The sequence below is a fragment of the Pseudoflavitalea sp. G-6-1-2 genome (assembly GCF_012927185.1).
Lineage (GTDB): Bacteria > Bacteroidota > Bacteroidia > Chitinophagales > Chitinophagaceae > Pseudobacter.
Window position 1 is genome coordinate 1 of the sequence record NZ_JABBGB010000003.1, and the last position, 230,686, is coordinate 230,686.

Sequence of the window (230,686 nt, forward strand, 5' to 3'; positions counted from 1 at the left end):
AACTACACCACAGAGGCAGACAAACACTGGTTTACAGTACACCACGGCAACTGCTCCCCAACCTTTATCGAATGCAATATTGCTACTATGCAGAGAGGCAGATAATCACAGAGCGTACAGATAGAATACTACATGCATCTACAGTAGATGCTAACCCGAAGATCTTGCAACACATAGGCACTCCGGCAACAAAATAACTACTCAACCTTTATCCTTATATTTAGATTTTGGATTGGCATAACCAGCACTCAATATTCAAGGCTGCTTACATGAATAAAATGAAAGTATTTATTGGACTTGTCTTGGCATGCATCGGCATTGCTATGATCGTCTCCTGCTTCTTTCAATTCCCGGCCCTCGACGATTTGGTTCCTGCCTATCTCAAAAAAGAATTCGGTCAGTTCGGTTCCATCCACTGGTACCTCACTCAGTCGAACGGCAGATACACAACCATTCCTATTTTCCTCCTGATCACACCAGGCCCGGAATCAATTGTCTGGTATCCCTGGCTGCTGCTGCTCTTCATCGTTTTCGCGATTGTATGTACTTACTGGTTCCTGAAAGTAGCAAGCCGGAATCTGCTCACAGATCAACCCGGCACCAGCACACTAATGTTGCTCTCTGGCATGCTCAACTTCACTTTCCTTGCTATCATTCCCGAAGTAGCTACCTATTTCTACTGGCTCGCCACAAGCATCACTTATCTGTTTCCTTTCAGTCTTTTTTTACTTTATCTCACAGCCTGGATCAATTACTTCAGTAATAATTCTAATAAATGGAAGCAAGCCATTATCATCAGCCTTCTTACTCTCTTACTCGGAGGCTGCAATGAAGTGATGATGTATTTTGCCTTTGCCATTCCCTTTCTCATTGCCGCAATGCTGGTTGCTTCCAAACACAGGATCCCTCAGCAGTTCATCCTCATTTTTGCAGTCACTTTTCTGATGGCTGCAATAGTGCTTTCTATGCCGGGAAACCTGGAACGTACCAATCATTACGGGGCCACACAATCTCTGATCATATCCCTCACCGGATCGGTATTCCGCACATTCAAACTGATACTTGTTTTGCTTACCAATCCACTGTTCTATATCAGCTGCGCAGGAGTAATCATTGCCTGTACACAACTGAACCCTCGTATCGTTGAGTTCTTCAAAACCAAAAGAACCAACTGGATTGTTGAACTGCTCACACTCGTCGCATTACTGTTATGTTTCGATCTGTTGATCCGGCAGCTGGCCAATAATGTAATTCCTCCCCGTGCAATCAATATCCTCATTTGCATTACCCTCATTGGTTGCTGGTGGATCATAATCATGAACAGTTTCAGGTTCGCAGGTCTGCTGAATTATATCCGTACAAACTATCATAAAGCCAACACTGTATATTGCTCCCTCTTTCTGATAGCATTGCTCGGCTCATCGTTTTTCAAAGATGTGATCAGCAATCTGATGCTGTTGCCTGTTCATGCAACTGTATTGAATCAACGGGTTGAAGCTATGGAAACGGCAAAACACAATGGCCTGAAAACCGCTGTGATACTGCCTTACAGCGAAGCAGTAAATGAACAGCTCCAGCTTCGCTATAAAGGAAAGAGCAGATTTGTACAGGAAGAATTTAAACTACCCCCATCTTTTGCTTATTTTAAAGATGAACCCTTTTCTGAAGAACATGCATTTGCTTACGCAGAATACTACGGTATCGATACCCTTGTTGCAGGAAATGCCAGGTATCTGCGAAGAGGATTGGACGAATCAAAAAGAGTACATCGTTAATCAATGAAATTCAGTATCGTTTTACCTGTTTATAATCGTATCTCAATGCTCAGTGACGGACTCACTGCATTGCACGATGTATTGAATAATCAGCCGTGTACCTACGAAATTCTGATTGTCGATGATGGATCGGTAATGAAAGATGAGATCAGAGCCATTGCAGCGCAACACAACTGTGGTTACCTTCGAAATGATCCCAATGCCGGCAAAGGAAATGCTGTTAGAAAAGGAGTGCTGGCCGCCAGTGGCGATTGCATTATTTTCATGGATGGCGACTTTCCGTTTGAACTGCAGGTGATTGAAAATATGATGCTGGCATTGCAGCAACATCCGATTGTTATTGGAGACAGAACTTTACCCGGATCAAAATATGCAAAAGAAACTGTAGTGCTCAGAAAAGCCGGCAGCCGCATTCTATCTTCCATCATCAATCGCTTTTACGTAAAAGGAATTACCGACAGCCAGTGTGGCATCAAAGGATTCCATGCGAAAATTGCCAAAGCCATGTTTGAAAGAATTACTCTCAATGGCTTTTCCTTCGATGTTGAATTGCTGTACATCGCGCAAAGAAATCAGATCCCTGTTCACAGAATTCCAGTGCATGTATTTGAACAGGAGGGGAGCTCGGTAAATGTATTCAAAGACGGACTGGTAATGCTTTTCAGCCTGTTCCAAATAAAATTGAACAACGCCCGCAGGAAATATACAATCGATGAATAGAAAATGGACCAACCGCATCCGCTTCATCATGGATGAATGCATGCCTTCCTTCATCAGGAACAGCAAGTGGTTCATGTATCCTTTCTATTACTATGCCTACCGCGGCCATAATATCGCTGCAGCGATGGATTTCAAAAAGAACTACTTCAAATGGACGCCCGCAGAATTGCAGCAATTCTATGAGAACATTCAATCTGTTTCAACCAACCGGCCAACGGATATTTCTCCGAACGGTCTGAAGTTCATCATCGATCAGTGCACACCTGATATTGCTTCCGTGCTGGATATTGGTTGTGGTAAAGGTTATCTGCTGAAGTTGCTGCACAAACATTATCCGAACCTTCAATTGCATGGTGCAGATTTTGTGGAGCATGCCGGCGTTGCAGAATTTCCCTTCACCAAAGCCGATGCAAAGAATCTTCCAATCCCCGATAGATCATTCGACCTTGTTGTTTGTACACATACCATCGAACATATCTATGAAGCTGATCAGCTGGTACATGAGCTTAAAAGAATTGCAAAAAAGAAATTGATAGTGATCACGCCCAAACAGCGCTATTTCTACTACACGCTCGATGAACATATCAATTTCTTTCCGGAAAAAGAACTGCTCACTTCACTCATCAACATGAGCAATTACACCTGTACCAATATCGATGGAGACTGGGTGTACACCGGCTATCTTCAATGATGCATTTCTGCCCCTTCATCAGTTGAATTAATGGTTTCCCGGTATTTTTTCTGCTGCCTGCATTAAAAATACTGCATACTGCACCATTGGTTTTTTACGTTACAGTGTTTGCTGTATCTTGGCGGCGCACAATCAAAACTTAACCCCAAAATCAAAGTCCCTCTGATGAAAATCATCTTTACCCTCATGGCTGTTATTGGCCTCTCCGTATCGTCTTTTGCCCAAACGGTTGCTGTTTCTTCCGACTCATTCGCATCCGACACTACTGTTGGCAAGCCTGCCAAAAAATCGTCCAAATGGTTCGATTACTCCAGAAACATCGTGAAAGTAAATCTCACTTCTCTGGCATTGAACAACTACGCCGTATCTTACGAGCGATTGGTTGGCCGCAAGATCTCTGTTATCGGCAGTTTCCGCTACATGCCCAAAACTAAGATCACCAGTACAATGCTTGGCAAAACCATTCTCGATATCGCAGACGAAGATGGAAAAGATATCGAAGCCCTCGCTACAAGCAACACCGCCATCACTGCCGGAGTTCGTTTCTACACCGGTAGCCGCGCTGGCGCAAAAGGCATCTACGCCGAGCTCTACGGGCGCTATGGCAATTTCAAACTCGACTACGACTATAGCTTCAGATCTAATGGGAAAGACTATCGCATGCTCATCCACGGCAATGCCAACGGATTCGGTGGTGGCCTGCTGATCGGTGGTCAGTTCACTGTTGCGAAAAACCTCTTTATTGATATCTACATCGTAGGTGCTCACTACGGAAAAACTACCGGCAATATCGATGGCATCAGCGATCTCAGATCTATGACACCCGCCGAAAGAAAAGATATGCAGGATGATATCAACGACATCGCAGGCGATATCGTGAGCAAAGATTTCATCAAAGCAGAAGTGAACGAAAACGGCGTGAAAGGCAAGCTCAACGGGCCTTTCATTGGTGCAAGAGCGCTTGGCATCACCATCGGCTGGGGATTCTAAACCAGCGTTACCCGAAAATAATTGCAGGGCTGTTCTCACCAGAACAGCCCTTTTCTTTTACTCGCAGGAAGCTTACATTTGTTACCATGCGTTGCCTCACTGTCATATGCCTGTTGCTGGTGGTAGCAGCTGTTCGCCCCGCTCCCAAGAAAGCCTGGCGGCTGCAGGGATTTGCACAGGGCACTACCTGGCATATCACTTACTATTCAACTGACAGCATTCTGTCTTTTCAATCGATCGACAGCACACTGCAACAACTCGACAGTTCACTTTCCATCTACAAACCATACTCACGCATCAGCCGCTTCAATGATGCCTCCGACTGCATTGAATCCGACATTCATCTCAGCAATGTGGTGGAAGCTGCTTTGCAGACTTATGCAGCCACCAATGGTATTTTCGACATCACCATTTATCCTGTTGTGCAGGCCTGGGGATTTGGTACAAAAAAGGTTACTGAATTGCCAGATTCCTTTATGATTCAGCAACTCAGAGCTTGCGTCAATTCCCGATATTTATCCTTCAGAGGCAGCAGACTCTGCAAGCAGCAACCCTGCGTGAAAATCGATGTCAACGGCATAGCACAGGGATACAGTGTTGATGTACTCGCAGACCTGCTCGAACAGCGCGGCATAACGGATTACATCATCGAGCTTGGAGGCGAGATCAGACTCAGGGGAAGAAAATATCCTGGTGGTGAAAAAATGCAAATCGGTATCGAAGCTCCCGGCGATAATGAATTTCAGCCAGCTATGCTGCAGCAAGTGATTGCTCCCGGTGATGGAGCCATCACCACCTCCGGAAGCTATCGCAAGTTCTATGAATCGGATGGGAAAAAGATTACGCATATCATCGATGCAAGAACCGGTTATCCGGTGCAGAATCAATTGATCAGCGTTACCGTTCTTGCAAAAAAAGCCATCACTGCAGATGCATACGACAATGCGCTGATGGCAATGGGACTGAAGCAGGCATTCGCATTTTTGCAGCATCATCCCGAACTCGAAGCATATTTCATTTACAGAAAACAGGATGGCAGCATCGCCGATACTGGTACCGCCGGTTTCGAAAAATGGAAGATCGTTGAATGAGTCCGGCAACGGAGCCGGTTATTTTTAATAGTTCTGAAACATCTACTATGAGCAGAAGAACATTTCTCCGTCAGGCCGGTATACTTTCAGGTGGCCTGCTTCTTCATCATCAACTCATGGCCGCCTACAGCAGCCGGTTGCGACAAACCATCAATATCGGTTTCATCGGATGCGGAGACAGGGGAAGGGGATTGCTTCACGTAATGAAAGATCTTCCCGAACAGTTCAAAGTAACTGCCATCTGCGACATACTCGACTTCCGCCTTGCACAAATGCAGAAAGAAGTAAGCGATGATGTGAAGACTTACAAAGATCATCGTCAACTGCTCGAAGATACCAATGTAGATGCCGTGATCATTGCTACTCCGCTCAACATGCACTATCCCATCGCCGCCCATGCTCTGGCCGCAGGCAAGCATGTGTTTCTCGAAAAAACCATGACCTACAATATCTCCGAAGCGCAGCAGCTGGTGGCGCTCTCCAAAAAACATGCAAAGCAGGTATTGCAGGTAGGTCATCAATACAGGTACGTGCCGCTTTATTTCAGAGTGAAGGAAATGATAGAAAAAGGATACCTCGGAAAAGTTACGCATATAGATTGCCGTTGGGACAGAAACTGGAACTGGCGACGCCCCGTACCTGATGGATACACAGACAAACAGGTTAACTGGAGAATGTACAAAGCTTATTCCGGCGGACTCGTAGCCGAGCTGCTTTCGCACCAGATCGATTTCGTAAACTGGGCATTCAACACGCATCCCGATGAAGTGATGGGTACCGGTGGTATCGATTTCTACAAAGACGGAAGAGAGACCTACGACAATGTGCAGGTTGTGCTTCGCTACAATCAGGGCAATATGATCGGAAACTTCGGTGCAACCTGCGCCAATGCACGCGAAGGATATATCTTCAAACTAAAAGGAACCAAAGGTACTGTAAGCCTGTTGGTGAACGAAGGCGTATTCTATCCGGAACCCGCCACCAGAAAGGAATTGCAAACGGTGGACGGTGTGAGCGGAGCCACTAAGATCGAGTGGAATACCGACGGTGGAATTCCCATTCTCAAAGAAAAAGGGAAAGATGGAACCTGGTACGCACTTAAAGATTTTCATAAATGCATAACAGAGAAACAAATACCAGCGTCGAACGTAATCACAGGAGCTACCACAGCCGTATGTGTGCATCTTGCTAACGATGCGGCATATGCGCATTCTGTAAGACAATGGAAACCTGCATTCAACTTTTCAACCTAATACTGTTGTTGACATGAAAAAGATACTTCAATTAGCCCTTGCTGTACTAAGCATTTCAGCAGCCAATGCCCAATCGTCTGAAAAAGGATGGACCAGTCTCTTCGATGGCAAATCGCTCGATGGCTGGAAAAAACTGGGCAAGGCCGAATACCGGATCGAGAATGGAGCTATCACAGGCATTACCGTTCCCAATTCTCCCAATACTTTTCTGATGACGGAGAAAGTATACGGAGACTTTATTCTCGAAATGGATATGTTCATGGAAGACACTACCAGCAACAGCGGTATTCAATTCCGCAGTCATATCAATCCGGAAGGGAACAATGGCGCGGGCCGTGTATTTGGCTATCAGCTCGATGTAGATCCTTCTTCCCGCAAATGGACCGGAGGCATTTACGACGAAGGTAGAAGAGAATGGCTTTACGCACTCTCACTCAACAAACAGGCGCAACCAGCTTTCAGAAACGGCGAATGGAACAAGTTCCGCATCGAAGCCATCGGGCATGAAATCAAAACATGGGTGAACGGTATTCCCTGTGCCTATATGATCGATACAGTGGATGCATCCGGCTTTATCGCGTTGCAGGTGCATGCCATCAAAAATGAATCCCAGGCAGGAAAGAAGATCTTTTGGAAGAATATCCGTATCAAAACCTCCGGGCTGAAATCCACGCCATTTCCCAAAGACATCTACGTGTACAATGCCATTCCCAATACCCTTACGGAGTATGAAAAGAAGAGCGGCTGGAAATTATTGTTCGATGGAAAAACTACCAACGGCTGGAAAGGCGCGTACAAGCCCGGTTTCCCCGAAAAGGGATGGGAAGTGAAAGATGGTGAATTGCGCGTACTCGGTTCCGACGGCAAAGAATCTACCAACGGCGGAGATATCGTAACACTCGATCAATACAGCGCCTTCGATATCTCCTGGGATTTTAAGCTCACTACCGGAGCCAACAGTGGTTTGAAATATTTCGTTACTCTTTCAGAAAACAACAAAGGTTCAGCTATCGGCCTCGAATACCAGATGCTCGACGATAAAGTTCATCCCGACGCCAAACTGGGAAGAGATGGCAACCGCACACTTGCATCGTTGTACGATCTCATCACGGCAGTAAAACCGGAAAGATTTGTAAAGCAGCCCGGCAACTGGAATACAGCCCGTCTCATCGTTTATCCCAACAATCATGTGGAGCATTATCTCAATGGATTGAAAGTGCTGGAATACGATCGCGGTTCAGAAGCATTTCGTCAACTGGTAGCCCTCAGCAAGTACAAAGTATGGCCAAACTTTGGTGAAGCGCCAAAGGGGCATATTCTGCTGCAGGATCATGGTGATGCTGTAAGCTTCAGAAGCATCAAGATCAGGAAATTGTAATATTTAGTATGTTCATTAACGTTAGGTGCCGGTTTTATACCGGCACTTTTTTATTGGAGGAGTCCGGAAACTGTTGACACACCATCGATTATCCGGCAGCAAATAACGATAACGGCAAGGAAATGGTTGAATGTCAGCAACTCCTTTTTCTGTTTTGGCGCTCTTCCGGCAATTGATTATTTTGTTACTCAAACGAAAGCACATGAAAGTAGACAAAGCCAGCCGCACTGCTCAATACATGGCTTTCTTCAGAGCACTTGAATCTACAAGGCCGGCAGACAAAAGATTGTTCAATGATCCTTATGCCAGATTCTTTCTAGATAATGGACTAAGGAGATGGATCAATCTTTCCACCATCCCATTTGCCAGAAAGATCATTCACCGGATCGCGCACAAACGCATACCCGGCGGGCTTAGTTCCGGCGTTGCCAGAACCAGGTATATCGACGATCTGCTGAAAAGCACCATCGACAAAGGAGTAAAGCAGGTGATAATGCTGGGCGCTGGTTTCGATACAAGAGCCATGCGGCTCGATTTTCTGCACAATACCAATATCATCGAAATAGATCACCCCAACACTGCCAAACAGAAGCTGGGTGCTATTCAGAGCGAAATGGGAAACCTCCCGCAGAACACACGTTTCTATCAGATGGACTTCAACGAACAAAGTCTGGAAGATCTCGCCCATACACGCAATATCGACATGAGTCTCCCCACAACTTTTATCTGGGAAGGAGTAAGCAATTACCTCACCGATAAAGCAGTGGCAGGCACTTTCGCATTCTTTGAAAAATTTGCATCCGGTTCCTATATCATCTTCACATATGTTCATCAGCAGATGCTCGACGAACCCCATTCTTTTTTCGGCGGAGAAAAACTGCTGAACGATCTGGCGAATATCGAAGAACGCTGGACTTTCGGCTGGTATCCCGAAGATCTTCCCCAGTATCTTGAAAAGTATCATTGCACATTGATCGAAGACAAAGGTGCGGTGGAGTACCGCGATATCTATATGCCGGAACGACCGGAGCGTGGATATGAATTCTACCGTGTTGCCATGGCAGAACGGGACTAAAAAAGAAAAGCCCCGCCTAAACAGGCGCGGCCAATTAAACCCTAAAAACAACTACTTAAAAAGCAGATTTGGTTTCACTGCGGCTGTCGGTGATCACAGGGATCCTTGAGCCGTAGGATAATATTTTTCTGGTGATCCGGTTCCACCATCCGGGCATATGAAATTCCTTCAGTGGATTGGCCATTATCAGATCTGCATTGATGCGTTTTGAAAATTCGAGTGTACTCTTCGCAAGATTCTTCCCTTCGAGAATAAAACATTGTACAGGAATGGTGCTGAGGCTCTGGATCACTTCGAGTGCAGTATCCATGAGTCCATTTGCTGTATTGTGTTTATTGCTTTCGTCTTTCAATGAAACGAGGTACACGGTAGATTTGAAAGAACGTGCGAGCATGGTGGCCAGCTTGATGCGATGCAGTGGCAAATTATCCGTAAGCGGCAGCACGATCTTCTTGAAATGACTTACCAGTCCGCTTGAGCGAATAGCCAGTACAGGCACATTTGTTTTTCTTGCGAGCCTGCTGATGGAAACTGTAGACAGAATGCGGTGCAGCAGATTGAATCTTGCCAAACCAACCACTACCATATCCATCTGGAACTTTTCGATATAGTCTGCGAGTTGCTGACTGGGATTTCCGCGCAGTAGACTGATCTCTATATTGCCGCCTCCGCAGAGATGGTTCCTGTAAACATTGCGCAGGTTCTCCAGTTTTTTTCTGGCGTTGGTGAGGTCTGCCGAATCGTACGAAGGCATCATCATGCTCATGTCGAGTGGCATCAGCGGCATCAGTCCTCCGTTTGAAACATGCACCAGGTGCACATTGCAATGAAATGTATTGGCCAGTTCGATGGCTTTGCTGATGGCCCATTTGTTCTTGCTGGTGAAATCAACAGGAACCAGGATATTGTAAAGAGTCTTCGGCATAAGCGTTCTTTTTAAGGTTTAAAAAACAGTTAGTCAAATTAATCCGCCAGTTCCAGCAGGCTCTGAAAACTTTCTTCCATGATATTTGTGCCGGCGATGGTTTTCAGCAATTCGTCTTTGGTGCGGAACGAAACGCCTTTTCCGCCGTGGCCGATCATGCATCTGTCGTCGCGGCTATCGCCAACAACGATGCAGTTTTTCAGTTGCACATTATATTTATCACAGGCATGCTGCAGGGCATTCGTTTTGCAATAAGCATGCCCGCATGGGCTTTCCGGTGATCCGAAGAAATAGGAGGGAAGATTCACTTCTCCTGTAACTTTCCCATCGAAGAATTCGAGTTGATTGGCATAGGTGAAATCTGCGCCGATCTGTTGTTTCACATAATTGGTGATAAGCGTATAGCTGTTGCTGATGATGCCGATGATATAACCCCTAGCCTTCAGTTCTGCAATCACTTCTTTGATATCGCTGATCATTTCAATGCCGGCTGCAACATTCAGCAGATCGTCGATGGTGCGGCCTTTCAGCAGCAGACCGATCCGCTTGGTAAGAATGATAGGATCGCGTTCCTGTGCGCGGAGATCTTCGAGTTTAGCGGTGAATCCGAATTGCCTGGCACATTCGTCGATGGTGCGTCCTTTGAGAATCGTATCGTCCATATCGAAGATGGCCATCTTGTGAAAGCCGCACAATTTTTCTTTGAGCGTTTTATTCATTTCACTGTTGATGGCTTCGAGCGAATGAATATCTTCTTCACTGATCTCTTCAGGATGCTGGCGTTGTGCTTTGGTGATGATGGCGCGGCTCACTTCTTTACTCATCTTGCCCAGCGCCTGCCAGGGTTTGCTTTTATTTTCGATATAACCGATATTGATTTCGCGGATGCGCGCTTTCATCAGGTACATATCTATGAGTATGCCGATATCAACACCATAATCGTTGAAGAAATCTATTTTGCTGAAGAACGATTTTTTTCCTGCTATCATTCCGCTCAATGGCTGAGAGAAGTGGGAGAGACCGGGATAGAAAATATTGAGCAATGGTTTTGCTACGAGTTCGGTAACACGGCCGGCATTGCGGGCAAAACTTCCTTTTACAAAATCAGCTTCATTGAGCACCAGAGGTTCGGTAAGATGTGTGATAGTTTCTTCGGGGTAGGGATCGATATCTCCATCGAGAAAAACAATCAGGTCCTGTGTAGCCTGTTCAATGCCGTCTTTCATGGAAATACCTTTTCCTCTCACCTGACTGGTGATCACTTTTGCGCCGGCAGCTGCTGCGATTTGTGGCGTTTTGTCCTCAGATTTATCATCCACCACAATTACTTCAGATACGAGTGGATGGCTGAGACAAAATCTCACTACATTCTCGATAGTATTCTCTTCATTTAATACCGGGATAATTACAGTTAGCACAAGTACCTCCTTTTATTTTACTACGGTTTGAATTGATCTTTCTGCACTTGATTGGTAGTTCCTGCCGAAGGGTTTTGTGAGGGATGGCTGTTGCAGGGAAGTTATGACAAAAGCCGTGCCTTAACCCGGTGAATACGGTAAATTTTACATCAATTGTGGATATGTTCTCCTGAGTGCTGAGAGCCTGAAACAGGCTCCGTGGTAATATGCAGCCCCAACCTTTGTGTGGCGTTAAAACAGCATTAAAAACCTATTAAACCGGGGTAATAAAAAAGATAACAGAGCGGTGAGAAATACCGGGATATTTTATTGCTGTCCCTAAGATACAGTTTAGGTGGATGCGGAAACGGGACTGAAGAAAAAATGGCAGAGAAATGAAACTGCAGGCAGTTGTGCTGCAAAGGGGTAACGATTCAAAATATTGAATGCTGTATCACTATGGGAATTGATGCATCGCTGCAAGGCATTAGAGGCAAAATCAGCGCTTTTAATGCCAGTTGATGCACATTCGTTATTTGTAAATCGAATAAGCGGAAAAATCGGCAAATGAGGGATGAATGCATTTTTCGGTTATTCAACAACGTTACTACTGATTGATCTAAAAAAAATCTCCTGCCAATTGGCAGGAGATTTATGTTGTAAAAAGCGATTAGTTGAGTTGATTAGAAATCCCTGTTGTAACCGCCGCCGCCGCCTCTGTTGAAGCCGCCTTTTTTGTAGCCGCCGCCGCCGCCAGAGCCGCCGCCGAAGCTTCTTTTCTTGAAGCCGCCGCCGCCGCCACCACCATTCTGTGGTTTAGGTTGAGCTTCGTTAACGATGATCTTTCTGCCGAGTACTTCTGATTCGTACAGGCTGGTGAGTGCATTCTGAGCTTCTGAATCTTCAGGCATTTCAACGAAACCGAAGCCTTTGCTGCGACCACTGGCTTTGTCCTTTACGATTTTTGCAGAAGTAACAGAACCATACTGTTCGAATAAGGTTCTCAGATCGTCGTCGGTCATTTGCCAGGAAAGGTTCCCTACGTAAATGTTCATTGTAACAATAATTTTAGATGTTCTGAAAAAAGATAATGATGCAAGTTGCTGCAATGAACTGAGGAAACCGGAATAACAGGTAAAGCACTTCAGAACATGAGAACTACTTCATTAACCATACATGAAGATAAGAAATAATTTGATTTACCAAAAAAAAATACGAGCAAATTCAGAAGGGATAAGCATTTGAAGAAATTGCGATATGTTTCGGGTAACCAGCATTTTAGGACGATGGCAATGTGGTTTCCCGACAAACGGGCGCTGCTGCTGCATCGGTTTGGAGCGGGAGAATGAGAATGTTGAAGTGATGGGCAGATAATATGGTTTCCGGCGCAGAAAAACCTGCAAAAAATCTGACGCAGCAATGACAATTGCAGAGCCGCAAGAGCGGCTTACTGGTAGCAGGAGGGCGGATAAATGGCATTGAAGTGTATCGGGTACAGGTAATCGAAATCAATAAAAAAGGGCGCTGATTCAGCGCCCTTTCAATATCTGCAGACTGTAAGATTACTCAGCTACAACTTCAAATTCAACTTCGGTACTTTGACCGTTGCCGAAATCGATAGTGGCTTTGTAAGTGCCCAGTTCTTTCACTTCGTCAACGATAGAGATCTTCTTGCGATCGATCTCATATCCTTTCTGCTCGCGGATAGCGCGGCTGATCTGAAGAGAAGTTACGCTACCGAAGATTTTGCCGCTGGTACCGGATTTAGCTCCGATTTTCAGCACACCATCTTTCAGTTTAGCAATTACTTCCTTGATAGCTGCCAGCATGATCTCTTCTTTCTTGCGAACGATCTTCATCCTTTCTTCCAGTTGTTTCAGATTGGATGAACTTGCTTCAACCGCAAATTTTTGCGGAATCAGAAAGTTGCGGGCGTATCCGTTGCGTACTTTAACTACCTCGTTTTTGGCACCTAAGTTATCTACGTCTTGTATGAGTATAATGTCCATGGTGTCTATTTTAAAAGGTCAGTTACATACGGCAACAAAGCCATCTGGCGGGCTTTTTTCACAGCCTGAGCCACTTTACGCTGGTACTTCAGAGAGTTACCGGTAATGCGACGGGGCAGCATCTTGCCTTGTTCATTCAGGAATTTCTTCAGGAACTCTGCGTCCTTATAATCGATATACTTGATACCATACTTCTTGAAACGGCAGAATTTCTTCTTTGGTTTCTCGGTTTTGATGGCCGTCAGGTATTTTATCTCATTTGCTTTTGCCATGATGATTAACCCTCGATTGCTTTTTCAGTTCCTGTTGGTACACCACTTCTCTTTTTACCATTGTACTCGACGGCGTATTTATCGAGTGCAGTGAACATGTGACGGAGAATGTTCTCGTCACGGAGCATCTGAATTTTAAACTGCTCATTGAAGGTGGATGGCGCCTGATATTCCAGAACCCAGTACAAGCCTGTGGTTTTCTTCTGGATCGGATACGCCAGTGATTTCAGACCCCAGGGATTTTCGTGCACAACAGCACCGCCATTCTCTTTAATGAAGTCGGTGTATTTTTTCTGAGCCGCTTTGAAATCGTCATCAGAAAGCACAGGGGTAAAAATCACCATCAATTCGTAATTGTTCATGATCCCTGTTTAGTTTTTAAATATTGTGAAAATTGTTCTTTCCCTTTACCCGCCTGATTTCTCAATCGGCTAAGGGGCTGCAAAGATACATACATTCTGCTTTCCCACAAAAGCCCCAACGGGAAAAGTTTTGAGGAATAAGCGCCAATCGTACCCCCTTGTAAATCAGACAAGTAAATCACTTCAAAACCCGGCCTGGTAAAACTAACAATGCCAAACCACAACAACATACCCCCAAATCCGGCGCAAAGTTAATCCATCCATCGGATCATCTTCCTACACGCCTCCCGGTAACTATCGCGCCAAATTTCATGGACCATCGCCATCAACCTTAACCTCAACTTCTTCCCATATCCTTTATCTAAACACAACCATCATCTCACCCAACTCTTTTCAGTTCTCCATCATTCAGGCATCCGTCAATATTTCCAGAAACCTTCCCAGTCTCATTCCCAAACTGCCAGAACTTCCCATCGATCGAACCATCAACATTCTCATGAATCCCTTGTCGCAAACCCAACGCGAGACCACCCTCTCCTTACTCACCCTCCAAAAAATCCGTCAGTTTCAGCGGGCAGGGGCTCATGTGGGGATGCGCGTTCAGGACCTTGGAATGTGTTGCACAGCAGCTCAACCCCGTACTGCCGCTCAATCCTCCATTCAAATGCCCACCGGAGTCAACCCCTCCCCGGCACATTCCTCGGACTGGACACGCATCACCCACTGAGCCCCGCAAAAACAAATCAACCCATACATCCTCCCCATCTGCAAACTGACAATTTTACCTCCCGCCCCGCAATGGCACTTCTTTTGGTACCTTGAAAAAAAATTTTCTCCTACTATGCAAAAAGGATCGATCAGGGTACAAACCGAGAACATTTTTCCCATTATCAAAAAGTTCCTCTACAGCGATCACGACATTTTCCTCCGCGAATTGATCAGCAACGCCGTAGACGCCACTCAGAAACTCAAAACCCTCAGCTCAATCGGCGAAGCCAAAGGCGAACTCGGCGAGCTGAAGATCGAAGTGAAACTGGATACCGAGAACAAAACCATCACCATCTCCGACCGCGGCCTCGGCATGACTGCCGACGAAGTAGAGAAATACATCAATCAGGTGGCTTTCTCCGGCGCAGAAGAGTTCGTGAACAAATACAAAGGACAAAACGAAAACAATATCATCGGTAAGTTCGGATTAGGATTCTATTCCGCTTTCATGGTGAGCGACAGAGTAGAGATCTTCACAAAAAGCTTCCGCGAAGGCAGCAAAGCGGTTCGTTGGGAGTGCGATGGAAGTCCAGAGTACACGCTCGAAGAAACAGAGAAAGAACAACGTGGTACCGATATCGTATTGCATGTAAATGAAGAGAGCAAAGAGTTTCTCGATGATATCCGCATCGAGTCTGTACTGAAAAGATTCTGCCGTTTCCTTCCTGTTCCTATTTTCTTCGAAGGAAAAGAGAAAGAAGAAAATCCAACTCCGATCAACAACACACAGCCTGCATGGGTGAAGAAGCCATCGGAGCTGACTACAGAAGATTATCAGAATTTCTACAAGGAACTCTATCCTTATAATGAGTTGCCTTTATTCTGGATCCATCTGAATGTGGATTATCCTTTCAACCTCACCGGTATTCTGTATTTCCCCAAGATCAAACAGAACTACGAAATTCAGAAAGATAAGATTCAGCTCTACGCCAATCAGGTGTTCGTTACCGACGAAGTGAAGGATATCGTGCCTGAGTTTCTGATGCTGCTGCAGGGTGTGATCGACTCTCCGGACATTCCGCTCAACGTGAGCAGAAGTTACCTGCAGGGCGATCCGAATGTGAAGAAGATCAACAACCACATCACCAAGAAAGTGGCGGATAAGCTCGAAGAGATCTTCAAAAACGAACGCGCATCATTCGAAGAGAAATGGGACAGCCTTGCGCTGTTTGTGAAATACGGAATGATGACGGATGATAAATTCCTCGATAAAGCCAACAAGTTCCATCTCTTCCAAACAGCGGATGGCAGCAAGTTCTACACGCTCGAAGAATATCGTCTCGCAGCAGAAACATTGCAGAAGAACAAAGAAGGAAAGCTGGTGATTCTTTACACCACTGATACTGTGCAGCAGGATGCATACATCAAAGCCGCGGAAGCGAAAGGGTATATCGTTGTGAAGCTCGATACACTGATCGATGCAAGTTTCATCAATCAGATGGAAGGCAAATGGAACGATATCCATTTCAATCGTGTTGATGCAGACATCACCGATAACCTGATCGACAAACAGGAGAATACCAGCATGGTGCTCACTGAGTCGGAGCAGAGCACACTGAAGAATCTCTTCGAAATAAAACCAGCCAATCTGCAGGTGACTGTAGAATTCAAAGGACTGAGCGCCGATGCACCACCGGTGCTGGCTACACGCCCGGAGTTCATGCGCCGCATGAAAGATATGGCTGCCATGAGCGGACCAATGGGAAGCTTCTACGCAAATATGCCGGACGAAGTAACGCTCACTGTTAATGGCAATCACCCCATCTATCAGCAGGTGCTGGCAACAGCCGATGCAGGCAAACAGGAAAAGATGACGCGCAATCTGGCGGATCTTGCACTGCTCAGCCAGGGATTGCTGAAAGGCACGGAACTCACCAGCTTCATCAACCGAAGTGTTGATCTGCTGAAGAGCGAAGCATAATTAAATAATGAAATTATAATGGCAGATGCTGCCTGATGTCGAGCACCTTCAATTGGAGGTGCTTTTCATTATTCCAATCGTTCTCTTCGAGAGTGAAAACGATGTCGATCGGTTCTCCGTTCTGCATCAGGTGGAATTTGGAGGCGATGTTGAAACCGATGCCATTGAAAAGAATATTCCCCTGCTTCACAGAAAAACGGATATGCGCATCTTTCACTATGCGTGAGTAACCCGAATCCGTAACGCCGCTCACCATAAAGAGTGGTTGCATATTTTCTGGTCCGAAAGGTTCCATTCTTCTGATGATATTGAAGAAAGGCTGTTTGAGATCGCTGAGGGTAACCACGGCATCGATATTGATTTCGGGGATCAGCATTTCGGGAGTGATGGAGGCGGATACCACTTCTTCGAAGCGCGTTCTGAAAGCATCTACGTTCGATGGATCGAGCGTCATGCCGGCAGCGTAAAAGTGGCCGCCATAACCGAGCAGCAGATCGCGGCACTGATGGATGGCTTCGTATACATTGAAGCCGGCTACACTTCTTGCTGAGCCTGCAATGTATTCGCCGCTCTGCGTGAGCACAATGGTAGGGCGGTAGTAGTGATCGATGAGACGCGAAGCCACAATGCCCACCACACCTTTATGCCAGTGCGGTTGAAATACCACGGTGGATTTGCTGGCAGCCATAGTGGTATCGTTACTGATGATGGCCAGCGCTTCTTCGGTAATATTTTTATCAGCTTCCTTGCGGTCTGTGTTGTCGGAATGCAGCATTTCTGCGTATTGGCGGGCTTCATCCACGGTGCGGCTGATGAAGAGCTGTACGGCTTTGCTGCCATCGTCCATTCGCCCTGCGGCATTTACGCGGGGGGCGATCATGAATACGAGGTTATTGATGAGCAGGTCTTTGGGCACGCCGCTCAATTCTTTGAGTGCACGGATGCCGAAGTTGGGCTCCTCATTGGCTTTTTTAAGGCCGTGGTACACCAGAATTCTGTTTTCTCCAACCATGGGAACGATATCGGCTGCGATGGCGGTAGCCAGCAGATCGAGGTAATCCATGGGGGCGGAGCTGCTGAGCTCCAGTTTTTCAGCGAGGGCAGTGATCAGTTTGAAACCCACGCCGCAGCCACATAATTCTTTAAACGGATATGGACAGTCGGTTTGTTTCGGATTGAGGATTGCTACGGCAGGAGGGAGGATGGCGTCCGGCGTGTGGTGGTCACAGATCACAAAGTCGATACCCAGGCCTTTGGCATAGGCGATAAGGTCAACAGATTTGATACCGCAATCGAGCGAAATGATAAGGGTGGTGCCCTGCGCATGTGCATGATCGATACCTGCTTTGGATACGCCGTATCCTTCGCGGTAGCGGTGCGGTATATAATATTCTACATTGGATGGTTCGTATACTTTTTTGAGAAAACTGAACATGCAGGCCACGGCAGTGGTGCCGTCTACATCGTAATCTCCGAAAACGAGAATGCGTTCGCGGTTGTTGAAAGCGGTTAGCACACGATCAACGGCCTTGTCCATATCTTTCATCAGCCATGGGCTGTGAAGCTGCGACAGGCTTGGATTGAAGAAGTCTTTGGCTTTTTCGTACGTGTCTATCCTGCGCTGAACGAGTATCTGCAGAATCGCCGGATGAATATTGAGATTCTGCTGAAGGGCGGTGATTTTTGCGTCTTCGGCAGAGAGTATGTTCCAGCGTTTTTGCATGTTGGTAGATGTAGCGGTGAAAATAGGGAAATGTGATCAGAATTTTCTGTCGGTAGTGAAACGCACCAGTTCTTCGAGTCCTTTGCGAACTTCGATATTGTCGAAGTCATTGAGGATGGCAAGTGCATCATCACGGTACTGGTTCATTTTCTGTTCGGCGTAGCGGATGCCGCCGGCTTCTTTCACGGTATTGATCACTTCCTGCACTTTCAAAGGATTTCGGTTTTCGTTCTTAATAATATAGATAAGCTTTCTTCTGGTGGCTTTATCTGCATTATTTAGTGTGTAGATGAGCGGAAGAGTGAGTTTTTTTTCTTTGATATCATTACCGGTGGGTTTGCCTACGGCTTCGTTGCCATAATCGAAGAGATCGTCCTTGATCTGGAAAGCGATGCCGGTTTTTTCGCCAAAAAGCCTCAGTTTCTCCGCCGTAGTTTCATTTTGGGAAGAAGAATAAGCTCCTGCGGAGCAGGCTGAAGCCAAAAGAGAGGCTGTTTTATTGGTAATAATCTCAAAATAGGTGTCTTCCTGGAGGTTGAGGGTGCGGGATTTCTCCATTTGGAGCAATTCTCCCTCGCTCATCAGCTTTACAGCCCTCGACATGATCTGGAGAATGCGATAATCATCGTTTTCTAAAGAAAGCAACATACCTTTGGCAAGGAGATAGTCTCCAACGAGAACGGACACCTTGCTTTTCCAAAGCGCATACGTAGAAAAAAATCCCCTGCGTTCCGGAGATTCATCCACCACATCATCATGTACGAGACTTGCTGTATGCAGCAATTCCACGAGTGATGCTGTCCTGTAAGTAGATTCATTTACAGGCCCGCACAATTTGGCAGACATGAGCACAAACATTGGTCTGAGCTGTTTGCCCTTGCGGTTTACGATAAACCGCATGATACGATCCAGCAGCGGGACCTGGCTTTTGACCGCCTCCCTGAACTTTTTATCAAACGCTGCCAGTTCATCGTGTAGTATTGCCTGTGATAGTTTCATGATTGGAAAAACGAACGGCAAACATACTATTTTACTGTGTATTCAAAACAGTAAAACAGGCCGGTTTTACTATGGTCTTAAAGGATGAAAGACAGCAAGATAATGCACGCAACGTTTGTTAAAAAAATTTGGTATTTAGTTTGCAATTAATATTTTTGCACCTAATTCGGATATTGGTTTTCTTAATCCTTCACATAAATTTTAGTTATGGCAAGCAAAAAGTACACAGGTTTATTTGGGTTACTGTGCCTGCTCTCGTCTGGCGCGTTTGCCCAAATAGGCGGAAGTTACGACGTACAGGATTCCTCTGTAATACCTTCTAAAAGACTCCCTCAGCATTCTGAGTTCATGGCAAATAATTATGCCTTCCCTGCTAAACCCAGAAATAAATGGGAAATAGGCATCAAGGGAGGTTACGCTTCAATCGCTGGTGACGTTCGTTCCAGGCCTGGTTTTGGCGGTGCTCTCCATGTTCGCAAAGCATTAGGTTATGTATTCTCTCTGAGAGCAGAATTCGGTTACTATCAGGCGAAAGGTCAGAACTGGCAACCTGGTAGTGTAAATGCTTCTACTGTAAAAAGCGTTTATCAGGGATACGCAATTGGAGCACCAATGTTCTACAACTACAAGTCTACAATGTATGACGGTAGCTTACAAGGTGTTTTCACATTGAACAATATTCGTTTTCATAAAGCTAAAACCGGCTTTAACCTCTACGGTTTCGTAGGTGTTGGTGGTCTGGTTTATGATGTGAAAGTGAATGCCAGAAATGGTAGCGGAGCAACATATGCAGCTGATTTTGCAAAAATCGTTAATGACAGAAATGCTCCCAATGGTCCTGGTTTTAAATACAAAGACAGAAAAGATATCAGAAAGCTTGTGAAAGACAAGATGGATGATTCTTATGAGACTAATGCTGAAAGAGAAAATGGCCCAGAACTGTTCGACAAGCCATTCAAACCAACCTTCGTGTTCGGTGGTGGTGTTCAGTTCCGCCTCAACAAAACACTTAGTCTGAGCATTGAAGACAGAGTAACTGTTGCAAAAACCGATCTTCTTGATGGTGTGCAATGGCAGGAAAATCAGGCTGCTCACCCAGCTCTTACTCCTGACAAAGACCTGTTCAACTTCGCTTCAATCGGTCTGAACTTCAACATCGGTGGAAAATCAGTTGAACCACTCTGGTGGCTGAACCCACTCGATTACGCTTACAACGAACTCAACGCTCCACGTCACATGAAGCTCCCCAAACCAGTTTTGGACGATGCTGATGGTGATGGTGTAACCGACCAGTTCGATAACGAGCCCAACACTCCTGCAGGTGCTCCTGTAGATACTCACGGTGTAAGCCGCGATACAGACGGTGATGGTGTTCCTGACTACAAAGACAAAGAACTGATCACTCCAACACAATGCCAGCCAGTTGATGCTGACGGTGTAGGTAAATGCCCGGATCCTGAGTGCTGCAAAAACCGCGTTATCGCTCCTGAAAAAGGTTGCACAATCGGTGATCTCCCAAGCGTTAACTTCAAAGGAAAAACTGTAGTTCTGAGCAAAGATGCGAAAGCCCTCCTGGCTACCGTAGCTCAGAAAATGCGCGACCACTCTGATTGTAAAGTTGCTGTTGTTGGCTATTGCGCTACCAACAAAACTGAACAACAGCTCAGCTGGGACCGTGTAAATGCAGTAATCAATCACCTCGTTGAAAAAGAAGGTATCAGCGCTGACCGCTTTATCTTCAAATATGGCGAAATGGGTGGTGACTGCAACACAGTTGATCTGCGTGATGGAACTGGTGAAGAAGGACCTACAACGGTTCCTGCTCCGCACCCGAATCTCCGCCGCAAAGGATAATCAATTTTTGCTTTGACTATACTAGAATCCCTTTGATTGGCCGCCGGTAACCCCGGCGGTTGATCAAGGGGTTTTATAATTTTATTAACGCGCTGTTTTTGAGGATAATAACTATTCCTTTAATATTTGCAGGTAAAACCTTAACTTTGCCCACTTTTATGAGATTATCTTTCATCCTCTTATTCCTGGCTCTGACCGCCGCATCCTGCTCTAAATTTGCCAAAGTGCAAAAGAGCAACGACTATGAGTATAAGTTAAGGATGGCTGAAAAATATTATGTAGCCAAGAAGTACCATTTCGCTTCTCAGCTATATTCTGAATTGTTTCCCCTGCTGAAGGGGCAACCCCAGTTTGAAGATCTTTTCTATAAATACGCATACTGCTCTTATTACCTCAAAGACTGGATGAATGCAGAATCTCTCTTCAAACAGTTTGTGGAAGTATTCCCCAACAGCCCGCGTGCTGAAGAAATGGAATACATGAGATCGTATACGTATTTCAGGCAAAGCCCCAAAGCTGAGCTCGACCAAACCAATACGCAGAAGACCATCGGTCTGATGCAGACATTCATCAATACCCACCCCGAATCACCCCGCGTGAAAGAGGCCACGGAGATCATTGATAAATGCCGCAGGAAAATGGAAGAAAAAGCTCAAAAAAGTGCGGGACTTTATTATAACATGGGACATTTCAGGGCAGCAGCAATCGCTTACACTTCCCTGATGAATGATTTCCCTGATTCGGAACAAAGTGAGGATTATAAATTCCAGATCATCAAATCATATTACCAGTTTGCAACAAACAGTATCGAGGACAAGAAACCTGCACGTTATGAGCAGGTAGTGACCGAGTGTAATGATTTTGTTGATCGCTTCCCAGACAGTAAGCTGCGCAAGGAAGTAGAGAATTACCTGAATTTATCTAAAAACAATCTTAAAGCTACATCCAATGAGCAAGCTAAGACGCCAAATTAGTGCCAACACCACTAACGTAGCAGAAACCAAAGATCTGAATGTGATCAAGGGCAAGACTGGTAATGTTTACGAGTCTATCTCCATCATTGCTAAGCGTGCGAATCAGATCAATATCTCTTTGAAAGAAGAGCTGCACAATAAGCTGGAAGAGTTTGCAAGCCATACAGACAGCCTCGAAGAGATCCACGAGAACAAAGAGCAGATCGAGATCTCAAGAGCTTATGAGCGTATGCCAAACCCTGCACTGCTGGCTACTCAGGAGTTTTTTGAAGACAAGATCTACTACCGTAAGAACGAAGATGATCTGTTCAGCTAAATACTGCTGCCAGAAATAAATATTTGTGAAGCGACAGAATCGTTCTGTCGCTTTTTTTGTCTGAATAAGCCCTTCATTCCCTTGTATTCATGGCAGGTTTGCTGTCAGAAACTTTGTAATTTTAGCTTATGTTCCAGGGAAAGAAAATACTGCTCGCCATCACCGGTAGCATTGCCGCCTACAAATCGATTCTCATTGTAAGATTGCTGGTAAAAGCCGGCGCTGAAGTGCGCGTGGTACTTACACCCTCCGCAAAGGATTTTGTAACGCCACTTACACTGAGCACCCTTTCCAAAAATCCCGTAGTATCAGAACTGTTCAACGAGCAGGCATGGAGCAATCACGTAATGCTGGGCCGATGGGCAGATGTAATGCTGGTAGCCCCACTCAGCTGCAATACGCTGGCCAAAATGGCCGCCGGTCAATGCGATAACATGGTGCTGGCTACCTATCTTTCCGCAACCTGTCCGGTTGTTGTAGCGCCCGCTATGGACGAAGATATGTGGCATCATCCCACCACCCGCGAAAACCTCGCCAAGCTCGAATCATTCGGCAATAAAGTAATTCCAGTAGATAAAGGCGAACTCGCCAGCGGCCTTAACGGCGACGGCCGGATGGCCGAACCCGAAGCCATTCTGCAATACCTGCAGGATCATCTCTTTCAAACCCGCGACCTCGAAGGCAAAATTGCACTCGTAACTGCGGGGCCAACCTACGAACCACTCGATCCTGTTCGATTCATCGGCAATCATTCTTCCGGCAAAATGGGCATCGCCATCGCCGAAGAACTGGCCAGAAGAGGCGCACAGGTGGAGCTGGTACTGGGCCCATCTTCTTACCATACTCAGGCGAAAGGAATCCATATTCAGCGGGTGCAAACTGCTGAAGAAATGTACCAGGCCTGCACAGGCATCTGGCCTACAGCGTCATTAGCCGTGATGTCTGCAGCAGTGGCCGATTACAGTCCAACTACAAAAGCCAAAGAAAAAATAAAGAAAACCGAAGAAAGCTTTACTCTCGAACTCACCCGAACAAAAGACATACTCGGCAGTCTCGGTAAAGAAAAACAAAACGGACAACTGCTGGTAGGCTTCGCACTCGAAACCACCAACGAGAAAGATTATGCGCAGCAGAAGCTGAAAAAGAAGAATGCAGATATCATCGTTCTCAATTCACTCAACGACGAAGGTGCAGGATTCGGCTACGATACAAATAAAATCACCATATTTGAAAAAGATGGCAACGAAATTCCTTTCAACAGGAAGCCTAAACAGGAGGTTGCCAGAGATATTGTTGACAGAATTGTAAATATGCTTTATGCGTAAACCGATAATCCTGATTCTGCTGATCGCCGCCCTGCCTGCCATGATGCAGGCACAGGAGCTGAATGCCCGTGTGAGCATCAACGCCAGCCGCGTAAGTTCCCAGACAGATAAGAAAATCTTTCAAACCCTTCAGGCAGCTATCAATAACCTGCTCAACAACCGGAAATGGACAGGCGAAACTTTTCAGACCAATGAAAAGATCAACTGCAATTTTCTGCTGAATATCGCCGAAGCACAGCCCGGCAATATTTACAAAGCAACGCTTACCGTTCAGGCGGCGAGGCCGGTTTTCAACACCACTTACGAAACACCTCTCATCAATTTTCTCGACGACAATGTAACGTTCAAGTATGTTGAATTTCAGCCATTCGAATTCAATGAGAACCGCATTTCGGGCGGCTCCGATCCGCTGGCAGCCAATCTTTCGGCAGTATTCGGTTATTACGTGTATATGATACTGGGGCTCGATTTCAATTCGTTCGCACCGCGTGGCGGAGCGCCTTATTTTCAGAAAGCGCAGAATGTGGTGAACAATGCTCCGGAGAACCGCGATATCCAGGGATGGAAAGCATTCGACGGATTGCGCAACAGATACTGGCTGGTAGAGAATCTGGTGAACAACCGTTACAATGCCATTCACGATGCGGTGTACAGTTACTATCGTCTCGGAATGGATCATTTATACGAAAACGAAAATGAAGGCCGCACAGCCATTCTCAATACGCTGGGCATGCTCAACAGTCTCAACAACGATATCTCCAATACCATGATCATCCCATTCTTTCTGCAGGGGAAGTCGGCTGAGCTGGTACGCGTATTCAAAAAAGCCAACCCCGACGAAAAGCAGAAAGCCAGAGACATTCTCATCAAAATAGATATTGCCAACGCCAATACATATAAACAGGAATTGAAATGATACGTGTACAGAAACGGAAGAGCAATGCAATGGCAATGCTGATAGTTGGTGCTTGCCTGATGATATTGGCAGCATGCAGCAACAAGAACAAAGTTCCATCCGGCGTAATGGATCACGAAGAAATGGAAGCCGTTATGTGGGATATGATCCAGGCAGACCGCTACGCTGCCATTAGCTTTTCCGGAGACTCCCTCAAGCGGAACAATATCAAAGACGAAACGCTGAAAGTGTACGATCAGGTTTTTCAGATACACAAGATCTCGAAAGAAGAATTTCTGAAAAGTTATAAATTCTATCTTTCCAGACCCGATATGCTCAAAGTGGTATTCGATTCCATTGCCACCAAGGCCGACCGCAGAAGAAATGAGGAAATCCACAAACCCGATACCGCCAAACCTGCGCCCATGCCACCTCCTGCAAACCCAGACAGTACTGGTAAACTCAATCCGGCGAGAATCAAATCATTGAAAGATCTGAGAGAAATGAAGTCGGAAGACACCAGTTTTATCCCCCTCAAGAAAAAAGGTCCCAGACGTTTCAGGCGACCCGAATAGCATTGTTGTTCGGCGACAGCTTTATACTTATTTTTACCTGTTAAAATTGCTTGTTAGGTTATGAACAAAGTATTTGCAAATGCCGATGAGGCAGTAAAAGATATTCAGGACGGAGCCACCATCATGCTTGGTGGCTTTGGTCTTAGTGGCATACCTGAGAACAGTATCGCAGCGCTGGTGCGCAGTGGTGTGAAGAATCTTACCTGTATCTCCAACAATGCCGGTGTGGATGATTTCGGTCTTGGACTGATGCTGAAAACCCGCCAGATCAAAAAAATGATGAGCTCCTACGTAGGTGAGAATGCAGAATTCGAACGTCAGCTGCTGCAGGGCGAACTGGAGGTAGACCTCATTCCGCAGGGCACGCTCGCTACCCGCATTCAGATGGCAGGAATGGGCATCCCCGCATTTTTCACGCCCGCAGGATACGGAACAGAAGTAGCTGCCGGAAAAGAAGTGCGCGAATTCAATGGCAAGATGTATCTGATGGAACATGCACTGCATGCATCATTCTCCATTGTGAAAGCATGGAAAGGCGATACACTGGGCAATCTGGTATTCCGCAAAACCACCCGCAATTTCTCCACCTCCATGGCAAAAGCAGGCGATATCACTATCGCAGAAGTGGAGCACCTGGTACAGCCGGGAGAAATTGATCCCGATGATGTGCATGTGGCCGGCATTTACGTACACCGCATCTTCCAGGGCAAAGACTATGTGAAAAGGATCGAGAGACGTACCGTGAAACTCTGATCTGTTCTATTTTTTCAACATTCAAATGCTTGTATGGCTTTAGATAAATTCGGAATCGCAAAACGCATTGCGCAGGAACTGCGCGATGGAATGTATGTAAATCTCGGTATCGGAATTCCCACACTGGTGAGCAACTATATTCCTGCAGGAATGAGTATCATGCTGCAATCTGAGAACGGATTGCTGGGCATGGGGCCTTATCCCACCGACGAAGAAGTGGATGCAGATCTCATCAATGCCGGAAAAGAAACCGTTACCACTTTGCCCGGCAGCGCATTCTTCGACAGTGCCGAAAGCTTCGGCATGATCCGCGCCGGTAAAGTAGATCTTACCGTACTCGGCGCCATGGAAGTGTCGGAGAACGGAGATATTGCCAACTGGAAGATCCCCGGTAAAATGGTGAAAGGGATGGGCGGCGCTATGGACCTCGTGGCCAGTGCCAAGAACATTATTGTAGCCATGATGCATACTAACCCCAAAGGAGAATCGAAAGTATTGCCCGATTGTACACTGCCACTCACCGGAGTGAATTGTGTAAAAAGAATAGTGAGTGATCTGGCTGTGCTCGATGTATTACCCGGAGGCGGATTCAAACTAGTTGAGCGCGCACCCGGCGTATCGGTGGAAGAGATCGTTTCTAAAACTGCAGGAAAACTGCTGGTGGAAGGCGATATTCCTGAGATGAAGGTTTAATTGTAAAAGCCTCTCAGGCTGAAAATATTCGCAAGTGCCGGATGAATTTGTGACTGCCCGGTCGCTCGCGTCTCGCGAGTGACTTATATTTCTTCGCCTCTGGCGAAATATTGTACCTCAAAATAAATCTAAAACTTTTCGAACCTCGCAGCTTCTTTGGTTGCGGGGTTCTTTATTTTGGCAGAAGCGGCGATGATGAAGAAAATGCTTCTGATCACCACCACCAGACATTGCATGATGGCCATCTCAAACTGCGGCTGCGCACCTGCGGATGGGATCATAGCCAGCAACAGCTGCATGCAGCTGAAAGCAATCACCCCTAAAATGATCCAGAAGAGTGGTAATTGAAAAATGAATACCTGCCCCGATCTCAGCAACTGAATCATTCCCAGAACAGCTACGGCCAACAATATCAGGTGCTGCAATGCCAGTACGATACCAGCAGACGCTGCAGCGCCACGGATAGCATATACCGTTATGATCACCGAAAGAAATGCAATGGAGAGGATATAAAACAGATCCCGCGCCCATTTTTGTTTGGAGGCAGGTTTGAGCATGTACAATAACAGGATGAATTCTGCGAGGCTGAATACGGCCTGTGTAAAAGGATAACTGCCCTGATTTACGGGCATTACACCGGAAAAAAGCTGATGCATGAAGGTCAGCAGGGAGAAAACCATCAGAAAGTTCAGCAGATCTGTTTGCCAGATTTTTCTGAACAGAATAATCAGCGCGGGAGAGAGCGCTGCGAGCATAGCGATTATATTGAGTACATCCAGTATAAGTCCGGTTTTAACCATATGGGTGTATTAGGGTACTCCGGTTTTCAGCGTAATGGTCTAATCGATCAGGTTGTTTTTTACGGCAAAGAAAACCAGTCCGGCAGTGTTCTTGGAACCGAAGCGTTCCATCAGTCTGTCTTTTATTGCTTCCACGGTACGTGGACTTACTTCTAATTTTTGTGCAATTTCATGGGCAGTGAATTCCATGCAGATGTATTTGATAACATCGCGTTCGCGATCGCTGAGTGTGATCTCGCTGTTGAGAGTGGGCACTACTTTTTGTCTGGCATGGGATTTCTTCAGCAGAATTCTGTTCACGAAATTATTGAGGTAATAGCCTTTGCTCATTACCTCCATTATGGCTTTCTTGATCTCGGCAGGATCAGCGCTTTTAAGCAGATAACCATTGGCGCCTATTTCCATCATATGGCTCACGAATCTTTCGTCTTCGTACATGGTGAGTGCGATCACGTGTATCTGGGGATATTGACGGGCAATGATCTTGGTAGTTTCGATCCCATCTTTCAGGGGCATCCTGAGGTCCATAAGAATCACGTCGGGTTGCTCGGTCAGCCCCGGAATATTGTCGAGCAATTCCTGTCCGTTCTCCGCCTCCAGTACAAATTTTATATTGGTGTAGGGACGGAGTGAGAGTATTACTCCTTTCCGAAAGATCTTGTGGTCGTCTGCGATAGCAACTTTGATGGGTCCCATTGTGTTTTTGATATTGGCATCTAAATTTACAGAATGTATGAACATGATTCACAATTGTGTCATTCTGCTACAACTTCTTCTTCAACTCTTGGTATTTCAATGGTCACTTTATAGTAAGTCTGCGACATATCTTTTTCAAAATAGATTCTTCCGTGCAATAGCTTGAGGCGGCTCTGAATATTTTTCAGGCCCAGGCCTACATTGCTTTTGTTGAGTTTTTCAAAATCGCTCTGCGTAATGCCTTTACCATCGTGATGCAGACGGATGTACAGTTTGGTACCTCCGAGGTTCTGGGTAAGATGGATGAAGCTGGCATTGCTATGTTTGAGGATATTATTCACCAATTCCTGCACAACGCGGAAAATAATTAATTCCTGATCGGGGTGGAGGCGTTCGCGATAATCGTGAAAGCGGCAGCTGGCGTTCATGCTTCCCGATCCGCTGATCTTCTGGAACAGGTCGTTCACAGCAGATTCGAGACCGAAATTCTTGAGGGTGGGAGGCATGAGGCTGTGGGAGATATTCCGGATCAGCTGAATGGTATCGTCGATGATCTGTTTGGCGTTGTAAATGCTTTGGAGCTGAGATGTTTTATCGAGATTCACCAGGTTTTCGTTGAGATAGAGACGGGCAGTGGCAAGCAGAGGGCCTGCATCGTCGTGCAGGTCGGCTGCGATACGCTGGCGTTCTTCTTCCTGAAGGCGGATAGAGGCATTGAGCAACATCTTTTGTTGTTCCTGCTCCATGCGCTGAAGGGTCAGCTGGTAGCGGATAACTTTCCGCTGGTGAAATATGATGAAAACGATCAGCCCGATAGTTAATGCCAGCATACCCACAGTACCAAAGAACAGTACCAGTGATACGGGACTATCTGTGCTGCTTATCTGAAGGAAGAGCATGGCCTTGTGAAAGGTAATTGGGTTTATAATGGGTTTAATGGTGGCGGATCAAAGAGTTGATCCGGGAATTGTTTTTCCTGGGATTGGAGCGTATTGGCCTTTTTGGGCATGATTACAGCGATTCCGAAAAGGACATTCTTAATTACAGTAAATATATAATTTATAACTGACCATTTGCGCCAATCTTCATCATTCAGGCTAACGGAATAGGTAAAAAAGAAGAATGTTCCTGTTGAGTAGATGAGGATGCTTACAATAACCCAGAATGTGTAGGAAGAATAAATGAATACAGACTCTGGTTGATTGATTTCTTTGAAGAAATAGAAAAGGCAGAAAACGATGATCAGTATTATTTCTACAGTGATGCTGAGCGAATCGATACTGCTGTTCTGTGTTCTGAAGAATTCAAAGAAAGAAAAGGCCATGAAAAAAGGGAAAGTGATCAGCACAATGTTTTTGAGCCTTCCTTTACGGAGATTGAGAAAGATGAAAATGGAGAAGGCCAGAAACTCAATTACTGTAAAGGCGCTGAGCAGTATATAAATGAGGTCGTCCTGCTTGCCTGTGTGATACAGAAACTTGAGTGCGATATCATTCAGAAAAGCGTAAGCAGAGTAAAATAAAATTACCCTTATGTCTGTTTTTTTGTTCCTTTTCAGGAAAAAGAAAAACAGACATAAGGGTATTAAGTGAGAATAAATACTAATATTTTTGAATAGAGCCTCTATATTAAATAGCGTTTAATATCGCCAAATATATAAAAGGCATCATGAAGTTCAAATATTTTCTATTAGTCGATAGTCCAATTCCAATCATCAACACCTGCACCGCCATCAGTAGTAGGCACGGGGCGTGAAGTTGGTCTGCGTTCGATACGATCAGCAACGATTCCTTTTTCGAAGCTCAGCTGGCCTTCTTTGGTAACGGTAGAATATTCGATGATGGTTTTGCCATCAGCGTCCAAACCAACATAAACCAGTGTTTTTTCGCCCATTTCGTTGTAGGCATTGTAAAACTGAATACCAACACAACCGGGTTGAGCCAGAATTGTTTCGATGATGTTACGGCCGATTACATAGCAATAAGAATCCTGGGGATTAGCCACCTGGTAGTCTTTAACCATTTGAGCTCCGAGCTCATAGCCGATCTCTTCACCAATTGCTTCAATTGTACGTTTAGTGATGAGTTCGTTTTGCATCATAGTAGTAAGTTTAAGAGGTTTAGAATAGTAGTTCCGAGCCGTAAAAGAACCTCCAAAAAAAAAGGTGGGCAACAGGGGGAAAGGGTCCACAAAATGGATTAAATTGCCTGCGATTCAGGCGTGTAGTGAGTTTACGAGGATTTGAGAGGTAGTACTACGATGTAAAAATGAGTAGAAACTCTGTGGCAGCACAGTATTTTTACTATGGTAAATTTCTCAAAATGAGTGTGGAAAACTTACGATACCTATCGGAGTTGTACACAATTCGTGCCTGATTGTGGAAAAGTCTTCTTAAAATTCAATGGATCTTAAAAACGGGGCTGCAATACCGGCGCTCTGAATTTGCATTTACATGAAAATCAGCTTATTTTTCAGATTACCGGATTTGCCGGACGACCATAGGAGACTGAAAGGATGATTTGGAAAATATAAAAGAGGATATGCGGCTTCGCAAAGAATAGAGGAAAGGATAAAAAAGGAAAAGAAGAAGTTGACTGATATTGGATTTGCCGGATTTTCAACGGATAATTGGAAATACTTTCTGGACGGTAAACTCAGGACATTGGATAATCGAAGAGGATGCTTATCTTTTACCAATCAACTTCAGAACAAATATATTTCAGTGACAGTCAGACCACAAGAGCATTAATGCTCAATTTTGGCTGTTCGGTAAATACTTTTAAGTTCGTAATTGTTCCAGTATCGGTGTCTGTAATTTCCCGATACGGATTTTGATAAGACTAACTTCCATTGTTACAAAGAGCACACCGGCATTGGGCCGGACCTCTGAAGGTTAAGGGCTGATGCAGCAACCAGTGCAGTTGGCTGTGGCAATGGCGAGGCTGATTGAGAGTTTGAGTCACGGTGTGGTCAACGTGTTTTTCACGGGATTTTATACCCGTCAACAATGATGGTCCACCGGCTTCGTTTATACGTTACTAACCCAACCAATAAAGTCAAACCTGCCCCGTTATGAGCGCTGAACTGGTAATCAAGGTATCCATAGCCGACGATCACAAGATTTTCCGCGATGGCATTAAAATGGCTCTCAAAGGCAAAGAATACCTGAAAATCCTCTGGGAAGCCGAGGATGGAAAAGATCTGATGCACAAGATGAAGCTGAAAAAACCAGATGTTCTTCTCATGGACATCCGGATGCCCGAAGTAGACGGTGTAAATGCCATCGGAATTCTCCGCAAAGAATATAGCGAAGTGAAGATTGTGGTGCTCACCATGTATGATGATCAGGAAATGATCACCAAAATGATGGAAATGGGCGCCAACGCCTATCTCACCAAAACTTCAGATCCGGAAGAGATCTACCAGGCCATCCTCGCCTGCATGAACGAAGACTTCTATTTCAACGACCTCGTAAACAAGGCCGTTCTTTCAAAACTTCAAACCAGAAAACAGGTAAGACAATTCTACCCCAATCCCATCAAGTTCTCGGAAAAAGAAATCCGCATTCTCCGCCTGCTGGCTGAAGACAAAACCACCGAGGAAATTTCCAAAGAAGTGTTTCTCAGTCCACGCACAGTTGAAACCATCCGCCAGAATATGAAATCGAAAGTCGGCGCAAAAACCATTGCCGGGCTGATCATGTATGGCATGCGAAATAAACTCATCGATTGATCTTTCGATCTGTCGCTAACTGATCTTTCGACCGGCCGGCATTCCTTGCTGCAGGTTGTACCCCTGCACAATCAGCTGCCGCCGTTTACTGCTCCCTTCCGAAACAATTGCAGCGATAGAATGCGATGCTGCTTTAAAAAGGCCGGAACCCCTGAGGACAGTTAATGTCACCTCCCGGCATTTGCACTCCTGTTAAGAAAATACTTCAGGCACTAAAGGTTAGTAACTGTAACGACGGGTATACCATTCCCTTCTGATGCCAGGTGCAGCTTCCGATTCAAAAATGTAAAAGCCGTTTAACCGATTGCAGGATTCCGGCCCACTCATAGGAGCGCTGAGCCTGTTTGAAATACAAACGCGTGTGTTCCCGCGTGCGCTACTTACAGAGGCTTTACCATATCCCATTGCTTCAGGTTCAGACTGAAGGGTGACAGGCCCAACGGGTTTAAGCTATCAATATATAGCGGTTATAAAACAACGCTAGTGTATTATTCAGAGCAATTTGTCTGATGCATCATTGTCGGCTGGTTTACTGCATGCAATAAAATTCCCTTCAGGAAAATTCTTCCTGTTGACAGCTTATCGAACATGGTTAAAAACTGATCAGATATACACCAGACCGCTCTTTATGGCATACATCGCAAGCCCTACACGGTTCTGCACTCCCAATCTCAGAAAGAGGTTATCTCTGATAGTATCGAGAGAACGCATCGGGATATTCATAATTGCTGCGATAGATTTGTAGGTGTCTTCCGAAGTAGTGAGTTTCAGAAATCTGGTCTCCTGTTCAGTTAATCCCCGCTTGCCGAGCAGATCATCCCGCAATGAGCTGCACCAGGTTGCAATGATGCGGCCTGCAGGATTATTGGCATAATAATATCCTTCTTCCATGATCGTTTTAATGGCTGTTCTCAATTCCGTCTCACTGGCATCTTTTTTGATAAATCCGCGCGCGCCTGCATGCAGCATCCTGATAAGAAATGTTTCTGTATCGTGCATGCTTATCACCAGCATTCTGATACCAGGATATTTAACCTGAATGAATTTTGCAGTTTCGCATCCATCCATTTCCGGCATGTTAATATCGAGTATCAGCAAATCGGGAATGAATCCTTTTTGCAACTGATCGATCACTTCCTTTCCATTGCCTGCTTCGAGTATTACCTGAAACTCAACTGATTTTTCGAGGAGAGAGCGGAATGCCTGACGAACGAGTGTATGATCTTCTGCCAACCCTACTTTGAGAATGGTTGCTTCATTCATGTGTATTGCTGTTTATCGGGATGGAAATGCGGAAACTGGTTCCGGAGGGCTTGCCTGGGAGGATCAGCAGTTGACCTCCCATCAGCTTTGTTCTTTTGCCAATGTTGATGATGCCGGACCCCTGTCTGAGACCTTCTGCATTCACAGACATGCCGATGCCATTGTCGTCGATGCTCAGATAAATGCCGGGATCGGTATAGGATAATCTGATCAGTACTTTGGTTGCCCTTGAATGTTTGAGTATGTTCTGCAGACATTCCTGAACAATGCGCAGTAATAACAGTTCCTTGGCGCTATCGATCGACCGCTCTTCTCCATCGATCTGCAATTCAACATGAGGCAGATCGAGCTGATTGATCTTTGCGGCTTCTGATTGCAGCGCATTCACCAATCCGCGGTCTTCCAGTATATCGCTGTTCATGCCCCTTGCGATATCACGCAGCTGATCCATGGCTGTGCTGAGCAGGCTGACGGAGCCATTGACGGTGCTTTCCTGTTCCGGATCACTGAATGGGAGTAGCCTGGCCAGATGCAGTTTTACTGTGATAAGCGATAGCCCGATACTATCGTGTATCTCTCTGGCGATGCTTCTGAAAACGGCTTCCTGAGCCGCAACTTCAGTTGAAATCAATTGCCGATTGAAATGATTCTTTAAACCTGAGATGCTATCCAGGTAAGAACCCTGCTGGTTTCTGTACCGGAGAATAGCAGCTGAGAGCAACAGCAGCGACAGGAGGGATAATCCCAGTGCTGTGCCCATGATCAGAAATAAAAGTGGCTGGTTCATATTTGGGTGGTAAAGATTTTACTCGTCGGTAAGCAACTTGAAAAAAACACCTTCTTTCTGCCAGTTGGCCGCAGCATTTTCAAAGACTGCTGTGAGTACAGCGTACTCTTCCCCCAGCATATCGCGCAGGATCTTTGAATGGGTGAATGCAAAAAGGTATCCGCTGGCCGGTGCAAATGAATAATCGAGCAGGCATTCTTCCAGCGCATCGAAATTGTGTCCGAAATAATCGGGCAGTTCTGCTACTTCATGCAATGCCCGGAAGAGGCCGCTGCGGTTGGGTATAAAGAGTGCATTGATGGAATAACATTTGATTTTTTTCGACAAGGCATGGGTACGGAGGATGTCGAGATCATCACGAAGTGACGGACATATGTAAACGCCGTTCTGGCCCGACTGAAATATGCGATCGGTATTCATACAATGTGTTGTATTGACAATAAATAACTGAAATGGAATGGGAGGAGGGATCTGCGATTATCTGACTGGCACCGCGCTGTCGACCAGCTTCGCATGCGGAGATAGCCTTCGGCTGTGAAAATACAAAAACCTCTGTTGATTTCTTGTGTTCGGATGGTATCTGTTACTGTTTACCCTGTTTTCTTTTTTCCACATAGTATCCGGTTCATCATCATAATACAAGGCATAGGGATCAGTGATCGTGTCTTTTGTCCGCATTGTTGTTGCCGGCTGGTATACATCCCGGCATAAGGAATAGGCATCGGTGCTGGTATCTCTTTGCCGGAATGGCTGCAGATAGCTCTGCCAGAGAAAGTAAAGCAGCTGCTTTGTTTTGAAGGAAGCGATAGGGGCGGTTAATGCTGTATCTTTTTTGTGAATGGAAACTGAATCATTGCGACTTGTTCCAAAGCATAACGACCAGGGATGTTCGAGGGTGTCTCTAATTCCTGGCAGCCTGTGCGGGCATCTGAGAGAAGAGGCGCTGAGATTGGGCCCGGGGCATAAAGGTGAACGAAGAATTGCCCGCATCAGATTATCCCTTACATGCAGCAGCATGTTCACGGGCAATAGAAAGGCATTCAGCAGGTGAGTGGTAAACGCAGGCAGCTGCCTGATTTCCGGAAGATGGGAGTACCGGGATATTGCTTTGTTGATTGAGACCGGGGTTCCGGCTGTGGCCAGCCGGACTGCTGATGGCTGAAGAGTACAATGTTTGGAGGCGCTGTCGCAGTGAATTGTTTTTTGATTTACTTCTGACAGATCAGTTGAGTGATGGTCAGAAAAGATCTGTAAGCCTGACAGCAGGCCTGCGATCATAATGGAATGAAAGGGCATACAAAATGATTGAAGGTTACCCTGTAAGGGCAACATGAATGAAAGGTGTGAATAGCAGGTTGCAGCACCTGATAATGGATAAGCTCATGGGCCTGGGTAGCCCATGAGTCTTATCCGGGAGCCTGGGAATTAAGAATGGACAAGTGGCTCCTTTCAGGATTGCATAAACAGAAATCTCGGTTTGCGGGTTACAGGAGTATTGCGAATGGAAAAGGAATTCAGTTGTATCTGGCAAAAGACAGCATTGTCGGGATAATGACAGGTTGAATGATTGAATAGCATGATAGTGAGGTTTAATGTGTAAATCGTATATAACTATAACGTATATGCGAATTATGATTGTAGAACAAATATAACCGGGCAGGAAATTGTAACGAGGGGAAAAAAAACTGTGAGCAGCGTTATTTTTCCCCTTGTGGTATGGGGAAAAAAGTGTAGTGAAGTTGAAAGGCAGATGGATGAATCAAAAACAGAGCCTTAACCAGATATGGGGAATAAAAAAGTTGCATAAAATACCTCGCATTCCCAAATAACCAAAAGGTTGGGTGAAACCGAAGCGTGCTATATGAAACTAATCAGAACCTTAACTGAATACGTTAAACGGGAATAAATTGAAGGAGTAAGGTAATGCTGTTATCAGGAGCGTTGCAAAACAACTAACCAGAACCTTAGCCAAATGCGATTAATAACAATAATGTTGCAGGAACCGGGTAATGTGCAAAATCAATGTGGGTCAAAGAAAGGAAAGGGTGAAGTATAGTTTTGGCTGTGTTCTTTAAAATTAGGAAAAAATATAATTCAAAAGAACAGAAGGCATGAATTCTTTTTAAAAATTGCGCAGGATTAAGTTGCAGCTAAGTGACAGCTGCCCATGAAAGGTGGATCGTATCTGAGCATATAGAGAAAGAAGCCGGTAAATAACTGCAGTTCATACTTCTTTTGAATGTTCAGCGTTAATTATTATTCTCTTCAACTCTCTTGAAATCTCAGCATCTGTAACTGATGTTACTGAAGCGGCAGAAGCTTGCAGAAAGAAAGTTTCAGGGGAGCATGATAGAAAGAGCAGTGGCGATCTTTGAAAGCCACCTTAAAGGCTTGCAAAAATTGAGTGTGGTGTGTACAAAACTGGTGGTGGTGCGAACTGAAAAATACCCGGGAGCTAAAAGAAATCAGGAAAAAGAAAGTTGACTGACATTGGATTTCGCGGGTTTCATAGAATATTAGAATCTTTTCTTGGACGGTTATTAAAAGGACATTGGATGGTGTGTGAGGTTGCTAGTCCCCGTCAATCAACTTCATAACAAAAGTAATTGTGGATAACTATGTGTACAAGAGCAGATTTGCTTCATTTTAAAAATTCGGTATTTACCTTTTTTTATTCGGAAACATCCGGAAATAACTACGTAGATCAACGATTGATTTTCGTATATTTCCTGTTCATAAATAGTTTCCTGTATATGCTGAAATAGTATAATTTCGTAAATCTGCTATAGTAATTGTCGCTAAAAATTATCATTTTGAGTTCGGTTTGAAAACATGGTTTAAACCCCTCAGTTTGATGCCTTATCAAACTCAAACCCAGAAGTAATTAAAATACAATAGAACCCGTATGAAAAAAACCGATGGAGAAAGGCTTATCAAAGTAGCTATCGCAGATGATCATGCCCTGTTCCGGGCCGGCGTTAAAACCGCGCTGTCCGCCAAAAAGGATGTCGAACTCATCGCTGAAGCCGATAACGGCATGCAACTGATCAACCTTCTCAGGCATATCGAGCCTGATGTAATTCTCCTTGATATCCAAATGCCTATCATGGATGGTATTCAAACCCTCCCTGAAATCCGTAAAGTTCGCCCCGAAGCTAAAGTGATTGTTCTCAGCATGCACAACGATCATTCAATGATCAGCAAGCTCATGGAAATCGGAGCCAACTCCTATCTCACCAAGAACTCAGATTCTGAAACAATTTATCAGGCTATCAAAACCTGCTTCGAGCAGGAGTTCTTCTTCAACGAACTCACCAACAAAGCCCTGCTCACCGGCCTCCGTACCAAGAGAACCGACCTCGCAGGCCCTCAGGATGTAAACCTTTCCGACAAAGAAATGCGTGTACTTAAACTGATGTGCGAAGAAAAAACTACCAAGGAAATCGCAGACATTGTGGAGATCAGTCCACGTACCGTTGAAGCGATCCGAGATAAACTCAAAACCAAAACCGGCGCAAAATCTATGGCCGGCCTGGTGATGTACGCCGTAAAGAACGGCATCATCGATCAAAATGGAAATTAATCAAAAGCTGTTGCGGGTTACTGGCGCATAGTGATCCCAACTGTGAACAGTAATCCGCAACCTGCCAATGAGCCAGTTTGATTATTACAACGGAACATTCATTCCGTCCGGAGAACCAGTATTTTCCGCCAACAGCCGCGCTGTTCGTTATGGTGATGGACTCTTCGAGACCATCAAAATGCTCAACGGAAAACTGCTGCTCGGCGAGTATCATTTCAATCGCCTGTTCAGCGGATTGAAATTGCTGAAGTTTGAAATCCCCACTCATTTCACCCCCGCTTTTATCAGTGATGCCATTCTCGCACTTTGCAAAAAGAATGGGACAGAAAAAGCTGCGCGCATCCGGTTATCCGTGCTGAGAGGCGATGGAGGATTGTACGATGCCGAAGATCCGCAGCCAAACCTGCTTATTCAATGCTGGCCTATCGGCCATCAGGCGCAGGAACTGAACGAAAACGGACTTATCACCGATATTTTCTCCGAAGCGCGCAAATGCTTCGACCACTTCTCCCACCTCAAATCGAACAACTACCTCCCTTACGTAATGGGGGCCATGTATGCCCGTGAGCATGCGCTCAACGATGTTGTTTTGTTGAACGTTGACGGCCAAATTTGTGAAACAACCATCTCAAACATCTTCTGCGTTAAGAATGATACGATCTTTACACCGCCATTGAATGCCGGATGCATCGATGGGGTAATGCGTCGCTATTTGCTCGCCAATGCCGGTAATTTCCATTTCACAGAAAAGGCAATAACGGCCGACTTTCTGATGAATGCCGATGAGATTTTCTTCACCAATGCCATGGGATTGCGTTGGGTAGCAAAATGCGGCGGAAAAGAATTTGGAAAAAAACTGAGCGTTGAGCTGCATGAGCAACTGATCAGGCCAATGTTCCATTGATCGTTTACCCATTACCTGCGTCTATTTTTTTATTGTAGTTGTCCGTATGAAAAAAGTAACTGTATTTTGGTTTCGCCGCGATCTCAGGCTTGAAGATAATAACGGTCTGGCACATGCGCTTCGGCAATCCGATCCCGTATTGCCGGTATTCATCTTCGATAAGAATATTTTAGATCAGCTCGATAACAAAGCCGACAGGAGAGTTGAATTCATTCATGCTGCATTGCTGCAGATGCAGGAGCAGTTGCTTGGAAGAGGCTCATCTCTTCATGTGCTGTACGATACACCGCTCGGCGCTTTCAGGCAGTTGCTGAAACAATACGAAATCACTGCTGTTTTTACCAATCGCGATTATGAACGCTACGCAATAGATCGTGATGAAGCCATCAGAACATTATTGCAGGAACATAACATTCCCTTTCAATCATTCAAAGACCAGGTGATTTTTGACCAGAATGAAGTAGTGAAGGATGATGGAAAACCTTATACGGTATTCACACCTTACAGCAGAAAATGGCTGTCGGTGCTGGCCAATAATCCGGTAACACATTATGATGATAAGAAACAGCGCAATCACTTTCTGCAGCAATCACCCATTACAATTCCTGGGTTACGATCGATCGGATTTCAAGCTGTTGACCAGCCATTCCCTTCGCAGGATCTTCCCAAAGCATTGCTGCAGCACTACGGCGAGAGAAGGGATTTTCCTTCGATAGCAGGCACTTCAAAACTCGGCGTGCATCTTCGTTTCGGAACTATCAGCATAAGAAAGATTTTGCAACAGGCATTACCGCTCAGCAACAGTTTTGTAAATGAACTGATCTGGCGCGATTTCTATCAGATGATCTGCTGGCATTTTCCGCAGATCGGGCAGGGGAGAGCATTCCGGCCTGCGTATGATCTGATCCGATGGAGAAACAACGAAGAAGAATTTGAAAAATGGAAAACCGGACAAACAGGTTATCCGATAGTGGATGCCGGCATGCGCGAACTCAATGCTACCGGCTTTATGCATAATCGTGTGCGAATGATTGTGGCATCATTTCTCAGCAAACACCTGCTGATCGACTGGCGATGGGGTGAAGCCTATTTCGCAGAGAAGCTGCTCGATTACGATTTCGCTTCCAACAACGGCGGGTGGCAATGGGCTGCCGGCAGTGGCTGCGATGCAGCGCCGTATTTCAGGGTATTCAATCCAACCTTACAGGCAAAGAAGTTCGACCCGGAAGGGAAATACATTTCTAAATGGGTGCCGGAAATAAATGATTTCGGTTATCCTGAACCGATAGTGAATCACGAAATGGCAAGAATGAGGTGTCTTGGTTTTTATAGTAAGGCGTTGAAGAATTCAGAGTAGCGGGTCCGCAGTCGCAAACTTGCTTACAACCTAACTATGATTCTCCAAAAACAATCCTGCATCACTCACACTTTTCTGATGCAGCTCTCCATAAATGCCGAGGAATTTTTTTACGGCTGATCTTCCATCCGCGCCTAATTCTAATGAGTAATCGTTCACATACAAATCGATGTGCTTGCGCATCACATCTTCACTCATCTCCTGCGAATGTTGCTTCACATACTCTGTTACTGAAGGATAGTGTGCAAATGCATACTCCAGGCTCTTTCTGATCAGACGATCTGCCTTTCGCTGCAACACCGGATCCAGCGTGCGTTTCATTACAATGCCTCCGAGTGGTATGGGATTATTGGTAGTGGTTTCCCAGTATTCTCCGAGATCGGCGATCTTCACTAATCCTTTATCCTGATAAGTGAAACGGTTCTCGTGAATGATCACTCCGGCATCAACAGTTTTATTAAGTACTGCATTTTCAATTTCAGAAAAGAGCAGGAATTTTTTCTTTCTCGCCTGCGGATAGGCCAGCGAAAAAAGCATATGCGCTGTGGTGTTTTCGCCGGGGATGGCAATGGTCATTTCTTCCACAGGTTTCACTGTCTCTTCGTTGCGTGTTATGAAAAGCGGTCCAACCCCTTTGCCCAATGCACCGCCGGCATTGAGTACAATGTATGGTTCAACAATCAGGGGCAGTACGCCGTAGCTGATCTTGGTGATATCGAGCTTGCCCTGCAAAGCCCATTCGTTAAGGGTTTGCACATCTTCCAGTACAGGTTCTACTTCGAGTCCTTCGGTATCGATCTTTTTGTTTACGAGTGCATCGAAAATGAATGTATCGTTGGGGCAGGGGGAGAAGCCAAGTGTTAAACGCATGATCATCAATTATTTTGTACAAACAGTTCGGGTTGCTGCAGTATTTCAATTACCTGTTTATTCAGTATGGCAACCGATTCTTTCAGTTTCCAGTTCTTCTTGTCTCTTTCGCCTACCATATTTGAAATGGAGCGAAGTTGCAGAAAAGGAATCTGTTGCCGCAGGCTCACATAATGGAATGCTGCACCTTCCATGGATTCAACAATCGCGGCATACTTTTGTTGCAGGGTTTGAATTCTTTGAGGGGAAGTAGTGATCTCATTTACGGTCACTGATTTTACAAACGGCAATTGCAGATGCGCCCAGTGTGAAGTGTATGGATTGAGCAGGCACTTTTCGGTGAATGGAAAAGCATTTGCTTCCTGAAATTGCATATCGAATACATCTCTGAACTGGCCATTTTCTTCTACTCCAAGGTCTCCGAAAGCTTCTTCCTGAACAATGCTGAGTGTTCCGGGAGGGCAGTTCAGCGAAAAACTTCCACCGATTCCGGCTTGCAGCCAGGCGGCAGGTTTTTTGTCGCGAAGCGCCTCCATCAGGCTGTAAGTGGTAAGCACCACTCCAACGCCGGTAATCAAAACACTGATTTGGTGATTATTTCCGGTACGAAAACTGTTTTTTTGCAGCCAATCCAGTGTTGGCGCTATTTCCAGCTGAGTGGCGGCAACCAGCATTATTTCCATATGAGCAAAGATAGGAGTTGTAAACCCATTAAATTGTACCTTTGCGCGGCAATTTAATGATCATCTATGGTGTATCTGACTCGTGTTGAACACTTTAATGCAGCCCATAAACTGTATAACCCCTCCTGGAGCAAGGAGAAAAATGAAGACGTATTCGGAAAATGCGCCAATGAGCACTGGCATGGCCATAATTATGAGCTGCTGGTGACCATCAAAGGCAATCCCGATCCCGATACCGGATTTCTGTACGATGTAAAGCAACTGAGCAAGCTGATCGAGAAGCATGTACTGGACAAGCTTGATCACAAGAATCTCAATATGGACGTGGATTTCATGCAGGGCAAGCTTTGCTCTACAGAGAACCTGGCCATTGCAATCTGGCAGCAGCTGGAGCCCCACTTACCCGCATCCGTACAGTTGCATTGCATCAAGCTCTATGAAACCCCACGGATTTTTGTTGAGTACTTTGGCAACTAAGGCAAACCTTTTATTGCAATTATCGTAATACATTTGATATGAGCCAGAAAGTAGCTGTATTCCGCAAGGAACATTTCAATGCAGCCCATCGGTTATTCAATCCTGATTGGGATATGGCAAAGAACGATGCGGTTTTCGGCAAGTGCAATAATCCTAATTTCCATGGCCATAACTATGAGCTTGTGGTGAAAGTGGCAGGTGTACCTGACCCGGAAACCGGCTATGTGATGGACCTGAAACTGCTCAGTGACCTGATCCGCGATGAAGTGCTCGAACAACTCGATCACCGCAATCTCAACCTGGACACACCATTCTTTAAAACAAAGAACCCGACTGCCGAAAATATCTGCATCGTGATTTACGAAATCCTGCGCGCAAAGATCGATCCCTCTTTCGATCTGCAGATCCGACTCTACGAAACAGAGCGGAACTTCGTAGAATACCCGGTGCTCTAACTTAAATTTCTAACAATGGCATACACCAAAACAGAGCAATACGAAGACAAGATCACTTCCGGACTGATCGAGAATTACCGCGATGTGCTCAATCTTCTCGGCGAAGATCCCCAGCGCGAAGGCCTGGTGAAAACTCCCGAAAGAATGGCGAAAGCCATGCAGTATCTCACACAGGGTTATCAGATGGACGCGAAAGCGATCCTCTCTTCCGCCATGTTCCGCGAAGAAGTAAGCGAAATGATTCTTGTAAAAGACATCGAGCTGTACAGCATGTGCGAACACCACCTGCTACCATTCTTCGGTAAAGCACATATTGCCTACATCCCCAATGGTCATATCACCGGCCTCAGCAAACTGGCCCGTGTGGTGGATGTATATTCAAGAAGACTCCAGGTGCAGGAAAGACTCACCACCCAGATACTCGATGCCATCAAGGACACCCTTCGCCCACTCGGCGTAGCAGTGGTAATTGAAGCATCTCACCTTTGCATGATGATGCGCGGCGTACAGAAACAGAACTCGGTAACCACCACTTCTGCTTTCTGGGGTGAGTTTGAAAAAAGTGAAACAAGAAGTGAATTCACCAAGCTGATTTCTTCCCGCCTGCATTGATAATTTTCCCACAATGAAACGGATGGTTACGGGTAACCCGCGCCAGACGTATGTTTGCAGGAAATGAAAATTTCGTATGCCACAAAGATTTTGGTTATATAAGTCCTTTGTGGCATTTTTGTTCGTCTAAACCCCAGGTACTTATGAAGCATGCATTTGTGTTTCCAGGACAAGGATCACAATTCCCTGGAATGGGAAAAGACCATTATAATTTGAGTGTTTTTGCCAAAAAACTGTTTGAACAGGCCAACGAGATTGTTGGGTTTCGTATTTCAGACATCATGTTTGAAGGCACTGAAGAAGACCTGCGTCAGACAAAAGTGACCCAGCCTGCAGTATTTCTGCATTCTGTGATCGCTTTCAAAGGCATCGACGGCACTAAGCCGGATATGGTAGCCGGGCATTCGCTCGGAGAATTCTCTGCGCTCGTAGCCAATGGCGTACTGAGTTTTGAAGATGGATTGAAACTGGTGAGCATCCGCGCTCAGGCGATGCAGAAAGCCTGCGAAATGCAGCCTTCTACCATGGCAGCTGTGCTGGGCCTCGAAGACGCCAAAGTGGAAGAGATCTGCGCAGCGGTTCAGGCGGAAACCGGCGAAATAGTAGTGCCTGCTAATTTCAACTGTCCCGGACAGCTCGTAATCAGCGGTTCCATCAAAGGCATTGAAATTGCCAATGAAAGAATGAAAGCAGCCGGCGCAAAACGAGCACTGGTACTGCCTGTAGGCGGAGCCTTCCATTCACCGCTCATGGCGCCTGCCCGCGAAGAACTGAAAGCAGCTATCGAAGCCACCACTTTCTATTCTCCTACCTGCCCGGTTTACCAGAACGTGGTTGCCAAGGCTGTTGTAGATAAGGAAGAAATCAAGAAGAACCTGATCGATCAGCTTACCGGCGCTGTTCGCTGGACGCAGAGCGTGCAGGCAATGATCGCCGACGGTGCCAACCGCTTCACTGAAGTTGGACCAGGTAAAGTATTGCAGGGGCTGATCGGCAAAATCGACAAAACTGCTACCACTGAAGGAGTTTCATAATAAGGGCAAATAGTTGACATTTGTCAATTTTTAAAACCCGAAACAACGTTTTTCAAGGCAAAACAGGTCAATCGTATGAATGAATAAATTACGGTTGGCCTGTTTTCATTTTTGGTACCAGGCCCTTTGTGAAGAAGGTGAAATGAAGATTGAAAAACAAAAAAGATCCCCAATGAGGTTTCGGTATGCTGTTTTGCTGTTAGTGGTACTGGCGCTGGCTGCGTGCCAAAAGAACGGACCAGATTCGCTGGAACGTACATTTTCGGCCGATGGCCCTTACCTCGGCGTTTGGATTGAAAAATCTCAGCGAAAAGACACACTTAATTTCGATACCCCCAAAGCACTCCTCGATCGTGTGCCCTGGAGGCCACCTTCCAATGCCGGCACTTTTATCCTGAGCTCCCAGTCGTATAAAGATTATGATGGCAGCGAGAGATCTCCTTCGGGCATATATTCATACTATCGAACAAAAGACAGTATTTACCTCTATAGTTTCTACAACGCTGCCACCAAATATACGGCTTATGAATTCCGGCTTTCAAACGATCATAAGTCGCTCGCTATAGATCACTTCTTTGAGCGGCCGGGCATTCCCGAAATGATCGAATTTGAAAGAATCCGTTAAGTTGATTATCGCCGCGGTGTTTCAATAGCGCCTTTGAAACGGTGCGTATTCAGCATTTGATTATGGTACGCGGGCATGATGCCAGATTCCGTTGAAAGCGGGCCAGATTGCGCGCCGGTAACGTAAGTGCCGGTTTTGATGTAATTGAGCGCGGCTGCGAGACATTTTTCGTTTACATCTCCCCAGTTCTTGTCAATTCCATCGTTCATCAGCTGGTCTGGCGCAAAACCTTTGTAGTAATTACCTTCTCCATTTTTGTTGGTGGTTTTTGAAGAAACCGGCAGTACAACCCAGCCCATCACAGGTTGAGGGAAGTAACCCACGGGTTTGCCGTGTGTGGTATCGCCTATGCGCCTAACCGTCATAAATGGCCGGAGGCTGTTGATCAGCAGCTCACTGGCCGAAGCAGTATTGTCTGTGGTAATTATAAATATCTGCGTGAGATTGAGTGAGCCTTTCTTCTGGAAGCGGACAGTTTCGTCGTATTGTGAAAGATTGGCATTGTGGCGCTCTACTTCCATGATCTGTCCGTTTGCAGAGTTTGGAGCCAGATAGTTGGCCAGTTCATCCTGCAAAAGCACATAGCCACCACCGTTATAACGCAGGTCAAGGATCAGATTGCTGATGCCCGCAGTAGTGAATTTGTTGAATACGTTGGCAAACTTCGCTTTGGTAGCAGTGGTGTCTCCGAGAAATGAATTGTACACCATGTAACCGGTTTTGGTAGCATTGGTGTTGTACACAGTATCGAGTACCAGTGGTTCCTCGGTGTAAGAGGCAGTGGTAAGATTTACAGTGGTATCGGCCTTCCCTTCTCTTGCAAAGACTAAAGTGATATTGTTGCTTTCGAACAATGCAGTAGATACGGCATTAACGTTGGCATAGCTTACATCGGTTATGTTATTGATCTTTGTAATGCGCCAGCCGCGCTGTACATGGGCTTTGCCGCCGGGAGACGCAGGCTCTACGTAGGTTATGCGAAGATCATTATTGGTGAGATACTTGTAGCCCATGCCATAGTCGAGCGAAATGCCCTGACTGAGATTGTCCCAGTCTTTTTGCGGCATGGCAAAGCTCCAGCGGTCTACAGGCTTATCGAAACCGGGTTCAATGCTGTAGGCTCTGATGGCTTTCATCACACCATCGGGATCAGTGTATTTGTGTGCATCGAAATTAGAAGGGATCTTATCATTCCAGAGATAGAATGCTCTTGCAAAATAGAGAGCAGAGTCTTTTCGCTTATCGTCCTCTGAAATATTTCCTCCGCCATCGTTATTGCTTTTGCTGCAGGAGGATATGATTGAAGTGATTGTCAGGGTTGAGGCTACAGCCCACAGAATTGATCTTCTCATACGTACAATTTGGTCTGTTAAGTTACCAAATTGTAGTGAGTTCTCATAATTCTACTGAGCAGTTGATCCAGCCCTGATCGAGTTTTGCGCCGTATTTCTTATAAAAATCGATGGCTGGTTCATTCCAATCGAGTACTTGCCAAACCATGCCGGTGAATTTATTTTCGCGGGCTTCCTGTAAAACGCGGTCGAAGAGCAGTTTCCCGAGTCCTTTGCCGCGCATTTCTTCTGTAACGATGAGGTCTTCGAGATAGAGGCGTTGCCCTTTCCAGGTGCTGTATCGGATATAGTACAATGCAAATCCATGGATGGTTTCTACGCCCGAAGGGTCGGTTGTGCAGGCTACAAATGCCCACCATACCGGGTTTTCACCAAATCCGCTCTCTTCAAAATGTTGAGGGGAAACGATTACGGCATCGGGTTCTTTTTCGTAAACGGCCAGTTCAACTACCAGTTGCATCAGCCTGGGGCAATCGGCCTTAACGGCCCTCCGGACGAAGAATTCCATGTTATCTTTTTTTTAATAAGCCCATTTGATCCAGGTAGCACCCCATGTAAATCCGCCGCCGAAGGCTGCGAGTACAATGTTGTCGCCTTTCTTCAGTTGTTTTTCCCATTCCCAGAGACAGAGGGGGATGGTTGCTGCGGTGGTATTGCCATATCGCTGGATATTGAGCATTACCTTATCGTGGCTGAGACCCATTCTGTCTGCTGTGGCGTCGATGATGCGTTTGTTGGCCTGGTGTGGAACCAGCCAGGCAATATCTTCGCCGGTGAGGTTATTTCTTTCGAGCAGTTCTGCGCTTACATCGGCCATTCCTTTAACGGCGGCTTTGAAAACGGTCTGCCCTTCCTGATACGCATAATGTTCTTTGTTAGCCACTGTTTCCATGCTTGCAGGGCGAAGTGATCCGCCGGCTTTCATGTGCAGATAAGGCTGACCGCCACCATCGCTTTTGAGGATGGTATCCTGGAGGCCTAAGCCATCAGTGCTTGGTTCGAGCAGCACACCTGCAGCGCCGTCACCAAAGATGATGCAGGTTGCGCGGTCGCTGTAATCGATAATGGAACTCATTTTGTCTGCACCGATCACTATTACCTTTTTGTAACGTCCGCTTTCGATCAGCGAAGCGCCGGTAGTAAAGGAATAAAGAAATCCGGAGCAGGCTGCGAGCAGGTCGAATCCCCATGCATTGGTCAACCCTGCTTTATGGCAAACCATATTGGCAGTGGAAGGGAATAACATATCAGGAGTAACTGTGCCTACAATTACGGCATCTATGTCGAGTGGGCTCAGGTTCTTTTTCTCCAGAATCTGCAATACCACCTGAACGGCCATGTCGGATGTGGCTTTGCCTTCGCCCTTCAGTATCCTTCTCTCTTCAATACCGGTACGGCTGCGGATCCATTCGTCGTTTGTATCTACCATTTTTTCCAGGTCGAAATTGGTCAGCCTGTCTTCAGGAACATATCCGCCTACGGCAGTTATAGCGGCAGTGATTTTTTGACTCATCAAAGCGATTTAGAATATGGAATATAATTATGGGTGCTCTAATTTATAAGCCGACAAATTTACGCTAAAAGTAGTCACAGTTCTACAAGTTATAATTTAATGGGTTTTTCCCTTATTTTCGCATTCATGATCGCTTTTATACGGGGTAGTTTCGTGCATAAAACACCTGCGGTGGTGCATGTGGAGGCCAACGGAGTAGGATACGAATTGCAGATCAGCCTGAACACCTACTCGGCTATACAATCCCTGGAAAAAGGGATGCTCTATGTCCACCTGTCCATCCGCGAAGATGCCCATATCCTGTATGGTTTTTCTGACATCGTAGAGAAAGAGCTTTTTCTGCACCTCATCAGCGTTTCAGGCGTGGGTGCAGCTACTGCAAGGATGATGCTGTCTTCTGTAAAACCCGATGAGCTTGTCATAGCCATCGCTACTGGTAACACTAAATTGCTGGAAAGCATAAAAGGTATTGGTAAGAAATCTGCTGAACGCATTGTATTGGAACTGAGGGATAAACTCAGCAAATCCAGGCTGGACGCAAATATTACGTCATCAGCATACAATTCGGTTGAGCAGGATGCGTTAAATGCTCTGATGGCGCTGGGCATTGCCCGTGCCGCCGGTGAACAGGCAGTTCAAAAAGTTATCAAAGCCGAACCGGGCCTATCCCTAGTAGAAGAAATAATTAAGAAAGCACTTAAAACACTCTAAGCCTATCGTCAGGATTTTCTACTTAACTAATTCTTGAGAAAAACAGATTGGCCCGAAAATTCAACCACCAAAATTGTGTAACAGCAGTTTGCCTGACTGTATTCGTACTGGTCTGCGCATCTGCCAGGGCTAACCATGCCCCATTTCAGGATACCAGCAGCAAAAAAACTGCGGATACCCTCAAATACCCTATTCATGACCGTAGGGGAGACCGTTACACCGCTCCACGCAAACGCACACTCGATCTCAGAGATCCCGTAAATATCTCCGACTCGGTGGTGTACGATCCAAAAACAAGGCAGTATTATATTATCGAGAAGATTGGCAACTTCTACTACAGAAAGCCAACCTATCTCACTTTCGATGAATTCCTCCGTTTGCAGGCTGCAAAGTCTGAAAACGATTATTTCAAGAAACGCTCCAACATTCTCAGCGCACTCAACAAAAAGATGCTTCGCCCAAGGATGAGCGTTACCGATAACCTCTTCAACCGCCTCTTCGGAAATGGAAAAGTGGAGATCAGGCCACAGGGCGAGGTGAACCTCATTGCCGGTTATCAGGGTCAGAATATCCGCAATCCGTCTCTTCCCGAAAGAGCGCGCCGCAACGGCGGTTTCGATTTCGATATGAATGCCAATCTCAGTGTAATCGGCAATATCGGAGACAAAATGAAGCTCCCCATCAATTACAATACGCTGGCCAATATGGATTTCGAGAACCAGCTGAAACTCGATTATACCGGCACCGACGACGAAATTATCCGTCGCATCGAAGCCGGTAACGTGAGCTTCACTTCCAAAGGTTCTCTCATCCCCGGTGCTCAGCAGCTCTTCGGTATCAAAACCGAATTGCAGTTCGGAAAGCTCTCCGTATCCGCTGTGCTTGCCAATCAGCGCTCACAGCGTCAGAGCATGACCATCGCCGGGGGAAGCTCCAATATGTACTTCGAGTTCAAGGCCAACGATTATGAAGAGAACCGCCACTTCCTGTTAGCCCAGTACTTCCGCCAGAACTTCAACAAAGCCATGAGCAAACTGCCGGTGGTGAATTCCAGAATTCAGATCCTTCGGATGGAAGTTTGGGTTACCAACCGAAACGGCTCTACCACCGAAACCCGCGATGTGGTTGGTTTGATGGATCTCGGCGAGCCATCACCATACAACAGCGCCAGAATTACCGGCACTCAGGGAGCACAATATCCCGCCAACGAATCGAATAACCTCTACAGCAGACTGATTAACGATCCGAGCGCGCGTAACCCTAGCCTTATCACCACGCGACTGAACAATATGGGATTGACACCCGTGCAGGACTTCGAAAAAACTTTCGCACGCAAACTCAATCCTTCAGAATATTATTACAACCAGCAGGTAGGCTTCCTTTCACTGAACCAACCGCTGCAGCCCGATGAAGTATTGGGCGTAGCCTTCCAGTACAGTTACAACGGACGCATTCTGCAGGTAGGTGAATTCTCACAGGATATAACACCCGATACCACCGCCAACAAAGGTGGTACCCAGAAGATCTTCTTCCTCAAATTGCTGAAAGCAACTTCGCAACGCACCAACCTGCCGCTCTGGGATCTGATGATGAAAAACGTTTACGCCCTCAAATCGAAAGACGGCGGATACCTTTCCAGCGTTACTCCGCAAGATTTCAAACTCAACGTTCTCTACGAACAACCCAGTCTCGGACAAAAAAGGTTCCTGCCCGAAGGTGATAAACCCGGCGTACCGATCATCACCCTGCTGAACTCAGACCGGCTCAATGCCCGGAACGACCCTATGCCCGATGGGGTGTTCGACTATATTGAAGGTTTTACCGTAATGAGCCAGCAGGCGCGAGTGATCTTCCCCTTTCTCGAACCTTTCGGTAAAGATCTGGGAGATGTGGCCTTCGCAAACAGTCCGCCTGCGGTGCGCGATAAATACCTCTACCTTCCGCTCTACGATACCATCAAGGCCATCGCTGCCACTTATGCGAACCTCGACAGGTACATTATCAGCGGTTATGCCAAGGGCAATTCAAATTCTGAAATTCAACTCAACGCATTCAATATTCCGCGCGGATCGGTATCCGTTACATCGGGTGGGCAGATCCTTCGCGAAGACATCGATTACACCATCGACTACAACGTGGGTACGCTCCGTGTGATCAACCCTGCCATTCTCAATTCCGGCGTTCCGGTGAATGTGCAGTTCGAGAACAATGCGAGTATCGGCATACAGCAGCGAAACTTCATGGGGCTGCGGCTGGGGTACCAGCTGATCAATAACTCGCGCGAGTCGCTGAACATCGGCGCAAGTATGGTGAGACTGAGCGAACGACCCTTCTTCACCAAAACGCAGTACAACGATGATCCTATCCGCAACACCATGTACGGACTGGATTTCAACTATCGCACCGAAAGTCCGCGACTGACGCGCTGGCTCGATAAACTTCCTTTCTACAGCACCAATGTGATGAGTACCATCACAGCCTACGGCGAAGCTGCATTGCTGAAACCAGGCCACCCGCCGCAGATCGGAAAAGGCAAATCGGGTCTCATCTTCATCGATGATTTCGAAGGAAGCCGCAACTCCATCGACCTTCGCTTCCCGCTCGTGAGCTGGGGTATTTCGAGTACGCCGGCCAACAATGGACTTTTCCCCGAAGCGAACGGTCGCGATTCACTGCCATATGGTTTCAACCGCGCCAAGATCGCCTGGTACAATATCGAACCGATTCTGCAGGACAAAAGAAGTGGCAACAACCCCGTTCGCGGATACGAAGATTTCACTGACCCGCGCATCCGCCCGGTGAACCTCACGCAGATCTATCCAAAGCGTACACCAGATCTTGGCCAGAGCCAGCTGGTGACTTTCGATATCGCCTATTATCCAACCGAAAAAGGTCCGTACAACTTCGATGCAACCGATGTAACTGCAGACGGCAAATTAACCAGCCCGCAAAAAAGATGGGGTGGCATTATGCGTGGACTCGATCAGGTTGATTTCGAGACCGGCAACGTGGAATTCATCGAATTCTGGATGCAGGACCCATACCTCAAAATGCCTAACAGCAGTGGTGGTCAACTCTATTTCAACCTCGGAAATATATCTGAAGATGTATTGAAAGACGGAAAACGTTTCTTCGAGAACGGTATCAGCGGCGCTGTTACCAAAACACTGGAAGATCCGGATACCAAGTGGGGTAAAGTGCCCGGCAACCCCATTCAGGTAACGCAGGCATTCAGTAACGATCCTGCAGACAGACAGTTGCAGGATGCGGGCTTCGACGGTCTCGTAAACGATGCAGAACGTGTGAAGTTTGCAGACTACCTGCAGGAGCTCGCCAATAAATTCGGCACAGGCAGCGCCATCTATCAGGCAGCGCTCAACGATCCTTCGGGCGACGACTTCCTCAATTACCGCGATGGCAAATACGATCAGACGCGTACGGGTATCCTTGGCCGTTATAAAAACTACAATGGCCCGCAGGGCAACTCTCCTGTTGCAACCGGACAGGCCAATGTAACTGCCTTCACCATGTATCCCGATCAGGAAGAATTCAACCGCGACAATACGCTCAATGAGCTGGAAGAATATTTCCAGTATCGTGTAGAACTGAGAAAGAATGAATTTGAAATAGGAAGGAACTTCATCACCGACAGTATTGGATTTACACCCAATGGCGGCATGGGAGAGAAATGGTATCTCTTCCGTATCCCTATTGCACAATATGAGAAGAAAGTGGGTAATATCCCCGACTTCAAATCTATCCGTTTCATCCGGATGTTCCTCACCGGCTTTGAAGATTCTGTAGTGCTTCGCTTTGCGAAACTCGAACTGGTGCGCAACACATGGCGCCGGTTCAGCTTCGATCTGGATACTACCGGCACTTACAAACCACTTCCTGTAAACTCGCCTGTTATTTTCAATCAGCTGGCGGTGAACGTGGAAGAGAACAATGCACGTCGTCCGGTGCCATACCGCACGCCACCCGGCGTACTGCGTCAGCAGGCGCTGAGCAATAACAACGTGAACCTGCTGCTGAACGAGCAGTCTATGAGTCTCCGTGTTTGCAACCTGCCACGCAAAGAATCGCGCGGTGTGTTCAAAACCATGAATCTCGACCTTCGTCAATATGGCCGCATGCAGTTGTATGTGCACGCAGAATCTGTGAACTCTTCATCGGATATCCGCGACAACGAATTGTATGCCGTGATCCGTCTCGGTGCCGATCTGATCAATAACTATTATGAGATCAAGATGCCGCTGAAGATAACGCCATGGTATACTTCCGATGCGGGATTGATCTGGCCTGCACAGAACGAACTCGATCTGGTGCTGAACCGTCTGATCAATCTGAAACTGGCGCGCAACAATGGCGGACAGGTATCAACCTACTTCAAACAAATTGATGCTGACGGTAAAGAATATGCGATTTTAGGAAACCCTAATCTCGGAGAAGTGCGGGTATTTTTCCTGGGTGTAGAAAACAAAAACAGGGAAGAAGCATGTACCGAAGTATGGTTCAACGAGCTTCGCCTCAGCGATCTCGATGAGAAGGGAGGATGGGCTGCACTTGGAAGGGTAGACATTCAGCTGGCCGATCTGGGTACACTCTATCTTGCCGGAGCTGCGCATACGCGCGGATTCGGAACCATCGAGCAGAGAATCAATGAGCGTTCGAGAGAAGATTTCCGTCAGTTCGATGTGGCCACCAATCTCGAACTCGGCAAACTGGTGCCGCAGAGCGCAGGCATGAGCATTCCGTTCTATGCGAGCTATTCGCAGGCGGTGTCTACTCCTGAGTATGATCCGTATGATCTCGATGTGAAACTGAAAGATAAGATCAAGGCAGCGCCATCGCATGCCAAGGATTCGATCCGTAAAGATGCGATCGATGTAAAAACCATCCGATCGTTTGCATTCACCAATGTGCGCAAGAACAATACATCGGGCAAGAAGCAGCAGATCTGGAGCATCGAGAATTTCGATGTGAGCTACTCCTATTATAAAGAAGAGCAGCACAATCCGCTGATCGAAAGCAATGAGCTGATCAGAGAGCGAGCGGGATTAGGATACAACTATACATCCACCCCTAAATTCTGGGAACCCGCGAAGCGGCTGATCAAGAGTCGCTCGCCCTGGCTGGCGCTCTTCAAAGATTTCAACATCAACCCGATGCCGTCGCTGATCGGATTCAGGGCAGATGTGAATCGGCAGTTCGGTGCATTCAGGCCGCGCAATGTAGGCGGACCGAAAGGCGGTCTCCCGGAGACATACGACAAATTCTTTACGTTCGACCGTTACTATAACCTTCGCTGGGATCTTACCCGCAGTCTCAATATCGACTTCTCTGCCGTGAACAAATCATGGATCGACGAAGATTCAGGAAGACTCGATCAGAAAGAGAAGAAGCGCATGTGGGATAATTTCTGGAAAGGCGGACGTACCATTTCTTATAACCAACGCGCCGAATTCTCGTACATGGTGCCGGTGAACAAGATCCCTGCATTGAACTGGACCACACTCCGTGCGTCTTATTCAGCTGAATTCAACTGGATCGGTGCCTCACTTATTGCACGCGAACTCGGCAATACAATGAGCAACCAGCAGCGTAAAGCGCTGGCATTTGAAATGGACTTTACACAACTGTATGCTAAAAGCAGGTGGCTGCGGGCAATAGAAGAAGAAGGCCCCGCTGGTCCGCGACAGCCGATGCAGAAAGATTCTGCCGGCCGCAGCAAACGCGATCGAAATGAACCGCTGCAACTCGGCGGTGGTGCCAAATTCGCAGGCAGACTTCTCACCATGTTCAAGCGGGCCAAACTTGAGTACTCCGAACAAGCCAGCGCTACTGTGTACGGATACACAGACAGTACAAGAGCGCTCGGTATGAACTTCCGCTCCGGAGCTCCCGGTCTCGGATTCATCTTCGGTAAACAACCCGATACCAGCTTCATCAGCTCAATGGCGCAAAAAGGATGGCTCTCTGCTGATTCAAACTTCAACTTCCAGAACCGTCAGGATTATACGCAGCGCTTCAATATCACAGCACAGTTACAGCCGATCCGCGATCTGATGATCGATATCACCATCGACAAACAATTCGGTAAAAACTATTCTGAACTCTACAAGGATACCACCGGAACCGGCAATCACTTTGCAAGGCTGAACCCTTATGCTGCCGGTAGCTTCCGTGTAACTTATATTTCATTCCAGACGCTCTTCAGTAAATCGAGTCCGAATGAAGTGAGTACCATCTTCCAGAAGTTTCAGGACTATCGGTTGATTCTCTCCAAACGACTCGCAGAGCAGAACCCGCACTGGAAAGATTTGCCGGATAGTAAGAAATTCCTTTCCGATGGTTATTACAATGGATACAGCCGCTATGCACAGGATGTATTGATCCCCGCATTCATTGCGGCCTATACCGGAAAGAGCCCTGAGAGCATTGCACTGATCAAGCAGAATAATCCGAATATCAGAGCCAATCCGTTCTCCGGCATTATTCCGAAACCGAACTGGAGGATTACATATACCGGTCTCACCAGAATCAAAGCGCTGGAGAAGATCTTCACCAACGTAACATTGACACACGGTTATACCAGTACGTTAGGCATGAACAGTTTCAGTTCAGCGCTGCTCTATCAGGATATAGGCAAGTATGGATTCCCAAGTTTCATCGATTCGGCCGGCAACTATGTTCCCTACTTCTTCATACCTAACATTACAATCAGTGAAGGTTTCGAGCCGTTGATAGATGTAGATATGCAGTTCACCAATCAGCTGACAGCACGTTTCGAGTACAAGAAATCAAGGCAGCTGAGCCTTAGTCTCATCGACTATCAGCTGAGCGAAACACGTTCTACAGAATTCACTATCGGTGCAGGTTACAGAAAACGCGGTGCGTTCTCCTGGATCAAATGGAAAGGAAAAGCGCTGGAGAATGATGCCAGCTTCCGTCTCGATCTGAGCGTTCGTGACGATATCACCACCAATAACCGTCTCGATCAGGTAGCCACGTTGCCAACCAACGGAGCGAAGACCATCTTCATCAATCCAAGCATTGATTATGTGATCAGCAACAGGGTGAATATCAAATTGTATTTCGAGCAGAGAAGAGTAACGCCGAAGATCTCATCATCACCACCCATTACCAACACAAGGGCAGGTGTGCAGATCAGGATCTCACTGGCACAATAAGAAAGAGAGAAAGCAGAAAATATTATTTACTATTTGCAGCAGGAGCTGTGCGCTTGAACAACATAACATAGCCGCACAGCTTCTTTTTCTTTTTATTCACCTGTACGGGTTTTATCATATGCATTTCGGTGAACTTGGGTACGTAGTCGAAGTTGATGATATTGCCATCCACATCTCCCCATTTGTTCTGTTTGTAGAATACTTCTTTTTCGCTGTAGTCGTACATCCTTACTTCGTAGAGGCGTGATGTAGGATCTCCGATGAATACGAACTGATACCAGGTACCCTGTTGCATGGGCATGAGAATAGGCATCTCGTATTCGCTTTCCATAGTCATGCTCGCTTCGCGGAGAAGACTAAAGCCACGGTCGCCATAAAATTGTTTGATACTGTCTATAGTGGAAGTGTATCCGCTGATATCGCAGCTTTGTTGACGAATAAGGTCTTGCTGCTGAGCGGTTGCGGCATTGAATGTAAAGAGCATAGCAATGCCGGCTATGAATTTCGACAGGGTCATGTGGTGCATACGTGAACGGTTTTGGACGGAACTTGGATTGGTGTTGTGTTACCTGATGTTACCTAACAAATTTACGCAAAACCGGGGTTTGGCCAAGTATTGACCAAAAATATCATATTTCAATAAATGAAACTATGTAGAGCGCTTGCCTGTAAATGTTTAAAATCTACTTGTTGATATAAATGGAGTTTGCCTGGGCAGTGCAGGTAAGTACGAGGTCGTTGATGCATACATGCGCGGGCAGGGTAGTAGTGTAATACACCACTTCGGCCACATCTTCTGCTACCAGCGGCTGAAAGCCTTCGTACACTTTGGCTGCCTGATTGGAATCACCTTTGAATCGGACTACAGAAAACTCCGTTTCTGCAGCTCCGGGGTGGATGGCAGTTACTTTGATGCCATGTCTCAGCAGATCGATGCGCATTCCTTTGGAAATGGCGTCCACAGCGTGTTTGGTGGCGCAGTATCCATTTCCTTTTTCATATACTTCTTTCGCTGCGGTGGAACCGATATTGATGATATGTCCTTTTTTCTCTTTGATCATGAACGGCAGCACGGCCTTGGTGGCGTACATTAGTCCTTTGAGGTTGGTGTCGATCATGGTTTCCCAGTCGTCGAGTGAAGCATCGTCCACAAAATCGCGGCCCAGTGCAAGCCCTGCGTTATTGATCAGCACATCGATGTTTTGCCATGCGGCGGGAAGTGATCCTATGGCGTCGAATGTTGCTGTTCTGTTCTGTATATCGAAATGGAGTGTGTACACTTCAACGCCATGCGTATCAGTAAGCTGTTGCTGAATTTCGTCGAGCCTTTCTTTTCTGCGTCCGGTAAGGATGAGTCTGTATCCGTTGGCGGCGAATTTCTCTGCAAATGCTTTTCCAAATCCGGAGGTTGCTCCGGTGATCAGTACTGTTTTTGGCATCACGGAAAATTTTGTGTCTGCAATCTACTCAAGAGAGATGGCAGTTGAAAAATTATTAGATAAGAACTTTCTGGCAGGCATCGCAGAAATCATAGAGCAGTTTATTTGAACGGGCTGTTTCTTCGAACATGCCCATATGGCCTGAGTGGCTGAGTATTTCAACCGATGAGAAAGCAGGTAAAATTGTCTGTGGCAATACCTGTGCGGGAGGCACGGAGTTATCAAATTCCCCGATCACAAAAAGTACCGGCTGCTCGATTCTCTGAAGCACCGCTGTTCGGTCCGAACGGCGCATCAAAGCTGCATGATAACTGATCAGGCTCTGACCGCTGAAGTCTGCATACCGGTCTGTGATCTGCTGTACCAGATCAGGATTGTTGTTGCGGGTTTCTTCTGCAAAGAGATTGGGAGTGGCTTGCTCCAGGTATTTTGCAGCACCATAGTCCTGAATAAATTGAATGGCGCGGCGGCGGATGATGATCCTTTCTTCACTATCTGCATAGGCTGTACTGTGGAAGAGCCCAAGGCCGAGCATCTTCTCCGGATATTTGTCTGCGAAGGTGAGTGCAACATATCCTCCCATGCTGTGGCCAATCACGATGGCTTTTTCAATATGTTCTTCTATCAGAATAGCGTTCAGGCCTGCTGCAAACATTTCCATCGACCACTCATAGGAGTCAGCAGGAGAGTGGCCGCTTCCCGGAAGATCAGGAACAATCACCGTGAAATGCTGCTGTAGAAATTCCTGCTGAAATGCCCATGTCTGGCTGTCTTCAGCAAGCCCATGTATCAGCACAACGGCCGTGCCCTTTCCCGCTTTGCGGTAATACCATTGCTGACCGTCGGTGGTGATGGTTTTTTCTATGAACATAACACGTTATTTTATTTGCTTCTGTAGAATGCCCGAACCAATATCAGGCCAAGGATCGGTGCTACTGCCGGGTTGAGCTGCTGTGGCAAAAAGAACCAGCAAACCAGCACCAGACCGGTTAACAGACAGACGATGCGGAAATACTTTCTTAACCAGATCTTCTTTGCTGCAAACATCACTGCGATGGCTGCTACAAAATGTGTGGGGATGGCCCAGAGCAGGTTGTAATTGGCTCTGCAAACCTCATCCACTCTGATGGCCCACAAGGTGGCCAGCAAAATACCCAGCACACCAAGGAAAAGAAAGAAAATGATGTCGAATATTTTGAGTGCACGGTTTAATCCTTCTTTATTCATCACCGACATGGCCGTGATGGCTATGAGCAGAATGGCGAAGAACATTACCGGAGAAATGGCCGTTTTCGATTCGGCAGGCAGCGGCGCTGCGGGCAATACCGTTTGCGTGCTGCTGATAAGTGGTGCATTCTTTACACCGATTTTGGCATTGTCCATTCCCTTCATCAGATAGTCGGGAAGAAACATGGCGGAGATATTGCCTGCCTGTTTATCGAGGTTTCCACCCAGCAGAATATCGATGCCGAGTTTGCTCCAGTACATGCCGCTCGAATCGAGGTACTGATGAATGAGGTTGCGGTAGGTAAGTCCTTTCGGAGGAAGCACATTGCCAAGTGTAACTGAATCGCCTGCATAACGGGTGATCATGTCACGCGCGCGGGAGGTACAGTTATCGGTGTAGAAATAATAATTGTAATAGCGGTTGGCCTCGGTGTTGTTTTCTTTCAGCGCTTCGAATAACGCTTTTCTGTTCTGTTGGGGAAGATTGAGCTCCTGCTCAATCACACCACGGCCTTCGTAGGAATATTCCTGTAAGAAATCACTAAAGGGATATGCGCTCAGTGCGTAGCGCATCAACCCTTTAGTGAATTTTGTATAGAACTGAGGATCTCTGTCGTCGAATGTGCCGTAGTTGAAAACGATGTCCATCGAACTGGCGCTGTCTGTAACCCTGATGGCTGTATGACCGAAGGTGGAGTACAACTGATCGCCGGGACTGCAGGTGAGCAGGCTCACACGCAGGCGGGAAGTGGCTGTATCTTTTCCGGTTTGTGCTTTGGCAAGTGACGAGCAAAGCAGGGTTATTATCAACAGTAATACCGGCGATATTTTCATGAACAAAGTTTTCGGGTTGAGGCTGATTATCTTCTGCTATAGTTGGGGGCTTCCCTTGTGATTTCGATATCGTGTGCATGGCTTTCTTTCATCGCTGCATTGGTGATGCGGATGAATTGTGCCTGTTGCAATGCTTTCATATCTTTTGCACCACAGTAACCCATACCTGCGCGGAGGCCACCTACATACTGGTAAACGATCTCGCTGAGGCTTCCTTTGTAAGCTACACGGCCTTCAATTCCTTCTGGTACAAATTTCTTGATATCGTCTTCTACATCCTGGAAGTAACGGTCGCTGCTTCCCTGACCCATGGCGCTGATAGAACCCATTCCACGGTATTGTTTGAACTTGCGTCCTTCGTAGATGATGGTTTCGCCGGGGCTTTCTTCGGTGCCTGCAAATACGCCACCCATCATTACGAGGTTGGCGCCTGCTGCGAGCGCTTTCACCATATCGCCGGTATAACGGATACCGCCATCCGCGATCAGTGGAACTCCTTTTTTATGCAGAACAGAAGCTGCTTCCATAATTGCGGTGATCTGCGGAACACCTGCACCTGCCACGATGCGTGTGGTACAGATAGAGCCGGGTCCGATACCAACTTTCACTGCGTCTGCTCCTGCTTCTGCCAGTGCGAGTGCACCTGCTGCAGTACCTACGTTGCCGGCAATCACCTGCAACTTCTTGAAGTTCTTTTTGAGCAGTTTGAGTGCTTCGATCACGCCTTTGCTGTGACCGTGAGCGCTATCGAGACAAACTACGTCTACTCCGATCTGCTGAAGAGCGGCAGCTCTTTCGAGCAGGTCGCCGGTGATGCCGAGTGCAGCACCTGCGAGGAGACGGCCATAAGTGTCTTTCACTGCATTGGGAAAACTTGACAGTTGCAGAATATCGCGGTAAGTGATCAGTCCCGCCAGGGTACCGTCTTTACGGATCACCGGGAGCTTTTCTATTTTGTATCCTTTGAGGATCTTTTCTGCTTTCTTGAGGTCGGTTCCTTCGGGAGCGGTGATCAGTTTTTCGCTGGTCATCACTTCGGCAACTTTGCGTTTGTTGTCGGTCTCGAAGCGGAGATCACGGTTGGTGAGAATACCTACCAGTTTGTTGCCATTGTCGATAATGGGAATACCACCGATTTTGTTTTCTTTCATCAGGCGAAGTGCATCGCCGATGGTGGCATCTTTATGAAGGGTGATAGGGTCCATGATAAGACCGCTTTCACTGCGCTTCACTTTACGTACCTGCTCAACCTGCTTTTCGATACTCATGTTCTTGTGCAGGATGCCGATTCCGCCTTCGCGGGCCAGTGCAATGGCGAGATTGGCCTCAGTGACCGTATCCATTGCTGCAGATAACATGGGAATATTCAGTGTAATACTCTTGGTGAGGTTGGTAGTGATGTTCACATCACGGGGCAATACTTGCGAGTATGCGGGTACCAGTAAAACGTCGTCGAACGTTAGACCATCGCCAAAAAACTTATTAGATTGGGGGGATTTTGTGCCGGGAGCGTTATTTATTCTTGCCATGTGCAAAGATATGGCGACAAATAAATATGGTCCAAAATATTTTTGTTAAAGCCTAAAAGTGGCTGTGGGTAAGGGTTTGAGATCAAATATTTACATGAGTGTTACTAAATCGTTACCGCAGTTTGTACCTTTTTCCGGGCAATGATTCGATCACCTGCATCATTTCGAGGTTGAGGAGAGCGCCTGCGAGTGTACCCGGACTAAGCCTGGTTTTAACCGAGAATTCTTCGAGATGGATGGGCTCCTGCAGCCGCAGCATTTCTACGAGAACGGTTTCCTGCTCATTCAGATCCGGGAACAGCAATGCCTTCGGTGCTGCAGTAATTGCAGCGGGTTCGGGTTTCTTCCATCCCATGGCATCCATCAGTTCTGCGGCATCGCTGAGCAGCATGGCCTTGTTCTGGCGGATCAGTTTGTTGCATCCTGCGCTCCCTGCATCGGTGATCTTTCCCGGAACTGCAAACACATCGCGGTTGTAGCCGTGGGCCAGATCTGCAGTGATCATACTTCCTCCTTTCACACCGGTTTCAATAACGATGGTGGCATCGCATAACCCCGCTACAATTCTGTTCCTTACCGGAAAATTATATTTATCGGGTTGTTCCTGACTGCTGAATTCCGTGATGAGTGCGCCCTGTTGCTGAATTATTTTTCTTGCCAATGCGGAATGCTCTTTCGGATAAAGGGTGTTCAGACCATGTGCCAGCACACCCACGGTAGGGATGTTCAGCTCAAGCGCTGTTGCATGCGCTACTGCATCGATTCCGAAAGCGAGGCCACTCACTATCAGCAATTCTTTACCGGCATGTTGCAACTGTTCGGCGAGTTGCCTGATAATAGTTTCTGTTGCCTTTTTCCCGTATTGCGAATTGGATCTGGTGCCGATGATTGCAATGGACTTATCAAAATTCAACTCCGCAGAACCTTTGCAATACAATATGGTAGGGGGATCAAAACAATGCAGTAATCTCTTCGGATAACCTGTATCATTCAAATACAATGTTCTTATTCCGTACTGCTCTATGAATTTGATCTCGCGTTCCGCTGATGCAAAGTCCCTGAAATCTCTGATAGCTCTGCCTCTTACAGGACCGATCCCTTCTAATTTCTCCAATACCCGAAGCGGCGCTCTGAAAATAGCTTCTGCAGTATCAAAGTGGTGAGCCAGGATTTTCGCCTGCACATTACCGATATTCGAAATAATCGAAAGCGAAATCTGATATAGTAAATCATTATTCATCTCAATAAAAATAAGAAGGTGGTTTGGCAAAACTGCGGTTGCTCTAAACCGTTATCTTAAATTTATTTAGACAAATCTGATTGTCAAATTGTTTTGGGAGCTCATTGAGTTTTGATATGCTGCAAATTGGCTATGAGAAAACCGGCTGCCAAATATGCCGGGCAGGGTTGTGTCTCCGATGAGGCTTGAGGTATGCAGGATTGAGCGGCAGTAATTCTCTTCTCCTTCCGTGCAACATATTTGAAGGCCGTATTTTCTCATAGCCAATTTGCAGTAACCCCGTGAAGGTGTAACAGGTAAGATACCTGCATTGTATTGTTGGAAATTATTACGGTAAGAATGACTGTCAGAGCACGCGGTTTATAAAATAGAAGTGGCTGAGGAGAAGTAGATCCATGACCCCGAAGATCCAGCATCACGAGTTGAATATTCAGCAATTTTCCACAGGCAACGGAATTAACTGTTACAGCTCAGGAACTGTTGCACCTTCACGGATTGGCCGGTGAGGGATATGGCAACTATGACCTTCAAATATGTTGCACGGAAGGAGAAGAGAATTACTACCGCCCAATCCTACATACCTCAAAGCCTCATCGGAGATACAACCCTGCCCGGCATATTTGGCGGCATCGTTGTCATATCCCGAACAAGGCCATCAACTCCAATCAACAAAATATTTACTGGCTGATCACCTTCAGTTCGGTCCGCCTGTTTTTAGCTCTGCCTTCTTCCGTTGTATTTTCTGCTACAGGCTGCGTTGCTCCATACCCCTTGAATGCGAGCCTTTGCTGCTCTATGCCATGGGCTACGAGATATTTCACCACTGCCTGTGCGCGGTTGTTGGAGAGCACCAGATTATCTTCGGCCTTGCCTACATTATCTGTATGGCCACTGAGTTGTATGCGGATGGTAGGATTATCGCGCAGCAACACCACCAGCTTGTCTAATTCTGAAGTTGATTCCGGCTTGAGATCATACCGGTTCACATCGAAGAACACATTACGCAATACCATGGTGGCATTCGCTTCGAGTGGTTGCAATGGAATATCGATATTGAAAACAGAATCGGTGTTATTGCTGAGTGAGAAATTCTCGGAATAGAAGAGGTAGCCTTTGCGGTTAACGTTGAAAGCATAGTCTTTTCCTACGGGAAGCGTTACCAGATAATGACCGGTCTCGTCTGTCTGCACTTTGCTCAGCACTTCCTGCGAAGCGAGGTCGGTGAGTTCAACAGAAGAAGGAAGTCCCTTTTGGGTTTTGATATCGTACACTTTTCCTTTCACCCACAATGTTCTTGCCGGACGAATATCCGAACGCAGTTCAAAAGTGTAGATATCCAGTCCGCCCTTGCTGTCGCTGCGATCGCTGGCATACCAGGCCGTTTTGCCATCGGCAGAAACTACCAGGCTGCCTTCATTCTCGATGGTGTTGATGGGATAGCCGAGGTTCACAGCTTTGCTCCATCCGCCTTTCGGCTGTTTCTTTGAAATGAAGAGATCGTCGCCACCATAACCGAGATGCCCATTCGAAGTGAAATACAACGTTTGATTATCGGCATGGATAAACGGACAGCTTTCTTCTCCCGGTGTATTGATCTCTGCACCAAGGTTCTCCGGTTCGCCCCATCTTCCGTTGGGCAGCAGGCGGCTTACGTAGAGATCACTTCCTCCAAATCCTCCTGCACGATTACTGGCGAAGTACAATTCTTTTTTATCTGGAGAAAGCGAGGGAGCAGATTCCCAGGCTTCGGTATTGATGCGTGGCCCAAGGCTCTCAGGTTCGCTCCATCCGTTGGAAGTGAGGTAAGAAATATAGAGATCGCAACTGCCGGCCCCTCCGGGGAAATTGCAACCGGTGAATATCAGCCATTGGCCATCCTGCGAAATATTCTGAGCGCCTTCATTGCTTTGTGTGTTGATATTGCCATTGAGCGGGTTGGCTTTGTGCCAGCCATTGCTGTTGCGCGAAGCGCCGAAGAAATCTTCGTTGATGCCATTGATGCGGCGGGTGAAAATCAGTTCCTTGCCGTCGATGGTGATGGTAGGATAGTATTCGGAGTCTTTGGAATTGATGCTGTCGCCCAGATTGGAAGGCTCGAAACGATAAGCTCCTAACGGTTTCTGCTGAGCGTAGTCGATGGCAAACTGATAGCTTTTCTTTCTGAACTGAGCCACCATTTTGCTTTTTTCATTGAGATTGGGAATGCCGAGAAAATCGTCTACGGCTGCAACCGCTTTCTGAAAGTCTCCCTGCCCGGCAAGATTGATGGAGTAGGGGAGATTGTAATCCCTGAAATAATTATTGTCGATGGATTTTGCCTTCTCGTATGCTGCAATGGCTTCTTTGTAATGTTTCATTTCGCCATGAATGCCGGCGATGGACAGCCAGGCATCGAGAAAGCCGGGGGCTTTGGCTACTGCACCTTCCAATTGCGTCAGCGCTTTGGGGTAATTGCCCGTATGAGCAATGGAAAGCGCTTCGTCATAGATCGCCACCACTTTCTTGTTTACCTTATCCGGATCGTATTGGGCATACGAATGGAGGCAAGTGGCCAGTGAGGCAATGATAATGGTACAGAATTGCTTGAAACCCATGACAGTTGTTTTTAATGTCAGTTCTCTTTGGAAAGATAGCCCAAAAATTAAGAACGAACTGTTCTGCGGTTTAGTCTCCCGTAAACTTATTTACTTGAAGGGTTATGGCACATTGATGTACTTGTGCAACTGAAGGGAGAACTCCCATTGGGGATGTTCTTTGATATAGTCGATGATCAGGGGAGTAACCTGGTTCACTTTGCTCCATTCCGGCTGCAAAAACAATTTGCATTCGGGCGAAACCTGTGCTGCATATTTTTCTGCCCATTCGAAATCGCTCTTGTTGTAGATCACCACTTTCAGCTCATTGGCATGTGGCACTACTTCGGGAAGAGGGAATTTGAATTTTTTGGGAGAAAGACAGATCCAGTCCAGCTCACCGCTGAGCGGATGAGCGCCGGATGTTTCGATATGGGTTTGGAAACCTGCTTCGTGCAGGGCGCCTGTGAGCGCGTCGAGGTTATGCATCAGCGGCTCGCCGCCGGTGATGATGGCGATGCGGCCGGGGTATTGCGCAGCTGCACTTACAATTTCATCGATGCTTTGCAGCGGATGTTTGCCGGCATCCCAGCTATCCTTCACATCACACCATACGCAGCCTACATCGCATCCGCCGAGACGGATGAAGTAAGCGGCCCTTCCCTGATGGAACCCTTCGCCCTGAAGGGTATAGAATTGTTCCATTACAGGAAGCTTAGTATGTACCATGGTTTCCATGCTGCAAAGGTAGTGTAATGATGAAATATGCTAGTTCCTTTCCATGCAGGCGCGGTAGGTATTGGCCATCAGCGCTGCGATGGTCATGGGGCCTACGCCACCGGGAACGGGCGTGATATAGCTGCATTTGGGTGATACGTTCGCGAAGTCTACATCACCTTTAATGGAGTAGCCTCTCTTTTTGGAAGCGTCTGGTACGCGGGTGATGCCTACATCGATCACCACAGCTCCTTCTTTCACCATATCAGCTTTCACAAATTCAGGTCTGCCCAATGCAGCTACGATAATGTCGGCCTGCAGGCAGATCTCTTTGAGGTTATGCGTTTGAGAGTGGCAGAGCGTTACAGTGCAGTTGCCGGGATTGGTGTTGGCACTCAGCAAAATGCTCATGGGGCGGCCAACGATATTGCTGCGGCCGATCACTACGGCATGTTTGCCTTTGGTGTCGATCTTATAGTGTTCCAGCATCAGCATAATGCCGTGCGGAGTTGCGGAAACAAAGGTGGGAAGCCCCTGCACCAGTTTACCGGCGCTTTCGGGATGGAAGCCATCCACATCTTTCGACGGGTCGATGGTTTCGATCACTTTGGCTTCGGAAATATGCTTGGGAAGAGGAAGTTGCACCAGAATGCCGTCGATATCCGGATCATTGTTCAGATCCTGAATAGCAGACAGCAGCTTGAATTCGCTGATATCTTCAGGAAAACGAAGGAGGGTGGATTTGTATCCGATCTCTTCGCAGGTTTTCACTTTTGAACCTACATAGGTTTCGCTGGCGCCATTGCTTCCAACGAGTACTGCTGCGAGATGGGGTACCTTCTTTCCTGCAGCTGTCAATTGCCCTACTTTCAGCCTGAGTTCATCCTTGGTGGCCTGCGATACAACTAGTCCGTCTAAAATTTGCATGGCGCAAAGGTAATCGAAGAAATTTAATTGACATGACTAGTAAAATTTTCCTCGTTTTTTGTTTCTATGGAAAACCTACCCAATGAAAACAATCCTATGTGGCCTCTTCAGCGCCTGGAGCGCTGTTGCTGCTGCCCAGATCAGTCGTCCGGTTGCAATAATTCCCATTCAGACAGCCGCGTACCACGAGCATTTCACTGATATTTTTTCATCGAAACTTAATCTCGCCGTGCTGCCGTCATTAGCTGATTTTCAGTTTGGAGCATGGGCAGAGAAAAAGTATCTGTTACCCGCACTTCAACAGTATTCGATTATGGCAGGGGCTGCCACAGGCCAGAGCGGATGGGCAATTTCGGCGGATCATACCGGACTGGATTCATTCCGGGAATATGCGCTGCAGCTCGCTTACGGGCGCAGGCTGGGAAAAGTTTCCCTCGGAACCGGACTGCATTATGGAGCGAAGCATGTTGCCGGTTACGGAAACCGGAGTTTCTGGAGTATGGGCATTGGTGTGCTCTGGAAAGTTAGTTCGGTGATAAGCACAGGGTGGCAACTCAACCATCTTTCAGGCGGAATTTTTTCAGCAGGCAACAAAGAAAGACTGGCCTACGGTTATACAGCAGGGTTAGGCGTGCTGCTGGCGCCTGCGTTGCTGGCCGAAATGCTGGTAACAAAAAATGAAGCGCAGGCGGCATCTGTGATTGCTGCATGCCATTATCAGGTAAAGAACAGGCTGCAAGCCTCGGTGCAGCTGGATATTCCCGAAGCAAAGCCATCCATGCGCGTAAAATGGAAAATGAACTGGATGCAGTTGGGTGTTACTGCGGCCTATCATGCCATGCTCGGTTTTAGTCCGGGTTTATTTCTCCTCGTCGAAACCTCCAATGAAAAACCATGATGAAGGGAAAGATACAATGGGTGCAGCTGGTGAGAACCGGCTGCATCATTGCCGTATGCCTGCTGCAGCTGCATACGGCCAAAGCGCAGGAAGAAGAAAACAATGGTAACTGGAAGGAACAACTGCTGGAGCAGCTGGCAGACAGGGAAGAAAGCATTCCGGAAGATGATGATGAACTGATGGCAATGGATCAGTTCATCCGGCATCCGATTGCGCTGAATGAGGCCACTGCAGCGCAATTGCAGCTGCTTCAGATATTGCATCCCTGGCAGATCAATAATTTTCTGCTGTACCGGAGTGCGTTCGGAAAACTGCTGAGCAGGTATGAGTTGCAGGCAATACCGGGGTGGGATAGCGCCACCATCCGTCAGTTGTTGCCTTATGTAACACTGAACGAAAAAGCAGCTTCGGATCGGCCTTTGTTCCGGAGGTTCAGAGGTGGCGAACAGCAGGTGCTGCTGCGTTCGGGAAAATTGTTTAAAGAAGCAAAGCCTGCTGTTTTCGTCCGGTATCGTTATCAATTTAAACAGCAGTTGCAATGGGGATTTACAGGCGAAAAAGATGCCGGCGAATCATTCTTCCGCGGGGCGCAGAAAGAAGGATTCGATCATACCGGATTCCATCTTTTCGTCAGAAGAATTGGTCCGTTGCAGGCGCTGGCTATTGGCGACTTTCAGGTGAATCTGGGGCAGGGGCTCATTCAGTGGCAGTCGATGAGTTTCGCTCCTACACCCGTTCTGAGCATCAAAAAACAAAGTGAATGGCTGAAACCTTACAGTGCTGCCGGCGAACTGAATTATCACCGGGGCATTGCCGTTAGTGCCGGAAATAAACATTTGAAAACAGGTGCATTCTTCTCTTATCGCAAAGTAACCGGAAGAACAGATACAGACAGCAGCGGCGAATTTCTCACAGGTTTCGATGCCAGCGGTTACCATCGCACGGTATTGGAGCAGCAACGGAGAAAAAACACAACGCTGATGGTTACGGGAGCAATGATGCAGTATAAAACCAATCACTGGCATCTGGGCTTCAATGCTGTAGGATATAGAACCAGCAAGCCTTTCAGGCCGCCACCTGCTCTGTACCGCAAGTTCGGCATCGAAGGCAATACCTGGCACAACGCCAGCATCGATGGCAGCGCAACGCTGCAAAATTTTCACCTGTTCTGGGAATGGGCGGTAGACAAAAGAATGACAACGGCATTTACCGCTGGCACTATGATCAGTCTCAGCCGTCATTTCAACATGGCCATTCACTACAGAAACTTCAGCAAAAAATATCAGGCCCTTTTCAGCAGCGCCATTGCGCAGAATGCTTCGCCCGGTAATGAAGAAGGGTGGTTGCTTCGATGGGAATGGCAACCTGCCCGGAACTGGAAGTTGCAGGGGAGTGCAGATATCTTCAGGTTCCCCTGGCTGAAGTACCGGATCGATGCTCCGGCCATCGGACATGAATATCTGTTCATGGCAATTTATCAACCCTCCCGCAGGGCAGAATTGCAGTTCAGGTACCAGCATTCGCTAAAACCACTGAATGCGAATGCTGAAAATGTTGAAAATCAAGTTATCAAGTATCCGGGGAGTGCCGAAAGGCGTCAATGGCGGTGGCAGTGTCTGTGGAAAATCTCGGAGAATTTCAGCCTCAAACAAAGAGTCGATTACCTGCTTGCAGGAATCCGGAGAGCGGGCAATCTTCAGACAGGCATCAGTGCCTTCATGGAGGCCACCCGGCGGGTCGGCAGAAAATGGATGTTCAACACCCGGTTACATTTTTTTGATACAGATACTTATGAATCAAGGATTTACGGAATGGAACGCGACCTGTTGTACAGTTATTCCATGCCGGCTTTTGCTGGTAAGGCTATCAGAACCTATGCTTTGGCACGGTGCAAATGGGGTAATCAAAAAGCTGCAAAGAGGGGTTGGGAGGTAGAATGCTGGCTAAAAATGATGAAGCAATGGCCGGCAGATTTGGTTAATGGCTCGTTAACGGAGACGGGTTTTTTCTCTTCTGCGGAGCTGAAAATTCAACTGATCGGAAAGATTCGTTGAAAAAAGTTTCAAAAACCGGTTTCGGCCGGTTTTATAAGCTGTTCATGATCATTGAATTAGTGAAAATCAGTCTGGTGGCGGCTTGCGGCCGGCCGCAATTTTTGAAGTTTTTTTCAAAGGATTTGATGGTACAGCAGCATTTTTAATTTTTAACTTGTCTAGCTTGAAGATCTGTGTCCTGTTTTAACAATATTTTGGGAAGTTCAAAAAGTCCCTATATTTACACAGTTCAAAACTAAAACTCACTAGTCACATGAGAAAAATTCTGTCACTGCTTGCAGTGCTGGTACTATGCTATGTATCCGCATCTGCTCAAAGCCGGTTTATTACCGGTCAGGTCCGGGATAGCCAGGGGGAACCGGTTCCTTTCACCTCAATAACCCTCAAGACTACAGGCAAGGGTGTCACTTCCGATGTTAATGGAAATTTCAGAATCTTAGCGGCCACCGGGGACGTACTTGTGTTCACCGCGGTGGGAACTCAGTCTACAGAAGTAACAGTAGGCACAAGTGATGTGCTTTCTGTTACTCTTGTAAAGACTGGAAATCTGCAGGAAGTGGTGGTAACGGCCCTGGGTGTGCGCCGTCAGGCAAAAGAACTGGGTTATTCTACTGCGCGTGTTCGTAACAGTGAGATCAATCAGGCCAAAACTGTAAACCTTCAGAACGGTCTTACAGGTAAGGTATCTGGTTTGAGCATCACCACTGTAAACAGCGGTGTATTTGAAGAAACCAAGATCAACCTTCGCGGTCTCCGCTCATTAACCGGTAATAACCAGCCGATGCTGGTAGTAGATAATATTCCCATTTCACTGGGCTTTATTTCTATGATCAACCCCAATGATGTGGAAGATGTAAACGTACTGAAAGGTGCATCCGCAGCCGCTCTGTACGGTCCGGATGGGGTGAACGGTGTAATCCTCGTTACAACAAAAAGAGGATCATCGGGCAAACCAACGCTCACAGTGAGCCAGTCTGTTCAGCTTGCGAGGGTTTCATTCCTTCCCAAACTGCAGAAAAGATTTGGTAGCGGATCCGGCGAAGATGCATTGGGCCGCCCGGTTTACGATCCCATCGAGAACCAGCAGTTCGGTCCTGAATACGATGGCAAAGTTGTTGAAATCGGTCAGGTACTCGAAGATGGCGACATTCAGAAAACTACCTACGACTACAAAAAAAGAGAGAAAGAGAAATTCTGGAACAATGGTCTTACGTTGCAATCAGACGTAACATTTGCAGCAAAAGACTTCCTGATCTCTGCTCAGCTGGCCGACCTGAAAGGTCTGATGCCAAAGGATGTGAACAAAAGAAACTCACTCCGCATCAATACTTCCAAAGAGTATGGCAAACTGAAAGCAACATTGAACCTCAACTATATTCAGAGCAACTACGATGTGGTGAACAACGCAGCTTACGCAGGCAGGTTCGCCAGCAGCTACAACGGTAGCATTTACTTCACAGTACTGAATACTCCTGGTCAGGTTCCACTTACCAAATACAAAGACTGGAGAAACGATAAATACGCACAATACTCCAACTATTACAACGAGTATTTCGTAAACCCATACTGGGCAATCGATGCTCACCGTTCCAAAGGCAGAACAGATAATATTCTCGGTGCTTTGGAACTGAACTACGACTTCTTCGACTGGCTGCATGCCACCTATCGCATAGGTACATCATTCCAGTACGGAACATTCAAAAATGAGAATGCTCCCATCGAGACTACACAGTTTGCGCAGGACCACAGAGGTCAGCAATACGATGCTGCTCCGGGTAGCGTAGCAGATGGATCAGATTTCAGCAGCCGCGTTACACACGAATTCTTCCTCAACGGCAGAAAAGAAATTCACAACGATTTCGCTGTAAACTATATCGTAGGTACCCGTTACCGTGAGAACCGCACCAAAACAATCAATGTGGCAGGTAACAACCTCTTTGTACCATATGTGTTCAACCTCAGCAACAGAGCGGGTGAGGCAGTGGGCAATGAAGGCAATATCAAGAACCGCCTCATTTCTGTTTTCGGTCAGGCAAGTCTGAGCTATAAAGGCTGGGCGAACATCGAGTTCTCTGCAGCGAACGATTGGGACAGCCGTTTGAACATCAACAACAATTCTTACTTCTATCCTGGTGTGAGTGCATCAGTGGTGCTCACCGATGCGATTCAGGCACTGTCTGAAAGCCGCATTCTTTCTTACGCAAAACTGCGTGGATCGTGGTCTAAATCTGCGAACGTAAACCTCGGCACTTACGAGCTGGAGCCAGTGTACAACCAGATCGGCGGTTTCCCTTACGGAGGTCTCGGTGGTTTCTCTGCAGGCAACCTGGTAACCAATCCAAACATCAAGCCTGAGAAGGTTAACTCACGTGAGATCGGTCTCGAACTCGGTTTCATGAAGAACCGTTATAACCTCGATGTAACTTACTTCTTCCAGAAAAATACAGATCAGATTCTCGAAGTACAGCAATCAGCAGCTACTGGTTATCCTTCTTACAAAACCAATACTGCCAACTTCGAAAACTATGGAGTTGAAATCGACCTGAACCTTACACCACTGGTGAAGATCGGCAAAGGCAGATTCAACCTCGGCATTAACGTAACGTACAACGACAACAAAATCACTTCACTGTTCCCAGGCATCAATGAGCTGGCAATCGGTGGTACCAACCAGTTCACTCAGATTGCAGCGAGCTCACCAGACGCTTACAACTATGCGATCGTAGGGAAACCTGCCTTCGTGTTCAAAATAAGCGACTATGCACGTGATCCTCAGGGAAGAGTAATTGTAGATAAAGTAACCGGTGATCCAAGACTCGAAGACAGCCTCGTGGTTCGTGGCCGTTCTCTGCCTCTCTGGACGCTCGGTTTTAACCCAAGCTTCAGCTGGAAAGGCCTCACCATCTCTGCAACATTCGATTTCAAAGGTGGCCACTATGCTTACCATGGTATCGGTTCGGATATGGACTTCACAGGTATCTCAGAACGCAGTGCCCAGTTCGGTCGTCAGCGTTTTGTATTCCCCAATTCTGTGTATGAAGAAGCTGGCAAATATGTTGAGAACACCAATATTCAGGTATCCAACGGTGGACGCAGCTTCTGGGCTACCGGTGCTACAAACACTGCTGTGGGTACCAACTATTTCTCCAGCGCTGCATACGTGAAATTCCGCGAGCTGGCGATCTCTTATGTGCTGCCTTTCAAATGGATCGGCGAATCTAAAGTGATCAAGAAATTTGTGGTTGGTGCTACAGGTCGTAACCTCATCACATGGGTTCCGAAGTCTAACCAATGGACCGACCCTGAGTTCAACTATACTGCAGCCGGCAACACATTCGGTTTGAACAACGTATTCTCTACTCCACCTGCAAGAATTTTCGGTGGATACGTAACGCTCACATTCTAAAAGATGAAAAACATTATTGCAATGAAAACTTCATTATATAAGCTGATGCTTCCGGTTGCAGTGCTTTCTGCTTCCCTGACCGGATGCAAAAAAACGCTCGATATCAACCAGAACCCCAATCAGGTTCCGGAGTCGGCTATCAAAGCGGAACTGATTATTCCATCTGCACTGCTCGAAACAAGCAGACAGGCTGTAGCCAACTATGGCTGGCTGGCCAACTGGATGGGGTACTGGTCTCCGTCGGGTTCTTACAACCCGAATACAGAAGAATCTACCTATAATATCACCAGTTCGTTTGTTGAAAACAAATGGCCTGCTATCTACAATGTATTGTTCGATCTGCACAACGCAGAGAAGAAAGCGGCAGGAGCCAAGCAAACATATATTCAGGCGATGGCGATGGTAATGAGCGCCTACCTCTATCAGAATCTGGTAGATCTGTATGGTAATGTGCCTTACTCTGAAGCCTTCCAGTTTATAGAGCATCCTACTCCCAAATACGACAAAGGAGAGGATGTGTATGCAGCACTGCATAAAAAACTCGATGATGCCGTGGCACTGCTGAAAGCAGCATCACCAACTACTATCGACGGAAAGGTAGACATCGTGTATCACGGTGAAGCCGAGTCGTGGATCCGTTTGGCCAATACCCTGAAGCTGCGCCTGCTGCTCAGAACTTCAGAGATCACTCCAAACCCAACAGCTGAGCTGGCTAAGATCACTGCAAATGGCGGTGTGCTGGGTTCAGAAGAATCTGCGAGCGCTAATCCAGGTTTTGCCAATGACAATAACAAACAAAGTCCATTCTTCGGACTGTACGGTCTTACTCCATCTGGCAACCAGGCCAATGAATATTTCCGTGCAAACGCCTATATCATTCAAAAGATGAAAGATGGTGCTGATCCAAGGATCGGTTACTTCTTCAAACCTGCGGCCAATCCAACCAATCCTGCTGATCGTTATGTAGGAACGGTGTATGGAAGAGACCCTAACACACTCTTCAATGGCGACCGTACTTCCAATATCGGAACAGGCCTCGCCAGAAAGTTCGATCAGCCACAATGGATAATTACTTCCGTGGAAGCTCAATTCTTCTATGCAGAAGCAGTAGCCAGGGGCTGGTTTGCAGATAATGTGAAGGACGCTTACGAAAATGCAGTGTATGAGTCTTTCCTCTGGCTCGGTACTTCAGATCCTGAAGGAGATGCTATTGATTATCTCGCAACTCCAGGCGCAAATTGGGCCAATGCAGGCGCAACAGTAGAATCAAAAGTGAATTTCATTGTAAAACAGAAGTACATGGCGCTTGTCGGAATCAATCCGCTTGAGGCATGGAGTGATTACAGAAGACTGGGTATTCCTACGGATGTGCCACTTTCTGTGAATCCTGCAAGAGGATCCCGCGTAATTCCTGCGCGTCTGATCTATCCTGCTGCCGAGTACGCTGTAAACGGGGCTAATGTTGCTGCGCAAGGCAATATCACACCCAATAGCAAAATTTTCTGGGACAAATAATCACTTAAAAATTGAACTGTTATGAATGCAACATATAAATTCCTCACTTTCTGTGCAGCCGGCCTGGTGATGTTAGGCGCAACAGGCTGCCTGAAGGATAAGGCTTATGATAATCACCTTGAGAATATCAAGGTAGATAAGAACGAAAAGGTAGTTGAAGTGATGGGCCCCATTACCGGGGGATACGGTCAGGTACTGAATTTCAGCCATGGCGATACCACTGTGCTTCTGGTTACAGTGAATCTTGCAGCAGATCAGGTATCTTCTGAAGACATTAAGGTTACTATGGCGTTAGATCCGAAAGTAATCACCGACTACAATGCAAGAAACGGAACAAGCCTTACGCCGCTTCCTGGTGCTAACTTCAACATTCCTACATTTGAGATGACCATTCCGAAAGGCTCACGCGAGGCCACACTCAAAGGAAAAATTATCAATACATCTTTCCTTGAAACAGGAAAATATGGTATTGGTCTGAAGATCGCTTCCACTTCTGCAGCAGGGGTTAAGGTCAGCGGCAATTACGGTACACAGGTGATAGAGTTGCGTGTGAAGAACAAATACCATGGTTTGTACGTTGCGAAAGGTGTTTTCCATCACCCAATTAATGGAGACAGGCCGATAGATGAAGAGAAAGAACTCATCACTGTGGAGCCCAACTCAGTTGAAGCAAATCTGGGTGATCTTGGTGCAAGCAACTACAAAATGATCCTGAAAGTAAATGAAACCACCAATAAAGTGACCATCACAAAATCAGGTGCTTCACCCGAAATAATTTATGACGTGTATACGACTTCCAATACGTATGATCCTGCAACACGCACTTTCCACCTTAAATACCATTATGTGGGCGGTGGTGGTCCGAGGATTATCGAGGAAGACATCAAATTCAAGAGCGCGCTTTAGTTTTTGTTTAGAATAATCAAACAACCAGCAACACAGGGCGGGATCCTTTCCAGGATCGCCGCCCTGTTGCCTTTTTATACCCATCTTTACAGCAATTGTTGCCGAAAAATTATCTTCGCAGCAATACTACACATATGCAAGATCAACAAGAGCAGAATAATCAGCTGAATATCGAGATATCTGAGGAAGTGGCAGAAGGGCAGTACGCCAATCTGGTGATCATTACCCACTCACATGCCGAGTTTGTGGTAGATTTCGTGAATGTGATGCCCGGAACTCCCAAGAGCAAGGTAAAATCGAGAGTGATTCTTACGCCTCAGCATGCCAAGCGTTTTATGAAAGCGCTGACGGAGAATGTAAGCCGTTTCGAATCGATCAATGGTAAGATCCAGGATCTGGAAGATGCCCAGATTCCTATGAATTTCGGCGGCCCTTCGGCACAGGCATAATCAGAGCAAACCCTGTTCTGCAAAACTGAAATAACCACCTGAGCTTACGATGATATGATCTAAAAGCTCGAGGTCTAAAAGGGAGCAGGCTTCTTTGATTCGGGAAGTAATGGTTTTATCGGCACGGCTGGGTTCGAGACTGCCCGAAGGATGATTATGGCAGAGGATGAGCTTTACCGCACCCAGCTCCAGTGCTTTCTTGATAATGATTCTTACATCTACGATGGTGCTGGTAATGCCGCCTTCGCTGAGCAGCATCCAGTGCTTTACCTGATTGGCCTGATTGAGATAGACCACTGCACATTTCTCATTTTCGAAGTGGCTGTATTCGGCCTGCAATAGATTAACCGCATCTGAAGAACAAAGGATGGTTTTCTTTTTGCGGGGAACAGCTGCCTGCCTTCTGCGTGCCAGTTCGAGACTGGCTGCAATGGTAACTGCTCTGGCTTCGCCTATGCCCTTTATTTTCTTCAGCTCGTGCACCGATCTGTTCGATAACTCGTGCAGATCGTAATTGCAGCTTTCCAATACCTCTCTGGCAAGGTCAACTGCTGATTTCTCTTTATAGCCGCAATTGATCAGAATGGCCAGCAACTCAGAATCGGAGAGGCTTTCCGGGTTTTTACGAAGTAGTTTTTCCCTTGGCTGATCATCAGAAGCCCACGCCGTGATAGGGTAGTTTTTCCTGTCGGAGATAAGGTATTTTTTCTCTTGCATAATCCAAACCGGGCTATTACTTTCACCCCATACAATTTACAACAGAATGTAATAATCTTATTCACCCTGTCGTTATTGTGCATAATTATCCAATACATTTCCGAACCCTTAAATCCAATAATCCATGAAAAGAAAAACTACACTCTCTGCCATCGGTGGCTATCAACCCTTCCTGTTCTGTGCAGGCATGTATGTTGTGGCCCTGTTTTTCTCCATCTTTATCTGTTCTGCCATTTTCCATGCAGCCAACCCTAAAAAGTCGATGGCTGAGAAAAAAGTAGCTGCCTCCAAAACACTTACGGGCAGCCAGCAGGTATTGTTAACCGTTACCAATCAGTAATTTATTATAAGCCGGCCTGAAAGATGGCCGGCATTTTTTATTGCCCGGACCCGATGCCCGTTGATGGTCCGTACCCTTCTTTTGCCCTTCCGGTTCTAAAAATTATTCCTGTGAGGAATAACCCCTAATCCCTTTCTTCTCTCTATCTTCGCCGCACATTTTAATCGCGGTATGGAAAATTCTGTCAAGATCTTTTCCGGTACGGGGTCTCAATACCTCGCCGAGAAAATAGCACAGCAATATGGCACCACCCTTGGAAAGATCACTATTTCCCGGTTCAGTGATGGTGAAATTCAACCGGTTTTCCAGGAAAGTATCCGGGGAGACATGGTTTTTCTCGTTCAGAGCACATTTGCCCCCGCTGAAAACATTCTGGAGATTCTGCTGATGATCGATGCAGCCAGAAGGGCTTCGGCTTACAAGGTGGTAGTGGTGATACCTTATTATGGGTATGCCCGTCAGGACAGGAAAGATAAACCCCGGGTTGCCATCGGTTCTAAGCTGATAGCCAATATGTTAGTGGCCGCAGGCGCTGACCGGGTGATCACAATGGACCTCCACGCTCCCCAGATTCAGGGTTATTTCGACATCCCGGTGGACCATCTGGACAGCTCTGCCATATTTATTCCTTATATTCAGCAACTTCAGCTGGAAAATCTTACCTTTGCGGCCCCTGACGTAGGAAGTGCCAACAGGATCCGTGAGATTGCCACCTACTTCAATGCAGATATGGTGATCTGCGACAAGCACCGCAAACGTGCCAACGAGATCGCCAGCATGGTAGTAATCGGTGATGTAACCGACAGGGATATTGTTTTGATCGATGATATCTGTGATACAGGCGGCACCCTCGCAAAATCTGCCGGGTTGCTGATGGAAAAAGGAGCAAGAAGCGTGAGAGCCCTTTGCACGCATCCGGTACTGAGTGGCAATGCTTACTCGAATATCGAGAACAGTGTACTGAGCGAACTGGTGGTTTGTGATACCATTCCACTGAAACAGAAGATATCGAAGATCAAAGTGCTGAGCGTGGCCGAACTGTTTGCAGTAGCTATCCGCAACGCATATGAGAACAGAAGCATTACCGGTCTGTTCATTCACAGCCAGATGAGAAACAAATAATCTGGCGATAAGCAAGTGTTCAAATTAAACAAACATAAACAATGAAAGCAATTACAATTGAAGGCCAACTGAGGACCGAAACCGGGAAAAAAGCCACCCGCCAACTTCGCTCTCAGGATCTGGTACCCTGTGTAATTTATGGCGGTGCTCAGGAAGTTAGCTTTGCTGCTCCTGTGATGGCTTTTAAATCGCTTGTGTACACAGCAGAATTCCAACTCGCAAAGATCAATGTAGACGGAAAATCTTATCAGTGCATTCTGAAAGATATCCAGTTCGACAAAGTAACTGATTCTCTGAACCACATCGATTTCCTTGAGCTGGTAGAAGATAAACCCGTTGTTGCTACACTTCCGCTGAAGTTCACCGGATCTTCAGTAGGTGTAAAAGCAGGTGGTAAACTGATCACAAAGATCAAATCTCTGAAGATTAAAACGCTTCCAAAATATCTTTCTGAGAACATCGAGGTTGACCTCACAAACCTGGAGCTGAACGGAAACATCCGTGTTGAAGACGTGAAAGCTGAGAACATCGAAATCCTCAACTCACCACGTATTCCTATCGCTTCAGTTGTTATGACACGTCAGCTGAAACAGGAAGAAGCTGCTGCTCCTGCAAAAGGTGCAAAAGGCGCTAAGAAGTAGTAAGAAAAAGAACTGAAATACCTAAATCCAAGCCCGGAATAACCAATGCCGGGCTTTGGCTTTATTTCCAGGGAGAAAAGATTCCCGTTTACTGACTGATCCTGCTCTGAAACCACTAATCGTTCCCGCATAACCTTTACACTGTCAGTAACGGGAAGGCTCATTAACAAATCACGGTATGTCCAAATTCCTTATCGTAGGTTTAGGCAATATTGGAATGGAGTACGCCGGCACCCGGCACAATATTGGATTTGAAGTAGCAGATGCCATAGCCCTGAAAAATGGCGTTTCATTCAGATCCGACAGGCTCGCAGATATTGCAGAAACAAAATACCGCGGGAAGCAATTGATCATTATCAAGCCAACCACCTATATGAACCTTAGTGGTAAAGCGGTGAAGTACTGGCTCGATAAAGAAAAGATCCAACCATCCAATATGCTGGTTATTCTCGATGATCTCGCATTACCATTGTCGAAACTTCGGTTAAGGCCATCTGGTAGTGATGCAGGTCACAACGGACTAAAAAGCATTCAGGCGATGATCAACTCTGTTGATTATCCCCGTTTGAGGTTTGGCATCGGTAACAATTACCCCAAAGGAATGCAGGCAGATTTCGTTTTAGGAAAATGGTTCAAAGAAGAAATTCCAGTAGTTCTACGTAAGATCGAAAAGTGTGTTGAAGTTGTTGAAAGCTTTGCCCACATTGGAATTGAACGCACCATGAACGAGGTTAATAAATTGGAGTTTCCACTATGATTTGTTAATTTGAATCTTTATTTTCGCAATAATATCCCGATTGGATAACAACCTTTTGATATTCAATATTTCTATGCAACTGTACCCCTCCTGTCCAGGTTATGAAACTTGAAAACAATTATCACAGTTAAACCCTTTGTTGTGTATGAAAATATTCTGTGTAGGCCGTAACTACGTGGCACACGCAAATGAATTGGGAAACGATGTTCCGGATGAGCCTATTATTTTTCTGAAACCTAAGAGTGCTTTGTTGCAGGCACACACTCCATTCTACTATCCTGAATTCACAAACGAACTGGATTACGAATGCGAACTGGTATTAAGAATATCAAAGAATGGTAAGTACATTCAGGAAAGATTCGCCAATAAATACTACGACGCAGTTACGACCGGTATCGATTTTACTGCACGCGACGTTCAACGTGAGCTGCAATCGAAAGGTCTCCCCTGGGAAAAATCTAAAGCCTGGGATAATTCCGCTGTAATCGGAAAATGGGTTCCATTCCAGAATGTGAAAAATAAGAAGGATATCAACTTCTGCCTCTACAAAAACAAAGAACTGGTTCAACAGGGGAACTCAAACCTCATGATCAATAACTTCGATAAAGTAATTGCTCATATATCAAATTATTTCTCCGTAAACATCGGAGACCTCGTATTCACAGGCACACCTGCAGGCGTAGGTGAATGCGTTGTTGGTGATGAACTGGAAGCCTTCATCGAAGATGAAAGCATGTTAAACCTCGAGATCAAATAACAGTTATAGATCACTACAAGGAAAAAGCCGTTCCGCTTCTGCGGAGTGGCTTTTTTTATTCCTTTTATTTACCTTATTTAAACTAACAACTGTTATTGTTTTACTACATTTGTCCGATATACCCGCAACGCTCGTTATGACCAGTACAGATACTATGATGAAAGCCTATCGCCTCATGTGCACTGCAAAGGCGATGGCAGAAAAATATGAAGCCAACAGACAGGTTTGCAAATACGTTCACTCCACATCACGCGGACACGAAGCCATTCAGCTGGCCACCGCATTTCAGCTGCTTCCCTGCGATTTTGTGAGCCCGTATTATCGCGATGAGAGCATCTTGCTGGGCCTGGGTTTCACGCCGTTTCAGCTGATGCTGCAACTGCTCGCCAAAGGCAACGATATCTTTACCGGAGGAAGAGAATATTACAGTCACCCCAACTACAGGGGCAACGATAAACCTACCATCATTCACCAGAGCAGCGCCACCGGCATGCAGGCTATCCCTACTACCGGTCTCGCACAAGGTGTTCAGTACCTCGAAAAAATTCATGCTGAATCGCTCAAAACCGGCCCTGCAGGCGAACTGCCCGTAGTGATCTGCTCCCTCGGAGACGCCAGCGTTACCGAAGGTGAAGTGAGCGAAGCATTTCAATTCGCTGTACTGAAAAAGCTGCCCATCATTTATCTTGTTCAGGATAATAACTGGGGCATCTCCGTTAGTGCCGATGAAGCACGTGCCATGGATGCCTACGACTATGCCGGAGGATTTCCGGGCATGGGGCGTGTACGCATCGACGGTAGCAACTTCGAAGAGAGCTACGACAATATGCGCCGCATCATTCAATACGTTCGCCATCATCGCGAACCTTATCTGGTGCAGGCGAAAGTGCCACTGCTCGGCCATCACACCAGCGGTGTAAGAAAAGAATTTTACCGCTCGCAGGACGACTGGGAGAAACATCTGCAGGATGATCCCGGTCCAAAACTCCGTCAGCGTTTACTCCAGATCGGTATAAGCGAACAGGAATTGCTCGATATCGAAGATCAAACCCGCCAGTTTGTAGACAACCAGTTTGCGCAGGCGGTGCAGGCGCCCGATCCCGATCCGGCAACTGTTGCAGATCACGTTTTTGCTCCTACGCCTGTAACCGAAGAAAAGGGCAACAGAGCGGGTAATGGAAGCGGTGATAAGATCATGATGGTGGATGCCGCACTTTTCGCTATCCGTGAACTGATGGAAGATTTTCCCGATGCGGTACTCTATGGTCAGGATGTAGGCCGCAGGCTGGGAGGGGTGTTCCGCGAAGCGGCCACACTCGCAGAACAGTTTGGAGATCATCGTGTTTTCAATACTGCCATCCAGGAAGCATATATCATCGGATCAACTGTAGGCATGAGTGCGGTGGGCCTCAAACCCATCGTGGAAGTGCAGTTCGCAGATTATATTTACCCCGGACTGAACCAACTGGTTACGGAAATCTCAAAATCGTCTTACCTTAGTTGTGGAAAGTTCCCTGTTCAGACTGTGATAAGAATTCCTATCGGCGCCTACGGAGGCGGAGGCCCTTACCACAGCGGAAGCATTGAAACCACACTGTTATCTATAAAAGGCATCAAGATTGCCTATCCCTCCACCGCCGCAGATATGAAAGGACTGATGAAAGCGGCCTTCCTCGACCCCAATCCGGTTGTAATGCTCGAACACAAAGGATTATACTGGAGCAAGGTACCCGGAACAGAAGAAGCAAAGACTACTGAACCTTCACGAGATTATGTTTTACCCTTCGGTAAAGGACAGATTGTAGCAACAGCAGATGCAGCAAGAACCGCTGAAGGAGATTCCTGTTGCATCATTACATACGGAATGGGTGTGTACTGGGCCAAAGCAGTAGCCAAACAGTTTGCCGGACGTGTGGAAGTAATCGATCTGCGTACATTATTCCCGCTCGACGAAGAACTGGTTTTCGAAACAGTGAAGAAACACGGCAAATGCCTGGTGCTTACAGAAGAACAGCAAAACAATTCTTTTGCAGAAGCGCTCGCAGGCCGCATTTCAAAGAACTGTTTCCAATGGCTCGATGCTCCGGTTGAAGTGTTGGGAGCAATGAACCTGCCTGCAGTACCCATGAATATGGTGCTCGAACAGGCGATGCTTCCGAACCCTCAAAAGGTTGCAAGCGTTATCCAACAGCTGCTCGAAAATTAGTGGCCCTGTAAATCAATGAGATAATACCCAATCAGTTGATACTGACTTGATAAGTATATTGTCATTGGCTTGCATACATCCCCATCATTGGCCGCTTATAAAATTTTAACACTGCTGTTCGCATAAAAAGTACCTTATTTACGTAAAGTATCGTACTTAACCACTCTCGCCGCCATGAAGAACAAATACCTGAAAGGTGCCCATCTTTCCGAAAGGAAGGTTCGGGAACTGATTAAACTATTTTGCGACGATCTGACTGCCACTCAGATTGCCAGCATCACAGGCATCAGCCGTATTACGGTGAACGCCTATTTCAAACTCATCAGAACACATATTGCCCGGTTCTGCGAAGAACGCAATCCGCTGCATGTATCCAATGGTACGTTGGCATTTATCCCTATGCATACTTCCAGCTCAGCAGTGGAATCGCCCGAAAGCAATTCCAGAAAACCGCTGTATGGTGTGTATGTAAAAGAAGGGATGGTGTTTTCGGACAGAATGCCCGACCTCGAAGCCAGCTGGCTTACAGACTGGTTGAAAGGACGCATTGAAGCAGGTTCCGAAACCGTAGAAAAGTACCGCCTTCATCTTTACACCGGCATCGCAGATTTCAACAACATCAGACTGCACAGGCTCAACGGCCTTAACGGAAATATTATCAGCGGAAGGAATTCCGATGATGATATCGAAACATTCTGGGGTATGCTCAAATCGAGGCTGGTGAAGTTCCGCGGACTCAACGGAGGAACCCTGTACCTGCACGTAAAAGAAACTGAATTCAGATTCAATTATCGTTCGGCAGATATCTACGATATGCTGCTGAGCATATTGCATCAGCAACCCTTGCATACATCGAAACCAATGGTTGTAAGTGAAAGCATTCCGGGAAAATAATATCGCGCAGCCTCCCGGTGTATCCGGTTGCGTCATTCGAATTTTCTCATGTGACTTCGCAGGTGGTTTCTACCACCTGCTCTTTTCATAGTTCTGAACCTGCTTTTAGCTGTTTGACGGAATGAAATAACGGATTCACATATTTTAACCGCTTGCCGGTTTTATTTTATCGTTCTTGCATCACTGAACAGCTTTTGAACAACCTGCCTTATTCTTATTTACCTTATTCTTACTGTAACTTTTTACTTCGGTTATCCGTCGAAATAATTCTCCGGGGATTTCTTTTATGTTCCTCTTTTGCAACTCATCCCTGGATCACTAACATAGTTGCGAATAGAATTTTCTCATGTGACTCGCAGGTGGTTTCTACCACCTGCTTTTTTTCGGTATCCCTTTCCGACAGTTCGGCAACCCTCTCTGATGAATTCAGCCTCGTTAATGCCATGCTTCGGCGATTAATTGTATTTTGTTGTATGACTCCGCTGATGCAACTCATCTTATGGATCTGCCTCGTGGCTGCCGGTCAGGGTATTCTGATTGGCATAGTGATTCTGCGTGGCCGCCAGAGCCAGCCCGCAGGGCGTTTGCTCGGATGGCTCATCACCGGGTTTGCACTGGCCATGGCCAGCTTTGTTCTCAACATGACTATCCGGAGCACAACATGGTATCCCGGCCCTGTTCTCACCTGGGCCATCGCTGCTTTCTTCGGACCATTGCTGCTGATGTTCGTTCGCGGCATCACAGGTTTTTCTTTCAGGCTTCCTTTTCATTACTGGCATTTTATTCCAGCTCTTTTTTACATCGCCGAAGTGTTGATGTATTGGATAGGAGGGAAGCAGATGATCCTGCTCACCAATCTGCAGATGGCGCTGCCTGCCAACTTCATATTGCTCGGATATGTGATCACTGCTTTGCTGCACCTGAAATATTACACGGGTAAAGTAGTGCAGTTCAATCCACAACAGAACAATGCATTGGTGAACACGCGAAAGCTGCTGATTTTCTTTGGGCTTTATGCATTCAGCCTTCTGGCATTTCTGATTTGCGTGATAGTGAAATCTACTGCGGGCATCTACATCACTATTCTTATCAAGGTGCTGCTCACGCTCGCCATCTATTACCTGAGTTATGCAAAACTGCGCATTGGTTATCAGTTGGCCGTGAGAGAAGATGTGTTGCCAAAAGAAAAATACAAGACAACTACACTCAGCATCGAAACTGCCGACTATATTCTCAAGCGACTGAAGCGCGTGATGCAGGAAGAAAAACTTTTCCTGAGCCCCAGTCTCAAACTGAAAGAAGTGGCAGACAAGCTGGGTACATCTACCCATCATTTATCGCGCGTGATCAACGAACGGCTCGCACTCAGCTTTCCCGATTACATCAATTGCTGCAGGGTGGAAGCAGCGCAGCAGCTCCTGCTGTCCGATCACACCATTACCATCGAGGCCATTGGCCAGCGTTCGGGCTTCCGCAACAAGACTTCTTTCAACAATGCTTTCCGCAAATTCACGCAGCAAACCCCTTCCCAGTTCAGGGCCGCAGGTGGCCAGCAAGCTTCACATGCCGATCAGTAGCGTTTACTGATGTAAAGAATGATCATACTGTACAGCTTTGATGCCATGAAACAGCGGAATTGCCTGTCTGTATTCCGACATTTATTCATCAAAACTCAGTCATATGCATCAATCTATTCTGGAATGTGAGCATGGAATGTTTGTTACTTCCAATGATCAGAACAACAGTCAACTGTCTGTAGTAAAACAAAGGTTTCTGGTAAAAAGAGGGCAGCAGCTGATATCGCTGCCTACTTCGGAGATCCTGTATTTCTATTCGAGAGAGAAGGTGAGTTTTGCACACACCATTGATAACAAAGAATTTGTAATTCCTTTCACCATCGAGCAGATCAGCATGATGGTTTGCGGGGATCATTTCTTCCGCGTAAGCCGTCGGCATGTGATCTGTCATCAGGCCATTCATCGTGTACTCGTTTGGTTCAACGGAAAGCTGAAACTCGAAATCAGGGCCGCGGTGCCGGAAGAAGTGATCATCAGCCGTGACCGGGTGCACAATTTCCGCATCTGGATGGGCGAATAAGGCGACCGGGATCGCATATTCATGTGATTTTGCCCCAACGGTACCCGCAGTTGGGAACGAAGGTTGCATTTTTGCTGTCAGGTAAACGTTTAACCACAAATCATCAACCATGAATGCAACCCATGCAGCAATGCAACAACTGAATCAACCACTGTCCGGGCAGGATCAGGCCTGGCAGGAAATTCTGCGGGACTCTTTCCCCGGCAATGCCAATCCCGTTTACAAAAACAGGTTCCTGGTGAAGAAAGGACAACAACTGATCTCACTACCGGTGCAGAGTATCCGATATTTCTTTCTCCGCGATAAACTCACTTTTGCGCGGATGACAGACAACAAAGACCATATTCTCGGCTTCTCCATCACCGACCTGGAAAAGCTGATCTGTCCGGTTACCTTCTTTCGCGTAAGCAGGCAATTCATTATCAGTCACGAAAGCATTGTGAAAGTAATGATGAGCACACACGGCAAACTAAAAGTAGAAGTACAGCCCGGCTTCTCAGAACAGATCGTTATCAGCCGCGAGCGCGTACCTGCTTTCAGAACATGGCTGGGAGAATAACAATCCCTCTGCATCTCCCGCCAGCCCACACCCCGGAAATAAATCCGCTTCTCAGTTCAAACCTTAGCCAGCCCGGATAGCTTATTTGTTCATTGAGCAGTAAACCGGTTGCTTCTCCGATGCAGCCCTGTTCATTTTATTGTCAGATAGTTCTAAAATCAGTTTATGTACAAACCAATTCAGATGTGGATGCTGTTGCTGACTGCAGCAACATGCCTCGCAGTATCCTGCAGTAAATCGAAGCAGGAAGATCCGGAAACCAGAAAGCCGGTGGCCGGGCAGCTTGCCGTTGTTTTCGATAACAAGACCATTCCTTTCAGTCTCATCGATTCGGGCTATGTGGTATTGAGGAAGGATGGAAATCAGTTGCCCTATATCAAAAAGTTCATCAAGGAAAAAGATAAGCTGCAAATAACCATCGACGATCTTACACCAGGCAACTACACGGCATCGCTGTATGTTGATGCGCATCTCGAAGACAATAACAAAGTGATCTACCGCGAATACAGGATGGATAAACAATTCAAAGCAGGTAATGATGGCATTGAAGTATCCGGCCCAACCACTTCATGGAAAAAAGACTGGAAGCCGCATGTGGTGTTCACCAACGAAACCAAAGAATTCTATGCCTATGTTCCGCTGATTGGAGAAGATCCTACTTTCGAGATCATCCGCAACAATAAAAAGTGGACGTACTTCTATATCGAACGTGCTGCACATGAACGCAAAGGAGCAACCAATAAACTGCTATCTGGATTCAGTTACCAATGCAGTGATTGTTTTGGTAATAGCGAATACCTCTACAACAAAACTGCCTTCAAAAACTGGTCAACGGAATTGGCAAATTATTCATGGAATAATGGCGTGATCGTGTTCATGATAATGGACCAGGAAACCGGCGAAGACATCCAGTATCCCTATGTTTTCGACCGCCCTGACCTGCAATAATTAACCCGCACATACAAATGTTAGTACGCAAAATATATTGAACAAATCAACGGTATTTTGATGTTTTTGTTGTATTTTTAGACAGTTGCTTGCCCGCTTTTTAAGATTTATTTTATTAAGCGCGTTTATTATTAGATAATTTCCAAAACTAATTTTCAACGATGGCAAGCAACCAGGGTTTATACCATCCCTCCTTTGAGCGTGATGCCTGTGGTATCGGTTTTGTGGCCAATATCAAAGGTTCTAAATCTCATCAACACATCTCCGATGCCTTAACTGTTCTCGAAAACATGGAACATCGCGGCGCCTGCGGTTGCGAAAGCAATACCGGCGACGGTGCAGGTATCATGATTCAGACACCCCATGAATTTTTCTTCGACGAATGCATTCGGCTCGGCGTTCCGCTTCCTCCGTTCGGCAGATATGGAGTGGGTGTGATTTTCTTCCCGCGCGAAATTCGTCTGCGCGAAGAGTGCCGCGATATTTTCAATCGTGCCGCCGAAAAACTCGGACTGGAAATTCTCGCCTATCGCAAAGTGCCCGTAAACCCGGAGGGGATCGGCGCTACAGCGCTCAGCGTTGAACCCGAAATGGAACAGGTGTTCATCGCTTGTCCCGATCATATCAACAACCCTGAAGAATTCGAAAGAAAACTTTTTGTGCTGCGCAACTATGCCACACACGTAATCAATAATACAGTGAAGCGCGATGCCATCGGTTTCTACATCGCCAGCATGAGTTATAAAACCGTTGTGTACAAAGGTCAGCTCACCAGCGGACAGGTTCGCAACTATTTTCCCGATCTCAGCAACAAGCGTGTGGTAAGCGCCTTCGGCCTTGTTCACTCACGCTTCGCCACCAATACCTTCCCCAGCTGGAAACTGGCGCAGCCATTCCGTTTCATCGCTCATAACGGTGAGATCAATACGCTGCAGGGTAACCTCAACTGGTTGAAGACCTCAGAGAAAGGCTTCACCTCCGGTTTGTTCACCAAAGAAGAAATGGAGATGCTGCTGCCCATCGTTACCGAAGGTCAGTCGGACTCTGCCTGCCTCGATAATATGATAGAGCTGCTCACGCTCTCCGGCCGCTCCCTTCCGCATGTGATGATGATGCTCATCCCCGAAGCATGGGATGGCAACGAAGACATGGACCCCGTGAAAAAAGCTTTCTACGAATTCCACGCCTCCATGATGGAGCCCTGGGACGGTCCCGCTTCGATCTCTTTCACCGACGGAAAAATTATCGGCGCAACGCTCGACAGAAACGGACTGCGCCCTTCGCGCTACTGCGTTACCACCGACGATCGCGTGATAATGGCATCCGAAACCGGCGCACTGCCTGTGCATCCCACACTGATTAAAGAAAAAGGAAGATTGCAGCCCGGCAAAATGTTCGTAGTGGACATGGAGCAGGGAAGAATCATCAGCGACGACGAACTGAAAGGAAATATCTGCGGACAAAAACCATACGCAGAATGGCTCAATAAATACAAGATCCGTCTCAACGAACTGCCCGAACCGCGCGTGATGTTCACGCATCTCGAACGCGAGCAGGTGTTCAAATACCAGAAAGCATTTGGCTATTCAACGGAAGATCTCGAAACCATCATTGCACCGATGGCACTCGATGGCAAAGAGCCCATCGGCTCTATGGGAACCGATGTGCCGCTCGCTGTACTCAGCGATCAGCCGCAGCATCTCAGCGCTTATTTCAAGCAGCTGTTTGCGCAGGTTACCAATCCGCCTATCGATCCTATCCGCGAAAGAATGGTGATGAGTCTCGCCACTTTCGTTGGAAACAACGGAAATCTGTTGCAGGAAGAACCGCTCAGCTGCCACACTGTTGCGCTCAAACATCCTGTACTTACCAATCACGAACTGGAGAAGATACGCAGTATCGATACGGGCATCTTTCAGGCAAAAACATTGCAGTGTTATTTCCGTGCAGACGGAAAACCCGGCAGGCTGAAATCTGCGCTGGATCGTATTTGCCGCTATGCAGTGGATGCTGTGGAAGATGGATTTGAAGTGCTGATACTGCAGGATCGTGCCATCGATTCCGATCACGCACCGATCCCTTCATTACTGGCTACTGCGGCTGTACATCATCATCTTATCAGAAAAGGATTGCGCGGTCAGGTGGGCATTGTGGTAGAAGCCGGAGATGTTTGGGAAGTGCATCACTTCGCTTGTCTGCTTGGATTCGGCGCTACTGCCATCAATCCATATCTCGCACTCAGCTCTATCCGCGATCTGAAACTGAGTGGCAAACTCGAATCTGCGCAGGATCCAGAACAGCTCAAGAAGAACTACATCAAAGCTGTGAATGAAGGACTGCTGAAAGTGTTCTCCAAAATGGGGATTTCCACTTTGCAATCTTATCAGGGTGCGCAGATATTCGAGATCATCGGCATCAATCACGAAGTGGTAGATAAATATTTCAGTGGTGCAACCAGCCGTATCGAAGGCATGGGCCTCGATGAAATTGCGAAAGAGACTTTGGCGAAACATTATTTCGCGTTCAGCAAAAAGAATATTCCGGTAGACAGGCTGATGGTAGGTGGTGTGTATCAGTGGAAACGTAAAGGTGAATTCCATCTTTTCAATCCGCAGACCATTCACCTGCTGCAGTACTCCACAAGGATGAACGATTACAATACTTTCAGAAAATATTCGAAGCTGGTAAACGATCAGGCAGAGAAAGCTGCTACGTTGAGAGGACTGTTCCGGTTCAAAAAGAATCGTCCATCCATAGCAATCGATGAAGTTGAACCGGCAGAAAATATCTATCGCAGATTTGCGACCGGTGCAATGAGCTTCGGCTCTATTTCATGGGAAGCCCATACCACACTGGCTGTTGCCATGAACCGACTTGGTGGAAAAAGCAATACAGGAGAAGGAGGGGAAGATGAAAGCAGGTATCGGCCATTAGCCAATGGCGATAGCATGCGAAGCGCTATCAAGCAGGTGGCGTCGGCACGTTTCGGTGTAACCAGCTACTATCTCACAGAGGCCGATGAACTGCAGATAAAGATGGCGCAGGGAGCGAAGCCGGGAGAAGGCGGACAATTACCGGGACATAAAGTGGATGACTGGATCGGCAAGACCCGTCACTCTACACCCGGAGTCGGCCTGATCTCTCCACCGCCGCACCACGATATTTATTCTATCGAAGATCTCGCACAACTGATCTTCGATCTCAAGAATGCGAATCGTGCTGCGCGCATCAATGTGAAACTGGTTTCAAAAGCAGGTGTGGGCACAATCGCCGCAGGTGTAGCCAAAGCAAAAGCAGACGTGATTCTCGTTTCCGGTTTTGATGGAGGCACCGGCGCTTCGCCACTCAGCTCTATCAAACATGCCGGACTTCCATGGGAACTCGGTCTTGCAGAAACTCATCAGACGCTCGTAAAAAATAAATTGCGCAGCAGGGTAGTGGTGCAGGCAGACGGACAAATGAAAACCGGAAGGGACATTGCCATGGCAGCTCTTCTCGGTGCCGAAGAATGGGGTGTTGCCACTGCAGCGCTTATTGTGGAAGGATGTATCATGATGCGCAAATGCCATCTCAATACTTGTCCGGTTGGCGTAGCCACACAGGATCCTGAGCTGCGCAAACGCTTCACCGGCGATGCAGATCACGTAGTGAACTTCTTCAAATTCATTACGCAGGAACTGCGCGAAATAATGGCGGATCTTGGCTTCCGTACTGTAAACGAAATGATAGGTCAGGCCGATTGCATCGAAATGCGCGACGATATCACGCATTGGAAATTCAGCAAACTCGATCTTTCACCCATACTCTACAAAGAACCCGCATCTCTCTACACAGGGCTCTACAACCAGGAGCCGCAGGATCACGGCCTCGCAGAAGTGCTCGACTGGAAACTGCTCGAAGCTGCAAAGCCGGCCATCGATTCACGTGAACGTATAACCGCTTCATTCAATGTTAAGAATACTGATCGTACTATCGGTACCATCCTCTCCAATGAAATAACCAAAATTCACAAGGGTGCAGGATTGCCGGAAGATACCATTCACTTCAGTTTCAATGGAACAGCCGGGCAAAGCTTCGGTGCCTTCAATACAAAAGGTGTAACGCTCGAACTCGAAGGGGATGCAAACGATTATTTCGGTAAAGGGCTTAGCGGAGCGAAGCTGATTGTGTATCCTCCCCGTCAGGCAACTTATGTGCCCGAAGAAAATATCATCATCGGTAACGTAGCATTCTATGGCGCAACTTCCGGTGAGTCTTTCATCAGAGGAAAAGCCGGAGAACGATTCTGTGTGCGCAACTCAGGTGCAGAAGTAGTGGTGGAAGGAACAGGTGATCACGGCTGTGAATACATGACGGGCGGCCGTGTAGTGATACTCGGAGAAACAGGAAGGAATTTCGCAGCAGGCATGAGCGGCGGCATCGCATACGTGTACGATGTGAAGGGGCAATTCCCTGCACGCTGCAACCGCGAAATGGTGGAACTCGATCCGCTCGATCAGGATGATATCAAATACCTGCAGGATGTAATCACCAAACACTACGCCTACACTGGAAGCACCGTAGCAAAATTCGTACTCGATGACCTCGAAAATCAGGCGAAGAATTTTGTGAAAGTATTCCCGGCAGATTACAAAAAAGCGCTGCTGCAAAAATCGAAGGTAACCAATCTGAAACCTTCCTGACCGAAACCCATTTCTAACTTACGTAACTGAATTAACATATGGCAAAGCCAACAGGTTTTTTGGAATTCACCCGCGCACTTCCCGGAAAAGCCGCTATAGATCAGCGTTTGAAGCACTATGGTGAATTTGTGGAGCGCTTCCCTGAAGAGCAGCTGAATCAGCAGAGTGCAAGATGCATGAACTGTGGTGTTCCTTTTTGTCACTCCGGTTGCCCGCTCGGTAATGTGATCCCCGAATTCAATGATGCAGTGTATCACAAGAACTGGCAGGAAGCATACGAAATACTTACAGCCACCAATAATTTTCCTGAATTCACGGGAAGGATTTGTCCTGCTCCCTGCGAATCTGCCTGTGTACTCGGCATCAATCAGCCGCCGGTAGCCATCGAGGAAATCGAAAAACATATCATCGAGATCGCATTCGATAAAGGATTTGTGAAAGCACGCAAACCGAATGTACGCACTGGAAAGAAAGTAGCGGTAGTAGGTTCTGGCCCTGCGGGATTGGCCGCTGCTGCGCAGCTCAATTATGCAGGGCATACAGTAACTGTGTACGAGCGCGATGATGCGCCGGGTGGTTTGCTCCGCTACGGTATCCCGGATTTCAAACTCGAAAAATCGATCGTAGATCGTCGCATAAAATTATTGGAAGAAGAAGGCATTACGTTCAAGTGCAATGCCAATATAGGAGTGAATGTAAAGATCAATGATCTGCTGCGCGAATATCAGGCAATAGTACTGGCATGTGGTTCAACCAAACCCCGCGATCTCGAAGTGCCGGGTCGTGAACTGGATGGCGTTCACTTCGCTATGCAATTCCTCAAGCAACAGAACAAACGGAATGCAGGCATCGATCCGTTGGCGAAAGCCGAAATCGAAAGCAATATCGTTTCCAAAGATTTGCTCGCAACAGGAAAGAACGTGGTTGTAATTGGTGGAGGTGATACAGGCAGCGACTGTGTAGGCACATCCAACAGGCACGGAGCAAAAAATATTCATCAGTTCGAGCTGATGCCGATGCCTCCCGAAAAGCGCACCGAATACATGCCCTGGCCTTCTTATCCCATGACGTTGAAAACAAGTACTTCGCACGAAGAAGGTGTGCAGCGTCAGTGGGCCATTGCCACCAAAGCATTCATCGGAGATGAGAACGGAAAACTGAAAGCACTTTCTGTAGTGGATCTCGAATGGAAGATCACCGAAGATGGCCGACCTGCGCAGTTTGTTGAGATCCCCGGCAGTGAAAGGCAGATACCCTGCGAACTGGCATTGCTGGCGATGGGCTTTGTGCATCCTGAACCGGAAGGGCTGCTCACGGAATTGGGTGTTGAGCTCGATGGCCGTGGTAATGTGAAAGCAGATGAAAAAGAATTCCACACCAATATTCATAAAGTATTTGCTGCTGGCGACGTAAGACGCGGACAGAGCCTGGTAGTTTGGGCCATCAGCGAAGGCCGCGAAGCTGCACGCAAAGTAGATGAGTTTTTGATGGGATCATCATTGCTCGAAAGCAAAGATCAGAACACAGTGCTTGCTACATTGTAGCTTTCCCTATAGATCGTAAGGTTAAAGAAGCGGCTGTTGGCCGCTTCTTTTTTTATGAATGCATTTTGGGAAGATGTTGTGAACAGCTTATTTCTTTCCGGGCGACAAGTGATTTTTTCTGATCCTGCTGAGACTGTCTGTGTGAATGTTGAGGAAAGAAGCGATGTACTTCAGTGGTATGTTGAGCAATACATTCGGTTGTCGCTCCAGCATCAGCTGATATCTTTTTTCCGCAGGAAGACAGATCAGTTCCAGCTGGCATTGCTGCACCCAGTTAAGCAATCTCGCCATGAGCGCCAGTTCTGCATTATAGATTTGCGGAATGCCCTGTTTGATAATGTTGATGGCATCGATATCCCATTCCAGCAAATCGGCTTCTGTCAATACTTCCAGGCTGCAGGTGGAGATCTCCTTATTCAATACGAATTGTGGGGACGATAGAAAGTCCCGGCTGTCGATCAGCCCAAGGGTATGATCGGTTCCATCCTGTATCCGGTTGAGACGAACGATTCCGCTGTTTAAAAAATACAATTTGCTTACCAGCTGATCCTGCGACATCAGAATCTCCTTGGGTTTGGCGGTACGCACCAATGTGTGTCTGCGGATGAGCGCCATTTCCCGGCGGTTCAGCTGGATATTTCGTTCATTCAACCAGAGGTGAACGTGGTGATATGGATCTTTAGTGGTCATGTTTCTTGTAGCTGTGATACAGCAAGGTATATGCGAATATACCAAATATAAAAAACTGACCTATGTCGGAAAAAATGTTGCAGGCATGTTCGCCATTCCTGCTATGCACAGAGCTGATTAATTTTGTAGTTCAGTACGACAGTACAACATGCCATTGCAACAAAACAGCAGTATGAGCCATTTGAGAAAATTTGTGAGGATTGCTTCATTCAACCGCAGAATACCGGTTGATCTGCTGATCTTATTGCTCACCTTCTTTCTGCTGGAATGGATCTATGCGATGCCATCATTTGTTTCAGGATTGATTGGAGTATCGCATGTTAAGGAACTGATGTTCGATGTAGTTTTTCTTTTTATCGCCTGTATTCCTTGCTGGTGGCTGCATTTCAGGAAGTTCCCTAAGTTACCGTTGAAGAAGAGAGTTGCTTTGCATTTATTGACAGTAGGTATTTTCTACCTGATCTGGTGGGTGGCCTACTTTATTTACAATCCTGTTACCGGAAGACCTTTGATGACTGGTTGTCAAACCATGCAAAACCTCTGGCATAACCTGATCTTCTATATCCAGGCTTTCTGCATCCTGCACATACATCATTATTTCAAGCAGCGCGAAGAGCAGATGCATCGTGAGCTGGCATTACAGCAACAGGTAACAGACACGGAGATTGCAGGATTGAGAGCGCAGATACAACCGCATTTTCTTTTCAATACACTCAATAGTATCAGTGCATCGGTACCTGCGCAGCAGGAGTTCACCCGCGATCTGATCGGTAAACTCGCCGATATTTTCCGCTACGCTTTGCAGGCCACACAGGAAGATTGTGTACCGCTTTGGAAGGAGTTAGACTTTATCCGCACTTACCTGCGTCTAGAAGAAGAACGATTCGGCAGCAGACTAAGAACGGTGATTCATATGGATGAAGAACTGGCTGATGTGCCGGTGCCTTCCATGTTGTTTCAGCCGTTGGTGGAGAATGCACTCAAGCATGGCATCGAGCCTGCGATCGATGGAGGAGTGATTTCGATCTTGCTCACCAGAACCGGACAAAAACTGCGTATCAGTGTTTCCAATACCGGCAAGGTGCAATGCAGGGAGACGGATCAGATGTTCAGCACCGGAGGTGTAGGGCTCCGGAATATTGCTGCCCGGTTGCAGCGTCTTTACAACGAACCCATCGAAGTAAGAAGGTCTCAGGATTATCTCGAATTCTCTTTCACCATACCAATTCCGGTATCAGTTGCCGGTAGTATCCCATCCTCCCTGGTTAGTGTTCAACTGGCGCATTAATCAATTTCAGCAGCACATTCAACTTTAATGGCATCTGATAAAAATAGTTGAAAAAAACTTTTTTTAGACGGTATGCAATAACCGCCTTTCTTTTGGTTTCGTTTTCGAAAATCTATAGAATAGCGTGTCAACGGTTGTTTCAGGCAGCAAAAAACTAATAAACGTTAATATTGTAAATAATTGCAATGTATGTATATCGGTTGATTTCGAAAGCTTTTCGAAGTATTTTTAGTGTAATAACACACATCTTATTTTTCTTAATAACAACACTAAAATCAACCGGTATGAAAAAGATCAGCATTAAGTCGGTGGCTCCTTTCCTGGTGCTGGCGGCTGTGGCAATAGCAGCCATATTTATCCCCTCGGTGCCCGATTTCACAGACAGTAAAGGTGCATACAATTCTGCTGACATTGTATGGGTAATTGTAGCGGCTGCCCTTGTTTTTCTGATGACGCCCGGCCTCGCTTTCTTCTATGGTGGCATGGTGCATCGCAAAAATGTGATCTCTACCATGATCAAAAGCGTGGCTGCCGCCGGTGTAGTGAGTGTGCTTTGGGTAGTAGTAGGGTATAGCCTTTGCTTTGGCCCTTCAATTGGTGGATTTATCGGCGATCCTACGGCGCATTTCTTCTTCAAAGGCGTAGCCTCCGGCGAACCATGGGGCACTATTCCCAGATCGCTGTTTGCGGTATTTCAATTGATGTTTGCCATCATTACACCCGGCCTGGTGGTGGGCGCAGTGGCAGAACGTATCCGCTTCACATCTTACATTCTTTTCATCGCATTGTTCAGTTTGCTGGTGTATGCTCCGCTTGCACACTGGACTTGGCATCCCGAAGGCTTCCTTTTCAAAATGGGAGTGCTCGATTTTGCCGGTGGAACAGTGGTGCATATCTCTGCGGGTTGCGCAGCATTGGCCGGTGCGTTGGTGCTGAAACGCCGCAAATCGCATATGGAACATAAAGAAATTCCTCCTGCAAATATCCCTTACGTGCTGATCGGAACAGGTCTTCTCTGGTTCGGCTGGTTCGGATTCAATGCCGGTTCTGCACTGGCTGCAAACAGTCTGGCAGTATCTGCTTTCTTCACTACCAATACAGCTGCCGCAGCAGCGGGACTCAGCTGGATGTTCTTCGATGTACTGCGCGGTAAAAAACCTTCTGTTCTTGGCTTTTGCATCGGGGCTGTTGTTGGTCTCGTTGCCATCACTCCCGGCGCGGGTTTCGTGGCAATACCACAAAGCATCACCATTGGTGTGGTGGCTGCGCTGGTGTCGAATGTGCTTGTTTACTACAAACAAAAATCAAATCTGGATGATACCCTCGATGTATTCCCCTGCCATGGCGTAGGTGGAATGGTAGGGATGCTGCTCACCGGAGTATTCGCCACTAAAGCAGTGAATGGCGCTGGTGCAGATGGCCTCTGGTTAGGCAATGCATCTTTCCTGTGGGTGCAACTGAAAGGTATGCTCATCGCGGTTGTTTTCAGTTTCACGGTATCTTTTCTCATATTCAAATTCATCAACTTCATTCTTCCGCTTCGCGTTACTTCCGAAGAAGAAGAATTAGGGCTCGATGCTACACAACACAACGAAAAGTATCTGCAGGGAACTTTGCTGGTACACAGCAATGGAAGTATGAAAGAAGAAGAGATCATAGAGACTGAACACTAAAAATAGAAAAGGATACGGTTGACTGATAAGCGTCTGGAACACGCCCATCACCGTACCCTTTCCTTTAACACTTAAAATCTATCGCAATGTTACAAAAATTTTTTGCAACAGGCCTTGCTATGGCTTGTTTTGTTCCTGCTATTGCACAGGAAGCTGTTGCTCCTGTTACGGCGGCCGCCGCGCAGGAAACATCCTCCCCGGAACCTGCAAAACCTGCCACCATTTTCTCCGGATATGCCGATGTTTACTATCGCTACAACTTCGCAAAGCCCGACAAAACAGCTGCTTACAACAACCTCACTTCTTTCACCGGTTCACATAACAGTTTTGCATTGGGCATGGCTTCTCTGAAAGTGGAGCATAGTTTCGGCAAAGTGGGTATCGTTGCTGATCTCGGATTTGGAACGCGCGCAGAAGAATTTGCCTACAGAGATAAAGGCACTTTGCTCGCTGCCGTTAAGCAACTCTATGTAACTTATGCTCCTAACGACTGGCTGAAACTCACCGCCGGCACATGGGGCACGCATGTTGGCTATGAGGTGCTCGACCCTTATCTCAATCGCAACTATAGCATGAGCTATATGTTTACAAACGGACCATTCTCTCACACTGGAGTGAAAGCAGAAGTTACCAAAGGCAAACATGGATTTATGTTTGGCGTTTCCAATGCAACCGATTATCGCATTCCGCCAGATCTGAAAGTGAATAAGAAATTCATCATTGCACAATACAGTCTCGCTGTAAGCGAAGATGTGAAACTGTACCTGAATTATGTAGGAGGAAAAGATCCGGATACCATCAAAAGCAGTCAGATCGATTTTGTGACCACTGCAAAACTGAACGATCATTTCAGCGTTGGATTCAATGCAACCTACAACAGCACTAAGCTGTGGGATGGAGCAAAAAAAGAAAATCAGGACGCAAAGAAGTGGTGGGGAACTGCGCTTTATCTCAATGTTGATCCGAAACCATGGTTCGGACTTTCGCTCCGTGGAGAATATTTCGACGATAAAGATCAACTGAAAATGTATAGTGCATCACCTGAAGGTGGATCAGTTTTCGCAACAACACTGAGTGCCAATTTCAAAGTGGATGGATTTACTTTCATTCCGGAATTCAGGCTGGATCAGGGAAGTAAAGACCTCTTCGTCGACAAAAATGCGAATGCAACCAAATCAACTGCTAGCTTTTTGTTAGCGGCCATCTATAAATTCTGATTGACTACTGCAATACACTTAACCCTTACAACCATATTAACAATCAACCACTACTTACTGCCTTAGATTTTTCTGTGTTGTTTTGTTAAGAAAAAAAGGCGTCGGATTTCCGGCGCCTTTAAATTTATTGATATGCAGTTCGGTTATGCCGAGTTTCTTCCGGCGTTGATGATGCCGAATGCGCTGCGGATCACTAATTTCTCCAATATTTCCCGATGTTGTGCCGGTGCGCCTTCTTCTTCCATCTGTCTCATTCTGCAAAGCGCATATTGCTGTATGGTAGTGAGTGGCAATACGATCCGCTCGCGGGTGGAGATCGAAAGCTGCTCTACCGGATAATCTGCCATCAGCTCTTTCTTTCCTGTGATGAGGAAGATGTATCGCTGCGTAAGCTCGTACTCATTGTAGATCATGTTCCAGATCTCTCCGTAACGGGCATCCTGTGATAAGAATTCTGTTAACGGGAAGAAACATTTCTTCATCGCCATCTCGCAGTTGTCGATCAGCGTTTTGAAGAAAAGCGATTGCTGATAGAGTTTTTTCAGCTCAGGTGTTTTGCCTTTTTTGTCGAGTGTCTGCAAAGCCATGCCTACACCGTAATAGCCGGTAACGTTTTGTTTCAACTGACTCCATGCGCCTACAAATGGAATGGCTCTGAGATCTTTCAGCGACAGCTTGCCACCGCTTCCGCGTTTGGCCGGACGGCTGCCGATATTGGTTTCGCTGTAGAATTTCAGCGGACTCACATTGCTGAGGTATTCCAGAAAATCAGGATGATTCTTCAATGCAGAATATGCAACCAGACTTTCGTTGGCCAGTTCGCGCAGCAGCTCTTCTTCCTGCTGATCCAGTGTTGTTTCTTTGGTAGAGAAAAGGTCGTTGGAAATACCTGCATTGAGCAACTGCTCTATGTTGAACTGCGCCGAATCGACGGTTCCGAAATTGGAGCTGACCGTTTGTCCCTGTATAGTCAGTTGAATTTCTTCGTTCGAGATATTGCGTCCCATGCTCGCATAGAACTTATGTGTTTTACCGCCTCCGCGTGCGGGAGGACCGCCACGGCCGTCGAAGAAGAGTACATCGATCTCATATTCTTTGGAGAGGCGTGTGAGCTCTTCTTTGGCTTTGAAGATGCTCCAGTTGGCCATCAGATAACCACCGTCTTTGGTACCGTCGGAGAAACCGAGCATGATGGTTTGTCTGTTGCCGCTATTTGCAAGATGTTGCCTGTAAACCGGATGGCTGTACAGCGCTGCCATGATCTCGCCCGCCTGCTGCAGATCGTCGATGGTTTCGAAGAGTGGTACAATGTCGATAGTGAGCTCATCTTTCTTCCATCCGCAGAGTGTGAAGAGGGCAAACACTTCCAGCACATTCAGCACGCTGTTGCACTGGCTGATGATGTACCGGTTGCATCCTGCCTGTCCGTTGTATTCCTGAATGGTTCGGATGGCGTTGATAGTTTCGAGTGTGTCGCGCACCACACCGTCTTCGTACAGATCTGCATTGGATCGGCTGTTCAGCGACGTTAGTGTGTTTATTTTTTCAGCTGTGCTGAGCGATGCGTAATTGGCGGGAAGTCCATCTCCTTTGGCAGCGATGGCTTCGAGTACGGTGTTGTGCACTGAGCTGTCCTGGCGGATGTCGAGCGAAGCGAAGTGCAGTCCGAATACCTGGATCTTATTGATGAGACTGTCTACCAGATGCTGGAACAATCCGTTGTGCTGATACACCAGTATGTCGCGGATCTTGAAGAGCTCATCGAGCAGCGCCTGTTTACTGAGTGCGGTTCGCTGTCCGGGTATAAAGATATTGTTGTAGAGTTGTTTTTCGAGGTCGTTCAGAATAGTGTCTACGCCTTTGAAAGTGAGCCTGCGTTTGAGACGGCGTACATCGAGGTAATAACATTTGATGATGCTGCCGCGAAGTGTATCCGCTACTTTCAGAGTGGTGTCTACTCTCACGTTGGGATTGCCATCACGGTCGCCACCAGGCCAGAAACCCATGGTGATCACAGGATTATTGGCAGGCAGTGCATCGGGAAACTGCTGCTTCATGAAGTTGATGATGCGGCCAGCCGCCTGATAGAATACATTTTCGAGATACCATACGAGGCTGATCGCTTCATCATATGGAGTTGGCTTCTGCTTTTTGAAGAAAGGCGTTTTGCCTAACTGTTGCAGATAGGTGTTTATCTGTGCGGCATTGTTCTCCTGCAATGCGCGGGAGAGATCGTTGATGATGCCGAGTACGGTACCGGGATAGAATTGTGTTGGGTGTGCAGTGAGTACCAGTCTGATAGAAAAGTCTTTCAGCTTTTCAGCCAGCTGCTCCTGTGCATTCTCCTGAATTATTTCAGATTCGAGATGTTTGAGTGTACCGATGCCGCTGGTATCGTTCACTTCGCGGAAAGCCGCATCTTCCAATGCATCGAACAACACTACCTGGCGTTCAACATATTGAATGAAACGGAAGAGCAGATCGATCTTCTCCTGCTCCTTATTGTATGATGTATGTTTTTCGAAGAACTCTTCAATGATCTGAACAGGGCTTAACTTTCGCTTAAAACCTTCTTCACAATTATTCAGTAACAGCGATAAAAGAATGCCGGTTTTTTCGATGCGGTGAAAGGGCAGTGAAGTGAATAAACTGTTGTACAACTGAAACTTAATACCTACGTAGTTCTTGAACTGCTGCAATCCTCTCGACGACTGATGATCCATGTTTATAAGCGTTTAGAATGGGTGCTGAAATTACACCATAAAAACGGATGATGTGATGAACGAAAATTATTTTTTTGAAACTAACGGGTGTTATAGAATAGCCTTTGTATATTTGACTTAATTAGTAGAATAATAGTGGCAGTTAATCAACATATCATCTCCTCTGCGATCGTAGCATCCACGGCTACGACTACTACTATTACGATTACGACAACCCGCTAAGGGTTGTATATTTCCATATTACCATCTGGGCTTTTTTCTAGCTACCAACAAAGAAGGATCACTGTATCATCATTCATCAATCAACATTCATTTTATGCAGGTTATGAAATTTGGCGGCACTTCCGTTGCTAATGCCGTCAATATTAATAAAGTAGTGGCTATAGTGCAGCAGGCACAGAAGAAGGGACGCACTGTGGTGGTGGCATCAGCGCTCGGAGGTGTTACAGATTTATTGCTGCAGAGCGGTGCGCTCGCAGCAGCAGGGGACGAACAATTCAGATCGGTTTTACTCACCATAGAACAACGGCATCTCGAAGCCGTGAAAGCATTGATCCCTGTTGCAAAACAGAGCAGTGTACTGAGTTGGGTTAAACAGCGTTGCAATGAAATTGAAGATGTATGCAATGGCGTTTTTCTGCTCGGAGAATTATCAGCACGCACACGCGATCGTATTGCAGGTTTCGGAGAAATCATTTCTTCCTATATCATTTCGGTTCGCATGGCAGCAGATGGAGCTGTATGGAAAGACTCGCGCGAACTTATTCTCACTGATTCAAATTTTGGTCATGCTGCAGTGGTGCGCGATGTAACTGATCACGCCATTCAGCAATATTTTTCAGCAGTAGAAAATCAGCTGGTGATTGTTCCAGGTTTTGTTGCATCCGATGCAAGCCGCAACACCACAACGTTAGGGCGTGGCGGATCTGATTACACTGCAGCCATTTTCGCTGCTGCACTCGATGCAGACGTGCTCGAAATCTGGACCGATGTAAGTGGTATGATGACTGCCGATCCGCGCCTGGTGCCACATGCAAAAGCATTGCCGAATATCTCATATCAGGAAGCGATGGAGCTTTCACACTTCGGCGCAAAAGTGATCTATCCTCCCACCATTCAGCCGGTGATGAAAAAGAATATTCCGGTTTGGGTGAAAAATACTTTCGAACCCGAAGCATACGGCACACTCATCGAAAAAGATGTGAAGCTCAACGGCAATCATATCCGCGGCATCGCCAGCATCAATAAAATTACTTTGCTGAGCCTCGAAGGCGGCGGCATGGTGGGCATTCCGGGTTTCTCCAAAAGATTGTTCGAAGCATTGGCCAATGAGCAGATCAATGTGATACTCATTACTCAGGGATCTTCTGAACACAGCATCTGCGTTGGTGTTGAAGATGCCAATGCCGAAAAAGCAAAGCAGGTGATAGACGATGCATTCCGATTCGAAATTCAGTCGGGAAAAGTAGATCCGCTGGTAATCGAAAAAGAACTCGCGGTGGTTGCCCTGGTAGGAGATAACATGAAGAGCCATCCCGGCGTGAGCGGAAAGATGTTCGGAGCGATGGGCCGAAACGGCGTGAATGTCCGTGCTATCGCGCAGGGATCTTCTGAGCGCAACATCACTTCGGTGATCGCTGCTGCAGATGTTCGCAAAGCCATCAATATTCTGCACGAAGAATTCTTTGAAACCTCTTACAAACAAGTGAACCTCTTTCTCGCCGGAACCGGCAATGTAGGAGGGAAGCTGATAGCGCAGCTGCAACAGCAACAACAGTATCTGCTGGATAATCTTCGCCTGCAACTTCGTGTGATCAGTATTGCCAATAGCCGCAAGATGGTTTTCAAAGAAGATGGACTCGATCTGCAAAACTGGAAAGCAGCCCTCGATGGTGGTGAAGAAATGGAACTGCAGCAATTTGTGGAACTCGTTCGCAACAAGAACCTCCGCAACGCTGTATTCGTTGATGTTACAGCCAACAACGAAGTAGCGAAAGTGTATGATCAACTGCTCAGCAAAAGCATTTCCGTAGTTGCCTGCAATAAAGTGGCATGCTCATCTTCTTACTCCTATTACCGTAAACTGAAAGATCTTGCCCGCGAGTACAATGCGAGCTTTCTCTTCGAAACCAATGTGGGAGCAGGGTTGCCAGTGATAGGTACGCTCAGCGACCTCATGCGCAGCGGCGATGTGGTGAACAGAATTGAAGCGGTACTCAGCGGCACGCTCAACTTCGTTTTCAATCATTACAACGGTGAGCGTCCATTTGCAGAAGTGGTTAAGCAGGCGCAGGATGAAGGATACACCGAACCAGATCCACGCCTCGATCTCAGTGGCACCGATGTAATGCGAAAGATCATGATCCTCGCGCGCGAATCGGGAGAGCAACTCGAAATGGAAGACATCTCCAACAATACTTTCATGCCCGCCAGCTGCATGCAGGGCAGCGTTGAAGATTTCTACAAAGAGATGGCCAGTCAGGAAGCACATTTCAAAGCGCTCTATCAGCAGGCTGCGAATGATGGAAAGAAACTGAAGTTCGTTGCCAGTTTCGAGAACGGAAAAGCATCAGTAGGATTGCAGCATATCGATCCTGCACATAACCTGTATCATCTCTACGGAAAAGACAATGTAGTGTTGTTCTATACCAATCGTTATCCCGATCAGCCCATGGTGATCAAGGGAGCAGGAGCAGGCGCAGAAGTAACAGCATCTGGTGTATTTGCAGATATACTTCGCGCAGCACATTAACCATTAAACACAAAACTCATGGACAAATCTGTTCAGGTACATGCTCCGGCCACCGTGGCCAATCTTGTTTGCGGATTCGACGTGCTGGGAATGGCATTGCATCGTCCGGATGATGTGATGACGCTTTCTCTCAAAGATGAACCCGGTCTCACCATCGAGCATACCGATATTTACCAGCTGCCCACCGAACCGGAAAAGAATGTGGCAGGAGCCGCATTGCTGGCCATGCTCGAAGAGCTTCCCAACCCTCCGGGCTTTCACCTGGTAACCGAAAAGCGAATCAAACCAGGCAGTGGACTGGGTTCCAGTGCTGCAAGTTCCGCAGGCGCAGTAGTAGCTGCCAATCATCTGCTCGGCAATCCATTCTCTAAAGAAGACCTCGTTCGCTTTGCGATGAATGGAGAGAAAGTTGCGAGTGGTGTAAAACATGCCGACAATATCGCACCGGCGATCTATGGAGGCATTACGCTGATCCGCTCCATTTTTCCGCTCGATATTGTGCAGCTGTCTGGTCCACCTTTGTTTGTGACGGTAGTGCATCCTCAGATAGAAGTACGCACGGCAGATGCAAGACAGATCCTTCGCAAAGAAGTGCAGCTGAAAAGCGCCATCAAACAATGGGGCAATATTGCAGGATTGGTGGCAGGATTGCTGAAGCAGGATTATGCACTCATCGGTCGTTCTCTCGAAGATGTGATCATCGAGCCTGTGCGCAGCATCCTCATTCCCGGTTTCGACGAAGTGAAAGCGCTGAGCCGCGATGCAGGCGCACTTGGTGGCGGTATCTCCGGATCTGGTCCTTCCATTTTTATGCTGAGCGAAAAAGAGAACACGGCCAATGATGTGGAGCAACTGATGCAGCAGGTGTATACCAAACTGGGCATCGAATTCAAAACCTATGTAACCAGTATCAGTTATGAAGGTGTACGCATTTCGCAGGTGCCTTCTCATTCATCTTAAACAATCATCATGTTATACTATAGTCTGAACAGACAATCGCCGGTTGTGAGTTTCAAAGAGGCTGCCATCAGAGGGCAGGCTCCCGACAAGGGATTGTATTTTCCCAAACGCATACCGGAGTTCGATCCTTTGTTCATCAATCATATCGAACAGTACGGAAAAGAAGATATTGCTTATCGCGTGATCAGTCCGTATGTAGGCGACGATATTCCCGAAGATGTGCTGCGCAAAATAGTTGCGGAGACCGTCAACTTCGAAATACCACTGGTTAAATTGAACGATAAGGTCAGCACACTTGAATTATTCCATGGCCCTACGCTTGCTTTCAAAGATGTGGGTGCGAGATTCATGAGTCGCTGTCTGGGGTATTTTTCAAAATCAATTACAGAGAAGGTTGTAGTGCTGGTGGCCACTTCCGGAGATACCGGCGGCGCTGTGGCACATGGCTTTTACGATGTACCGGGAGTGGAAGTGGTGATACTCTATCCCTCCGGAAAAGTAAGCTCCGTGCAGGAAAAACAACTCACCACACTCGGAAAAAATATCAGAGCGCTGGAAGTGGAAGGAAGTTTCGATGATTGCCAACGATTGGTGAAACAGGCATTTGCAGATCAGTCGCTCATAGAACAACTCTTTCTCACTTCAGCCAATTCCATCAATGTAGCTAGATGGCTGCCGCAGCAGTTTTACTACCTGTTTGCCTGGCAGCAATGGAAAGATAAAACTGCGCCACCAGTAATTTCCGTGCCCAGCGGCAACTTCGGAAATATCTGTGCCGGATTGCTGGCGCATGTATCGGGCATGCCTGTTAAACATTTCGTAGCAGCCTGCAACGCAAATACCGTAGTGCCCGATTTTCTTGAATCAGGAAATTATGTGCCGAAGCCGGCTGTGCCCACCATATCCAATGCAATGGATGTAGGTGATCCCAGCAACTTTGTACGCATACTCGAAATATTCAATCAGCAGTTAGGCTCTTTGAAAAAAGTATTGAGCAGTTACAGTGTGAGTGACGTTGAAACAAAAAGAACCATTCGCGAAGTGTACTCTGCATATGGCTATCTGCCCGATCCGCATGGCGCAGTAGGGTACAGGGCATTGCAGCAATACCTGCAAACAGATTCGGAAGCAAAAGGAATATTTCTCGAAACAGCGCATCCTGTAAAGTTCTACGATGTGGTGGAGCCGGTGATCCATTCCAATATTCCGGTGCCCGATTCAGTGCGTGGTGTAATCAATCAAACAAAACAGGCGGTGTTGATGCCGGCAGAATACGAGGCATTGAAAGAACAGCTGCTGAAGCTGCGATGATATTGTTTTTATTAAGACGGTGAAATAAAGGACAGCCTGCAGAGGCTGTTTTTTATTGCCTGTACACGAATTCATAAAGTGATAATTATCACTAAATGTCTTCTTCGCTATGGTGTTTCAATCCATTTGGCTTCTTTTGCTGCAAATTTAACCCCCGATGAAAAATACCCTTTTCTCACTCTTAACACTTGCCCTGCTGTTTACAAGTTGCACAAAAGACAAAGAAAAAGACAAAGAGGACAACAAAGATTATATCCTGTTGCAGAAATGGACTGGCAAACATGACTCCAAAAATTTTCAGTACAATAGTGAGGACCAACTCATCCGCTTCGGTTACACTAACGTCGAATCGGGAGATAAAGAATATAGCTATACCACTATAACGTACAATAACGGACTTCCGGTAAAGGCAGAAACATATTTGAGAACAGGGGACAATACTTTCTTTCGCGATCAGGAGGTAACTTTTAAGATGGATGGACAAAAAAGAATTGTTCAGACCGAGGTGAAAATTTTTACTGTTGATGGGCAGCTTGCCAGAACAAACAAAATCAACTTTGGATTTTCCGGTAACCGTCTTGAAACGATAACGGATGAAAGTGATGCTGAAAGTGCTTACAAGTTCAAATATGATGTAAATGGAAATATTGTAAGTCAATCGTATAGCAGTGTGAGCGGCGGTGTTTCTCTGACAGAAAAGTTTGATGCCACTTATGACAATAACATGAGTCCTTTTGCCGGAAACGGTCTGGGAATGTTGATTTTCGCTGCTGTTCCCAATGCTCCTTTCGAGACAGAGCATCTGCTTTCTGCAAATAATCCTTTACAAATAAAATGGGTTTCTACCAGAACTCAGAAAAAAGAGGCTGGTCCTGATGCTGTAAATATTTATACCGATCTGTATGAATACACGAATACAATAGATGCTGCAGGTGTGATCTCAGGATTCGACTATAAATATTCGTATGAGAATAAGTTTAATGGAGAAGTTGTAAATACCCAGACTAATACAGACAAGGTTGCTATCACAGCTGTGAAAAAACAGTACAAATAGGTGTTTACTACCCAATTACCCCTGCGCCACTCCTGCAAAAGAGATTTTTAGTAGTTTGCAGCATTGGCCGCTGAAATCTCATATAAACCCGGAGAACTGCTCAGAAACATCGCCGAAGGCGATTCTGATGCCTTTACCCATCTGTTCGACAAATACTGGTTGCAGGTATTTGCTCATGTTCGCACCTACATCAAAGACAATGCTGCTGCGGAAGACATCACGCAGGATATCTTCTTCAGCATCTGGCTGAATCGCTCCAAACTGGCTACGGTACAGGATTTCGAGCCATGGCTTCATGTAGTTACGCGCAACAGGACTATTTCCGGACTTCGCAAAATGCTGCATGAACCAGATGGTGGTATTTCTGCCACTGTTCCGGAAATCGCTGCCCAGCAGTCCGATTCACCGGTGGGTCAGCTCGATTACAAACAATCCCGTGAGCTGCTGCAAAAAGCCATTGATCAGCTTCCCGAACGCCGGCGACAGGTTTTCCGGATGAGCCGTCAGGATGGACTTACCCATGCAGAAATTGCCGAACAACTGCAGATTTCAAAAGCCACCGTAAACGAACATATCGGAGAAGCCCTGGCTTTTCTGAAAACCAGACTGGCTGCTTATCCCGGCCTGCTCAACGCCTTACTCCTCATTTCAGGCTGCTGGCTGGGAAGAAAATAAAAAATATTTCCTGCCGACCCCTTATCCATCTTTTCCTGTGCGTCATATAAAAAGCGCAACGCTAAACCGTACCTGCATGAATCCTGAAGACTTTAAGAAAATCATATCTGCCTGGATCGATGGCACTATCAGTGCTGAGGATCGGCAACTGCTGAACAGGCTGCTGATGCAGCCTGAATATCAGGATATGCTCGATCGCATCATGCAGCAGCAACAGCAGCAGGGATACGAGTGGCAGCCCAATTATCAGGAAGCTTACCTGAGAATGCGCCAATCCATTCAAAAAAATACTGCCCGGCAACCGCAATCGAAATTGCGCAGCATGCAATATTGGTGGGCTGCCGCCGCCTTATTGGTGCTGACTGCCGGCGCATGGTTCTTCCTCTCCGGTAAAAAAGATCAGCCAGATCAAAAGCACCAACCGGTTGTTATTGCTGAAGAATTAAAACCAGCCGGCGATGGAGCCATCCTCACACTTGCAGACGGATCGAGCATTGTGCTCGACAGTATGGGCAATGGTACAGTGATCCGCCAGAGCGGAACAGATGCCATTCTGGCCAACGGACAACTCAAATACAACGATGCCGGAGAAGCATCCGAAAATACATTCAATACTCTTACTACTCCGCGCGGCAAGCAATTCAGAATTGTATTGCCCGACGGAACAATCGCGTGGCTGAATGCAGCCAGCTCCATCCGGTTCCCCACTAAATTTTCCGATAAAGAAAGAAGAGTGGCCATCGAAGGAGAAGTGTATTTCGAAGTGGCGGCTCAGCAGAAGGATGGAAAGAAACTGCCCTTTCTCGTAGATGCCGATAAACAGTTTTCGGTGGAAGTGCTCGGCACTCATTTCAATGTAAATGCCTATCGCGATGAGCCTTCACTCAATACCACTTTGCTCGAAGGCAAAGTGCAGGTAGCAGTTCCCGGCCTGCAAAAGGTAGTGCTGCAATCCGGCCAGCAGGCTGCATTGCGCGTGAAATCGGGTTCGCCCAAAATAACGGTTCAGCAGGCTGACACAGAAAAAGTAATGGCCTGGAAGAACGGCATTTTCAATTTCGAAAATGCAACACTCGACGATGTAATGCGCCAGCTCGAGAGGTGGTACAACATCGACGTAAAATATGAATCTGTTGTACCCAATATAGAATTCGTAGGAAAAATGACCAGAGATATTCCGCTCAGCGGAGTAATCTTGGCATTGGAAAAATCCAATGTTCACTTTCGCCTCAATGGCAGAACCCTGGTTGTCACTCCCTGATACAACAATTACACCTATCTGAATGAAATTTCATAAATGACCTTGTACAGAAGGTCATGGAAGGATGCGTTGCCTCCGTACCCGCAATGCATTCCTTCTTTTTGATGTACAAAAAAATGCCGGAACCGATTGGCCTCGTTTCCGGCGGAGTTCAGTTGACCATAAAAGGTTTCGCGACCATTATTTACAACCAAAACAGTTAACAAGTTATGCAAAAAACTGCTTACGGCTGCCTGCATTTTCCTGCCCTGCAGGGAAGCAGGCTTCCTGCACAAATTTCAAAAGTGATGAGGCTGCTACCTATTTTCCTCCTTGCTGCCCTGATTTCTGCCCATGCTTCGGGTTCTGCACAATCCGTTAGCATTTCAGGTAAAGAAATGACCCTGAAACAGGTGTTCGCGGAAATCGAAAAGCAAACAGGATACGTGTTCTTCAGCAATAAAGAAATGCTGGCCGATGCCAGAAAAATTTCGATTGCTGCTGTAAACAAACCACTGAAAGATGTTTTGAACAAAGTGCTCGAAAATCAGGGACTCGAATTTCTGATACAGGGCAAAACAATCATTCTGTCGCGTAAACCCGTAGTTCCTGCGATTCCGGGATTGACTGTTGAACAACCGCTTTCCCTGATCGCAGGGCGCGTGACAGATACCGATGGCACACCCATGGCTGCCGTGAATATCCAGATCAAAGGCAGCTCCAAAGGTGTTGTGTCTGCTGCCAACGGAACTTTCACCATCCAGGCAAATGCAGGTGATGTGCTGGTGTTCTCTTTCGTGGGATATACTCCGCGTGAGATCACTGTAACCGCCAGCATGATATCCGATAAACAAAATGCATTCACTGTTGCATTAACGCCATCTTCGACCAAACTCGAAGAAGTGGCTGTTACTGTAAACACCGGCTATCAGACCATCTCCCGCGAAAGAATGACCGGCGCTTATTCTTCCGTAGCCACAAAAAGACTCGAAAATAAATTGCAGCCAAACCTGCTCAGCGCGCTGGAAGGACAGGCTGCAGGCGTTGCCGTTACAAAAGATGGAAAGCTTGAAGTGCGCGGCAGATCAACGTTTCTGGCAAATGCAGAACCGCTGGTTGTGATCGATGGCTATCCGGCTCCCGGCGGACTGGAATCTGTTAACATCGACAATATAGAATCCATCAACATTCTGAAAGATGCGGTAGCTGCATCCATCTATGGCGCCCGCTCTTCAAACGGTGTGATTGTGATCACCACCAAAACAGCCAAAAAAGGAAAACTGCAGATTGCTTACAAAGGAAGCACCGGTGTTACACTTCGCCCGAAACTGTCGTATCTCAATAAAACCAGTGCCTCCGATTATGTGGATGCTGAAATCGACTGGTACTACAGCGATCCCGCCAATGTGGAATATGATTATGAATCGAACGCAGTCTATGGTCGTGTAACACAGTTGCTGATCATGAAAGAATATGGTCAGATGACTGAGGAAGAAGTAAATGCTGAACTCGATCAGCTGAGAAAGAACAATACCCTTGGCCAGCTGGAACGCCATCTGTTCAGAAACAAATTCACGCAACAGCATAACCTTACACTTTCTACTGCCACAGATAAGAACGCTACCAATGTTGCGCTTCGCTATATCGCCAACGACAATAACATGAAAGGCAACAGCGACAACAGACTGATTCTCGATCTCAGAAACGACTGGAAGCCCATCAACGGCGTAACGGTAAAACTGTTCACCAATATCAATTTCTACAATACTCACAGCCCCATGAATGGCGACGAAATGCTGGACTTTACCACATGGAGCAACATGAGGCCTTATTACAATCTGGTAGATCCGTCTGGCAGGTCGAGAAATGTTCCTGCAGTGAGACCTGAAATGATCGATCTCTACAATGAATATGGAGGACTGAAATCGATGAGCTTCGATCCACTGAAAGACCTCACCCTGTCTACCATCAGAAATCAGAACCTGCTTACAAGGTTAGGTGCCAGCATTACGGTGAATCTCGCAGACGGACTTACCGGTGAAGTAGGCGGATCGTGGACAAGAGGCAGCGGTACATCCCGCAGTCTCCGCGACGGCAATGCTTTTTTTGTAAGATCGCTGTACAACGCCACTGCATCCATGTCAACTCCCGGCAAACATTATATTCCTGAAGGGTCGATGATCAATGAAACCCGCAGCCTCAATGAAGCTTACACACTCAGAGCGCAGGCCAATTATGCCAAAACATTCAATGGTGTGCATCGCATTTCTGTAATTGCAGGAGGTGAGCTCAACAAAGATGTGCTGGACAATAACACAGCCCCTACCAGAGTGGGATACAATGACCAGGCAGGAACTTTCACTCCTTTCAACTACGTTGAATACAATAGCGGACTCACTTCACCTGACTTCATTTTCCCTGATGGCTGGATGAGCGTACTCAACGGGAGTTATTCTTTCAGAGATAACAGATTTGTATCGGTTTACTCCAACGGATCTTATGAGTACGACAACCGTTTCATTGTTAGCGGAAGCATCCGCATAGATCAGGCAAACCTGTTTGGAACCAATCCTAAATACCGATACAGACCCAACTGGTCTGTGGGTGGTACCTATAAATTAGGCCAGGAAAAATTCTTCAATGTATCGTGGATCGACAAACTGAATATCCGCGGTTCATACGGCATCAACGGAAATATTTCTTTATCGCAGGGACCATTCCTGCTGGTGACGTCCGGAGGATACTCACCCATTTCCGGTGCTACTCCTTACACCATTTCTTCTGTGCCGGATAATAACCTTCGCTGGGAGCGAACACTGATCTCCAACTTCGGAACCGATCTCAGTCTCTTTGGCGGAAAGCTGAATGTAACACTCGACTACTACAATAAACTCAGCAAGGATCTGCTTGCTCCGGACTTTATCGATCCAACCTATGGAAGATTCACACTGAACCGCAATGCAGGTACAGCAAGGAATACAGGTATCGAAATTTCACTTGAAACAGAACTGATGAAGCAGAAAGACTTCAGCTGGAGCGTACTCTTCAACGGAAGTTACAATAACAGCAAAGTGATCCAGTTCAACTACGATTACCTGAATCCGAATTTCCTCACGTTCAGTAATAGTCCTACCATTCTGGGCAGCAGCGGTGGCGCTGTGCTGAAAACAGGGTATCCGCTCGATGGTGTGTTCTCTTATCGCTTCGCAGGCCTCGACAATACCGGTACACCAATGTACTACACTGCAGAAGGAAAGAAAACACTGATCAACAATATTGCGGTAAAAGACATGACCTATTCGGGAACCATGAGACCGAAGTATATTCTCAGCATCACCAATTCGCTCAGTTATCAGCAATTCGATCTTTCGTTTATGGTGATCTCGCAACTGGGTGGGATCTTCCGCAGAGACGGATTCAGCGGCGACAATATCGACCAGAAAGATGTAGCCAAGCGTTGGCGTAAACCCGGTGATGAAGAGCATACGATCTATCCCAAGCTCTCTGCCTTTTCTTCAGACGGCTGGTATTTTCCTTTCTCCGATGCGATGATCGAAAGCTCCGATTTTGTGAAGCTCAGAGACGTTACCCTGTCGTACAGGATCGATAACAAAGTATGGGGAAAAACCGGTCTCAACAATGCCCGCGTATTCTTCCAGGGCCGAAACCTGGTAAGCATTACAGCCAATAAGGTAGGAGTGGACCCTGAAACCATTGCTGTAGGATTGAATGCAACCATCAACAGAACGCTTCCTTTGCGGCCAGAGTTCTACGTCGGATTTTCTGTAAACCTGTAAACTAACAATCATGAACATTCGAAATATATTCCTTTTCACTATGGCAACTACGCTGGCATCTTCCTGCCAGAAGTTCCTCGATGTAAAACCAAAAGGGAAACTCATTCCTGAAACAGTATCCGACTTCGATCACCTGCTGGATAACTCAGCTACCATCGAATATAATTTTGTGGATCAAAACAGAGGATCACTGCTTTCGACCATGGGAGATAATCTGGTGATGACCGAAGGTCAGGCCAAGGTTGGTTATGTGCTCAGCAGCCATCCGAATATCGAACGCTACTATGGTTATATTTTCCGTCAGCCTTACAAAGATCCCAACAATAACGATCCGTTCTGGAGCGCAGGCTCATCGGGCATTTACACCCAGATGTCGTACTTCAATCACGTGATAGAAGGGATCCGCGGCATCAAAGATCTCACACCTGAAGATGCTGCGAGCGGAAGGAGAACCATTGCACAGGCGCTTGTTGCGAGAACATGGTGTTACTTCAATGCCAATCTCATCTACGGACCGGTATACAAACCCGGAGGTGACAACTCAGCTAAAACCATTCCTTATGTAACCAATCCGGATATCTATGCACCCATACCCAACCTCTCCACTTCGGAAGAGGTGATGGCACGGGTATTGGCTGAATTGCACGAAGCATTGCCCAGTCTTCCCGCAAAATCAACCTGGCCTTCACGTGCCAGCAAACCTGCAGGTTATGCGATGCTGGCGTATTATCATCTCTTCACGCGCAAGTATGATAGTGTTGCACACTATGCAAACCTCGCCTGGACTGCAGGCGCAGGCAGCGATCCCGGAAAAGTGCTCTACGATTACAGAGAATTCAAGCAGGGAGATTCAAACATCAATATCATCAGAAGACCGATCATAGCAAAAGAAGACGGTTACCTCAATCAGGTGAACAGCAGAGAGCTGCTGCTTTACAGGCATAGCGATAAAGATGCAGGTATGGGCTCGCAGCTTTCTTATCCTTCCCCAGAATTGCTGGCGCTGTACGATCAGGCCAATGATCTTCGCTTCAAAGAGTTCTACATCAATTCTCCGGGTTACAAAACCGGCCTTGGTGGAGGTTTCAATGATGGTATGCGCATCAGCAACTATCGTTTCAATAAAGCAAAGATCACTGACGGATTCTCATGGCCCGAAGTACTGCTGATGCGTGCAGAGGCATATGCAAGAAACAATCAGGCAGCGCTGGCCATTGCGGACCTCAATACACTCCGCCGGTACAGAATGAAAAAAGGAACTCCCGACCTGCCTGTAGGAACTGCTGAAGAAGCGCTGATGGAAGTGGTGAATGAAAGAAGACGCGAACTGCCGATCGGTGGTCTCAAAAGATTCATGGATCTCAAACGTTTTTCGCTCGAACCAGGAAAGCCATGGTCGAAAGCAACTATCACACATACCCTTTCGGGACAAACCTATACAGCTACTGTAGATTCGAAAGATTTTGTGATCCCTATTTCCAATGTAGTGCTGAAATTCAATCCGGGCTGGGGTATTCCTCTTGAGCCGCGGACATTCTAATTCTATAATGTTACTTCAATGAAAAGAGTATTATCAGTGTTGCTGTTGGCTGGTTTGGTTACAAACCTGCAGGCACAATCGAAAGTGGTGATCAAAGGAACGGTAAAAGGAGATCTGAAAGGATTCAATAAAGTGTATCTGTTCGGAGATAATGTAAACGGTGATGCAACAGAAATAAAGAACGGAACATTCTCTTTCAGCTTCCCCTGGAAAGTAGGTGCATCTCCATTCATTTACAGTGAATACGATTCTGCTGCTACTACCGGAGGATACTCTTTTCCGATTGTAGTGGATGGGCCAGGTACGGTGAATCTGAAAATTGCCGACGTTACCAAAGGGTTTATCTCCGGAACCATCACCGGAAATAAATCTGCTGCTGCTTTCCACGAGTTTGACAAAGGTCAGCGTACCATGCAAAGCGATCTCCTGGCTGAACTGGGTAAGCGCTTTCCGGGTAAAGGCAAATCCGATTCTGTTTTCCGTAAGGCCTTCTCGCAGGAACGTATTGATCGGATGATCCCCTATGTCAGCAATTTTGTTGAGGCACATGCAGCAGAATATGTAGGAGCGTTCGTATTGCTTCGTTACAAAAATATGTTGCCTGATGAAAACGTGGAGAAGCTGTTCGCCAAACTGAGCGCTGCGATGCAGGCATCCATTCCCGGCAAAGAGGTAAGAGATCATCTCAGTGGAATGAAACGTTCCGGACTCGGCAACCTGGTGGACGATTTTACATTGAGTACGCCTGTTGGCGATTCCATCAGCTTCAGCAGCTTCCGCGGAAAATATGTGATGGTAGATTTCTGGAGCAGCTGGTGCGGCCCCTGCAAGGCATCCTTTCCGCACATGAAAGAAGTGTATCAGAAGTATCAGGGAAAGAATTTTGAGATACTCGGCATTTCGATCGATGAAGAGAAAGCTGCCTGGCTGAAAGAAATAGATAAGCAGCGTTTGCCCTGGCCACAGGTACTCGATACCAAAAAAATATATGTTACCAGTTTTGGCGTAACGGGCGTTCCTACTGCGTTTCTGATAAGTCCGGAAGGAAAGATCCTTCTCAAGGAGATCGGCTTCGACAAACACGGAAACAGCCTGATGGAAAAGAAACTGAAAGAGTTGTTCGATAAGTAAGACATATTGCCATGAAACCCCCTGAGGCTGTATCATTCGGTTGATACAGCCTCTTTTCTTTTCCTGTACCTGGCTTTATCGAGTTTTACCCGCGTTTGGCAGTTATTAACAGTAAGTTTTTTTTCCGGAGATTTTCTTTGATGAAAAATATCTCCCATGAAGCAGAAGATACTGTTATTGGTAGTCGCATCGGTGGTATTCTTAGCGAGTTGCAGTAAAAGCAAAACCAGGCCGGAAGATGAGGAACCTGTAAAACCTCCGGGTGAAACCAAAGATGTACTGGTGTTGCAGCGGTATGAAGACAGTTCCAATATACTGGAGTTTAAGTATAACGATAAGCTTGAGGTTATAAGGATCAACAAGGCAAGAAAGTATGAAGGAGAAGTGATTGCAGAACATTACGTAACGGTTACTAATGAAAAAGGCAGCCCTGTAAAAGCAGAATTGTATATGGGATCAGGCTCGAATTACACCCGTGTGCTGGTGATCAGCTTCGGTTATGATGCACAGGAACGAGTAACGAAGATCGCCCGTGTGTATTACAATCCTGATGGACAACCGAATCCCCGAAGCGGCTCGTTTACACAGTTTGTTCACTACGATGGCCCCCAAAAAGTGATCAGAATGGAGAGGGAAGACAACGGCAAAACCGAACTGGAACTGAAGTTCGATGCACAGGGAAATGCAAGAGAAGCAGACCTGAAAGTTTTTGCGAATGGGAGAGATTACGATATCACTCACAAAGCAGGTTTCGACGATGGTGCCAATCCTTTTGCTGTAAGAAGACTGGGATGGCTGCTGTATGGAATAGATTTACGGGATATCTTCGCCCCATCCCAGTTATTCTCGCAAAATAATGTAACCAGCTATTCGAGGGTAGAAGTAAGTTCCCTGCTGATTCCTGAAGACCCGCTATCGAATGAAGTGATAGTAAGATCTGAAAAAAATGAGTTCACCTGCGGCTATGATGGCTTGTTTCAGCTAACGAAACTGAACAGAACAAGGGCAGAACTCGTGAAATACAATGAAAAAGTAGTTGAAGACAAAACAACCACCAACCTTGGCAGGCTCACCTGGGGGCTTAAAAAGATCCCGAAATAACTGCCGGTAACTGTAGTATAGTGGATTGCACGAAATAGGGCGCCTCATACATGGGGCGCCCTTTATCATACAATCATCCGATGTTTATTATACGATGCCAGCGAGTTCGAGGCTCTTCTTCTTCAGTTTTCTGATCTCCACATCTTCGATGATGGAATCAGGACTGAGAATCAGCGACGTGTTGTTCTCTCTCCACCAGCTGTTGCTGCGGAGTTCTTCGAATGCGAGTACACCAACCAGATACTTACGGTCGGTTTCTGCATGCCATTCTTCTATCCATTCGAACTTCTCTTTGGGGATGTACTTCCAGTCGTCGAAGCTCACATATACGCGCACGTAGAAATCGTTGGTAAGTTCCTGCGGAGTATGGTGGTAGAGTTTTTTGTACTCGTATTTGTACTGATAGCGGAGGGCTGACAGATCGCTTAGTACTGCAGATGCAGTAGGGAAGCTGCCTGCGCCTTTTCCGTAGAAGAATTGTTTGTCGGCAAATCCGCTTTCGATAACCACACCATTGTATTCGTTCTTCACAAATGCGAGGTGATCGTCGTGTTTGATGAACTGCGGCAATACGAATGCTGCCACTTTTCCGTTCTGCAGTTTCTTGGCCTGTGCCACCAGCTTGATATCGTAATGTTTCTCGCGTGCTACGGTTGCATCGCCGGCCTGTACATTCTGAATGCCGTTGAATACGATATTGTCAGGATGTTCTACAATGCCATATGCGTGTGTGAGCAGGAAAGCCCATTTGTTCACAGCATCGTATCCTTCCACATCGAGTGTAGGATCGGATTCTGCGAAACCAAGCTGCTGAGCAAGGATCAGGGCGTCGCGGAAGCTCAGGTTCTCTTCAAACATTTTGGTGAGAATGAAGTTGGTTGAGCCGTTCACGATTGCTTTGATGGAGTGCAGCAGATCGTTATCGTAATATTCTTCGAGGTTGCGGATCACGGGGATAGACGCACAGGCAGCTGCTTCGCATAAGAAGGAGCGGTCGGTTTGCTTTTGAAGTCCCAGCAGTTCCGGCAGGTGTTCTGCGATCATTTTTTTGCTGGCGCTCACTACATCCTTTCCGTTTTTCAAAGCCGTGCTAACGATATCGAATGCATTCTCAGATTCGTTGATCACTTCTACAATTACGTTGATCTCAGGATCGTTCAGCAGAACGTCTTTGTCTGTAGTGAAGAGACTGTCTGGTGCATTGCGTTTTTTCTCAGGGTTCTTTATACAAACCTTCTTGATGCTGGCTTTCAGAGAAGGCGTTTGCTGCAGCACTTTGTAAAGTCCTTCGCCCACTACGCCGAATCCGAATAAGCCGATTGTTAACTGTTTATGTGCGTCCATCGTTGATGATATTGAAATGTATATTGATTGATTTGATTGATATTACATGGTTACTTCCCACTCGTCTTCAATGAACTTCCAGTCACTGAAGCTTTCTTTACCTCCGCGGATCTTCCAATCCGAGTCGATGGTGAGCTTGGAGCTGATACCACCTCTGGGATTGCAGATCATCACTACACGCATTCGCTCTGGTTCGTACACTGCGAGGAGGTCTTCGTAAATGATATTGATCAGCCGCTCATAGGAAGCAACGATATTGCGCAACTGGAAAATGTATTGCTTGAAAGATTTCAGCTCAATCACTTTCTTGCCGGGATAGAACGTGAGATAGATCACGGCAAAGTCCGGTTGCTCTTTAACACCGAGGAATGTAAATTCCGGAATCTTGATTTTGATCTCGTATGCCTTATCTGTGGGGTTCGGGATCGCTTTCAAAAGACTTCTGTCGATGTCTTTGTAGGTTTTGATAGTTTCCTGTATCATATAATGTTGTATGCTGCTTTAGCAGGATGCCGGTTGTTGATGCGCGTTAGTAGCGGCTTCGAATTTTGCGGCACTGGTATGGAATGCCTGATCGAGATCCTTGATGAGATCCTGCGCATCCTCAAGGCCGAGGCTGAGCCTGATCAGACTGTCTGAAACGCCCGCTGCATGACGCTTTTCGGCGGGTATCGATTTATGGGTCATTGTTGCAGGATGGCTTACGAGGCTTTTGATGCCGCCGAGGCTTTCTGCGAGTTTAAATAATTGGGTGGAGGTAACCAGCGCTTTGGCTGCATCGATATGATCGTGCTTCAGCGTAAAGGATACGATACCTCCGAAACCTTTGGATTGCTTCTTCGCAATTTCATGCCCGGGGTGGGTTTTGAGTCCGGGATAGAATACTTTGTCCACAGCAGGATGCTGCTCCAGATATTCTGCAATCACCTGTGCGCTTTCGCCATGCTGGCGAACACGGAGATGCAGTGTTTCGATGCCGCGGATCACCAGCCAGCTGTCGAATGGTCCGAGAATATTGCCGGTTGCATTCTGGAAGAACTTGATGCGTGCTCCGAGTTCCGGATCTTTGGTTACCACCAGACCCGCGATGAGGTCACTGTGACCGCCGAGATATTTTGTAGCGGAATGCACTACGATGTCTGCGCCGAGCAGCAGTGGTTGCTGAAGGGCAGGAGAGGCGAAAGTGTTATCCACTACGAGCAGACATCGGTTGGCCTTTGCAATTTTGGCAATGGCTTCGATATCGGAGATCTTGAGTGTAGGATTGGTGGGCGTTTCGAGCCAGATCAGTTTGGTATTGGGCGTGATGGCATTGAAAACCTTTTCGGGATCTGAAGTATCCACGAAGTGAATTTTGATGCCGAACTGCGCATATACCTGCGTGAAGAGTCTGTAAGCGCCTCCGTAAATATCATCTACGGCTACAATTTCGTCTCCTGTTTTTAGGAGTTTGGCAACGGCGTCGATGGCTGCGAGGCCGCTGGCGAATGCGAGCCCTGTGGATCCGCCTTCGAGTTGTGCAATCAGTGATTCGAGTGTGGCGCGTGTGGGATTGCCGCTGCGCGCATAGTCGTACCCTTTGTTTTCACCTGGAGCATCCTGCACGAAGGTGGATGTCTGATAGATGGGCACTGATACAGCTCCGGTTAATGGATCTACGGGAATGCTGTGAATGAGTTGTGTTGTCGCTTGCATGATAAACAGTTTTTGTGATGTAATGCCGTGTTTTTTCCGGAGGCACCATCGTTGATGATTTTGAATAAACAGTGTTCTGCGACAGCAATTATCAAGAGTGGAAAACGATCGGGAGAGTGTTTAGAATGCCCGCCCGTACTGCGAAGCAGTTCAGGTATGGGCAAAAAAAAACTCTTCCGATAGTCAGGAAGAGCTTTTCAATATCTTTTGAAAGGAATTGTTTGAAGCTATTATCTGACTTATCTGTCCCAACTGGTGTTGGGTGGAATTGGCACCTTTTTCTTTATGTTTTGCTCATAAAGAATAGGTTGTCAAGGCGTCATCGGGCCATATCCCTCTGCCTTTCTTGATAAGAGATGTAAAAAGAACTGGTGCAAAGATAAGTGGGAAATCGATATAAACAAAAAAACCTGGAGACTTGCGTCCCCAGGCTATAATAACGGCGGAAAAGAGACCGCTTAGAATCTGTATCCTACAGATACACCGAAGCCGGTGTTCTTCATTTTCGCTTTAGTGCTTACTTCTTGTCCGTTTACTTCAACTTTAGGCAACAGGTTAGTGAGGCCCAGTTGAGCGTTCAGTTGGAAAGAAAGTTTGTTGCTCATTTCATAACCAACGAGGAGGTTACCACCTGCGTCGATACGTTTGAGAGCACCAGCGTCTTCCAGTTTGGTGATTTTGTTCTTGAACTTGATGTCAGTGCTACCACCATCATTTTTGTATTTTCCACCTACAGCAATGCCGAGGTAAGGTCCAACACCAAGGATGAGTTTACCATCACCCAGTTCTGGTTTGTAAACAAAGTTTACAGGTACTTCGATGTAAGAAAGGTTGGTTTTGCCTGAACCTTCTTCATCTTTAGCACCTTTAGTGCTGAACAACACACCTGGCTGAACAAAGAACTCGTCAGCAACAGGAATCTCGGCGTTTACGCCAACATGGAAGCCAGTTTTGATTTTACCATTGTCCTTATCTCCTTTTGCATCTTTTCCATTCAGATTCTGAAAGTTCACACCTGCACGAACGCCAAAGGTAGTCTTGCTTTGTGCGTGTGCTGCGCCTGCCATCAGAGCTAAAACTGCGCTAAGAGCCAGAAATTTTCTTTTCATTTTCTTGGTTTTTGATTACGAAACGATCTTGATATTGGTCTGTGATATAGGGTTCGTTATTTGGCGAAGCTTAAACGAAAAAGGATCACAATTAATTGTTCGCCTCTTTGGTTGACTCTGCTTTCATTTTTTCATTTGCAGTGATCAGGAAGTTAACGCGACGGTTCTGTGCACGTCCTTCTTCTGTATCATTTGTAGCAACAGGAGCTGTTTTACCATATCCTTTGGTTGTTACACGTGATGCACTAACACCTTTCTTGATCAAATTGTTTGCTACTGCAGTTGCTCTTTTTTGTGAAAGTGTCATGTTATATGCATCCGCACCTTTCGCATCTGTGTGACCCTGTACTTCAATATAAGTGTCAGGATTATTCTTCAATACTTCAGCCAGTTTGCTGAGATTGCCTTCTGCAGAAGGAGAAAGATCAGATTTGTCGAATCCGAACAGGATCTTGTCGTTGAACTCTACAACGATACCTTCACCTACGCGCTCAACTTTTGCTCCAGGTACTTCGTTTTTGATCTGCTCTGCCTGTTTATCCATTTTCTTTCCGATCACAGTTCCGGTTACACCGCCCACTGCTGCTCCGATGATCGCTCCCAATGCCGCGTTACCGGCAACTTTACCGATTACAGCTCCAACGGCTGCACCACCGGCTGTTCCGATTACTGCTCCTTTTTGTGTTTTGTTCATGCTGCTGCAGCTCGCTAATAATACTGATGCCGCAATAAGTCCTGTCAGGGTGTTTTTAAGTAGTTTCATAGACTGTTTATTTAAATGTAAATCAAGGTGACCCGGTTGAACTGAATGTTTGCTAGTAGATTCAAAGCAGAAATGATGCTGCAAAACTCATGAAAAAAAATTACAATCAGTTCATCAGAATTTCCACCTGATCTTGAAAACTCAAACATGCCCTTTCAATTTTTATACCACAATCGCACTTTGTCACGTATCTCATTGAGCCTGAATGCTAAAAAGTAGTTAACGTACTACAACTTTTCAGCGCATCTTTTGTTTGTATATTTGATGCTTTCCCGAACTGGACTGCGATTGACCTTATTCTCTCCCATATTCCCTGTTCCGGAAAAATAAAAATTCAGCCCTCTGCAATTATGGCAAATGTGAAAGTAAACAAGGCAGTGTCAGCCGAAAACGGACAAAATAACGGTAGCCCGGCCACACACCACGAAATGATCGATGTTTTTGGAGCCCGCGTTCATAACCTCAAGAATATCGACATCAGTATACCAAAGAATAAACTCGTTGTAATAACAGGTATCAGCGGCAGCGGAAAATCTTCCCTCGCTTTCGATACCATCTATGCCGAAGGGCAAAGACGCTACATGGAAAGTTTCGGCGCTTATGCCAGACAATTCATCGGCGATATGGAACGCCCCGACGTGGACAAAATCACCGGGCTTTCTCCTGTTATCTCCATCGAACAAAAAACTACCAACAAAAATCCTCGCTCCACTGTTGGCACCATCACCGAAGTGTACGACTTCATGCGCCTGCTCTACGCACGCATCGGAGAAGCTTACAGTTACAACACCGGTAAAAAAATGGTGAAGTTCAGTGAGGAAGAAATCGTCAGCAATATCTACCAACGCTTCCCCGGTAAAAAAATTACATTGCTCGCTCCGCTTGTGCGTGGCCGTAAGGGACATTACCGCGAACTGTTTGAAGATATCCGCAAAAAAGGTTTTGTTAAAGTTCGCGTAGATGGAGAAGTGAAAGACCTCGTTCCCAAAATGCAGGTAGATCGTTACAAGATACACGACATCGAAGTGGTGATCGACAGACTGCCTGTTACGGAAGACATGAAACTCCGTCTCAGCCAGAGCGTTCAGAAAACTTTGCAGACCGGTAAAGACCTGATGTTCCTGCTGGTGAACGAGAGCGATAAAATTATCCAGTTCTCCAAACAACTGATGTGCGAAGATACCGGCATCAGTTACGAAGAACCATCTCCCAATTCATTTTCATTCAACTCTCCCTACGGCGCATGCCCTACCTGCAAAGGACTTGGCGTGGTGTATCAGGTGAGTATGGATGCCATCATACCCGATCCTTCCAAAAGCATCAACGAAGGGGGCATCGCACCACTCGGTGAAGAAAGAGAGAACACCATCTTCAAACAGGTGCAACAACTCGCCAAAAAGCATAAGTTCAAAATGGATGTGCCTGTGAAAGATCTTCCGGCAAAAGCCATGAACATACTGCTTCACGGAAATGAGAACGGCTCCGACGACGAACACCTCGATTTTGAAGATGTGCCCGAAGGCAATATCTACATGACCGAGTTTGAAGGTGTAGTGCCGCAACTGAAACGCTGGTTCGCCGGCAGCAGCAGCGACGCCATTCGTCAGTGGGTGGAACAATTCATGGAACTGAAAAGCTGCCCCACCTGTGAAGGACAAAGACTAAAAAAAGAAAGTCTCTGGTTTAAAGTAGACGATAAGAATATTGCAGAAGTGAGCGAACTGAATCTCGATAAACTGATGGTTTGGTTCAGCGATATCGAAAAAAGACTGAGCGATAAACAGAACGTGATTGCGAAAGATGTGCTGAAAGAAATCCGTGAGCGCTTGCAGTTTCTGCTCGATGTTGGTCTCACATACCTCACGCTTAACCGCGCTTCGCGCACATTGAGCGGGGGAGAGAGCCAGCGTATCAGGCTCGCCACGCAGATCGGATCGCAGCTGCAGGGCATCACGTATATTCTCGATGAGCCGAGCATCGGCCTGCATCAGCGCGATAACCATCGCCTCATTACAGCATTGCAGCATCTTCGCGATATCGGCAACAGCGTGCTTGTGGTAGAGCACGATAAAGATATCATGATGGCGGCCGATCACCTCGTAGACATCGGTCCCAAAGCCGGATACCACGGCGGAAGGGTAGTGGCACAAGGCACTCCGCAAAGCATGCTCAAACTCGATACCCTCACGTCATCCTACCTGAATGGTCATCGTGGCATTGCCGTTCCCAAAGAACGCAGAAAAGGCAATGGCAAGAATCTGGAGATCAAAGGAGCCAAAGGCAATAACCTGAAAGATGTGAGCGTGAAGTTTCCGCTCGGAAAATTCATTGTGGTTACCGGTGTGAGCGGAAGCGGAAAATCTACCCTCATCAACGAAACGCTGTATCCGATTCTGAGCAAGCATGCTTACAACAGCCGCATGACTCCCCTCACATACAAATCGGTGAAAGGGTTGGAGCATATCGATAAGGTAATTGAAATAGATCAGAGCCCCATCGGAAGAACACCGCGAAGCAACCCGGCAACCTACTGTGGTTTCTTCACCGACATCCGTACTTTGTTTGCTGCGATTCCCGAAGCGAAGATCCGCGGGTACAATGCCGGCAGATTTTCTTTCAACGTGAAAGGTGGAAGATGTGATGTTTGTGAAGGCGGCGGCATGCGTGTAATTGAAATGAATTTCCTGCCCGATGTGTATGTGCCCTGCGAAAAATGTCAGGGAAAAAGATATAATCGCGAAACTTTAGAGATCCGGTATAAGGGTAAATCCATTTCCGATGTTTTAGATATGACGGTGGAAGATGCGGTGCAGTTCTTCGAGAACGTGCCGTACATCTATCGAAAAATAAAAGTGCTGGAAGAGGTTGGTCTCGGATACATCACATTAGGGCAGTCGGCTGTAACCCTCAGTGGTGGCGAGGCTCAGCGTGTGAAGCTTGCTACCGAACTGGGCAAGAAAGATACCGGCAAAACATTTTACATTCTCGATGAGCCAACAACAGGTCTTCATTTTGAAGATATTCAGCACCTGCTGGATGTACTCAATAAACTGGTAGAACGTGGCAACACCGTTCTGGTGATCGAGCATAACCTCGATGTGATAAAGGTGGCCGATCATTTGATCGATCTCGGTCCCGAAGGAGGAGATGGCGGTGGCAGAATCCTCTTCGAGGGCGTACCCGAAGATCTGGTGAAAGTGAAGGAAAGTTTCACCGGAAAATTCCTGAAAGACGAACTAAAATAAATATGAAACGAGTATTGATAGATATGGACGAGGTGATTGCCGATCCCATGGGCGCAATGATCACCTGGTACGAAAAAGAATATGGCGGTAAAGTAGATTACAGTAAGATGGATGGAAGCTGGGCCTATGGTTTTCCCGAAGAACACAGACACCTTATCCGCCCCAAACTGAATGAACCTGGTTTTTTCCGTCACCTCCCCGTGATGAAAGATGCGGTAGCCGTACTTGAAGAGATCAACAAAAAGTATGAGTTGTTCATCGTGTCGGCAGCAATGGAGTTCCCGAATTCATTAAAAGACAAGCTGGAATGGCTGGGCGATCATTTCCCATTCATTACATGGCAGCAGGTTACGCTTTGCGGAGACAAACGTCTGGTATCCGGAGATTTTATGATCGACGATCATACGAAGAACCTGGATACTTTCGGCGGAAAGCAGTACCTGTTCACTTCTCCTCATAATCTCTCTGTTGACAAATACGATCGTATCAACAGCTGGGAAGAAGCTGCGAAGATCTTCTTATCATAACAGCACTTTACTTATTGGTATAAAAACAAGTAGCCGGCAATTACTCATCGCCGGCTACTGAGGATACTGGGAGAACCAGAAAAATTTACTTTGCTTTTTCCAATAAGCGGGTGCAGGGAGTGATCAATAAAATCTTTTTTCGGAACTATCTGGGTACTGAAATTATAGGGAACGGATTGGGTTTTCTTAATCTTACCGGATGATTGGATTTTACCAATGTCCCTGCGTGCTTATTGGTTAATAGTTATGGAAAGCAAAGAACTTCTTTATTGCACTATTACCTGTCCGTTTTCAATCCGCTCATCTTCACTGAACACTTCAAACAGGTAATTGCCTTTTTCTAAATTTTGAACAATGGTGGTTTGCTTGTGCTTAATGTTGGCACGCTTAACCAGTTTCCCTTCCACATCGAAGAGAAATAGCTGATACCATTTTCCTTCTTCCCCTGCAGCATTGAAGAACAGTACTTCCTGTTTTGCATCGGGCGTTAGTTTAATCGTATGCTTTTTGCTGGTCACCAGTTTTTTTACAACAATTGTATCACGGGTAACAGTCTGCACAGGCAGCGGGCATCCGGATGCAGAGGGATACTGCAGTATCAGCACGAAGAGCAGTACGGAGATGCCTGAAATTCGATACGGACTCAGTTTTCTGTAGGGTACAAATAATTGCATAGGCGAACGGATTGATGAACGCAATTATTAAAGGGTACGGATCAAATTATTGTTACAATGCTTACTAGAATCGGATTGGACAACGGGTTGAGTTGTCGAAGTTTTCGCTTCTTCCTAATCTGATACCCAGCTTGATGCCAAATGTGTAGTAGGCGTCGTTGCGGCCGGAGTTACCTCTCTGGAGGCCCGGTGCATGATACTTTTGATCAGGACCAGGAAGGCTTTTGTTTGCCATCCTTGCAGCCAGCTGTGCCTGCGCAACATTCTTGGTATTATTAAAGAAGAGCTTTGGATCGATGTAATTGGTGCTCACGTCGTCGATATAATCGGTGAACGTTTGACGGTGGATCACTTCCGCACTAAGGCTTATCTTGTCGTTGAGGAAGTACTTTACACCGATGCCTAATGGCACGTTCATCTCCGTGAGTTTGTAAGGCTTTCTGTCAGGATATTCTTTCATGCCCTGGCCTTCAGTGTGAAGCGGTTGCAGATCAACCCATTTGCCTGTCTTAGGATCCTGGCCCTGTGGATTGAATTTGAACATACCTACACCAGCCACTACATATGGACGTAGTCTGTGCCAAACATCGGAAGGATCATCTTCGAGAAACACAGTGGGATAAAATTCTGCCAGCAGTAAAACTTCAGAAAGTTTAGAACGGAAATTCAGGTTACGCGTTTTGCGGGCTTCTTCGTAACCGCCTTTGCCTTTGATGATGGCATCATCACCTTCGAGACGGCCAAGATTCCCTGCCAGCCTGAATCCCAGCCATTCAGTTGGTTGATAAGCTACGTATGCGCCATACGTGAGAGTTGTTGTGGGGAAGTTATTATCCTTGAGGAAAGTTGTTCCCTTGCCTTTGTTACCACCCAAATCGCCAAGGAAGTTGGAGGGGCCGAGAGTGATACCAATTTCCCAGGAAGAAGATTTCTCTCCATACTGGCTAAACGAAGTAAGACTTCCGCAGAGACATGCAAGTGATAATACCCAGCGCTTCCCTACAGAAAAGCGTAGATGCTGCTTCATGTGATATTAGATTTATAGTTTTCAGACGGTCGATGGATCCAGGGTGGATGCGTTAAAGCATATCACCGCGATAGTAATAACGCAGAAGTGTAGGTTTTTTGTGTGCAGCTGCACAAAAAAAATTATTGATGTGAGATGATTGTGGAAAAGCTTGCTCAGTGCGAAGGATGGAGAATCATTTCAATGTGTTCTATGTTGTCTTCCAGATAGATATCGCTCGTTTGTGTGAAACCGATAGATTCGTAGAATTTCCTGAGGTATAGTTGTGCTCCGATCTTTATATCGTGTAATCCCCATCGTAAAATTACTTCGTCGATGGAACGCTTCATCAATTCTCTTCCGATACCTGTACCACGCGATAACGGGGAGGATACCACGCGGCCGATAGAAATTTCATCATAGGAAATTCCCGCAGGCACCAGCCTTGTTGATGCAACGAGCTGATCGTTCTGCCAGCCCATCACATGCAGGCAATGCTGATCTTTATTATCCATATCGAGAAATACGCAGTTCTGCTCCACTACAAATACTTCGCTGCGCAATCGGAGCATGGCATACAGCTCATGAGGAGTGAGTTCGTTGAAGGGCTTTACAATCCAGGTTGTAGCGGACATCGATATTGATTTAGAGAAATGATCAGTAACCGTATTTGTCTTTCCAGAGGCTCTTCAGGTAGCGCCTCAGTTCTTCTTCCCGTGCATTTTTACCGGGACTGTAAAAGGCGCGGCCCGATAATGCATCCGGAAGATATTCCTGTTCGGAGAAATTATTATCGAAACTATGCGAATACTTATAGTCTTTGCCGTAGTTGAGGTTCTTCATCAGCTTTGTAGGTGCATTGCGGATATGCAGTGGAACAGGCAGGTCGCCGGTTTGTTTTACTGCACTGATAGCGTCATTGATGGCCATGTATGAGGCATTGCTCTTGGGAGAGGAAGCAAGATATACGGCACACTGGCTGAGAATGATCCTCGACTCCGGATGCCCGATCTTATTCACGGCATCGAATGTTGCGTTGGCTATCACCAGCGCCGTGGGGTTGGCATTGCCGATATCTTCACTGGCCGAGATCAGCAGTCTGCGTGCAATGAACTTCACATCTTCGCCGCCTTCGATCATGCGTGCAAGCCAGTACACTGCTCCATTGGGATCACTTCCACGGATGCTTTTGATGAAAGCCGAAATGATGTCGTAGTGCTGCTCTCCGTTCTTATCGTACATGGCTATGCGCTGTTGCGCTATCTCCATTACATCGTTGTCGGTAACAACAATTTCATCGTCGGGTTTGGCATTGCCTGCACTAATGGTGTCTACCACCAGCTCAAAGAGATTGAGCAGCTTGCGTGCGTCGCCGCCGGAGATGGCAATGAGGGCGCTCGTTTCTTTGAGGCTGATCTTTTTCTGGCTGAGCAACATATCCTCTGCCATTGCATGGCGCAGCAGTTTAATGAGGTCTTCTTCACTGAGTGATTTCAGTACGTATACCTGACATCTGCTCAGCAGGGCCGAGTTCACTTCGAAGCTTGGATTCTCTGTTGTGGCTCCGATAAGTGTGATGGTTCCTTTTTCAACGGCTCCGAGCAGGGCATCCTGCTGGCCTTTGTTGAAGCGGTGTATCTCATCGATGAAGAGAATGGCCTTGCTGGTTCTTTTGGCGATATCGATCACTTCCCGTACATCTTTTACGCCTGCGCTGATAGCGCTGAGTGTAAAGAAGGGAAGCTGTAATGTATGCGCAATGATATTGGCAATGGTGGTTTTGCCGGTACCGGGAGGGCCCCAGAGGATCATGGATGGAACCTTACCCTGCTCGATGCTCTTTCGCAGAATACTGCCTTCACCGGCCAGGTGTTCCTGTCCGGCGAGCTGATCGAGACTCTCCGGACGCAGGCGTTCTGCAAGGGGAACGAATGCTTCATTCATGTGCCGAAGTTACTAAAAAAATTAGTTTTGAGAAGTTTTGCAAAAGCGGCTGAAAAGGAAAAGGGGCCGGCCTTTTGAGGCAGCCCCTTCTGTATGAGTTATTGTTCGTCGTTCTCAGATCTCGCCGGAGGCGGATCGAAAACCCGACCATATTGTTTCAGCAATTTCCAGGTGTAGAATACATGCGGAATTATTATCAGATAATAAGCCAGCATGATCCATGGCGTAGCCATCATAAAATTGCTGATGATCTGTCCCTGATCGGCTGCACTCGGCGGCAGTTGTTTAATGTATTCTTCTGCCTGCAATTGCAGTTTCTCGGGGCTTGCGATCATTATTCCTGCTTCCACAACGCTCAGCGCTGCGATACCCACTGAAATGTAACTGCTCACTTTGATGAGCGTACGAAGGGAGGGTTTGCAATAGAAATATTCCTGCACACCCATTTTCAGAAAACGGTAACTGGTATAGCTATAGATCACCAGTGCGGCGCCGATGATTATCGAAACAAACATCAGCGGATTGGCCAATGCAGCCGGAAGCAGCACCACTATTGGTAATGCAATCAGCGCTGCTACGGCCAGTAAAATATAAGTAGCGATTCTGTATAAAGTCATGTTCTATTTCAGATTGAGACTGATCTGCAGCTCATCGAGCTGTTTATCGTCAATGGAAGAAGGAGCATCGAGCATCATATCTCTTCCGCTGTTGTTTTTAGGGAAGGCGATAAAGTCGCGGATGCTTTCACTTCCACCCAGGATAGCGCAGGTACGGTCGAAACCGAATGCGATACCGCCGTGTGGTGGTGCGCCGTATTCGAATGCGCCGAGCAGGAAGCCGAATTTATGCAGCGCTTCTTCTTTGCTCATGCCGAGGGCGGTGAACATCTTCTCCTGCAGTTCGCGCTGGAAGATGCGGATAGATCCGCCACCGATCTCGTTTCCGTTCAGCACCATATCGTACGCGTTTGCTTTGATATGCGCATAAGGATGTTCGAGGTATTTGGCTGCATCGTGAATTACAGGATCGTTGTCGATCATAGCCTGAATATGTGATGGCTTGGGCGCTGTGAACGGGTGGTGACGCGCAACCCAGCGATTATCTTCTTCTGCATATTCGAAGAGCGGGAAGTCCATCACCCAAAGCAACTTGAATTCGTCTTTCTTGCGGAAGCCGAGGCGGTTGCCCATTTCGAGGCGAAGCTCACTGGCGGCTTTGCGGGTTCTTTCTTCACGTCCGGCAAGGATCAGTATGAGGTCGCCTGCCTGTGCTCCGGCAGCTGTAGCGATATTTTTGAGTTGTTCTTCGCTGAAGAATTTGTCTACGCTGCTCTTGTAGCTCACGCCGTTTTCAGTGGCAGTGCATTTGATGTACACCAGTCCCTGCATTCCGATCTGCGGGCGCTTAACCCAGTCTGTGAGTTCATCTGTTTGTTTGCGGGTGTATTCTGCGCATCCGGGAGCTGCAATGGCAATCACGGTTTCAGCGTCGTTGAATACTTTGAAGTCGGTGCCTGCAAGCAGTTCTCCTTTTGCAGGGAGTTCTCCGTTCAGTGTGAAGGCAGACTTGATATTGAGCAGTTGCATGCCGAAACGGATATCGGGTTTGTCGTTTCCGTAGGTCCACATGGCATCTTCCCATGTCATGCGGGGAACTGCTTCCGTATAATCGTAGTTCTTTACTGTTTTGAAGATATGTTTCACCATGCCTTCGAACATCTGGAGAATGTCTTCCTGCTCTACAAAGCACATTTCGCAGTCGATCTGAGTGAACTCAGGCTGACGGTCGGCACGGAGATCCTCATCGCGGAAGCATTTGGTGATCTGATAGTAACGGTCGTATCCGCTCACCATCAGCAGTTGCTTGAAGGTTTGGGGAGACTGGGGCAGGGCATAGAACTGACCGGGGTTCATGCGGGATGGAACCACAAAGTCGCGCGCACCTTCCGGAGTAGATTTGATCAGGAAAGGCGTTTCGATGTCCATGAAATCTTTGCTATTGAGGTATTCGCGTGCTGCCTTGGCAACTGCGAAGCGGAGCTCCAGATTTTTCTTCACGATATTTCTGCGGAGATCGAGGTAGCGGAACTTCATGCGAAGGTCGTCGCCGCCATCGGTTTCGTCCTGAATAGTGAAGGGGGGAACTGCCGACTTATTCAATATGGTGAAAGAAGTGAGTTTGATCTCGATATCTCCCGTAGGGATATTCGGGTTCTTATTGGTTCTTTCAGAAACGATGCCTTTGGCCTGAATTACAAACTCCCTTCCGAGAGGTTGCTGATCGAGCTGATGGTTCAGTTCTTCTCCGAAGAGCAGTTGGGTGATCCCATACCTGTCCCGCAGATCGGCGAACGTGATACTTCCGAATTTTCTTACGCTCTGGATCCATCCGGCCAGGGTAACTTCCTGACCCTGTTGTGCGATACGCAATTCGCCACAGGTATGAGTTCTGTACATCTAATTGAAATTTATTGTAATATCAATGATAAACCAGTGCATTACGGGCACCGGGGGAGGCAAAGGTAATGCTTTCATAATTTTGTGCGGGGGTACTTCCATTTTCAAATTATTCTTTCTATTTTGTTCCCGGTACAATTACCCAACCTCATATTCCACCTCCCCTGAAACGCCGCAGAGATTAATCCATTCTTTGTGAAGACCGCCCCTGTTGACCCTTACGTACCTCTCTATTCACAAAAAGAAAAATGAGCCTTATGGAAATTTTGGTCATTTCCCTGGTGGTCATTGGTATTATCCTCCTGTACGATCCAGTAAGCGAATGGATCAACCGCCTCCATGTGAAGCGCCAGCACAAGCTGTTCCTTGCACAGGAACCATTCTATCATTCTATTGTTGCACAACATCTCCGTTTCTATCACCGGTTGAGTATGGAAGAACAGCGTAAGTTTCTGTTCCGCACTTTTCTTTTCCGCAAAGCCAAGCGCTTTCATTATATAGAAGTGGAAGAATCGGCAGAGATGCCGGTACTGATCAGCGCCATTTCGGTTCAGCTGACCTTTGGGCTGGACAAATTCCTCCTGAACTTTTTCCGTGATATCTATGTGTTGAAAGATGATTATCACTACGGATTCAATTCTCGTCCTTTTCAGGGGCATGTGGATCATAGTGGCATCTATCTCACCTGGGATAATTTCATGGAAGGAGTGAAGGGGCAGGTTCCCAACTGCAATATGGGACTGCACGAAATGGGCCATGCGCTCACGTATGTGAACTTCATTTCACAAACGGAAGAAGACAAACACTTCAAGAAAGAGTTCAAGAATTTCTCCAAAGTGGCACGTCCGATTTTTGAGCGGATGCAGCGTGGAGAGAAGAATATGCTCGATCCGTATGCAGGAACGAATTATCATGAGTTCTGGGCAGTGAGTGTGGAAGTGTTTTTCGAGAATCCGATGCGCATGCGCGAGGAGCTGCCTGAGTTGTATGCGGCAATGAGCAAGTTGTTGCGTCAGGATCCGCTGGTGATAGTTAACTCAGCAAAAATTGCCGCCTAGCGATTAAACGATTACACCTGCGTAAATAAAAGAAGGAATACTGAATTTGTTCATCAGAACAGAAACAGCATTCCTTTTATTATTGACTGAAACTGGAAAACCGTTTTTCGATCACTCTTTTTTAGACTGAACAACCGGCTGCCTCTTTGGGACCGGAGCATCTGAAGGCAGCTGTGTTTTTGTATTGTCCACCGTGGTTTTATTGTTGCCGGATGATTGTACAGCAGATCCGGAAATATCAGTTTTGCGCATAGGGATGGCAGTGGTAGTGGTCTTAGACTGTGCAGCCACGTCTGCCTTGCGTATAGGAAGTGCTGCATTTACATTGTTCTGCTTAGGTGCAACATCTGATGTGCGAAGCGGAACGGCTGTTTTGCCTTGCTGGGCATTGGCAGCTGCAGATAATCCAAATACCAGCAGCAGGAAGCATATCGATTTCATGATAAAAGTTTTATTTATTTTACGTTGACCATTACCTTGATCTTTCCGGTAGTGCCATCGAAAGGCTGCAAGGCTTTTCCGATTGCCTGACCCGGCAGTAATTTTTTGAGATCGGCCTTCATGGCGTATCCTGGCCGGCTGGCACTCACCAGCATATCTCCTCTGCTGATAGCGCCATTTTCATTGCAGACCTTTGTTGGTATCACGCCTACTACGCCAAGTGGGATTTTGTTTTCGAGGTTGCCTCCGATGTTCTCTTCTGTAAGTACTACTCCGGGTTTAGTGGCATACACGCCGATTACAAGGGTGGAGTAAGCGGTGTTACTCTTCATCAGTGTTCTGTCTGCTGTAGGGGATATTTGCATTACATCTCCCGGCTCATAAGTACCGATAGCGCCTTCTACTTCGAATAATTCGGCAAGGTCTGCTCCGGAGTTGAAGGTTCCTCCATTGAAGAATCCTGCGCCATTTCGATCTATCCGGGCTTTGTTGAAACCGCTTGTCTGGAATATGGCGAGATCTCCTGAAGTTCCTTCATGATCTACTACGAGCACAGAACCCTGCCCGTATGAAATTGCCTTAACTGTGATGCCGAAACCCAGGGAATTGGAGTGTTCAAAGTAACCGCCATATCCACCTGTTCCGGAAGAAACACCATATACACCTGCAGTTCCGTTGTTGCCGAAAATAGAATTCACTTCTCCGCGCACACCTGCTCCCACACCTGAAGTATTGTTGAGGAAAAAATTTGCGGCATTGCCCTGGGAATGATCCGCAATCACACCCGGACCATTGGCCGTAACATTCACTACATTGGATATATTGGCAGTATTGGTGCTCGATACGGTAATTGCACTTCCAACACCGTTGGTAACGGTCTGAACAGTTGGCTGATCGTTGTTGGTTGGCAGTGTTTCAAAATGCGCTACCGTTCCCTGTCCACTGGTGTTGGCGTACAATGCCATGCCAAAACCTGTTCCACTGCTGTGTTCAAAATAACCACCATATCCACCGCTGCCGGAAGCAATGCCATACACACCGGCCGTTCCGTTATTGCCGAATATAGAATTCACTTCACCGCGCACACCTGCACCTACTCCGCTTGTATTGTTCATGAAAAAACTACCAGCATTGCCCTGTGAGTGATCTGCAATTACACCGGGGCCATTTGAAGTAACGTAGAGAATATTTGAAATATTGGTATTGTTGGTATTGGTAATGGTAGCGCCGCTGCCTGTTCCATTGGTTACTGCTTCGAGTGCTGTTTTGGAGTTGGAGGCATTCAGGTTTTCAAAATGTCCGGCAATACCGGTACTGCTGTTCACGCCAACTTTTCCGAGAACACCGATACCGTTGCCGGTATTGTCGGTGGCAATGAAACCATACACGCCATAACCCGGACCATCATTACGACCCACCACAGCACCGGTAGGAGAGCCGCCAACACTGAGCGTTCGGCCGGTAGCGCCTTCGCCGCCATTCAGGTTATCGGCCAGCACACCTGCCCCTGATACGCTTGAAGTAGCGCCGTACATGGCAGTGGTACCAGAGCTGTTTCCATTGATCGCCATTCCGGATCCGGTATTGGTGAGAGCAAACAGTGTGGACGCCGAATTCAATGTTGCTGAATATGGAAGCGTTAATGAACCTGCACTATTGGGAATCTGCTGCCAGCCGGTTCCGCTCTTGAAATACCAGTAACTTTTTGTGTCTGTATCATAGACCCAGAGGCCATCAGCAGGGCTGCCGATAGAGGTTCTCTGCAAAGAACTCATTCTGGGAAACAGGGCTCCTTTCAGAGTGCTCTTTACATCGAGCATGGCGCTGGCATCGGGAAGGCTGGCATCTGTATTGATGGCCACCTGTGCATTGGCTCCGCAGATTGTGAGCACCGCAACCAGTAATAGTAATATTCGTTTCATATCTGTTGTTTTAAGGTAGCTTATGATGATCCGTTATTGTTTGATGATATGGGTCTCTTCTTTCTGGTCGGGAAGTACCAGCCTTACGATATACCTTCCCGGATTCAATCGCGAAAAATGCAGCAGATACTGATTGAGACCCGGTTGAAGCTGCCAGTTGTTGCTCATCATCAGCTGTCCGTTCATATTGAATATCTGTAGAGTTGCATTGGTAAACTGCCTCACTGAAATGCGCGCTACTGCCTGATCGGTCACCGGGTTCGGATATACTGTGAAAGGTAATGGCAGCTCGGCGCAACCGCCTCTGAATACCGGAGAATAAGTGACGCTTCCAGACCACTCGACGATCTTCAGCCTGTAAAAAGCAGTGGCTTTTCTGTCAGCATCTTTTATCGAATAGCCGAACCCGTTAGTGTTATTGGTGGCTGTAACCTGCTGTATCTTTTTCCAGTCGGTTCCGTTGTCGCTTCTTTCCACTTCAAAACGGGAGAGGCTGCTCTCGCTGCCTGTCTGCCACTGAATATTGGCTACATCATTGTCGCAGGAAACTCTGAAAGAAAGCAATGTCAGCGGAAGCGGATTGAGGAGGCTTGAGAGCGTCCAGAAACTGAAATCTGCAATGCCTGATTTCTCAACATACTTGCCGGCGGCATTGCGGGTATCGGCTCCGATACTGCTCCAGGTGATGCCGTCATTGCTTTTCCACAGACTGAGTGTGCCGCTGCTATTGCCGTTCAGTTCTTCGTCAAGATAATAAAAACGGAAGGTAGCATTCAATGCACTGTTGTTCTGCGGTACAATGAGATACATGCGTGTAATGCCCTGCTGGGAAGGGTTTCCGGGATTTACGCCGGCTTTGTTGTACCGGGTAACTGCGAAGTTTCCCAGATTGGCAGAGGTGGTAACCATTGCACCGAGATTACCTGCATTCAATTGATTGGGATTTACGATGCCTGTTTGTGCGATTGTTACAGAGCCGCCGGCAGTACTGAGGGTATGACTGGTTTCACTCTCTCCCTGCAGCAGCGCAGCAGGTGAAAGGGTGAGCTGCTGATTGGTGAGATCGATAAGCCCATTCTGAAAAATGAGTGTGCCTGAAACTGTAACCGGTGCCAGAAGAGACAACGTTGCGGAGGGAGATGTATTCAATGTAAATGTCTGTACAGTTTTGCTTCCGGCTCCATTGATGAAGGTGTTGGCTGATCCGGTAAAAAGCAGATTGGCAGCTGATGCATCTAATGTACCATCGCATTGAAGATCGGTATTCTGTAAAACCAGATTATTGCCCGTTGCCTTCAATGTGGTACCTGAACTAATTATCAGCTTAGTATTCTGTGCCAGCAAGGCAGGCGATGCGAGCAGCAAGCACAGGCAGCTCAGCATGGCCATGTACAAACCATTACATCCTGTACAAACTCCGGATTTAACCTGCGTTTGCATATAGATTGTTTTATGGGTCGATAGCGATAAAAAAGTTGGCCGGGACTGAAGGGATCAGTTGATTTCAGAGATGTTTACCAAAGGGAACGGTGTGTGATGTTACTTATGGTGGAAGTGAAGCGGAAGGATAGGTAATGCAAAAGTGGGGAAAATAAACTTAGTTTCCCTGAATATCGGCCGCATTAACCAACGGGAAACAAAAGAAAAATAGTGGTTGCTGTAAATCAGTGCGTTGGCTTTTTAATTCATCTCCGCTACTCTCAATGTTTCTTCCGGAACTTCCACACTGATCGTCACCAGCTTCTCATTCTTTTTCTCCTTCGGAAGAACAAACAGGTAATAGATCACTATAAACGATAGTCCAATCAGGAAGGGAATTACGGTGAATATCCGCAGTGTATCATCCTTCCCCAGGAATTCGATGATCATCCAATAACCATTGGCGCAGATCCAGAAAGTAACGGCGAGGTTATGGTACAGTTCTGCTTTCAGCTTTCTCGTTTGCCAGGTAATGAGTATCGCCACTGTAAGGGTTGGTACCAGCATCAGCACACCAACGATTTTGAATCCCATGCACCAGCAGATATCTTTCAGCAACCAGAAGATGATATGGAGGTTTTCAGTTTTTCTGAAACGGGCGGGAATCGAATACATTTTCTCTGTAGCCATAATGCAGTATTGGGTGTGATGCAATGCCTGTTGAGACCACCTGAGTCCCGGGCATTCATTCAATAGAATCTTAAGCGAAAATAGACAAAGACTTTTTATTTGATTATGTAATTAAATGTTCAGAAAATCTTGAATATCCTCAGGGAGATCTTTTGTCAGAAAGTTGCTGAATAAAAAAAGGTATCCCTGAAGACACCTTTTCAATTATAAAAGAGTTGATGTATTAAGCTATCGCTTTTCAAAGTGCAAGTGCTTATTGTCAACAGACACCCAAGGTTCGATTTTAGCTAATCTTTGTTCAATTAAACTTAATCGTTTATCAATTATGGCAAGTTGAGCATTTACTTTCATAAATTCTGATTCAAGCATATGAAACATCTTTGTTTCTGACTCTGAACTCATTTTTTTACATTTTAATTACACATGAAATTACAATATTTAAATAATGGTGATTAATAAAAATTATAAATAATTTCAATGTATTCTTAATCAATAATTTATTCTAAAACAATGACAATCTGAAGGTTACACTGGGCATCACTTCTGGATTATTTTGATAAAATCCTCCTGAAACGCTGCACATCCGCCTCCGGCGTTATGCCCGTTCCTTCGCGCATATGCCTCGCCAGTTGATGTGCAAAATATGGTCCGAGTGAACAACCCTTCGTACCCATTCCATTGAATATGCCCACATTTGGATATAACGGATGGAACCCGATAAACGGTCTGCGCTCCAGCGTTGCCGGCCTCACTGCCGCTTTATGATCCAGTATTTTGAACCCCGGTTTCACCGTCTGTTTCAACCAGGTCTCTGCAAACTGACGATAACCCGGCGTAGGATCTTCATTATCGAACTCCCACAGATAAGTAGATCCCAGCCAGAAAATATTCTTGCTCCATGGAATCAGACTGAAACCGCGTTTGAAAATATGTGTGTCCGGAAGATCGGGGATCTCCACCCATAATGCTTCACCTTTATTGGCTGCAAATGGAAGCAGATTGAACCACGGCGATGCCGCAGAGGCTATGCCATCAGAAAAGAGTATATGCGTAGCCGTTATGTCTTTGTATTGAATGCTGTTGGAGTTGATCTGCAATAACTCCGGCTGGAATACTTCTTCGAGTAACTGTCCGTTTTGCTGCAGGCGGTTTCTGTAAGCAGGCAGTATGCCCGGCAAATTCACCAAATACGCCGGTTGTATCTCTCCATATCCGAAATCGTAATTGAACCAGGGAAGAAAATTGTATTCATCGTCCGGACGGGCAAGGTATTGCTGGTCTTCCGAAAATCGTTTTTCGAATGCCAGTTTCATCTGCGGAGTAGGAAAGAAATCGATGATATTCTTCTGCGAAATGGCTTCCACTCCGATGGCTTCGCCCAGCTGCTGATATGCATTGAGTGCAAAAGGAAGCACTTCATCGATCATCCATGTTTTCACAATTCTGCGGCCGGTAACAGGGTTTATCACACCTGCCGCCACTTTCGATGGGCTATTCGCTTTCGGTTGATCGATCACCAAAAAAGAGAAACCTTCCTGTTGGAGATACCAACTGAGGAAGGTTCCTGAAATGCCCTGGCCTATAATGAGGAAGTCGATTTGCATTGCGCAAAATTACTCCCTGGCGTTTATTTTTCCACTACAACTTTTACCCCTTCGGAGTGTGAAGTGAATTCCGGTGCATACATGCACTGAATGGTGGTGATGCCATTGCTGAAATTACCGGAGTTGGTCACAAACATCGGATACTCGAATACCCATGTGCCTTTGCGTAAATAACTGAAGAAGAAATTGGTGCTGGCATCTTTGGTGCTCTCGTAGTATCCGAGGCCGCCCTGCCATTTGTACTCGCTGAGTACATTCACCGGCTCCATGCAGCTGGCGCGCATATCTTTCATGTGTACGTATTCCATGTCGCGGTCAACACGGATCTCGATGCGCACTTTCACTTTGTCGCCCACTTTGAGAATATCGCCTTCGTTCACGGGCTGAAGAACCGGACCGCGATCGGTGTTCTTCTCAACGAACAGCTTCTTCTGAATATTCAGCGGAGTGGCTGCATGTGTGATCTTGTCGAGGTTCTCGAAATACTGCCAGTACACTGCTCCCCACGATGGCGCTGCATTGTTGGCGGCATTGCTTACACTCACTTTGATATTGCCCATTTCGGGTTTCACTTTGCTGCCTTCGATCACAGATTTGAAGTAACCGGTACCGGCTTCCTGATTCTGCTGATTGCTGCTGATGGTTTGATTGCCCAGTTTGATCTGCACATCAGGTGCATTGTTCAGCCAGTTGCTGCCTTGCAGCAGCAGTGCGTAACAGGCATCGGCAGTGGCCGTAGTGGTGCGCCAGTTCTGGGTTTGCTTTTGTTTCAGCAACCAGAGTTTGAGGTCTTCCACAGACTTGATATCGTTGTTCACTTCTTTGAATGCCTCGATCAGCAGTGCCTGCTTTTCGATTGGCGCCTGATACCAGTAGTATTGGTATGGACCAGTAGCTTCTTTCCAGTACATGCCCAGTTCAGGATTAACGATGGCGTTCTCTTTCAGTGATGCCATGATGGCTTTCGGAACCGCTTTGTCGCCGGTTCTGTTCAGCGCAATGGCAATCATGCCCTGCATGTATTTGTTCTGCTTCAGCCAGAACTGTTGTGTTTGCTTACGGAAATAATTGTAAGCAGTCTGACTTTTTGCAGGCACAGCAAATTCGGGGAAGAAGCTGCGCATGTAGAGATACTGGATCTGTGTGTATCCGGTATTGTTGTCGGTGAGTTTTGCTTTGTGTTTGATGAGGTTCTCGTAATCTTCCTGGATCTTTCTGTCGAGATAAGGAATGATGCTCTTCACTATCTGATCAACTTCAGATCCTTTGGTGGCAACGGCTTTGAGGTTTCTCAGACGACCGATACCGGTTGCGATGTATTGTGTGATGTAACGATCATCAGGACCGCCTTTGAACCACACGAATCCGCCGTTGGGGCTCTGCATGTCGGAGAGCTTCTTCAGATTGGAGTTGAGTTCCTTGCTCATGCGAACCATATCGAAAAGCAGACCGATCTGCTTTTTCTGTTGTGCTTCACTGTTAGCCTGCATCACCCATGGTGTTTCCTGAAGAAGAATCGATTTCAGTTCTTCATTCTTTTGCAGGTTGCTCAGTAGTGCTGAAGTATCGGCAGTTTTCCAGCGCTCGAATGTTGCTTTGAGTGTGGGAGCTGCATTGGCAATGCTGGTTGCGAGCGCATTGGCATAGTAACGATTGAAGATCTGCTCAGCACACTCGTAAGGGTACTCCATCAGATAGGGGAGACTCTGCACTGCATACCATGCGGGGTTGGTGGTGAACTCAACGGTAAGCGATTGCTGACCGAGTGTTTCACTCTTGCCACTCTCGATGAGTTTGGTGAAGCTGAAATCTTTGCTGCCGTTTCCACGCATGGGGATGGGCAGGCTTTCTGTAACCAGCATGCGGTTGCTGACAACGGGCAGGATGGCTTCTTCACCATCTGTCCATGTTTGAGTCTCACCTTTCGCTTCTGCTACAATGCGGTAAGAAAGCGGGCGATTGTACTGATAAGGAATCAGCATGGTGAATGAAACCGGCGTGCTTTGTCCGGCTGCCACCGTGAAATACTGATTCGGCATCATATTGTTGAACCAGCCATCCACCGATTGATTGGTAGACGGATCGATCAGTTGCAGTTTCACCTGACCGGTGAGTTCTTTGCTGCTCAGGTTAACGATCTTGGCGCTGAAGTCGATGCGGTCTCCTTCGCGGAGGAATCTTGGGGCATTCGGCTGAACCATCAGGTCTTTCTGAGAGATCACATTTTTGATGCTCTGTCCGAATGAAAGATCCATGCTATGTGCGAGGCTCATCCATTTCCATGTGGTGAGCGCTTCGGGCATAGTGAAAGAGAATTCAATATTGCCATCAGCATCTGCATGGAGATCGGGAATGAAGAAAGCGGTTTCGTTGAAGTTCTTGCGAACTGCGGGGCCGGCTTCTTTTGCTTTTTCTCCGGTGCCTTGTGTAGAATCGAATTGACCTGCAGCTTTAGCACCCGCGGGCGATGCAGGAGGAGCGGGAGCAATCGATTCAACTGCGGCAACTCCGTCGGCTGCAACCTCTTTGGCTGCTGCATTTTTTCTCATCATGTATCTCTTCGAATCGCCTGGTCTTCCACCTGCCACTCCAAAGTTGTAGTCGGCATCCACAGAGATCAGCTCATCATATCTTTTGTCGAACGAAGTATAGGGTACTTCTACATTATTTCTGTCTCCGTTCACTGAAATGAAGTTGTCGTTGCTCTGCCATGAAGCGATACCGTTCAGGCTGCTGTACAGGCTTGGGTAATTCCAGTTGTGCGGTTGAAACTGATCGAGTGAAGCATCGTACATGGTGGTGAGCAGCTCAACGGTTTTCTTGTCGGGCACTGCACCGCTGATCTTCACTTTCCATTTCTCCTGACTTCCGGGCATTACTTTGTCGCGGTAAGTTTCGTAAGAGATCTGCAGTTCCTTATCGGTGTAAGGAACATCGAACATTTTCGAGGAAGTGTATACTCTGTTATATTTTACAACGGTGGTCTGAATGGCGATGCCACCACGGTCTGCTTCGGTTACCGGGATGGTGAACTGTTCAGCCGGTTGAGCGGCAGTGAACAGATCGCGTTTGAGGTTATCGTCTTTGCGAACGGTTTCGCGGATCACGAAAGCCTTGCCTGTATTGTGTTTGATGGAGTACTGAATGGCTTGTCCGGGTTTCAGTGTCTGCTGGTTGCTGCTGATCTTCACGAAGAAGTTCGGTGAAACATCTTTCACTCCATCAGTGAGCTGAATGTAGCGGGTAGCTTTTACATCCTCCCCATATTTGTCTTTGGCTGTTGCTTCGATGGCGTACCATCCTGCAGGAAGTTTTATTTTCCCTGTGGCGAATTTGCCATCTGCATTGGTGGCTTCGGTGATATTGATCAGACTTGCATTTCGTGCCCATTTGGATGGGAGGTATTCTTCATTGTAAGGATCGAGCGGGAAGAGTTTGTGGTACTCCGCCTCTGTGAGTGCAAACTGATCGGCAGCTTTCCAGTATGGAGCACGGATCTGATGTTGAGGAATCTGCAATGGATAGGCAGTAAGCGTTACATTCGATTTTTCGAATTGTCCGCCCAGGTTCTGCGTAAGAACCTGAAGGCTGCCTATGCTGTCTGCCGCCAGTTCCGCCGGTGCATTGATGTCTAGTGTAAGTGCCTGATAAGCCACACTTACATTGGTGCTGCCACTGCGCACTTCTCCACTGATATCGGTAACATCTGCACTGATCTCGTAATTGAAGCGCGGTTGTGTTTTCTTGTCTACGCTATTGTCTGGCAGCGCAGGGAATACAACTTTGAATTTGCCATTGGCATCTGTTTTGGCACTGCCGTGTACAATCTCCATTGTTTCTCCTCTGTTAGGAGGCCAGATCTTTGGATAGTAGCCCCATCCGAAATCATACATGGGTATGATGGTGCGGCGCACTACGCGATACGAAACTGTTGCTCCGTCGATATTGTTGCCTGCATAACCTTTGGCAGTTCCTTCAACAGTTACATTCTCGTTGAGGCGGTACGTGCCGGTGGGCTGTGCTATCTCCACTGCAAACTTAGGTCGCTTGTATTCTTCCACATTGATGTATGTGCGCGAATTGCTGAACGAGTCGGTTACTGAAAACTGACCATTGAGCGCATTGGAAGGCAGCGTAAATCTTGCAGAGTAAGAACCATACCCGCTGGTAGTTACTTTGATGCTCTCTACTTTTTGTCCGTTTACATCGAGCAGGGTGAGCAGGGTAGATTTGTTGGCTACGATGCTGCTGCGTTTGCTTTCAGCATTTCTGCTGAGCAGAATTCCTTTTACATAGAGAATTTGTCCGGGCCTGTAAATGGCGCGGTCTGTAAAGAGGAATGTAACAGGAATATCTTTATTGGAAGGCTCATTCGGATAATAACGCCCGTTGTATTTGTAATCCTGCAGAGCGAGGCGATCGTTGCTGGTGGTTATTTCGAGACGATACTGATTGTCTTCTCTTGTTTTGGAACGCACGATGCTGAAAAATCCATTGGCATCGGTAAAGATGTTCTCGCCTTTTCTTTCCTGATACTTATTGGCTTTGTAATCGTAGTATCTGTTCCATACCTGAACGTTGGCGCGAACAAGCGGCTCGCCGGTTTCGCGGTTGAGTACATAGAACTTGTTATCGTTCTCAACGTAAGAGATATTGGAAACATAGAATCGCTGAAGTGCCAGTGGCGATTTCAGGTCGAAGTTGTTGGAGGTAACCAGCAACAGGTATTCGCCGGGAGGGAGGCCTGCTACCGGAATTTCGGTTGTATGATCCTGATAGTCGTCTACCTTCGGCAGTTGTTGCGTGAATGTTTTGAGAGCAGGCAGGTCGGTGAGCTTGCTCCAGTATTTATCGTCCCAACGGTTCTCATTGATAAGAGTGATGATTTTGCTGTCTGCCTGTATAATGCGGCCTTGCAGCTTACTCACATTCTTGTAGCTTACCAGTGCACGGAATGGCTGATTGGGCACATTCACTTTTTCTGTAGTGATGCCGATGGATGGCTGCTGCATTTGTTTCAGCAGGTTGTAGGCATTGGCATTTCCTTCCGATCTCTTATCGCTGGCCAATACCTGATTGAGTATCTCCACCGCTCTGAGATTGGCTTTGCCACGGGCTTCCAAAGGAGACTCGTCGCCTGTGTTGAACTGGCTGTAGTAGTACAGAGCCAGCAGGTATCCTGCTTGCGCTGCAGCAGGATTGCTCTTGTATTGTGTGTAGAAATTCTTCAGTGCATCTTCGTACAGTGGTCCTTTGTTGGCCATCACTGCATAACGGTTGGCGAATTCGAGGCGTTTGATGTTCACATCGATCAATGCATCGGGATTGGCATCGTTGAGGTGAAACTTGATCAGTCGCTGATACAATTGCAGCGCTCTGAACTGAAGCGCTTCTTCGTCTTTCGACTGAAACTTTGTGTGAACAAAAGTTGTTGCATCTGCAAATGCTTCCGGACGATCGAGTTCAAAACTGTAAGCTGGCTTGCTTACATAACGTTCTTCTGATCCGAAGAAGTCCACTGCACGGTGGCCCAGCAGATCGAAGAGTGTGGGGCGCAGCGCACGTGTATTGCCCTGATTGATCAATACATCGTAAGGCTCCAGTTTTGTTTGCTGCAACTTGCTTTCATCGGAAAGCGAAGCAATGAAGAGGTCGCTGATCTTCTTAAAGAAATCTTCAGAAGACCAGGTATTCACATCATCTTTTTTGAAATTTACAGTGGCTGTGCGATTGCGGATCTGCCATTGCATCTGACTAAAGTACTGCCTGTAACTTTGCGCCGCAATGCTCTGCAATATAGAGCGCGCATTGCCGGTGGTGGCGGCGATCTCTGAGTCGTACTCACGGAGACCGGTGGCTGTGGCATCTTCCTCCTTTACTTCTCTGAGCGCAATGCGGTACATCAGCGCTTTGATCAGCTGCGGCTCATTCTTTTCCTTCTTTGCCAGTTCATAGATTTTGTTTACTTCTTTGAGCGCAGATTCTGTGAGACCAGATTCATTTCTCAGAGAATCTACCTTCTTCCATAATTTTTCGTACAGATTCATTTTTTGTGCTGTAGTGGTTAAGACCATTAATAAGGATAAAGGCAATAAGAGCAGGATTTTTTTCAGCAACATGCATTTCAAATTTTATACAAGGTATTAAATCTAATTCAGAACCATTGGTGGCCACACATTGACAGCGGGCGCTGGTAAACCGTTGCAGAAGATGCTATTTGAAAATCAATTGCACATCATCAAAATGTTAAATACGGCAATGGCCTCACGAATTGAACCTTAATGGTGCAAACATGAGGCCATTTACTGGTTGATTGTCAAATATCATCGTTTCAGAAAAGGCTGAACAAGATTGTCCTTATCGAGGTCGAGGCTCAGGAAATACTGTCCTGCACTGAGTTTGCTGGTATTGAGGAACAATTGATTGAAACCTGTTACCGAGGTTACGGTGGTGGTTTGCTGTAATCGTCCCATTGCGTCTCTGATGGAAACCTGTGTTTTAACATTGGGGGCCACACTGTTCCACTCAACGGTCAGCTGATCGGTAACCGGGTTTGGATAGAGATTATTGAGGAAGATGCCCGCCTTACCTGCTTTTACGCTTACGATTTTGGAGAACTCTGAGCTTCCGTCTGCATCCACTATCCGCAGTCGGTAGTAGGTTCGTCCGTCGATCGGGCCGGCATCGGTATAACTGTACCTGTTAACCGCAGAAGATGTTCCCACTGCATTAACGGTGCCTATTGCCGTGTAGTTTACGCCATCCCTGCTTTTCTGTATTTCATAATAACTGGTATTGAGCTCTGTACTGGTAGTCCAGTTAAGGAATGCGCCCGGCGCCTGATAGGTTGCAGTGAATGCCGTGAGCGTTACCGGAAGCAGCACAAATGGCGGTGAGGCGCATCCGTTGTTCACGAAACCCGGACTGAGACTGGAGCCTGCGGTAGGCTCCGGAAACCGGTAGAAGTTTCCATCCACAGAGCCTGTTCCAACAAGTACATCATAGGTGTAAGTGGCATCGCAGGCGGGTGATCCGTTTATCGACAAACTCACACTTCTCTGTGTTGGTGTAGGACTCTGATTCAGGAACGTAGCGCTGAAGGGGCTTGCCAGATTGCGATACAGCAGGTATACCGTTCCATATTGCGAACACCACGATGAGAGGTCGTAGGCCGTACTCACGTTGTTACTCATAAAAATGAGGAAGGGCGCATTGGCAGGGATCACATCTCCGTCGTCGATCACCTGCAGGCAACCTCCGATGGGAGCTGTGCCCGAATTGGGCGAGAAATCGTTGGTATTGCCCAGGGTAATAGCTCCATTGGCTGGCAATGTAATGAGCAGATCATTCGTATTGGTTGGCGTACTGCCATTGAGAAAGAAAATGAATTCATTGGTGTTCTCCACTGCGCCGTTTCCACAGGCGTCTACCATAATGCCGGCCAGTCTTACGCATTGCGATCGGGCGACTAGAGAAATTCCGGTAAGGAACAGAGCAAGTGACAGGTAGCGAATTTTCATTTGTTGCTGATTTAGTGTGGTTAGCAAAAGGTTGAAAACCCGGACCAGGGCTGGGATATCAGTCAATTGTACGTGTAAACAGAATGTCTTGGGCAGTCGTATGAAAACGGAGGTATGGGAGGAGGGGGATTGTGTACTTGTAAGTTACGAAGAAATTAGCGGAAAAAATGATATGAGGATGGGGAGGATGAAGGGGTGTGGTGATGAAGATTTTTGGGTTGGAGGTGCCGGCCGGTGCGGTGTATCAAGGCGCCGTCGAAAAACAGGCCGGGAGGGGTTAACGTCGATTGGGCTTATGGTATGGAGGATGGGACAGTAGAATAAAGCCGGGGCTTTGGCCCAACCTGTTTTAAGGCCGGAGCCATGATACCCCGACACTGGCCTGGTCGCTGCTGATGACCTGTTCCGGGAGAAGGAGGGGGAAGGAGGATGGCTGGAGGTGCGGGAGCGTACCTTGGTTGTCAGTTAGTTGGAGGGAGCGTTTTGGGAAGGTGATGGCAGTGGGATATGACACCTGCAATGTGATCCAGCCACTGCAGCGGGTTCGGGCAATGGGGTATGTCTCTGGCGGCCTTCAAATATGTTGCGCAATAGCTGGTTTTTGTACTAATGCTTAATCCTCCTTCCTTATATTAATCGGAGTTACTGCTCTGCCAGGCATATTTGTCGACGTCAGAGACATATCCCTTTGCCTAATAGCCACAAAAAAACTTCAGGCGGCAATTAACGGGTAGCGCATTGAAGTATCAGTGCATAAAAAAAGGATGAACTGTGATGTTCATCCTTTCGGTTATTTGGTAAGAAGCAATTACTTCTTGATGATCTTCGCAATGGTTGCACCAATGTCGGCAGGGCTCTTCACCACGTTGATACCGCATTCTGCAAGGATCTTCATTTTGGCTTCAGCAGTATCGTCAGCTCCGCCGATGATAGCTCCTGCGTGACCCATTCTGCGGCCGGGAGGCGCTGTCTGACCAGCAATGAAACCTACTACAGGCTTCTTGTTCGGCTGATCTTTGTACCAGCGTGCAGCTTCTGCTTCCATGCCACCACCGATTTCACCGATCATTACAACGGCTTCAGTTTCGGGGTCGTTCATGAACAGCTCAAGCGCTTCTCTGGTAGTGGTTCCGATGATGGGGTCACCACCGATACCTACTGCAGTTGATACGCCGAGACCAGCTTTCGCAACCTGATCTGCTGCTTCATATGTGAGGGTACCTGATTTTGATACGATTCCGATCTTACCGGTTTTGAATACAAAGCCGGGCATGATGCCTACTTTGCACTCGCCCGCTGTGATCACACCAGGACAGTTAGGCCCGATCAGCCTTGTTTTGGTGCCTTGCAGATACAGTGTGGCTCTCACCATGTCCTGCACAGGAATTCCTTCAGTGATACAGATCACCAGGCCAATGCCGGCTTCTGCTGCTTCCATGATGGCGTCTGCTGCAAATGCAGGCGGTACGAAAATGATGCTCACATCAGCGCCTGTTGCTTTTACAGCATCAGCTACGGTGTTGAACACGGGACGGTCCAGGTGCTCGGTACCACCTTTGTTGGGGGTTACTCCACCCACCACATTGGTTCCGTACTCGATCATCTGCACAGCGTGGAAAGTGCCTTCCGTTCCGGTAAAGCCCTGCACCAGTATTTTGGATTGTTTGTTCACTAAAATGCTCATAGCGGGTATTTAAAAGTTGGGCAAAAGTAAGGGAATTGAACCAAGATGGAAAAGGATGGCGCCGGTTATTTGATCAGGTCGTCCATATTCCTGTTGTTATCGATCTTGCCGGTCTGTTCCAGCATCCGCATGTCCTTGGCGTCTTTCAGGAACTCGGAAGCAAAGATGAACTCGTTCAGCAGCTCGTTTTTGCTGAATATGATCTCTTTGTTACTTCCTTCCCATTCCTTGTTTCCCTGGTGCATGTAAATGATATGCTCTCCGATTTCCATCACGGAGTTCATATCGTGCGTATTGATAACGGTGGTGATATTGTATTCTTTGGTGATCTCGTGGATCAGCTGATCTATCACCAGTGATGTCTGCGGATCGAGGCCTGAGTTCGGCTCGTCGCAGAAGAGATATTTGGGATTGAGCACAATCGCGCGGGCAATGCCCACCCTTTTTTTCATACCTCCCGACAACTCGGCCGGGAATTTCTTATTGGCATCTTTCAGATTCACGCGATCGAGTACTTCGTTTACCCGTTTCAGTTTCGTCTGATAGTTGTCTTTGGTGAACATATCGAGCGGGAACATGATGTTCTGCTCAACTGTTAAACTATCGAACAATGCAGATCCCTGAAAGAGCATGCCGATCTGCTTGCGGATCTCTTTCTTCTCTTCGTCGTTCAGTGAGTTGAAGTCCTGCCCGTCGTAGAGTATCTGGCCGCTGTCCGGCTCAAACAATCCTACCAGGCACTTCATCATAACGGTTTTGCCGCTTCCCGATGCGCCGATAATAAGATTGCATTTGCCTGCCTGCATCACCACATCCACGCCTTTGATGACCATCTTGTCGCCGAATCCTTTCTGTAGTTGTTTTACCTCAATCATGCAAACGGGGTTTATTGTAACAGCAGGGCTGCCAATACATAGTCAGCAAATAGAATGGCCACACAGCTTACTACCACGGCCTTGGTACTGGCGCGGCCGATCTCCAGCGCACCACCCTGAACGTGATATCCGTAAAAAGCAGGGATGCTGCTGATGATGAACGCAAACGTATAGGCTTTGATCAGTGCAAAGAATATGTTGTAAGGCTGATAATTGGCGAGCAGGCCTTTGTCGTACATGGCAGGCGAAAGTATGCCCGTTGCCACACCGGCAATGCGACCTCCATAAATGCCCAGCGCCATCGATATCACTACCAGTAGCGGGATCATTATCATGGCCCCGAGGATCTTCGGCATCACCAGATAAGCCTTGGTATTGATGCCCATGATCTCCAGCGCATCGATCTGCTCGCTCACGCGCATATTGCCCAGTTCACTCGCAATTTTGGAACCCACCACACCGGCCAGTACAATACAAACCAGTGTAGGAGAGAACTCCAGTATCACCGTATCGCGAACGATCTGTGCAATGGTAGATTTTGGAATCACGGGGCTCACCAGCTGGTAAGCCGTCTGCAACGCAGATACAGCTCCCATAAAGAAGGAGATGATGGCCACAATGCCCAGCGAACCGATGCCTATCTCAACACATTGATGCATCAGTTCTTTCCAATACATCTTGCCGTTCTCCGGTTTGGAGAACATGCCTTTGATCATCAGCAGATAACGGCCAAATTCTGTAAATAACGTCATAGCTACTTGTCTATACAGGTGTCAATATCAATATCCGGGAATAAAAATACTGATTTCTGACTGTTATTATTTTTTGTTCCGCTTCCACCAGGGAGATTTTCTTATTGCCTCCTGATTGGCGTTGCGGCATTTAAGCTGTGCATCTATCACAGTAACCAGCGTCATATTATAAATGCTTCTCACGGAACTGCCCAGCTGCAATACGTGTACCGGTTTCTTCAGACCCAGCAGAATGGGTCCGATTGCATCGGCGCCACCTACTTCCTTCAATAAATTATAGGCCACGTTGCCCGCTGCCAGATTGGGGAAAATGAGGGTATTCACTTCCTGACCTACCAGCTCGCTGAACGGATAGTTCTCACGCAGGATGTCCTGACTGAATGCCACACTGGCCTGCATTTCACCATCCACTATGAGGGTTGGATCTTTTTGTTTGATGATGTCGCGCGCTTTGCTCATCAGCTTCGCTTCCGGACTGTCGCTGCTGCCGAAATTGCTGTAGCTCAGCAGTGCAATGCGCGGAGTGAGGTTGAAATTGCGCACTTCTTTGGCTGCCATCAGCGTTATTTCTGCTACTTCTTCCGCAGAAGGATTGAAGTTCACCGTGGTGTCGGCCATGAACAATGGTCCTTTTTTGGTGAGAAGCAGATACATGCCTGCAATCTTCTTCACATTGTCCTCTGTTCCGATCACCTGCAATGCTGGACGGATGGTATCAGGATAATTACGCGTCAGTCCTGAGATCATGCCATCTGCATCTCCTGTCTCCACCATCATGCAACCGAAATAGTTACGGTCTTTCATGATCTTGGTAGACTCGTATTTGTTGATGCCGCGGCGCGAACGTTTTTTGAAGAACAGTTCTCCGAACTGTTTTCTCTTCTCTTCGTGTTCATCGCTGCGTGGATCGATGATAGGAAGTTCTTCGATATCGATCTTATTCTCTGCTGCGATGGTCTTGATCTTTTTCTCGTCACCTAACAGAATAGGGTAAGCGATACCTTCATCGTAGGCGATCTGCGCTGCTTTGAGCACTTTGATATTGTCTGCTTCCGCAAACACAATACGGCGTGGATCTTTGCGGGCCTTGCTTCCGAGCACACGCATCACCTGATTGTCGAGGCCGAGGCGCTTGTTGAGCTCGATGGCATAATCTTCCCAGTTGTCGATGGTGATCTGCGCTACGCCGCTTTCGATGGCTGCTTTCGCAACAGCAGGAGAAACGGTAGCAAGGAGACGTGGATCGAGTGGCTTGGGAATGATGTAATCCGGACCGAAAACAATATTCTTTTCGTTGTAGGCAGTGTTCACGATATCGGGCACCGGCGTTCTTGCCAGTTCGGCGAGTGCACGTACTGCAGCGAGTTTCATCGCTTCGTTGATCTGAGTGGCACGCACGTCGAGTGCTCCACGGAAGATGAAGGGGAAACCGAGTACGTTGTTCACCTGATTGGGATAATCGCTGCGGCCGGTAGCGAAGATGAGGTCTTTGCGTGCTGCAACTGCCAGATCGTAAGCGATCTCCGGATCGGGATTGGCCATCGCAAACACGATGGGGTTTTTGGCCATGCTCTTCACCATATCTTCAGTAACCACATTGCCTACGCTGAGACCGATAAATACATCGGCATCTTTCATGGCGTCTGCGAGTGTAATGCCTGTTTTGGTGGTGGTGGCAAATTTCTTCTTGTCTTCGTCGAGGTCGGCGCGGTTGGCATGCAACACACCTTTGCGGTCGAACATGAAGAAGTTCTCCGGGCGGGCGCCGAGAGATACATATAATTTGGCGCAGGCCATGGCTGCCGCTCCGGCGCCATTTACTACGAAAGTAACTTTTTCGATCTTCTTCCTCTGAATTTCGAGGGCATTGAGAAGGGCCGCTGCGGAGATGATGGCGGTTCCGTGCTGATCGTCGTGCATCACGGGGATCTTCATCTCTTCTCTGAGCTTCTGCTCGATGTAGAAACACTCAGGCGCTTTGATGTCTTCGAGGTTGATGCCACCGAATGTAGGCTCCAGCGATTTTACGATCTGAACAAATTTCTCGGGATCTTTCTCATTGATCTCGATATCGAATACGTCGATGTCTGCGAATATTTTGAAGAGTACACCCTTGCCTTCCATCACGGGTTTGCCGGCTTCGGGGCCGATATCGCCCAATCCGAGTACAGCGGTTCCGTTGCTGATCACAGCAACCAGATTACCCTTGGCGGTATATTGGTAAACTTTTTCGGGATTGGCAGCAATTTCTTTGCAAGGCTCGGCTACGCCGGGTGAATAGGCCAGCGAAAGGTCGCGCTGGGTTTTTGCTTCTTTGGTTGGTACAACTTCTATTTTGCCTGGTCTTCCTTTGGAATGGTATTCCAGGGCTTGCTCCCTGATGAGTTCTTTTTTCATAAAGTTCTTGTTAATCAGGCAGTTAACGGTTGGCTGGAGGGTTTTAGTACATGACAAAGCGGTTATTAATAAGGGTAAAACCTCCAGACGCCCTGCCAAAAACAGGTGTGCAATGTACGTCATTATGGGCATCCGGCTTTTTACAGGCCAAAAATTATGAATGCGCTAACCGGGTGAGGATGAACAAGAGCGGAGAAACGGGAAGACTGTTTTTGCCTATATTTGATCAGTCTTGACCGTTTTTCCCCTCCCTTCCGGATAAATTCCCTTTCAACAACCCACATTACAGCTCTGATATTTCCCCTTAACGCTACAGGATCGAAATCCATTGCATTTGTTACCACCAACAAAAAACACTCTATGCAAAAGGAACGTAACCTGCTGCGGAGCTATTCCGTTAAATTATGCTGGATGATCGTTTGCTGTTTCGGCATCTTTAACCAGAGCCTTGCCAACGACCGGCCATATACCATCCGCTACGATACCATCGTGCATGGAGGCGTGCTCGTAGCAGGCAATACCAATGTTACCAGAAACTATCTCGCTCCTGTTTCTTCCTATATAGATATCGATGGTGATGGCTCTACCTACAACTCATCCAGTGAAGACGTTACCATTCCGCCTGGTGCTACCGTGATTAAGGCATTTCTCTACTGGCAATCCACCAAGAACTACGGCCCTACATCGTTTCCTCCGGGATTCAATACCAGTGTGCTGTTCAAAACTCCCGGTGGCGCCTACACGTCATTGGCGCCGGATGTAACCGATATCGCCACCGCTGGTTATTACTGGCTGGGCATTAAAGATGTAACCAGCATGGTGCAAACATCAGGCACTTACACTGTGGCAAATATCATGGCACAACCTGTACCTCCCGGTACCAACGGTTACCCGCCCTTTGCAGGATGGAGCCTTTGGATCGCCTACACCACACCTGCCGAACCCAACTGGTACCGGATAGTATTGGTAGATGGAACAAAATATGTCACTGCCGGATCCAATGATATTACGGTTGATGGATTTCGTGTAGTCAACAATCCGTCTGTTCCCATCGATGGCGAAGCAGGATGGTTCGTAGGCAATGCCAATTTCGATTGGGGTGATGCCATGACCTACACCAACAACACTACCAGCACCACACAATTTTTCTCCAATGGAACTAACCCTATGTTCAACGTATTGAATGAAAGCCGCACCTACAAAGGATTACCGGTGTTGAACCCACGCAACCCTGCATCCGGACCAAAATACTACAACAGCAGTATCTACAATCCGCCAGGCGAAACCCGCGTGAATGTGGACTTTCCCTGGTTCGATCTCGATGTGGTGGATCTCAGCGCCATCATGACGCGCGGGCAAACCAGCTTCACCCTTAAATTTTACCCGCAGGGTGGGGGTGTTACCGGCTGCGGGCAAACCTATGCGGGGTGCGACGACTGGAATAATCCCGGTTACGTATATGCGAAAATAAGAACTGGCATCACTGTCTCCGATGCAAAGAATACTGCTATTCCACGGCCGGCCATCAACAGCAGTCTCCCACTCGATGGGGCAGGAGGCAATCCTCCGGCATTCTCAGGTAAAGGCCCCGAAGAAGAAAACCTGGGCGCAACCAATAGCGTACTTATCAAAACATTGCCACTCGAAGCCGAACTCTATTACGATTATGGAGCGGGTCCCGTGCTCATTACAGCTGGCACTACCATTCCGGCATTGGACCCTTCCAAACTCACCATCAAATTTCTCAACAATGTGGCCGGCTCTACTTTCTTCACCTATGCGATGATCAGTGCCGACGGCGTGGAAGATCCCGTGGGCGCTGTGTACCTGCTCACCTGGCCACCGCCGCCATTGCCGGTAACCTTGCAGCAATTCGATGCAAAGCTGGTGCAGCAGCAGGCACAGCTGAGTTGGATAACGGCCTCCGAGATCAATACAGCCTGGTTTGAAATTCAAAAACGACAGGGTAATGATGCATGGACGATTGCCGGAAAAATCGCTGCCGCAGGCAACAGCACAACGCCACGCAATTATCAGTTTACCGACAATGCCACGAATTCCGGCAGCTGGCAATACCGACTGCGCATGCTCGATGCAGACGGCACCGAAAGCTTCAGCGCCGTTAAACTGCTGAATATCGGCAGCCAGCAGGCGGTGGTGATCAGTCCGAACCCTGCCAAAGGCACGGTGGCACTGAGTTTCAGCGAAGCCGACAATCAACCGAAAGAGATCAGTTTCTACAATGCTTCGGGAGGACTGGTATTGTCTGCCACCATTCCGGCCGGGCAGCTCCGGCGGCAGTTCGATGTGGTGCATCTCCCGGCGGGCCTCTACAATGTAGTTGTGCGGGGCCGGCAAACCACTCATCAGCTGAAACTGATACTGAAATAAAATATTTACCAAAAACTTGCATGGTAAAGATAATGTACTTATGTTTGGGTGTACTATTGAAGTAGTACACTAAAACACAAGACATGATCAACGTACAAAACCTCCACTTTGCTTATCGGAAAAAGCCGGTGTTCACCGGGCTCGATCTGCAACTGCAGAGTGGTCATATCTACGGCCTGCTGGGCAAGAACGGCACCGGCAAGTCTACCTTGCTGCGCAATATGGCGGGCCTGCTCTTCCCCGATACCGGCAGCATCGATGTACTCGGCTTTCAACCCAAACACCGCAAGCCGGCTTTTTTGCAGGAAGTTTTTATGGTGGCCGAAGAATTCCATCTTCCCAATGTACCGCTGAAGCAATATGTAAAATACCAGAGTCCTTTTTATCCGCGATTCAGCAACGAGCAGTTCAGCAAATACATGCAGGAGTTTGAAATACCGGCAGACAGCCGCCTGCAGGATATGAGTTATGGTCAGAAAAAGAAAGTGCTGATCAGTTTCGGACTCGCCTGCAATGCCTCCGTATTGCTGATGGATGAACCCACCAATGGACTCGACATCATGAGTAAAAGCCAGTTCCGCAAAGTAATGGCAGGTGCGCTCGACGAAAACAAATGCATGGTGATCAGCACCCATCAGGTGAAAGATCTGGAGAGCCTCATCGACCGCATCACCATCATCGATGAGGGACGCATTCTTTTCGATCAGACCATCGATGCCATCAGCCGCAAACTGCAGTTCTCCGTATCGTTCGATCCCGAAGAAGTGAAGAATGCCATCTACAGCGAAGCCTCGCTCCGCGGCCATTCCGTGATCATGAAGAACGAAACCGACGAAGAAAGCAAACTCGATCTGGAACTGCTGTACAAGGCCATCATCCTTAACCGTGAACAGGTGCAGAAAGCTTTTGCTGCCTGATCATAATTGCTCAATCAAGAAATTAATATTCATGAATCAGGTTTTTGATTTTTCAAGATTCAGATTGCTGGCCGCAAGGCATTGGATAGAGAACAGGCAGCGATACCTGCTGTCGCTAGGCGCGTTCGCCGGCCTGCTGATCTTGTGGTTCATTTTTGCTTTTCTCCTGCAGGGCAGCCATGAAGCGCAGAATCTGTATGTGCAACTGGGTACATTTTATTTCGGGCTTTTCGTAACTGGAAGCCTTTATGCCAGTACCCTATTCAGCAGTCTGGCTGCCAAACCCACAGCCATCAATTATCTCAGCGTTCCGGCATCTCATCTCGAAAAGATGTTGATCGCATTGCTGTATGGTGTGGTACTGTTCTTTCTGACCTATCTGGTTATATTTTATGTGGTGGATTTTCTGATGCTGCAGATACTCAACCCGATTGCAGCACGCAATTATCATCCATATGATGTAGGCAATAAGTTGTCGGAGTTCGAGCCGCAAACTCTGGTGAATGTTTTCAGGCCATTCAGAGAGAACAGGTACGACAATCAGAATTTTTATTATTTGCTGATGGTGTACTTCACCCTGCAATCAACCTTTCTCGCCGGCTCGGTTTTCTTTACCCGTTTCAGTTTTATCAAAACGGTGATCACTCTGCTGGTGTTTTCATTTCTGGTATTTGTGCTGGTATTTATTTTGGTAGAAGTGGTGATACCCAAAGGAGGATTCTCAGGAGCAGGTCTGGTTAAATACCAGCTTGGTTATGAAAGTGGCGTAATCACATTACCGGAGAGTATGTTCACCGTATTCCGTTACATCGGCCTATACGCATTTGCTCCTGCTTTCTGGGTTGCCAGCTATTTCAAACTGAAAGAAAAAGAGGTCTGACCGAAAAACAAATCATTATGCAATTCCGCGAATCACAAGCAATATACTTACAGATCGCAGACTACGTATGCGAACGGATACTGCTGAAAGAATGGAAGCCCGAAGAGCGCATTCCTTCAGTAAGGGAGCTGGCGGTGCAGCTGGAAGTGAATCCCAATACGGTTATGCGCAGTTATGAGTTTCTGCAGCAGCAGGAGATCATCACCAACCAACGCGGTATCGGATACTTCGTCGCAGCCACTGCTTTCAAACATGCCATGCAATATCGAAAAGAAGCATTCCTCGAAAAAGAACTGCCGCAGGTTTTCAGAAATATGTACCTGCTCGATATGGATATGGATGAACTGAAACCCCGATTTGAAAAATACAAGAAACAACATTTCGCATGAAAACAAGCAGCAAAATATTCACCGGGATCTTTATGACCCCCATCATCATTCCGCTGATTGTGGCAGGCACTATCATCTATAAAGTGAAATCAGGTCAGGTGGAAAAAGATGGATTTGACGGGCGCACGTATGATGCTCAATATTTCCCGCAGGCAAAACATATCGTTGTAAATGGCTTCTACAACCTGGAGATCGAAATCAGCGACTCAACGGAGGTTGACATCTATCATAGCCACGCTGTAATGGCAAGAACAAAGATGAAGGGCGATACGCTGATGCTGAACGGAGACACCACCATGGTTTCCAGGCGTACCGGGAAAGACATTGTAACGGTCGCAGATACTACCACAGAGGGAACCTCCAGAAAGGTTGTGCTGAAAATACCTTCCGGCTTCCCTGTAACCCTTCTCCATACAACCATGGAACTCTCATTGAAGCAGGCAGATAAAGCCCCCAACTTCAATCTGGAGCTGATCAATTCAACACTCAGAAGAGATAGTTATCACGATGAGAACGTACGTGCGGTTGGGCAGCTCAATATCACTGGTAAAGAATCTGTGCTGGAGATCAGAGGGCTGAATATCCAGAGCCTGCAACTGGATCTTTCGCACAGCAAGGCCGATCTCAGTTCATCCGAGATCAATGCATTCAACCTTAAAATAGATTCCACTTCAGGCATCAACCTCAAAGGCGAACACCTCAAAAAATTATCTCCGACCAAATAGTATAGCCATGAATTCTTTTATGATCGAAACCCAGCGACTGGACTTCACGTTCCGGTCCGGGCAACCCATTCTCCAGCAATTGGATTTGCAGGTGCCCACAGGCAGCATCTACGGTTTTCTCGGTCCCAACGGGGCCGGCAAAACCACCACGCTTCGCCTCATTCTCGGACTGCTGAAACTGCAGAAAGGAAGCATCCGCATCTTCGGAGAAAACCTGCAGACCAATCGTATCAGCATTCTCAATAAACTGGGTGCGCTGATAGAACAACCTTCTTTCTATTTGCATCTCACCGGAAAAGAAAACCTCGAACTGTTCAGGCTTACATTCCAGTGTGCTAAAAGCCGCATCGACGATGTACTGAAGATCGTAGGTCTCACCGATGCTGCGCACAAAAAAGCCAGCGCTTATTCGCTCGGCATGAAGCAACGGCTGGCCATTGCCATTGCCCTGCTCAACGATCCGCAACTGCTGATACTCGACGAGCCCACCAATGGCCTCGATCCCAGCGGCATTATCGAAACGCGTGAGCTCATCATCAAACTGAACAAAGAAGAAGGAAAAACCATTCTCGTAAGCAGTCACCTGCTGAGTGAGATGGAAAAGATGGCCACGCATATCGGCATCATTCACAAAGGCAAACTGTTGTTTCAGGGTTCGATGGGCGAGCTGAGAACACTGCAGGCCAGCAATACACAGGTTACTGTTGAAGTAAACGATACAGTGAGGGCAGTGCAGCTGCTTGCCGGGTTTCCTGTTCAGCATGTCAATGGACAAGGCTTTTCCGTTGGCTTCGAAAGCAGGGCACGCACTGCTGCGCTCAACAAAGCGCTGGTAGAGGGTGGAGTAGAAGTGTATCAGGTATCGGTGGAGCAGCACGATCTCGAAAACCTTTTTGTTCAAATCACCAATCAGTAACAATGGCAAGTTTTATCATCAATACAAAAGCTGAACTGCTGAAAAGCAGGCGCACCCTGGCTTACAGAGTAGCATTCTTCGGAGGCATTTCGCTGCCGGTTCTGTATATGCTGGGATATATTCTTCGTCCGGATATCTTCACCAAAAGCCTCAGCCAGTTTCCATGGGAAGCACATCTGAAGAATTGCTGGGAGATAGGAGCCGCTTTCTTTCCGATGTTTGTTGTTATTCTTACCAGTCTGGTGGTTCAGACAGAATACAGGAACAACACCTGGAAGAACGTGTACACTCAGCCTCGTTCCAATGCGGATATTTTCTTTTCAAAATTTGTGGTGATACAATTGCTGCTGCTGGCTGCGCTGCTGCTGTTCGATCTGTCGCTACTGGCCACGGGTTACGTTTCCAATATGATACATGGTGCTTATGGCTTCTTTTCCATACCGCCCTCGTTCGATAAGATCATCCACATATCAACGCATATCTATCTCAGCTCGCTGGGGCTTGCTGCGCTGCAATACTGGCTCAGCCTGCGTTTCAAGAATTACATCACTTCGATGGGAATCGGCATTGGAATGACCATCGTGGTATTTATGATATTCCAGTGGAACAAATCCATTTACTTCCCGTATGCGCATCCATTGCTTACCTATTTTCTGGACAGCAAGAAAGAGCTGGTGTACTACGCGGGAGTTGCAAAGCACGAATGGTATTCCATCATCTATGCAGCAGTATTGTTGCCGCTTGGCTTCTGGAACATGGTTACAAGAAAGGAGCGTGGATAAGAACCCTAGAATGATTCGGTCTGGCTTCCGAGCCAGGCCATCATTCCCATGCCTGTTTCAATAGCGCTTTCATCGATATTGAAAGTTGGGGTATGCACACCGGATGTGATACCCTTTTCTGCATTCATTACGCCGAGGCGGTAGAAGCATCCGGGAATATGCTGGGTGTAGTAACCGAAATCTTCGGCACCCATTCTCACTTCAGTGGTTTCCACTCTTTCTTTTCCGATGAAGTTCTCTGCGAGTGCGCGGCCTACGGTGGTAAGCGCTTCGTTGTTGTACACAGAAGGATAGCCCACATCGATATGCAGATCGAGTTCGCCGCCCATGGCATGCACAAGACCGGTTGCCTGCTCACGGATCAGTTCATGCGCTTTGAAGCGCCACTCTTCGTCGAGTGCGCGGAAAGTGCCCATCAGCTTCACTTCGCTGGGGATCACATTGGTGGTATGGCCACCCTGTATGGAGCAAATGGATAATACAGATGGATAGAGCGGATTCTTGTTGCGGCTGATGATCTGCTGCAGACTCACTATCAGCTGCGATGCAATGAGAATGGTATCGGCAGTGAGATGCGGAGCAGCAGCGTGACCGCCTTTGCCTTTGATGGTGATATAGATCTCATCGGCGCTGGCCATTACCTGTCCGCCACGGAAACTCAGTTGTCCGATCTGCAGTTGCGGATGCACATGCAGACCATAAATAGCCTGCGGAGCAGGGTTTTCGAGTACGCCTTCTTTGATCAGCAGGCTTGCTCCGCCGGGATTGCGCTCTTCTCCGGGTTGGAAGATCAGCTTCACGGTTCCTTCCCACTCATTTTTCAGTTCATTCAAAATCTTCGCTGCGCCGAGCAGGCAGGTGGTATGTACATCGTGGCCGCAGGCATGCATCACGCCAGGGCGGGTTGATTTATAGGGAATGTCATTCTCTTCAAGAATAGGCAGTGCATCGATATCAGCACGGAGTGCAATTACTTTTTTAGCGGGATTCTTTCCTTCGATTATTCCTACCACACCGGTCTCTGCCATCACTTTGAAAGGAATGCCGTAAGAAGTGAGTTGTTGTTGAATGAATGCCGAAGTTTCAAACTCCTGGTAGCTGAGTTCAGGATTGGCATGCAGGTGATGCCTGATGTTGATGAATTCCGGTGCGTATGATTTTGCAAGGCTCTGGATCTTTTCTTTCAGCGTACTCATGGGTCAAAAATAGTGAGAAAACGATTTATTCCTGTTCTGTACTCTTGTCTGGATTTACTTCAATTACATCGCGCACGATATTTACGCCGGTAGGGAAATATGCTTTCAGTGCAGTGATATATTCTTCAGCTTCGCTCCGTTCTTTGAAGTTACCTACTTTCAGTTTGTAGAAGGGACTCTGATACATCAGGTATGCCTTCAGTTCGGGAAACTGCTGGTAGATGGTGTTCTTGGCGGTGAACGCTTTATTGCGGTCGTTGGTATTGATCACCAGAATGCGGTATCCGGGTGCGGAACGGCGCGCATTGCGGGTGGTGTATTCATTGATCTCGATCTGTTTTTTCACCAGCAGATCTATGCGTGCATCTTTGTGCACTACAACAGAACCGGTATCGCTTTGAGCCGATGCCGTGTATGCCATCATCATAATCAGTATTCCGCAAAATAGTTTCATACAGGAACGATTTACATGCTAAAGTACAACAATGTTTTAATAGCCCTCTGCGCCTTCCTCTTCCTTCACAATAGCCACGCTGGCACTGCATCCCAGCCTGTCGGCTCCGGCGCCGATCAGTTGTTTTGCAAACTGTGCGGTACGGATGCCTCCCGAAGCCTTGATCTTCACGGATGCGGGCAAATGCTCACGCATCAGCTGAACGGCTTCCACTGATGCGCCTTTTTCGGCATAACCGGTGGATGTTTTCAGAAAATCAACGCCCATGTTGCCGTACAGTTCACAACAGTGAATGATCTCCTCATTGGTGAGCACACCACTTTCGATGATCACTTTCAGTACACGGTCGTTCTTATGAGCAGCTTCTATAATATGTTTGGCTTCTCCTTCGAGATAGCTCCATGCTTTGTTCTTCAGCGCTACCAGATTGATCACCATATCCAGTTCGTCGGCTCCGTCTTCAATGGCCTGCTGCACTTCAAAAACCTTGGCTTTCGCTGCGGAGTAGCCGAATGGGAAACCTATTACTGTAGCCACTTTCACGGTACTCTGCTTCAGCATGGCCTTAGCATTCTTCACCAGTGGCGGAGGCAGGCAAACTGCTGCAAATCCATACGTAGCTGCTTCGTCGCACAAGTTCTTGCAGTCTTCTAACGTCATAACAGGCTTCAGAAGTGTGTGATCGATATAAGGTGCTATGTCCATGTATATTATTGACCGGTTAAACATTTTTTAACGCCTCAAAATTACTTCATTTGAGTAATTTGGGGTGATCATCTTTCAATACTAAAATTAACACTCATGAGAAAATCCGGGTTTTATCCGCCTGGGAAGCCATTCGTCTTTGTATGGCTCCTTTGTTTTTTTCACCTCGCCCTTACTGCACAAACTACTTTCCCCGTAAATGGGGTGGCTGATCTGAGGACCGGCCACTATGCTTTCACCAATGTAACGCTGGTGAAGGATGCTCAGACTACTATCGCCAATGCCACACTGGTAGTGCGTGATGGAAAGATCACTGCAGCCGGCAGTGGCGTTGCTGTTCCCGCAGATGCAACTGTTATCGATGGTAAAGGAAAATTCATCTATCCTTCCTTCATCGATATCTACAGCGATTACGGCATTGCTGCTCCGCAGCGTGCTGCAGGAGGATTCAACTTCTTTGGTCCTTCGCAGTTCGGCTCCAATCAGAAAGGCGCTTTCGGCTGGAACCAGGCCATCCGCTCCGACGTGGAAGGAGATAAACTCTTCAATGTGGATGATGCAAAAGCAAAATCACTCCGCGACCTCGGTTTCGGTACCGTGCTCACTCACCAGAAAGATGGTATTGCACGTGGTACGGGTACGGTTGTAACACTCGCCAACGAAAAAGAAAATCTGGTGATGCTGAAAGAAAAAGCTGCTGCTTTCTATTCGTTCAGCAAAGGTGTTTCAACGCAAAGTTATCCGGGTAGTCTCATGGGATCCATTGCACTGCTTCGTCAGACTTATATCGATGCAAACTGGTACAAGAGCAATCCCGAAAAAGAAGGGGTGAACCTTTCTCTGAAATCCTGGAATGCCATTCAGAGCCTTCCGCAGATCTTCGAAGCAAACGATAAATGGGCCGATCTCCGTGCATACCGCATTGGTAAGGAGTTTGGTGTTCAATACATCATCAAGGGCGGTGGCAACGAGTATCAGCGCATGAACGAGATCGCTGCTACCAAAGCCACCTACATCCTGCCATTGAACTATCCTGCAGCCATGGATGCCGATGATCCGAATGAGCTTCGCTTCACCGGTCTCGACGATCTCAAACATTGGGAACTGGCTCCCACCAATCCTGCTGCGCTGGAGAAAGCCGGTTTGAATTTCTGTATCACAACATCCGATCTTACGAGCCTCAGCGACTTCACCGCCAATCTGCGCAAAGCCATCGAGTATGGACTGTCAGAAGCAAAAGCGCTCGAAGCGCTCACCAAAACACCTGCCTCACTCTTAGGTGTATACGATAAGGTGGGAAGTCTGGAAGCCGGCAAAGTCGCCAACTTCCTCATCACTTCCGGTCCCATCTTCGATGCCAAAACTGTGATCCTTCAAAACTGGGTGCAAGGCAAGAAATATGCAGTGAAAGAAGAGAACTGGAACGATGTAAAAGGAACTTACAACTTCGCTGCTGGTTCTAAGAACTATACGCTCGAACTGAAAGATGGCGGTACTGCCAGCTTCATCAGCAAAGACACCCTGAGTGGAAAATATAGTTACGATGGCAAACTGGTGAAACTCAGCTTCACGGAAGGCCGCGGCCCCAAAACATCCGAAACAACCATGAGCGGTGTTGCCAGTGGCAATACATGGAGTGGTGCCGGTCGTGATGGAGCAGGCAATGCCTTTACCTGGACTGCCACCTACGTAAAAGCAGCAGAATCAAAACCTGACTCTGCCAAATCCAAACCTGCACTGGACCTGGGTAAAGTAACCTATCCATTCCTCGCATACGGATCAGAAGCGCCGCTTGCGCAGGAAACAATTCTCATCAAAAACGCCACCGTGTGGACAAGCGATCAGGCCGGCAAACTCGAAGGCACTGATGTACTCGTGAAGAACGGAAAGATCGCCGCCATCGGTAAGAATCTCTCCGATGCAGGCGCCCGCGTGATCGACGGAACAGGCAAACACCTCACCGCCGGCATCATCGATGAGCATTCGCATATCGCTGCGATGAGCATCAACGAAGGCGGACAAAGTGTAACATCCGAAGTTCGCATCGCAGACAACCTCAATCCCGAAGACATCAATATCTACCGTCAGCTGAGTGGTGGTGTTACAACTTCACATATTCTGCACGGATCGGCGAACACCATCGGTGGGCAAACACAGCTCATCAAACTGCGCTGGGGTGCCGATGATGAAGGACTGAAGTTCAAAGGAGCAGATCCTTTCATCAAATTCGCACTGGGCGAAAATGTGAAGCGTTCTCCATCACAACAGAACAATCGTTTCCCCGATACACGTATGGGCGTTGAGCAGGTATTGACAGATGCTTTCCAGCGTGCAGCCGATTATCAGGCCTCGATAAAAAAAGCAGGCGAAGCGCCTGTGATCAATGCAAAAAGCAAAAAAGAAGGAAACGCGAAACCGGGTAATCCATTCGATGTAGTTCATCGTGATCTCGAGCTGGATGCACTGGTAGAGATCATGAACAAAAAGCGATTCATCACCTGTCACTCTTATGTGCAGAGCGAGATCACATCCATTATGCGCGTAACGGAGAAATTCGGTTTCCCGATCAATACATTCACGCATATTCTTGAGGGTTATAAAGTAGCCGATAAGATGAAAGCACACGGTGCCAACGCTTCTACCTTCAGCGACTGGTGGCAGTACAAAATGGAAGTGGTGGATGCCATTCCACAGAATGCTTCTATCATGAGCAAGATGGGACTGAACGTGGCCATCAACTCTGATGATGCAGAAATGGCGCGCCGCCTCAATCAGGAAGCTGCCAAGAGCATCAAGTACGCCGGCATGAGTGAAGAAGATGCGTTGAAAATGGTTACCATCAATCCAGCCAAAATGCTGCATGTAGATGATAAAGTAGGAAGCATCAAAGTAGGCAAAGATGCCGATCTGGTGCTCTGGAACAACAACCCGCTCAGCATCTATGCAGTAGCTGAAAAAACAATCGTCGATGGAACAGTGTATTTCGATCGTGAGCGCGATGCACAAATGCGCAAATCGATCCAGGCTGAGAAAGCAAGACTGATCGCCAAACTCGCTGCCGCGAAGAAAGCAGCCGGTCCCGGTGGAGCAGCGCAATTCCAACGTGCAAGACCACGCATGGAGCTGATCCACACCTGCATGGATCACTATCACAGCCATGGTCTGCTCGCCATCGATGTAGACAATGTAAATGAATGATTGAAGTAACAAACAGAAAACTGACTCAAATGAAACGTTTCATATTATCAATAGGAGCTTTGATGTCGATACTTGCGCTCTCTGCACAGGAGACCGTGTATCCGGCTGCGGCTCAAACCGAGACCTTCGCGCTCACCAATGCAGTAGTGCATGTGGGCAATGGTCAGGTGATCGAAAACGGAATGGTGGTAGTGAGCGGAGGGAAGATCGTAGACGTTCGACCCAATGCAGCCATCATGGATGTGAAGATCATCGACTGCAAAGGAAAGCATGTGTATCCCGGATTGATACTCTCATCATCACAACTCGGTCTGGTAGAAGTAGGCAGTGTTCGTGCAACAGTTGATGCTACTGAACTGGGAGAACTCAATCCGAATATCAGGTCCATCGTTGCTTACAACACAGATTCGAAAGTTACCAATACGCTTCGCACCAATGGCATATTGCTGGCGAACATTGTTCCGCAGGGTGGACTGATCTCCGGATCATCTTCCGTAGTTCAGCTCGATGCCTGGAACTGGGAAGATGCTATCGTAGCAGCAGACAACAACATTCATTTCAGAATGCCTTCGCTGCTCAACAGAAGAGGAGGAGGGCGTGGATTCAATTTCGGGCAGCAACCTGCGGGCGATCCCGTAAAACGTGGACTGGAGCAGATCGATCAGGTGAAAGCTTTCTTCCGCGAAGCGAAAGCCTATCTCGCAGAAAGCAAACACGAAGCCACCAATCTGAAATTCGAATCGGTACGCGGACTCTTCAATAAATCGAAGAAACTTTTCGTTCACTGCGACATCGTGAAAGAAATGCTCATCGCCATCGACTTCGCCAAAGAGTTCGGATTTGAAGTAGTGCTCGTTGGTGCCGGAGATAGCTGGCAGATCGCCGACATTCTCAAACAGAACAATATTGCAGTAGTGCTGAATCAGCTGCACGATCTTCCGGTAATGGCCGATGATGATGTGGATCAGCCATTCAAAACTCCTTCACTGCTTCAGAAAGCAGGTGTGCTGTTCTCCATCAATGACGATGATGGCAATACCCGTCAGCGCAATCTTGCCTTCAATGCAGGCACTGCCGCGGCTTATGGCCTCACTAAAGAAGAAGCGCTTTCTGCCATCACGCTGAATGCAGCGAAGATCCTTGGTGTGGCCGATAAGACCGGTTCACTCGAAAAAGGAAAAGACGCCAATATTCTCGTGAGCACAGGCGATCTGCTCGATATGAGCGGCAACGTAATCGAACATGCGTTTATCGGTGGAAGAAAAATTGAGCTCACAGATAAGCACAAACAGTTATACGAAAGATACAAGTATAAGTATGGTATCAAATAGGTGATTGACATACTTATTGCGATGGGGCAGGCCGGGAGGTCTGCCTCTTTTTTTGTGCTTACTTCTTCCTTTTCGTTTCCTTCTTTTTTACCAGATGATTGTAAGCCGCGTCCATGGCTTCTTTCGCCACATCCTTTTTTACTTTCTTCAGGTCTATCCAGGTGTAACCTTTTCTTCCCCATGCGCCGGGACAGGGAGAGAAGGATGCAGGATCGAATTTGATGTACACATATTGATCTTCGGGAGTGAGGGCGATCATGCCGATGTTTTTGTCTTCACTCAGCGTAGCGAACACGGATTTCCCGATCCGGAAACTGGCTTTTTCGAAGTGCGGAAGTTCTGCAACATCCGGCAGGGACATGGCCATTTGCCGGAAAGTTTTGGAGCTGATCATGAAGGCTAGGTTTGTTACAAGTTACTAAATCAATCAAATTGATTACCTTAAAGGACCATTACGACTGAAATTATAGCTATGAGACCCATTAAAAACATTGAAAAGATCACTGAGCTGTACTCAGACTGGAAGCCTGCTCAGGCCGCTTTCATCAAATCAATTGAATGGAGCCCCGGCCAGTTGATCATCTGCTTTTATTACCGTGTAGGCAATGCTTCTGTTGGCTGGACGGACTCATTGCAGGAGCTCTATGAGCTTACCTTCCTTTTCAGAAATCTCTCCGAAGTGCATATCAATCTTGGGTCGAATCAGTTTATTCAGATCACGGGGTTCGACATTTTCGATATTGCGGACCGTGGGCTGGAGAAACTGAATTATCAGGTAGCGGATTATGAGGCAGGCAAGCTGGATTTCTGTTGTGAAGAGATAGAAGTGGTAAGTGTAACAGAGCCGGAGATGATCATGCTTTGATTACAACACTATTGCATTAAACATATTGGCACATCTTATGCCTGCTGATGCAGAGAAAGTATCAGCACTCTATATTCCTGCTATTATTTTATTCAGCCTGCAATGTTTTTTTCCCTAGTTTGCAATACCTAAACTAAAGTTGCTGCGCTATTGGCACTGACTACCTCATACCAGGAAAAGGAACTGCTGCATCTGATCAGTCAGGGAGATGAACAGGCTTTCGGGCAGTTGTTCTATCAGTACATTCCACTGCTGCAGCCTTATCTGCTGGATATGCTTAAATCCAGGCAGGCAGTAGAGGACGCCATTCAAAATACTTTCATTCGAATCTGGTTGCAACGGGATAAACTTCCCGAAGTGGAGTATCCGCGCACATGGATCACCCGCATCGCCGTCAATGAATGCCTCAACATATTGCGGCGGAAGAAAACCGAAAAAGCAGTGCTGCACAAATTGCAGGAAACAGCCTCCCTCTCATCGGCATCTGAAACCGATATCCAATTCAATCAAACAAAACAGCTGGTACAACAGGCAATCGATCTCCTTTCGCCACAAAGAAAAAAGATCTATGAAATGAGCCGACTTCAGGGCCGGTCTGTTTCCGAGATCGCGGAAGAACTGGGTTTGTCTGTTCAGACAGTCAAAAATACGCTCGGCATTAGCCTCGATCAGATCCGGGGGCATCTGAAAAAAAACGGCATAACCTTACCTGCAGTGATTTTCTGGGCATTTTTGGATTTTTTTTAAAACCTGATGGTACTTTCCTTATTCCTGTGCTTCTATTCATAACCATATGCAGCAAAACAGGATCAAACAATTATTGCACAGCTACAAGTCTGGTGAACTTTCAGCAACAGATCAGTCTGATTGGGACTTGCTGATAGGGTCTGCTGATTTCAGGCAACAGTTGCAGCAACTGATGGAAGATGAAATGCTGCAGGTTGAGAAATCGGGTGATGTTGATATGATTCAATGGAAACCTGTACTGGAGCGGATCCTGCAGATAGATCAGCCTGTACTCTCCGAACCGCCTGTTATAGTTCAACCGCGTATTCGTTCTATGCGCAGATGGATCTGGCCGGCAGCGGCCGCACTGGTGCTGCTGTTTGGCGCTGCTTATTATCTCTGGACGAAAAATGCTGCTGAAGACCCATCGAAAATAGTAAAGTCGTTGCAGGAGATCGAGGCCGGTAAAGAAGGCGCTGTACTTACACTTGCAGACGGCAGAAAAGTAGTGCTGGATAGTCTGGCAAATGGTATCATCGCCATGGAAGAGGGTGCTCAGGTAACATTGCAGAACGGCGCCCTGCAATACGCACAGATCGGATCTGAGAAAAAAGAACCGCAATACAATATCATGACCACACCTCGCGGAAGGCAATTCAGAATTGTGCTTCCCGATGGAACAGAAGTGTGGTTGAATGCAGAAAGTTCCATCAGCTTTCCGGTTGAATTCAATGCAACTGAACGGAGGGTGGAAATTACCGGCGAAGCTTTCTTTCATGTGAAAAGCCTTAACCTGCCTGCATTCAACGGAAGGCCAGCCATTAAAGTTCCTTTTGTAGTGAATGTAAACAGGCAGCTGGATATTGAAGTGCTGGGCACTCAATTCAATGTGAATGCATACACAAATGAAAAAGCCATCAAGGCAACATTAACTGAAGGGGTGGTTCGGGTGCGAACACCAGACAGGGCAGGCGAGGTTTCTCAAACCGCCATGCTGATGCCGGGCCAACTGGCTGCTGTGAATAACGGAAGCAATCAGATTCTGGTACAGGATGCCGATCTGGAAAAAGTAATGGCATGGAGAAACGGTCTCTTCAATTTTGAAAATGTAAGTCTTGCTGATGCGATGTTTCAGCTGGAACGGTGGTACAATATCGATGTAGAATACGAAAACGGAATTCCTGATATCTGGTTCTCCGGTAAGATCAGCAGAGAAACCAGTCTCGCAGGACTTCTGAAAATACTGGAAAAAACCGGAGTGCAATTCCGGCTCAACGGAAGAAAACTGACTGTGCTCAGGGATCACTAATTGCCTTATCTGCGATCATTAACCATATCTGCGTTTATCACAACCTTTCCTGTAGATCGGCACAAAAAAGCCGGAAGTGATTGCAACACATCCGGCTAAGTTTTGAAGTTGATCAGAAAAGAATCCTGTTCATTAATTCTCAACTCCCGCCTGGTTAAGTGCAGGCGGCAAAACTGATGCAATTTATGCTAAAAACCGCAAACCGGCCACAACCCGGAAAGGCACTGCATTGTAGTGTGCGTAAGGGTTCCCGGCTCCTGACCAAACTACTGCTTGTTATGAAGCTGACTATCGTCTTACTCACCACAATGCTCACCTGTGCTTATGCCACCGGACTTTCACAGTCAGTAACTTTTACAGGAAAGGAAGTTCCGCTGAAACAGGTATTTGCCGTTATTGAAAATCAAACCGGCTATGTGGTGTTCCTTAACAGGGATATACTGAATGATGCAAAGCCTGTAACCATTGCAGCAAAACAAATGCCCCTCGCTGAATTTCTCAGCGCCGTACTGAAAGAACAACCTTTCGATTTTCTGATTGAAGGAAAAACAATTGTGCTTTCTCCCAAAAAAATAATTCCGCCCGCAATTCTATTGTTCGACCCTCCGGGCAGGGATGTTTCGGGATTTGTGTATGATGCAAAAACAAGTGCACCGATCCGCGGCGTGAACATTTCTGTGAACGGCACCAATAAAGCCACCCAGTCTGATGAACGGGGGAACTTTATGCTGAAAAATATCGAAGGAGACATATCCATCACGCTCACTTCTATCGGATATGAAAAACAAATTGTAAAGGTAACGGATAAGAACAGCCGTATTCTGGTTGCACTGAGAATGGCTACCAGCGAACTCGATCAGGCAGTGGTGCAGGCATACGGCATTACCAGCAAACGTCTTTCAACCGGAAATATAGTAAAGGTTACCGGAGAAGAAATCCGCAGGCAACCTGTGATGAATCCAATGGCGGCATTGCAGGGAAAAGTGCCGGGGCTGGAGCTTTCCTATCTCACCGGCAATGCCAGCTCTCCCATTAAAATTCAGATACGGGGCCGCAATTCCATCAACAGCAATGTGGTTACCGAGCCGCTTTACGTGATCGATGGAATTCCGCAGACTGTGCTTGAGTCGGGCATCATCACAAACAACAGATTTGGAGTATCGCAGGGATATATTCAGAATGGGATCTCTTACACACAGGGCCAGAGTCCATTCTTCAATATCAATCCCAAAGACATAGAAAGTATAGAAGTATTGAAAGATGCAGATGCAACGGCCATCTACGGCTCTCGTGCAGCCAACGGCGTAATATTGATCACTACCAAAAAAGCGCAGGCCGGAAGAACTGCTTTTGATGTGAGCATTCAGCAGGGAGTAGTAACTGTTCCCCGCTATCCCCGCATGATGTCGCTAAGGGAATACATCGATATGCGGTACGAAGCGTTCCGCAATGATGGCATCACACCTACGGTAGACAATGCACCGGACCTGCTTGTTTGGGATACCACCCGCTCTACCAACTGGATCAGGCAATTGCTACGAACCGGCAACAATACAGATATTGGTGCAACACTTTCCGGTGGTGATATGCGTACGAGTTTCAGACTGAGTTCGGGGTATACTGAGCAACGGGATCTTAATACCAGAACCGGCGGCAACAAGCGGGGAACGCTTCACCTGAATGTGAAACATGCTACCCTGAATCAGAAACTCACCATCAGTCTGATGGCAGCTTATGCTTCTACCAAAGTAGATGCCATCAGTGATCCGGTATCGGGATATACCACTGCTCCCAATGCGCCTCCCATCTTCGATGAATCCGGTAAGCTCAACTATAAGGGTTACAACCCCAATCCCAATATCAACAATTTCACGTTCGATTATATTCTCAAACCCAATATTCAGAAAACAAATAGTCTTAACAGCAATCTTACCATCAATTATACTTTGTTCAAAGGGCTGATACTTACCGGAAGTTTCAACTACCAGAATATGAACAATACCAATGATATTTTTCAACCGGTAGCATCGCAGGATCCTAACTCGTCGCCCAGAGCCATCGCTATTTTCGGCAATACCAAAAACAGCAACGTTGCTTTTGAACCCCAGATAAACTATACACGCGCCATTTCCAAAGGCAGGCTCTCTGTAATGCTGGCAGGCACTTTGCAAAAAACAAGTACCAATACCACAAACATCACCGGGTTAGGTTTTCCCAATGATGATCAGATGAAGAGCATCAGCCTTGCACAGGCGGTAGCAGCTACCAATACACAGTTCGATTTCAAATACGCCGCCGTTTTTTCCCGCATCAATTTTAACTGGGATCAGAAATACATCCTGAACCTGCAGATGAGACGCGACGGATCTTCGCGTTTCGCTCCCGGCAGTCAGTACGGCAACTTCGGATCAATAGGTGCATCGTGGATTGCATCCGAAGAGGAGTGGATGAAAAGAATGCTGCCATCATGGTTCAGCTTCATCAAACTGAGAATGAGTTATGGTATCACCGGAAGCGATAATGTAGGCAACTATGAATACCTCGCCCGATACGGAACGCTGCAACAGGGAAGTACCACCAGAATGTTCCCTTATGGCGATGTGCAACCTTATGTGTCGGTTGTTCCGGTGAACCAGCAATATCGCTGGGAAGAGCTGCGTTCGCTCGATGCGGGGATCAATCTTGGCTTTTGGGACGACAGGATCAGTGTAGACTTCACTTACGTACGCAAGCGATCAGGCAATCAGCTTACACAGCTGCCCACACCTTCTTACACCGGCTTCAATCTGGTGAGGGCCAACTGGGGAGCTACTGTTCAGAATAAGGGCATAGAAGCAGCAATGAGAATAGATGTAATAAAGAAAAAGAACCTGCTCCTTGCGCTCAATGCCAATATCACCAGAAATACAAACAAGCTCATCGCTTATCCCGGACTCGAAAATTCTCCTTTTGCCAACAGGCTGAAACTGGGAACCTCGCTGAATATGCAGTATGTAAAACGGGTAACTGGTGTTGATCCTCTTACCGGCGAAATCAGTTTTGAAGACTACAATAAAGATGGTGTTATCACTACCAATACAAATGTTTTTCCGGGTACAGGAAATGATGATAACTATGTGGGCTACGATGTGAGTCCGGATTTCTTTGGAGGATTTGGTGCTGATCTCACCTGGAAGAATTTCGGCCTGTCCATGCAGTTCAATTACTCCAAACAGCTGTCCCCGCCAGTAGGCACCGGCCTCAGTATTGGAAGAATGGCCAATCTGATTCTGCCGGATGATCTGCTGACCAATCACTGGCGTAAACCCGGCGATATTTCCCGATATCCCAAATTCACCACCATCGGCGACAACAGGGGAGCCGAGTATGTGAGCAGTTCCTATCTCCGGCTGAATGCTGTTCAGATCAGTTACGCCATGCCGGAAAAACTCACGAAGAAGGCTGGTCTGAAGGGCTGCAATTTTTCATTGAACATATCCAACCTCTTTACCATAACAAGTTATGGAGCCGATCCTTCCGTTCTTTCAGGATCATTCAATCCTATTCCCAGAATAATAGTTGGAAGAATAAACTTCACATTGTAAACAAGAGCAATATGCGCAACACCAATCAAAATATATGCTTCACTGCCATTTGCGTACTGCTTGCAGTAATGATGGCTTCCTGCAAAAAATTGGTCACTGTAGACGATCCGGTCGACACCATCACTGCAGACAAGATGTTCAGAACTGAACCACAGGCCGAAGGAGCGCTCGCAGGCATCTACTATGAAATGATCAATGGCACCGGTACAAATACAACCGGCAATAATATGTTCCTGAATTCTTTTGCATCGGGGCTTTCAACCTATGCAGGCGGACTTTCCGCCGATGAGTTCAATGTGAGCTCAGTAAGTGTGCCTGCCTATGCATTAGCTTCCAACAAGCTCACATTGCTGAACAGCAGTCTTTCAGGCAGCATCTGGAGTTCAGCCTATAAAGCCATCTATGATGCCAACTCGGTTATCGAAGGTATTGCAGGCGCCAGGAACTCTTTAATCAGAGACAGTGTAAAGAAACAATACACTGCCGAAGCAAAATTCCTCCGCGCATTTTCTTATTTCTATCTGGTGAACTTCTTTGGTGACCTGCCAATCACATTAACGGTAGATTTCAATCAGGTGATCAATATCAGAAGGTCTCCCGTTGCGGCTGTGTATGCTCAGATACTGAGAGATCTGGAAGATGCAGAACGCGACCTGCCTGATGATTATGCCGCAGGGAAAAACGCAAGGATACGGGCCAATAAATGGGTAGCAAAGGCAATGCTGGCAAAAGTGTATCTGTATATGAACAATCATGCACAGGCAGCTGCCAAAGCATCGGAGATCATTGCAGAGACAAGCCTCTTCGGTCTCGAACCATTGAACAGAGTATTTCTCGCAGACAGCAAAGAAGCCATCTTTCAGTTTCAGCAAACCAATCAGACAAGCATTGTCAAAAATGCTACCGCAGCCGGTGCTTTCTTTATTCCCATTAATCCGTTTAAAGATAATGCCAGCGTATGGCTCACGGATCAACTGATCAGTGCGTTTGAGCCGGGTGATCAGCGATGGGAAGTGTGGGCAGACAGCACCATGCAAACCAGCAGCGGACTGAATATGAAAGTTTGGTATCCTGCCAAATATAAAACGGGCAGGCATAACGGAGTAGCAAAAGCGCCTTCTCCTGAATTCAGCATGGTGCTGAGATTGGCAGAGATCTATCTCATCAGGGCTGAGGCAAGAGTAAACGGTGCAGATGGCGGACCAGCAAACGCCATTGCAGATCTCAATGCCATCCGGTTCAGAACAGGCTTGCCGGATTATCCGCTTTCGCTCGGCGTAAATGAAATTAAAGATGCAGTGGCGCATGAACGACAGATCGAATTGTTTGCAGAATGGGGTAACCGCTGGTTCGATCTCAAACGCAATAGCAATGCCAGCGCTGTACTGAGCAATATGCCGTCCAAGCAACCATGGGAAGGCGATTATCAATTGCTGTATCCCATACCTGTGCGGGAGATCGAAGCCAACACGAATATTCTTCAAAACACCGGCTATATCAGATAGCCGGAAAGCATTTCATCATTCAAATGATTCTAATGAAACGTATCATAATTGCAGCAATGCTGATCATGCTGGTTACCGCATGTAAAAAAGAGGAAGTGGTCCGTCCGGGTTCGGCTTCTCTCATGATCTTCCATGGTGTTGCAGGAGGCAATACTTTACATACCGTTTACTCAACAACTGCTCCTGCGGAATTCAGTACCACCAACAAAATTGTTTATGGCAGCTTCAGTCCCGGTTCAAATCTTCAAAGCGTGATTGCCGGAAGTTCGCCGCTGGCGCTTTACCATTCGCCGGATACCCTGCCGAAAAGCGCACCTCTTTTCAAGCTCAATCTCGATCTGCAGACAGGTTCAATGCAGAGCCTTTTTCTGGCCGGTACTCCCGAAGCTCCTGAATATGCATTGGTAAAAGATGAGCCGCTGTTCTTCCAGGGTGGGGACAGTGCAATGGGCATCCGGTTCGTGAATCTGATGCCAGACAAAATTCCGGTGAGCATCAATCTGCAGTCGGCATCGCCCGGCTCAGAAGTAGCCGAACTTCCCTACAAAGGAGCAACAGCCTTCAAAAAATATGACGTGAAGATGGATATCGCTGATTATGTTTTCGAATTCCGGGATGTAGCCACTGGCACACTTATTCAGAAGATCACCACTGAAAAGATTGCCAATAATGGTAAGCTAACGCCCAATGCATGGATCTATAAAAATTTTGCATTCGCATTGGTGGGAAAGATGGGGGCAACCGGAGCGCTTGCTCCTAAAGTGGTAAGGATCCCCTATGCGCGTGTGTTTTAATTATTGTACAAAGAAGTAAATGAATGGTATGAGCATATTAAAAATCGAAAATCTTTCTCACAGATACAGTACTTCCTGGGCAATCAGGGATATCAACCTCGAAATAAACCAGACCGGAGTGATAGGTTTGCTTGGTTCTAACGGAGCCGGCAAGTCGACCACCATGAACATCATCTGTGGTGTACTCAATCAAAGTGAAGGGAATGTATTCATCGATGGATTGGATACAAGAATTCAGCCGGAGGCAGCGAAAACAAGGCTTGGCTTTCTTCCGCAAAATCCGCCGGTTTACACTGATCTTACCGTAGATGAATACCTTGTGTATTGCGCAGAACTCCGGTTGATCGGCGATCGCAGTATCAAAAGCGCTGTTGAAGAAGCAAAGGAAAGATGCCAGATCACGCATTTCGGCAGCAGGCTGATCAAAAATCTGTCGGGAGGATATCGTCAGCGTGTAGGAATTGCACAGGCCATCATCCACAAACCCAGGCTGGTAGTGATGGACGAACCAACCAATGGCCTCGACCCCAATCAACTCATAGAGGTAAGAAAACTGATCAGAGAAATTGCGCAGAACAGTACTGTGTTACTTTCTTCTCATGTAATGAGCGAAATTCATCTGCTCTGTCGCGAAGTGGTGATGATCGAAGGAGGCCGTATCATTTTCTCCGACACCATGGAAGCATTCAACAATTACATGCAGGCCAGCAGTATTGTGATGAGTATGGAAAATCCACCTTCCATCGCTGAGCTGGAAGCCATCAAAGGCAGTACCAAAGCCGAGTTTCTTACCGATAAAAAAATTCGTTTATACTTCAACGGTGATCAGGAGATCACCGAAAGGATCATCGCGGCCAGCATGGAAAACGGATGGCATCTGCGCGAGATAAACTTCGAAAAAGGACTGCTTGAAGATGTGTTCAGGCAGCTATCTACTCAATCCTACTAAAAATACTGACATATGAAACTGATCCTGAAGATCTCCCGGACGGAACTCCGGAATCTGTTCTATTCCCCTGTAGCATGGTTTCTGTTCATTGCATTTCTGATACAATCTGCTTTTTTCTATTGCAGGGTAGTGCAGGAACTGGCCAAATGGCAAACACTGTCGTTGCAAAACAGCCCGGATTTTGAAGGCTTCAACCGTTCACTTACTCAGCTGGTATTTCTTAATCCGGATGGTATCTATTCCAATGCCATCAGCAACCTGTATCTCTTTCTGCCATTGCTCACTATGGGCATCATCAGCAGAGAGATCAACAATGATACCATCAAACTGCTGTATTCTTCTCCGGTGAAAACACGGCAGGTAGTGCTGGGGAAATTCTTAGCCCTTATGATCTTCAATCTGCTGCTGATTGCAGTGCTGGGTATTTTTATGTTCATGGGATTCCTGAATATCAAAAATGTTGATAGCGGAATATTGTTGTCTGCCACACTTGGTTTTTACCTGCTGATCTGTGCATTCGGAGCTATCGGGATGTTTATGAGCAGCCTTACCAATTACCAGATCGTAAGTGCCATCGGAACATTCCTCGTTATTTTTATTTTGAACAGAATCAGTGGCCTCTGGCAACAGTATGATGTGGTGCGTGACCTCACTTATTTTTTATCGATGAGATCCAGAGCAGTAAAAATGCTGGCAGGGCTGATCACTTCTGCCGATGTGATTTACTATATGCTCATCACCAGCATGTTCCTGTGCTTTACACTAATAAAGTTGAAAGGAGCCCGTGCAACCATTCCATGGTACCGGAAAGCGTTTCGTTATTGTGCGGTTATTGCAGCTGTTCTGCTGATCGGATATGTAAGCTCCAGACCCGGAACGATCCTGTACTGGGATACAACCCATGATAAATTACTTACCATTCATCCCAATACGCAGCAGGTGATCAGCGAGTTTGAAAAAGGCGAACCGCTGGAAGTAACGCTCTACAGCAATCTGCTGGATGGAGTTTATTCCAGAACCTCACCAGCTGCCAGAAACGATTATATGTGGAGGTTATGGGAAAAATACCTGCGATTTAAACCCGATATCAAATTCAGGTATGTCTACTATTATGATGTGATGGATGGCGATAGCCTTCTTTTCAAACGATACCCCAAAAAGTCGCTGAAGGAAATTGCTGAGATACAGGCCGAAGGAAATGAAACAGAGCTTTCCCGCTTTAAAACTCCTGATGAGATCAGAAAGCTCATCGATCTTTCTCCTGAAAACAAACGCGCTGTAATGCAGCTGAAATACAAAGGCAGAACCACCTGGCTGCGAACATTTCCAGATACCGACTTCTGGCCAAATGAAATGAATGTATCTGCTGCATTCAAAAGGCTGCAGATGAAAGAAATGCCACGGGTGCTGTACACAACAGGCAATCTTGAACGCGATATCTATAAGGGAGGAGAAAGGGAATTCATGACGCATTCGATCAATAAGATCAACAGAAATTCCCTGATCAATCTGGGATTTGATGCAGATACTATTTCAGTTGATCTGCGTGATATCCCGGCCGGTATTTCCAGTCTTGTTGTAGCAGATCCAAAAACAACACTGAGCGCTTTGAAAGAAGAAAGGATCAGCAGGTATCTGCAAAATGGGGGCAACGCTTATATTATGGGTGAACCCGGTAAACAGGAAATGCTGAATCCATTGCTGGCCGGCATCGGTGTAAAACTAGAAGAGGGTACACTGGTGCAGGTGAGCAGACACGAAATGCCACATATGCTGAATACCTGCTTCAGACCCGACCTTTATTTCATGGCCGATGCACCGGGTTATGCCAAACTGCGCAGCAGAATGAATAATCCTAAATACAGGGATACCGTAAAAGCGATGACGCCCGGCGCAGTGGAAGTGCAGCCAACCGGACAAACAGATTTTACGTTCAAGCCGTTGCTGGTTACTTTAAGCGGAACATTCAATAAAATGGGCCGCCTGGTAACAGATTCTGTGGCGCCGGTATTCAATGCAGCCGGTGGCGATATTCAAAAAACGCCTTTCACTGTTTTTGCATCAGTTACCAGAAAACTGACAGATAAAGAACAACGTATCCTTGTAGCCGGAGATGCAGACTACCTGAGCAATGTAAGAGTAGCTGGCAATATGATTCCTGTTTCATTTTTCAGTTGGATGGACCATAACAAATTTCCTGTGTATACACCCCGGCCCGACCCCATCGATCAACTGTTCACTGTATCGGGCAAAGCAGCAAAAGTGCAATCGGTATTCTTTATCTGGGTATTGCCTGCAGTGCTTTTATTGCTTGGTTCCATTATCCTGATCCGTAGAAAAAGAAAATAAAATCAACCATCATGTACCTCCAGACAGATGAGCAAACAATCAATGATCTAAGGATATTCAGCAGGAACGATACTGCCGGCATCTTCGATCTGTACAATAACACCAATACAAGGGGTGGAGAAATGTTGTTACAGGAAATGTTCAGCAGGCCGCTCAGCAACAGGGAAGAGATCAATAGGCGCAGCAGCATCATCGGACATTTTGCCGGATTAAAAACCGCCTTCCCTTTCAGAGCAGACAGCTTTGACATGGCGGAAAAATACATGACCACCGCTATGGACAAGGGGAAGAGCGATATGCAACAAACGCTGAGCGAAAAAGACATCCGCAATGGCGTGGAAGCAGTGATTGCACTGATGCGGCAGATCCATTTGTTCATTTTATCGGAATCGATCAGAAGCATCAGCGCTTTTGAAACAGAAAGGATGGAAATAGAAAAGCTGGTGGCAGATCCTGTATTTGCTCCGGTGCTTGCCGGGAAAGAAGCTGGAAAATTATCCTATGCTGCCATCACTGCATTTGATGTGTTGCTTCGGGTTCGCGAGCGTGATAAGGTGAAGAAGCTGCTGACGCGGATCTATTCGCTGGATGTTTACATTTCAGTTGCCCAGGTAGCATCCCTGAGAAATTTCGTTTTTCCTGAAGCAGTTGAAAACAGCAACCAAACATTGAATATCGAAGGGTTGTATCATCCGGAGCTGAAACAACCGGTTGCCAATGATATAACCATGCGCAAAGAAAGGAATATAGTATTTCTTACAGGAGCCAATATGGCCGGGAAGAGTACTTTTTTAAGAGCAGTAGGAACGGCGGTTTACATTGCTCATATGGGTTTTCCGGTGGCAGCCTCCAGTATGCAGTTTCCTGTAATGGATGGCATTTTTACCACTATCAACCTTCCTGATAATCTGGGCATCGGTGCCAGCCATTTTTATGCAGAAGTATTGCGTGCAAAGAAAATAGCAGCAGAGCTGAAGGCAGGCAGATCGCTCTTTGTGATTTTTGATGAGTTGTTTCGTGGCACCAATGTAAAAGATGCACATGAAGCCACAGTTGCCATTACCCTCGCATTTGCCGGCAGAAAGAGCAGCCGGTTCATCATATCATCACATATTGTAGAAGCAGCGGAGGAGCTGCGCAGCGACCCTGCAATCAGCTTCTGGTACCTGCCAACACGTATGAACGGGCATGTTCCGGAATACACGTATACGTTACAACAGGGAGTTACCAACGATCGGCATGGAATGATCATCATCCGCAATGAAAAAATATTGGAGATTCTGCAGAATGGCCGCAAGCGGGCCGCGCATAAAAATTAAAATCAACCATGAGTTTTAAAACAGACAGGCAGACACTGGATGAGCTGAATCTGCTGGGAAAGTTCAGGAATGGTTCCGTGTATCATTTGTTCAATCAGTTGAAAACAAGAGGGGGAGAGCAATTGATGGATGAAATGTTTCGTAATCCGCTTACTGATACAGACAGTATCAACCGGCGCAGCAGCATTTTTCATTTCTTTCAGCATCAGACATTCAGTTTCCCTTTCGATGTGCAACAGGTGGCGCTGATGCGGGAATATCTTGATGCTGCTGATTCTGGAAGCGCGCTAATGATGTTGTTGAGAACCGCAGGGAAGAAATTGCTGTCCGGACTTACGCGCGACGAACGGTACAGAAAAAGTATTCAGGGTTTGCAGGCTACCATCGTTACACTCAGAAACCTGCAGCGGATGGTGCAGGAGCTGAAAACATTCAACGGGCCCTTTGCAAAAAGAGTGGCGGCTATTGCCAGGATCCTTGAGTTGCCGGAGATGGAAAAATTGTCTGGCATCGACATTTACCAGGCCTTGCCGCTGCGTACACTTGCACACTATGAGCATTTGCTCAAAAGCAGCCTGCACAAAGAAATGGAAGATGTTTTTCTGTTCATCTGCGAGCTGGATCTGTACATCACGGTAAGTGATGTTGCAAGAGCAAAAGGATTCGCTTATGCTACGGCGCTTCCTCCCGAAAGCAATATCCTTTCAGTGAAAAACCTCAAGCATCCCTGCGTTCCTCTGGCTGTTGGCAATGATCTGGAATTGCAGCAGAACAATAATGTACTTTTTCTTACGGGAGCCAACATGGCGGGAAAATCAACGCTGATGAAAGCAATGGCTATCGGATTATATCTGGCACATATGGGCTTTCCTGTAGCTGCAGATCAATGCAGATTTTCTGTCCGCGAAGGATTGTATACTTCCATTAATGTGGCAGATAATATCGGCCTGGGTTACTCTCATTTCTATGCAGAAGTGGTTCGTGTAAAACAGGCTGCAGAAGCTGCAGCAGGCGGTCATAGGCTCATGCTGATATTCGATGAGTTGTTCAAAGGCACCAATGTGAAAGATGCCTATGATGGTACGCTTGCCGTAACCGAAGCGTTTGCTGAGTATGCAGATTGTCTTTTTGTGGTATCTACACATATCATCGAAGTGGGAGAGGCCCTGAAGCATTTGGATAACATCCAATTCCGGTACCTGCCAACGGTGATGGATGGAAACAAGCCAACGTATACTTATCGCCTGGAAAAAGGTATCACTGAAGACAGGCAGGGGATGTTGATCATCCGTAACGAAGGCATTCTGGAAATGATCAGCAATAAGCATTCGGCTGGCGCTTGAGTTAGCGGATAGTCATGAAAAAAATGCCAGCCTTTTGCTGCATAAAAAAAGATCCCGGTGGTATTCCGGGATCTTTCTATTCAGTGAAAACAAAGTCAATTATTATGCATCCTTGCCATGGCAGGCTTTGTATTTCTTGCCACTTCCGCAAGGACATGGATCATTTCTTCCAATCTTTGGTCCAACCTTTACCGGCTCCTGCTTTGAATCGCCTGAAGGGTCGAAGTAATCGTTCTCATTCGCTGCATAATCATCGCCACGTGCATCGATATCTTCTTTATTGGCTGTCATGCGGCTCATATCGGTTTTCTGTTCGCGACCTTCGCGGATCTGCTGAGGAGCGCGGCCATTTTCCTGCTCTACAGGAATAGTGGCATGTGAAAGGAAGCCGATAATATCTTTATTCACTTCGCTGCCCATTTGTTTAAACAGATCGAATGCAGTGATCTTGTAGATCACCAGTGGATCTTTCTGTTCGAGGTAGGCAGTCTGAACGCTTTGTTTCAGATCGTCCATGGCGCGGAGATGCTCTTTCCATGCATCGTCGATCACTGCGAGCGTGATTTGTCTTTCCAGTGCACCGGAGAGTTCGCGGCCGTTTGATTCGAGTGTTTTGTCGAGGTTGGCGAGCACCTGCATGCCTTTTTTTCCGTCGGTGAACGGAACCACCACATTCTCGATATGGTTGCCCTGCGATTGACGGATGTTGCGGAATACCGGTACAGCCTGTGTTTGCAGCTCATTCATTCTGCGCTGGTAACGGCTGGTAGCTTCCTGATACAATTTATCGGAAAGTGTTTGCTCGTTTCCTTTATTGAATTCTTCTGCTGTAATGGTGGTGTCGATACCGAAACCTATGATGGCCGCCATGCGGAAACCTTCATAATCGTTCTGCTCTTTGAAGCCACCAACAATGCTGGAAGCAACGCCGTAGAAGCTTTCGTCGAGGTCAACTGCGAGACGGTCTCCGAACAATGCGTGGTTGCGTTTTTCGTAGATCACGTTACGCTGCTTGTTCATTACATCGTCGTATTCGAGCAGGCGCTTACGGATGCCGAAGTTGTTCTCTTCTACTTTTTTCTGTGCACGCTCGATGCTTCTGGTAACCATGCTGTGCTGAATCACTTCACCTTCTTTGTATCCGAAGCGGTCCATGATCTTGGCAATACGCTCACTACCGAAGAGACGCATCAGTTCGTCTTCCAGAGATACATAGAACTGTGTGGTACCGGGATCACCCTGACGGCCTGCACGACCACGCAACTGGCGGTCTACACGGCGGCTTTCGTGACGCTCCGTACCGATGATGGCCAGACCACCGGCTTCTTTAACGCCAGGTCCGAGTTTGATATCCGTACCACGACCCGCCATGTTGGTAGCGATGGTAACAGCTCCTGCCAGTCCGGCTTCAGCTACCACCTGCGCTTCACGGGCGTGTTGTTTTGCGTTCAATACATTGTGTGGGATCTTCTTCACCTGCAGCATCTTGCCCAGCAGTTCACTCACCTCAACCGAAGTGGTACCTACCAGAACAGGGCGGCCTTCGGAGCGCAGTTTTTCGATCTCATCGATCACTGCTTTATATTTCTCACGCTTGGTTTTGTAAACGAGATCTTCCTGGTCTTTACGTACCTGTTTCACGTTGGTAGGAACAGTTACCACATCCAGTTTGTAGATATCCCAGAACTCACCTGCTTCTGTAACCGCTGTACCGGTCATGCCGGCCAGTTTGTGGTACATTCTGAAGTAGTTCTGCAGTGTAACGGTAGCGTAGGTTTGAGTGGCGGCCTCGATCTTCACGTTTTCTTTTGCTTCGATCGCCTGGTGCAGACCGTCGCTGTAGCGGCGTCCGTCGAGGATACGGCCGGTTTGTTCGTCAACGATCTTAACCTGACCATCCATTACTACGTACTCGATGTCTTTATCGAAAAGCGTATAGGCTTTCAGCAATTGCTGAACGGTGTGGATACGATCGGCTTTCACCGTGTAATCGTTCAGGATAGCTTCTTTCTGTGTCAGTTTTTCTTCGGGAGTGGCTTCGCTTTTATCAACTTCTGCAAGTGAAACGCTGATATCGGGAAGAACGAAGAAATCAGGATCTTCACCACCTTTGGTGATGGCTGCGATACCTCTGTCTGTAAGGTCTACCTGGTTGTTCTTCTCATCGATGTGGAAGTACAGTTCCTGATCTACCACAGGCATTTGTTTCTGCTGATCGGCGAGATAGTAATTCTCGGATTTCTGCAGTTTCACTTTCACGCCGGGCTCGCTGAGGAATTTGATCAGGGCGCTGGCTTTTGGAAGACCGCGATAGGCGCGCATCAGGGCCAGACCACCGCTCTTGGGATCATCATCACCGTCTGCGAATAATTTCTTGGCCTCGTTGAGGTATTTGTTGGTTACCTGCTTCTGGGTTTCAACCAGTGCGGCAACGCGTGCTTTGAGAATATGATATTGCTGATCGTCTCCTTTGGGAATAGGACCTGAGATGATCAGAGGAGTACGGGCATCGTCTACGAGAACGCTATCCACCTCATCCACCATTGCGTAGTGATGTTTGCGCTGCACCATTTCTTCTGGTGTATGCACCATGTTGTCGCGGAGATAGTCGAAACCGAATTCGTTATTGGTACCGTAGGTAAGATCGGCCTGATAGGCGTTTCTTCTTGCGGCACTGTTGGGTTGGTGTTTATCGATACAATCTACGGTGAGGCCCAGCCATTCGAAGATGGGGCCGTTCCACTCAGAGTCGCGTTTCGCGAGGTAATCGTTCACGGTTACGATGTGAACGCCTTCGCCTGCGAGTGCATTGAGGTAGGCGGGGAGGGTAGATACGAGTGTTTTACCTTCACCGGTTGCCATCTCTGCGATCTTTCCCTGATGAAGAGTGATACCACCCATGAGCTGCACATCGTAGTGCACCATGTTCCAGGTAACGAGGTTTCCACCGGCCGTCCAGCTGTTTTTGAAAATGCTCTGATCTCCGTTGATGCTCACATACTCTTTTCTCACGCTGAAATCACGGTCGAGCTGCGTGGCAGTTGCCACCATTTCGGCATTCTCTTTAAAGCGGCGTGCAGTTTCTTTCACTGTGGCGAATGCTTCGGGGAGAATTTCTTTCAGAACTTCTTCAATAGCTTTATTACGGTCTTTGCGGAGTTTGTCCACCTGCTGATACAGCGCTTCTTTGCCATTGATATCACTGAACTCAAGGGCTTCTGCTTCTGCATTCAGTTTGGCAATTTCTTCATCGATCTGGCGGAGATGTGAAGCGATCCTTTCTTTGAACTCCTGGGTTTTGCCTCTGAGCTGATCATTGGTAAGGGACTGATAGGAGCTAAAATGCTGATTGATCTTTTCAACCAGAGGAAGGAAGGATTTAATATCTTTTTCCGACTTGCTGCCTCCGAAGATCTTGGAAATAAAACCTAACATGTTATAGCTAATTGTTTTAGTTTAAATGAATCACCTTAACCTCACAGGGCCCAATGCACAGAGGGGAGGCAGAGGCGCCGGTGAAATCCGGATAACTACTCGTCAAAAAGGGTGCTAGGCTTTGAGTACTAGCCAATTTGACAGGATGCCAAAGGTAAGAAAATAAAGTTTTGGGAGGAATGACAAAAAAGTTAGTATATTAGCGCTAAATTTATTAGTCTATGTCTCAAGCAGGTAAGAATCTGAAGTACCTCCGCAAGCTCCGGGGATGGACCCAGGAGGAATTTGCCACCAGACTGGGAATCAAAAGATCATTGCTGGGAGCGTATGAAGAGGAACGCGCTGAACCCCGCATTGAAGTGCTGGAACTGGTAGGTGATATTTTCAAACTTACGCTGGACGAACTGCTGCTCAAAGATCTCGGAGAGAACAAAGGCAATTACCTCAGCAAGCGCCGTGCGCAGAAAATGGCAGTAGGCGTAGCTGAAATTCAGTTTGTTCCGGTAAAAGCGGCAGCTGGTTACCTGGCAGGATATGCCGATCCCGAATTCATCGATGAGCTGAATACTTTCACTTTACCCATGCTGAGCCCCGGATCTTACCGCGCATTCGAGATCATTGGTGATTCAATGGCGCCAACAGCCAGCGGCTCCGTAATCGTTTGTGAAAAAGTAGATGAAATAGATGATGTCCGCAATAACAATACTTATATAGTTGTAACCCGCAACGAAGGCATCGTGTACAAAAGGGTGATGAAGAGCAACCGCACAAAGAACAAGCTTACCCTCATCAGCGACAATGCTGCTTATCAACCTTACAACATCAACTCCGAAGATGTACTGGAACTCTGGAAGGCCGCTTATATCATGGGCAAGGCCAATCAGCAGCAACGCTGGGATATGAACCAGTTGGCCAGCATGGTAAATAATCTGCAGGAGCAGGTAAGCACTATGAAGAAGAAGATGAACTAAGTTACTGGTCACCGTTATAACGTGACGGAGAAATCTACTGTAAACCTGTATCCATGTGCAAACACTGTTGCAGCACAGCACCTGTGGTGTTTGGGTATTCGTAATGTTACGAAGGGTTTTTCCGAATAGCCGGTTAACTTTGCACCCCCAAACAACTGCATGAGAATAGTTTTGACTGCAATGCTTTTCATTTCCTGCGGAGGCAGCTATCTGTCCGCACAGGAAATACCGTCATTGCCAGCCGAAAAAGGTCCTCAGCAGAAAGCAAAAAGAACACAAACCGCCAGAGCAACCGGCTCCATTCGCATCGATGGCACTCTCGACGAAGCCGATTGGGCAAATGCTCCGGTCTCCACAGATTTTATCACTAACGGTCCTGTATACGGCCTTCCGGCATCTTCCAAAACTGAGGTTCGCGTACTGCACGACAATACGGCCATTTATATAGGTGCATACCTGTATGACGATCCGGCAGCAGTGCGTCGTCAGTTCACCGCACGCGATAACGAACAAAGAGCAGACGTAGATTACTTCTCCGTTTTTCTCGATACTTACAACGATCATCAGAATGCATTTCAGTTTCTCGTTACTGCCAGAAATGTGCAGAGTGATGCCCGCGTATCACCCAATGCCAGCACAGGTTTCGGCGTATATGGCGATCTCTCCTGGGATGCCGTATGGGACAGTAAAGTAAGTTTCGAAAATGATCGCTGGGTAGTGGAAATGAAGATCCCTTTCTTCGCTATCCGCTTCCCATCAAAAAATTTGCAGGAGTGGGGCATTCAGTTTCTTCGCTTCAGTCGCCGCAATAATGAATCGACTTTCTGGAATCCTGTAAATCCAAACGTGACAGGTTTTGTACTGCAGTTTGGTCAGCTCGAAGGGCTGCATGATATTCTTCCGCCACTTCGTCTTAGTTTTTCCCCGTATGTTTCTGCGGGATACCGAAGCACACCGGAACCCGACACAAAAAATAACAGAGAAATACTCAAGAGCGGAGGGATGGATCTCAAATACGGCATCAGCGAAGGTTTCACACTCGATGCCACATTGATCCCCGACTTCGGTCAGGTTAGAAGCGATGATGTAGTGAACAATCTCACTCCATTTGAAATTCAGTTCCGCGAGAACCGTCCGTTTTTCACGGAGGGAACAGAGCTGTTCAATAAAGCCGGCATTTTTTATTCGAGAAGAATCGGTAAAACACCTTCGCGATACCAGGAGGTGAGAATGAATGCCCGTTACGGCGATTATCCGGATTATGAGTTGCGGAAAAATCCATCCGTTACACGTGTATACAATGCTGTGAAGTTTTCCGGAAGAACAGACGGCAATCTAGGCATCGGCATATTCAATTCGGTAACGGAGCCGGTGCGTGCAAGGCTGCGCCATCGATTCACCGGTGAAGATTCGATCATCACTACGGAGCCGCTCACGAATTACAATGTTATTGTGCTCGATCAGGCATTGAAGAATCGCAGTTATATCACTTTCACCAATACCAATGTCTGGCGGCAGGGCTATTACAGAGATGCCAATGTAAGTGCGCTCGATATTGCACTCTACGATAAAAAGAATGAATACGGTTTAGTGCTGAAACCCAGATACAGCATGATCTTCAACAAAAAAGGCGGCTATCAGGGTTTCTCCAATTACGCAGAATTCGGTAAAGTGAGCGGCAAATTGCAATTCTCAGTAAGCAATGAATTGCTCACGGCGAAATACGATCCCAATGACCTCGGATTTCTCACGGCGCCCAATCGTTTCATCAACAAAGGATCGGTGAGCTACAATATTTATGAAGAATCGAAATGGTTCATCAATCAGAGCTACGGCATTTCTTCTGAATACGGCTTCTTATTGCAACCCTTCAGTTACCAGAAATTCAGAATGGAGGCATTCGGGTTCTGGCTCTTCAAAAATTTCTGGGATCTCCGTCTCAATGCAGATATTGTTCCGGGATGGTACAACGATTTCTTTGAGATGCAAACGCCGGAAGATTTGCTCGAAACACCCAGACAACCTTTGAAGAAAGCTCCCTATTATTCGCTCTCCGTCGATGGCAGCAGCGACAGCCGTAAGAGATTGTATGTGAGCTGGAGCCTTGGATTTGCAGAAGGACCGCTTCCCAATGACCCCTATCACAAGATAGAACTCAATGCCCGCTACCGGTTCAGCGACAGGCTCTCCGTTACAGGAAGCTTCTTCAAACAATACGATCACGGTCAGTTCGGCTATGCATTCTTCCGCGATAAATCGAATGATGCGCCCGTACTGGCCCGTCGCCGCTACGCAGAAATCACAACGGAGCTGAGCAGCATTTACAATTTCACTCCGCGCATGAACATTACGTTTCGTGCAAGACACTTCTGGAACAAACTGAACAATACCAATCTCTACAATATCAAGGAAGACGGTTACTGGACGGAAAGAACAGATCTCGATCCCAGTGAATACAATGTAAACTACAATGTGTTCAATCTCGATGTATTCTTCACATGGGATTTCAGGCTGGGAAGCCGCATCGTTGCTGGCTGGAAGAACTGGCTCGGAAGAGATTTCGAAGATGCCATCGATGGATCGCGCTACAGGCGTTACCCGAACAACCTGAGTAAAGTGTTTGCTACTCCACACGGCAATGAATTAACCCTTCGGTTTATTTATTTTCTGAATTATGAGCAATTGAGGAAGCGAAAATGAGTTAGTATACTCCTAACCCCACCATCATGAAAAAATCGATGAAGTTCTTCCTGATCTATTTGGGATTTTCCTTTCTATCAGTACTGGGAATAATTAAGTTCAGCGCCATGAAACCAGAGCTCCTTGGTTATTATTTCTGGCTTAATAATCTCGCATATATTTTTGAACTGATTGTGTTCTTCCCGGTTGTAGCAATACTCAGGAATTTTGAAAAAGATACCTGGTGGCGATATGCATTAGTGATGCTTGCATTGCTCTTTGCTCTAAATCTTTTTGGATTCTATGCAGTTGGCCTATGGCCGATAGCTTATTTAACTTACGGGTTGTTCTCAAATAACGCAATAGAAGCTGCAATGACAGCTTTGCACGTTAACGCATTGATTGGCTTTATTGGAGCTATGCTTATGGGTAGAAAGTTTCTTGGGTTTTCTCCAGAGAATGATATTGGAGATGAAGATTGATCCGCTCGGGCATCAATGCAACCCATAAATATCTTTCGCAACCCTGAACGTGTTGCAATGTGCTTCCACAATGGTTTTTACATCAGGCGAATATCCTCCTCCCATTGCCACTGTGCAGGGAATATTGTTTTGCTTCATCGCATTGAATACAATCTCATCTCTTTGTTTGCATCCCTGCATCGTCACTTTCAGTTTTCCGAATTTATCCGTTTCGAGAATATCCACGCCTGAGAGATAAAACACAAAATCAGGTTGCACCTGATGCAGCAATGTTTGCAGGTTGGATTGCAGCAATTCGAGATAAAGATCATCTGCAGTTCCATCTTTCAGTCCGATATCGAGATCGCTTTGTTCTTTATGGAAAGGATAATTGTGTGCGCCATGCATGCTGAAAGTAAATACACGCGGTTCGTGTTGAAAGATGCTTGCAGTGCCATTTCCCTGATGAACATCCAGATCAACTATGAGTATCTGCTTAGCCAGTTTTTCCTGCAACAGATAATTGGCAGCCACAGCAAAATCGTTCAGCAGACAAAATCCTTCTCCATGATCTGCATATGCATGATGCGTGCCTCCGGCAACATTGAGCGAAACACCCTGCTTCAATGCGTGCAGGCTGCAATCGATGGTTCCCTGCGCAATCACCAGTTCCCGTTTGGTCAGTTGCGGCGATTGCGCAAAACCAATATGCCGCTGCTCTTTAGCTGACAGCGTTTGCTGATGCAGTCTTTGCAGGTAAGCGGCATCATGCGTTTGCAGCACAATTTCATCAGGACAAACTGCCGGAGCAAATAAAGCCGATGATGTAATGGTGCCTTCGTACAGCAATTGCTCAGGAATGAGTTCGTACTTCAGCATCGGAAAGCGATGCCCTTCGGGTAGCGGATGTGCATAGATCGGATCGAATGCAATATGAAGTGAACCTGCTGACATTGGAATATTTTAATGTAACTGCATTACTTTATTGGCCACTATCGCAAATACATTTTCTCCCTTTGCAGGGTTCACCATCGCCAGACCGGTGAATTCACTGAATGCCGGAAGTATGCAATGCGTTTGCGTGAAATAAAAACAGGGGAAGGAGAGAGATTGTTTTCCTTGTCCGGATATTCTGATTCCCGGATGCAAATGCCCTGTAAAAAAATAATGATCGTTGTACTGCTCCAGATCAGTTTCTTCCGGATCGTGCACAAATCCGAAAAGGTTATTCAATGCCAGGATATTTTCCGTAACGGTGATGCCGCTTTGTGCGTACCACTGATCGTGAAGAATATCGTGGTTGCCGCGGATCAGCTGAATGTCTATATGCCCCAGATCGTGCCGCCATTTGCGGAACAGCTCCAGTTCCTTGTTTTCGCGGCTATGGAAAAGATCACCTACTACAATTAATTTCTTCGGTTGAAAATGCTGCAGCTGATGAATGAGCCGCTGCAGATCTTTTTTGTAAACAGCCTGCGGAACAGGGATGCCATGTTTTCTGAAATGTCCTGTTTTGCCGAAATGAAGATCGGCCAGTATCAGGGCACGTTCTTCTTCCCAGTATATGCAACGGTCGGAGCTCAGCCATAACTGCTGTTGCTGAATGGAATATGAAACAGGGGCGAACATCGGGGAGCAAAGTTAAGGGAAAATAGGAGTGGAGCAGGGGAAATCGGGTGCCTGAATTGTGGCCTCCGATGAAGTGTTCAAGGGTTACAAAATCTGCGTCTGTGCCGGAATATAAGGGTTTCCGGCCGAATAGAAAGGGGAAAAAACCCGCTGCTTTTGAGAAACTGCTTTTTCAGATCCGCCGTATATGCATGCCACTAAAAATTTTCGCTTATGCATAGTGGTGGATTTATCATTGATAAGATTACAGATTGCATTATTGAAGTAAAATCTGGTAAGAAATTCGAGACTGAGATTTCAAGGGTTACGAATGCTGATTTGAAAACGGTGCTGAAGAAGAATGGATGGAATTTTAACTGGAGGAAGGAGTTTAATGATCCGGAGAAACAGGTGTACAAATTGAAAGCGGAAGAAGGTGATGACAGGATTCAGGGACTGATCAGTGTAATTCCCAGACCAGAGAATCTTGCATATGAAATGATCCTGGTTGAAACAGCGCCTCATAATTTCGGAAGAAGAAAACTATATGATGGTGTTCTTGGAAATCTGGTTGCTTATGTTTGTAAAATGAGCTTTGAAATGAAGTTTGGTGGTGTAGTATATTTTATTCCTAAAAACTCTTTAATTCAACATTACCGGGTAAAATTGCGTGCAGAAGTAATTCACCAAAATCGGATGGCCATTTATCCGGAAGATGCCATGTTTTTAAAAAATTCGTATTTTAAAAATTTCGATTATGATCGTACTTGATGATGCATTCTGGACTCTGGCAGAGAGCACAGTTGATCTCAGCCAACTCACTGAAAAGGAAAAGAAGGAACTACTAAAGAACTCAAGAATGAATTACAGGGAAGATGTGCGGAAAAGAACCTTACCCCCACCGACGCAGGAGGAACTGATAAGAGGATACCACTCCTTGCCTGATATCATTGGAAGTCAGAAAAAAATCAGCAAGAAGCAGCAGGAAAGAGATTCCTTATGTTTTCGTGCGTATATGGCTGTACGCAAAGCCTATCAAAAAACAGAAGCCGAGTTACTTCAACCAGCTTAATCGTAACCCCTAACCCCCTAACTCTCCCTGCATCCTTCTCACCCTATCCTCCAGTTTCTCCGACGTTAAACTTTCCCTCAAACTATCCACCTTTATCGGAAAACAAAACGGTGTCAACTGCTCCGGAAACTTAATCACCACCTTCGATTGCTGAATCCGCTCCAGCATATTCCTCAACCTCACTTCCTCCATCTCTCTGTCGAACACTTCCTGATAAGCCTGCCTGATCAGCAGATTATTTCTGTCGTACTCCGAAAACACATTGAACAGCAATCCAGCCGATGCCTGCAAATGCCTCGCCTTCTTTTGCTCACCGGGATATCCTTGAAATATCAATCCACCAATCACCGCTATATCCCTGAATTTTCGTTTCGCCATTTCTGTTGAATTGGCGCTTCGCTGAATATCGGCGAGCAAGTTATCCGGACTGAACAACTCATACACATTGCTGTCATCCACCGGAATTGGCTGATCGCTCAGCAATTCAAATCCATAATCATTCATGGCAAATGAAAACGTGATCGGTGTAATGCGGCTGATCCTGAAAGCCAGCACAGCAGCCATCGCTTCATGCACCAGTCTTCCTTCAAAAGGATATACGAAAAGATGATAGCCATCTTTTGTTTCGATATGTTCTATCAGTAATTCATTCGCGCGCGGTACATGCGAAAGCGCTTCCTGCAATGCAAACAATGGTTGCAGTGCACGCATCTCGATATCTTTTGTTTTTGCCAGTACAGGATTGCCTGCTGCATCGTATGTGAAAACGCGGTTCAGCTGCTCGCGCAATTTCTTTCCGAGATTGGCGGAAAGCGGCATCCTGCCTCCCTGCCAGCTGGGCACGATGGATTTGGTGGCATTGGATTTCTTCACCAGTACCGTCATGTCTTTGATGCCTACGAGTTCGAGATTACGACCAGAAAGTGTGAACACTTCTCCGGGTGTTAAGCGGCTGATGAACCATTCTTCGATCATGCCGATGAATCCTCCGTGAACGAATTTCACTTTCAGCATCGACTCACTTACGATGGTGCCGATATGCATGCGGTGCCGCATCGCAATTCTTCTGCTGGTGATGCGGAAGAGCCCGTCGATCACTTCTACTTTTTTGTATTCGTCGTATTGCTGCAGTGCAGAACCTCCGGTGGTAACGAAATCCAGCACGGCATACCAATCATCTTCCGTCATTTCGCGGTAACACCAGGTGCTCACAACTTCGCGATACAATTCATCTGGGTTGAATCCATCCGAAATAGCGAGCGTGCAGAGGTACTGGATGAGCACATCGTAGCAGAGGATCATCGGATCGCGGTTCTCGATGTAATTCTCTGCTATGGCCGATTTCAGCGCGGCCACTTCTATCAGTTCAAGCGAATGGGTAGGCAAAAAATAAATGGTGCTCACTTCGCCGGGGCGGTGGCCGCTTCTTCCTGCGCGTTGCAGAAATCTTGCAACGCCTTTGGGAGAGCCAACCTGTATCACGGTTTCAACCGGGCGGAAATCCACGCCCAGATCGAGACTGGCAGTACAAACTACTGCTTTCAGTTTCGCGGCATGCAATGCTTCTTCCACCCAGATGCGCAGCTCCTGTTCGATGCTTCCGTGATGCAAGGCAATTGCTCCTGCCAGGTCAGGAGACGCTGTGAGCAGGCTCTGGTACCATCTTTCAGCCATACCACGGGTATTGATGAAGATGAGTGTGGTCTTACTCTGATCGAGAACAGGCAATACCTTATCAACGAGTTTGAGGCCGAGATGTCCGGCCCACGGATAATTTTCTATTTCATCGGGAAGGATGGATTCTATCCGCACTTTTTTATCGAGATGTGCTTTCACCTTCACGCTTTCTTTGCCGGTGAGGGATTGAACCGAGCTCAGCAGCACATCCTGCGCTTCCTGCATATTGCCGATGGTTGCGCTGATACCCCATACTGTAGTGGTGGCATTGAAATGCGATTGCTGCACATGCACAATGCGACTGATGGCCAGCTCCACCTGCACACCGCGTTTGCTTCCGATCAGCTCATGCCATTCGTCCACAGCAATGATGCGAAGCGATTTGAAGAGATCGGCATATCCTTTCTGTGCCAGCAGCAGGTGCATGCTTTCGGGTGTAATGATCAGCACTTCGGGCATCTGCCTTTTCTGTTTCTGCCGCTCACTGGTTTCGGTATCGCCATTGCGGATGCCTACTTTCCAACTCATGCCTAACTCTTCGATGGCTTCTTCCATGGCACGGCCAATGTCTTTGGCCAGTGCACGGAGTGGTGTGATCCATAACAACTGCAATCCGTTCTTCGATTTTGTACGGTAATCTTTCGGATGCCTGTTGATGAAATCGATCAGTGCACCCACAAACACAGAATATGTTTTTCCGAATCCGGTTGGTGCATTTACGAGGCCGCTATCACCATTGATGATATGCTGCCAGGCCTCCTCCTGAAAGGGAAACGGCTCAAATTGTTTGGCATCAAGCCACTGCCTGATCACCTGATATCCTATGGTGGAATGCAATAACAGTTTACAGTGTTTTCAGATATTCGATCAATGCCCTGCGTTCTTCATTGGAGAATTTATCTCCGAAGTAATGTCCCTTGTTGCTGTATCCGGGAAGATCGGTGTTGTAAATGTTTTTCTTTCCGGGTCTGGACTCGCGGGTGTACGTCCAGCCGGGTATGTCTTTATGATAGATGGGATTGTCGAAGTCGCGGCTCCAGTATTGTGGACGGAGCTTGCTGTTGAGCAACGATTCGAGATCGGGAACCGATCCGTTATGAAGATAAGGAGCGGTGATCCAGATGCCATCGAGCGGCGGCGCAATGTAACCTGCAAACGGCTCAAGCTTTGCAGGATGATCGCCGGTAGTAAACCAACTCTTATTGAACCATTCCACAAACTGCGGATTGGAATAATTGCTGGTGTACAACATCGAATCGGTTTTGATGATATGCTGCGGAACCAGCAGATTAGGATAGGTTGCCGAATCGCCATATGTGCCGTGGCATTTGGCGCAATTGTTCACAAAGATCGATTCGCCTTTTCGTGCAAGCGGCTGATCGATGGTGCCAGGATATTTCGGCGCCTGCAATCCATAAATGAATGCAAGTACATCGGGCATATGTGCATCCACTTCGCGCGATTCAGCTGTATCGTTCACGGTAAGCAGGTTCGATGCCATAAGAAATCTGCCGAAATCACCACGACCGAATCCATTGTAGAACATCGCATTTTTTTTCTTCAGCAACCACCATGCAGGAACATCAGTTGGGATCACCTGTGCAGGGATTTCGAGTGCAGGCGTGCCTGTCCATTTGAATGTTACAGGATCGCGATGCGCAGCCAGCAAAGCTGCCAGCCGGTCCGCTGCATTCACACCCTTCACTTCCGTTTCGAGATAAGGACCGATTGCTTTTGTTACTTCGATAAAAGATTTCGCTGCTTCGTATTTGCGGGGAGCAGTGAGTTTCAGCAAGGCTTCCAGTTTTTTGAGCTTGCCGATATTGAGTTTTTCGTTGTGCGTGAAATCGATGAGTGAATTGCCGAGGCCTACATAAAGCTGATTATCGAGCACCTGTGCATGACATTGCAGGCAATTCGGCGCCACAAGCACTTCGCCGTTAGGAGCAGTGATGGCAGTGTATTCGTGAGACAGCTTTTCATTTTTGCCTTCGCGTTGAAGCAGATTGCGGCTGTCTTTTCCCATGCCGAGCAGAAAAAGGTTGAAGGGGATGCCGCCCTTTACATAATCGCCATTGGTGAGGTATTGGAATCCTTTGGCGGAATCGCCACCGAGCCGTTGTGTGCTGGGCGGAATATGCACCAGCTCAAATGGAACAAGGTCCAGTGCGCGGGTGAATACTGCACCGCAAATGATGATAAGGATAACTACTAACCACTTCTTCATTTGGAGGAATTCTGGTAATAAAGTTAGGTAAAATAATAAGAGGGGACCCAGGACAGAATAGTTGGATCGGTGACCGAAAAAAAGAAACCCGGTCGCCCATTTGCAGCGGGTGACCGGGTTTTATCCTGATAAAATGATTTTTAATAAATAGCCTTCACCACACCGTCCACCTTCTTCACGAAGTACAGCTTCTTATTCTCGAAATATTCCAGCGTCATGGTCGATTTATCCAGCACTGGCTGAATATCCATTTCGCTGAACAGACTGTATTTCTTATCTCCGAGACTCGATCCGAGATTGGCTCCATGCAATTGCAGCAGATGTGCAAAATGGTACACCGTTTCGTATCCGCGGTACAGCATATCAGATGGACGTGAGTAGAATGTTCTTCTGAAATGATCCTGTGTAGCCGACACCAGTCTGCTGTCTGGATTGATATAAAAAGGCGTACTGTAAATGATCTCGATTCCTTTGTAGATGGTCTTCTGGAAATCCAGCACATCCCATGTTGGCATACCAAAGAGGGTAGTGGTATAGCTGCTGCTCAGTGTGGCGAGCTGCTGTGCCAGATTGAGGCCGAAACCCGCATCCAGACTGCCTGAGAGCACTACATTGGTTTTGTTGCTGTCGAGATAGGGTTGCAGTTGTGCTGCTGTGAAATTATCTGTGAGATCGATGTATTTCAGTTTCAGCGGAATGGCAGCGGTGTTCTTTTCTACTTCGGTGAAGTAAGTTTTCAGCCTGTCTTCCTGTATTCCTTTTTTGCGGAACACAATGATATTCGAAACGGAATAATTGCGCTGAAGGAATTTATAAATGCCTGTGCAATGCGTCATGAGCGTAGAGCTCAGCATCACGTAGTTGGGATTATTTGAAACGCCTGCTTCGTTGGGAAGATTTACATTGATGAACGGCACATTCATCTGTGATGCGAGCTGTGCCAGCTGTGCAGATTCATTGATGTTTACATGGCCGATCAGCAGGTGCATGCTGCGCACTTCGGGCGAATTGATTACCTCTGGAAAAGGTTTGCGCGATGCGCGGGTATCATATACGAATACCTCAGCTTTGAGTCCTTCTTTGCGAAGGGAGTCGATGGCCAGTTGTGCGCCTTCCCAGAATTCCAGTCCGGAATTGATGAACTTGGGAAAGGACTTCGCATACCTGTAATTGCCTGAAGCGTCGAATGCGGAATCGAGATAGAGCGGCGTGAAGATCGCAATACGTTTCCGTTCGGGCATTGAATCCTGGGTTGCAAATACAGTATCGACCTGTGCGGCAGATACCAATGCCTGCAATAATGCACATACGGTGAGTAATGCAAAGATGCCTGTTCTTTTCATCTGAGATCGGTTTGTTTTTCAAGGAGTCCGCAGTTCTCCGTTCATCATAGATGGGTTATTCCCATTCGATGGTTGCAGGAGGCTTACTGCTGATATCATACACCACACGATTGATTCCTCTCACATTATTGATGATATCATTGGATATGAATGCCATGAACTCGTAAGGTAAATGTGCCCAGTCTGCCGTCATGCCGTCTACGGATGTCACTGCACGAAGTGCAACGGTGAATTCGTAAGTTCTTTCGTCGCCCATCACGCCTACACTCTTCACTGGCAGCAAGATAGCGCCTGCCTGCCATACCTGGTTGTACAGGTTATGGTCTTTCAGTCCTTGCACGTAACGGTGATCAGCATCCTGCAATAATTGTACCTTTTCGGGAGTGATCTCGCCCAGGATCCTGATGGCCAGTCCCGGACCGGGGAAAGGATGTCTGTTCAGGAGGTCGTCGGGGATGCCGAGTTCTCGTCCTACTCTGCGTACTTCATCCTTGAAAAGAAAGCGAAGTGGTTCTACCAATTCCAGTTTCATGGTATCGGGAAGACCGCCTACGTTGTGGTGGCTCTTGATGGTCACTGATGGTCCGTGTACAGAAACGCTTTCTATCACATCGGGATAGATGGTTCCCTGGCCCAGCAGTTCCACTCCTTCGATATGTTTCGCTTCTTCCTGGAAAACATCGATGAAGAGTTTTCCGATGGTTTTGCGTTTTGCTTCAGGATCGGTTTTGCCGGCAAGATTGCTGTAGAACAGTTCTTTGGCATCCACTCCTTTTACATTCAGACCGATGGATTTATAGATATCGAGTACCTGTTGGAATTCATTTTTGCGAAGCACGCCGTTGTCCACGAAAATACCGAAAAGTCTGTCTCCGATAGCGCGATGGATGAGGGTTGCAGCCACTGTGCTGTCCACACCACCACTGAGGGCCATGATCACTTTTCTGTTGCCGATCTGTGCTTTGAGGGCGTTCACGGTATCTGTTACGAAGTGAGCCGAAGTCCAGTCGTGGCTGCATCCGCAGATAGTGAGGAAGTTTTTGAGGAACTTCTTGCCTTCGATGCTATGGTACACTTCGGGGTGGAACTGTACGCAATAGAGAGGATGACCCTCTGTTGCATCTTTTTTGAAGGCTGCGTATGGGATATCTTCAGTTACTCCCAGTACGGAATATCCTGCAGGAAGTTCGAGTACGGAGTCGCTATGGCTCATCCATACCTGAGAATTGTCTGCAAAATCTTTGAAAATAACGTCGTCTGCTTTTTTCTGGAAAATGGCACGGCCGTATTCACGTTTATCACTCTTCGCTACTTTGCCGCCGAATTTTTTGGCGGTGAGCTGTGCACCATAACATACTCCGAGAACGGGTACCTGTGCATTCATCGCTGCAATGTCCACGTCAGGGGCATTGGGATCATTCACAGAAAAAGGCGATCCTGAAAGAATAATGCCCTTCAGAGAGGCATCATATTGGATCGTTTTATTGAAAGGAACAATTTCACAATAAACATTTGCCTCACGTATTGCTCTGGCTATCAATTGGGTATACTGGCTCCCGAAATCTAAAATGAGTATCTTTTCCGTCATGGTGACGCGAAGGTAAGAAAAGGGCCGGAGCTTTCAAGCGCTGTAACATTTTCTGAAAGCCTGCGTCAAATGGTTTGAAAGGCGGATTTATTTCGTCAATTTTGAATGGCTAAACCAACTGACACATGAAAAAACTAGTATTGCTGCTGTTACCCGCCCTCCTTATCCTCGGTTCGTGCAATTTTATCGGAGGAAAGAAAATCCGCGGAAAAGGACAGATCAGCACAGACAGCCGCTCCATCGGAAGCTTTAATGGAGTAAGCTCCAGCGGATCATTTGACATTTATGTTTCTTCGGGCCCCAACTCCGTGAAAATCGAAGCGGAAGAGAACCTGCTTCAGTACATCGAAACTTATGTGGATGGCAATACCCTCCGCATCGGTACCAAAGATGGCTACTGGCTCCGTCCGAGCAGAGACATTAAAATATATGTATCGGCTCCTTCATTCAATAAGATACATTCTTCAGGTTCGGGAAATATCATTGGTCAGGGACTGATCACTTCAGCCGAAAAGATCGATGTGAGTGTAAGTGGTGCAGCCGATATCAAACTCGAAGTAGATGCGCCTGAAGTTGAATCAGAGATCACCGGAAGCGGAAGTGCCGACCTGAAAGGCAACACCAAAAAATTCACTTCGCGAATCAGCGGCAGCGGAAACGTGGAAGCCTTCGATCTGAAATCTGAAGAAACTGAAGTGCGTGTTTCAGGAAGTGGCGATGTGGCGGTGTTCGCCAGTGTAAAACTCAAAGTGAAAGTGAGCGGAAGCGGTGATGTGAGATACAAAGGAAATCCGAAGGTGGAATCGCAGATCACTGGTGGTGGCGGTGTAACCAAGGTTGATTAATGATCAGCGGCTTCGCAGTCGCAGAAAAATATAAGGAGATCCCCGATCACGACTGTGGTCGGGGATTTTTATTGCCGGTTACATATTCACGTATTTCACACGGATCCAGATATTGCGGTTCCTGCCTTTATCATCCGTACAACTGATCTTAACCGGACCTTCATCCGGCATAAAGAACTGCTTCGACTTCGCATCCGTTGTTTTGTAAAACTGATCGTTGATATACCAGAAGACCTTCGATACATCATTGCCCACATTGCAGGTGAGCTGCAATGGCTCCGGATGTTTTTTGCTGATGAGGTACTCTGCTCCGTTCTTCGGAAAAGTGATCACGGGAGCGCCTGTGGTGAAAAGCCTTTCGCAGTTTGGGTTATGCGGAGGGATCTGTTTGTAAATGATATGATGCTCTTCAAAGTACTGCTGCATCTCAGGAGAAACAATCGTGTACCATTTCTTTTTGAAGCCGCTTGCAGGCTGGCAGGTTTTGCAGTAAGAGATCTTTTCATCGCCTGATACGGCCAGCTCTTCCTGATTGTTGCAGGGCTGTGTGCCCGAAATCAACGGGATGAAATAATCGGTTACTGTGTTTGCGCAATGATCGCCGGGAGGCATGCCGGTTTCGGAGCACACCATGCGGATATCGCAGTCTTTGGGTTGTGAAAACCACTCCTGATCGCTATCGTAATCGACGGTATTGAAAATGCGGAAAAGCAATGGGGTAGCCACATTGGCGCCACTCAGTTCGGGTATGCCCAGTGCGGAGAAGTTGCCTACCCATACGCCCACTGTGTAGTTCTTGTTGTAGCCGATGCTCCAGGCATCGCGTCTTCCGTAGGAGGTGCCGGTTTTCCAGGCGATCTTGGGCATGCGCTCCGTGCTTTGCCAGTTGAGCGGAAAATCCGGACGGTTAACCTTGCTCAGCGTTTCGTTGATCATATAGGTTGCCGCCGGAGACAGGATGGCTTTTGAATAAGCGGCGCCACGTGTAGTATCGGGTTTGGTATAGTTGGGGCGATAGTATCTTCCGTCCTGTGCAAAGAGGCTGTACATGCCGGTGAGTTCTTCGAGGGTTGATCCGCAACCACCCAGAATGAGGCTGAGGCCAAGTTTCTTCTGATCTTTCTTTACCTGCTGGAAGTCGCAACCGGAGAGGGTTTGAATAAATTTATCTTTTCCCAGCAATTGCAATCCTTTCACTGCGGGGATATTGAGTGAATGCTCCAGCGCGTATTCCATTGTTACGAATCCGTTGAACTGCTTGTCGTAGTTTTCGGGTGCGTAGCCGGCGTAATTGACAGCCACATCCGTCATCATAGTTTTTGGGGTGAGCATGCCTTCGTCGATGCACATGCCGTAGAGCAGGGGCTTCAGCGTACTGCCGGGCTGGCGGATGGCATGAGCTCCGTTTACCTGGCCGCCATCGGTGGTGTCGTAGAAATTGGCGCTGCCCACATAAGTGATTACGTTGTGCGTGCGATTGTCGATGATCACTACCGCAGCGTTTCGAATATTCTTCAGGGTTAAGGACCGGCTGTAATCTTCTACGATCTTTTCGATCTTCAGCTGCGTATTGAGTTCAATATTGGTATGGATGATATCGTGGCCGCTTTTCTGCAACTGATAGGCGAGGTGCGGAATGAGACGTGGTACCTGGTTTCGGGTAGCAGTGAGCGGTTCTTCCAATGCATCTTCAATCTCTTTGGGCGTGAATACTTTGTCGTCGGCAAATTTCTTCAGCCAACGGTTGCGTTCTTCAATAATCCGGTCGTTGTTTCTACCCATAACCAGGGAGCTTGGGCGATTGGGTATTATTGAAAGCGCTGTGATCTCCGCGAGTGAAAGGTGATCGGGGTTTTTCTTAAAATACAGGGTGGACGCTGATTTTACGCCCTGAATATTTCCCCCGTAGGGAATGAGGTTGAGGTATAGTTGCAGAATTTCTTTCTTGCTGTACTTCCATTCGAGTTGGAAAGCGCGGAACATTTCCACGAATTTATTGAGGTAGGTGCGTCGCTTGGGTTCCAGCGCACGCGCCACTTGCATGGTAATGGTAGATGCGCCGGAGGTTCTTTTCATGTGCAGCACATTCTTTACCATGGCTCTGAAAATGGCCATACCATTGACTCCGGGGTGAATGTAGAAGTATTTGTCCTCTTTTTCCACAATGGTTTTGGCAAGCAGGGGAGAGATCTCGTCCAGCTCGGTTTTCATTCTCCATTGCTGATCGTGTGTAAGGTAGGCGTGTATCACTTCGTCTTTGCTGTCGGTGATGATAGTGGAGTAATCGACCCTGTCGGGAACAGGAAAGATCCAGTTCAGCAGCAGAAAAAGTACAAACACCGCAAAACCGCTCACAGAAAGCACTTTGGCCCATTTTAATATCCGTCGGAAGATGCTATTTTTCATGTAGAATATGCTGTGTGCTGGTACAGACGCAAGTTATCACCATTTGCGTACTTTCTTTTCATGAATTAACAAATACTTATATGGAAACATTTGCACCTGCCTGTCTCCGTTATGTAAATTCGGGGAGAGAGTTATACACATCCATACTGCACTACTTTTTATCCCGCTAACAAAAACATATTTTTGGCCCATATTAATCTTCCCTATATGCGTAACCTCCTGTCAGCTGTTACCACCCTGCTGCTTGTAACATTACTTGCAGCCTGTAACAGAAGTATCGTGAACCTCGATTACACCAATGCCAAAGACGAAGTACAACCGCTTGGCAATCTGGTATTCCGTTTCGATAAATCGCTGGTTCCGGATTCCCTGCTCAACCGCTGGGATTCTACCGAATACATTTCTTTCTCTCCAAAGATACCCGGACGATTCCGCTGGGAATCCCCGGATCAACTGGTGTTCTCTCCTTCACAACCGCTTCCTCCTGCTACCAGCTTCAACGCATCACTGCAAAGTGATCTGCTGCAGTTCAGCAAATTCGGGAAGATCGGGAAGTCGGATGTGAAATTCGCAACACCATCTCTGAAATTAGATAATACCAACGTTACATGGGTACTCGCCGATGAGCGCTCCACCAATGCAGTTCCGCAGGTGGATCTCTATTTCAACTATCCGGTGAACCCCAATACCATCAAGGATAAGCTGAAGCTCACTCTGGGTGGCCAACCCGTGAACTTCAACATCATCACCCTCTCTTCCGATTCTAAAGTGAGTCTGAAACTGCAGGGTGTGAAGATGGAAGACAAAGACCTCGAAGTAAGCGCCACCATCGATAAAGGACTGGTGCCCGAAGGCGGAACCAACGGTACGGCCGCTGCTATCGAGAACAAATTGTTCGTTCCTTCTCCATTCAATCTTACCATCAACGATGTAAGCGCTGAGCACGACGGTGCAGGCGGTATCGTATACGTGCGTACCAGCCAGCAGGTGCAGCTCGCCAATATATCCACCTACATCAAATTCAATCCCGCTGTGAAATTCACGGTGGCTCAAACCGATGATGGATTCTCTATCAGCAGCGATCAGTTCGATGCAGATAAATCCTACGAGCTTACGCTCACCAAAGGAATGCGTGGCCGCATCGGCGGAACTCTCCGTGAAGAATTCAATGGCAATGTGGCTTTCGGAGAACTCGAACCGAGTATCGGTTTCGCCAATAAGAAAGGCATGTACCTCTCTCTGAAAGGTGCGCAGAATATCGAAGTGAAAATCACCAATGTTCCGAAAGTGAAAGTGATCATCTCCAAGATCTATGAGAGCAATATCCTGGTAGCACAGCGCTATGGCTATTCTCCCAAAACTTCCAGCGGATACAGCGACGATGAATATTACTATTCCGATTACACCAATGATCTCACACTCGGTGATATCATCTACGAAAAAGAGATCGAAACGAGATCACTGCCCAAGTACGGAAACAGCCGCCTCTTCAATATGAATATCGAAGACCGTCTGCCCGAATTGAAAGGCATCTATCATATCATGATCCGCTCCGAAACCGATTACTGGGTGCGCGACAGCCGTCTGATCTCCAAATCGGATCTTGGTCTGATTGCCAAGGAAGGTGCAGGGAAGATCCTCGTATTCGCAAACTCCATTCAAACTGCACAGGCGCTGAATGGTGTTAATGTGGTGGCTTACGGCAACAACAATCAGGTTCTCGGAACCGGCGCTACCAATGCAGAAGGTGTAGCAGAAATTGCACTCACCAGAAAAGAGTTTGCAGGTTTCAAGCCGGCCATGATCATTGCAAAAACAGCGGAGGATTTCAACTTCCTTCCATTCAATAGCACATCTGTGAATACTTCCCGCTTCGAAGTGGGTGGCAAACGCAGCAACAGCACTGGTTTAGATGCTTTCATCTATCCTGAACGCGATATTTACCGTCCGGGTGAGAAAGTGAATTTCTCGGTGATCATCCGCGACAAACTGTGGAAATCTCCCGGCGAGCTTCCGGTGAAACTGAAATTCCTGATGCCGAATGGTAAAGAGATGAAGAGCTTCCGTAAATCGCTCAATGCACAGGGATCGCTGGAAGGTGATATCGATATCGCTACATCTGCCATCACCGGTAACTATGTGCTGGAAGTGTATACCTCCAACGATGTGTTGTTAGGAAGCAAAACATTCAATATCGAAGAGTTTGTTCCGGACAGAATAAAAGTGAGCACCAAACTGGATAAACCCACGCTTGCTCCCGGCGAAACCGGAACCCTCGAAATAAATGCGGTGAATTTCTTCGGCCCACCGGCAGCCAACAGAAAATACGAATCTGAGATTCAGGTGAAATCGGTGTACTACAATCCGAAGAAGTATCCGCGATATAATTTCAGTCTGGAAAACATCGGCGTATCGCTCGATAAGGCAGTGAAAGATGGAACTACTGATGCGAATGGTAATGCCAGCGTTTCTTATTCGGTTCCTTCAGAATTCGCCAATGCCGGACAATTGCAGGCAACCTTCTACTCAACGGTGTTCGATGAAACAGGAAGACCTGTAAGCCGCGCTACCACTGCAAATATCTTCACACAAAATCAGTTCTTCGGAATCGGTGGCGATGGCTACTGGTACTATCCGCTGAATCAGTCTGTGAAGTTCCCGCTGATTGCGCTCGATAAGAATGAGAATGTGCTCAGTGGTGCAAAAGCCAATGTAACGGTGATCAAACGCGAATACAGAACGGTGCTCACCAAAGACGGCAGTTATTTCCGTTATCAGTCGCAGCGCGATGACAAGATAATGATTCAGCAACAGGTATCAGTAACCGGAGAGCAGACTTCGTTCAGCTATGTTCCGCGTTCGCCCGGTACTTATGAATTGCGGGTTGGCATTCCAGGTGCCACAGCATACGTTAGCAAAGAATTCTACAGCTACGGATACTGGGGCGGAGACAATACTTCCTTCGAGGTAGATCAGGAAGGCAATATCGATATCGCACTCGATAAAACCAGTTACAAATCGGGTGAGAGCGCGAAGGTGTTGTTCAAAACACCATTCAGCGGCCGCATGCTGGTGACCATGGAAACCGATCATGTGGTATCGCATCAGTATGTGAATGTAGAGAACCGTACAGCTTCAGTTGACCTGAAACTAACATCAGAACATCTTCCCAACGTATACGTAACGGCCACGCTGATAAAACCGCACGATGTAAGTGATATGCCGCTCACAGTGGCACATGGCTTCCAGAGCATCCGTGTGGAAGAAGACAGCCGCAAGATCCCTGTGAAGATCGAAGCGCCTCAATCCGTTCGTTCGCGCACGCACCAGAAGATTACGGTGAAAGCTGCACCCGGTAGCTTCGTAACACTCTCTGCTGTTGATAATGGTGTATTGCAGGTAAGCGATTTCAAAACGCCTGATCCATACAATTACTTCTATGCACAACGTGCGCTGGAAGTAAATGCATTCGATATGTATCCATTGCTGCTTCCTGAGCTTCGTGCAAGACTCAGCAGCACTGGTGGTGACGGTGCACTCGACATGGCAAAACGCACCAACCCCATGCCGGCCAAACGCGTGAAGATCGTTTCTTACTGGAGCGGTATTCTGCAGGCCAATGGAAGTGGAGAAGCCACCTTCGAATTCGATCTGCCACAGTTCAGCGGAGAAGTTCGCCTGATGGCAGTAGCCTATAAAAATGAAAGCTTCGGCAGCGGAGAAACAAATATGAAAGTGGCCGATCCGATTGTGCTGAGCACAGCACTGCCACGTTTCTTATCTCCACGCGATACCGTGAATGTTCCGGTGATCATCACCAACACAACCGCTAAATCAACTTCAGCCACTGCAACACTCAGCGTAAGCGGACCATTGCAGGTGGTGGGAGAGAAAACGCAGACTGTTTCACTCGGTGCCAACAGCGAGAACAAAGCGCTGTTCCAGGTGGTGGCTGCTCCTTCAGTGAACGTAGGTAAAGTGAAAGTAGATGTATCAGGCCTGGGAGAGAAATTCTCCGACGAAACAGAGATCAGTGTACGTCCGGCTTCACCATTGCAGTTTGTAACAGGAAGCGGTTCCATCCAGAACGCAGGCGTGCAGCGCATCAATATTCCGCTGAACGATTTCATGCCCGGAAGCACCGACTACCAGCTGGTGATCAATCGCTCACCGGCGCTGGATCTCGGCAAACAGTTCCGCTACCTGATCCAATACCCTTACGGATGTACCGAGCAAACGATCTCTGCTGCCTTCCCGCAACTTTACTACAGCGATCTCGCTGAGCAGATGCAAAAGAAGAACAGCATTCAGAGCTCCAATGCCAACTACAACGTACTCGAAGCGCTCCGCAAGATCAAGCTTCGTCAGCTCTACTCCGGTGCAGTAACACTGTGGGATGGAGAAGGAACCGAAAACTGGTGGACGAGCGTATATGCCGCGCACTTCCTCATCGAAGCACAGAAAGCCGGATTTGAAGTGAACAAGAACACCCTCAATGGCGTACTCGCATTCATCAACAACAAACTGAAGAACCGCGAAACCATCGAGTACTACTATAATCAGAAAGAGAAGAAGAAGATCGCTCCGAAAGAAGTGGCTTACACGCTCTATGTGCTGGCCCTCGCCGGTAAAGCAAACGTTCCGGTGATGAACTATTACAAAGCCAATCCGCAACTGCTGAGTCTCGACTCCAAATACCTGCTCAGTGTGGCTTACGGCCTCGCAGGTGATAAGGCAAGATTCAAGGAAGTGCTCCCGGGATCATTCTCCGGAGAAGTATCGGTAGCACAAACGGGTGGCAGCTTCTACTCCGATATCCGCGACGAAGCCATTGCACTGAGTGCATTGATCGATGCAGATCCCGGCAATCAGCAGATCGGAACCATGGCAGGGCATGTAGCCAGCCTGATGAAGCAACGCAGCTGGTACAGCACACAGGAGTGCGCATTCAGTTTCATCGCATTGGGCAAGATGGCCAAAGCAGCCAACAAAGCCACAGTGGTAGCAGAAGTGAAAGTGAACGGAAAAACAGTAGGCAAAACTAACGAGAACGGAGCCATCAAACTCACCGCTGCACAACTTACCGGAACCAATGTTGAGATTGTAACAAAAGGTGAAGGAAGATTGTATTACTTCTGGCAGAGCGAAGGTATCAGTGTAAGCGGAAGCTATAAAGAAGAAGACAATTTCATCCGCGTTCGCCGCAGCTTCTTCGACAGATATGGCCGTGCGATAACAGGCAATACTTTCAAACAGAACGATCTGGTGGTGGTGAAGATCACACTCGATAAATCGTACGCAGGCAGTATCGAAAACATTGCCGTGTCCGATCTGCTTCCTGCAGGTTTCGAGATCGAGAACCCACGCACCAAAGAGATCCCCGGAATGGATTGGATCAAAGATGCCTCTACGCCAACATCATTGGATGTGCGGGACGACAGGATCAATCTTTTTGTGGATCTTTACAGCAGCAGACAAACCTATTATTATGCAGTACGTGCCGTATCACCGGGCGTATTCCAGATGGGACCTGTAAGTGCAGATGCTATGTATAATGGAGAGTTCCATTCTTATAACGGCGCTGGCACAATCAGGATCGTGCAATAAGCAAGATCGATGGATAATCTCAGACCGTTATTAACCACTTACGCGTACAATATCACAGGCAGCCTGGAAGATTCGAAAGACATCGTCCAGGATGCCTTTCTCAAATTCATGCAGATTGACACGGAGCGCATAGAGAACAAGAAAGCGTATCTCGTGCGCACCGTGATCAACCTCGCAATAAATCAGAAGAACCGCCAGCAGAAGCTGGTGGATTCCTACCCCGGACACTGGCTTCCGGAGCCGGTTGCAACAGAGTCGGCAGATACCATCCTCAACAGAAAAGAGGTACTCAGTTACTCGCTGATGGTACTGCTCGAAAAGCTCAATCCCAAAGAGCGTGCAGTATTCATTCTCAAAGAAGCATTCGATTACGATCACGAAGAAATAGCAGAAGTGCTGGAGCTCTCCATCGAGAACAGCAGAAAACTGCTCAGCCGTGCCAAATCGAAATTGCACGAACCCACCCCTGAAGTGGAAAAAGCTGTGCCTGCAAACTTCCTCTCAAAATACCTCGATGTGATCCGGAACGGAGATACTTCCAGGCTGGAGCAATTGCTTCACGACGATATCTTCGTGATCTCCGACGGTGGAGGCAAAGCCGTTGCCTTCCGCAAGATGGTTTCCGGCATCTCCCGTGTATTCAGGCTGATGTCTGGCCTTATGCAGAAGTACTATATCGGCAAAAGGATCGAACTGGGCGTTGTTAATCATCAACCTGCACTCTTCGTGTACGAAAATGAAAAACTGGCTACTGTTCAGGTGATTATCATCGAAGATGGCAAGGTTGCGAAGCTCTATTTCATGCGTAATCCCGACAAACTGAAAAATCTGAAAGAAAATTCCTGATAGTTGTCACGTTTCGGAATGCTTGTTTGTTATTATATCAAACAAGTAAATTTTCATACTATGGAACGTATAGGATTCAACGAATTACCACAGGGATTATATCCGGCAATGAAAGGAATGCAGGATTTTGTAGATCATTCAGGACTTCCTCATTCAATTATCTCACTCATTAAATTGCGTGCGTCATATATCAATAGTTGTGCTTATTGCATCGATATGCACTACAAAGATGCCATTGCAGAAGGAGAGAATCCGCAGCGGTTGTATTCGCTTCCAGCATGGAGGGAAACTCCTTATTACACTCCTGAAGAGCAGGCTGTGCTTGCATTTACCGAAGAACTCACTTACCTGCGTGCAGATGTGAACGCAGATCATATTCATGACGAACTGAAGAAGTTTTACAGCAAGGATGAAATTGCAAAACTTACCATGACGGTAATTGCAATCAATGGATGGAACAGGTTTGTTCGTTCATTCGGCCCAACTGTAGGCGGATACAAGCCTGGCGCACATAAGTAAATTAAGATACGCTGTAATTGGGGCTGTCCTGAAAGGGGCAGCCCCTATTTATTTTGCAGTGCTTCTGAGTAATTGTAACAAGCTTCTGTGTGATGATACTTTTGCCTCAACTTTATTTCATTACTCTGAATACCGGATACTGCATATGTCCCGGTTCGTAGTAGGGAGAGTTCTTGTAAATGAAATCTAGTTGAGCATATCCGTTCTTTGCAAAGGCGGAATCCGATGCACGTTTTTCTTCGAGCTTTGCTTTTAGTTCAGGATGTTCTTTCAGGTAAGCGGCTGCCTTATCTTCATACGCGTAGCTGCTGAAGCCTTCTTTCTGGGCCAGTATGGCATCGAAATAATTCCATGCGAAGTAAGAATCGGGCGCCTGTGGTTCCAGGGTTTCAATGAGGAAACGATTGGCAATCTGATCGAGCGGAATATAGTAATCTCCTTTTCTGAAGGTTTTGGAGATTTTTTGTGTGCTCACTTTCACATCGCTGTTGATATGATGCGATTCGTAGGGGCGGGGAGAAGCGGTGTAGCTTTCGATGCGATAGGCGTCCACTTCAACAGTGCTGTCTTTGGTGAGGCGGCGCATCTTCACATTGTTGTTCTTCAGCAGATCGATCACTTTCCACCATCCTTGAGGAATGATGTAAGCCACAGGTTTTTCCACTGAAGTCTTCACATTGTACTGATGGAAGTAAGGGATCTCTTTTACGTATGGTTTGCTGCGATCGTAAAACAGCCTGGGTTGTCCGGAGATCTCACTGGGTTTTGTTCCTGATTCAAATCCTTTGTAAGTAACAGGAACGGATTCTTTTTTGTCGGCCTCCCATGCGATGGGGAAACTGTTTTGTGTGATCACAGATTTTTTGGTCTGTTCGCGTACTGCGTGGATCTGCGCACTTTGTTTGGAGGTAAAATCGATAAAACATTGCATGAGTGCATAAGTAGCGTCAACACGTTGAGGATACGATTTCAGCATATGTGTTTCAGGAACGAATGCGAATGTATGGAAGAGAGAGGCGTAGCCGCTGCTGTAGCGTGGGCCATCAAAGTAGGCTGCGAGCCCTTCTTCAGGTGTTTTTCCGTTGAAGTCAACATACGGAACGAGGTCGTAGCCTTTATCTTTCATCTGTTTGTACAATGCAGGCTCGAAAGTTTTGTTGAGGTATTCTCCCATCACGCCGCCGAGTTTGTTGTGCTGGCTGGTGAGAAGCGTCATGATGAACTGGTAGTCGGCTCCGTTGCTTACGTGGTTGTCTACAAACACATCGGGATCGAGCATTTGAAATATGGCAGCGAAGGAGCGTGCTTCTTTGGAATCGTTCTTGATGAAATCGCGATTGAGATCGAGGTTTTGTGAGTTGCCGCGTGAGCCGAATTCGTCGGGGCCATCCTGATCGATTCGATAGTAGGGGCTGCGGTTGAGGCATCCGCCGATATTGTACACGGGTATGATGGCGAGAACGATATTGTCGGGAAGCTGGTGCTTGCCGGTAAGGAAGTCGCGTACGAGCATCATAGTGGCATCGATGCCGTCGGGTTCGCCGGGATGGATGCCGTTATTGATGAAGATGATGCGTTTGTTCTTTTTGCGGGCGCTGGCGATATCGGTGTCTTTGTCTTTGGAAACGATGATGAGGTGCAAGGGAAATCCGGCATCAGTGGGGCCCATGGTGAGCATTTTCACTTCAGCGAATTGTTTGTCGAGGGCTTGCCACCAGGCGACGATTTCGTGGTAGGTGGGCGTTTCCTTGCCTTTGGTTTGCTCGTAGCGGGTGGTGATTGTCTGGCTCATGGTGAATATGGGAATTACACATGAAAGAATCAATACAACAGTTTTGCGCATAGTTAGCTTGGTTGGTAGGGTAAATGTAGGAAAGCGGAGATTTTTAGGGTGAAGAATTTACATAAATAGTGTACCGCTAATAGAAACGGTAAAATCATATTAAATAAATCTTCTGAAAGCGAAACTGTTTGGGGCAAACTGGCTGAAGATTCAGTATGTTCAATTTTGGAACATACTGCCGTAGGTGGTAAGATTTATGAAGTGAGGTATTACAATTTAGCCGCAATACTGCGGATGTTTAACTGTTCGGGAAATCCGAACAGTTGGAAGAAAGGTAAAAAGGAAGGCTTAGCTATTTCGGAAAGCTACAGAAAACAAAAAAAGTCCCGCCTTTTCAGGGGGACTAATATATTGTAAATAAGTTAATCGCTTACTTAGCTGCAGCCAGTGCGTTCACCTTCTTAGCCAGCTTGCTCTTCAGATTAGCTGCTTTGTTACGGTGAATAACACCTCTTTTAGCGAGCTTGTCGATCATTGATGCCACTTCAGGCATTTGTTCGCCAGCTTCTTTACCAGTTTTAATTGCCTTCAGATCGCGGATAGCATTGCGGGTAGTCTTTCCGTAATATTTATTTCTTTCGCGACGCTTTGCGGCCTGACGCACATCTTTTTTGGTAGCCTTATGATTTGCCATTTCGTTTCTAAAATTAGGACGGCAAAGGTAAGAGTGAGTGGAGATATCTCCAAATAGTTTTCGAAAAAAGTTCCGGCCGCCGTGAGGTGCTGACCTGAATATCCTTTCTTAAACTTCACGCCCTGAGTACTTTACCAGAGTGAAATAAGGCTGCAAATGTAAGGAATGTTTTTGGAGGAATATTCAAAAAATCCAATCCGGGCTGCTCCGGAGCCACTACAGGGCTTCTTTCCCTCTGAACTCAATTCCCCCGCATCCCTGCAAACACCCCCCGGATCGGCCACTCCTCAATGGCTCCCGATTCTTTTTCAAAAGTCCATTTCATCTTCCCGATCCGGGCTATTGCACAATCCGCGGCCCCATAAACCCTCTCCAAAACCTTCCAGCCCCATTTTTGTTAATATTCCATGGCTCAATTCTCCACACCGGAATCTGCTGAAATGTCACCCCAGCGGCCCTTTCAGCCCCCGGCCTGATTATTGCCACATACTTTAATGCAAAAAATAACCTCATCCCCTGTTAATCAGACCAATCGTGGTTATATTTGTAGCCCGAATTTTAAACATTTAGATTCAACCGCTTCTTCATGAAGGACTTTTCGTACATCACTAACTCTCATCCTGCCTTTATTGAGAACCTGTACCAGGATTTTGTGAAAAACCCAGACAGTGTAGATCCCGAATTCAGAAAATTTTTTGAAGGTTTCGACTTTGCTGTCGCTGAAGGAAAAGCCTCTGCCAATGGCAATGGTGCCTCCAACGGCGTAGCTGCAGAAACTGTGTCCGCCTCCGGAATCGACTGGAAAAAAGAAGTGAGTGCCTACCGCCTCATTCTTGGGTATCGCAATAAGGGACACCTCATTGCCAAAACAAATCCTATCCGTACCAGAAAAGACCGTGGCGCCAACCTCGATCTCTCTTTCTTCGGATTCACAGATGCTGATCTCGACAAGTCTTTCCAGGCCGGTAACCTCATCGGTCTCGGTACAACCTCACTCAGAAACATCCTCACCCATCTGCAGCAAACCTATGCTGCGCATGTAGGTCTGGAGTTCAAATACATCAGCGACCAGAAAAAAGTAGACTGGCTCACCAACGAAATGGAAAGGAATTTTGCGAAACCTCTCGGTCTTCCGCAAAAGCGCCGCATCCTGGAGAAACTCAACCAGGGTGTGATGTTTGAAGAATTCCTCCATAAAAAATATGTTGGTCAGAAAAGGTTCTCACTCGAAGGTGGCGAAACAACCATCGCGGCACTCGATGCCATCATCAATACCTCCGCCAACGAAGGCGTGCAGGAAGTGGTGATCGGAATGGCGCACCGCGGCCGTCTCAACGTACTGGCCAATGTGATGGGCAAAACCTACGAGCAGATCTTCAGCGAATTCGAAGGCTCTGCAAGAATGGATCAGACCATGGGCAGCGGCGACGTGAAATATCACCTTGGCTACGGCTCTGAGCTGAACACACCCGATGGCAAAACCATCCACCTCAAACTGATGCCCAACCCTTCGCACCTCGAAGCAGTGGACCCTGTTGTGGTAGGTTTCGCACGTGCAAAAGCTGATGTACTCTATCAAAGCGATTACGACAAAATTCTTCCGATCCTGATCCACGGCGATGCATCGATCGCAGGTCAGGGTATCGTATACGAAGTGGCGCAGATGAGCGACCTTAAAGGTTACTACACCGGCGGTACGCTTCACTTTGTGATCAATAACCAGATCGGTTTCACCACCGACTTCGACGACGCCCGCAGCTCGGATTACTGTACTTCACTCGCAGCCATGATTCAGGCTCCCGTATTCCACGTGAACGGAGACGATGCAGAAGCTGTAGTGAAATGCGTGGAGATCGCTACCCGCTACCGTCAGGAGTTCAATGAAGATTTCTTCATCGATATGGTGTGCTACCGCAAACACGGTCACAACGAAGGTGATGATCCGAAATTCACTCAGCCTGGTCTCTATGCATTGATCGAAAAACACGCCAACCCACGCGAAGTATATACCAACTATCTTCTCGAAAATGGCGAAGCCGATGCAAAAGAACTGGCCAAAGAAATGGAGAAGAAGTTCTGGAGCGATCTTCAGGACAGACTGGATGAAGTAAAACAACATCCGCTCCCTTACCATTATCAGCAGCCTGAGATCTCCTGGAAGAGCCTCCGCAAGGCCACTGCAGAAGATTTCGATCAGAGCCCTGCTACAGGAATCAAAGAAGCCGACTTCAAAAAAATATTCGACGCTCTCATGGCATGGCCCGCAGATTTCAAACCACTGAAAAAAGTGGAGAAGATCCTGCAGGACAAAATCAAACTCTACACTGAAGAGCAAAAGATCGACTGGGCAACTGCTGAGCTTCTTGCTTACGGCAGTCTTCTCCTCGATGGTAACGATGTTCGCATGAGTGGTCAGGATGTTTGCAGAGGAACATTCTCTCACCGCCACGCAGTACTGCGCGATGAGAACACCGACAAGGCTTACAGCCGCCTCAGCAATATCCCCGGAGCAACCGGACAATTCAGAATCTACAACTCACTCCTCAGTGAGTACGCAGTACTCGGTTTCGAGTACGGATATGCCCTCGCCAATCCCAACAGCCTGGTGCTCTGGGAAGCGCAGTTCGGCGACTTCAGCAATGGCGCACAAACCATGATCGATCAGTTCATCTCTGCCGGTGAGCAGAAATGGAGCAGAATGACTGGTGTGGGCATGCTGCTTCCGCACGGATACGAAGGGCAGGGACCAGAGCACAGCTCAGCCCGCCTCGAACGTTTTCTGCAGATGTGTGCTGAACTGAATATGGTGGTAACCAACATCACATCATCTTCCAACTTCTTCCACGCGCTGCGCAGACAACTGGCATGGCCGTTCCGCAAGCCATGGATCAATATGGCGCCGAAGGCGAACCTTCGTCACCCAGGCACTTATTCCAAAACGGAAGAATTCCTCAACGGAAGTTTCAAAGAAGTGATCGACGACAGCTTTGTGCAGAATGCAGCCGATGTGAAGAAAGTACTGTTCTGCTCAGGAAAGATCTATTTCGATCTCGCAGACCGTCAGCAAAAAGAGAACAGAACCGATACAGCCATCATCCGCGTAGAGCAACTGTATCCGCTGCCACAGAAACAACTGGAAGCGCTGGCTGCGAAGTACAGCAATGCTACCTGGTTCTGGGTGCAGGAAGAGCCGATGAATATGGGCGCTGCAAGCTTCCTTAAAATGAATCTGCTCACCATCAACTATGGAGTGATCAGCCGTCAGCCAAGCGCTGCCACAGCAACAGGTTACGCCAAAGTACATGCGCAGGAGCAATCGGAGATCATCGATACTGCATTTTCCATTTGATCAGATCAAAACTCAGATAATACGAAACAAATTTTATGATCGATATTAAAGTTCCTACAGTAGGCGAATCTATCAGTGAAGTAACCCTTTTGAAATGGGTGAAGAAAGACGGGGAATATGTAGAGCGTGACGAAGTGATCGCAGAACTGGAAAGCGAGAAAGCTACTTTTGAAGTAAATGCAGAGAAAGCGGGTATACTGAAACTGGAGGCAATCGCCGAAGGCGATACCATCAAGATCGGTGATGTACTGGCAAAGATTGATGAAACAGCTGCAAAGCCAGAGAAAGCAGCAGCGCCGGCCGCCGCTGCAACCAACGGAAAGGCAGAAGCCGCTCCCGCAGTGAAAGAAGCAGCTCCCGTTGCTACTGCAGCGCCTGTTACTTCTGTTCCCAATGATATCAAAGCAACACCCGTTGCAGCCGCTATCATTGCCGACAAAAAAGTTGATCCCAAGTCTGTAACGCCTACAGGATTCCACGGCAAGATCATAAAAGACGATGTACTCGCAGCCCTCAGCAACCCCGGCAAAGTAACCGGAGGCAAAGCGCTGTTCAACCGCGAGACAAGAAGAGAAAAAATGAGCCAGCTGCGCAAGACCATCTCCCGCAGACTGGTGGAAGCCAAGAATACTACGGCCATGCTCACTACTTTCAACGAAGTAGACATGACCAATATCATGGCCATCCGCAACAAGTATAAAGACAAGTTCAAAGAAATGCACGGCGTAGGCCTTGGTTTCATGAGCTTCTTCGGAAAAGCATGTGCCATTGCATTGCAGGAATGGCCTGCAGTGAATGCCTACATCGACGGCGACCAGCTCGTTTACCACGATTACGCTGATATCTCCATCGCTGTATCCACTCCACGTGGTCTCACGGTACCGGTTATCCGCAACGTGGAAAGCCTGAGCATGGCCGACTTTGAGAAGAAAGTGATCGAAATGGCCAACAAAGCCAAAGACAACAAACTCAGCATGGAAGAGCTGCAGGGCGGTACCTTCACCATCACCAACGGTGGTGTGTTTGGTAGCCTCATGAGCACTCCGATCATCAATATTCCTCAGTCCGCTATTCTGGGTATGCACAAGATCCAGGAGCGTCCGATGGCTATCAATGGTCAGGTGGTGATCCGTCCGATGATGTATCTGGCACTCAGCTACGACCACAGAATTATCGACGGTCGTGAGTCTGTAAGCTTCCTGGTACGTGTGAAAGAGTTACTGGAAAATCCTGAGCAGCTGCTCATCGGAAAAGATCCGGTGAAGAGCCTGCTTGAATTATAAGCAACATATTTCCGGCTTTACCGCAATAGATCGGTGATTGTGCAGAAAGGTAATGTGAGGTAAAGTTTAGTAAAGTTTAGATTTTTCTGAAGGCGGAGCAATGGCTCCGCTTTCTTTTTCAGCCATAGTCAGTTTACCAGTATGAAGCATTATTCGCATATTCAATCCGCAAAGCAGATCATCGAAGGTTATAATGGAAAGGAACCTTTCCATCGATACATCCGTTCATTTTTTGCGCAGCACAAGAAGTACGGCAGCAGAGACAGACGGCAGATCAGCGGATTGTGTTATGCTTACTGGAGGCTGGGAGCCGCACTGGATGGGCTTTCTGTGGAAGATCGAATTCTTGCCGGGCATTTTCTCTGTACAACAGGAGATACCGATCCGGTTCTCGAAAACATCAAACCCGAATGGAATGCAGCGTTGAAAACAGGACTGGCAGAAAAATTCACGCTCATCACCGGAGATCAGCAGGCATATGAAAAGGAGCTGCCAAAAGTATTCTCCTGGCTCGAAGAGTGCAGCATCGACATCGATCGCAAAGCATTTGCGGATTCTTTCTTCATTCAACCCGATCTCTTTCTGCGTCTCCGTCCCGGAAAGGAAAAACAGGTGAAAGATAAACTCTCCAAAGCAGGCGTGAGTTTCCATGAAATAACGGCCGGTTCTTTGAGCATGCCCAACAGCACAAAGATCGATGAGTTGATCACACTCAATACCGAAGCGGTAGTGCAGGATCTCAGTTCGCAGCAGGTAGGGGAGTTGATGGAGCTGATGCAATCCACAGCAACCACCATTAGGCTCTGGGATTGCTGTGCAGGGAGCGGCGGCAAAACCATCCTCGCATCCGATAAATTCAAAAAGCTCAGCATAACTGTATCGGATAAGCGCGAGCAGATACTCACCAACCTCAACAAAAGATTCAGGGAAGCCGGCATTGCGCAGTTTCAATCTTTTCTGGTAGATATGGCTGTAGGCAGTGGCCGATTGCCTGCAAAATACAATTACGATCTCATCATTGCTGATGTGCCATGCAGCGGATCAGGTACCTGGGGACGCTCGCCCGAATGGCTTCGTTTCTTCGATGCAAAGGAAATCGAGACCTACAGTGCATTGCAGAAGAAGATCGTGGCCAACGCTATTCCGCACGTAGCAGAAGGCGGCTATTTTCTCTACATCACCTGCTCGGTATTCAAAAAGGAAAATGAAGAAGTGGTGGAATATATTCAGTCGAACTCCGCGCTTCAGTTGGTGAAGTCTGCTGTGATCAAAGGCTACGACAGAAAGGCCGATACCATGTTTGCAGCGTTGTTCCAACGTTAATAAATACCTGAAAGACATAAATCATATTCTTTGGCCGGAAGTTGGTAAAACTGTCTGCAACCATTACTTTTGGCTACCAGCCCGCCCCCTAAACTAACTTCCCCATGGATCGTTTGAAATTTTGCGCGCTGTTACTTTTAGTTTTCATTGCTACTGATGCATTTAGTCAGCGTATTCTTCACCGGAGAGACCGCCCATTCAGATCAATATCAGCTAAACCAATAATCAACGACTACAAATATGTGATCTCTATCGCTCCAATGGCCGCACTTGATATTGTAGATTTCCCTTCGCTTCGGATTAGCGGTGAAGCTAAAATCTATAAGAATATTTCTCTCTCTGCCGAATATGGTTACATGCCATTATGGAACGACAGGAATAATGATAACATGAAAGGTTTTCTGGTGAAACCTGCCATAAAATACTACCTGAATAAAGAAGAGAAAACGGGAGGCAAATACATTGCCCTCGAATATATGTACAAGGAGAAAAAGTATGATGAAGCTGATAGTCTCCCCTTAAGCGATGATAAACGTTACCGCAGAAATTACCGCATGAGCCGCTACGTTAATTGCATCAATATCAAGTATGGTGAATTGGTGGAGATTGCCCCTGACAGCAGATGGACAATGGAGTGGTATGCCGGGGTAGGCGTCAGGTTTATCGAAGCTTCCAATAATCTCGAAGACTGGGAAACTCATTATATCAAAGAAGATAGAACCAATAAGCCAAGACATCCTAACGTATACGAAGGCCGGAATAAAGTGTTCAGCAATGCTCTGTTTAACGTAACCCTTGGAATCAAAATAGGTTTCAGAATACAATAAGCTGTCATGAACCGATGGAAATTTGCCGTACTGCTTCTTCTGCTGAACATCAGCAGCAACGCATTCTGCCAGCAAGCCCGCAACAATGCTGACAGTATCGACAACAAGCTTTTTGTTGCGCTGTCCCCCGCAGGGCTGATCGATATTTTTGATTACCCTTCCTTGCGAATAAGCGCCGAAGCAAAAATTTACAGAAACCTCTCCTTTTCTGTAGAACAGGTTTTATATCCGATTAACAGCTTTAAAATGCATAAAGCGAATGTATCGGGGTATGCAGTGAAACCTGCCATTAAAGTGTATCTGAACAAAAAAGGAATTATTGGAGGGAAATACATCGCACTGGAATATCAGTACAAGCAGCAGGCATATGATTTAAGTGATAGCATAAAATTTTATGGTGGTGCGCCTTTCCCGAAAGATTATCAGATGACCCGCTACATCAACTGCATCAATGTAAAATATGGTGAGCTCACTCAGCTCCACAAAAGATGGATCATCGAATGGTTTGCGGGAGTCGGCATCAGGTCTACGAATTCAATGAGTAGTTTGTCTGAACAGGAATATAATAGAATCATCAAAGATGAAGAGCATAAAAATTCCCTCGGCCCCGGAGGCTTCGTAAGAGAAATCGGGCTCCGCTCTTATCCCAATATCACACTGGGCTTCAAAATCGGTTACAGAATTCTCTGAGCCTTCTTCCCAAATTGATGGCACCTGAATTGCAGCAACTCTTCACCTAAGCATGAAACTCTCCCGACTGCGTTTTATTCTGTAATTTTCTTATCACCATTAAAAAGTTACAACAATGAATCAGCAAGCTGCAACAGCACAACTTATCCGGTCCATTCAAATCGATGCGGATCCGCAAACCATCTGGAAAATTGTTACCGATCCTAATCAATACTGGGGTGCAGCGTTTGGCGAAGGCACACGCGCCGAATCCGACTGGCAGGAAGGGGCACGCATTCTATGGAAAGATGGCAATAACAATATCGGCGCTTACGGAAAAGTAGAAGTGAATCAACCTGCACAATACCTGCAACTGCATTACACAGATAATCCCGAAGCAGGGCCAGACGCACCTCTAGGCGGATATTTTGAAAAATTCAGGTTGTCGGAAAAGAATAACAATAGTGCCATGCTTACCATTGAAGCAGGTAAAATTGAAGAAGTGCATCTTCCCAACCATCAGGAGATGTGGGACAGAGCGCTTGAAATGATCAAGAAAGCTGCTGAAGCCTGAGTGATTAATTGTGATCGATCGCTGTCAGCTGAATGCCGAAACCTGTTTTGTAAGGTTCCTTATCTCCGTTCTTCGGCTGATACTCCCACATCCTGAAATCTTTGTACACAAGGCCAATGCCTTTTGCATAGATCTCAGAAGAGTAGTTTCTGTATCCGATAAGATCGGGTTGGGTTATAGGCGCATTCTGCGAATCGGCCACGTGGTGAATGGTAACTGTGTTCTCGTACGATTTATCGCCAACAGTAACGGATTCGCCTACTTCGTCGTAATTGTATTCCCATTCGCGCATATCTCCGTCGTTGCTGAACTGATAACGCGGAGCAAGCGGATGTACGGGAAGAAATGCATTGCCCAGCCAGTTGGTACCGAACTTAATGGGCAGCTTCATTTTTACGTAGGTGAGATTGTCTTCCAGCACTTTTACCTGATCGAAGCTGAGACTTACACTGTAGGCGATCTGAGGAAGCCAGTCCGCCTCATTGGTACTGCCCCAGGGGCGGTAATAGCGGATGATGCGGTGCGAGTTGGCGCCAAGCACATCGATTGGCCCATCCACCACATCCTTTGCCTCATAACTAACAGTGATTTCGCCCTGACCGAATTCAGTAAAGCGCAGAGAGTCAAGTCTGTAACGGATAAACTTACCTGGCGTAGTAATAAAATAATCCGAAATCGAATCAGACTTGAAATCATCTTTCTTATTGCAGCTTACAAAGAGAATGCCTGTTAAAGCAGTGAGTGCGGTGAGCAGAATGATGCTTCTTTTCATGTAGATCCAGTTAGTTACTGATTTTATTCCAACGTATTTACGTAGCTTTTATTGCTTTGGATCAGAGCAGATGACTTCTTTGGATGATGCCGCCGCCAATTACATCATCACCTTCATAGAACACCGCACTTTGGCCTGGGGCAACGCCCTTCGCATCTTCATAAAAACGTACCAGCACACCATTTTCATGGGCATAGAGATTGCTCACTGTACCGCGGTCTTTGTACCGGATACGCGTATTGGCTTCCATGCCTTCCGTAACACCGTCGTATTTGAGCCAGTTGATCTTGCTTACGATCATTTCCTGGCGATTGAGATCTTCTTCTTCACCCAGCATCACCGTATTGGTTTCTGGGATGATATTGGTTACGTACATCGGCTTGCCGAATGTGATATCAAGCCCCTTTCTCTGACCGATGGTGTAGAAAGGATAACCCTTGTGCTGACCCAGCACTTTACCTGATTTGTCGATGAAGTTTCCGCCGGCTACCTGCTCTTCGAGCCCGTCTATTCTGCGTTTGAGGAAACCACGGTAATCGTTGTCGGGCACAAAACAGATCTCGTAGCTCTCTGCTTTTTTTGCCAGTTCGGGATAACCGAAATCGTGCGCCATCTGACGGATCTCCGTTTTGCGGTAACCGCCGAGGGGCAGGAGGGTGCGGGCCATCAGATCCTGCTGAAGCCCCCAGAGCACATAACTCTGGTCTTTCGTATCGTCGATTCCTTTGCGGATGAAATATCTTCCATTATCGTGCTGGTGAATCTGACCGTAGTGACCGGTTGCGATGAAATCGCATTCCAGGGCATCAGCACGTTTCAGCAGCGCGCGCCATTTGATATGCGTATTGCACATGATACATGGATTGGGTGTACGCCCTGCCAGGTACTCATCTACAAAATTGTCGATCACCGATTCTCCGAATTCTTCGCGGATATCCAGTACGAAATGCGGAAATCCATGATGCACCGCAGCCATGCGGGCATCGTTGAAAGAGTCGAGGTTGCAGCATCCGGTTTCTTTCTTTCCACCGCCACTGCTGCTGTAATCCCATGTTTTCATGGTGATCCCTACAACTTCGTATCCTTCATGATGGAGCATGAGGGCTGCTACGGTACTGTCGATACCGCCACTCATTGCCACCAAAACTTTTCCTTTCCTGCTCATAATTGTAAAAATAGAACGTGCAAAGATACAAAGGCTGGAGGAGCAGGTTGTGAACTTTTCTGTAATTTCCGGGCTGTTCCCCAAAACCAATTGTATATGAGAAATTTACTATCTGTTTTGCTGATAGCTGCAATTGCCTTTTTACCCGGAAAAGGTCAATCTCAGTCACTCAGCTATTATCTTCCGGATTCGGTGCAGTACAACCCTGCCATCCCCAAACCGAAAGATGTAATTTACCATGAACCCGGCGAATGGCATGTGACCCACGACCGCCTTGTGAATTACATGAAGGCCCTGGCCACTGCTGCCCCGGAACGTATCAAACTGGAAACCATGGGACTAAGCTACGAAGCACGTCCACAGGTACTCCTTATTATCACATCTCCCAAAAATCATAAGAATCTGGAGAGCATCCGCCAGCAGCATGTGCAGCTGACCGATCCGGCCAGGTCGGCATCATTAAACACCGATGATATGCCGATTGTTGTGTATGTGGGGCATTCCATCCATGGAAATGAACCCAGCGGCGCCAATGCCGCGCTGATCAGCGCTTATTATCTCGCTGCTGCGCAGGGCCGCCAGATCGATGAACTGCTCGATAATGTAGTGATTTTGTTCGATCCCAGTTTCAACCCCGATGGACTGCAACGTTTTTCCACCTGGGTGAACCAGCACAAAAGCAAGAACCTCGTTACCGATCCCAATAGCCGCGAGTTCAACGAAGTTTGGCCCGGCGGAAGATTCAATCACTACTGGTTCGATCTCAACCGCGACTGGCTGCCGGCCGTTCATGTGGAAAGTCAGAACCGTCTCGGATGGTTCCATGCATGGAAGCCGAATATCCTTACCGATCACCATGAGCAGGGAAGCAATGCATCATTCTTTTTTCAGCCCGGCGTTCCGAGCCGTGTGAATCCGCTCACGCCCGCGAAGAATCAGGAACTCACTGCCAAACTCGGCAAGTTCCATGCTGCTTATCTCGACAGGATCGGCAGCCTCTACTTCACCAAAGAGAGCTACGATGATTATTATTATGGAAAAGGATCTACCTATCCTGATGTGCAGGGATGCATCGGCATTCTGTTCGAACAGGGATCATCGCGCGGGCATGCGCAGCAGACCATCAACGGTGTGCTCACATTTCCTTTCACTATCAGAAATCAGTTTGTAACCACACTGTCCACACTTGAAGGAGCGAAAACGCTCCGCAAAGAATTCCTCAATTATCAGCGTGACTTTTATAAAAGTGCCGTTGCAGAAGCAGCAGTTGCTCCTGTGAAAGCCTATGTGTTCGGCGATGCAGAAGACCAGACACGTGCAGCCATCTTTGCTGAAATGCTGCTGCGTCATCAGATCGAAGTGTACAGCCTCAACAACGATTTGAGTGCCGACGGATATAAATTCGAGAAAGGCAAAGCCTATGTGGTTCCGGCAACGCAGCCGCAGAGCAGGCTGATCCATGGCATCTTCGACAAAACACTCACGTACAAGGACAGTCTTTTTTACGATATCACTGCCTGGACCATGCCGCTTGCATTCGGACTTCCATACGCAGAACTCGATGCCGCGAAATCTGCCACTGCGCAACGCGGAGCGCGCATCACCACTTCAGAAGCGCCCAAAGGCATTGTCAATGGCGGACTCAGCAACTATGCTTATCTCTTTGCCTGGGACGGATTCTATGCGCCCCGTGCATTGTACGAGTTGCAGCAGGCCGGCATTCTCGCAAAAGTAAGCACCACCAATTTCGACATCGAAACCGATGGGGGAGTGAAGAAATTCCGTTACGGAACCATTATTATTCCTGTTGGGTTACAACAGCAAAATGCCCAACAGGTGTATGCGCTGATGAAGTCGGTGGCTGAGCGCAACAATCTTGAGATAACAGCAGTTCGTACCGCCAATGTGGTAAACGGAAGCGATCTCGGCAGCGGCAAAATGGCGCCGGTGGCCAAACCCAGCATTGCCATGATCACCGGCAACGGCGTAAGTGCAACAGATGCCGGCGAGATATGGCATCTGCTCGATCAGCGATTCAATATCCCTGCCACACATCTCGAGATCGGCACATTCAACAGAGCGGACCTCGAAAAATACAATACCATCATCATGCCTCCCGGCACTTATCCCGATCTCAACAAAGAGAAACTGAAACAGTGGGTGATGGGTGGTGGCACACTCATCCTTACCGAAGAGGCAGTGCAGTGGGCATCGCAGAATGGGCTTACCAATGTGAGTTTCAAGAAAGGGAAAGATGATACCCTCAAAAATGGCGTGTATGCGGAAAGAGAATTCCGTCAGGGTGCACAGCGCATGGCGGGGGCTATTTTCAGAACCAATGTAGACCTTACCAATCCGCTCGCTTACGGTTATCATTACCCGAATGTGGATCTTTTTAAATCAAATGGCGTTTTTCCTGAGAAAAATAAGAACCCTTATGCCAATCCTTTCGTATATGGAGACAAACCATTGCAAAGTGGCTTTATTACAAAGGAGAACTATGAGCTCCTTAAGAACTCCGGTGCGGTACTGGTCAATTCTGCAGGAAGCGGACGCATCATCTCCATTGCCGATAACCCGGTGTTCAGGGCTTACTGGCTGGGAGGGACAAAATTGTTCATGAATGCGATCTTCTTCGGAAGGAATATCGACGCAGGCGCTGCGCGTAACGAATAGTTTTCCCCACAGCATTTACCTGTATTGCTGCGCAGGGGAGATGACGTAAATTGCCGCTTTAAATGACTAACTATTTAAGTACGCAGCTAAACTCATCATTATGATCAAACTTCAGGTAATTGGCAATCTTGGAAAAGATTGCGTGACGAACACAGTGAACGGGAAAAATGTAATCAACTTCAACGTAGCGCATACAGAGAAATTCAGAGATGCCCAGGGCAATCAGAAAGATAAGACCATCTGGGTAGAGTGTGCATACTGGACTGAGCGTGTAGGCATTGCACCTTACCTCCGCAAAGGCACACAGGTGTATGTAGAAGGTACTCCCGAAGTGCGCACGTATCCGAAGAATGATGGCACTACCGGCGCTTCACTCACACTCCGTGTACTGAGTGTGCAATTGCTGGGACAACGTACCGAAGGTGGAGACAATACAGGAGGCGGCTACCAGTCTGGTGGCAACTACAATTCCGGAGGAAATTATAACAGTGCGGCTCCGGCACCCGTTCAGGCAGCTCCGGCTGGCAACAGCGGAGAATCTTATGATGATTTACCGTTCTAAGTAAATATTATCGAAGTAGAAAAGCCCTGGCGATTTGCCGGGGCTTTTTGTTGATAATACTTTTGTTAGTGCTGGTGCACAAGGGATCTATGAAACGGGACGAAAAATCTGCCCGGCAGTGCAGAATGATATTTGGGCTGGAGCAAGGAGGATGAAGCAATAGATCTGCTCCGGACTTTGGTGCAACAGATTTTAAGGCCCCTTTTTCATAGATCCCTTGTGCCCGGATCGCTGGAGGTGCAACGGGTGGGAGGATTTATTCCTTCTCGAATCTTCGAACGGTTTCTTCCAAATCCGCGCGGGTAACAGGCTTATGCTGATGATCGATATTTATCACAAAAAGAAACCCCTTACTGCCGGGTGTAGCCGAAAACGCACTCACGAGATTGAACTGTTCGCTGACAAGTAATCTGCCATTGGTGGTATTCCAGAGTTCCTTCGCAGCGAGACATCCCATGGTAGGTGTGAGAGGATAGTATGGTTTGTTTTTGAAATATTCCGGATCGATGGCCGTGCCATGCGCAATGATCTCCGTTCGCCCGATCTGGCCTGCATTGAACACTTCCTGCATCGGCGCGTACTGTGCCCACGCTGAAGGAAGCAACAGGTTGTAAAGTTGCTGCACATTCTGCGAGCTATCCCACGGAATAGAATCAGGCTGCTGAAAGTATTGCTGCCAGCGGCTTTCAAAAGGCATCACCAGTTGCAGGTTCGGTGTAGGGCCAATCAGCTGACTTTTTGAAACCGCTATTCCCTGAATGCTGTACACGCCCTGCGGTGTACTGCCATTGGTAATAAAATAAGGAAGATCGGAAGCGGAGCGGGCGAGTTGTTCAAAGATCATCAGTCGCCCATCGGCATGCCGCGCGAAACGCCCATCTGCATTTTGCACGATTGCGATGCCCGGCTGATCTCTGTCCCATCGTTGTATCGAGTAAATGGATTTGCGTTTTGCATTTCTGTTATGGCGAAACAACACAGCCAGATCAGGGGTAGATGATCTTATCTGCGCCGCATGATTGTTGAGGAACTTCTCCAGCTCCAGCAGAATCGGGTTGCTGTCGTATTCCGGAAACTGATCGATCATGGCAATCTTCAGCATGTTTGCGTTGCTGATACTGCTGTCCTTCCTGAAAAGATAGGCAGCAGCCATGGCGAAGAGTTTGGGAACGGTATCGGTAGTGAGGGCGGCGCTCACCTCGCCCACGAATTCATCGGGATATACCGCGTAAGTGGCTTCAAGCAATGCGCGGCGGGTATCGTACTCCAGCAGTGGATATCGGTTGAAGAGGTGTTGCAGTCCAGCTTTGATGGTATCGTTGCGCAACTGAAACTGCGAAATGGCATTGCAGGCCGATTCGAATTTGTATTCATTGAGGCTGTCGGGTTGCATAGCAAAAGTGTAAGCAACCACGCGCTGACGCAGTTCAAAATCGAACTGTTGCTTTTTGCCATAGAGTACAAAACTGCTGTAAATATCATCGCGACGCTGCTGGGCAATGCCTTCGCAGCAAATCAATACCAACAGAATGAACGCCCATATTTTCATGCTACAAATGTAATGATGTTGCCTTCATTGCAGGAATGCCATAAAATCGCCGTATCTTTTTGCCTCTTTTCATTAAAACTAAACCGATTTAGCCCATGCGAAGAATATTTGTTGCCATCGCGCTCTGCGCCGGATTATCCACGCTGATCAGCAGCTGCGGTAATCAGACAGCCAAAACCGACGAGGTGGCTGCACAAACAAACGCCGCGGATTCCTCCGTTACATCCCAATGGAAACTGGGTGTACAATTCTGGACCTTCCATATGTTCCCTTTTACCACTGCGCTGGAAAAAGCGGACAGTGCCGGCATCAAAAATATCGAAGCCTATCTGGGGCAACCCATCGGCGGCGATTCGAAAGATACTTTCAACCTTCGTCTCTCAGCCGAAGGAAGACAAAAACTGAAAGCCCTGCTTCAGTCGAAAGGCATCACCATGGTGGCTTTCGGAGTAGTACAGCCCGGCAACGATGTCGAGTGGAAGCAAACATTCGATCTCGCGCGCGATATGGGCGTAAGCTACATCACAGCCGAACCGAAAAAAGAACACTGGCATATTGCGGACAGCCTTGCGGGTGTTTACAATATTCCTATTGCCATTCATGATCACCCATATCCGAATGCATATGCGCATCCTGATTCTGTGATTGCCGCGATGAAGGGCCATCCCAATCTTTATGCCTGTGCAGATCTTGGTCACTGGGCACGCAACGGGCTCGATGTAAAAGAGTGCCTGCAGAAACTGGAAGGCCGCATCATCGGATCGCATCTGAAGGATATCGTTACATTCAACGATACCAAGGCTGCGGATACCATTCCCGGCAAAGGCGTGATCAAATTCCCTGAAGTGTTTGCCGAGTTCAAACGTCAGGGTTTTAAAGGCATGTTCTCCATCGAACATGAGAGCAACTGGTACAACAACGTACCGGACGTAAAAGAAATAGTAGGTTACTACAATGAGCAGGTGAAAGCATTGAAATAAGAAAGAAGAAATCATCAATACATTGAATGGTGCAGCCCAGGTTTGGGTTGCACCATTTTCATTTCGAAGCATCAGCGATGGTCTGAGCCGGGGGAGCTCCTGCAACGGCCTTCAAATATGTTGCACGAAAGTCCGGAAGTCTTACTGCCGCCCAATCCTGCCCACTACAGTCTTATCGGAGTTACAACCCTGCCCGGCATATTTGGCGACGGCGCAGGAGCGCCCCCGGCTCAGACCTGCCCACTGCACAAACAACGCAATTGATTTTCCCAATAATCAGTAGCTTGCCCTTCTTTTTACAGCACCAATCTATCCAATATGGCAGACAGGATCTATTCTTACCAGCAGCTCAAAGCCTTCACGGAAAACGTATTCAAAAAGATCGGATGCAGTGACGAACAATCCGCCACTGCCGCAAAAGTATTGTTGTCCGCAGATCTCCGCGGCATCGACTCTCATGGCGTTGCCCGCCTCAGCGGCTACGTTCGCCTCTGGGAAGTGAAGCGTGTGAATGCGACTCCCAATATCCGCATCGTGCACGAAACGCCCTCCACTGCTGTTGTTGATGGTGATAGTGGTCTCGGATTGGTAGTGGCTCCTTATGCCATGCAGGTAGCGATCGAAAAAGCGAAGAATGTAGGATCGGGATGGGTGAGTGTAGAAAACAGCAACCACTTCGGCATTGCAGGTTATCATGGCATGATGGCCCTCGAACACGATATGATCGGCATTGCCATGACCAACGCTAGTCCGCTTGTGTCGCCGACCTTCTCTCAGGAAAAACTGCTCGGCACCAATCCCATCTGCGTAGCAGTGCCTGCAGGAACTGAACAACCTTTTGTTGCCGATCTGGCTACCACCACAGCAGCCAACGGAAAACTCGAAATACTCCAGCGCAAGAATCTCGATGCACCACTCGGATGGGTGCAGGATGCCAATGGTCAGTCCACTACCGATGCACATGCCGTAAAATCAGGCGGGGCGCTGCTTCCGCTTGGTGGCGATCGTGAGCACGGCAGCCACAAAGGGTATGCGCTCGGCGCCATGGTAGACATTTTCTGCGGTGTTCTCAGCGGAGCGAATTACGGTCCATGGGTGCCGCCATTCCCGGCCTATGTGCCCATGCCGCCCACCATGCCGGGCAAGGGGATCGGACATTTCTTCGGAGCCATGCGCATCGATGCATTCCGACCAGCTTCCGAATTCAAAGACAATATGGATAACTGGCTTCGCCGTTTCAGATCTGCCAAAGCCATTCCCGGCGAAGAACGCGTGCTGGTTCCCGGCGATCCCGAAAGAGAAACGGAAGCCATCAGAATGAAGGAAGGCATTCCGCTGATAGAGCCCGTAGATGCAGACCTGAAACAACTGGCAGAGAAACTGGGCATCGCTTTTATCAGCTGATCATTCAGCCGCAATACCATTTTTCCGGCGGGCGAAAAACATCCTTCCCCAAACAAAAAAGCAATAGCATTACACCATAATGCCCATCTGCTGCGGGTTACAGCCCATCCGCTGTACCATGCGCCAATACTGCATTTGAGTGTTGCGGGTAATACTAATGTCTGTTAGCTACTTAAATACTACTGAACTGATAGGATTTTGTTGATTGAGCTTTATCTTTGCGCCTGCCTGATTTTCAGGTTGGGCACATAACTAATTATCAACCAAAACCCGTGTAAAAGCGGAACAAGAGAGGGTAACATGAAAGTAATGAAGTTTGGTGGTACATCAGTTGGCAAACCGGAGCGCATGCACCAGGTTGCTCAGCTGGTTACAAAACACGAAGAACCCACCATCGTTGTACTGAGCGCGCTCAGTGGAACTACCAATGCGTTGGTAGGTATCGGAGAAGCAATGGCAGCCGGAAACAGAGAGCTGGCCAAGCAGCAGATCGATACACTCGAAGCACATTACAAGCAATTCATTCCTTCTCTTGTCAAGACCACCGCTGCGCAAACCAAAGCGCAGCAGATTGTAGGTGAGCATTTCGAGTTCCTCAATATCATTTTAAAGATCTCTTTCAGCGAAGCACTGAGCAAAGACATTCTTGCGCAGGGTGAGCTGCTCAGCACCAAACTCTTCAGTGTGTTTCTCGAAGAGCAGGGTATTCAGCATGCATTGCTTCCTGCACTGGAGTTCATGAGCATCGATATTCACGAAGAGCCGCAGATCAGTGCTATCCGCCCGAAGCTGAACGCGATTCTTCAACAGCATACAGATAAAAGACTGTTCATCACACAAGGTTATATCTGCCGCAACGCAAGAGGCGAAGTAGATAACCTCAAACGTGGTGGAAGCGATTATACGGCTTCACTCGTAGCAGCTGCAGTGAATGCATCTGTTTGCGAAATCTGGACGGACATCGACGGCATGCACAACAACGATCCGCGCGTGGTGAAGAAAACAGTGGCCATCGAGCAACTGAGCTTCGAAGAAGCAGCAGAGCTGGCCTACTTCGGCGCCAAGATTCTGCATCCTACCTGCATCTGGCCTGCACAACAGGAGAAAGTGCCTGTGAAGCTGCTCAATACCATGCAGCCCGAAGCGGCAGGTACCGTTATCATGGAAGATGCAGGTTCCGTAGGCGTGAAAGCAGTAGCTGCCAAAGACGGCATCATTGCCATCAATATCAAGAGCAGCCGCATGTTGCTGGCGTATGGCTTCCTCCGCAAGATCTTTGAAGTGTTCGAGAAATACCGCACACCTATCGATATGATCACCACATCGGAAGTGGCAGTATCGGTTACCATCGACAGTGGCGCTCACCTGAAAGCCATTGTGAAAGAGCTGGAACCATTCGGAACCATCGAGGTAGAAACCGATCACACCATTATTTCAGTAGTTGGCAATGAGATTGCGCAGACTAAGGATATTCTTAGTAAATTGTTCGACGCACTCACGCCCGTTCCTGTACGTATGGTGAGCTATGGCGGAAGCAAGCACAACGTATCGCTGCTGCTGCCATCATCTTACAAAACCCAAACCCTGCAATTGCTGAATAAAGGACTGTTTGGGCTGGAATAGCGATAAAAGCATTGTTCACTCAACAGCCGTATGAAATTAACTGCTCTCCTTGCAAGCCTATGCCTTGTTCTGTCCGCCTTTTCTCAGGAAAGGAACCGCATTCTCGGAACCGTTTCCAATGCAGTAACAGGAGTAAGGATACCCAATGCCAGCGTGTTTATCAATGGCACTTCCAGAGGGAGCATTTCAAAAGCAGACGGCAGTTTCGAGCTCAATGATATTCCAAAGGGAACATATGAGTTGGTAGTTTCTTCAGTAGGCTATCAAACCATAGTGTTCCCTTTTTCTTCTGATTCGCTTCCCATGATGCTGCACATGAAGCTCGATGCAAAAGCCGAAGAGCTCGAAGCAGTAACGGTAATTCCATTCGAAAAGAACGGATGGAGAAAATGGGGGAGGGTCTTTACCGAGAACTTCATCGGTACTTCTGCAGCCGCGAAGGATTGCACTATCAAAAACACCAAAACACTGAAGTTCCGGTATTCTGCTTCGCGCAAAACGCTGGAAGTAACAGCCGACGAGCCACTCATTATCGAGAACAAAGCGCTGGGGTACCGTATCACTTATCAGCTCGAAGGATTTCTTCACAGCTGGAAGGAGCGCTCTGTAGTGTTTGTGGGATATTCGCTTTTTGAAGACCTGTCGGAGAATAAAAAAGACATTCCTTCAAAATGGATCAAACGCCGCAAAGCCGCTTACACCGGCTCTCTCATGCACTTCGTGCGAAGCCTTTACAACAACCGTCTGGCAGAGAATAATTTCGAAGTGCGCCGCCTCATCAAAGTGCCCAACCTCGAAAAGCAACGGGTTAGGAAGATCTATGAGCTCGAAAAGAAGCAGCAACTGAAAGAGGGAGGCCGCATCAGTTTCGAACTGAAGAGTAGTTCTGCCAACAAAGACAGTGTTGGATATTTTCAGGGCATACTGATGCAGGAAGATTCGCTGGCGCTGATCAGTCGTACCACGCTCACTGCCGACAGCATACTCACTACCGGGGCAGACTCCACGAAAACGCTTTTCTTCCCCAATTATCTTCAGATCATTTCCAAAGGACTGCCGGAAGAAAAGGAGTTTCTGTATCATTTCCGCATCTTCCGCGAACCGGCCTGGCAGCGATCGCTGATTATGCTCACGCCACTCGCGCCCGTGGTGATTGAAAAAAGCGGGCTGATGTTTCCGCCTCAGAACATTCTAAGCTCCGAATACTGGGGCTGGAGCGAAAAGATCTCGCATATGCTTCCCCTCGATTATCAACCCTGACAGGCACGCAGGCAACTGCGGCTTTTTTGTATTTTGCGCTCATAATTAACCCTTATGCGCAACCTCCGTTCATTTGTTTTGCTTTCTATCGTCCTTGGCCTTGCCGCCTGTTCCGGGCGTCAGGGACTGCTGACCAAGGTCTGGTTCTATTCTTATGCCGAGGATACCGATACGCAGGATCCGGCGGACTCCGTACTCACTCCCGTTAACTTCATCAACCTTGAGAGCAGAGGAAAATATACGGCCAGCCTCGACAAATTCGAACACGGCACATGGACGTTGAAAGATAGAGAGATCGTACTTACGCCGGCATCCGGCAAATCGCGCACCATCATCATCAGAAAGCTCGGAGAGAAAGAAATGATTGCAGATGTGAATGCTGCCAATGGCGCCAGCAGCTGGCATCATTTCGAGGGGCTCGATAATCCGGTGGACGATGAAAAAGACAGTCCATTTTCCGTTACCAATAACAAATGGCGGGTGAAAGCCACGCAGAAAGAAACGCCTCAGCAGGTAACTGAGCGGCTCATCAACTATTTCAGATTCTGGGAAAAATACTTCGGGTGGGGATTGGAATCGGATAAGAATTCACTCGATGTAAGAAGCCTGCCTGGTCCGCTCAAAATGTACGGCAACGGCTTTGCGTTGATCCCTGTAGATCAGTGGCCGGCCGAATGGAGCAATTACTTCTTCGATCAGGAAGATCGTCAGGTAGCCTTCGATAAGATCCGTTGGGTGCTTCGCAACAAGAAAGTTGCATGGCCCGAAACCGGCCACCGCTTCAAGCAATTCATGAGTGTGTTTCAGCAAATGCAAAACAACATCAAAGCAGCTCCATAAAACTATTTGCCTCTGATGCCTGGTTTGCCATCGAACACACGGCCAAGCCAGGCATTCATGGCATCCATCCACTTCACGGAACTGGTGGGATTGTTCATCCCAAAACCATGTCCGCCATTCGGATATTCAAATATCTCCACAGGCACTCTATTCTCCTTGCAGGCGGCATAGAACTGACGGCTGTTCTGAACTGCCACCGATTTATCGTCCACTGCATGCACTAAAAATGTAGGAGGTGTTTCACTGGTCACCTGCTGATCGTTGGAGAACTCTTTGATCTCTTCAGCAGTGATTTCCGGACCAACAAGATTATTGCGCGATTGCTTATGTGTAAGGCTGTCTTCAAAACTGATCACCGGATAAACCAGCACCATAAAATCAGGACGCAGATTTGAGCCCTTTGCACCGGGAATGAAAGCCTGCTTGAAATGCGTTCCGGCAGTAGAAGCGAGGTGACCTCCGGCTGAGAAGCCCATAATGCCTACCCGATCTTTTTTGATACCATATGATCTCGCTTTTTCCCGAACCAGCTGAATGGCGCGTTGCGCATCTTGTACTGGCCCGATCGATTTATTAGGCATCGTATGTTCATCCGGCAATCTGTAATTAAGTACAAAAGCGGCAATGCCCATTTCGTTGAGTGCTTTGGCTACATCATGTCCTTCGTGTTTTACAGCGAGTAGTCCATACCCTCCACCCGGACAAATCACCACGGCCTTGCCATTGCCTTTTCCTTTGGGAGGAAGATAAGCAGTGATCACAGGTTTCGACACCTTGTACGTTCTCACGATGCCTTTATCATCTGC

At 47.2% G+C, this 230,686-nt stretch carries 179 protein-coding genes and 1 riboswitch (1 of these 180 cut by a window edge); of the genes, 106 read left to right on the forward strand and 73 right to left on the reverse strand.

The features are described from left to right. The first annotated feature begins 278 nt into the window (after positions 1 to 278). The 8 genes from HHL16_RS17290 (at position 279) to HHL16_RS17325 (ending at position 8,973) form a co-directional block, all read left to right on the forward strand. Positions 279 to 1,775, forward strand: coding sequence for a DUF6056 family protein (locus HHL16_RS17290; RefSeq protein ID WP_169426500.1), 1,497 nt, complete (start codon positions 279 to 281; stop codon positions 1,773 to 1,775). 3 nt (positions 1,776 to 1,778) lie between these two features. After that, entirely contained in the window at positions 1,779 to 2,495 is a 717-nt protein-coding gene (locus HHL16_RS17295) for a glycosyltransferase (RefSeq protein WP_277349391.1), read from the forward strand. Further along, complete coding sequence (locus tag HHL16_RS17300; RefSeq protein ID WP_169426502.1) at positions 2,488 to 3,186, forward strand: class I SAM-dependent methyltransferase; 699 nt, start codon at positions 2,488 to 2,490, stop codon at positions 3,184 to 3,186. The genes HHL16_RS17295 and HHL16_RS17300 overlap by 8 nt, the downstream gene beginning before the upstream one ends. Positions 3,187 to 3,351: 165 nt before the next feature. Next, positions 3,352 to 4,176, forward strand: coding sequence for a DUF3575 domain-containing protein (locus HHL16_RS17305; RefSeq protein WP_169426503.1), 825 nt, complete (start codon positions 3,352 to 3,354; stop codon positions 4,174 to 4,176). Between the two features lie 86 nt (positions 4,177 to 4,262). After that, positions 4,263 to 5,267, forward strand: a complete 1,005-nt coding sequence (locus tag HHL16_RS17310) for an FAD:protein FMN transferase (RefSeq protein WP_169426505.1) — start codon at positions 4,263 to 4,265, stop codon at positions 5,265 to 5,267. Positions 5,268 to 5,314: 47 nt separating this feature from the next. Then, positions 5,315 to 6,520, forward strand: a complete 1,206-nt coding sequence (locus tag HHL16_RS17315) for a Gfo/Idh/MocA family oxidoreductase (protein WP_169426507.1) — start codon at positions 5,315 to 5,317, stop codon at positions 6,518 to 6,520. Between the two features lie 13 nt (positions 6,521 to 6,533). Beyond that, on the forward strand, positions 6,534 to 7,898 hold the full coding sequence (locus tag HHL16_RS17320; RefSeq protein WP_169426508.1) for a DUF1080 domain-containing protein: 1,365 nt from the start codon (positions 6,534 to 6,536) through the stop codon (positions 7,896 to 7,898). A gap of 202 nt (positions 7,899 to 8,100) precedes the next feature. After that, a complete protein-coding gene (locus HHL16_RS17325) occupies positions 8,101 to 8,973 on the forward strand; it encodes an SAM-dependent methyltransferase (protein ID WP_169426510.1) in 873 nt (290 codons plus the stop codon). A gap of 55 nt (positions 8,974 to 9,028) precedes the next feature. On the opposite strand, the gene HHL16_RS17330 is transcribed toward HHL16_RS17325, so the two are convergent. The 6 genes from HHL16_RS17330 to rpsF form a co-directional block, all read right to left on the reverse strand. Continuing rightward, entirely contained in the window at positions 9,029 to 9,898 is an 870-nt protein-coding gene (locus tag HHL16_RS17330; RefSeq protein WP_169426512.1) for a universal stress protein, read from the reverse strand. A gap of 38 nt (positions 9,899 to 9,936) precedes the next feature. Then, positions 9,937 to 11,316 (reverse strand): HAD-IB family phosphatase, encoded by a 1,380-nt coding sequence (locus HHL16_RS25345; RefSeq protein ID WP_169426514.1) that lies wholly within the window; start codon positions 11,314 to 11,316, stop codon positions 9,937 to 9,939. A gap of 662 nt (positions 11,317 to 11,978) precedes the next feature. After that, positions 11,979 to 12,350, reverse strand: a complete 372-nt coding sequence (locus tag HHL16_RS17340; RefSeq protein ID WP_206022487.1) for an RNA-binding protein — start codon at positions 12,348 to 12,350, stop codon at positions 11,979 to 11,981. Positions 12,351 to 12,857: 507 nt separating this feature from the next. Further along, complete coding sequence (gene rplI, locus HHL16_RS17345; protein WP_169426516.1) at positions 12,858 to 13,304, reverse strand: 50S ribosomal protein L9; 447 nt, start codon at positions 13,302 to 13,304, stop codon at positions 12,858 to 12,860. A gap of 5 nt (positions 13,305 to 13,309) precedes the next feature. Then, positions 13,310 to 13,576 (reverse strand): 30S ribosomal protein S18, encoded by a 267-nt coding sequence (rpsR, locus tag HHL16_RS17350; protein ID WP_169426518.1) that lies wholly within the window; start codon positions 13,574 to 13,576, stop codon positions 13,310 to 13,312. Between the two features lie 5 nt (positions 13,577 to 13,581). Then, positions 13,582 to 13,938: a 30S ribosomal protein S6 gene (gene rpsF / locus HHL16_RS17355; protein ID WP_169426520.1), complete on the reverse strand. Its 357-nt coding sequence runs from the start codon at positions 13,936 to 13,938 to the stop codon at positions 13,582 to 13,584. An 841-nt stretch (positions 13,939 to 14,779) separates the two neighbouring features. On the opposite strand from rpsF, the gene htpG reads away from it, so the two are divergent. After that, positions 14,780 to 16,627: a molecular chaperone HtpG gene (htpG, locus tag HHL16_RS17360; RefSeq protein ID WP_169426522.1), complete on the forward strand. Its 1,848-nt coding sequence runs from the start codon at positions 14,780 to 14,782 to the stop codon at positions 16,625 to 16,627. 13 nt (positions 16,628 to 16,640) lie between these two features. On the opposite strand, the gene recJ is transcribed toward htpG, so the two are convergent. Together recJ and HHL16_RS17370 are read right to left on the reverse strand one after the other, a co-directional pair. Beyond that, positions 16,641 to 18,350 carry a single-stranded-DNA-specific exonuclease RecJ gene (recJ, locus tag HHL16_RS17365; RefSeq protein ID WP_169426524.1) on the reverse strand — a complete coding sequence of 570 codons (1,710 nt, stop codon included), beginning with the start codon at positions 18,348 to 18,350 and terminating at the stop codon, positions 16,641 to 16,643. 36 nt (positions 18,351 to 18,386) lie between these two features. Then, positions 18,387 to 19,349 (reverse strand): polyprenyl synthetase family protein, encoded by a 963-nt coding sequence (locus tag HHL16_RS17370; RefSeq protein ID WP_169426526.1) that lies wholly within the window; start codon positions 19,347 to 19,349, stop codon positions 18,387 to 18,389. Positions 19,350 to 19,697: 348 nt separating this feature from the next. Here HHL16_RS17370 and HHL16_RS17375 point away from each other — a divergent pair, with 348 nt between their 5' ends. From HHL16_RS17375 to HHL16_RS17410, 8 genes are all read left to right on the forward strand, one after another. Next, positions 19,698 to 21,203 (forward strand): OmpA family protein, encoded by a 1,506-nt coding sequence (locus HHL16_RS17375; protein WP_240966256.1) that lies wholly within the window; start codon positions 19,698 to 19,700, stop codon positions 21,201 to 21,203. Between the two features lie 158 nt (positions 21,204 to 21,361). After that, the gene (bamD, locus tag HHL16_RS17380; RefSeq protein ID WP_169426529.1) at positions 21,362 to 22,177 is read left to right on the forward strand and encodes an outer membrane protein assembly factor BamD; all 816 of its coding nucleotides are present in this window, start codon (positions 21,362 to 21,364) and stop codon (positions 22,175 to 22,177) included. After that, positions 22,152 to 22,493 carry a DNA-directed RNA polymerase subunit omega gene (locus HHL16_RS17385; RefSeq protein ID WP_169426530.1) on the forward strand — a complete coding sequence of 114 codons (342 nt, stop codon included), beginning with the start codon at positions 22,152 to 22,154 and terminating at the stop codon, positions 22,491 to 22,493. Before bamD ends, HHL16_RS17385 begins: the two co-directional genes overlap by 26 nt. A 128-nt stretch (positions 22,494 to 22,621) precedes the next feature. Beyond that, positions 22,622 to 23,818 (forward strand): bifunctional phosphopantothenoylcysteine decarboxylase/phosphopantothenate--cysteine ligase CoaBC, encoded by a 1,197-nt coding sequence (gene coaBC / locus HHL16_RS17390; RefSeq protein ID WP_169426531.1) that lies wholly within the window; start codon positions 22,622 to 22,624, stop codon positions 23,816 to 23,818. Next, positions 23,811 to 24,734 carry a DUF4835 family protein gene (locus HHL16_RS17395; protein ID WP_169426532.1) on the forward strand — a complete coding sequence of 308 codons (924 nt, stop codon included), beginning with the start codon at positions 23,811 to 23,813 and terminating at the stop codon, positions 24,732 to 24,734. Before coaBC ends, HHL16_RS17395 begins: the two co-directional genes overlap by 8 nt. After that, positions 24,731 to 25,288 carry a DUF4296 domain-containing protein gene (locus HHL16_RS17400; protein ID WP_169426533.1) on the forward strand — a complete coding sequence of 186 codons (558 nt, stop codon included), beginning with the start codon at positions 24,731 to 24,733 and terminating at the stop codon, positions 25,286 to 25,288. The genes HHL16_RS17395 and HHL16_RS17400 overlap by 4 nt, the downstream gene beginning before the upstream one ends. Positions 25,289 to 25,348: 60 nt before the next feature. After that, positions 25,349 to 26,041 carry a CoA transferase subunit A gene (locus HHL16_RS17405; RefSeq protein ID WP_169426534.1) on the forward strand — a complete coding sequence of 231 codons (693 nt, stop codon included), beginning with the start codon at positions 25,349 to 25,351 and terminating at the stop codon, positions 26,039 to 26,041. 33 nt (positions 26,042 to 26,074) lie between these two features. Further along, the gene (locus HHL16_RS17410) at positions 26,075 to 26,734 is read left to right on the forward strand and encodes a 3-oxoacid CoA-transferase subunit B (protein WP_169426536.1); all 660 of its coding nucleotides are present in this window, start codon (positions 26,075 to 26,077) and stop codon (positions 26,732 to 26,734) included. Between the two features lie 128 nt (positions 26,735 to 26,862). On the opposite strand, the gene HHL16_RS17415 is transcribed toward HHL16_RS17410, so the two are convergent. Genes HHL16_RS17415 through HHL16_RS17425 form a run of 3 tightly spaced genes read right to left on the reverse strand, consistent with a single transcriptional unit; the run spans position 26,863 to position 29,129 of the window. Continuing rightward, on the reverse strand, positions 26,863 to 27,534 hold the full coding sequence (locus tag HHL16_RS17415) for a hypothetical protein (RefSeq protein ID WP_169426538.1): 672 nt from the start codon (positions 27,532 to 27,534) through the stop codon (positions 26,863 to 26,865). A 39-nt stretch (positions 27,535 to 27,573) separates the two neighbouring features. Beyond that, positions 27,574 to 28,275 (reverse strand): response regulator transcription factor, encoded by a 702-nt coding sequence (locus HHL16_RS17420; RefSeq protein WP_240966257.1) that lies wholly within the window; start codon positions 28,273 to 28,275, stop codon positions 27,574 to 27,576. Between the two features lie 14 nt (positions 28,276 to 28,289). Beyond that, a complete protein-coding gene (locus HHL16_RS17425) occupies positions 28,290 to 29,129 on the reverse strand; it encodes an ATP-binding protein (protein WP_169426540.1) in 840 nt (279 codons plus the stop codon). A 299-nt stretch (positions 29,130 to 29,428) separates the two neighbouring features. Here HHL16_RS17425 and HHL16_RS17430 point away from each other — a divergent pair, with 299 nt between their 5' ends. Next, positions 29,429 to 29,752, forward strand: a complete 324-nt coding sequence (locus HHL16_RS17430; RefSeq protein WP_169426542.1) for a hypothetical protein — start codon at positions 29,429 to 29,431, stop codon at positions 29,750 to 29,752. A gap of 167 nt (positions 29,753 to 29,919) precedes the next feature. Here HHL16_RS17430 and HHL16_RS17435 read toward each other — a convergent pair whose 3' ends face one another. Continuing rightward, positions 29,920 to 30,330 (reverse strand): hypothetical protein, encoded by a 411-nt coding sequence (locus HHL16_RS17435; RefSeq protein ID WP_169426543.1) that lies wholly within the window; start codon positions 30,328 to 30,330, stop codon positions 29,920 to 29,922. A 972-nt stretch (positions 30,331 to 31,302) separates the two neighbouring features. Between HHL16_RS17435 and HHL16_RS17440 the strand changes: the two genes are divergently transcribed. Beyond that, positions 31,303 to 31,962 (forward strand): response regulator transcription factor, encoded by a 660-nt coding sequence (locus HHL16_RS17440; RefSeq protein ID WP_169426544.1) that lies wholly within the window; start codon positions 31,303 to 31,305, stop codon positions 31,960 to 31,962. A gap of 603 nt (positions 31,963 to 32,565) precedes the next feature. Here the strand turns inward: HHL16_RS17440 and HHL16_RS17445 are convergent. Genes HHL16_RS17445 through HHL16_RS17460 form a run of 4 tightly spaced genes read right to left on the reverse strand, consistent with a single transcriptional unit; the run spans position 32,566 to position 35,290 of the window. Then, positions 32,566 to 33,225 carry a response regulator transcription factor gene (locus HHL16_RS17445; RefSeq protein ID WP_169426545.1) on the reverse strand — a complete coding sequence of 220 codons (660 nt, stop codon included), beginning with the start codon at positions 33,223 to 33,225 and terminating at the stop codon, positions 32,566 to 32,568. Next, positions 33,218 to 34,012 carry an ATP-binding protein gene (locus HHL16_RS17450; RefSeq protein WP_169426547.1) on the reverse strand — a complete coding sequence of 265 codons (795 nt, stop codon included), beginning with the start codon at positions 34,010 to 34,012 and terminating at the stop codon, positions 33,218 to 33,220. Before HHL16_RS17450 ends, HHL16_RS17445 begins: the two co-directional genes overlap by 8 nt. A gap of 18 nt (positions 34,013 to 34,030) precedes the next feature. Beyond that, on the reverse strand, positions 34,031 to 34,432 hold the full coding sequence (locus tag HHL16_RS17455) for a barstar family protein (RefSeq protein ID WP_169426549.1): 402 nt from the start codon (positions 34,430 to 34,432) through the stop codon (positions 34,031 to 34,033). Positions 34,433 to 34,489: 57 nt separating this feature from the next. Beyond that, positions 34,490 to 35,290 carry a hypothetical protein gene (locus HHL16_RS17460; protein WP_169426551.1) on the reverse strand — a complete coding sequence of 267 codons (801 nt, stop codon included), beginning with the start codon at positions 35,288 to 35,290 and terminating at the stop codon, positions 34,490 to 34,492. Between the two features lie 1,020 nt (positions 35,291 to 36,310). Between HHL16_RS17460 and HHL16_RS17465 the strand changes: the two genes are divergently transcribed. The 4 genes from HHL16_RS17465 to HHL16_RS17480 all read left to right on the forward strand — a co-directional run bounded on the left by HHL16_RS17465 (position 36,311) and on the right by HHL16_RS17480 (position 39,856). Beyond that, positions 36,311 to 36,496 carry a hypothetical protein gene (locus HHL16_RS17465; protein ID WP_169426553.1) on the forward strand — a complete coding sequence of 62 codons (186 nt, stop codon included), beginning with the start codon at positions 36,311 to 36,313 and terminating at the stop codon, positions 36,494 to 36,496. A gap of 421 nt (positions 36,497 to 36,917) precedes the next feature. Next, positions 36,918 to 37,595 (forward strand): response regulator transcription factor, encoded by a 678-nt coding sequence (locus HHL16_RS17470; RefSeq protein WP_169426554.1) that lies wholly within the window; start codon positions 36,918 to 36,920, stop codon positions 37,593 to 37,595. A 67-nt stretch (positions 37,596 to 37,662) separates the two neighbouring features. Further along, on the forward strand, positions 37,663 to 38,499 hold the full coding sequence (locus HHL16_RS17475) for an aminotransferase class IV (RefSeq protein ID WP_169426555.1): 837 nt from the start codon (positions 37,663 to 37,665) through the stop codon (positions 38,497 to 38,499). A gap of 46 nt (positions 38,500 to 38,545) precedes the next feature. Continuing rightward, complete coding sequence (locus tag HHL16_RS17480; RefSeq protein ID WP_169426557.1) at positions 38,546 to 39,856, forward strand: deoxyribodipyrimidine photo-lyase; 1,311 nt, start codon at positions 38,546 to 38,548, stop codon at positions 39,854 to 39,856. Positions 39,857 to 39,886: 30 nt separating this feature from the next. On the opposite strand, the gene HHL16_RS17485 is transcribed toward HHL16_RS17480, so the two are convergent. Next, positions 39,887 to 40,726, reverse strand: coding sequence for a 1,4-dihydroxy-6-naphthoate synthase (locus tag HHL16_RS17485; protein ID WP_169426559.1), 840 nt, complete (start codon positions 40,724 to 40,726; stop codon positions 39,887 to 39,889). A 5-nt stretch (positions 40,727 to 40,731) separates the two neighbouring features. Continuing rightward, entirely contained in the window at positions 40,732 to 41,409 is a 678-nt protein-coding gene (mqnB, locus tag HHL16_RS17490) for a futalosine hydrolase (protein WP_169426561.1), read from the reverse strand. A gap of 66 nt (positions 41,410 to 41,475) precedes the next feature. Between mqnB and HHL16_RS17495 the strand changes: the two genes are divergently transcribed. The 5 genes from HHL16_RS17495 (at position 41,476) to HHL16_RS17515 (ending at position 44,612) form a co-directional block, all read left to right on the forward strand. Continuing rightward, positions 41,476 to 41,886, forward strand: a complete 411-nt coding sequence (locus HHL16_RS17495) for a 6-carboxytetrahydropterin synthase (protein ID WP_169426563.1) — start codon at positions 41,476 to 41,478, stop codon at positions 41,884 to 41,886. Between the two features lie 38 nt (positions 41,887 to 41,924). Beyond that, entirely contained in the window at positions 41,925 to 42,341 is a 417-nt protein-coding gene (locus HHL16_RS17500; protein WP_169426565.1) for a 6-carboxytetrahydropterin synthase, read from the forward strand. A gap of 15 nt (positions 42,342 to 42,356) precedes the next feature. After that, a complete protein-coding gene (gene folE / locus HHL16_RS17505) occupies positions 42,357 to 42,953 on the forward strand; it encodes a GTP cyclohydrolase I FolE (RefSeq protein WP_169426566.1) in 597 nt (198 codons plus the stop codon). Positions 42,954 to 43,096: 143 nt separating this feature from the next. After that, positions 43,097 to 43,987, forward strand: coding sequence for an ACP S-malonyltransferase (gene fabD / locus HHL16_RS17510; RefSeq protein ID WP_169426567.1), 891 nt, complete (start codon positions 43,097 to 43,099; stop codon positions 43,985 to 43,987). A gap of 172 nt (positions 43,988 to 44,159) precedes the next feature. Next, positions 44,160 to 44,612 (forward strand): hypothetical protein, encoded by a 453-nt coding sequence (locus HHL16_RS17515; protein ID WP_169426569.1) that lies wholly within the window; start codon positions 44,160 to 44,162, stop codon positions 44,610 to 44,612. Between the two features lie 5 nt (positions 44,613 to 44,617). Here the strand turns inward: HHL16_RS17515 and HHL16_RS17520 are convergent, their stop codons facing one another. Genes HHL16_RS17520 through HHL16_RS17530 form a run of 3 tightly spaced genes read right to left on the reverse strand, consistent with a single transcriptional unit; the run spans position 44,618 to position 47,477 of the window. Next, positions 44,618 to 45,964 (reverse strand): S41 family peptidase, encoded by a 1,347-nt coding sequence (locus tag HHL16_RS17520; protein WP_169426570.1) that lies wholly within the window; start codon positions 45,962 to 45,964, stop codon positions 44,618 to 44,620. A gap of 43 nt (positions 45,965 to 46,007) precedes the next feature. Beyond that, on the reverse strand, positions 46,008 to 46,472 hold the full coding sequence (locus tag HHL16_RS17525) for a GNAT family N-acetyltransferase (protein WP_169426572.1): 465 nt from the start codon (positions 46,470 to 46,472) through the stop codon (positions 46,008 to 46,010). 12 nt (positions 46,473 to 46,484) lie between these two features. Next, on the reverse strand, positions 46,485 to 47,477 hold the full coding sequence (locus HHL16_RS17530; RefSeq protein WP_169426573.1) for a beta-ketoacyl-ACP synthase III: 993 nt from the start codon (positions 47,475 to 47,477) through the stop codon (positions 46,485 to 46,487). A gap of 126 nt (positions 47,478 to 47,603) precedes the next feature. Here HHL16_RS17530 and ruvA point away from each other — a divergent pair, with 126 nt between their 5' ends. Beyond that, the gene (gene ruvA / locus HHL16_RS17535; RefSeq protein WP_169426575.1) at positions 47,604 to 48,188 is read left to right on the forward strand and encodes a Holliday junction branch migration protein RuvA; all 585 of its coding nucleotides are present in this window, start codon (positions 47,604 to 47,606) and stop codon (positions 48,186 to 48,188) included. Positions 48,189 to 48,235: 47 nt separating this feature from the next. Next, positions 48,236 to 55,381, forward strand: coding sequence for a cell surface protein SprA (gene sprA, locus HHL16_RS17540; protein WP_240966259.1), 7,146 nt, complete (start codon positions 48,236 to 48,238; stop codon positions 55,379 to 55,381). A gap of 22 nt (positions 55,382 to 55,403) precedes the next feature. Here sprA and HHL16_RS17545 read toward each other — a convergent pair whose 3' ends face one another. From HHL16_RS17545 to HHL16_RS17585, 9 genes are all read right to left on the reverse strand, one after another. After that, the gene (locus HHL16_RS17545; RefSeq protein WP_169426576.1) at positions 55,404 to 55,907 is read right to left on the reverse strand and encodes a hypothetical protein; all 504 of its coding nucleotides are present in this window, start codon (positions 55,905 to 55,907) and stop codon (positions 55,404 to 55,406) included. A gap of 157 nt (positions 55,908 to 56,064) precedes the next feature. Further along, a complete protein-coding gene (locus tag HHL16_RS17550; protein WP_169426578.1) occupies positions 56,065 to 56,820 on the reverse strand; it encodes an SDR family NAD(P)-dependent oxidoreductase in 756 nt (251 codons plus the stop codon). A 55-nt stretch (positions 56,821 to 56,875) separates the two neighbouring features. Beyond that, on the reverse strand, positions 56,876 to 57,691 hold the full coding sequence (locus HHL16_RS17555) for an alpha/beta hydrolase (RefSeq protein WP_169426580.1): 816 nt from the start codon (positions 57,689 to 57,691) through the stop codon (positions 56,876 to 56,878). A gap of 11 nt (positions 57,692 to 57,702) precedes the next feature. Continuing rightward, positions 57,703 to 58,881 (reverse strand): DUF4105 domain-containing protein, encoded by a 1,179-nt coding sequence (locus HHL16_RS17560; protein WP_169426582.1) that lies wholly within the window; start codon positions 58,879 to 58,881, stop codon positions 57,703 to 57,705. Positions 58,882 to 58,907: 26 nt separating this feature from the next. Next, entirely contained in the window at positions 58,908 to 60,410 is a 1,503-nt protein-coding gene (guaB, locus tag HHL16_RS17565; protein WP_169426584.1) for an IMP dehydrogenase, read from the reverse strand. A 112-nt stretch (positions 60,411 to 60,522) separates the two neighbouring features. Continuing rightward, positions 60,523 to 61,650, reverse strand: a complete 1,128-nt coding sequence (gene dprA / locus HHL16_RS17570) for a DNA-processing protein DprA (protein ID WP_169426586.1) — start codon at positions 61,648 to 61,650, stop codon at positions 60,523 to 60,525. A 677-nt stretch (positions 61,651 to 62,327) separates the two neighbouring features. After that, positions 62,328 to 64,244, reverse strand: a complete 1,917-nt coding sequence (locus tag HHL16_RS17575; RefSeq protein WP_169426587.1) for an OmpA family protein — start codon at positions 64,242 to 64,244, stop codon at positions 62,328 to 62,330. Positions 64,245 to 64,346: 102 nt separating this feature from the next. Then, positions 64,347 to 64,961, reverse strand: a complete 615-nt coding sequence (locus tag HHL16_RS17580) for a 7-carboxy-7-deazaguanine synthase QueE (RefSeq protein ID WP_240966260.1) — start codon at positions 64,959 to 64,961, stop codon at positions 64,347 to 64,349. A gap of 30 nt (positions 64,962 to 64,991) precedes the next feature. After that, positions 64,992 to 65,867, reverse strand: coding sequence for a tetrahydrofolate dehydrogenase/cyclohydrolase catalytic domain-containing protein (locus HHL16_RS17585; protein ID WP_169426588.1), 876 nt, complete (start codon positions 65,865 to 65,867; stop codon positions 64,992 to 64,994). Between the two features lie 82 nt (positions 65,868 to 65,949). Between HHL16_RS17585 and HHL16_RS17590 the strand changes: the two genes are divergently transcribed. The 6 genes from HHL16_RS17590 to HHL16_RS17615 all read left to right on the forward strand — a co-directional run bounded on the left by HHL16_RS17590 (position 65,950) and on the right by HHL16_RS17615 (position 75,095). Beyond that, positions 65,950 to 66,765, forward strand: coding sequence for a hypothetical protein (locus HHL16_RS17590; protein WP_169426590.1), 816 nt, complete (start codon positions 65,950 to 65,952; stop codon positions 66,763 to 66,765). Further along, positions 66,762 to 68,819, forward strand: a complete 2,058-nt coding sequence (locus tag HHL16_RS17595; protein ID WP_169426592.1) for a helix-hairpin-helix domain-containing protein — start codon at positions 66,762 to 66,764, stop codon at positions 68,817 to 68,819. The genes HHL16_RS17590 and HHL16_RS17595 overlap by 4 nt, the downstream gene beginning before the upstream one ends. Before the next feature lie 253 nt (positions 68,820 to 69,072). Next, a complete protein-coding gene (locus tag HHL16_RS17600) occupies positions 69,073 to 72,225 on the forward strand; it encodes a SusC/RagA family TonB-linked outer membrane protein (protein WP_169426593.1) in 3,153 nt (1,050 codons plus the stop codon). A gap of 21 nt (positions 72,226 to 72,246) precedes the next feature. After that, positions 72,247 to 73,740: a SusD/RagB family nutrient-binding outer membrane lipoprotein gene (locus tag HHL16_RS17605; RefSeq protein WP_169426595.1), complete on the forward strand. Its 1,494-nt coding sequence runs from the start codon at positions 72,247 to 72,249 to the stop codon at positions 73,738 to 73,740. A 21-nt stretch (positions 73,741 to 73,761) separates the two neighbouring features. Further along, positions 73,762 to 74,646, forward strand: coding sequence for a DUF1735 domain-containing protein (locus HHL16_RS17610; protein WP_169426596.1), 885 nt, complete (start codon positions 73,762 to 73,764; stop codon positions 74,644 to 74,646). A 134-nt stretch (positions 74,647 to 74,780) separates the two neighbouring features. Further along, positions 74,781 to 75,095, forward strand: a complete 315-nt coding sequence (locus tag HHL16_RS17615) for a DUF3467 domain-containing protein (RefSeq protein WP_169426598.1) — start codon at positions 74,781 to 74,783, stop codon at positions 75,093 to 75,095. Here HHL16_RS17615 and radC read toward each other — a convergent pair whose 3' ends face one another. Next, the gene (gene radC / locus HHL16_RS17620; RefSeq protein ID WP_169426600.1) at positions 75,096 to 75,812 is read right to left on the reverse strand and encodes a DNA repair protein RadC; all 717 of its coding nucleotides are present in this window, start codon (positions 75,810 to 75,812) and stop codon (positions 75,096 to 75,098) included. A 124-nt stretch (positions 75,813 to 75,936) separates the two neighbouring features. Between radC and HHL16_RS17625 the strand changes: the two genes are divergently transcribed. The 13 genes from HHL16_RS17625 (at position 75,937) to HHL16_RS17685 (ending at position 92,359) form a co-directional block, all read left to right on the forward strand. Continuing rightward, a complete protein-coding gene (locus HHL16_RS17625) occupies positions 75,937 to 76,152 on the forward strand; it encodes a hypothetical protein (protein WP_169426602.1) in 216 nt (71 codons plus the stop codon). A 171-nt stretch (positions 76,153 to 76,323) separates the two neighbouring features. Further along, positions 76,324 to 77,274, forward strand: a complete 951-nt coding sequence (locus HHL16_RS17630; RefSeq protein ID WP_169426603.1) for a ribose-phosphate pyrophosphokinase — start codon at positions 76,324 to 76,326, stop codon at positions 77,272 to 77,274. A 41-nt stretch (positions 77,275 to 77,315) separates the two neighbouring features. Then, on the forward strand, positions 77,316 to 77,915 hold the full coding sequence (locus HHL16_RS17635; protein WP_169426605.1) for a 50S ribosomal protein L25: 600 nt from the start codon (positions 77,316 to 77,318) through the stop codon (positions 77,913 to 77,915). 178 nt (positions 77,916 to 78,093) lie between these two features. Further along, positions 78,094 to 78,672 (forward strand): aminoacyl-tRNA hydrolase, encoded by a 579-nt coding sequence (gene pth, locus HHL16_RS17640; protein ID WP_169426606.1) that lies wholly within the window; start codon positions 78,094 to 78,096, stop codon positions 78,670 to 78,672. Positions 78,673 to 78,817: 145 nt separating this feature from the next. Beyond that, positions 78,818 to 79,429, forward strand: a complete 612-nt coding sequence (locus HHL16_RS17645; RefSeq protein ID WP_169426608.1) for a fumarylacetoacetate hydrolase family protein — start codon at positions 78,818 to 78,820, stop codon at positions 79,427 to 79,429. Between the two features lie 136 nt (positions 79,430 to 79,565). After that, the gene (locus HHL16_RS17650) at positions 79,566 to 81,635 is read left to right on the forward strand and encodes an alpha-ketoacid dehydrogenase subunit alpha/beta (RefSeq protein ID WP_169426610.1); all 2,070 of its coding nucleotides are present in this window, start codon (positions 79,566 to 79,568) and stop codon (positions 81,633 to 81,635) included. Between the two features lie 174 nt (positions 81,636 to 81,809). Then, the gene (locus HHL16_RS17655) at positions 81,810 to 82,529 is read left to right on the forward strand and encodes a hypothetical protein (protein WP_169426612.1); all 720 of its coding nucleotides are present in this window, start codon (positions 81,810 to 81,812) and stop codon (positions 82,527 to 82,529) included. 485 nt (positions 82,530 to 83,014) lie between these two features. Further along, the gene (locus HHL16_RS17660) at positions 83,015 to 84,106 is read left to right on the forward strand and encodes a helix-turn-helix domain-containing protein (RefSeq protein ID WP_169426614.1); all 1,092 of its coding nucleotides are present in this window, start codon (positions 83,015 to 83,017) and stop codon (positions 84,104 to 84,106) included. A 103-nt stretch (positions 84,107 to 84,209) separates the two neighbouring features. Then, positions 84,210 to 84,626 (forward strand): LytTR family DNA-binding domain-containing protein, encoded by a 417-nt coding sequence (locus HHL16_RS17665; protein ID WP_169426615.1) that lies wholly within the window; start codon positions 84,210 to 84,212, stop codon positions 84,624 to 84,626. 109 nt (positions 84,627 to 84,735) lie between these two features. Further along, on the forward strand, positions 84,736 to 85,185 hold the full coding sequence (locus tag HHL16_RS17670) for a LytTR family DNA-binding domain-containing protein (protein WP_169426617.1): 450 nt from the start codon (positions 84,736 to 84,738) through the stop codon (positions 85,183 to 85,185). 165 nt (positions 85,186 to 85,350) lie between these two features. Next, on the forward strand, positions 85,351 to 86,133 hold the full coding sequence (locus tag HHL16_RS17675; RefSeq protein WP_169426619.1) for a hypothetical protein: 783 nt from the start codon (positions 85,351 to 85,353) through the stop codon (positions 86,131 to 86,133). A gap of 161 nt (positions 86,134 to 86,294) precedes the next feature. Then, positions 86,295 to 90,815: a glutamate synthase large subunit gene (gene gltB / locus HHL16_RS17680; RefSeq protein WP_169426620.1), complete on the forward strand. Its 4,521-nt coding sequence runs from the start codon at positions 86,295 to 86,297 to the stop codon at positions 90,813 to 90,815. A 38-nt stretch (positions 90,816 to 90,853) separates the two neighbouring features. Then, positions 90,854 to 92,359 carry a glutamate synthase subunit beta gene (locus HHL16_RS17685; RefSeq protein WP_169426622.1) on the forward strand — a complete coding sequence of 502 codons (1,506 nt, stop codon included), beginning with the start codon at positions 90,854 to 90,856 and terminating at the stop codon, positions 92,357 to 92,359. 87 nt (positions 92,360 to 92,446) lie between these two features. Here the strand turns inward: HHL16_RS17685 and HHL16_RS17690 are convergent, their stop codons facing one another. Then, entirely contained in the window at positions 92,447 to 93,049 is a 603-nt protein-coding gene (locus HHL16_RS17690) for a Crp/Fnr family transcriptional regulator (RefSeq protein ID WP_169426624.1), read from the reverse strand. A 172-nt stretch (positions 93,050 to 93,221) separates the two neighbouring features. Here HHL16_RS17690 and HHL16_RS17695 point away from each other — a divergent pair, with 172 nt between their 5' ends. From HHL16_RS17695 to HHL16_RS17705, 3 genes are all read left to right on the forward strand, one after another. After that, positions 93,222 to 94,337, forward strand: coding sequence for a histidine kinase (locus HHL16_RS17695; RefSeq protein ID WP_169426625.1), 1,116 nt, complete (start codon positions 93,222 to 93,224; stop codon positions 94,335 to 94,337). A gap of 284 nt (positions 94,338 to 94,621) precedes the next feature. Continuing rightward, on the forward strand, positions 94,622 to 96,010 hold the full coding sequence (locus HHL16_RS17700; RefSeq protein WP_169426627.1) for an ammonium transporter: 1,389 nt from the start codon (positions 94,622 to 94,624) through the stop codon (positions 96,008 to 96,010). Between the two features lie 86 nt (positions 96,011 to 96,096). Then, the gene (locus tag HHL16_RS17705; protein ID WP_169426629.1) at positions 96,097 to 97,227 is read left to right on the forward strand and encodes a porin; all 1,131 of its coding nucleotides are present in this window, start codon (positions 96,097 to 96,099) and stop codon (positions 97,225 to 97,227) included. 143 nt (positions 97,228 to 97,370) lie between these two features. Here the strand turns inward: HHL16_RS17705 and HHL16_RS17710 are convergent, their stop codons facing one another. Next, positions 97,371 to 99,950 (reverse strand): phosphoenolpyruvate carboxylase, encoded by a 2,580-nt coding sequence (locus HHL16_RS17710; RefSeq protein WP_169426630.1) that lies wholly within the window; start codon positions 99,948 to 99,950, stop codon positions 97,371 to 97,373. Positions 99,951 to 100,266: 316 nt separating this feature from the next. On the opposite strand from HHL16_RS17710, the gene thrA reads away from it, so the two are divergent. The 10 genes from thrA to HHL16_RS17760 all read left to right on the forward strand — a co-directional run bounded on the left by thrA (position 100,267) and on the right by HHL16_RS17760 (position 115,511). Beyond that, positions 100,267 to 102,702, forward strand: coding sequence for a bifunctional aspartate kinase/homoserine dehydrogenase I (thrA, locus tag HHL16_RS17715; RefSeq protein WP_169426632.1), 2,436 nt, complete (start codon positions 100,267 to 100,269; stop codon positions 102,700 to 102,702). 18 nt (positions 102,703 to 102,720) lie between these two features. Then, positions 102,721 to 103,662, forward strand: a complete 942-nt coding sequence (locus tag HHL16_RS17720) for a homoserine kinase (RefSeq protein ID WP_169426634.1) — start codon at positions 102,721 to 102,723, stop codon at positions 103,660 to 103,662. A gap of 9 nt (positions 103,663 to 103,671) precedes the next feature. Continuing rightward, a complete protein-coding gene (gene thrC / locus HHL16_RS17725; RefSeq protein ID WP_169426636.1) occupies positions 103,672 to 104,973 on the forward strand; it encodes a threonine synthase in 1,302 nt (433 codons plus the stop codon). Positions 104,974 to 105,130: 157 nt separating this feature from the next. Beyond that, the gene (locus HHL16_RS17730; protein WP_169426637.1) at positions 105,131 to 106,027 is read left to right on the forward strand and encodes a hypothetical protein; all 897 of its coding nucleotides are present in this window, start codon (positions 105,131 to 105,133) and stop codon (positions 106,025 to 106,027) included. A gap of 63 nt (positions 106,028 to 106,090) precedes the next feature. After that, complete coding sequence (locus HHL16_RS17735; RefSeq protein WP_169426639.1) at positions 106,091 to 106,702, forward strand: RNA polymerase sigma-70 factor; 612 nt, start codon at positions 106,091 to 106,093, stop codon at positions 106,700 to 106,702. A gap of 76 nt (positions 106,703 to 106,778) precedes the next feature. After that, a complete protein-coding gene (locus tag HHL16_RS17740) occupies positions 106,779 to 107,963 on the forward strand; it encodes a FecR family protein (RefSeq protein ID WP_169426641.1) in 1,185 nt (394 codons plus the stop codon). Between the two features lie 209 nt (positions 107,964 to 108,172). Next, entirely contained in the window at positions 108,173 to 111,739 is a 3,567-nt protein-coding gene (locus HHL16_RS17745) for a SusC/RagA family TonB-linked outer membrane protein (RefSeq protein ID WP_169426643.1), read from the forward strand. Positions 111,740 to 111,749: 10 nt separating this feature from the next. After that, complete coding sequence (locus HHL16_RS17750; RefSeq protein WP_169426645.1) at positions 111,750 to 113,279, forward strand: RagB/SusD family nutrient uptake outer membrane protein; 1,530 nt, start codon at positions 111,750 to 111,752, stop codon at positions 113,277 to 113,279. 18 nt (positions 113,280 to 113,297) lie between these two features. Further along, positions 113,298 to 114,410: a TlpA disulfide reductase family protein gene (locus HHL16_RS17755; RefSeq protein ID WP_169426647.1), complete on the forward strand. Its 1,113-nt coding sequence runs from the start codon at positions 113,298 to 113,300 to the stop codon at positions 114,408 to 114,410. Positions 114,411 to 114,566: 156 nt separating this feature from the next. Next, positions 114,567 to 115,511, forward strand: coding sequence for a hypothetical protein (locus HHL16_RS17760; protein WP_169426649.1), 945 nt, complete (start codon positions 114,567 to 114,569; stop codon positions 115,509 to 115,511). A gap of 87 nt (positions 115,512 to 115,598) precedes the next feature. On the opposite strand, the gene HHL16_RS17765 is transcribed toward HHL16_RS17760, so the two are convergent. The 5 genes from HHL16_RS17765 to HHL16_RS17785 all read right to left on the reverse strand — a co-directional run bounded on the left by HHL16_RS17765 (position 115,599) and on the right by HHL16_RS17785 (position 120,422). Next, complete coding sequence (locus HHL16_RS17765; RefSeq protein ID WP_169426651.1) at positions 115,599 to 116,855, reverse strand: homoserine dehydrogenase; 1,257 nt, start codon at positions 116,853 to 116,855, stop codon at positions 115,599 to 115,601. Positions 116,856 to 116,897: 42 nt separating this feature from the next. Continuing rightward, positions 116,898 to 117,338, reverse strand: a complete 441-nt coding sequence (queF, locus tag HHL16_RS17770; RefSeq protein WP_169426653.1) for a preQ(1) synthase — start codon at positions 117,336 to 117,338, stop codon at positions 116,898 to 116,900. Positions 117,339 to 117,356: 18 nt separating this feature from the next. Continuing rightward, complete coding sequence (locus HHL16_RS17775) at positions 117,357 to 118,550, reverse strand: PLP-dependent aspartate aminotransferase family protein (protein WP_169426655.1); 1,194 nt, start codon at positions 118,548 to 118,550, stop codon at positions 117,357 to 117,359. A 236-nt stretch (positions 118,551 to 118,786) separates the two neighbouring features. Continuing rightward, positions 118,787 to 118,906, reverse strand: a riboswitch (SAM riboswitch). Between the two features lie 102 nt (positions 118,907 to 119,008). Further along, a complete protein-coding gene (locus HHL16_RS17780) occupies positions 119,009 to 119,659 on the reverse strand; it encodes a porin family protein (RefSeq protein ID WP_169426657.1) in 651 nt (216 codons plus the stop codon). A gap of 91 nt (positions 119,660 to 119,750) precedes the next feature. Beyond that, the gene (locus HHL16_RS17785) at positions 119,751 to 120,422 is read right to left on the reverse strand and encodes an OmpA family protein (protein ID WP_169426659.1); all 672 of its coding nucleotides are present in this window, start codon (positions 120,420 to 120,422) and stop codon (positions 119,751 to 119,753) included. A 428-nt stretch (positions 120,423 to 120,850) separates the two neighbouring features. On the opposite strand from HHL16_RS17785, the gene uvrA reads away from it, so the two are divergent. Together uvrA and HHL16_RS17795 are read left to right on the forward strand one after the other, a co-directional pair. Next, the gene (uvrA, locus tag HHL16_RS17790; RefSeq protein ID WP_346766849.1) at positions 120,851 to 123,667 is read left to right on the forward strand and encodes an excinuclease ABC subunit UvrA; all 2,817 of its coding nucleotides are present in this window, start codon (positions 120,851 to 120,853) and stop codon (positions 123,665 to 123,667) included. A 2-nt stretch (positions 123,668 to 123,669) separates the two neighbouring features. Next, positions 123,670 to 124,194, forward strand: coding sequence for a 5'(3')-deoxyribonucleotidase (locus tag HHL16_RS17795; RefSeq protein ID WP_169426662.1), 525 nt, complete (start codon positions 123,670 to 123,672; stop codon positions 124,192 to 124,194). Positions 124,195 to 124,460: 266 nt separating this feature from the next. On the opposite strand, the gene HHL16_RS17800 is transcribed toward HHL16_RS17795, so the two are convergent. From HHL16_RS17800 to aspS, 6 genes are all read right to left on the reverse strand, one after another. Further along, on the reverse strand, positions 124,461 to 124,868 hold the full coding sequence (locus tag HHL16_RS17800) for a T9SS type A sorting domain-containing protein (protein ID WP_169426664.1): 408 nt from the start codon (positions 124,866 to 124,868) through the stop codon (positions 124,461 to 124,463). 64 nt (positions 124,869 to 124,932) lie between these two features. Next, entirely contained in the window at positions 124,933 to 125,895 is a 963-nt protein-coding gene (locus HHL16_RS17805) for a DUF6089 family protein (RefSeq protein ID WP_169426665.1), read from the reverse strand. A gap of 155 nt (positions 125,896 to 126,050) precedes the next feature. Next, positions 126,051 to 126,509: a GNAT family N-acetyltransferase gene (locus HHL16_RS17810; RefSeq protein ID WP_169426667.1), complete on the reverse strand. Its 459-nt coding sequence runs from the start codon at positions 126,507 to 126,509 to the stop codon at positions 126,051 to 126,053. Between the two features lie 22 nt (positions 126,510 to 126,531). After that, positions 126,532 to 127,818: a replication-associated recombination protein A gene (locus HHL16_RS17815; protein WP_169426668.1), complete on the reverse strand. Its 1,287-nt coding sequence runs from the start codon at positions 127,816 to 127,818 to the stop codon at positions 126,532 to 126,534. A 98-nt stretch (positions 127,819 to 127,916) separates the two neighbouring features. Next, positions 127,917 to 128,435, reverse strand: coding sequence for a hypothetical protein (locus HHL16_RS17820; RefSeq protein ID WP_169426670.1), 519 nt, complete (start codon positions 128,433 to 128,435; stop codon positions 127,917 to 127,919). Between the two features lie 3 nt (positions 128,436 to 128,438). Further along, a complete protein-coding gene (gene aspS / locus HHL16_RS17825; protein WP_169426671.1) occupies positions 128,439 to 130,274 on the reverse strand; it encodes an aspartate--tRNA ligase in 1,836 nt (611 codons plus the stop codon). Positions 130,275 to 130,531: 257 nt separating this feature from the next. Between aspS and HHL16_RS17830 the strand changes: the two genes are divergently transcribed. Further along, positions 130,532 to 131,332, forward strand: coding sequence for a zinc-dependent peptidase (locus HHL16_RS17830; protein ID WP_169426673.1), 801 nt, complete (start codon positions 130,532 to 130,534; stop codon positions 131,330 to 131,332). Positions 131,333 to 131,443: 111 nt separating this feature from the next. Here the strand turns inward: HHL16_RS17830 and HHL16_RS17835 are convergent, their stop codons facing one another. From HHL16_RS17835 to HHL16_RS17885, 11 genes are all read right to left on the reverse strand, one after another. Then, on the reverse strand, positions 131,444 to 131,773 hold the full coding sequence (locus tag HHL16_RS17835) for a hypothetical protein (RefSeq protein WP_169426675.1): 330 nt from the start codon (positions 131,771 to 131,773) through the stop codon (positions 131,444 to 131,446). Positions 131,774 to 131,787: 14 nt separating this feature from the next. Beyond that, complete coding sequence (locus tag HHL16_RS17840; protein ID WP_169426677.1) at positions 131,788 to 133,695, reverse strand: hypothetical protein; 1,908 nt, start codon at positions 133,693 to 133,695, stop codon at positions 131,788 to 131,790. A gap of 33 nt (positions 133,696 to 133,728) precedes the next feature. Next, on the reverse strand, positions 133,729 to 135,135 hold the full coding sequence (locus HHL16_RS17845; protein WP_169426679.1) for a T9SS type A sorting domain-containing protein: 1,407 nt from the start codon (positions 135,133 to 135,135) through the stop codon (positions 133,729 to 133,731). A 240-nt stretch (positions 135,136 to 135,375) separates the two neighbouring features. Beyond that, positions 135,376 to 135,804, reverse strand: coding sequence for a hypothetical protein (locus HHL16_RS17850; RefSeq protein WP_206022488.1), 429 nt, complete (start codon positions 135,802 to 135,804; stop codon positions 135,376 to 135,378). 548 nt (positions 135,805 to 136,352) lie between these two features. Beyond that, the gene (locus HHL16_RS17855) at positions 136,353 to 137,408 is read right to left on the reverse strand and encodes an FAD-binding oxidoreductase (protein WP_169426681.1); all 1,056 of its coding nucleotides are present in this window, start codon (positions 137,406 to 137,408) and stop codon (positions 136,353 to 136,355) included. 23 nt (positions 137,409 to 137,431) lie between these two features. After that, positions 137,432 to 143,527 (reverse strand): alpha-2-macroglobulin family protein, encoded by a 6,096-nt coding sequence (locus tag HHL16_RS17860; protein ID WP_169426683.1) that lies wholly within the window; start codon positions 143,525 to 143,527, stop codon positions 137,432 to 137,434. Positions 143,528 to 143,731: 204 nt separating this feature from the next. Further along, positions 143,732 to 144,928 carry a T9SS type A sorting domain-containing protein gene (locus HHL16_RS17865; RefSeq protein WP_169426685.1) on the reverse strand — a complete coding sequence of 399 codons (1,197 nt, stop codon included), beginning with the start codon at positions 144,926 to 144,928 and terminating at the stop codon, positions 143,732 to 143,734. 808 nt (positions 144,929 to 145,736) lie between these two features. Continuing rightward, positions 145,737 to 146,612: a succinate--CoA ligase subunit alpha gene (sucD, locus tag HHL16_RS17870; protein ID WP_169426687.1), complete on the reverse strand. Its 876-nt coding sequence runs from the start codon at positions 146,610 to 146,612 to the stop codon at positions 145,737 to 145,739. 65 nt (positions 146,613 to 146,677) lie between these two features. Beyond that, positions 146,678 to 147,487, reverse strand: a complete 810-nt coding sequence (locus HHL16_RS17875; RefSeq protein ID WP_169426688.1) for an ATP-binding cassette domain-containing protein — start codon at positions 147,485 to 147,487, stop codon at positions 146,678 to 146,680. Between the two features lie 11 nt (positions 147,488 to 147,498). Next, complete coding sequence (locus tag HHL16_RS17880) at positions 147,499 to 148,239, reverse strand: ABC transporter permease (protein ID WP_169426690.1); 741 nt, start codon at positions 148,237 to 148,239, stop codon at positions 147,499 to 147,501. A gap of 66 nt (positions 148,240 to 148,305) precedes the next feature. After that, complete coding sequence (locus HHL16_RS17885; RefSeq protein ID WP_169426692.1) at positions 148,306 to 150,636, reverse strand: NADP-dependent malic enzyme; 2,331 nt, start codon at positions 150,634 to 150,636, stop codon at positions 148,306 to 148,308. Positions 150,637 to 150,996: 360 nt separating this feature from the next. On the opposite strand from HHL16_RS17885, the gene HHL16_RS17890 reads away from it, so the two are divergent. From HHL16_RS17890 to HHL16_RS17920, 7 genes are all read left to right on the forward strand, one after another. Further along, on the forward strand, positions 150,997 to 153,027 hold the full coding sequence (locus HHL16_RS17890) for a T9SS type A sorting domain-containing protein (RefSeq protein ID WP_169426694.1): 2,031 nt from the start codon (positions 150,997 to 150,999) through the stop codon (positions 153,025 to 153,027). An 83-nt stretch (positions 153,028 to 153,110) separates the two neighbouring features. Next, on the forward strand, positions 153,111 to 153,944 hold the full coding sequence (locus HHL16_RS17895; RefSeq protein ID WP_169426696.1) for an ABC transporter ATP-binding protein: 834 nt from the start codon (positions 153,111 to 153,113) through the stop codon (positions 153,942 to 153,944). 31 nt (positions 153,945 to 153,975) lie between these two features. After that, positions 153,976 to 154,824, forward strand: a complete 849-nt coding sequence (locus tag HHL16_RS17900; RefSeq protein ID WP_169426698.1) for a hypothetical protein — start codon at positions 153,976 to 153,978, stop codon at positions 154,822 to 154,824. A 17-nt stretch (positions 154,825 to 154,841) separates the two neighbouring features. After that, entirely contained in the window at positions 154,842 to 155,213 is a 372-nt protein-coding gene (locus HHL16_RS17905) for a GntR family transcriptional regulator (protein WP_169426699.1), read from the forward strand. After that, positions 155,210 to 155,938 carry a hypothetical protein gene (locus HHL16_RS17910; RefSeq protein ID WP_169426701.1) on the forward strand — a complete coding sequence of 243 codons (729 nt, stop codon included), beginning with the start codon at positions 155,210 to 155,212 and terminating at the stop codon, positions 155,936 to 155,938. Before HHL16_RS17905 ends, HHL16_RS17910 begins: the two co-directional genes overlap by 4 nt. 7 nt (positions 155,939 to 155,945) lie before the next feature. Continuing rightward, entirely contained in the window at positions 155,946 to 156,854 is a 909-nt protein-coding gene (locus HHL16_RS17915) for an ABC transporter ATP-binding protein (RefSeq protein WP_169426703.1), read from the forward strand. A gap of 2 nt (positions 156,855 to 156,856) precedes the next feature. Further along, positions 156,857 to 157,636, forward strand: coding sequence for an ABC transporter permease (locus HHL16_RS17920; RefSeq protein ID WP_169426705.1), 780 nt, complete (start codon positions 156,857 to 156,859; stop codon positions 157,634 to 157,636). Between the two features lie 5 nt (positions 157,637 to 157,641). Here HHL16_RS17920 and HHL16_RS17925 read toward each other — a convergent pair whose 3' ends face one another. Genes HHL16_RS17925 through deoC form a run of 3 tightly spaced genes read right to left on the reverse strand, consistent with a single transcriptional unit; the run spans position 157,642 to position 159,991 of the window. Beyond that, positions 157,642 to 158,832 (reverse strand): M20 family metallopeptidase, encoded by a 1,191-nt coding sequence (locus HHL16_RS17925; protein ID WP_169426706.1) that lies wholly within the window; start codon positions 158,830 to 158,832, stop codon positions 157,642 to 157,644. Between the two features lie 25 nt (positions 158,833 to 158,857). Continuing rightward, positions 158,858 to 159,286 carry an SPOR domain-containing protein gene (locus HHL16_RS17930; protein WP_169426708.1) on the reverse strand — a complete coding sequence of 143 codons (429 nt, stop codon included), beginning with the start codon at positions 159,284 to 159,286 and terminating at the stop codon, positions 158,858 to 158,860. A gap of 36 nt (positions 159,287 to 159,322) precedes the next feature. Then, entirely contained in the window at positions 159,323 to 159,991 is a 669-nt protein-coding gene (gene deoC, locus HHL16_RS17935; RefSeq protein ID WP_169426709.1) for a deoxyribose-phosphate aldolase, read from the reverse strand. Between the two features lie 96 nt (positions 159,992 to 160,087). Here deoC and HHL16_RS17940 point away from each other — a divergent pair, with 96 nt between their 5' ends. Both HHL16_RS17940 and HHL16_RS17945 read left to right on the forward strand, forming a co-directional pair. Next, positions 160,088 to 163,189, forward strand: coding sequence for an amidohydrolase family protein (locus HHL16_RS17940; RefSeq protein WP_169426711.1), 3,102 nt, complete (start codon positions 160,088 to 160,090; stop codon positions 163,187 to 163,189). 29 nt (positions 163,190 to 163,218) lie between these two features. Further along, the gene (locus tag HHL16_RS17945) at positions 163,219 to 164,520 is read left to right on the forward strand and encodes an amidohydrolase family protein (protein ID WP_169426712.1); all 1,302 of its coding nucleotides are present in this window, start codon (positions 163,219 to 163,221) and stop codon (positions 164,518 to 164,520) included. A gap of 58 nt (positions 164,521 to 164,578) precedes the next feature. Here HHL16_RS17945 and HHL16_RS17950 read toward each other — a convergent pair whose 3' ends face one another. Next, complete coding sequence (locus tag HHL16_RS17950) at positions 164,579 to 164,914, reverse strand: MmcQ/YjbR family DNA-binding protein (protein WP_169426714.1); 336 nt, start codon at positions 164,912 to 164,914, stop codon at positions 164,579 to 164,581. Positions 164,915 to 164,992: 78 nt separating this feature from the next. Between HHL16_RS17950 and HHL16_RS17955 the strand changes: the two genes are divergently transcribed. From HHL16_RS17955 to HHL16_RS18000, 10 genes are all read left to right on the forward strand, one after another. After that, positions 164,993 to 165,385, forward strand: coding sequence for a hypothetical protein (locus tag HHL16_RS17955; protein ID WP_169426716.1), 393 nt, complete (start codon positions 164,993 to 164,995; stop codon positions 165,383 to 165,385). Between the two features lie 150 nt (positions 165,386 to 165,535). Then, positions 165,536 to 166,132 carry a sigma-70 family RNA polymerase sigma factor gene (locus tag HHL16_RS17960; protein ID WP_169426718.1) on the forward strand — a complete coding sequence of 199 codons (597 nt, stop codon included), beginning with the start codon at positions 165,536 to 165,538 and terminating at the stop codon, positions 166,130 to 166,132. A 46-nt stretch (positions 166,133 to 166,178) separates the two neighbouring features. Beyond that, positions 166,179 to 167,420 (forward strand): FecR family protein, encoded by a 1,242-nt coding sequence (locus HHL16_RS17965; RefSeq protein ID WP_169426720.1) that lies wholly within the window; start codon positions 166,179 to 166,181, stop codon positions 167,418 to 167,420. A gap of 278 nt (positions 167,421 to 167,698) precedes the next feature. Continuing rightward, entirely contained in the window at positions 167,699 to 171,004 is a 3,306-nt protein-coding gene (locus tag HHL16_RS17970; protein ID WP_169426722.1) for a SusC/RagA family TonB-linked outer membrane protein, read from the forward strand. An 11-nt stretch (positions 171,005 to 171,015) separates the two neighbouring features. Beyond that, positions 171,016 to 172,509: a RagB/SusD family nutrient uptake outer membrane protein gene (locus tag HHL16_RS17975; RefSeq protein WP_169426724.1), complete on the forward strand. Its 1,494-nt coding sequence runs from the start codon at positions 171,016 to 171,018 to the stop codon at positions 172,507 to 172,509. Between the two features lie 32 nt (positions 172,510 to 172,541). Beyond that, positions 172,542 to 173,303, forward strand: coding sequence for a hypothetical protein (locus HHL16_RS17980; protein WP_169426725.1), 762 nt, complete (start codon positions 172,542 to 172,544; stop codon positions 173,301 to 173,303). Positions 173,304 to 173,331: 28 nt separating this feature from the next. Beyond that, positions 173,332 to 174,252, forward strand: a complete 921-nt coding sequence (locus HHL16_RS17985; RefSeq protein ID WP_240966261.1) for an ABC transporter ATP-binding protein — start codon at positions 173,332 to 173,334, stop codon at positions 174,250 to 174,252. A 12-nt stretch (positions 174,253 to 174,264) separates the two neighbouring features. Beyond that, on the forward strand, positions 174,265 to 176,601 hold the full coding sequence (locus tag HHL16_RS17990; RefSeq protein WP_169426729.1) for a Gldg family protein: 2,337 nt from the start codon (positions 174,265 to 174,267) through the stop codon (positions 176,599 to 176,601). 11 nt (positions 176,602 to 176,612) lie between these two features. Then, positions 176,613 to 177,920: a DNA mismatch repair protein gene (locus HHL16_RS17995; protein WP_169426731.1), complete on the forward strand. Its 1,308-nt coding sequence runs from the start codon at positions 176,613 to 176,615 to the stop codon at positions 177,918 to 177,920. A gap of 8 nt (positions 177,921 to 177,928) precedes the next feature. Continuing rightward, complete coding sequence (locus HHL16_RS18000; protein WP_169426733.1) at positions 177,929 to 179,263, forward strand: DNA mismatch repair protein; 1,335 nt, start codon at positions 177,929 to 177,931, stop codon at positions 179,261 to 179,263. Between the two features lie 102 nt (positions 179,264 to 179,365). On the opposite strand, the gene secA is transcribed toward HHL16_RS18000, so the two are convergent. Next, complete coding sequence (secA, locus tag HHL16_RS18005; RefSeq protein WP_169426735.1) at positions 179,366 to 182,698, reverse strand: preprotein translocase subunit SecA; 3,333 nt, start codon at positions 182,696 to 182,698, stop codon at positions 179,366 to 179,368. 221 nt (positions 182,699 to 182,919) lie between these two features. Here secA and HHL16_RS18010 point away from each other — a divergent pair, with 221 nt between their 5' ends. From HHL16_RS18010 to HHL16_RS18020, 3 genes are all read left to right on the forward strand, one after another. Beyond that, positions 182,920 to 183,669 (forward strand): LexA family transcriptional regulator, encoded by a 750-nt coding sequence (locus HHL16_RS18010; RefSeq protein ID WP_169426737.1) that lies wholly within the window; start codon positions 182,920 to 182,922, stop codon positions 183,667 to 183,669. Positions 183,670 to 183,828: 159 nt separating this feature from the next. Then, positions 183,829 to 186,369, forward strand: coding sequence for a DUF5916 domain-containing protein (locus HHL16_RS18015; protein WP_169426739.1), 2,541 nt, complete (start codon positions 183,829 to 183,831; stop codon positions 186,367 to 186,369). A gap of 26 nt (positions 186,370 to 186,395) precedes the next feature. After that, positions 186,396 to 186,830 carry a hypothetical protein gene (locus tag HHL16_RS18020; protein ID WP_169426740.1) on the forward strand — a complete coding sequence of 145 codons (435 nt, stop codon included), beginning with the start codon at positions 186,396 to 186,398 and terminating at the stop codon, positions 186,828 to 186,830. A 12-nt stretch (positions 186,831 to 186,842) separates the two neighbouring features. Here the strand turns inward: HHL16_RS18020 and HHL16_RS18025 are convergent, their stop codons facing one another. Next, positions 186,843 to 187,763, reverse strand: a complete 921-nt coding sequence (locus HHL16_RS18025; protein ID WP_240966262.1) for a histone deacetylase — start codon at positions 187,761 to 187,763, stop codon at positions 186,843 to 186,845. Between the two features lie 9 nt (positions 187,764 to 187,772). Next, on the reverse strand, positions 187,773 to 188,438 hold the full coding sequence (gene pdeM, locus HHL16_RS18030; protein ID WP_169426742.1) for a ligase-associated DNA damage response endonuclease PdeM: 666 nt from the start codon (positions 188,436 to 188,438) through the stop codon (positions 187,773 to 187,775). A 213-nt stretch (positions 188,439 to 188,651) separates the two neighbouring features. Between pdeM and HHL16_RS18035 the strand changes: the two genes are divergently transcribed. Then, a complete protein-coding gene (locus HHL16_RS18035) occupies positions 188,652 to 189,188 on the forward strand; it encodes a hypothetical protein (RefSeq protein ID WP_169426744.1) in 537 nt (178 codons plus the stop codon). Next, positions 189,175 to 189,489 carry a hypothetical protein gene (locus HHL16_RS18040; protein WP_169426746.1) on the forward strand — a complete coding sequence of 105 codons (315 nt, stop codon included), beginning with the start codon at positions 189,175 to 189,177 and terminating at the stop codon, positions 189,487 to 189,489. The genes HHL16_RS18035 and HHL16_RS18040 overlap by 14 nt, the downstream gene beginning before the upstream one ends. A gap of 9 nt (positions 189,490 to 189,498) precedes the next feature. Here HHL16_RS18040 and HHL16_RS18045 read toward each other — a convergent pair whose 3' ends face one another. The 4 genes from HHL16_RS18045 to guaA all read right to left on the reverse strand — a co-directional run bounded on the left by HHL16_RS18045 (position 189,499) and on the right by guaA (position 196,324). Then, the gene (locus tag HHL16_RS18045) at positions 189,499 to 192,003 is read right to left on the reverse strand and encodes a ligase-associated DNA damage response DEXH box helicase (protein ID WP_240966263.1); all 2,505 of its coding nucleotides are present in this window, start codon (positions 192,001 to 192,003) and stop codon (positions 189,499 to 189,501) included. A 7-nt stretch (positions 192,004 to 192,010) separates the two neighbouring features. Then, on the reverse strand, positions 192,011 to 193,393 hold the full coding sequence (locus HHL16_RS18050) for a c-type cytochrome (RefSeq protein ID WP_169426748.1): 1,383 nt from the start codon (positions 193,391 to 193,393) through the stop codon (positions 192,011 to 192,013). A gap of 140 nt (positions 193,394 to 193,533) precedes the next feature. Next, a complete protein-coding gene (locus HHL16_RS18055; protein ID WP_169426750.1) occupies positions 193,534 to 194,736 on the reverse strand; it encodes a hypothetical protein in 1,203 nt (400 codons plus the stop codon). Positions 194,737 to 194,791: 55 nt separating this feature from the next. Further along, positions 194,792 to 196,324, reverse strand: coding sequence for a glutamine-hydrolyzing GMP synthase (gene guaA / locus HHL16_RS18060; protein ID WP_169426752.1), 1,533 nt, complete (start codon positions 196,322 to 196,324; stop codon positions 194,792 to 194,794). A 125-nt stretch (positions 196,325 to 196,449) separates the two neighbouring features. Here guaA and HHL16_RS18065 point away from each other — a divergent pair, with 125 nt between their 5' ends. Further along, entirely contained in the window at positions 196,450 to 197,169 is a 720-nt protein-coding gene (locus HHL16_RS18065; RefSeq protein WP_169426754.1) for a head GIN domain-containing protein, read from the forward strand. A 78-nt stretch (positions 197,170 to 197,247) separates the two neighbouring features. Here the strand turns inward: HHL16_RS18065 and pbpC are convergent, their stop codons facing one another. Continuing rightward, positions 197,248 to 199,575 (reverse strand): penicillin-binding protein 1C, encoded by a 2,328-nt coding sequence (gene pbpC / locus HHL16_RS18070; protein WP_169426755.1) that lies wholly within the window; start codon positions 199,573 to 199,575, stop codon positions 197,248 to 197,250. Between the two features lie 207 nt (positions 199,576 to 199,782). Between pbpC and HHL16_RS18075 the strand changes: the two genes are divergently transcribed. From HHL16_RS18075 to HHL16_RS18085, 3 genes are read left to right on the forward strand one after another with little or no spacing between them, the layout of a single operon-like run. Beyond that, a complete protein-coding gene (locus tag HHL16_RS18075) occupies positions 199,783 to 205,182 on the forward strand; it encodes an MG2 domain-containing protein (protein ID WP_169426756.1) in 5,400 nt (1,799 codons plus the stop codon). Between the two features lie 9 nt (positions 205,183 to 205,191). Further along, positions 205,192 to 206,028, forward strand: coding sequence for a sigma-70 family RNA polymerase sigma factor (locus HHL16_RS18080; RefSeq protein WP_169426757.1), 837 nt, complete (start codon positions 205,192 to 205,194; stop codon positions 206,026 to 206,028). A 60-nt stretch (positions 206,029 to 206,088) separates the two neighbouring features. After that, entirely contained in the window at positions 206,089 to 206,547 is a 459-nt protein-coding gene (locus HHL16_RS18085; protein ID WP_169426758.1) for a carboxymuconolactone decarboxylase family protein, read from the forward strand. A 112-nt stretch (positions 206,548 to 206,659) separates the two neighbouring features. Here HHL16_RS18085 and HHL16_RS18090 read toward each other — a convergent pair whose 3' ends face one another. After that, complete coding sequence (locus HHL16_RS18090; protein WP_169426759.1) at positions 206,660 to 208,390, reverse strand: M14 family metallopeptidase; 1,731 nt, start codon at positions 208,388 to 208,390, stop codon at positions 206,660 to 206,662. A 370-nt stretch (positions 208,391 to 208,760) separates the two neighbouring features. Beyond that, on the reverse strand, positions 208,761 to 209,024 hold the full coding sequence (gene rpsT, locus HHL16_RS18095; protein ID WP_169426760.1) for a 30S ribosomal protein S20: 264 nt from the start codon (positions 209,022 to 209,024) through the stop codon (positions 208,761 to 208,763). A gap of 586 nt (positions 209,025 to 209,610) precedes the next feature. Here rpsT and HHL16_RS18100 point away from each other — a divergent pair. The 6 genes from HHL16_RS18100 to HHL16_RS18125 all read left to right on the forward strand — a co-directional run bounded on the left by HHL16_RS18100 (position 209,611) and on the right by HHL16_RS18125 (position 217,049). Beyond that, a complete protein-coding gene (locus HHL16_RS18100; RefSeq protein WP_169426761.1) occupies positions 209,611 to 212,373 on the forward strand; it encodes a 2-oxoglutarate dehydrogenase E1 component in 2,763 nt (920 codons plus the stop codon). Positions 212,374 to 212,408: 35 nt separating this feature from the next. Further along, positions 212,409 to 213,656, forward strand: a complete 1,248-nt coding sequence (gene odhB, locus HHL16_RS18105; protein ID WP_169426762.1) for a 2-oxoglutarate dehydrogenase complex dihydrolipoyllysine-residue succinyltransferase — start codon at positions 212,409 to 212,411, stop codon at positions 213,654 to 213,656. A 141-nt stretch (positions 213,657 to 213,797) separates the two neighbouring features. After that, positions 213,798 to 214,979: an Fmu (Sun) domain-containing protein gene (locus HHL16_RS18110; RefSeq protein WP_169426763.1), complete on the forward strand. Its 1,182-nt coding sequence runs from the start codon at positions 213,798 to 213,800 to the stop codon at positions 214,977 to 214,979. A 104-nt stretch (positions 214,980 to 215,083) separates the two neighbouring features. Further along, entirely contained in the window at positions 215,084 to 215,806 is a 723-nt protein-coding gene (locus HHL16_RS18115) for a DUF3575 domain-containing protein (RefSeq protein WP_169426764.1), read from the forward strand. A 6-nt stretch (positions 215,807 to 215,812) separates the two neighbouring features. Beyond that, complete coding sequence (locus HHL16_RS18120; protein ID WP_169426765.1) at positions 215,813 to 216,496, forward strand: DUF3575 domain-containing protein; 684 nt, start codon at positions 215,813 to 215,815, stop codon at positions 216,494 to 216,496. Between the two features lie 115 nt (positions 216,497 to 216,611). Next, positions 216,612 to 217,049 (forward strand): SRPBCC domain-containing protein, encoded by a 438-nt coding sequence (locus HHL16_RS18125; RefSeq protein ID WP_169426766.1) that lies wholly within the window; start codon positions 216,612 to 216,614, stop codon positions 217,047 to 217,049. A gap of 4 nt (positions 217,050 to 217,053) precedes the next feature. Here the strand turns inward: HHL16_RS18125 and HHL16_RS18130 are convergent, their stop codons facing one another. Next, entirely contained in the window at positions 217,054 to 217,821 is a 768-nt protein-coding gene (locus tag HHL16_RS18130; RefSeq protein ID WP_169426767.1) for a hypothetical protein, read from the reverse strand. 61 nt (positions 217,822 to 217,882) lie between these two features. Further along, positions 217,883 to 218,986 carry a tRNA 2-thiouridine(34) synthase MnmA gene (gene mnmA, locus HHL16_RS18135; protein WP_169426768.1) on the reverse strand — a complete coding sequence of 368 codons (1,104 nt, stop codon included), beginning with the start codon at positions 218,984 to 218,986 and terminating at the stop codon, positions 217,883 to 217,885. Positions 218,987 to 219,082: 96 nt separating this feature from the next. Here mnmA and HHL16_RS18140 point away from each other — a divergent pair, with 96 nt between their 5' ends. Both HHL16_RS18140 and ssb read left to right on the forward strand, forming a co-directional pair. After that, entirely contained in the window at positions 219,083 to 221,662 is a 2,580-nt protein-coding gene (locus tag HHL16_RS18140; RefSeq protein WP_169426769.1) for a M14 metallopeptidase family protein, read from the forward strand. Positions 221,663 to 221,762: 100 nt separating this feature from the next. Continuing rightward, the gene (gene ssb, locus HHL16_RS18145) at positions 221,763 to 222,224 is read left to right on the forward strand and encodes a single-stranded DNA-binding protein (RefSeq protein WP_169426770.1); all 462 of its coding nucleotides are present in this window, start codon (positions 221,763 to 221,765) and stop codon (positions 222,222 to 222,224) included. Positions 222,225 to 222,480: 256 nt separating this feature from the next. Here ssb and HHL16_RS18150 read toward each other — a convergent pair whose 3' ends face one another. Continuing rightward, entirely contained in the window at positions 222,481 to 223,773 is a 1,293-nt protein-coding gene (locus HHL16_RS18150; protein ID WP_169426771.1) for a hypothetical protein, read from the reverse strand. A 95-nt stretch (positions 223,774 to 223,868) separates the two neighbouring features. On the opposite strand from HHL16_RS18150, the gene HHL16_RS18155 reads away from it, so the two are divergent. From HHL16_RS18155 to HHL16_RS18175, 5 genes are all read left to right on the forward strand, one after another. After that, on the forward strand, positions 223,869 to 224,753 hold the full coding sequence (locus HHL16_RS18155; protein ID WP_169426772.1) for a sugar phosphate isomerase/epimerase: 885 nt from the start codon (positions 223,869 to 223,871) through the stop codon (positions 224,751 to 224,753). Between the two features lie 318 nt (positions 224,754 to 225,071). Continuing rightward, positions 225,072 to 226,157 (forward strand): Ldh family oxidoreductase, encoded by a 1,086-nt coding sequence (locus HHL16_RS18160; RefSeq protein WP_169426773.1) that lies wholly within the window; start codon positions 225,072 to 225,074, stop codon positions 226,155 to 226,157. Positions 226,158 to 226,466: 309 nt separating this feature from the next. Then, positions 226,467 to 227,780 carry an aspartate kinase gene (locus tag HHL16_RS18165; RefSeq protein WP_277349412.1) on the forward strand — a complete coding sequence of 438 codons (1,314 nt, stop codon included), beginning with the start codon at positions 226,467 to 226,469 and terminating at the stop codon, positions 227,778 to 227,780. A gap of 30 nt (positions 227,781 to 227,810) precedes the next feature. Then, the gene (locus tag HHL16_RS18170) at positions 227,811 to 229,040 is read left to right on the forward strand and encodes a carboxypeptidase-like regulatory domain-containing protein (protein WP_169426775.1); all 1,230 of its coding nucleotides are present in this window, start codon (positions 227,811 to 227,813) and stop codon (positions 229,038 to 229,040) included. Between the two features lie 54 nt (positions 229,041 to 229,094). Continuing rightward, on the forward strand, positions 229,095 to 229,880 hold the full coding sequence (locus tag HHL16_RS18175) for a hypothetical protein (protein ID WP_169426776.1): 786 nt from the start codon (positions 229,095 to 229,097) through the stop codon (positions 229,878 to 229,880). 2 nt (positions 229,881 to 229,882) lie between these two features. On the opposite strand, the gene HHL16_RS18180 is transcribed toward HHL16_RS18175, so the two are convergent. Continuing rightward, positions 229,883 to 230,686, reverse strand: the 3' portion of a protein-coding gene (locus HHL16_RS18180) for an alpha/beta hydrolase (RefSeq protein ID WP_169426777.1). The gene runs 123 nt beyond the window's last position; 804 of the gene's 927 nt are visible here — the last part of the coding sequence; its start codon lies off the right edge, out of view; the stop codon is at positions 229,883 to 229,885.

What these genes read in the sequence shown, in the direction of transcription:
- HHL16_RS18165 (WP_277349412.1), top strand. Translation starts at nt 226,467, where the DNA reads ATGAAGTTTGGTGGTACATCAGTTGGCAAACCGGAGCGCATGCACCAG.
- sucD (WP_169426687.1), bottom strand. Translation starts at nt 146,612, where the DNA reads ATGAGCATTTTAGTGAACAAACAATCCAAAATACTGGTGCAGGGCTTT.
- ssb (WP_169426770.1), top strand. Translation starts at nt 221,763, where the DNA reads ATGATCAAACTTCAGGTAATTGGCAATCTTGGAAAAGATTGCGTGACG.
- HHL16_RS17815 (WP_169426668.1), bottom strand. Translation starts at nt 127,818, where the DNA reads ATGAATGAAGCATTCGTTCCCCTTGCAGAACGCCTGCGTCCGGAGAGT.
- HHL16_RS18160 (WP_169426773.1), top strand. Translation starts at nt 225,072, where the DNA reads ATGGCAGACAGGATCTATTCTTACCAGCAGCTCAAAGCCTTCACGGAA.
- HHL16_RS17325 (WP_169426510.1), top strand. Translation starts at nt 8,101, where the DNA reads ATGAAAGTAGACAAAGCCAGCCGCACTGCTCAATACATGGCTTTCTTC.
- HHL16_RS17730 (WP_169426637.1), top strand. Translation starts at nt 105,131, where the DNA reads ATGAAAAATACCCTTTTCTCACTCTTAACACTTGCCCTGCTGTTTACA.
- HHL16_RS17760 (WP_169426649.1), top strand. Translation starts at nt 114,567, where the DNA reads ATGAAGCAGAAGATACTGTTATTGGTAGTCGCATCGGTGGTATTCTTA.
- HHL16_RS17955 (WP_169426716.1), top strand. Translation starts at nt 164,993, where the DNA reads ATGAGACCCATTAAAAACATTGAAAAGATCACTGAGCTGTACTCAGAC.
- HHL16_RS17370 (WP_169426526.1), bottom strand. Translation starts at nt 19,349, where the DNA reads ATGAAACTATCACAGGCAATACTACACGATGAACTGGCAGCGTTTGAT.
- HHL16_RS17795 (WP_169426662.1), top strand. Translation starts at nt 123,670, where the DNA reads ATGAAACGAGTATTGATAGATATGGACGAGGTGATTGCCGATCCCATG.
- deoC (WP_169426709.1), bottom strand. Translation starts at nt 159,991, where the DNA reads ATGGACATAGCACCTTATATCGATCACACACTTCTGAAGCCTGTTATG.
- guaA (WP_169426752.1), bottom strand. Translation starts at nt 196,324, where the DNA reads ATGACGGAAAAGATACTCATTTTAGATTTCGGGAGCCAGTATACCCAA.
- HHL16_RS17625 (WP_169426602.1), top strand. Translation starts at nt 75,937, where the DNA reads ATGAAAAGAAAAACTACACTCTCTGCCATCGGTGGCTATCAACCCTTC.
- HHL16_RS17435 (WP_169426543.1), bottom strand. Translation starts at nt 30,330, where the DNA reads ATGATGCAAAACGAACTCATCACTAAACGTACAATTGAAGCAATTGGT.
- guaB (WP_169426584.1), bottom strand. Translation starts at nt 60,410, where the DNA reads ATGGCAAGAATAAATAACGCTCCCGGCACAAAATCCCCCCAATCTAAT.
- HHL16_RS17660 (WP_169426614.1), top strand. Translation starts at nt 83,015, where the DNA reads ATGCAACTCATCTTATGGATCTGCCTCGTGGCTGCCGGTCAGGGTATT.
- gltB (WP_169426620.1), top strand. Translation starts at nt 86,295, where the DNA reads ATGGCAAGCAACCAGGGTTTATACCATCCCTCCTTTGAGCGTGATGCC.
- HHL16_RS17845 (WP_169426679.1), bottom strand. Translation starts at nt 135,135, where the DNA reads ATGCAAACGCAGGTTAAATCCGGAGTTTGTACAGGATGTAATGGTTTG.
- HHL16_RS17515 (WP_169426569.1), top strand. Translation starts at nt 44,160, where the DNA reads ATGAGGTTTCGGTATGCTGTTTTGCTGTTAGTGGTACTGGCGCTGGCT.
- HHL16_RS17875 (WP_169426688.1), bottom strand. Translation starts at nt 147,487, where the DNA reads ATGATTGAGGTAAAACAACTACAGAAAGGATTCGGCGACAAGATGGTC.
- HHL16_RS17615 (WP_169426598.1), top strand. Translation starts at nt 74,781, where the DNA reads ATGCAAGATCAACAAGAGCAGAATAATCAGCTGAATATCGAGATATCT.
- HHL16_RS17940 (WP_169426711.1), top strand. Translation starts at nt 160,088, where the DNA reads ATGAGAAAATCCGGGTTTTATCCGCCTGGGAAGCCATTCGTCTTTGTA.
- mqnB (WP_169426561.1), bottom strand. Translation starts at nt 41,409, where the DNA reads ATGGAAATAATGCTGGTTGCCGCCACTCAGCTGGAAATAGCGCCAACA.
- HHL16_RS17630 (WP_169426603.1), top strand. Translation starts at nt 76,324, where the DNA reads ATGGAAAATTCTGTCAAGATCTTTTCCGGTACGGGGTCTCAATACCTC.
- mnmA (WP_169426768.1), bottom strand. Translation starts at nt 218,986, where the DNA reads ATGAGCAGGAAAGGAAAAGTTTTGGTGGCAATGAGTGGCGGTATCGAC.
- HHL16_RS17865 (WP_169426685.1), bottom strand. Translation starts at nt 144,928, where the DNA reads ATGAAAATTCGCTACCTGTCACTTGCTCTGTTCCTTACCGGAATTTCT.
- HHL16_RS17650 (WP_169426610.1), top strand. Translation starts at nt 79,566, where the DNA reads ATGACCAGTACAGATACTATGATGAAAGCCTATCGCCTCATGTGCACT.
- HHL16_RS17425 (WP_169426540.1), bottom strand. Translation starts at nt 29,129, where the DNA reads ATGCTCTTCCTTCAGATAAGCAGCACAGATAGTCCCGTATCACTGGTA.
- htpG (WP_169426522.1), top strand. Translation starts at nt 14,780, where the DNA reads ATGCAAAAAGGATCGATCAGGGTACAAACCGAGAACATTTTTCCCATT.
- HHL16_RS17665 (WP_169426615.1), top strand. Translation starts at nt 84,210, where the DNA reads ATGCATCAATCTATTCTGGAATGTGAGCATGGAATGTTTGTTACTTCC.
- HHL16_RS17700 (WP_169426627.1), top strand. Translation starts at nt 94,622, where the DNA reads ATGAAAAAGATCAGCATTAAGTCGGTGGCTCCTTTCCTGGTGCTGGCG.
- aspS (WP_169426671.1), bottom strand. Translation starts at nt 130,274, where the DNA reads ATGTACAGAACTCATACCTGTGGCGAATTGCGTATCGCACAACAGGGT.
- HHL16_RS17420 (WP_240966257.1), bottom strand. Translation starts at nt 28,275, where the DNA reads ATGTTCATACATTCTGTAAATTTAGATGCCAATATCAAAAACACAATG.
- HHL16_RS17315 (WP_169426507.1), top strand. Translation starts at nt 5,315, where the DNA reads ATGAGCAGAAGAACATTTCTCCGTCAGGCCGGTATACTTTCAGGTGGC.
- HHL16_RS17920 (WP_169426705.1), top strand. Translation starts at nt 156,857, where the DNA reads ATGGCAAGTTTTATCATCAATACAAAAGCTGAACTGCTGAAAAGCAGG.
- HHL16_RS17885 (WP_169426692.1), bottom strand. Translation starts at nt 150,636, where the DNA reads ATGAAAAAAGAACTCATCAGGGAGCAAGCCCTGGAATACCATTCCAAA.
- HHL16_RS17530 (WP_169426573.1), bottom strand. Translation starts at nt 47,477, where the DNA reads ATGAGTCAAAAAATCACTGCCGCTATAACTGCCGTAGGCGGATATGTT.
- pbpC (WP_169426755.1), bottom strand. Translation starts at nt 199,575, where the DNA reads ATGAAAAATAGCATCTTCCGACGGATATTAAAATGGGCCAAAGTGCTT.
- HHL16_RS17835 (WP_169426675.1), bottom strand. Translation starts at nt 131,773, where the DNA reads ATGAAATCGATATGCTTCCTGCTGCTGGTATTTGGATTATCTGCAGCT.
- HHL16_RS17965 (WP_169426720.1), top strand. Translation starts at nt 166,179, where the DNA reads ATGCAGCAAAACAGGATCAAACAATTATTGCACAGCTACAAGTCTGGT.
- HHL16_RS18075 (WP_169426756.1), top strand. Translation starts at nt 199,783, where the DNA reads ATGCGTAACCTCCTGTCAGCTGTTACCACCCTGCTGCTTGTAACATTA.
- HHL16_RS17410 (WP_169426536.1), top strand. Translation starts at nt 26,075, where the DNA reads ATGGCTTTAGATAAATTCGGAATCGCAAAACGCATTGCGCAGGAACTG.
- HHL16_RS17480 (WP_169426557.1), top strand. Translation starts at nt 38,546, where the DNA reads ATGAAAAAAGTAACTGTATTTTGGTTTCGCCGCGATCTCAGGCTTGAA.
- HHL16_RS17450 (WP_169426547.1), bottom strand. Translation starts at nt 34,012, where the DNA reads ATGAACCAGCCACTTTTATTTCTGATCATGGGCACAGCACTGGGATTA.
- HHL16_RS17495 (WP_169426563.1), top strand. Translation starts at nt 41,476, where the DNA reads ATGGTGTATCTGACTCGTGTTGAACACTTTAATGCAGCCCATAAACTG.
- dprA (WP_169426586.1), bottom strand. Translation starts at nt 61,650, where the DNA reads ATGAATAATGATTTACTATATCAGATTTCGCTTTCGATTATTTCGAAT.
- HHL16_RS17310 (WP_169426505.1), top strand. Translation starts at nt 4,263, where the DNA reads ATGCGTTGCCTCACTGTCATATGCCTGTTGCTGGTGGTAGCAGCTGTT.
- HHL16_RS17655 (WP_169426612.1), top strand. Translation starts at nt 81,810, where the DNA reads ATGAAGAACAAATACCTGAAAGGTGCCCATCTTTCCGAAAGGAAGGTT.
- HHL16_RS17460 (WP_169426551.1), bottom strand. Translation starts at nt 35,290, where the DNA reads ATGATCGCAGGCCTGCTGTCAGGCTTACAGATCTTTTCTGACCATCAC.
- HHL16_RS17750 (WP_169426645.1), top strand. Translation starts at nt 111,750, where the DNA reads ATGAACATTCGAAATATATTCCTTTTCACTATGGCAACTACGCTGGCA.
- HHL16_RS17670 (WP_169426617.1), top strand. Translation starts at nt 84,736, where the DNA reads ATGAATGCAACCCATGCAGCAATGCAACAACTGAATCAACCACTGTCC.
- HHL16_RS17300 (WP_169426502.1), top strand. Translation starts at nt 2,488, where the DNA reads ATGAATAGAAAATGGACCAACCGCATCCGCTTCATCATGGATGAATGC.
- queF (WP_169426653.1), bottom strand. Translation starts at nt 117,338, where the DNA reads ATGATACAGGAAACTATCAAAACCTACAAAGACATCGACAGAAGTCTT.
- HHL16_RS17780 (WP_169426657.1), bottom strand. Translation starts at nt 119,659, where the DNA reads ATGAAAAGAAAATTTCTGGCTCTTAGCGCAGTTTTAGCTCTGATGGCA.
- HHL16_RS18025 (WP_240966262.1), bottom strand. Translation starts at nt 187,763, where the DNA reads ATGTCAGCAGGTTCACTTCATATTGCATTCGATCCGATCTATGCACAT.
- HHL16_RS17440 (WP_169426544.1), top strand. Translation starts at nt 31,303, where the DNA reads ATGAGCGCTGAACTGGTAATCAAGGTATCCATAGCCGACGATCACAAG.
- HHL16_RS17320 (WP_169426508.1), top strand. Translation starts at nt 6,534, where the DNA reads ATGAAAAAGATACTTCAATTAGCCCTTGCTGTACTAAGCATTTCAGCA.
- HHL16_RS17405 (WP_169426534.1), top strand. Translation starts at nt 25,349, where the DNA reads ATGAACAAAGTATTTGCAAATGCCGATGAGGCAGTAAAAGATATTCAG.
- HHL16_RS17330 (WP_169426512.1), bottom strand. Translation starts at nt 9,898, where the DNA reads ATGCCGAAGACTCTTTACAATATCCTGGTTCCTGTTGATTTCACCAGC.
- HHL16_RS17785 (WP_169426659.1), bottom strand. Translation starts at nt 120,422, where the DNA reads ATGAAACTACTTAAAAACACCCTGACAGGACTTATTGCGGCATCAGTA.
- HHL16_RS18140 (WP_169426769.1), top strand. Translation starts at nt 219,083, where the DNA reads ATGAGAAATTTACTATCTGTTTTGCTGATAGCTGCAATTGCCTTTTTA.
- HHL16_RS17415 (WP_169426538.1), bottom strand. Translation starts at nt 27,534, where the DNA reads ATGGTTAAAACCGGACTTATACTGGATGTACTCAATATAATCGCTATG.
- HHL16_RS18015 (WP_169426739.1), top strand. Translation starts at nt 183,829, where the DNA reads ATGAGAATAGTTTTGACTGCAATGCTTTTCATTTCCTGCGGAGGCAGC.
- HHL16_RS17925 (WP_169426706.1), bottom strand. Translation starts at nt 158,832, where the DNA reads ATGAGTACGCTGAAAGAAAAGATCCAGAGCCTTGCAAAATCATACGCA.
- HHL16_RS17950 (WP_169426714.1), bottom strand. Translation starts at nt 164,914, where the DNA reads ATGATCAGCTCCAAAACTTTCCGGCAAATGGCCATGTCCCTGCCGGAT.
- coaBC (WP_169426531.1), top strand. Translation starts at nt 22,622, where the DNA reads ATGTTCCAGGGAAAGAAAATACTGCTCGCCATCACCGGTAGCATTGCC.
- HHL16_RS17385 (WP_169426530.1), top strand. Translation starts at nt 22,152, where the DNA reads ATGAGCAAGCTAAGACGCCAAATTAGTGCCAACACCACTAACGTAGCA.
- HHL16_RS18090 (WP_169426759.1), bottom strand. Translation starts at nt 208,390, where the DNA reads ATGCGCAAAACTGTTGTATTGATTCTTTCATGTGTAATTCCCATATTC.
- ruvA (WP_169426575.1), top strand. Translation starts at nt 47,604, where the DNA reads ATGATCGCTTTTATACGGGGTAGTTTCGTGCATAAAACACCTGCGGTG.
- HHL16_RS18065 (WP_169426754.1), top strand. Translation starts at nt 196,450, where the DNA reads ATGAAAAAACTAGTATTGCTGCTGTTACCCGCCCTCCTTATCCTCGGT.
- HHL16_RS17905 (WP_169426699.1), top strand. Translation starts at nt 154,842, where the DNA reads ATGCAATTCCGCGAATCACAAGCAATATACTTACAGATCGCAGACTAC.
- recJ (WP_169426524.1), bottom strand. Translation starts at nt 18,350, where the DNA reads ATGCAAAAACGCTGGAACATACTCTCTGCCGAAGACGCAAAAATCACC.
- bamD (WP_169426529.1), top strand. Translation starts at nt 21,362, where the DNA reads ATGAGATTATCTTTCATCCTCTTATTCCTGGCTCTGACCGCCGCATCC.
- HHL16_RS17970 (WP_169426722.1), top strand. Translation starts at nt 167,699, where the DNA reads ATGAAGCTGACTATCGTCTTACTCACCACAATGCTCACCTGTGCTTAT.
- HHL16_RS17800 (WP_169426664.1), bottom strand. Translation starts at nt 124,868, where the DNA reads ATGCAATTATTTGTACCCTACAGAAAACTGAGTCCGTATCGAATTTCA.
- HHL16_RS17445 (WP_169426545.1), bottom strand. Translation starts at nt 33,225, where the DNA reads ATGAATGAAGCAACCATTCTCAAAGTAGGGTTGGCAGAAGATCATACA.
- uvrA (WP_346766849.1), top strand. Translation starts at nt 120,851, where the DNA reads ATGATCGATGTTTTTGGAGCCCGCGTTCATAACCTCAAGAATATCGAC.
- HHL16_RS17805 (WP_169426665.1), bottom strand. Translation starts at nt 125,895, where the DNA reads ATGAAGCAGCATCTACGCTTTTCTGTAGGGAAGCGCTGGGTATTATCA.
- secA (WP_169426735.1), bottom strand. Translation starts at nt 182,698, where the DNA reads ATGTTAGGTTTTATTTCCAAGATCTTCGGAGGCAGCAAGTCGGAAAAA.
- HHL16_RS17605 (WP_169426595.1), top strand. Translation starts at nt 72,247, where the DNA reads ATGAAAACTTCATTATATAAGCTGATGCTTCCGGTTGCAGTGCTTTCT.
- HHL16_RS18130 (WP_169426767.1), bottom strand. Translation starts at nt 217,821, where the DNA reads ATGAAAAGAAGCATCATTCTGCTCACCGCACTCACTGCTTTAACAGGC.
- radC (WP_169426600.1), bottom strand. Translation starts at nt 75,812, where the DNA reads ATGCAAGAGAAAAAATACCTTATCTCCGACAGGAAAAACTACCCTATC.
- HHL16_RS17810 (WP_169426667.1), bottom strand. Translation starts at nt 126,509, where the DNA reads ATGTCCGCTACAACCTGGATTGTAAAGCCCTTCAACGAACTCACTCCT.
- folE (WP_169426566.1), top strand. Translation starts at nt 42,357, where the DNA reads ATGGCATACACCAAAACAGAGCAATACGAAGACAAGATCACTTCCGGA.
- HHL16_RS17860 (WP_169426683.1), bottom strand. Translation starts at nt 143,527, where the DNA reads ATGTTGCTGAAAAAAATCCTGCTCTTATTGCCTTTATCCTTATTAATG.
- HHL16_RS17580 (WP_240966260.1), bottom strand. Translation starts at nt 64,961, where the DNA reads ATGGAAACCATGGTACATACTAAGCTTCCTGTAATGGAACAATTCTAT.
- HHL16_RS18040 (WP_169426746.1), top strand. Translation starts at nt 189,175, where the DNA reads ATGATCGTACTTGATGATGCATTCTGGACTCTGGCAGAGAGCACAGTT.
- HHL16_RS17590 (WP_169426590.1), top strand. Translation starts at nt 65,950, where the DNA reads ATGAAAACAATCCTATGTGGCCTCTTCAGCGCCTGGAGCGCTGTTGCT.
- HHL16_RS17755 (WP_169426647.1), top strand. Translation starts at nt 113,298, where the DNA reads ATGAAAAGAGTATTATCAGTGTTGCTGTTGGCTGGTTTGGTTACAAAC.
- HHL16_RS18080 (WP_169426757.1), top strand. Translation starts at nt 205,192, where the DNA reads ATGGATAATCTCAGACCGTTATTAACCACTTACGCGTACAATATCACA.
- HHL16_RS17890 (WP_169426694.1), top strand. Translation starts at nt 150,997, where the DNA reads ATGCAAAAGGAACGTAACCTGCTGCGGAGCTATTCCGTTAAATTATGC.
- HHL16_RS17945 (WP_169426712.1), top strand. Translation starts at nt 163,219, where the DNA reads ATGAAACGTTTCATATTATCAATAGGAGCTTTGATGTCGATACTTGCG.
- HHL16_RS18020 (WP_169426740.1), top strand. Translation starts at nt 186,396, where the DNA reads ATGAAAAAATCGATGAAGTTCTTCCTGATCTATTTGGGATTTTCCTTT.
- HHL16_RS17855 (WP_169426681.1), bottom strand. Translation starts at nt 137,408, where the DNA reads ATGCAAATCGACTTCCTCATTATAGGCCAGGGCATTTCAGGAACCTTC.
- HHL16_RS17830 (WP_169426673.1), top strand. Translation starts at nt 130,532, where the DNA reads ATGGAAATTTTGGTCATTTCCCTGGTGGTCATTGGTATTATCCTCCTG.
- HHL16_RS17475 (WP_169426555.1), top strand. Translation starts at nt 37,663, where the DNA reads ATGAGCCAGTTTGATTATTACAACGGAACATTCATTCCGTCCGGAGAA.
- HHL16_RS17595 (WP_169426592.1), top strand. Translation starts at nt 66,762, where the DNA reads ATGATGAAGGGAAAGATACAATGGGTGCAGCTGGTGAGAACCGGCTGC.
- HHL16_RS17695 (WP_169426625.1), top strand. Translation starts at nt 93,222, where the DNA reads ATGAGCCATTTGAGAAAATTTGTGAGGATTGCTTCATTCAACCGCAGA.
- HHL16_RS17305 (WP_169426503.1), top strand. Translation starts at nt 3,352, where the DNA reads ATGAAAATCATCTTTACCCTCATGGCTGTTATTGGCCTCTCCGTATCG.
- HHL16_RS17520 (WP_169426570.1), bottom strand. Translation starts at nt 45,964, where the DNA reads ATGAGAAGATCAATTCTGTGGGCTGTAGCCTCAACCCTGACAATCACT.
- HHL16_RS17575 (WP_169426587.1), bottom strand. Translation starts at nt 64,244, where the DNA reads ATGGGTTTCAAGCAATTCTGTACCATTATCATTGCCTCACTGGCCACT.
- HHL16_RS17775 (WP_169426655.1), bottom strand. Translation starts at nt 118,550, where the DNA reads ATGCAAGCGACAACACAACTCATTCACAGCATTCCCGTAGATCCATTA.
- HHL16_RS18100 (WP_169426761.1), top strand. Translation starts at nt 209,611, where the DNA reads ATGAAGGACTTTTCGTACATCACTAACTCTCATCCTGCCTTTATTGAG.
- rpsF (WP_169426520.1), bottom strand. Translation starts at nt 13,938, where the DNA reads ATGAACAATTACGAATTGATGGTGATTTTTACCCCTGTGCTTTCTGAT.
- HHL16_RS18050 (WP_169426748.1), bottom strand. Translation starts at nt 193,393, where the DNA reads ATGAAGAAGTGGTTAGTAGTTATCCTTATCATCATTTGCGGTGCAGTA.
- thrA (WP_169426632.1), top strand. Translation starts at nt 100,267, where the DNA reads ATGCAGGTTATGAAATTTGGCGGCACTTCCGTTGCTAATGCCGTCAAT.
- HHL16_RS17635 (WP_169426605.1), top strand. Translation starts at nt 77,316, where the DNA reads ATGAAAGCAATTACAATTGAAGGCCAACTGAGGACCGAAACCGGGAAA.
- HHL16_RS17455 (WP_169426549.1), bottom strand. Translation starts at nt 34,432, where the DNA reads ATGAATACCGATCGCATATTTCAGTCGGGCCAGAACGGCGTTTACATA.
- HHL16_RS17705 (WP_169426629.1), top strand. Translation starts at nt 96,097, where the DNA reads ATGTTACAAAAATTTTTTGCAACAGGCCTTGCTATGGCTTGTTTTGTT.
- HHL16_RS17985 (WP_240966261.1), top strand. Translation starts at nt 173,332, where the DNA reads ATGAGCATATTAAAAATCGAAAATCTTTCTCACAGATACAGTACTTCC.
- thrC (WP_169426636.1), top strand. Translation starts at nt 103,672, where the DNA reads ATGTTATACTATAGTCTGAACAGACAATCGCCGGTTGTGAGTTTCAAA.
- HHL16_RS17585 (WP_169426588.1), bottom strand. Translation starts at nt 65,867, where the DNA reads ATGCAAATTTTAGACGGACTAGTTGTATCGCAGGCCACCAAGGATGAA.
- HHL16_RS18155 (WP_169426772.1), top strand. Translation starts at nt 223,869, where the DNA reads ATGCGAAGAATATTTGTTGCCATCGCGCTCTGCGCCGGATTATCCACG.
- HHL16_RS17915 (WP_169426703.1), top strand. Translation starts at nt 155,946, where the DNA reads ATGAATTCTTTTATGATCGAAACCCAGCGACTGGACTTCACGTTCCGG.
- HHL16_RS17610 (WP_169426596.1), top strand. Translation starts at nt 73,762, where the DNA reads ATGAATGCAACATATAAATTCCTCACTTTCTGTGCAGCCGGCCTGGTG.
- HHL16_RS18055 (WP_169426750.1), bottom strand. Translation starts at nt 194,736, where the DNA reads ATGAAAAGAACAGGCATCTTTGCATTACTCACCGTATGTGCATTATTG.
- HHL16_RS17295 (WP_277349391.1), top strand. Translation starts at nt 1,779, where the DNA reads ATGAAATTCAGTATCGTTTTACCTGTTTATAATCGTATCTCAATGCTC.
- HHL16_RS17485 (WP_169426559.1), bottom strand. Translation starts at nt 40,726, where the DNA reads ATGCGTTTAACACTTGGCTTCTCCCCCTGCCCCAACGATACATTCATT.
- HHL16_RS18125 (WP_169426766.1), top strand. Translation starts at nt 216,612, where the DNA reads ATGAATCAGCAAGCTGCAACAGCACAACTTATCCGGTCCATTCAAATC.
- HHL16_RS17290 (WP_169426500.1), top strand. Translation starts at nt 279, where the DNA reads ATGAAAGTATTTATTGGACTTGTCTTGGCATGCATCGGCATTGCTATG.
- HHL16_RS17990 (WP_169426729.1), top strand. Translation starts at nt 174,265, where the DNA reads ATGAAACTGATCCTGAAGATCTCCCGGACGGAACTCCGGAATCTGTTC.
- HHL16_RS18010 (WP_169426737.1), top strand. Translation starts at nt 182,920, where the DNA reads ATGTCTCAAGCAGGTAAGAATCTGAAGTACCTCCGCAAGCTCCGGGGA.
- HHL16_RS17880 (WP_169426690.1), bottom strand. Translation starts at nt 148,239, where the DNA reads ATGACGTTATTTACAGAATTTGGCCGTTATCTGCTGATGATCAAAGGC.
- HHL16_RS17710 (WP_169426630.1), bottom strand. Translation starts at nt 99,950, where the DNA reads ATGGATCATCAGTCGTCGAGAGGATTGCAGCAGTTCAAGAACTACGTA.
- HHL16_RS17600 (WP_169426593.1), top strand. Translation starts at nt 69,073, where the DNA reads ATGAGAAAAATTCTGTCACTGCTTGCAGTGCTGGTACTATGCTATGTA.
- HHL16_RS17340 (WP_206022487.1), bottom strand. Translation starts at nt 12,350, where the DNA reads ATGAACATTTACGTAGGGAACCTTTCCTGGCAAATGACCGACGACGAT.
- HHL16_RS18000 (WP_169426733.1), top strand. Translation starts at nt 177,929, where the DNA reads ATGAGTTTTAAAACAGACAGGCAGACACTGGATGAGCTGAATCTGCTG.
- HHL16_RS17395 (WP_169426532.1), top strand. Translation starts at nt 23,811, where the DNA reads ATGCGTAAACCGATAATCCTGATTCTGCTGATCGCCGCCCTGCCTGCC.
- HHL16_RS17720 (WP_169426634.1), top strand. Translation starts at nt 102,721, where the DNA reads ATGGACAAATCTGTTCAGGTACATGCTCCGGCCACCGTGGCCAATCTT.
- HHL16_RS18175 (WP_169426776.1), top strand. Translation starts at nt 229,095, where the DNA reads ATGCGCAACCTCCGTTCATTTGTTTTGCTTTCTATCGTCCTTGGCCTT.
- HHL16_RS17545 (WP_169426576.1), bottom strand. Translation starts at nt 55,907, where the DNA reads ATGCACCACATGACCCTGTCGAAATTCATAGCCGGCATTGCTATGCTC.
- HHL16_RS18085 (WP_169426758.1), top strand. Translation starts at nt 206,089, where the DNA reads ATGGAACGTATAGGATTCAACGAATTACCACAGGGATTATATCCGGCA.
- HHL16_RS18120 (WP_169426765.1), top strand. Translation starts at nt 215,813, where the DNA reads ATGAACCGATGGAAATTTGCCGTACTGCTTCTTCTGCTGAACATCAGC.
- HHL16_RS17975 (WP_169426724.1), top strand. Translation starts at nt 171,016, where the DNA reads ATGCGCAACACCAATCAAAATATATGCTTCACTGCCATTTGCGTACTG.
- HHL16_RS17765 (WP_169426651.1), bottom strand. Translation starts at nt 116,855, where the DNA reads ATGGACGCACATAAACAGTTAACAATCGGCTTATTCGGATTCGGCGTA.
- HHL16_RS17525 (WP_169426572.1), bottom strand. Translation starts at nt 46,472, where the DNA reads ATGGAATTCTTCGTCCGGAGGGCCGTTAAGGCCGATTGCCCCAGGCTG.
- HHL16_RS17500 (WP_169426565.1), top strand. Translation starts at nt 41,925, where the DNA reads ATGAGCCAGAAAGTAGCTGTATTCCGCAAGGAACATTTCAATGCAGCC.
- HHL16_RS17995 (WP_169426731.1), top strand. Translation starts at nt 176,613, where the DNA reads ATGTACCTCCAGACAGATGAGCAAACAATCAATGATCTAAGGATATTC.
- fabD (WP_169426567.1), top strand. Translation starts at nt 43,097, where the DNA reads ATGAAGCATGCATTTGTGTTTCCAGGACAAGGATCACAATTCCCTGGA.
- HHL16_RS18110 (WP_169426763.1), top strand. Translation starts at nt 213,798, where the DNA reads ATGAAGCATTATTCGCATATTCAATCCGCAAAGCAGATCATCGAAGGT.
- HHL16_RS17470 (WP_169426554.1), top strand. Translation starts at nt 36,918, where the DNA reads ATGAAAAAAACCGATGGAGAAAGGCTTATCAAAGTAGCTATCGCAGAT.
- HHL16_RS17820 (WP_169426670.1), bottom strand. Translation starts at nt 128,435, where the DNA reads ATGACTTTATACAGAATCGCTACTTATATTTTACTGGCCGTAGCAGCG.
- HHL16_RS17840 (WP_169426677.1), bottom strand. Translation starts at nt 133,695, where the DNA reads ATGAAACGAATATTACTATTACTGGTTGCGGTGCTCACAATCTGCGGA.
- HHL16_RS17675 (WP_169426619.1), top strand. Translation starts at nt 85,351, where the DNA reads ATGTACAAACCAATTCAGATGTGGATGCTGTTGCTGACTGCAGCAACA.
- HHL16_RS17740 (WP_169426641.1), top strand. Translation starts at nt 106,779, where the DNA reads ATGAATCCTGAAGACTTTAAGAAAATCATATCTGCCTGGATCGATGGC.
- HHL16_RS17745 (WP_169426643.1), top strand. Translation starts at nt 108,173, where the DNA reads ATGCAAAAAACTGCTTACGGCTGCCTGCATTTTCCTGCCCTGCAGGGA.
- HHL16_RS17910 (WP_169426701.1), top strand. Translation starts at nt 155,210, where the DNA reads ATGAAAACAAGCAGCAAAATATTCACCGGGATCTTTATGACCCCCATC.
- HHL16_RS18150 (WP_169426771.1), bottom strand. Translation starts at nt 223,773, where the DNA reads ATGAAAATATGGGCGTTCATTCTGTTGGTATTGATTTGCTGCGAAGGC.
- HHL16_RS18035 (WP_169426744.1), top strand. Translation starts at nt 188,652, where the DNA reads ATGCATAGTGGTGGATTTATCATTGATAAGATTACAGATTGCATTATT.
- HHL16_RS17895 (WP_169426696.1), top strand. Translation starts at nt 153,111, where the DNA reads ATGATCAACGTACAAAACCTCCACTTTGCTTATCGGAAAAAGCCGGTG.
- odhB (WP_169426762.1), top strand. Translation starts at nt 212,409, where the DNA reads ATGATCGATATTAAAGTTCCTACAGTAGGCGAATCTATCAGTGAAGTA.
- HHL16_RS17900 (WP_169426698.1), top strand. Translation starts at nt 153,976, where the DNA reads ATGAATCAGGTTTTTGATTTTTCAAGATTCAGATTGCTGGCCGCAAGG.
- rpsT (WP_169426760.1), bottom strand. Translation starts at nt 209,024, where the DNA reads ATGGCAAATCATAAGGCTACCAAAAAAGATGTGCGTCAGGCCGCAAAG.
- rplI (WP_169426516.1), bottom strand. Translation starts at nt 13,304, where the DNA reads ATGGACATTATACTCATACAAGACGTAGATAACTTAGGTGCCAAAAAC.
- HHL16_RS18115 (WP_169426764.1), top strand. Translation starts at nt 215,084, where the DNA reads ATGGATCGTTTGAAATTTTGCGCGCTGTTACTTTTAGTTTTCATTGCT.
- pth (WP_169426606.1), top strand. Translation starts at nt 78,094, where the DNA reads ATGTCCAAATTCCTTATCGTAGGTTTAGGCAATATTGGAATGGAGTAC.
- HHL16_RS17375 (WP_240966256.1), top strand. Translation starts at nt 19,698, where the DNA reads ATGGCAAATAATTATGCCTTCCCTGCTAAACCCAGAAATAAATGGGAA.
- pdeM (WP_169426742.1), bottom strand. Translation starts at nt 188,438, where the DNA reads ATGTTCGCCCCTGTTTCATATTCCATTCAGCAACAGCAGTTATGGCTG.
- HHL16_RS17690 (WP_169426624.1), bottom strand. Translation starts at nt 93,049, where the DNA reads ATGACCACTAAAGATCCATATCACCACGTTCACCTCTGGTTGAATGAA.
- HHL16_RS17550 (WP_169426578.1), bottom strand. Translation starts at nt 56,820, where the DNA reads ATGCCAAAAACAGTACTGATCACCGGAGCAACCTCCGGATTTGGAAAA.
- HHL16_RS18170 (WP_169426775.1), top strand. Translation starts at nt 227,811, where the DNA reads ATGAAATTAACTGCTCTCCTTGCAAGCCTATGCCTTGTTCTGTCCGCC.
- HHL16_RS17465 (WP_169426553.1), top strand. Translation starts at nt 36,311, where the DNA reads ATGTTACTGAAGCGGCAGAAGCTTGCAGAAAGAAAGTTTCAGGGGAGC.
- HHL16_RS17645 (WP_169426608.1), top strand. Translation starts at nt 78,818, where the DNA reads ATGAAAATATTCTGTGTAGGCCGTAACTACGTGGCACACGCAAATGAA.
- HHL16_RS17850 (WP_206022488.1), bottom strand. Translation starts at nt 135,804, where the DNA reads ATGGCTACAGAGAAAATGTATTCGATTCCCGCCCGTTTCAGAAAAACT.
- HHL16_RS17560 (WP_169426582.1), bottom strand. Translation starts at nt 58,881, where the DNA reads ATGAAAATATCGCCGGTATTACTGTTGATAATAACCCTGCTTTGCTCG.
- rpsR (WP_169426518.1), bottom strand. Translation starts at nt 13,576, where the DNA reads ATGGCAAAAGCAAATGAGATAAAATACCTGACGGCCATCAAAACCGAG.
- HHL16_RS17685 (WP_169426622.1), top strand. Translation starts at nt 90,854, where the DNA reads ATGGCAAAGCCAACAGGTTTTTTGGAATTCACCCGCGCACTTCCCGGA.
- HHL16_RS17555 (WP_169426580.1), bottom strand. Translation starts at nt 57,691, where the DNA reads ATGTTCATAGAAAAAACCATCACCACCGACGGTCAGCAATGGTATTAC.
- HHL16_RS17980 (WP_169426725.1), top strand. Translation starts at nt 172,542, where the DNA reads ATGAAACGTATCATAATTGCAGCAATGCTGATCATGCTGGTTACCGCA.
- HHL16_RS17930 (WP_169426708.1), bottom strand. Translation starts at nt 159,286, where the DNA reads ATGAAACTATTTTGCGGAATACTGATTATGATGATGGCATACACGGCA.
- HHL16_RS17400 (WP_169426533.1), top strand. Translation starts at nt 24,731, where the DNA reads ATGATACGTGTACAGAAACGGAAGAGCAATGCAATGGCAATGCTGATA.